The 230,686-nt window shown below is 36.8% G+C and carries 228 protein-coding genes, 14 tRNA genes, 1 other RNA gene and 2 riboswitches (1 of these 245 cut by a window edge); of the genes, 42 read left to right on the top strand and 201 right to left on the bottom strand.

Translation table 11 applies throughout. The annotated features are described in order from the left end of the window. The 4 genes in view from fni to mvk are tightly spaced (at most 17 nt apart) and all read right to left on the bottom strand, a layout consistent with a single transcriptional unit that may run on beyond the window. On the bottom strand, positions 1 to 729 hold the 5' portion of the coding sequence (fni, locus tag AC6UD2_RS03705) for a type 2 isopentenyl-diphosphate Delta-isomerase (RefSeq protein WP_500698064.1). It extends 297 nt beyond the left edge of the window; the window shows 729 of its 1,026 coding nt (coding positions 1-729); the start codon lies at positions 727 to 729; its stop codon lies beyond the left edge, outside the window. Between the two features lie 9 nt (positions 730 to 738). Next, positions 739 to 1,806: a phosphomevalonate kinase gene (locus AC6UD2_RS03700; protein ID WP_039143995.1), complete on the bottom strand. Its 1,068-nt coding sequence runs from the start codon at positions 1,804 to 1,806 to the stop codon at positions 739 to 741. Positions 1,807 to 1,823: 17 nt separating this feature from the next. Continuing rightward, positions 1,824 to 2,819: a diphosphomevalonate decarboxylase gene (mvaD, locus tag AC6UD2_RS03695; RefSeq protein ID WP_500698063.1), complete on the bottom strand. Its 996-nt coding sequence runs from the start codon at positions 2,817 to 2,819 to the stop codon at positions 1,824 to 1,826. 11 nt (positions 2,820 to 2,830) lie between these two features. Beyond that, entirely contained in the window at positions 2,831 to 3,763 is a 933-nt protein-coding gene (mvk, locus tag AC6UD2_RS03690; RefSeq protein ID WP_500698062.1) for a mevalonate kinase, read from the bottom strand. Between the two features lie 163 nt (positions 3,764 to 3,926). Here mvk and AC6UD2_RS03685 point away from each other — a divergent pair, with 163 nt between their 5' ends. The 3 genes from AC6UD2_RS03685 to AC6UD2_RS03675 all read left to right on the top strand — a co-directional run bounded on the left by AC6UD2_RS03685 (position 3,927) and on the right by AC6UD2_RS03675 (position 8,046). Beyond that, positions 3,927 to 6,740 carry a helicase C-terminal domain-containing protein gene (locus AC6UD2_RS03685; protein ID WP_500698061.1) on the top strand — a complete coding sequence of 938 codons (2,814 nt, stop codon included), beginning with the start codon at positions 3,927 to 3,929 and terminating at the stop codon, positions 6,738 to 6,740. A 116-nt stretch (positions 6,741 to 6,856) separates the two neighbouring features. Then, positions 6,857 to 7,309, top strand: coding sequence for a cell wall elongation regulator TseB-like domain-containing protein (locus tag AC6UD2_RS03680; RefSeq protein WP_156112344.1), 453 nt, complete (start codon positions 6,857 to 6,859; stop codon positions 7,307 to 7,309). A gap of 26 nt (positions 7,310 to 7,335) precedes the next feature. Further along, positions 7,336 to 8,046 (top strand): DnaD domain protein, encoded by a 711-nt coding sequence (locus AC6UD2_RS03675; RefSeq protein ID WP_500698060.1) that lies wholly within the window; start codon positions 7,336 to 7,338, stop codon positions 8,044 to 8,046. 161 nt (positions 8,047 to 8,207) lie between these two features. Here the strand turns inward: AC6UD2_RS03675 and AC6UD2_RS03670 are convergent, their stop codons facing one another. Next, the gene (locus AC6UD2_RS03670) at positions 8,208 to 10,511 is read right to left on the bottom strand and encodes a PBP1A family penicillin-binding protein (protein ID WP_500698059.1); all 2,304 of its coding nucleotides are present in this window, start codon (positions 10,509 to 10,511) and stop codon (positions 8,208 to 8,210) included. A 12-nt stretch (positions 10,512 to 10,523) separates the two neighbouring features. Further along, the gene (recU, locus tag AC6UD2_RS03665; protein WP_500698058.1) at positions 10,524 to 11,147 is read right to left on the bottom strand and encodes a Holliday junction resolvase RecU; all 624 of its coding nucleotides are present in this window, start codon (positions 11,145 to 11,147) and stop codon (positions 10,524 to 10,526) included. Positions 11,148 to 11,254: 107 nt separating this feature from the next. On the opposite strand from recU, the gene AC6UD2_RS03660 reads away from it, so the two are divergent. The 5 genes from AC6UD2_RS03660 (at position 11,255) to AC6UD2_RS03640 (ending at position 15,039) form a co-directional block, all read left to right on the top strand. Next, positions 11,255 to 11,818 (top strand): SLOG family protein, encoded by a 564-nt coding sequence (locus tag AC6UD2_RS03660; protein ID WP_500698057.1) that lies wholly within the window; start codon positions 11,255 to 11,257, stop codon positions 11,816 to 11,818. Between the two features lie 54 nt (positions 11,819 to 11,872). Beyond that, positions 11,873 to 12,313 carry a cell division regulator GpsB gene (gene gpsB, locus AC6UD2_RS03655; RefSeq protein WP_500698056.1) on the top strand — a complete coding sequence of 147 codons (441 nt, stop codon included), beginning with the start codon at positions 11,873 to 11,875 and terminating at the stop codon, positions 12,311 to 12,313. 12 nt (positions 12,314 to 12,325) lie between these two features. After that, positions 12,326 to 12,705: RNase P RNA component class B (rnpB, locus tag AC6UD2_RS03650), an RNA gene on the top strand. A 69-nt stretch (positions 12,706 to 12,774) separates the two neighbouring features. Further along, positions 12,775 to 13,926, top strand: a complete 1,152-nt coding sequence (locus AC6UD2_RS03645) for a THUMP domain-containing class I SAM-dependent RNA methyltransferase (protein WP_500698055.1) — start codon at positions 12,775 to 12,777, stop codon at positions 13,924 to 13,926. After that, the gene (locus AC6UD2_RS03640; RefSeq protein WP_500698054.1) at positions 13,927 to 15,039 is read left to right on the top strand and encodes an NAD(P)/FAD-dependent oxidoreductase; all 1,113 of its coding nucleotides are present in this window, start codon (positions 13,927 to 13,929) and stop codon (positions 15,037 to 15,039) included. Here the strand turns inward: AC6UD2_RS03640 and AC6UD2_RS03635 are convergent. Beyond that, complete coding sequence (locus tag AC6UD2_RS03635; RefSeq protein ID WP_500698053.1) at positions 15,032 to 15,436, bottom strand: ribonuclease HI family protein; 405 nt, start codon at positions 15,434 to 15,436, stop codon at positions 15,032 to 15,034. The two genes, AC6UD2_RS03640 and AC6UD2_RS03635, sit on opposite strands and share 8 nt — an antisense overlap. A gap of 37 nt (positions 15,437 to 15,473) precedes the next feature. On the opposite strand from AC6UD2_RS03635, the gene AC6UD2_RS03630 reads away from it, so the two are divergent. From AC6UD2_RS03630 to AC6UD2_RS03600, 7 genes are read left to right on the top strand one after another with little or no spacing between them, the layout of a single operon-like run. Then, positions 15,474 to 15,860 carry an EbsA family protein gene (locus AC6UD2_RS03630; protein WP_500698052.1) on the top strand — a complete coding sequence of 129 codons (387 nt, stop codon included), beginning with the start codon at positions 15,474 to 15,476 and terminating at the stop codon, positions 15,858 to 15,860. A 22-nt stretch (positions 15,861 to 15,882) separates the two neighbouring features. Then, positions 15,883 to 17,541, top strand: coding sequence for a formate--tetrahydrofolate ligase (locus tag AC6UD2_RS03625; protein WP_500698051.1), 1,659 nt, complete (start codon positions 15,883 to 15,885; stop codon positions 17,539 to 17,541). Beyond that, the gene (gene lspA / locus AC6UD2_RS03620) at positions 17,516 to 18,019 is read left to right on the top strand and encodes a signal peptidase II (protein WP_500698050.1); all 504 of its coding nucleotides are present in this window, start codon (positions 17,516 to 17,518) and stop codon (positions 18,017 to 18,019) included. The genes AC6UD2_RS03625 and lspA overlap by 26 nt, the downstream gene beginning before the upstream one ends. Beyond that, positions 18,009 to 18,926, top strand: coding sequence for an RluA family pseudouridine synthase (locus AC6UD2_RS03615; protein WP_039144200.1), 918 nt, complete (start codon positions 18,009 to 18,011; stop codon positions 18,924 to 18,926). Before lspA ends, AC6UD2_RS03615 begins: the two co-directional genes overlap by 11 nt. Before the next feature lie 12 nt (positions 18,927 to 18,938). Further along, complete coding sequence (gene pyrR / locus AC6UD2_RS03610) at positions 18,939 to 19,475, top strand: bifunctional pyr operon transcriptional regulator/uracil phosphoribosyltransferase PyrR (RefSeq protein ID WP_039144201.1); 537 nt, start codon at positions 18,939 to 18,941, stop codon at positions 19,473 to 19,475. 23 nt (positions 19,476 to 19,498) lie between these two features. Continuing rightward, entirely contained in the window at positions 19,499 to 20,572 is a 1,074-nt protein-coding gene (locus AC6UD2_RS03605; protein ID WP_500698049.1) for a carbamoyl phosphate synthase small subunit, read from the top strand. A gap of 4 nt (positions 20,573 to 20,576) precedes the next feature. Continuing rightward, positions 20,577 to 23,093, top strand: a complete 2,517-nt coding sequence (locus tag AC6UD2_RS03600) for a carbamoyl phosphate synthase preATP-grasp domain-containing protein (protein WP_500698048.1) — start codon at positions 20,577 to 20,579, stop codon at positions 23,091 to 23,093. A 12-nt stretch (positions 23,094 to 23,105) separates the two neighbouring features. Here AC6UD2_RS03600 and AC6UD2_RS03595 read toward each other — a convergent pair whose 3' ends face one another. Continuing rightward, positions 23,106 to 24,842 carry an Rqc2 family fibronectin-binding protein gene (locus AC6UD2_RS03595; RefSeq protein WP_500698047.1) on the bottom strand — a complete coding sequence of 579 codons (1,737 nt, stop codon included), beginning with the start codon at positions 24,840 to 24,842 and terminating at the stop codon, positions 23,106 to 23,108. Positions 24,843 to 24,966: 124 nt separating this feature from the next. On the opposite strand from AC6UD2_RS03595, the gene AC6UD2_RS03590 reads away from it, so the two are divergent. The 3 genes from AC6UD2_RS03590 (at position 24,967) to AC6UD2_RS03580 (ending at position 26,979) form a co-directional block, all read left to right on the top strand. After that, positions 24,967 to 25,386, top strand: a complete 420-nt coding sequence (locus tag AC6UD2_RS03590) for a MarR family winged helix-turn-helix transcriptional regulator (RefSeq protein WP_010021456.1) — start codon at positions 24,967 to 24,969, stop codon at positions 25,384 to 25,386. Positions 25,387 to 25,400: 14 nt separating this feature from the next. Further along, positions 25,401 to 26,264, top strand: coding sequence for a DegV family protein (locus tag AC6UD2_RS03585; RefSeq protein ID WP_500698046.1), 864 nt, complete (start codon positions 25,401 to 25,403; stop codon positions 26,262 to 26,264). A gap of 36 nt (positions 26,265 to 26,300) precedes the next feature. Then, positions 26,301 to 26,398: riboswitch (THF riboswitch) on the top strand. A 44-nt stretch (positions 26,399 to 26,442) separates the two neighbouring features. Beyond that, positions 26,443 to 26,979: a folate family ECF transporter S component gene (locus AC6UD2_RS03580; RefSeq protein ID WP_039142818.1), complete on the top strand. Its 537-nt coding sequence runs from the start codon at positions 26,443 to 26,445 to the stop codon at positions 26,977 to 26,979. 247 nt (positions 26,980 to 27,226) lie between these two features. On the opposite strand, the gene AC6UD2_RS03575 is transcribed toward AC6UD2_RS03580, so the two are convergent. The 9 genes from AC6UD2_RS03575 to parE form a co-directional block, all read right to left on the bottom strand. Further along, on the bottom strand, positions 27,227 to 27,655 hold the full coding sequence (locus AC6UD2_RS03575; RefSeq protein ID WP_500698148.1) for an HAD hydrolase family protein: 429 nt from the start codon (positions 27,653 to 27,655) through the stop codon (positions 27,227 to 27,229). Next, positions 27,651 to 27,887: an HAD hydrolase family protein gene (locus AC6UD2_RS03570; RefSeq protein ID WP_500698045.1), complete on the bottom strand. Its 237-nt coding sequence runs from the start codon at positions 27,885 to 27,887 to the stop codon at positions 27,651 to 27,653. The genes AC6UD2_RS03575 and AC6UD2_RS03570 overlap by 5 nt, the downstream gene beginning before the upstream one ends. A 133-nt stretch (positions 27,888 to 28,020) precedes the next feature. Beyond that, positions 28,021 to 28,974 carry a Dyp-type peroxidase gene (locus tag AC6UD2_RS03565; RefSeq protein WP_039142823.1) on the bottom strand — a complete coding sequence of 318 codons (954 nt, stop codon included), beginning with the start codon at positions 28,972 to 28,974 and terminating at the stop codon, positions 28,021 to 28,023. A gap of 140 nt (positions 28,975 to 29,114) precedes the next feature. After that, entirely contained in the window at positions 29,115 to 29,642 is a 528-nt protein-coding gene (gene msrA / locus AC6UD2_RS03560; RefSeq protein WP_010021449.1) for a peptide-methionine (S)-S-oxide reductase MsrA, read from the bottom strand. 30 nt (positions 29,643 to 29,672) lie between these two features. Next, the gene (gene msrB, locus AC6UD2_RS03555; RefSeq protein ID WP_039142826.1) at positions 29,673 to 30,110 is read right to left on the bottom strand and encodes a peptide-methionine (R)-S-oxide reductase MsrB; all 438 of its coding nucleotides are present in this window, start codon (positions 30,108 to 30,110) and stop codon (positions 29,673 to 29,675) included. 113 nt (positions 30,111 to 30,223) lie between these two features. Next, entirely contained in the window at positions 30,224 to 31,159 is a 936-nt protein-coding gene (locus AC6UD2_RS03550) for a manganese-dependent inorganic pyrophosphatase (protein WP_010021445.1), read from the bottom strand. Then, positions 31,152 to 32,183, bottom strand: coding sequence for a LysR family transcriptional regulator (locus tag AC6UD2_RS03545; protein ID WP_259739991.1), 1,032 nt, complete (start codon positions 32,181 to 32,183; stop codon positions 31,152 to 31,154). The genes AC6UD2_RS03550 and AC6UD2_RS03545 overlap by 8 nt, the downstream gene beginning before the upstream one ends. A 65-nt stretch (positions 32,184 to 32,248) precedes the next feature. Then, positions 32,249 to 34,708, bottom strand: a complete 2,460-nt coding sequence (gene parC / locus AC6UD2_RS03540; protein ID WP_500698044.1) for a DNA topoisomerase IV subunit A — start codon at positions 34,706 to 34,708, stop codon at positions 32,249 to 32,251. 15 nt (positions 34,709 to 34,723) lie between these two features. Continuing rightward, complete coding sequence (gene parE / locus AC6UD2_RS03535; protein WP_039142830.1) at positions 34,724 to 36,685, bottom strand: DNA topoisomerase IV subunit B; 1,962 nt, start codon at positions 36,683 to 36,685, stop codon at positions 34,724 to 34,726. 168 nt (positions 36,686 to 36,853) lie between these two features. On the opposite strand from parE, the gene plsY reads away from it, so the two are divergent. Then, positions 36,854 to 37,501 carry a glycerol-3-phosphate 1-O-acyltransferase PlsY gene (gene plsY, locus AC6UD2_RS03530; RefSeq protein ID WP_010021439.1) on the top strand — a complete coding sequence of 216 codons (648 nt, stop codon included), beginning with the start codon at positions 36,854 to 36,856 and terminating at the stop codon, positions 37,499 to 37,501. Positions 37,502 to 37,538: 37 nt separating this feature from the next. On the opposite strand, the gene AC6UD2_RS03525 is transcribed toward plsY, so the two are convergent. From AC6UD2_RS03525 to AC6UD2_RS03465, 13 genes are all read right to left on the bottom strand, one after another. Continuing rightward, the gene (locus tag AC6UD2_RS03525) at positions 37,539 to 38,423 is read right to left on the bottom strand and encodes an aldose 1-epimerase family protein (RefSeq protein WP_010021438.1); all 885 of its coding nucleotides are present in this window, start codon (positions 38,421 to 38,423) and stop codon (positions 37,539 to 37,541) included. Between the two features lie 46 nt (positions 38,424 to 38,469). Then, a complete protein-coding gene (hslU, locus tag AC6UD2_RS03520) occupies positions 38,470 to 39,924 on the bottom strand; it encodes an ATP-dependent protease ATPase subunit HslU (protein WP_500698043.1) in 1,455 nt (484 codons plus the stop codon). Positions 39,925 to 39,939: 15 nt separating this feature from the next. Then, complete coding sequence (gene hslV / locus AC6UD2_RS03515; RefSeq protein WP_039142837.1) at positions 39,940 to 40,482, bottom strand: HslVU peptidase proteolytic subunit; 543 nt, start codon at positions 40,480 to 40,482, stop codon at positions 39,940 to 39,942. Between the two features lie 19 nt (positions 40,483 to 40,501). Further along, positions 40,502 to 41,428 carry a tyrosine recombinase XerC gene (gene xerC / locus AC6UD2_RS03510; RefSeq protein ID WP_500698042.1) on the bottom strand — a complete coding sequence of 309 codons (927 nt, stop codon included), beginning with the start codon at positions 41,426 to 41,428 and terminating at the stop codon, positions 40,502 to 40,504. Between the two features lie 83 nt (positions 41,429 to 41,511). Next, positions 41,512 to 43,641, bottom strand: a complete 2,130-nt coding sequence (gene topA, locus AC6UD2_RS03505; protein WP_500698041.1) for a type I DNA topoisomerase — start codon at positions 43,639 to 43,641, stop codon at positions 41,512 to 41,514. Between the two features lie 89 nt (positions 43,642 to 43,730). Further along, complete coding sequence (gene dprA, locus AC6UD2_RS03500; protein ID WP_500698040.1) at positions 43,731 to 44,603, bottom strand: DNA-processing protein DprA; 873 nt, start codon at positions 44,601 to 44,603, stop codon at positions 43,731 to 43,733. 32 nt (positions 44,604 to 44,635) lie between these two features. Further along, positions 44,636 to 45,400 (bottom strand): ribonuclease HII, encoded by a 765-nt coding sequence (gene rnhB, locus AC6UD2_RS03495; protein WP_500698039.1) that lies wholly within the window; start codon positions 45,398 to 45,400, stop codon positions 44,636 to 44,638. Further along, positions 45,390 to 46,265 (bottom strand): ribosome biogenesis GTPase YlqF, encoded by an 876-nt coding sequence (ylqF, locus tag AC6UD2_RS03490; protein WP_500698038.1) that lies wholly within the window; start codon positions 46,263 to 46,265, stop codon positions 45,390 to 45,392. Before ylqF ends, rnhB begins: the two co-directional genes overlap by 11 nt. A gap of 15 nt (positions 46,266 to 46,280) precedes the next feature. After that, positions 46,281 to 46,502 (bottom strand): YozE family protein, encoded by a 222-nt coding sequence (locus AC6UD2_RS03485; protein ID WP_039142873.1) that lies wholly within the window; start codon positions 46,500 to 46,502, stop codon positions 46,281 to 46,283. 14 nt (positions 46,503 to 46,516) lie between these two features. Then, a complete protein-coding gene (locus tag AC6UD2_RS03480; RefSeq protein ID WP_500698037.1) occupies positions 46,517 to 47,011 on the bottom strand; it encodes a dihydrofolate reductase in 495 nt (164 codons plus the stop codon). Between the two features lie 9 nt (positions 47,012 to 47,020). Next, the gene (locus AC6UD2_RS03475) at positions 47,021 to 47,971 is read right to left on the bottom strand and encodes a thymidylate synthase (protein WP_500698036.1); all 951 of its coding nucleotides are present in this window, start codon (positions 47,969 to 47,971) and stop codon (positions 47,021 to 47,023) included. Positions 47,972 to 47,998: 27 nt separating this feature from the next. After that, positions 47,999 to 49,927 (bottom strand): ABC-F family ATP-binding cassette domain-containing protein, encoded by a 1,929-nt coding sequence (locus tag AC6UD2_RS03470; protein ID WP_500698035.1) that lies wholly within the window; start codon positions 49,925 to 49,927, stop codon positions 47,999 to 48,001. Positions 49,928 to 49,941: 14 nt separating this feature from the next. Beyond that, entirely contained in the window at positions 49,942 to 51,153 is a 1,212-nt protein-coding gene (locus tag AC6UD2_RS03465) for a CCA tRNA nucleotidyltransferase (RefSeq protein ID WP_500698034.1), read from the bottom strand. Between the two features lie 114 nt (positions 51,154 to 51,267). On the opposite strand from AC6UD2_RS03465, the gene AC6UD2_RS03460 reads away from it, so the two are divergent. Beyond that, positions 51,268 to 52,086 carry a site-specific integrase gene (locus AC6UD2_RS03460; protein ID WP_500698033.1) on the top strand — a complete coding sequence of 273 codons (819 nt, stop codon included), beginning with the start codon at positions 51,268 to 51,270 and terminating at the stop codon, positions 52,084 to 52,086. Between the two features lie 39 nt (positions 52,087 to 52,125). Here the strand turns inward: AC6UD2_RS03460 and AC6UD2_RS03455 are convergent, their stop codons facing one another. From AC6UD2_RS03455 to dnaE, 17 genes are all read right to left on the bottom strand, one after another. Then, positions 52,126 to 53,391, bottom strand: a complete 1,266-nt coding sequence (locus AC6UD2_RS03455; RefSeq protein WP_500698032.1) for a tetratricopeptide repeat protein — start codon at positions 53,389 to 53,391, stop codon at positions 52,126 to 52,128. 68 nt (positions 53,392 to 53,459) lie between these two features. Next, entirely contained in the window at positions 53,460 to 53,735 is a 276-nt protein-coding gene (gene hbs / locus AC6UD2_RS03450) for a non-specific DNA-binding protein Hbs (RefSeq protein WP_010021419.1), read from the bottom strand. Between the two features lie 210 nt (positions 53,736 to 53,945). Then, a complete protein-coding gene (gene der / locus AC6UD2_RS03445; protein ID WP_500698031.1) occupies positions 53,946 to 55,253 on the bottom strand; it encodes a ribosome biogenesis GTPase Der in 1,308 nt (435 codons plus the stop codon). Between the two features lie 66 nt (positions 55,254 to 55,319). Continuing rightward, positions 55,320 to 56,540, bottom strand: coding sequence for a 30S ribosomal protein S1 (rpsA, locus tag AC6UD2_RS03440; protein WP_500698030.1), 1,221 nt, complete (start codon positions 56,538 to 56,540; stop codon positions 55,320 to 55,322). A 64-nt stretch (positions 56,541 to 56,604) separates the two neighbouring features. Then, a complete protein-coding gene (gene cmk / locus AC6UD2_RS03435) occupies positions 56,605 to 57,306 on the bottom strand; it encodes a (d)CMP kinase (RefSeq protein WP_039142906.1) in 702 nt (233 codons plus the stop codon). Positions 57,307 to 57,336: 30 nt separating this feature from the next. Beyond that, complete coding sequence (locus AC6UD2_RS03430; RefSeq protein ID WP_500698029.1) at positions 57,337 to 57,999, bottom strand: LysM peptidoglycan-binding domain-containing protein; 663 nt, start codon at positions 57,997 to 57,999, stop codon at positions 57,337 to 57,339. 58 nt (positions 58,000 to 58,057) lie between these two features. After that, positions 58,058 to 59,485, bottom strand: a complete 1,428-nt coding sequence (locus AC6UD2_RS03425) for a RecQ family ATP-dependent DNA helicase (protein ID WP_500698028.1) — start codon at positions 59,483 to 59,485, stop codon at positions 58,058 to 58,060. After that, positions 59,485 to 60,546 carry a helix-turn-helix domain-containing protein gene (locus AC6UD2_RS03420; protein ID WP_500698027.1) on the bottom strand — a complete coding sequence of 354 codons (1,062 nt, stop codon included), beginning with the start codon at positions 60,544 to 60,546 and terminating at the stop codon, positions 59,485 to 59,487. The genes AC6UD2_RS03425 and AC6UD2_RS03420 overlap by 1 nt, the downstream gene beginning before the upstream one ends. Further along, positions 60,543 to 61,121: an ECF transporter S component gene (locus AC6UD2_RS03415; RefSeq protein WP_039142921.1), complete on the bottom strand. Its 579-nt coding sequence runs from the start codon at positions 61,119 to 61,121 to the stop codon at positions 60,543 to 60,545. The genes AC6UD2_RS03420 and AC6UD2_RS03415 overlap by 4 nt, the downstream gene beginning before the upstream one ends. A 59-nt stretch (positions 61,122 to 61,180) precedes the next feature. Then, positions 61,181 to 61,301: riboswitch (FMN riboswitch) on the bottom strand. A gap of 6 nt (positions 61,302 to 61,307) precedes the next feature. Continuing rightward, positions 61,308 to 62,033 (bottom strand): pseudouridine synthase, encoded by a 726-nt coding sequence (locus AC6UD2_RS03410; protein WP_500698026.1) that lies wholly within the window; start codon positions 62,031 to 62,033, stop codon positions 61,308 to 61,310. Continuing rightward, positions 62,030 to 62,587 (bottom strand): SMC-Scp complex subunit ScpB, encoded by a 558-nt coding sequence (scpB, locus tag AC6UD2_RS03405; RefSeq protein ID WP_500698025.1) that lies wholly within the window; start codon positions 62,585 to 62,587, stop codon positions 62,030 to 62,032. The genes AC6UD2_RS03410 and scpB overlap by 4 nt, the downstream gene beginning before the upstream one ends. Before the next feature lie 8 nt (positions 62,588 to 62,595). Then, complete coding sequence (locus AC6UD2_RS03400) at positions 62,596 to 63,318, bottom strand: segregation and condensation protein A (RefSeq protein WP_500698023.1); 723 nt, start codon at positions 63,316 to 63,318, stop codon at positions 62,596 to 62,598. Then, positions 63,284 to 63,667, bottom strand: coding sequence for a riboflavin biosynthesis protein RibT (locus AC6UD2_RS03395; RefSeq protein WP_500698021.1), 384 nt, complete (start codon positions 63,665 to 63,667; stop codon positions 63,284 to 63,286). The genes AC6UD2_RS03400 and AC6UD2_RS03395 overlap by 35 nt, the downstream gene beginning before the upstream one ends. Positions 63,668 to 63,703: 36 nt before the next feature. After that, on the bottom strand, positions 63,704 to 64,591 hold the full coding sequence (gene xerD / locus AC6UD2_RS03390; RefSeq protein WP_500698020.1) for a site-specific tyrosine recombinase XerD: 888 nt from the start codon (positions 64,589 to 64,591) through the stop codon (positions 63,704 to 63,706). Between the two features lie 6 nt (positions 64,592 to 64,597). Then, positions 64,598 to 65,467, bottom strand: coding sequence for a CvfB family protein (locus tag AC6UD2_RS03385; RefSeq protein ID WP_500698019.1), 870 nt, complete (start codon positions 65,465 to 65,467; stop codon positions 64,598 to 64,600). 89 nt (positions 65,468 to 65,556) lie between these two features. Then, entirely contained in the window at positions 65,557 to 67,317 is a 1,761-nt protein-coding gene (pyk, locus tag AC6UD2_RS03380) for a pyruvate kinase (RefSeq protein ID WP_039142941.1), read from the bottom strand. Between the two features lie 115 nt (positions 67,318 to 67,432). Then, positions 67,433 to 70,774: a DNA polymerase III subunit alpha gene (dnaE, locus tag AC6UD2_RS03375; protein WP_500698018.1), complete on the bottom strand. Its 3,342-nt coding sequence runs from the start codon at positions 70,772 to 70,774 to the stop codon at positions 67,433 to 67,435. A 128-nt stretch (positions 70,775 to 70,902) separates the two neighbouring features. Between dnaE and AC6UD2_RS03370 the strand changes: the two genes are divergently transcribed. Further along, on the top strand, positions 70,903 to 71,079 hold the full coding sequence (locus tag AC6UD2_RS03370; RefSeq protein ID WP_500698017.1) for a DUF2929 family protein: 177 nt from the start codon (positions 70,903 to 70,905) through the stop codon (positions 71,077 to 71,079). Between the two features lie 48 nt (positions 71,080 to 71,127). Here AC6UD2_RS03370 and pepT read toward each other — a convergent pair whose 3' ends face one another. The 14 genes from pepT to rpsU all read right to left on the bottom strand — a co-directional run bounded on the left by pepT (position 71,128) and on the right by rpsU (position 84,782). Next, positions 71,128 to 72,366, bottom strand: a complete 1,239-nt coding sequence (gene pepT / locus AC6UD2_RS03365; protein WP_500698016.1) for a peptidase T — start codon at positions 72,364 to 72,366, stop codon at positions 71,128 to 71,130. A gap of 11 nt (positions 72,367 to 72,377) precedes the next feature. After that, positions 72,378 to 73,190, bottom strand: coding sequence for a Nif3-like dinuclear metal center hexameric protein (locus AC6UD2_RS03360; protein WP_500698015.1), 813 nt, complete (start codon positions 73,188 to 73,190; stop codon positions 72,378 to 72,380). Continuing rightward, positions 73,177 to 73,881, bottom strand: coding sequence for a tRNA (adenine(22)-N(1))-methyltransferase (locus tag AC6UD2_RS03355; protein WP_500698014.1), 705 nt, complete (start codon positions 73,879 to 73,881; stop codon positions 73,177 to 73,179). The genes AC6UD2_RS03360 and AC6UD2_RS03355 overlap by 14 nt, the downstream gene beginning before the upstream one ends. Before the next feature lie 59 nt (positions 73,882 to 73,940). Beyond that, entirely contained in the window at positions 73,941 to 75,200 is a 1,260-nt protein-coding gene (gene rpoD / locus AC6UD2_RS03350; RefSeq protein WP_082019935.1) for an RNA polymerase sigma factor RpoD, read from the bottom strand. Positions 75,201 to 75,226: 26 nt separating this feature from the next. Continuing rightward, positions 75,227 to 77,047, bottom strand: a complete 1,821-nt coding sequence (gene dnaG / locus AC6UD2_RS03345) for a DNA primase (RefSeq protein ID WP_500698013.1) — start codon at positions 77,045 to 77,047, stop codon at positions 75,227 to 75,229. 46 nt (positions 77,048 to 77,093) lie between these two features. After that, entirely contained in the window at positions 77,094 to 79,172 is a 2,079-nt protein-coding gene (gene glyS, locus AC6UD2_RS03340; protein WP_500698012.1) for a glycine--tRNA ligase subunit beta, read from the bottom strand. After that, positions 79,173 to 80,150, bottom strand: a complete 978-nt coding sequence (glyQ, locus tag AC6UD2_RS03335; RefSeq protein ID WP_500698011.1) for a glycine--tRNA ligase subunit alpha — start codon at positions 80,148 to 80,150, stop codon at positions 79,173 to 79,175. A 280-nt stretch (positions 80,151 to 80,430) separates the two neighbouring features. Continuing rightward, the gene (gene recO / locus AC6UD2_RS03330) at positions 80,431 to 81,180 is read right to left on the bottom strand and encodes a DNA repair protein RecO (protein WP_500698147.1); all 750 of its coding nucleotides are present in this window, start codon (positions 81,178 to 81,180) and stop codon (positions 80,431 to 80,433) included. Positions 81,181 to 81,212: 32 nt separating this feature from the next. Beyond that, positions 81,213 to 82,121: a GTPase Era gene (gene era / locus AC6UD2_RS03325; RefSeq protein ID WP_010021382.1), complete on the bottom strand. Its 909-nt coding sequence runs from the start codon at positions 82,119 to 82,121 to the stop codon at positions 81,213 to 81,215. 13 nt (positions 82,122 to 82,134) lie between these two features. Further along, entirely contained in the window at positions 82,135 to 82,530 is a 396-nt protein-coding gene (locus tag AC6UD2_RS03320; protein ID WP_039142962.1) for a diacylglycerol kinase family protein, read from the bottom strand. Further along, positions 82,514 to 82,996, bottom strand: coding sequence for an rRNA maturation RNase YbeY (gene ybeY, locus AC6UD2_RS03315; protein ID WP_010021378.1), 483 nt, complete (start codon positions 82,994 to 82,996; stop codon positions 82,514 to 82,516). The genes AC6UD2_RS03320 and ybeY overlap by 17 nt, the downstream gene beginning before the upstream one ends. Positions 82,997 to 82,998: 2 nt before the next feature. Next, positions 82,999 to 83,973, bottom strand: a complete 975-nt coding sequence (locus tag AC6UD2_RS03310; protein ID WP_056997961.1) for a PhoH family protein — start codon at positions 83,971 to 83,973, stop codon at positions 82,999 to 83,001. Between the two features lie 112 nt (positions 83,974 to 84,085). Beyond that, the gene (locus tag AC6UD2_RS03305) at positions 84,086 to 84,529 is read right to left on the bottom strand and encodes a GatB/YqeY domain-containing protein (protein ID WP_039142967.1); all 444 of its coding nucleotides are present in this window, start codon (positions 84,527 to 84,529) and stop codon (positions 84,086 to 84,088) included. 55 nt (positions 84,530 to 84,584) lie between these two features. Beyond that, positions 84,585 to 84,782, bottom strand: a complete 198-nt coding sequence (gene rpsU, locus AC6UD2_RS03300; RefSeq protein ID WP_039142968.1) for a 30S ribosomal protein S21 — start codon at positions 84,780 to 84,782, stop codon at positions 84,585 to 84,587. Between the two features lie 145 nt (positions 84,783 to 84,927). Between rpsU and AC6UD2_RS03295 the strand changes: the two genes are divergently transcribed. After that, positions 84,928 to 85,746: a pyruvate, water dikinase regulatory protein gene (locus AC6UD2_RS03295; RefSeq protein ID WP_010021373.1), complete on the top strand. Its 819-nt coding sequence runs from the start codon at positions 84,928 to 84,930 to the stop codon at positions 85,744 to 85,746. Here AC6UD2_RS03295 and AC6UD2_RS03290 read toward each other — a convergent pair. From AC6UD2_RS03290 to aspS, 6 genes are all read right to left on the bottom strand, one after another. After that, entirely contained in the window at positions 85,727 to 86,665 is a 939-nt protein-coding gene (locus tag AC6UD2_RS03290; RefSeq protein ID WP_500698010.1) for a deoxyribonuclease IV, read from the bottom strand. The two genes, AC6UD2_RS03295 and AC6UD2_RS03290, sit on opposite strands and share 20 nt — an antisense overlap. Next, on the bottom strand, positions 86,658 to 87,881 hold the full coding sequence (locus AC6UD2_RS03285) for a CDP-glycerol glycerophosphotransferase family protein (RefSeq protein ID WP_500698009.1): 1,224 nt from the start codon (positions 87,879 to 87,881) through the stop codon (positions 86,658 to 86,660). Before AC6UD2_RS03285 ends, AC6UD2_RS03290 begins: the two co-directional genes overlap by 8 nt. Positions 87,882 to 87,891: 10 nt before the next feature. Further along, positions 87,892 to 88,701 (bottom strand): ABC transporter permease, encoded by an 810-nt coding sequence (locus AC6UD2_RS03280; RefSeq protein WP_500698008.1) that lies wholly within the window; start codon positions 88,699 to 88,701, stop codon positions 87,892 to 87,894. 27 nt (positions 88,702 to 88,728) lie between these two features. Further along, positions 88,729 to 89,796 (bottom strand): CDP-glycerol glycerophosphotransferase family protein, encoded by a 1,068-nt coding sequence (locus AC6UD2_RS03275; protein WP_500698007.1) that lies wholly within the window; start codon positions 89,794 to 89,796, stop codon positions 88,729 to 88,731. Positions 89,797 to 89,953: 157 nt separating this feature from the next. Beyond that, positions 89,954 to 90,832, bottom strand: coding sequence for a YitT family protein (locus AC6UD2_RS03270; protein ID WP_500698006.1), 879 nt, complete (start codon positions 90,830 to 90,832; stop codon positions 89,954 to 89,956). 101 nt (positions 90,833 to 90,933) lie between these two features. Continuing rightward, entirely contained in the window at positions 90,934 to 92,724 is a 1,791-nt protein-coding gene (aspS, locus tag AC6UD2_RS03265; RefSeq protein WP_500698005.1) for an aspartate--tRNA ligase, read from the bottom strand. 346 nt (positions 92,725 to 93,070) lie between these two features. Here aspS and AC6UD2_RS03260 point away from each other — a divergent pair, with 346 nt between their 5' ends. Both AC6UD2_RS03260 and AC6UD2_RS03255 read left to right on the top strand, forming a co-directional pair. Further along, positions 93,071 to 93,922 (top strand): N-acetylmuramoyl-L-alanine amidase family protein, encoded by an 852-nt coding sequence (locus tag AC6UD2_RS03260; protein ID WP_052236535.1) that lies wholly within the window; start codon positions 93,071 to 93,073, stop codon positions 93,920 to 93,922. Between the two features lie 13 nt (positions 93,923 to 93,935). Continuing rightward, on the top strand, positions 93,936 to 94,784 hold the full coding sequence (locus tag AC6UD2_RS03255) for a fructosamine kinase family protein (RefSeq protein ID WP_500698004.1): 849 nt from the start codon (positions 93,936 to 93,938) through the stop codon (positions 94,782 to 94,784). Here AC6UD2_RS03255 and AC6UD2_RS03250 read toward each other — a convergent pair. The 10 genes from AC6UD2_RS03250 to AC6UD2_RS03205 form a co-directional block, all read right to left on the bottom strand. Then, positions 94,773 to 95,405 carry an HAD-IA family hydrolase gene (locus AC6UD2_RS03250; RefSeq protein ID WP_500698003.1) on the bottom strand — a complete coding sequence of 211 codons (633 nt, stop codon included), beginning with the start codon at positions 95,403 to 95,405 and terminating at the stop codon, positions 94,773 to 94,775. The genes AC6UD2_RS03255 and AC6UD2_RS03250 overlap by 12 nt on opposite strands. Position 95,406: 1 nt before the next feature. Further along, complete coding sequence (gene dtd, locus AC6UD2_RS03245; protein WP_039142980.1) at positions 95,407 to 95,862, bottom strand: D-aminoacyl-tRNA deacylase; 456 nt, start codon at positions 95,860 to 95,862, stop codon at positions 95,407 to 95,409. 6 nt (positions 95,863 to 95,868) lie between these two features. Further along, complete coding sequence (locus AC6UD2_RS03240; RefSeq protein ID WP_500698002.1) at positions 95,869 to 98,094, bottom strand: RelA/SpoT family protein; 2,226 nt, start codon at positions 98,092 to 98,094, stop codon at positions 95,869 to 95,871. 7 nt (positions 98,095 to 98,101) lie between these two features. Continuing rightward, positions 98,102 to 98,845: a 16S rRNA (uracil(1498)-N(3))-methyltransferase gene (locus tag AC6UD2_RS03235; RefSeq protein WP_500698001.1), complete on the bottom strand. Its 744-nt coding sequence runs from the start codon at positions 98,843 to 98,845 to the stop codon at positions 98,102 to 98,104. Next, a complete protein-coding gene (gene prmA / locus AC6UD2_RS03230; RefSeq protein ID WP_500698000.1) occupies positions 98,846 to 99,802 on the bottom strand; it encodes a 50S ribosomal protein L11 methyltransferase in 957 nt (318 codons plus the stop codon). It lies immediately after the preceding gene. A gap of 37 nt (positions 99,803 to 99,839) precedes the next feature. Beyond that, the gene (locus tag AC6UD2_RS03225; protein ID WP_010021355.1) at positions 99,840 to 100,163 is read right to left on the bottom strand and encodes a hypothetical protein; all 324 of its coding nucleotides are present in this window, start codon (positions 100,161 to 100,163) and stop codon (positions 99,840 to 99,842) included. A 152-nt stretch (positions 100,164 to 100,315) separates the two neighbouring features. Beyond that, entirely contained in the window at positions 100,316 to 100,702 is a 387-nt protein-coding gene (locus AC6UD2_RS03220) for a VOC family protein (RefSeq protein ID WP_010021354.1), read from the bottom strand. Between the two features lie 98 nt (positions 100,703 to 100,800). Further along, positions 100,801 to 101,163: a hypothetical protein gene (locus tag AC6UD2_RS03215; RefSeq protein WP_500697999.1), complete on the bottom strand. Its 363-nt coding sequence runs from the start codon at positions 101,161 to 101,163 to the stop codon at positions 100,801 to 100,803. A 16-nt stretch (positions 101,164 to 101,179) separates the two neighbouring features. Continuing rightward, entirely contained in the window at positions 101,180 to 101,494 is a 315-nt protein-coding gene (locus AC6UD2_RS03210; protein WP_039142993.1) for a hypothetical protein, read from the bottom strand. Next, on the bottom strand, positions 101,487 to 102,785 hold the full coding sequence (locus tag AC6UD2_RS03205) for a Y-family DNA polymerase (RefSeq protein WP_500697998.1): 1,299 nt from the start codon (positions 102,783 to 102,785) through the stop codon (positions 101,487 to 101,489). Before AC6UD2_RS03205 ends, AC6UD2_RS03210 begins: the two co-directional genes overlap by 8 nt. A 113-nt stretch (positions 102,786 to 102,898) precedes the next feature. On the opposite strand from AC6UD2_RS03205, the gene AC6UD2_RS03200 reads away from it, so the two are divergent. Then, positions 102,899 to 103,345 (top strand): sunset domain-containing protein, encoded by a 447-nt coding sequence (locus tag AC6UD2_RS03200; RefSeq protein ID WP_500697997.1) that lies wholly within the window; start codon positions 102,899 to 102,901, stop codon positions 103,343 to 103,345. Then, the gene (locus tag AC6UD2_RS03195; RefSeq protein WP_500697996.1) at positions 103,342 to 104,124 is read left to right on the top strand and encodes a DNA/RNA non-specific endonuclease; all 783 of its coding nucleotides are present in this window, start codon (positions 103,342 to 103,344) and stop codon (positions 104,122 to 104,124) included. Before AC6UD2_RS03200 ends, AC6UD2_RS03195 begins: the two co-directional genes overlap by 4 nt. A gap of 43 nt (positions 104,125 to 104,167) precedes the next feature. Here AC6UD2_RS03195 and pnuC read toward each other — a convergent pair whose 3' ends face one another. After that, positions 104,168 to 104,932 (bottom strand): nicotinamide riboside transporter PnuC, encoded by a 765-nt coding sequence (gene pnuC, locus AC6UD2_RS03190; protein WP_500697995.1) that lies wholly within the window; start codon positions 104,930 to 104,932, stop codon positions 104,168 to 104,170. Positions 104,933 to 105,224: 292 nt separating this feature from the next. Here pnuC and AC6UD2_RS03185 point away from each other — a divergent pair, with 292 nt between their 5' ends. Then, the gene (locus AC6UD2_RS03185) at positions 105,225 to 105,494 is read left to right on the top strand and encodes a hypothetical protein (protein ID WP_039143006.1); all 270 of its coding nucleotides are present in this window, start codon (positions 105,225 to 105,227) and stop codon (positions 105,492 to 105,494) included. A gap of 811 nt (positions 105,495 to 106,305) precedes the next feature. Here the strand turns inward: AC6UD2_RS03185 and AC6UD2_RS03180 are convergent. The 24 genes from AC6UD2_RS03180 to rpsB form a co-directional block, all read right to left on the bottom strand. Then, the gene (locus AC6UD2_RS03180) at positions 106,306 to 106,749 is read right to left on the bottom strand and encodes a GNAT family N-acetyltransferase (RefSeq protein ID WP_500697994.1); all 444 of its coding nucleotides are present in this window, start codon (positions 106,747 to 106,749) and stop codon (positions 106,306 to 106,308) included. A gap of 77 nt (positions 106,750 to 106,826) precedes the next feature. Beyond that, the gene (gene lepA, locus AC6UD2_RS03175; RefSeq protein ID WP_039143012.1) at positions 106,827 to 108,665 is read right to left on the bottom strand and encodes a translation elongation factor 4; all 1,839 of its coding nucleotides are present in this window, start codon (positions 108,663 to 108,665) and stop codon (positions 106,827 to 106,829) included. Positions 108,666 to 108,781: 116 nt separating this feature from the next. Beyond that, entirely contained in the window at positions 108,782 to 109,924 is a 1,143-nt protein-coding gene (gene dnaJ, locus AC6UD2_RS03170) for a molecular chaperone DnaJ (RefSeq protein WP_039143014.1), read from the bottom strand. Positions 109,925 to 110,019: 95 nt separating this feature from the next. Then, positions 110,020 to 111,891, bottom strand: a complete 1,872-nt coding sequence (gene dnaK / locus AC6UD2_RS03165) for a molecular chaperone DnaK (RefSeq protein ID WP_500697993.1) — start codon at positions 111,889 to 111,891, stop codon at positions 110,020 to 110,022. Between the two features lie 39 nt (positions 111,892 to 111,930). Then, entirely contained in the window at positions 111,931 to 112,494 is a 564-nt protein-coding gene (grpE, locus tag AC6UD2_RS03160; protein ID WP_500697992.1) for a nucleotide exchange factor GrpE, read from the bottom strand. A 14-nt stretch (positions 112,495 to 112,508) separates the two neighbouring features. Continuing rightward, positions 112,509 to 113,552 carry a heat-inducible transcriptional repressor HrcA gene (gene hrcA, locus AC6UD2_RS03155; RefSeq protein ID WP_500697991.1) on the bottom strand — a complete coding sequence of 348 codons (1,044 nt, stop codon included), beginning with the start codon at positions 113,550 to 113,552 and terminating at the stop codon, positions 112,509 to 112,511. 90 nt (positions 113,553 to 113,642) lie between these two features. Beyond that, positions 113,643 to 114,587 (bottom strand): riboflavin biosynthesis protein RibF, encoded by a 945-nt coding sequence (gene ribF / locus AC6UD2_RS03150; RefSeq protein WP_500697990.1) that lies wholly within the window; start codon positions 114,585 to 114,587, stop codon positions 113,643 to 113,645. 8 nt (positions 114,588 to 114,595) lie between these two features. Next, positions 114,596 to 115,507, bottom strand: a complete 912-nt coding sequence (gene truB / locus AC6UD2_RS03145) for a tRNA pseudouridine(55) synthase TruB (protein WP_500697989.1) — start codon at positions 115,505 to 115,507, stop codon at positions 114,596 to 114,598. A 61-nt stretch (positions 115,508 to 115,568) separates the two neighbouring features. Then, on the bottom strand, positions 115,569 to 115,922 hold the full coding sequence (gene rbfA / locus AC6UD2_RS03140) for a 30S ribosome-binding factor RbfA (RefSeq protein ID WP_010021335.1): 354 nt from the start codon (positions 115,920 to 115,922) through the stop codon (positions 115,569 to 115,571). A gap of 21 nt (positions 115,923 to 115,943) precedes the next feature. Continuing rightward, positions 115,944 to 118,481 (bottom strand): translation initiation factor IF-2, encoded by a 2,538-nt coding sequence (gene infB / locus AC6UD2_RS03135; RefSeq protein WP_500697988.1) that lies wholly within the window; start codon positions 118,479 to 118,481, stop codon positions 115,944 to 115,946. 29 nt (positions 118,482 to 118,510) lie between these two features. Then, positions 118,511 to 118,810 carry a L7Ae/L30e/S12e/Gadd45 family ribosomal protein gene (locus AC6UD2_RS03130; RefSeq protein WP_039143029.1) on the bottom strand — a complete coding sequence of 100 codons (300 nt, stop codon included), beginning with the start codon at positions 118,808 to 118,810 and terminating at the stop codon, positions 118,511 to 118,513. Further along, positions 118,797 to 119,099, bottom strand: coding sequence for an RNase P modulator RnpM (rnpM, locus tag AC6UD2_RS03125; RefSeq protein ID WP_039143032.1), 303 nt, complete (start codon positions 119,097 to 119,099; stop codon positions 118,797 to 118,799). Before rnpM ends, AC6UD2_RS03130 begins: the two co-directional genes overlap by 14 nt. Before the next feature lie 19 nt (positions 119,100 to 119,118). Next, the gene (gene nusA, locus AC6UD2_RS03120; protein ID WP_010021329.1) at positions 119,119 to 120,228 is read right to left on the bottom strand and encodes a transcription termination factor NusA; all 1,110 of its coding nucleotides are present in this window, start codon (positions 120,226 to 120,228) and stop codon (positions 119,119 to 119,121) included. A gap of 13 nt (positions 120,229 to 120,241) precedes the next feature. Then, entirely contained in the window at positions 120,242 to 120,715 is a 474-nt protein-coding gene (gene rimP / locus AC6UD2_RS03115; RefSeq protein ID WP_010021327.1) for a ribosome maturation factor RimP, read from the bottom strand. Between the two features lie 117 nt (positions 120,716 to 120,832). Further along, positions 120,833 to 125,146: a PolC-type DNA polymerase III gene (locus tag AC6UD2_RS03110; protein WP_500697987.1), complete on the bottom strand. Its 4,314-nt coding sequence runs from the start codon at positions 125,144 to 125,146 to the stop codon at positions 120,833 to 120,835. A gap of 55 nt (positions 125,147 to 125,201) precedes the next feature. Beyond that, complete coding sequence (locus AC6UD2_RS03105; RefSeq protein WP_500697986.1) at positions 125,202 to 126,908, bottom strand: proline--tRNA ligase; 1,707 nt, start codon at positions 126,906 to 126,908, stop codon at positions 125,202 to 125,204. 22 nt (positions 126,909 to 126,930) lie between these two features. After that, a complete protein-coding gene (gene rseP / locus AC6UD2_RS03100) occupies positions 126,931 to 128,202 on the bottom strand; it encodes an RIP metalloprotease RseP (RefSeq protein ID WP_039143066.1) in 1,272 nt (423 codons plus the stop codon). A gap of 24 nt (positions 128,203 to 128,226) precedes the next feature. Beyond that, positions 128,227 to 129,015, bottom strand: coding sequence for a phosphatidate cytidylyltransferase (locus AC6UD2_RS03095; RefSeq protein ID WP_010021322.1), 789 nt, complete (start codon positions 129,013 to 129,015; stop codon positions 128,227 to 128,229). Positions 129,016 to 129,025: 10 nt separating this feature from the next. Next, entirely contained in the window at positions 129,026 to 129,763 is a 738-nt protein-coding gene (gene uppS / locus AC6UD2_RS03090) for an undecaprenyl pyrophosphate synthase (RefSeq protein ID WP_039143041.1), read from the bottom strand. A 51-nt stretch (positions 129,764 to 129,814) separates the two neighbouring features. Further along, positions 129,815 to 130,234 (bottom strand): hypothetical protein, encoded by a 420-nt coding sequence (locus AC6UD2_RS03085; RefSeq protein WP_039143044.1) that lies wholly within the window; start codon positions 130,232 to 130,234, stop codon positions 129,815 to 129,817. 21 nt (positions 130,235 to 130,255) lie between these two features. Next, the gene (gene frr, locus AC6UD2_RS03080) at positions 130,256 to 130,819 is read right to left on the bottom strand and encodes a ribosome recycling factor (protein ID WP_500698146.1); all 564 of its coding nucleotides are present in this window, start codon (positions 130,817 to 130,819) and stop codon (positions 130,256 to 130,258) included. A 1-nt stretch (position 130,820) separates the two neighbouring features. Beyond that, a complete protein-coding gene (pyrH, locus tag AC6UD2_RS03075; RefSeq protein ID WP_010021316.1) occupies positions 130,821 to 131,543 on the bottom strand; it encodes a UMP kinase in 723 nt (240 codons plus the stop codon). 127 nt (positions 131,544 to 131,670) lie between these two features. Further along, positions 131,671 to 132,552 carry a translation elongation factor Ts gene (gene tsf / locus AC6UD2_RS03070; protein WP_191978908.1) on the bottom strand — a complete coding sequence of 294 codons (882 nt, stop codon included), beginning with the start codon at positions 132,550 to 132,552 and terminating at the stop codon, positions 131,671 to 131,673. A gap of 82 nt (positions 132,553 to 132,634) precedes the next feature. Continuing rightward, a complete protein-coding gene (gene rpsB, locus AC6UD2_RS03065; RefSeq protein WP_500697985.1) occupies positions 132,635 to 133,390 on the bottom strand; it encodes a 30S ribosomal protein S2 in 756 nt (251 codons plus the stop codon). 219 nt (positions 133,391 to 133,609) lie between these two features. On the opposite strand from rpsB, the gene AC6UD2_RS03060 reads away from it, so the two are divergent. Continuing rightward, the gene (locus AC6UD2_RS03060; RefSeq protein WP_500697984.1) at positions 133,610 to 134,305 is read left to right on the top strand and encodes an HAD family hydrolase; all 696 of its coding nucleotides are present in this window, start codon (positions 133,610 to 133,612) and stop codon (positions 134,303 to 134,305) included. Positions 134,306 to 134,344: 39 nt separating this feature from the next. On the opposite strand, the gene AC6UD2_RS03055 is transcribed toward AC6UD2_RS03060, so the two are convergent. Genes AC6UD2_RS03055 through AC6UD2_RS03045 form a run of 3 tightly spaced genes read right to left on the bottom strand, consistent with a single transcriptional unit; the run spans position 134,345 to position 136,404 of the window. Next, positions 134,345 to 135,346 carry a D-2-hydroxyacid dehydrogenase gene (locus AC6UD2_RS03055; protein WP_039144821.1) on the bottom strand — a complete coding sequence of 334 codons (1,002 nt, stop codon included), beginning with the start codon at positions 135,344 to 135,346 and terminating at the stop codon, positions 134,345 to 134,347. Between the two features lie 46 nt (positions 135,347 to 135,392). Then, the gene (locus AC6UD2_RS03050) at positions 135,393 to 135,674 is read right to left on the bottom strand and encodes a GIY-YIG nuclease family protein (RefSeq protein ID WP_191978926.1); all 282 of its coding nucleotides are present in this window, start codon (positions 135,672 to 135,674) and stop codon (positions 135,393 to 135,395) included. Further along, positions 135,664 to 136,404, bottom strand: coding sequence for a tRNA1(Val) (adenine(37)-N6)-methyltransferase (locus tag AC6UD2_RS03045; protein ID WP_500698145.1), 741 nt, complete (start codon positions 136,402 to 136,404; stop codon positions 135,664 to 135,666). The genes AC6UD2_RS03050 and AC6UD2_RS03045 overlap by 11 nt, the downstream gene beginning before the upstream one ends. A gap of 96 nt (positions 136,405 to 136,500) precedes the next feature. Here AC6UD2_RS03045 and AC6UD2_RS03040 point away from each other — a divergent pair, with 96 nt between their 5' ends. Beyond that, positions 136,501 to 137,145 carry a lysophospholipid acyltransferase family protein gene (locus AC6UD2_RS03040; RefSeq protein ID WP_039144826.1) on the top strand — a complete coding sequence of 215 codons (645 nt, stop codon included), beginning with the start codon at positions 136,501 to 136,503 and terminating at the stop codon, positions 137,143 to 137,145. Between the two features lie 12 nt (positions 137,146 to 137,157). Here the strand turns inward: AC6UD2_RS03040 and AC6UD2_RS03035 are convergent, their stop codons facing one another. Together AC6UD2_RS03035 and AC6UD2_RS03030 are read right to left on the bottom strand one after the other, a co-directional pair. Beyond that, positions 137,158 to 137,376, bottom strand: coding sequence for a YneF family protein (locus tag AC6UD2_RS03035; protein ID WP_010021303.1), 219 nt, complete (start codon positions 137,374 to 137,376; stop codon positions 137,158 to 137,160). 69 nt (positions 137,377 to 137,445) lie between these two features. Next, the gene (locus AC6UD2_RS03030; RefSeq protein WP_010021302.1) at positions 137,446 to 137,697 is read right to left on the bottom strand and encodes a DUF896 domain-containing protein; all 252 of its coding nucleotides are present in this window, start codon (positions 137,695 to 137,697) and stop codon (positions 137,446 to 137,448) included. Positions 137,698 to 137,845: 148 nt separating this feature from the next. Here AC6UD2_RS03030 and lexA point away from each other — a divergent pair, with 148 nt between their 5' ends. Beyond that, positions 137,846 to 138,481, top strand: coding sequence for a transcriptional repressor LexA (gene lexA / locus AC6UD2_RS03025; RefSeq protein ID WP_500697983.1), 636 nt, complete (start codon positions 137,846 to 137,848; stop codon positions 138,479 to 138,481). 11 nt (positions 138,482 to 138,492) lie between these two features. On the opposite strand, the gene AC6UD2_RS03020 is transcribed toward lexA, so the two are convergent. The 10 genes from AC6UD2_RS03020 to AC6UD2_RS02975 all read right to left on the bottom strand — a co-directional run bounded on the left by AC6UD2_RS03020 (position 138,493) and on the right by AC6UD2_RS02975 (position 148,125). After that, positions 138,493 to 139,677 (bottom strand): hydroxymethylglutaryl-CoA synthase, encoded by a 1,185-nt coding sequence (locus AC6UD2_RS03020; protein ID WP_500697982.1) that lies wholly within the window; start codon positions 139,675 to 139,677, stop codon positions 138,493 to 138,495. Positions 139,678 to 139,722: 45 nt separating this feature from the next. Then, positions 139,723 to 140,607, bottom strand: a complete 885-nt coding sequence (citG, locus tag AC6UD2_RS03015; protein WP_500697981.1) for a triphosphoribosyl-dephospho-CoA synthase CitG — start codon at positions 140,605 to 140,607, stop codon at positions 139,723 to 139,725. Next, the gene (gene citX, locus AC6UD2_RS03010) at positions 140,600 to 141,142 is read right to left on the bottom strand and encodes a citrate lyase holo-[acyl-carrier protein] synthase (RefSeq protein WP_039144833.1); all 543 of its coding nucleotides are present in this window, start codon (positions 141,140 to 141,142) and stop codon (positions 140,600 to 140,602) included. The genes citG and citX overlap by 8 nt, the downstream gene beginning before the upstream one ends. A gap of 62 nt (positions 141,143 to 141,204) precedes the next feature. Continuing rightward, positions 141,205 to 142,743: a citrate lyase subunit alpha gene (gene citF, locus AC6UD2_RS03005; RefSeq protein ID WP_010021296.1), complete on the bottom strand. Its 1,539-nt coding sequence runs from the start codon at positions 142,741 to 142,743 to the stop codon at positions 141,205 to 141,207. Further along, a complete protein-coding gene (gene citE, locus AC6UD2_RS03000; RefSeq protein WP_010021295.1) occupies positions 142,733 to 143,647 on the bottom strand; it encodes a citrate (pro-3S)-lyase subunit beta in 915 nt (304 codons plus the stop codon). Before citE ends, citF begins: the two co-directional genes overlap by 11 nt. Next, complete coding sequence (citD, locus tag AC6UD2_RS02995; protein WP_039144837.1) at positions 143,647 to 143,940, bottom strand: citrate lyase acyl carrier protein; 294 nt, start codon at positions 143,938 to 143,940, stop codon at positions 143,647 to 143,649. Before citD ends, citE begins: the two co-directional genes overlap by 1 nt. Beyond that, the gene (gene citC, locus AC6UD2_RS02990) at positions 143,930 to 144,979 is read right to left on the bottom strand and encodes a [citrate (pro-3S)-lyase] ligase (RefSeq protein WP_500697980.1); all 1,050 of its coding nucleotides are present in this window, start codon (positions 144,977 to 144,979) and stop codon (positions 143,930 to 143,932) included. Before citC ends, citD begins: the two co-directional genes overlap by 11 nt. 25 nt (positions 144,980 to 145,004) lie before the next feature. Further along, the gene (locus AC6UD2_RS02985) at positions 145,005 to 145,973 is read right to left on the bottom strand and encodes an AEC family transporter (protein ID WP_500697979.1); all 969 of its coding nucleotides are present in this window, start codon (positions 145,971 to 145,973) and stop codon (positions 145,005 to 145,007) included. A gap of 11 nt (positions 145,974 to 145,984) precedes the next feature. Continuing rightward, on the bottom strand, positions 145,985 to 147,085 hold the full coding sequence (locus tag AC6UD2_RS02980) for an NAD(P)-dependent malic enzyme (RefSeq protein ID WP_500698144.1): 1,101 nt from the start codon (positions 147,083 to 147,085) through the stop codon (positions 145,985 to 145,987). Positions 147,086 to 147,336: 251 nt separating this feature from the next. Then, on the bottom strand, positions 147,337 to 148,125 hold the full coding sequence (locus AC6UD2_RS02975) for an alpha/beta fold hydrolase (RefSeq protein ID WP_500697978.1): 789 nt from the start codon (positions 148,123 to 148,125) through the stop codon (positions 147,337 to 147,339). 116 nt (positions 148,126 to 148,241) lie between these two features. Between AC6UD2_RS02975 and AC6UD2_RS02970 the strand changes: the two genes are divergently transcribed. Next, on the top strand, positions 148,242 to 148,499 hold the full coding sequence (locus AC6UD2_RS02970) for a hypothetical protein (RefSeq protein WP_500697977.1): 258 nt from the start codon (positions 148,242 to 148,244) through the stop codon (positions 148,497 to 148,499). Positions 148,500 to 148,538: 39 nt separating this feature from the next. Here AC6UD2_RS02970 and AC6UD2_RS02965 read toward each other — a convergent pair whose 3' ends face one another. After that, positions 148,539 to 149,906 (bottom strand): FAD-dependent oxidoreductase, encoded by a 1,368-nt coding sequence (locus tag AC6UD2_RS02965; RefSeq protein WP_010021285.1) that lies wholly within the window; start codon positions 149,904 to 149,906, stop codon positions 148,539 to 148,541. A 322-nt stretch (positions 149,907 to 150,228) separates the two neighbouring features. After that, entirely contained in the window at positions 150,229 to 150,441 is a 213-nt protein-coding gene (locus AC6UD2_RS02960; RefSeq protein ID WP_010021284.1) for a helix-turn-helix domain-containing protein, read from the bottom strand. Positions 150,442 to 150,721: 280 nt separating this feature from the next. Between AC6UD2_RS02960 and AC6UD2_RS02955 the strand changes: the two genes are divergently transcribed. Continuing rightward, positions 150,722 to 151,345: a helix-turn-helix domain-containing protein gene (locus AC6UD2_RS02955; protein ID WP_010021282.1), complete on the top strand. Its 624-nt coding sequence runs from the start codon at positions 150,722 to 150,724 to the stop codon at positions 151,343 to 151,345. Between the two features lie 72 nt (positions 151,346 to 151,417). Here the strand turns inward: AC6UD2_RS02955 and AC6UD2_RS02950 are convergent, their stop codons facing one another. The 6 genes from AC6UD2_RS02950 to rnz form a co-directional block, all read right to left on the bottom strand. Next, the gene (locus AC6UD2_RS02950; protein WP_500697976.1) at positions 151,418 to 152,539 is read right to left on the bottom strand and encodes an alpha/beta hydrolase; all 1,122 of its coding nucleotides are present in this window, start codon (positions 152,537 to 152,539) and stop codon (positions 151,418 to 151,420) included. A gap of 162 nt (positions 152,540 to 152,701) precedes the next feature. Further along, positions 152,702 to 152,790 (bottom strand) — tRNA-Ser (locus AC6UD2_RS02945). A gap of 65 nt (positions 152,791 to 152,855) precedes the next feature. After that, positions 152,856 to 153,377 carry an adenine phosphoribosyltransferase gene (locus AC6UD2_RS02940; protein WP_010021279.1) on the bottom strand — a complete coding sequence of 174 codons (522 nt, stop codon included), beginning with the start codon at positions 153,375 to 153,377 and terminating at the stop codon, positions 152,856 to 152,858. A 23-nt stretch (positions 153,378 to 153,400) separates the two neighbouring features. After that, positions 153,401 to 155,716, bottom strand: a complete 2,316-nt coding sequence (gene recJ, locus AC6UD2_RS02935; protein WP_500697975.1) for a single-stranded-DNA-specific exonuclease RecJ — start codon at positions 155,714 to 155,716, stop codon at positions 153,401 to 153,403. An 18-nt stretch (positions 155,717 to 155,734) separates the two neighbouring features. Further along, positions 155,735 to 156,133, bottom strand: coding sequence for a lipopolysaccharide assembly protein LapA domain-containing protein (locus AC6UD2_RS02930; RefSeq protein ID WP_039144852.1), 399 nt, complete (start codon positions 156,131 to 156,133; stop codon positions 155,735 to 155,737). Then, positions 156,130 to 157,077, bottom strand: coding sequence for a ribonuclease Z (gene rnz, locus AC6UD2_RS02925; RefSeq protein ID WP_500697974.1), 948 nt, complete (start codon positions 157,075 to 157,077; stop codon positions 156,130 to 156,132). Before rnz ends, AC6UD2_RS02930 begins: the two co-directional genes overlap by 4 nt. 107 nt (positions 157,078 to 157,184) lie before the next feature. Between rnz and AC6UD2_RS02920 the strand changes: the two genes are divergently transcribed. After that, the gene (locus AC6UD2_RS02920; RefSeq protein WP_010021273.1) at positions 157,185 to 157,463 is read left to right on the top strand and encodes a hypothetical protein; all 279 of its coding nucleotides are present in this window, start codon (positions 157,185 to 157,187) and stop codon (positions 157,461 to 157,463) included. A gap of 40 nt (positions 157,464 to 157,503) precedes the next feature. Here the strand turns inward: AC6UD2_RS02920 and obgE are convergent, their stop codons facing one another. Both obgE and uvrC read right to left on the bottom strand, forming a co-directional pair. Next, positions 157,504 to 158,808: a GTPase ObgE gene (obgE, locus tag AC6UD2_RS02915; RefSeq protein WP_500697973.1), complete on the bottom strand. Its 1,305-nt coding sequence runs from the start codon at positions 158,806 to 158,808 to the stop codon at positions 157,504 to 157,506. 18 nt (positions 158,809 to 158,826) lie between these two features. Then, positions 158,827 to 160,635: an excinuclease ABC subunit UvrC gene (gene uvrC, locus AC6UD2_RS02910; protein WP_039144858.1), complete on the bottom strand. Its 1,809-nt coding sequence runs from the start codon at positions 160,633 to 160,635 to the stop codon at positions 158,827 to 158,829. 120 nt (positions 160,636 to 160,755) lie between these two features. On the opposite strand from uvrC, the gene AC6UD2_RS02905 reads away from it, so the two are divergent. Continuing rightward, a complete protein-coding gene (locus AC6UD2_RS02905) occupies positions 160,756 to 160,923 on the top strand; it encodes an SPJ_0845 family protein (RefSeq protein ID WP_010021268.1) in 168 nt (55 codons plus the stop codon). A gap of 33 nt (positions 160,924 to 160,956) precedes the next feature. On the opposite strand, the gene yihA is transcribed toward AC6UD2_RS02905, so the two are convergent. The 7 genes from yihA to rpsO all read right to left on the bottom strand — a co-directional run bounded on the left by yihA (position 160,957) and on the right by rpsO (position 168,977). Then, positions 160,957 to 161,544, bottom strand: a complete 588-nt coding sequence (gene yihA / locus AC6UD2_RS02900) for a ribosome biogenesis GTP-binding protein YihA/YsxC (RefSeq protein ID WP_039144860.1) — start codon at positions 161,542 to 161,544, stop codon at positions 160,957 to 160,959. 20 nt (positions 161,545 to 161,564) lie between these two features. Continuing rightward, complete coding sequence (gene clpX / locus AC6UD2_RS02895) at positions 161,565 to 162,851, bottom strand: ATP-dependent Clp protease ATP-binding subunit ClpX (RefSeq protein ID WP_500697972.1); 1,287 nt, start codon at positions 162,849 to 162,851, stop codon at positions 161,565 to 161,567. A gap of 133 nt (positions 162,852 to 162,984) precedes the next feature. Continuing rightward, positions 162,985 to 164,322, bottom strand: coding sequence for a trigger factor (tig, locus tag AC6UD2_RS02890; RefSeq protein ID WP_500697971.1), 1,338 nt, complete (start codon positions 164,320 to 164,322; stop codon positions 162,985 to 162,987). A 165-nt stretch (positions 164,323 to 164,487) separates the two neighbouring features. After that, positions 164,488 to 165,675, bottom strand: a complete 1,188-nt coding sequence (gene tuf / locus AC6UD2_RS02885) for an elongation factor Tu (RefSeq protein WP_010021264.1) — start codon at positions 165,673 to 165,675, stop codon at positions 164,488 to 164,490. A 179-nt stretch (positions 165,676 to 165,854) separates the two neighbouring features. Continuing rightward, on the bottom strand, positions 165,855 to 166,763 hold the full coding sequence (locus AC6UD2_RS02880) for a hypothetical protein (protein ID WP_500697970.1): 909 nt from the start codon (positions 166,761 to 166,763) through the stop codon (positions 165,855 to 165,857). A gap of 52 nt (positions 166,764 to 166,815) precedes the next feature. Further along, positions 166,816 to 168,537: a ribonuclease J gene (locus AC6UD2_RS02875; RefSeq protein ID WP_153218750.1), complete on the bottom strand. Its 1,722-nt coding sequence runs from the start codon at positions 168,535 to 168,537 to the stop codon at positions 166,816 to 166,818. A 170-nt stretch (positions 168,538 to 168,707) separates the two neighbouring features. After that, positions 168,708 to 168,977, bottom strand: a complete 270-nt coding sequence (gene rpsO / locus AC6UD2_RS02870; RefSeq protein WP_010021261.1) for a 30S ribosomal protein S15 — start codon at positions 168,975 to 168,977, stop codon at positions 168,708 to 168,710. Positions 168,978 to 169,214: 237 nt separating this feature from the next. Here rpsO and rpsT point away from each other — a divergent pair, with 237 nt between their 5' ends. Next, on the top strand, positions 169,215 to 169,478 hold the full coding sequence (rpsT, locus tag AC6UD2_RS02865) for a 30S ribosomal protein S20 (RefSeq protein WP_010021259.1): 264 nt from the start codon (positions 169,215 to 169,217) through the stop codon (positions 169,476 to 169,478). Between the two features lie 16 nt (positions 169,479 to 169,494). Here the strand turns inward: rpsT and holA are convergent, their stop codons facing one another. The 13 genes from holA to AC6UD2_RS02800 form a co-directional block, all read right to left on the bottom strand. Next, positions 169,495 to 170,529 carry a DNA polymerase III subunit delta gene (gene holA / locus AC6UD2_RS02860; RefSeq protein ID WP_500697969.1) on the bottom strand — a complete coding sequence of 345 codons (1,035 nt, stop codon included), beginning with the start codon at positions 170,527 to 170,529 and terminating at the stop codon, positions 169,495 to 169,497. After that, on the bottom strand, positions 170,526 to 172,616 hold the full coding sequence (locus tag AC6UD2_RS02855) for a DNA internalization-related competence protein ComEC/Rec2 (protein ID WP_500697968.1): 2,091 nt from the start codon (positions 172,614 to 172,616) through the stop codon (positions 170,526 to 170,528). The genes holA and AC6UD2_RS02855 overlap by 4 nt, the downstream gene beginning before the upstream one ends. Positions 172,617 to 172,780: 164 nt before the next feature. After that, a complete protein-coding gene (locus AC6UD2_RS02850; RefSeq protein ID WP_500697967.1) occupies positions 172,781 to 173,266 on the bottom strand; it encodes a ComE operon protein 2 in 486 nt (161 codons plus the stop codon). A gap of 64 nt (positions 173,267 to 173,330) precedes the next feature. Beyond that, positions 173,331 to 174,014: a helix-hairpin-helix domain-containing protein gene (locus AC6UD2_RS02845; RefSeq protein ID WP_500697966.1), complete on the bottom strand. Its 684-nt coding sequence runs from the start codon at positions 174,012 to 174,014 to the stop codon at positions 173,331 to 173,333. Positions 174,015 to 174,057: 43 nt separating this feature from the next. Continuing rightward, positions 174,058 to 175,113, bottom strand: coding sequence for a SepM family pheromone-processing serine protease (locus tag AC6UD2_RS02840; RefSeq protein ID WP_500697965.1), 1,056 nt, complete (start codon positions 175,111 to 175,113; stop codon positions 174,058 to 174,060). Continuing rightward, complete coding sequence (gene coaD / locus AC6UD2_RS02835) at positions 175,110 to 175,589, bottom strand: pantetheine-phosphate adenylyltransferase (RefSeq protein ID WP_039144874.1); 480 nt, start codon at positions 175,587 to 175,589, stop codon at positions 175,110 to 175,112. Before coaD ends, AC6UD2_RS02840 begins: the two co-directional genes overlap by 4 nt. A 10-nt stretch (positions 175,590 to 175,599) precedes the next feature. Continuing rightward, the gene (rsmD, locus tag AC6UD2_RS02830) at positions 175,600 to 176,154 is read right to left on the bottom strand and encodes a 16S rRNA (guanine(966)-N(2))-methyltransferase RsmD (RefSeq protein ID WP_500697964.1); all 555 of its coding nucleotides are present in this window, start codon (positions 176,152 to 176,154) and stop codon (positions 175,600 to 175,602) included. Positions 176,155 to 176,164: 10 nt separating this feature from the next. After that, positions 176,165 to 176,428 (bottom strand): YlbG family protein, encoded by a 264-nt coding sequence (locus AC6UD2_RS02825; protein ID WP_010021247.1) that lies wholly within the window; start codon positions 176,426 to 176,428, stop codon positions 176,165 to 176,167. A 9-nt stretch (positions 176,429 to 176,437) separates the two neighbouring features. Continuing rightward, on the bottom strand, positions 176,438 to 177,607 hold the full coding sequence (locus AC6UD2_RS02820) for an FtsW/RodA/SpoVE family cell cycle protein (RefSeq protein WP_500697963.1): 1,170 nt from the start codon (positions 177,605 to 177,607) through the stop codon (positions 176,438 to 176,440). Between the two features lie 112 nt (positions 177,608 to 177,719). Continuing rightward, the gene (gene typA, locus AC6UD2_RS02815; RefSeq protein WP_010021242.1) at positions 177,720 to 179,555 is read right to left on the bottom strand and encodes a translational GTPase TypA; all 1,836 of its coding nucleotides are present in this window, start codon (positions 179,553 to 179,555) and stop codon (positions 177,720 to 177,722) included. A 100-nt stretch (positions 179,556 to 179,655) separates the two neighbouring features. Next, positions 179,656 to 180,441 carry an inositol monophosphatase family protein gene (locus AC6UD2_RS02810; RefSeq protein WP_039144879.1) on the bottom strand — a complete coding sequence of 262 codons (786 nt, stop codon included), beginning with the start codon at positions 180,439 to 180,441 and terminating at the stop codon, positions 179,656 to 179,658. Positions 180,442 to 180,445: 4 nt separating this feature from the next. After that, positions 180,446 to 180,742 (bottom strand): UPF0223 family protein, encoded by a 297-nt coding sequence (locus AC6UD2_RS02805; RefSeq protein ID WP_500697962.1) that lies wholly within the window; start codon positions 180,740 to 180,742, stop codon positions 180,446 to 180,448. Further along, positions 180,726 to 181,658 carry a Rossmann-fold NAD(P)-binding domain-containing protein gene (locus AC6UD2_RS02800; RefSeq protein ID WP_500697961.1) on the bottom strand — a complete coding sequence of 311 codons (933 nt, stop codon included), beginning with the start codon at positions 181,656 to 181,658 and terminating at the stop codon, positions 180,726 to 180,728. Before AC6UD2_RS02800 ends, AC6UD2_RS02805 begins: the two co-directional genes overlap by 17 nt. 183 nt (positions 181,659 to 181,841) lie before the next feature. Here AC6UD2_RS02800 and def point away from each other — a divergent pair, with 183 nt between their 5' ends. Continuing rightward, positions 181,842 to 182,402, top strand: a complete 561-nt coding sequence (gene def / locus AC6UD2_RS02795; RefSeq protein WP_010021236.1) for a peptide deformylase — start codon at positions 181,842 to 181,844, stop codon at positions 182,400 to 182,402. A gap of 32 nt (positions 182,403 to 182,434) precedes the next feature. Here the strand turns inward: def and AC6UD2_RS02790 are convergent, their stop codons facing one another. Then, positions 182,435 to 182,929, bottom strand: coding sequence for a hypothetical protein (locus tag AC6UD2_RS02790; RefSeq protein ID WP_500697960.1), 495 nt, complete (start codon positions 182,927 to 182,929; stop codon positions 182,435 to 182,437). A gap of 174 nt (positions 182,930 to 183,103) precedes the next feature. Between AC6UD2_RS02790 and AC6UD2_RS02785 the strand changes: the two genes are divergently transcribed. Together AC6UD2_RS02785 and rnjA are read left to right on the top strand one after the other, a co-directional pair. Further along, positions 183,104 to 183,319, top strand: coding sequence for a DNA-directed RNA polymerase subunit epsilon (locus tag AC6UD2_RS02785; protein WP_010021232.1), 216 nt, complete (start codon positions 183,104 to 183,106; stop codon positions 183,317 to 183,319). A 2-nt stretch (positions 183,320 to 183,321) separates the two neighbouring features. Further along, positions 183,322 to 185,001, top strand: coding sequence for a ribonuclease J1 (gene rnjA, locus AC6UD2_RS02780; RefSeq protein ID WP_039144884.1), 1,680 nt, complete (start codon positions 183,322 to 183,324; stop codon positions 184,999 to 185,001). Between the two features lie 96 nt (positions 185,002 to 185,097). Here rnjA and AC6UD2_RS02775 read toward each other — a convergent pair whose 3' ends face one another. The 28 genes from AC6UD2_RS02775 to AC6UD2_RS02640 all read right to left on the bottom strand — a co-directional run bounded on the left by AC6UD2_RS02775 (position 185,098) and on the right by AC6UD2_RS02640 (position 212,452). Then, on the bottom strand, positions 185,098 to 186,093 hold the full coding sequence (locus AC6UD2_RS02775; protein WP_010021230.1) for an aldo/keto reductase: 996 nt from the start codon (positions 186,091 to 186,093) through the stop codon (positions 185,098 to 185,100). A 21-nt stretch (positions 186,094 to 186,114) separates the two neighbouring features. After that, positions 186,115 to 187,074: a ribose-phosphate diphosphokinase gene (locus AC6UD2_RS02770; RefSeq protein WP_500697959.1), complete on the bottom strand. Its 960-nt coding sequence runs from the start codon at positions 187,072 to 187,074 to the stop codon at positions 186,115 to 186,117. A gap of 55 nt (positions 187,075 to 187,129) precedes the next feature. Continuing rightward, complete coding sequence (recD2, locus tag AC6UD2_RS02765) at positions 187,130 to 189,571, bottom strand: SF1B family DNA helicase RecD2 (protein WP_500698143.1); 2,442 nt, start codon at positions 189,569 to 189,571, stop codon at positions 187,130 to 187,132. 22 nt (positions 189,572 to 189,593) lie between these two features. Next, positions 189,594 to 190,322 (bottom strand): tetratricopeptide repeat protein, encoded by a 729-nt coding sequence (locus AC6UD2_RS02760; RefSeq protein WP_500697958.1) that lies wholly within the window; start codon positions 190,320 to 190,322, stop codon positions 189,594 to 189,596. Between the two features lie 13 nt (positions 190,323 to 190,335). Continuing rightward, entirely contained in the window at positions 190,336 to 190,995 is a 660-nt protein-coding gene (locus AC6UD2_RS02755) for a histidine phosphatase family protein (protein ID WP_500698142.1), read from the bottom strand. 96 nt (positions 190,996 to 191,091) lie between these two features. Then, a complete protein-coding gene (mnmA, locus tag AC6UD2_RS02750; protein WP_010021223.1) occupies positions 191,092 to 192,213 on the bottom strand; it encodes a tRNA 2-thiouridine(34) synthase MnmA in 1,122 nt (373 codons plus the stop codon). Between the two features lie 107 nt (positions 192,214 to 192,320). Then, positions 192,321 to 192,665 carry a hypothetical protein gene (locus tag AC6UD2_RS02745; RefSeq protein ID WP_010021222.1) on the bottom strand — a complete coding sequence of 115 codons (345 nt, stop codon included), beginning with the start codon at positions 192,663 to 192,665 and terminating at the stop codon, positions 192,321 to 192,323. Then, positions 192,665 to 193,825: a cysteine desulfurase family protein gene (locus AC6UD2_RS02740; protein ID WP_500697957.1), complete on the bottom strand. Its 1,161-nt coding sequence runs from the start codon at positions 193,823 to 193,825 to the stop codon at positions 192,665 to 192,667. Before AC6UD2_RS02740 ends, AC6UD2_RS02745 begins: the two co-directional genes overlap by 1 nt. A gap of 13 nt (positions 193,826 to 193,838) precedes the next feature. Then, positions 193,839 to 194,540 (bottom strand): 5'-methylthioadenosine/adenosylhomocysteine nucleosidase, encoded by a 702-nt coding sequence (locus AC6UD2_RS02735; RefSeq protein ID WP_039144891.1) that lies wholly within the window; start codon positions 194,538 to 194,540, stop codon positions 193,839 to 193,841. Between the two features lie 20 nt (positions 194,541 to 194,560). Then, positions 194,561 to 194,926 (bottom strand): hypothetical protein, encoded by a 366-nt coding sequence (locus AC6UD2_RS02730; protein ID WP_500697956.1) that lies wholly within the window; start codon positions 194,924 to 194,926, stop codon positions 194,561 to 194,563. Positions 194,927 to 194,935: 9 nt separating this feature from the next. After that, complete coding sequence (locus AC6UD2_RS02725; protein ID WP_010021216.1) at positions 194,936 to 195,481, bottom strand: NUDIX hydrolase; 546 nt, start codon at positions 195,479 to 195,481, stop codon at positions 194,936 to 194,938. Between the two features lie 54 nt (positions 195,482 to 195,535). Then, a complete protein-coding gene (locus AC6UD2_RS02720) occupies positions 195,536 to 195,739 on the bottom strand; it encodes a cold-shock protein (protein ID WP_010021215.1) in 204 nt (67 codons plus the stop codon). Between the two features lie 51 nt (positions 195,740 to 195,790). After that, positions 195,791 to 198,592, bottom strand: coding sequence for an isoleucine--tRNA ligase (gene ileS, locus AC6UD2_RS02715; protein ID WP_500697955.1), 2,802 nt, complete (start codon positions 198,590 to 198,592; stop codon positions 195,791 to 195,793). 206 nt (positions 198,593 to 198,798) lie between these two features. Next, positions 198,799 to 199,488 (bottom strand): DivIVA domain-containing protein, encoded by a 690-nt coding sequence (locus AC6UD2_RS02710; protein WP_500697954.1) that lies wholly within the window; start codon positions 199,486 to 199,488, stop codon positions 198,799 to 198,801. Between the two features lie 11 nt (positions 199,489 to 199,499). Further along, the gene (locus AC6UD2_RS02705) at positions 199,500 to 200,291 is read right to left on the bottom strand and encodes a YlmH family RNA-binding protein (RefSeq protein WP_500697953.1); all 792 of its coding nucleotides are present in this window, start codon (positions 200,289 to 200,291) and stop codon (positions 199,500 to 199,502) included. 1 nt (position 200,292) lies between these two features. Beyond that, positions 200,293 to 200,568 carry a YggT family protein gene (locus AC6UD2_RS02700; protein WP_010021208.1) on the bottom strand — a complete coding sequence of 92 codons (276 nt, stop codon included), beginning with the start codon at positions 200,566 to 200,568 and terminating at the stop codon, positions 200,293 to 200,295. 11 nt (positions 200,569 to 200,579) lie between these two features. Further along, positions 200,580 to 200,987 carry a cell division protein SepF gene (locus AC6UD2_RS02695; protein WP_500697952.1) on the bottom strand — a complete coding sequence of 136 codons (408 nt, stop codon included), beginning with the start codon at positions 200,985 to 200,987 and terminating at the stop codon, positions 200,580 to 200,582. 20 nt (positions 200,988 to 201,007) lie between these two features. After that, entirely contained in the window at positions 201,008 to 202,294 is a 1,287-nt protein-coding gene (gene ftsZ / locus AC6UD2_RS02690) for a cell division protein FtsZ (RefSeq protein WP_010021206.1), read from the bottom strand. A 20-nt stretch (positions 202,295 to 202,314) separates the two neighbouring features. Then, positions 202,315 to 203,670, bottom strand: a complete 1,356-nt coding sequence (ftsA, locus tag AC6UD2_RS02685; protein WP_500697951.1) for a cell division protein FtsA — start codon at positions 203,668 to 203,670, stop codon at positions 202,315 to 202,317. A gap of 99 nt (positions 203,671 to 203,769) precedes the next feature. Further along, positions 203,770 to 204,585, bottom strand: coding sequence for a cell division protein FtsQ/DivIB (locus AC6UD2_RS02680; RefSeq protein WP_500697950.1), 816 nt, complete (start codon positions 204,583 to 204,585; stop codon positions 203,770 to 203,772). A gap of 12 nt (positions 204,586 to 204,597) precedes the next feature. Continuing rightward, positions 204,598 to 205,710 carry an undecaprenyldiphospho-muramoylpentapeptide beta-N-acetylglucosaminyltransferase gene (gene murG, locus AC6UD2_RS02675; protein WP_500697949.1) on the bottom strand — a complete coding sequence of 371 codons (1,113 nt, stop codon included), beginning with the start codon at positions 205,708 to 205,710 and terminating at the stop codon, positions 204,598 to 204,600. After that, positions 205,710 to 207,086 carry a UDP-N-acetylmuramoyl-L-alanine--D-glutamate ligase gene (gene murD, locus AC6UD2_RS02670; protein WP_500697948.1) on the bottom strand — a complete coding sequence of 459 codons (1,377 nt, stop codon included), beginning with the start codon at positions 207,084 to 207,086 and terminating at the stop codon, positions 205,710 to 205,712. Before murD ends, murG begins: the two co-directional genes overlap by 1 nt. A 19-nt stretch (positions 207,087 to 207,105) precedes the next feature. Further along, positions 207,106 to 208,062 (bottom strand): phospho-N-acetylmuramoyl-pentapeptide-transferase, encoded by a 957-nt coding sequence (gene mraY / locus AC6UD2_RS02665; RefSeq protein ID WP_500697947.1) that lies wholly within the window; start codon positions 208,060 to 208,062, stop codon positions 207,106 to 207,108. A gap of 20 nt (positions 208,063 to 208,082) precedes the next feature. Continuing rightward, on the bottom strand, positions 208,083 to 210,224 hold the full coding sequence (locus AC6UD2_RS02660; protein ID WP_500697946.1) for a penicillin-binding transpeptidase domain-containing protein: 2,142 nt from the start codon (positions 210,222 to 210,224) through the stop codon (positions 208,083 to 208,085). Further along, positions 210,221 to 210,604 carry a cell division protein FtsL gene (gene ftsL / locus AC6UD2_RS02655; protein WP_052236627.1) on the bottom strand — a complete coding sequence of 128 codons (384 nt, stop codon included), beginning with the start codon at positions 210,602 to 210,604 and terminating at the stop codon, positions 210,221 to 210,223. The genes AC6UD2_RS02660 and ftsL overlap by 4 nt, the downstream gene beginning before the upstream one ends. 12 nt (positions 210,605 to 210,616) lie before the next feature. Next, positions 210,617 to 211,561: a 16S rRNA (cytosine(1402)-N(4))-methyltransferase RsmH gene (gene rsmH, locus AC6UD2_RS02650; RefSeq protein WP_500698141.1), complete on the bottom strand. Its 945-nt coding sequence runs from the start codon at positions 211,559 to 211,561 to the stop codon at positions 210,617 to 210,619. A 17-nt stretch (positions 211,562 to 211,578) separates the two neighbouring features. After that, entirely contained in the window at positions 211,579 to 212,004 is a 426-nt protein-coding gene (gene mraZ, locus AC6UD2_RS02645; protein WP_039144940.1) for a division/cell wall cluster transcriptional repressor MraZ, read from the bottom strand. A gap of 31 nt (positions 212,005 to 212,035) precedes the next feature. Continuing rightward, positions 212,036 to 212,452, bottom strand: a complete 417-nt coding sequence (locus tag AC6UD2_RS02640) for a DUF3397 family protein (RefSeq protein WP_500698140.1) — start codon at positions 212,450 to 212,452, stop codon at positions 212,036 to 212,038. 139 nt (positions 212,453 to 212,591) lie between these two features. Here AC6UD2_RS02640 and AC6UD2_RS02635 point away from each other — a divergent pair, with 139 nt between their 5' ends. Then, positions 212,592 to 212,717 carry a DUF4044 domain-containing protein gene (locus tag AC6UD2_RS02635; protein ID WP_010021189.1) on the top strand — a complete coding sequence of 42 codons (126 nt, stop codon included), beginning with the start codon at positions 212,592 to 212,594 and terminating at the stop codon, positions 212,715 to 212,717. A 49-nt stretch (positions 212,718 to 212,766) separates the two neighbouring features. Here the strand turns inward: AC6UD2_RS02635 and AC6UD2_RS02630 are convergent, their stop codons facing one another. Together AC6UD2_RS02630 and AC6UD2_RS02625 are read right to left on the bottom strand one after the other, a co-directional pair. Then, entirely contained in the window at positions 212,767 to 215,157 is a 2,391-nt protein-coding gene (locus AC6UD2_RS02630; RefSeq protein WP_500697945.1) for an FtsK/SpoIIIE family DNA translocase, read from the bottom strand. An 18-nt stretch (positions 215,158 to 215,175) separates the two neighbouring features. Continuing rightward, positions 215,176 to 215,688, bottom strand: a complete 513-nt coding sequence (locus AC6UD2_RS02625; RefSeq protein ID WP_500697944.1) for a tRNA (cytidine(34)-2'-O)-methyltransferase — start codon at positions 215,686 to 215,688, stop codon at positions 215,176 to 215,178. Positions 215,689 to 215,817: 129 nt separating this feature from the next. Here AC6UD2_RS02625 and AC6UD2_RS02620 point away from each other — a divergent pair, with 129 nt between their 5' ends. After that, positions 215,818 to 216,399 carry a copper homeostasis protein CutC gene (locus AC6UD2_RS02620; protein ID WP_010021185.1) on the top strand — a complete coding sequence of 194 codons (582 nt, stop codon included), beginning with the start codon at positions 215,818 to 215,820 and terminating at the stop codon, positions 216,397 to 216,399. 95 nt (positions 216,400 to 216,494) lie between these two features. Here AC6UD2_RS02620 and AC6UD2_RS02615 read toward each other — a convergent pair whose 3' ends face one another. The 5 genes from AC6UD2_RS02615 to AC6UD2_RS02595 all read right to left on the bottom strand — a co-directional run bounded on the left by AC6UD2_RS02615 (position 216,495) and on the right by AC6UD2_RS02595 (position 222,741). Next, positions 216,495 to 217,331 (bottom strand): MucBP domain-containing protein, encoded by an 837-nt coding sequence (locus AC6UD2_RS02615; protein ID WP_500697943.1) that lies wholly within the window; start codon positions 217,329 to 217,331, stop codon positions 216,495 to 216,497. A gap of 69 nt (positions 217,332 to 217,400) precedes the next feature. Further along, positions 217,401 to 220,037 (bottom strand): SH3 domain-containing protein, encoded by a 2,637-nt coding sequence (locus tag AC6UD2_RS02610; RefSeq protein ID WP_500697942.1) that lies wholly within the window; start codon positions 220,035 to 220,037, stop codon positions 217,401 to 217,403. A gap of 385 nt (positions 220,038 to 220,422) precedes the next feature. Next, entirely contained in the window at positions 220,423 to 221,304 is an 882-nt protein-coding gene (locus AC6UD2_RS02605; RefSeq protein ID WP_500697941.1) for an RluA family pseudouridine synthase, read from the bottom strand. Continuing rightward, a complete protein-coding gene (locus AC6UD2_RS02600; protein WP_039144212.1) occupies positions 221,297 to 222,109 on the bottom strand; it encodes an NAD kinase in 813 nt (270 codons plus the stop codon). The genes AC6UD2_RS02605 and AC6UD2_RS02600 overlap by 8 nt, the downstream gene beginning before the upstream one ends. Before the next feature lie 11 nt (positions 222,110 to 222,120). After that, positions 222,121 to 222,741, bottom strand: a complete 621-nt coding sequence (locus AC6UD2_RS02595; RefSeq protein ID WP_056998020.1) for a GTP pyrophosphokinase — start codon at positions 222,739 to 222,741, stop codon at positions 222,121 to 222,123. Positions 222,742 to 222,917: 176 nt separating this feature from the next. Here AC6UD2_RS02595 and AC6UD2_RS02590 point away from each other — a divergent pair, with 176 nt between their 5' ends. Next, positions 222,918 to 223,502, top strand: a complete 585-nt coding sequence (locus AC6UD2_RS02590) for a DsbA family protein (protein ID WP_500697940.1) — start codon at positions 222,918 to 222,920, stop codon at positions 223,500 to 223,502. A gap of 48 nt (positions 223,503 to 223,550) precedes the next feature. Here AC6UD2_RS02590 and AC6UD2_RS02585 read toward each other — a convergent pair whose 3' ends face one another. The 5 genes from AC6UD2_RS02585 to AC6UD2_RS02565 form a co-directional block, all read right to left on the bottom strand. Beyond that, positions 223,551 to 224,360: an aldo/keto reductase gene (locus AC6UD2_RS02585; RefSeq protein ID WP_010021175.1), complete on the bottom strand. Its 810-nt coding sequence runs from the start codon at positions 224,358 to 224,360 to the stop codon at positions 223,551 to 223,553. Between the two features lie 77 nt (positions 224,361 to 224,437). Further along, positions 224,438 to 226,240: an oligoendopeptidase F gene (gene pepF, locus AC6UD2_RS02580; protein ID WP_500697939.1), complete on the bottom strand. Its 1,803-nt coding sequence runs from the start codon at positions 226,238 to 226,240 to the stop codon at positions 224,438 to 224,440. A gap of 15 nt (positions 226,241 to 226,255) precedes the next feature. Continuing rightward, complete coding sequence (locus AC6UD2_RS02575) at positions 226,256 to 227,317, bottom strand: competence protein CoiA (RefSeq protein ID WP_500697938.1); 1,062 nt, start codon at positions 227,315 to 227,317, stop codon at positions 226,256 to 226,258. A 56-nt stretch (positions 227,318 to 227,373) separates the two neighbouring features. Continuing rightward, the gene (locus AC6UD2_RS02570) at positions 227,374 to 228,078 is read right to left on the bottom strand and encodes an adaptor protein MecA (protein ID WP_500697937.1); all 705 of its coding nucleotides are present in this window, start codon (positions 228,076 to 228,078) and stop codon (positions 227,374 to 227,376) included. 22 nt (positions 228,079 to 228,100) lie between these two features. After that, positions 228,101 to 228,841 (bottom strand): MBL fold metallo-hydrolase, encoded by a 741-nt coding sequence (locus AC6UD2_RS02565; RefSeq protein ID WP_500697936.1) that lies wholly within the window; start codon positions 228,839 to 228,841, stop codon positions 228,101 to 228,103. A 103-nt stretch (positions 228,842 to 228,944) separates the two neighbouring features. On the opposite strand from AC6UD2_RS02565, the gene AC6UD2_RS02560 reads away from it, so the two are divergent. Further along, a complete protein-coding gene (locus AC6UD2_RS02560; RefSeq protein ID WP_010021166.1) occupies positions 228,945 to 229,445 on the top strand; it encodes a hypothetical protein in 501 nt (166 codons plus the stop codon). 50 nt (positions 229,446 to 229,495) lie between these two features. Here the strand turns inward: AC6UD2_RS02560 and AC6UD2_RS02555 are convergent. From AC6UD2_RS02555 to AC6UD2_RS02495, 13 genes are all read right to left on the bottom strand, one after another. Next, positions 229,496 to 229,570: transfer RNA gene (locus tag AC6UD2_RS02555), tRNA-Asp, on the bottom strand. 4 nt (positions 229,571 to 229,574) lie between these two features. Further along, positions 229,575 to 229,648, bottom strand: a tRNA-Met gene (locus tag AC6UD2_RS02550). 30 nt (positions 229,649 to 229,678) lie between these two features. After that, positions 229,679 to 229,751, bottom strand: a tRNA-Glu gene (locus AC6UD2_RS02545). Between the two features lie 8 nt (positions 229,752 to 229,759). Then, positions 229,760 to 229,847: transfer RNA gene (locus tag AC6UD2_RS02540), tRNA-Ser, on the bottom strand. 3 nt (positions 229,848 to 229,850) lie between these two features. Next, positions 229,851 to 229,925: transfer RNA gene (locus AC6UD2_RS02535), tRNA-Ile, on the bottom strand. 17 nt (positions 229,926 to 229,942) lie between these two features. Next, positions 229,943 to 230,013 (bottom strand) — tRNA-Gly (locus AC6UD2_RS02530). 20 nt (positions 230,014 to 230,033) lie between these two features. Further along, positions 230,034 to 230,106 (bottom strand) — tRNA-Phe (locus tag AC6UD2_RS02525). Positions 230,107 to 230,113: 7 nt separating this feature from the next. After that, positions 230,114 to 230,188 (bottom strand) — tRNA-Asp (locus tag AC6UD2_RS02520). Between the two features lie 4 nt (positions 230,189 to 230,192). Next, positions 230,193 to 230,266: transfer RNA gene (locus tag AC6UD2_RS02515), tRNA-Met, on the bottom strand. Between the two features lie 9 nt (positions 230,267 to 230,275). Next, positions 230,276 to 230,365, bottom strand: a tRNA-Ser gene (locus AC6UD2_RS02510). A gap of 65 nt (positions 230,366 to 230,430) precedes the next feature. Beyond that, positions 230,431 to 230,504: transfer RNA gene (locus tag AC6UD2_RS02505), tRNA-Ile, on the bottom strand. 9 nt (positions 230,505 to 230,513) lie between these two features. Next, positions 230,514 to 230,587, bottom strand: a tRNA-Met gene (locus tag AC6UD2_RS02500). Positions 230,588 to 230,611: 24 nt separating this feature from the next. After that, positions 230,612 to 230,685 (bottom strand) — tRNA-Pro (locus AC6UD2_RS02495). Position 230,686 lies beyond the last annotated feature (1 nt).

Genomic DNA, 230,686 nt, shown 5'->3' with positions numbered 1-230,686 from the left:
TGACTCGACCGTTGTTAATCCCCAATCATTAAAATAGTCCATTTCTTTTTTATGACGTCGAAAGTTTTCAATTTGAGCGAAGTTAGTTCCACCACGACCACCAACGTTAATATATCTGATTCCTAGATTATATAATGAATGAATGGTAGTCGAACTCATGCCAAAGCCAACTTCCTTAATAATGACCGGAATTGAGATTTGCTTCTTAATGTCAGATAGGTGGGTGAGCCAATTAAACGACCTGGATCCTTCAGGCATAATCAGTTCTTGCACCGAATTAACGTGAATTTCTAATGCATCTGCGTGCAGAATGTTAATTGCCCTTTGAGCTTGGCTCACACTCGCATCCGCACCAATATTAGCAAAAATTAATCCTTGGGGATTTTGTTTGCGAATGATTGAAAACGTTTCGGTTAGTTGTGGTTCTCTTAGAGCCACACTTTCAGATCCAGATGCCATTGCAATCCCACATTTTTTGGAAATAGATGCCAGCTTAGAATTAAGCTTTTTGGTATATTCACTTCCACCGGTCATCGCTTCAATGTAAAAGGGAATTGAAAGTGACAAATCTCCCACGGTGGTAGAAATATCAACATCATCGATCGCCATTTCAGGGAAGGTGACTGGGATGAAGTGCACTTGGTCAAATCCTGCTAAAGAATTTGAGTGGTGAAACTTTTTGGCAATGGATACGTGTTCATCTTTTCGATGCGACTGTTGACTAGTCATTGTTTTCTCCTAATTATTGTGAATTTTAAGGTCGAGTAACTTAATGCCGTGCTTGTTCCAGTCACGAATGAGGTCCTCAATATTGTCGTCTTTATCAATGATGACAATTCCACAATCACCACCGCCAGCTCCTGATGTTTTTGCTGCCCCACCAAAATGATCTGCGATATCGATTAGTTCTTTGAGCTTGGGAGTTTCAATTTCAACGTTGGCAAATTCGCCCAACTTTAAAAGGAGGGTCCGGTTAATTTCAATGTTCTTTTGAATCATCTTGAGGTCTGATGATTTAAAGCCCTTCACAATGTTTAGAACACATTCTTTACTTAGACGAAGAAAATCGGTATAGAGTTCTGAATTTCGGGCCTTTTTGAGTTCGACACGATCAACTAAATTTGAAGTGGACGCGGGACAGCCAGACCATCCAATTAATAGCTGCAAATTAGACGGTGCAGTGAGGGGAATAATTTTTAGATTAGGCCACTTTAAGTTGATTAGTTCTACTAAATCAACATCTTGACGGGCATTAGCGAGCCATTGACGGTCAAAAGAATGATATGCGATCCATCCACCAAAGACACTGGCAGCTACATCGCCTAAAGAACCATTTCCTTGAACTTCAAAGTGAGCAATGGCTGCTAGTTTAAACAATTGCATGGTTGTAAGATCAATATCATAGAATTCACAGAGAGCTTTTACCGTAGCAACGGTCACAGCCGCTGATGATCCCAATCCATATTTGCGACCATCAGAACTATCTAGTTCGCTATTTACGATGATGTCGTAGGTTTTTAAATTTTTGTTTAGTGTTTCAACGTATTCTTCGGTAACTTTAATAGCTGAAATGATGTATTGAAAGGGGTTATCACGATTATCAAAAACCATTCGATGACCTAATCGTTTCCAATGCAACATATTTTCATCATATTGCTTGGAATAGATGCTTCCAAAGTCTGAACTTTCTTTAATGCTAACTCTGACAAAACGATCGCATGCTGCGATGATTGCGGGATGTCCAGTTTCAACTACAGCATATTCACCAGCTATATATAGTTTGCCTGGTGCTTTTGCGGAAATCATGTGATTAATTACTCCCTTTAATTTAAATATTCGATCCCAGGACCAGGAACGGTTGCTACTACGTTAGATTGTCCAAATGCCGTTTTAAATTTTCTAATGACTTTTTTTAGATTATCGTGTTGAACTAAAACTTTTACATTTGGACCGGCATCAATGGTGAAGTAACAATTAATCCCTTCATTTCTAAGTTCATGAACAAGTTGTATTGCTTTAAGTGTATCTCCATTAAAATATGTAAATGATGGATCGGAACTAAAGGTAAGAGCATGCATTTTCATCGCATTTTCTTCAGCAGTATGTCCCATTAGATCGAAATCATGGTTGCTAATGGCCCTTTTCATGGTGATCAGATCACGACTTGTAACCTGTTTAAAAGCTTGGTAGTAGGGGGAGGTTGCTTTAGAAATTTTCATACCTCTCCGACTAGAAATTTTCTTTTCGTGACGATTAGTAATAACTGCCACTAAATTAACGTCCCAATCAACGTTTTCTTCAATTGGTTTTGCAAAGGAAGTTTGATCATTATTTCCCTTTTCCCATTCAACGAATCCTCCAAAAATGGAACGTGTCGCTGAACCAGATCCACGCCGTGCTAATCTGGAAAGGTCTTTTCTTGAAAGATCTAATCCAATGGCTTTGCTTGATGCTGCGGCTAAAGCGGCAAACCCTGAAGCGGAGGATGCCAGTCCAGCGGCAGTAGGGATGTTATTTTGGGTTTTAACGTGAGCAAAAATGTTTTGCTGTGCTTTTTGTCTGACAATGTTGAGAAAGTTAATCATTTTCTGGCTTTCTGCTTTGTTCATCAAATGATTGTTAAAGACAATTTCATCTGCCGTTAAATCTTTATCAAAACGAACTTCAGTATCAGTATAAAAATCTTTTAATGTCAATGAGAGACTGTTATCTTCGGGTATAATAAGTTGCTCATCAGCTTTTCCCCAGTATTTGATTAGTGCAATATTAGTATGAGCACGAGCCTTTTGGGTTCTATTTATATTAGTATTGTCGGACATAACAAATCTCCTTACTTCATTTCGTTTAATGATTGGACCCAAACTCCGTGCGCACCATTTTGTTTAAGAGCGGTCTTAATTTGTTCGGTTGTAGTTGTGGATGCTGAGAGGGCGATAATACATCCCCCTAGTCCACTTCCGGTTAGCTTGGCTCCCAGTGCCCCAGCCTGATTAGCTGCATTTACTAGGGTATTAATCTCAACCGAACTGACGCCAAGTTTGGTAAGATCATCTTGTGCTAAATTCATTAACTTACCAGTTTGTTCTAGTTGATTGGATTGCAATGAATTTTTGGCGGATTCAACTAAATTGCCGAGGTCGTCAATTAATTCACTTGTACTTTGAAAATGACGATCCATTTCATCTCTTACCATGGCAACGGCCGTGGATGTATTACTAGATACCCCAGTATCCGCGATGATAAGTTGGCCCCGCGTTGAAACAGGGAAGTCATAGAATTGGCCTTTTTCAAATAAGATGGGTTTAATAGAACTAACCGTCTTGGCGTCAATGCCACTGGGATTGCCATGGGTGATCTTTTCTTCCACATCAGTAAAACTTTTGAGTTGTTTTTGACTGATGGGTTGTTTAAAGAAGTTAAAGAAGGCTCTGGTTACGGCACTAGCAGTGGCCGCCGATGAGCCCATTCCTCTTCCAAGAGGGATCTCACTATCAATTTCGATATCAATTGGATCGTTGTTACGGTTTAAGAGCTTGTTAAGTTGGTTAATAAGTGTCTGTAGACCGTTCATTGAAGATGGCAACGTACTAATTGGACCACTATAGTACTTACTATTTAATTGGTTATGGCCGTCAGAACTGATGATAGCTTTGGCCTTGATTTGAGGCACAGGAAAAACAATCGCAGGCTTTTGATAGACCGCACTATGTTCCCCTAGAAAAATTATCTTTGCATGACTCAACCCAGTTGCAGTCGTGTTCATATCTCAATCGCTCACTTTCCAAACATACCTATTTTATCATAATTTATTGAATGACCAATATCTTTTGGAATACTTTACTAATGATTAAATATTGGTTTATATAAAAATTAAGATAAATGTAGTAATATTATAGTGAAGTTAGTTTTAAAGGTAGGTGATACTTGTGCCCAAGAATACAAAATATGCAGTAGTCGATATGGAAACAACCGGAACGGATGTTTCAAGTGGTGACCAAATCATTCAATTTAGTTGTACTTTTGTTCAAGGTGGGCAAGTTATCGATTCCTATTCAACTTATGTTAATAATGGTGAAGCCATTCCCAAAGATATTACTCATTTAACCGGGATTAATTCGCAAACTATTAAAGGGGCACCGACTTTTGATCAGGTTGCTGCCCATATCTATAAGATTTTAAGTGGTACCGTTTTTGTTGCTCATAACGTTAACTTTGATTTTCCCTTTTTAAATGCTGAATTAGAAAGAGTTGGATACCCAGAATTAAATATTAAGGCAATTGATACCGTTACCCTGAGTCAGATTTTCTTTCCGGAATTAAACGGTTATCGTTTAAAAGATCTGAGTCATCATTTTGGTATCTCGCATACTCATCCACATTCTTCTAAGAGTGATGCTGATGCTACGGCTCATTTACTTCTAACGATTATGAATAAGATTGAAAAGTTACCGTTAATCACGGTGCAAAGTATACTCAAAGTTAATCCTGATCTTCCGCGGGATACCGTAGAATTTATTGCTGATCGAGAGCAAATGAAACGAGAACATTTGAGTAATTTGGCTTCTCAGTATGTAGTAGTAAATGGCATTGCATTAAAAAATCAGACAGCATCTTATTCTATTTCAGAACATAACTTAACCAAATATCCCAAAACCAAGAAGCAAAAAGAGAAACAATTTAGTGGTAAGTTAGATTGGCGTAGCTCACAGAGTAAAATGATGAACCTTATTTATAATAATTATCATGAAAGTGAAAAGCCAACCTATAATTTATTAATAGAAGCTCCCACAGGCAGTGGAAAGACGTTGGGTTACCTGGTACCCATGTCGTATCTAATTAATGATGGAGAACAACTGGTTGTTAGTACATCCACTAATGGATTACAAGAACAGTTGTACGCTACCATAAAAGATCAATTAGAGCCCTTACTGAATACTAGTTTTGACGTTGCTCTTTTAAAGGGGGTTAATCATTACATTAATCTGGAACGTTTTAGTAAAACCCTCCAATTTCATGATAAATCTAAGCAATCTCAATTTATGAAGGCTAGAATTTTAGTTTGGCTGACTGAGACGAGTACGGGTGATTTAGATGAGCTCAATCTTCCTAATGAGGTTCCATTTATTGATCAGATTAATTATCAAAGTTCGCACGTGGCGAATGGAAAGAATAATTCGTTTCGGGATGCTGACTTTTTAGCAGCTCAGTTTAAGCGAGTGGAACATGCTGATATTGTTTTGGTTAATCATAACTATCTGTTTGAAAATGGTCAGCAGCTAAGTGATCATATGAATTCCAAACCGTACTTAGTGGTTGATGAAGCTCATAAGTTAGCTGATATTGCTTTCTCATCACAGGAAAAGTTAGTTAAGTTTAATGTATTGAAGAAAAACATTGGAAGAGTTAAGAATGATTTATTTCAAACTCATGGACTTAACCTGAACGAAATTTTTTCTGACGATATTGATGAATTAAACCGACTCAACAGACTTGATTCACAGTTAGATGCTGTTTTTGATACGAACCAATTGGTATTACAGGATTTCAGAACAGAATTTATGAAACCAGTTGAGACTAGACGTGCGGAGATGGCTATTTCTGCCCAAAACTTATTGAAGTTTATTCAGTCTCATCAGGGTCAAATTAAGCATTTGACTAGTATTAATCTCAAATTAAAAAAATTTATTAATGCTTTTAAGACATTAATTCAGAAAGAAAAGAATCGATGGACCATTTCTGATAAGGCACTCATTGAGAAGTTTGAACGTCATTTGCTTACCATCATTGATTATATTGATGGAATTGACGTGGATAAAATTAAGCAGAAGGTTAGTGAGAAATCACATTTTTATTGGATTCATTATACCGAAGATTTAGATCCTAACCATGTAATATTGCTAACTGGTGATTTTGATTCCAAAAGCAAATTAAAAGAAAATGTTTATCAGTATTTTCAACCGATTATTTTTACTGGGTCGACTTTATTTACATCGAAAAAATCACAATATATTTTTGATCAATTAGATTTGAATCGGTCTGATACCAGGATGAAGCGATTAAAGTCGTCTTTTGATTATGCTAACCAGGCTGAAATGATGATTTCACAGACGACCCCAATGCCACCCAATGGAGAAAATGATGAATACATTGCTTATTTAGCTAATTCGATTTGGAAACTTATTAGTGCTAATTCAGTTCCGACGTTAGTTTTATTTAATTCACTTGATATTTTGAAGAAAGTTTATGATAGATTAAGTCAGAGTAATAATGGTAAGTTTATGATTCAGGCAGCTGGGGTTTCTGGTAGTCAAGAAAAAATTGTTAAACGATTTGAATCTGTAAAAGATTCAGTTCCTGTCATTTTAGGGGCTAATGGCTACTTTGAAGGTGTTAATTTTCCTGATAATTTATTGAAACAACTTATCATTACCAGAATTCCATTTGATTCTCCTAATAATCCGGTGGTTTCGAGTCGAGCTAAGTTTCTTAAGGGTCAAAATAAAAATCCATTTTATAATTTCGATTTACCGGAAGCTATCATTAAGACTAAACAAGGCGTTGGCCGTTTAATTAGAAGTGCAACGGATTATGGTGTGATTAATTTTCTTGACAGCCGCTTAATTGATAAGCGTTATGGGAAGCAAATTATTGATGCTCTTCCGCAAGGATTACCAATTAAAACTGGTTCCATTTCAGAGATCGTTAAAGATGGTCAAGATTTCTTTAAAGAAAGAAATTAATTAACTAATCGATTAGTAAAGTTTGCTATAATGGGGCATGTAAAAGCTAGTAAAAGAGGAATATCATGTACAGAGAACAATTAAAACGAAAAAAAACTCATCGAATGCGATGGATAATGATTACAATTATTGTTCTAATTGTAGTTGGAATTATCCTTTTCTTTCATGCTGCCAAAGCTCCACTATTACATGCACGATCTCACGTTACTACGGTAGCCGAAAATAGTGCTGGTTTTCATAACATTAATCATTTCTATTCTTCTAATTTAAACCAAACATACTATTCAGTTGGCGGATATGATAAACAAAACCAGTATGCTTACGCTATTTTGCCTAAGAACGGTAAGAGCATGCAAGTTGTTACGCAAAAGAATGGAATTAACCAACAAGAAGCTGAGCGTGCTGCTCAAAAGATTGGGAAAGCCACTAAGATTATTAATACGGGCCTGGCAATCTATCAAAATAAGCCAGCTTGGGTGGTTTCTTATTGGAATCAGAATAAACGGTTAAATTATGTAACTGTTGATTATAAAACAGGAAAAATTGTTCAAACCATCAATAATTTGTAGTGATCGATCATTATAGGAGGAATAACATGAGTGAAAATTTAGAACGTTATTTGGACTATGGATCGATTAGTGTGTCAGGTTTTTTATTACAACACTTTGCTGAATTAGGTATGAATCCCTCAGAATTAGTGATCTTTTTGGAGTTAGTTTTGGCTCGCTCACAAGGGAATCTTTTTCCAAGTGCCAAAAAGTTATCGCAAGCAACTGGGATTAGTGAAAATGATATTTATAATTTGTTGCATCAGTTGGTTTCTAAGAATATTATTAGTATTTCTAGCACTAAGTCTGGTGAAGATGAGTATAAATTTAATTTGTTGAACAGTAAGATTGATAAGCTAATTGATTCAAAGACTAATATCAAAACAGGTAACCGATCACAACAAGAACGAAATAAGCAAAATAATACAGTTAAAGAACGTAAGGGACTCTTTAAAAAAATTCAAGAAGAATTTGGGCGACCATTGTCTTCCATTGAACTTGAAATGGTCAATCAATGGATTGATCAAGATCATTATTCACCGGATATTATTGAATTGGCGCTGAAAGAGTCGGTTTTAAGTCAGGTATATAGTTTAAAATATATGGATCGAATCTTGTTGAATTGGCAACATCAAAATATTAAGACGGCTGCTCAAGTGCAGCAGGCAAATGAGCGCCGACAAAAGGGAATAGAAAGTAAGCATAAGCGAAAGTCTAATCAGAATATACCTATTTTTAAGATTGATAATCAAAGATAACAAGTAAAAAAGGAACCAAACTTCAAAGTTTGGTTCCTTTTTTGTTTAAGCGAGGGTAAATATTAGTAAAAAGTTAAAAGTTACTTTAACTTAATAAAACAAAAACAAAAAAAGACTCAAACCATCGAAACGGCGAGTCTTAATCAGTTATTCATTTAAAATTATTGGCTAGATGACGAACTAGCGTTTTGGTTATTATCATTACTTGTAGCAGTGGTTGAATTGGTACTACTCTGATTATTCTCACTAGAAGACGATTCAGAAGAGGACTGATTATTAGGTTCCTCAACTTTAGAACTTGATCCAGATGAGGTTTGACTTGAACTACTTGAATTGCTATCAGATGATGAACTACTTGAATTCTTTGAACTTGATGAGTTGGAAACTACCGAACGATTTTTGGAAGCTTGTCCAGACTGACTAGCGTTATTATTAGCTGATACTGCAGTTCCCATGTGTCCTTCAATATAGTACTCATTTACACCATCGCGCCTTGTCTCAACCACATTATCTGGCTTCTGCCAATCAATATTAGGTTGTCCAACAGAGGCTTGAGACATCATTTCCTTATAGTAGGTTTGTGCAATTCTGGTTTGTTGTTCTGAAATATAATTTCCTGGTTTAAATTGATGGTCATATCCAGTCCAAATTGAAAGGGACAAGTTCTTAGTGTATCCAGTAAACCATGAGTCCATGGAAGCTTGATTTGGAACTCGCTTAATCCAATCATCAGGGTATTGTGTCGTTCCAGTCTTTCCAGCTTCATAAAGTCCAGGGATTTTAGCAGCAGTTCCTGATCCATTTGCAGATGTCATAACTCCTTTAAGCATGTCATTCATCATAAAGGCAGTATCTTGTGACATTGCACGATGTCCCTTGGAACTAAACTTCTTTTCAGCTCCGTTAACATTGACCACTTTATTAATAAGGTATGGCTTGTAGTAGGTACCACCATTAGCAAAGGCAGCATAAGCAGCTGCTTCTTGTTCTGAAGAAATATATGCACCAATCCCGTTCTGAAGCTCAAGGGGTTTATCGAATGTCATACCTAATCCAGACAAGAAATCTTGGGATCTTTGAATTCCAACTTGTTGTAAAGTTCTGATCGCAGGAATATTACGTGATTCAACTAGTGCCTTTCTCATGGTAATAGTTCCTTCATGTTTATTGTCAAAATCTTGTAATTCTTTGTTGGTTCCAGGATAAGTAAATGGTGTATCTTGAACTGCTTGATAGGTTGGCCACTTCAAATACTCAATGGCTGGACCATAATCCATTAATGGCTTCATGGTTGAACCACTTGACCGATCGGTTTGAACAGCTCGATTCAAACCAAATGCAATTTTTTGTTTTCGTGAACCTAGCATTGAAACAACTTTACCATTGTTAGAATTAACCATAGTTGCACCAATTTGGAAATTGTTGTTAGGGAATTGAACTGGGGAAGTCGGATTATTAGCTAAATTGTACATTTGCTTTTGATCATCCATGTTTAAATTGGTATAAACTTTGTTACCAGCATTTAGTTTGTAACCCTTTTGATCTAATTCTTGGACAACTTGCTGAATATAAGCGTCAGCATATTTTTCATTCTTCATATCTGGAGAAGAGTTTGTTGTGTGCTTCTTCGCTAAGCCATCTGTAATACTTGTTTGTTCAGCTTGATTGGCTTGTTCTCTAGTAATCACTTTATTACTAGCCATAGCTTCCAAAACTTGGTTACGACGATCAGTAGCAAGTTTAGGATTCGTGTATGGATTATATTGCACAGGAGCTTGAGGGAGACCAGCCAGGAAGGCAGTCTGAGAAAGATTGATTTTGTTTAATGGCTTATTAAAGTAAAAATCAGAAGCAGTCTGCATTCCATAGGCATTATTACCCATATATACTTTATTGATATAAAATTCTAGAATTTGTTGTTTACTGTAATCATGATCTACCTTAACAGCTAACCATGCTTCCTGAGCTTTACGTTTGATTGTTTGATCAGATGCTTTAGTAGAAAATACTGATAATTTAACTAGTTGTTGCGTTAAAGTACTCCCACCTTGAAGGCCACCGTTACCACGAATATTTGAGAAGGCGGCTTCAACAATTCTAGCTGGATCAACTCCATGATCTTTGTAGAAATGTCGATCTTCAATTGAAATAATTGCATTCTTTAAATTATCAGGAATTTGATCCTGCTTTACATAGTCTCGATTTTGAGCGCCTAAACGTGAAATGACCTTTCCCTTTGAATCATAAATCGTTGTTGAATTATCACTTGAAAGGGTATTATAGGATATTTTCGGTGCACTTGAAGCGTAATAGGTAAAAAGCCCAGCCCCAAAAATCACCATGGCAACAATGATGGCTAAAATCCATAAAATAATTTTTTTCCATAACTTCATTTTTTTCTTTTGGGGTTCCTTACGATGCTGAAACTTTTGCACCCTGGACGCATTTTCATTTGAATCGGCCATTAGATATCTCCTTTATATGTTGTTCCTGTCATCGATAATATGATCAACTGCACTGAGGTATGGAATCAGTGGTTGAAATTGATACTTAATTTGGTATGCGTTATCTTGTAATTCGCTTTTAGAAATTGATTTTCTGCCACCATTATTTTGCTGATCCCAATAATAAAATAAATTTGGTCCCGCTAAGACAAAAAGCTCATTACTTTTAACAAATTTTATCATTGCAAATGTAATTCCACCTAGTTGAGTACATTTCCTCATGTGTTCAATTTGATGCTTATGAAAATTACTAAGGGGAAAAGATGTATTACTAGTAGTTTCCTTGGCATCAAAGTCAATGTACTTACCACGATAAACTCCATTGTAATCAGTAGTGGAAGCATGTTGAAAATATGCTTCTTTAATTACAGCGGCACTTCGCTTGGGGTAATCAACATTAACAATTTGAATTGGAGTTGGTTTTTTATGTACAACCGCAATATCTTCATCTAAATAGTATTCATTACTTTGGTTTAATTCTGCTTCAAGTGACATCCCACGATCTCCATAATTAATGGAGGAATTCTTCGAAAGATTAAGTTGTTTTGATTTGTTGGTATTCTTGAAAGAACTACCATTTGGATAGTGGAAATTCATTTTATGGCCTCAATCCATTATATTAGATCAATCATGTTAACATATACGTAATATATTATAGCAATAGTAAGTAATTTGTAGAAATAAATATTGAAGGGTGACAAGAAATGAGTCGCGTTTGGGTATCAGGATATCGAAGTTATGAACTAGGAATATTTCAAAATGATGATCCAAAACTAAAAATTATCAAGCAAGCATTATCAGATCAGCTTTCTCAATTAATTGAGAGTGGATGTGATTGGATTATTACTGGGGGTCAACTTGGCATTGAACAGTGGACAGTTGATGTTGCTAAAGAATTAAAGCAAAAATATCCCCATGAGTTCCAGTTAGCAGTAATGCTACCATTTAAAAAGTTTGGGTCAAATTGGAATGAAGATAATCAAGCAAAATTGCATCAAACCATTACCAAATCAGACTTTTCTGATTCAGTAAGTAACCATCCATATGATTCACCCAAACAATTAAAAAATTATCAACGATTTATGTTAACACACACGGATCAAGCTTTATTGGTGTATGATCCAGAAAATGAAGGTAAAACTAAGTATGATTATCAGGCAATTCAACAATTTCAACAAACCCATGCCTATCCATTGCAGCTAATTGATTTTGATCAGTTACAAGATATTGCGGATGATTACGAACGCAATTTAAATGATGACTTTTAGTTTTAATTCTGTTAAAATATAAGTATGCGGAAATGATTGGTGAGGTGTGCATTAATGGAAAATATTAATTTTACTCCAAAACAAATTCTACAAAAAGAATTTAAGCAGAAAATGCGGGGATATGATCCTGCAGAAGTTGATACTTTTTTAGATAGTATCATTAAAGACTATGAAACTTTTCAACGTGAGATTGATCAATTAGATCAAGAAAATCAAGATCTTAAGTTAAAAGTTGATGAGTTAACACGCCAAGTATCAATGGGTTCTGGTGCACAGAGTACACAACGTCCTGTGGAACGTCCAAGCTCTCAAAAGCAACGTGCACCTGAAGAAACAAATAATGAGCCGGCTAAACAAGAAGAAGCACCTAAAGCACAACCTTCAAGTCAGCCGGCTCAAAGTCAGAATCCTACTGACATGGATATCTTAAAACGTTTATCTAGTCTGGAACGCCGTGTTTACGGTGAGGATTCAGATAATTCCAATAGATTTTAAATACTTGGTACAGGTCCTGAGTAATCGCGGTCAATGAATGTTGGCTGAGGAAAGTCCACTCTCGCACAAGCTGAGATGCTTGTAGTGTTCGTGCTCGGTGAAAAAATAAGCCGAGGAATCATTAAGTTGATTACGGCGGAAGAACGAGCTAAGGTTATTGTTACTATGCTTTAGTATTTCATAAAGTGCCACAGAAACGACTAATTTGAGAAATCAAATTATTGGAACGCAGTAAACCCCGCGAGCGGGAAACCCAAACTTTGGTAGGGGAGCTTCACACACGGAAATTGAACCAAGTGTGGGGGAAGAACATTATGTTCTTGAGATAGATGATTACTACTTAATCACTTTGTCCTGAAGTTGTGGTTAAGCACAAAACATGGCTTACAGGGGCCTGTACCGTTTTTCAGGTTGAGTGGGATTTTCCCACTCTTTTTTTATATAAAAAGGGAATGAATAAAATGGAAAAATTTAATTTAATGGCAACATGTTCAGCTGGGCTAGAAGGACTAGTTGGAGATGAATTACGAGACTTAGGATATGAACCCGAAGTCAGAAACGGAATGGTTCTATTTACAGGAACCGTTTCCGATATTATTAGAACGAATCTATGGTTAAGAACAGCCGATCGAATTAAAATTATCGTGGGCCGTTTTAGGGCGACTACTTTTGATGAGTTGTTTGAAAAAACTAAAAGTTTAGATTGGGAAGACTTAATTCCAATGGACGGGAAGTTTCCCGTCGAAGGTCGTTCCCAAAAATCTTCTTTACACAGTGTTCCTGATATTCAAGCCATTACTAAGAAGGCCATTGTTGAAAAGATTAGCAAGTTTTATCATCGAAGAACCCGACTTCCTGAATCAGGATCATTGTATCCATTAGAAGTTCGTGTAAATAAAGATGAGGTTATGGACACCCTAGATACTACTGGTCCAAGTTTATTTAAACGTGGTTATCGAGTTGCCAAGGGAGAAGCTCCTTTAAAAGAAAACATGGCTGCCGCACTAATTCTCTTAACCAACTGGCACCCAGAAGAAATGCCGTTTCTTGATCCAATGTGTGGTTCTGGTACCATCCCAATTGAGGCAGCATTAATTGCTAGAAATATAGCTCCCGGATACAATCGCGACTTTGTTTTTGAAGACTGGGATTGGGTCGATCCTGAACTTGTTAAAAAAATTCGTGCTGAAGCAGATGCCAAAGCTGACTATGATTCTCAATTTGATATCATGGCCTCCGATGTTAATGAGCAGATGGTTAATTATGCCAAAGTAAATGCAGAAGAAGCTGGTCTACTTCATGATATCCAGTTCAAACAGGTTGCAGTTCAAGATTTTCATACTGATAAACAAGATGGTGTGCTTGTAACTAATCCACCTTATGGACAAAGAATGGGAGACTCAAAAGAAGTCGCTCAACTCTACCATGAAATGGGGAAAGTCTTCATTCCCATGAAGACTTGGTCTAAGTACTATCTAACCAGTGATTTGAACTTTGAAAAAGAATATGGTAAGAAAGCTACTAAGAGACGTAAATTATATAATGGAAGAATCAGAACAGATTATTTCCAGTACTGGGCTGAACAAAATTTCAATAAGAAAGGGAAAAAGTAATTGAAAAAACGAATTGCGATTATCGGTGGCGGAATCGTTGGTTCTACTGCTGCATATTATTTGAGTCAAATGCCAAATGCTGACGAACGTGACGTAGTAATGTTTGATGATAGCTACGGTCAAGCTACCAAAGCAGCCTCTGGAATTATATCTCCATGGTTGTCGAAACGTAGAAATAAGCAATGGTATAACTTAGCAAAGGCTGGAGCTAAATTGATTCCTGAAATTGCTAATGCCACTCATATGAATTCGGAAATTTTTGATCATTGCGGAACAATTATTACAAGAGAAGACGAAAGTAATTTAGATGAATTATATCTTTTTGCCAAAGAGCGAGCCCAAGTTACTCCAGAAATGGGTAACATCCAAAAATTAGATTGGAAAGCGGTTCAATCTCAAATTCCAATTCTAACCAACCCGAAGTCTGGTGTTTTGGTGTCAGGAGGAAGTCGGATTAATGGTGCACTTTTTTGTCAACATCTCATTTCAATTGCAAAAAGAAAGAATCTTACGGTTCATGATGGAAGAACAAGACTAATTAATGATCATACCATTTCTTTTAAAGAGCAATCATTTGAGTTTGACCGAATTATTGTTGCTACAGGAGCATGGGTCAAGGAAACAATGCGACCTTTGAATGTAAAAGTTCATGTGAGACCACAAAAGGGACAATTAGTTGAACTCAAAGTTCCTGATTTTCCCAATCATGAAAACATGCCAGTAATGATGCCTGAGGGAGAATATGATTTTATCCCGCTAGGACATGGAAAGTTAATTGTTGGAGCCACTCATGATGATGATAAAGGATTTGATTTGAGTAAAGAAGCAAGCGTTGACAACCAGTTAATCGATTCGGCTCAAAACTTGGTCTCAGGATTAAACTCAACTGATATTATACTGAGTAAAGTTGGAACGAGGGCTTATACTAATGATTTTGCTCCGTTTTTTGGAATTGTTCCTAATCATGATAATGTATTGATTGGAAGTGGACTAGGTTCCTCGGGATTAACCACTGGTCCTATGATTGGTAAATTATTAGCGGGATCGGCTATTTTTGGTGGTCATCCTGATTGGAAGATGTATGAAAAGCCTATTTCTAATTACATCAGCTAGAATGAAGAGCCTGAAATGCTAATTCATGAGCACCCATGTTTTGATTATCAGGAATCCATTTAGTTAAAACAAACGCAAAATGGCTTTCTAATTCAATAATTTGATCAATATATTTTTGATAGTGTTTTGCATATTGTTTATTAATACTGTTACTCAAAATTGAACTATCAGTGTAGTATAATACGGTTACGTTTCCTGGTATCTTACCGGAATGTCTTAAATGATGTTGAAGGTCTTTTAAAGCTTCAATACAGGCTTTAAATTCGCCAACATGATTGTCTTTTGCTTTACATTGTTTCTTAATTTGTAATTGTTCTTGTTTATGAACGATTAAAATTCCAATCCCACATTGGTGACTTTGAGGCTTAATTGCTGCATCTGAATATAATTTATACATGAGTTAATTACTCCATTCATTTAAAGAGGTTTAAATTATGATAACTCAAAAGAGAAAGTTTTTGTATCAGCCAAATATTACTACTAGTATCATCTGCTGGAGTTGGACTCTTATTGTTTTATTGATTGGAGTTATTATTTGGCTTGAAATAACTCATTTTCAAGAGATTACGTTAGGCTTTTTCATTGCTTTTATTTTATTATCATGGATTCAAATTCATTTTAGAAAATTAATCTTAGTGGGAAATACTTTGACATTACGAAGTGTACTTCATCCCCGAGGAATTAAAATGAATATCAAAGATATTAGTAACGTTCAATTAAAAAGATTTCAGCTATCTTTTAATTACAAAAATAAGAAATATACATTTGTTCTTCCTAATAATTCAACAATCGAATTGAGCGAAGCATTAAACAATAAATAGCATGCTAATAGAAGGTGATTTAATGAAGACAGATATTGAAATATCACAAGAGAGTAAATTAAAGCCAATTCAATCAATTGCTAGTAAGCTTTCCATCCCAGAGAGTAAGGTAAATCCCTATGGGAAATACATGGCCAAAGTTTCAAGTGATACTCCTGACCAAGGTACCAAGAAAAAGTTAATCCTTGTAACAGCAATTAATCCAACTCCTGCAGGAGAAGGAAAATCAACAGTCTTAATTGGACTTGGTGATGCATTAAATCAATTAAACAAGAAGGTTGCAATTGCATTACGTGAACCCTCAATGGGTCCCGTAATGGGAATGAAAGGTGGAGCAGCTGGCGGTGGATTCGCTCAAGTTGAACCCATGGTTAACATCAACCTTAATTTTACTGGCGATATTCATGCTCTAACCTCAGCTAACAACACGTTGGCTGCCTTAATTGATAATTCGATTTACCAAGGAAATAAATTAAACCTTGATCCGCGCAAAATTCAATGGCATCGAGCCATGGATGTTAATGATCGCGAATTGCGTAATATGGTAATTGGCCTAGGTGGTTCAAAGTCAGGAGTTCCACGAGAAGAACATTTTGAAATTACTGCTGCCAGTGAATTAATGGCAATTTTGTGTTTATCAACTGATTTAAACGACTTAAAACATCGAATTAAGAATATTTTAATTGGATATACTTATGAAAATAAGCCTGTTTTCGTTTCTGACCTGGGGGCTGAGAGTGCGTTAACCATTATCTTAAAAGACGCCATTAATCCTAATTTAGTTCAAACCTTAGAACATACTCCTGCCTTTATTCATGGAGGCCCTTTCGCCAATTTAGCAATGGGTTGTAACAGTGTTCAAGCTACTAATACAGCTATGAAGGTTGCTGATTATACCTTAACTGAGGCTGGATTTGGGTCAGATCTTGGTGGAGAAAAATTCATGGATTTGGTTTCACCACATTTAAATGTTGATCCAAGTGCAGTGGTAGTCGTAGCTTCAATTAGAGCACTAAAGTTTAATGGCGGATTAGCCAAATCAGAGTTATCAAGCCCAGATGTTGACGCTTTAAAAAAGGGAGTCAAAAATTTGGATCATCACATTCGAGCTATGAAATCCTTTAACAAGCCTGTAATCGTTGCCATAAACCAATTTAATGATGACTCACCTGAAGAAATTAAATGGTTAAATCGTCATTTGGAAGATTTAGGGGTTGAACATGGAATTAGTAAATCATTTATTGAAGGTGGCAAAGGTTCAATTGACTTAGCACAAAAATTAATCAAATTGGTTGATAACGATGATTCACTTAAGCGAGTTTACAGTAATGAAGATAATTTAACAGATAAAATAAATAAAGTTGCTAAAAAGATTTATGGCGCTGGTGACGTAGTCTTATCATCAAAAGCAAAAGGACAATTGAAGGAAATTCAAAAAAATGGATGGAATAAACTCCCAATTTGTATTTCCAAAACTCAATACTCTTTGTCTGATGATCCCAAAAAGCTTGGTGATCCAAGTGGATTTACCTTGCATATTACCGAATTATTGCCTAAATTAGGTGCTGGATATATTGTTGCCATGGCTGGAAAAGTTATTACTATGCCTGGTTTACCAAAACATCCCGCTGCCATTGGAATGGATATTGATAAAAATGAAAAAATCACCGGCTTATTCTAAAAATAGAATCTTAATTTGGATCCTTACTGCTTTACTGTTTGTCCTTTTACTCACCCTTGATCAGGTTTCAAAGTCATGGATTCGTTTAAATATTCCAACGGGAAGAGACATTTCAGTAATTCCTGGGATTATTTCGCTCACTAACATTAATAATACTGGAGCAGCCTGGAGTTTTCTTTCAGGAAAATCATTTATTTTTGAGATCATTGCAGTTATTGCTGTCTTCGTTTTTTTGTTTTTCATTTACTTTGAAAGAAACCATACTGGTTATCTAATTGGTTTAACGTTAATGCTAGCAGGAACCATTGGGAATCTATTGGATCGTTTTTTGGTGGGCTCCGTTACTGACATGATTCAGTTAGATTTTATTAATTTTCCTATTTTTAACGTTGCTGATTCATGTGTAACGATTGGAGTAATTGTGTTATTTTTAGTTATTTTATTGGCAAAACCTGAAAGTGAAAAACATGCAGAATAGAGAGTTTGAAGTTACAAGAAAGAATGAAAGACTAGATAAACTAGTTGCGGATCATTATGAAGACTTAAGCCGTAGCAGAGCCAATGAACTCATCAAAGAACACTTAATTTTGGTTAATGAAAAGAAAGAAAAACCAAAGTATAAATCAAAAATTGGTGATTTAATTCAAATTGCAATTCCTGAACCAAAACCATTAGATTTAACTCCACAAGATATTCCATTAGATATTGTTTATGAAGATGACCAAGTTATCGTGGTTAATAAACCTCAAGGAATGGTAGTTCATCCAGCTCCTGGACATCCCGATCATACCTTAGTAAATGCGTTGTTGTATCATACCAAACTTTCATCCATTAATGGAACAGTTCGTCCTGGAATTGTTCATCGAATTGATAAGGATACTTCTGGGTTACTAATGGTAGCAAAAACTGATGTTGCCCATAAATCATTATCGAAGCAACTAAAGGAAAAAACGAACCGAAGAAAATATCTTGCATTAGTTCATGGTAATATTAAAGAAAGTCGTGGGACAATTGACGCTCCCATTGGAAGATCAACAAAGGATCGCAAAAAGCAGGCTGTTATTGCTGGAGGAAGGCCAGCTATAACTCATTTTCATGTTCTAGAGCGCTTTGGCGGTAAGTACACGCTTGTGGAATGTCAATTAGAAACGGGAAGAACTCATCAAATTAGGGTTCACATGAAGTATATCGGTCATCCCCTTGTGGGTGATCCATTATATGGTCCAAAGAAAACAATTAAGGGAAATGGTCAGTTTTTGCATGCTGCAGAATTAGGCTTTAAACATCCCACTACTGGTGAGGAACTAGATTTTAAGGTTCCAGCACCTTCAATCTTTTTAAAAACAATTGAGCAATTGAGAAAAGAATATCCTGATGTTGAATAAGGAGTGAAAATTATGGCAAAAGAAAAAGTCGTAGTTGACGGTATGGCAATGCAGCGTGCTTTAACGCGAATTACCTACGAAATTATTGAGAAAAACAAGGGAATTAATGATTTAGTTCTTGTTGGAATTAAGACACGTGGCGTTTATTTAGCAAAAAGAATTGCTAAGCGACTTGAAAAACTCGAAAATGCCGAAGTTCCCGTTGTTGAACTTGATGTTACTAAATACCGTGATGATTTAAAAAATAAAAAGCCAAATTCAGAACCGGTTAATGATAGTAAAGTAGATGTTAACAATAAAAACGTCATTTTGGTTGACGACGTTTTATATACTGGCAGAACGGTGCGAGCAGCGTTAGGTGCAATCAATGAAATGGGGCGACCAAAGCGAATTGGACTCGCCGTATTAGTTGATCGTGGTCATCGGGAATTACCGATTCGTGCTGATTTTGTGGGGAAGAATATTCCTAGTTCAAAAGACGAAAAAGTCAACGTTTTGGTTTCTGAGATTGATGATCGCGATTCGGTTGAAATCGTCTCTAATAAGTAAAGCAGATCTGAAGAGGTTTGATTATGACTAAAAGATATTTAATCTTAAATGATGGAACTTCATTTGTAGGAAAATCAATTGGGGCGGAATCAACCGTCACAGGTGAAATCGTGATGAATACCAATCTAAATGGTTATCAAGAATCAATTACGGATCCGATTTATCACAATCAAATAGTAGCCTTTTCGCAACCCTCAGTAGGCAATATTGGAATTAATCGGAAGAACTATGAATCTATTTTAACTTCAGCAAAAGGAATCGTAATTCATCATAGTGAAGATATTTCAACAAGTTATCTAAAAAAGATTTCTTTAGATTCGTTTTTAACGCAGCGGAATATTCCTGGAATTACTGACATTGATACCCGGTACTTATTAAAATACATTATGAAGCATGATATTGCTAAGGCAAGTTTGGTTGATGTCAACGATGAGCATGCATTTGATCAATTGAATGCAGCAGTTTTAAGTAATCAACAAATTCAACAAGTTGCCACTCCTAAACCATACTTAGTACCAGGAAATGGTAAAACAGTAGCCATCTTGGATTTTGGATTAAAAGAGGGCATTGTTAGACAACTTGCTCAAAGAGATTGTAATGTGATTGTTTTACCCTTCGATACTTCTTACCAAGAAATCATCGATCTTGATCCAGAGGGGATTATTTTATCTACAGGACCTGGTTCTCCTCACGAAATTGATGATAGCGTTCTAACCACCATTAATCAGCTGGAACATGCGCTACCTGTTTTTGGTATGGGATTAGGGCATGAGTTACTTGCCATGGCTAATGGTGCTAGTGTTTATCGAATGAAGTTAGGTCATCATGGAAGTAATCATCCCATTAAGAAAATTATCACTAATCAAATTATCTATGCTAATCAAGCTCAAGATTACGCGGTTGACCCTGATTCTATTGATACCTCAAAACTAATTGTGACATACATAGATTTGATAAATGGAACTGTTCAAGGAATTAGACATCGTGATTATCCGGCTTTTTCTGTTCAATTCTCGCCAGACGGTTCTAGCGGTCCAACTGATAGCATTGATCTGTTTGATGAATTTCTAGAAAGTATTACAGCACACGGGAGATAGCTTGATGGAAAACAAGTTAAAAAAGATATTGATAGTAGGAGCTGGCCCATCTGGGATCGGTCAAGAATGTGAATTAGATTCAGCAGCTTTTCAAGCTCTTCACGTTTGGAAACGGCTTGGAATTGAAACTTTCCTATTGGATAATAATCCGTATTCCGTCATTTTACAGGAAATGAATGCTGATCACGTCTATATAAAGCCAGTTAACACTGATAATGCTAAACATGTTATTGAATCGGAACACGTTGATGCTATTACATCAGTTTTCGGTGGGGTCAATGCATTAAAAGTCATCCAACGTCTAAACAAAAATGGCATATTGGAAGAGAACAATGTTGATATTATCGGATTAAATAAAGATAATATTGATCTCTTTAATAATGAGAATCGGTTAAATCAGCGATTAAAAGAATACGGTATCCCAACACCTGACTATTACATCGTTAGTAATTTTGATGAATTAAGAAATGTAATTGATAAGATTTCTTTCCCAATTTCGGTTCGACCACTTGATCCTAAAACCCGACAACAACGTTCAATTTTTCAAAATATGGAGCAAGTTACAAATGAAGCAGATAATATTTTTGATGAATCTAAATCTGGTAAATGCTTAATTGAACGAGAAATTGTGGGCTACAAGGAAATTGGAACAGTCTCCTTACGTGACACGATGGGGACTAAAATGATGATTTCATCATTAGAAGACATGAATCCGGTTGGAGTAAATTCAAATGATTCGGTGGTTTTTACGCCATCACAAACTCTAAGTGATACACAGATTCAAATGATCCGTTCTATTTCTTTTGAAATCATGGATGTGTTGGGTATTAAGGGTGTTTGTCATGTACAATTTGCCCTTAACGCTGAAACCGATGATTGTTTTGTGTTAAAAGTAAATCCAAGCTTTAACATGAGTACGACACTAGCAGCTAGGTCAACCGGGTATCCAGTGGCATTAGTAACGTCACAATTATTGTTAAATTATCCAATTATGAAAGTAAAGTTACCAGAACGTTTTCACAAATTTACTTCAATTTTACAACCAATAAGTGATCATATTACCGTTAAAATCCCAATTTGGCCATTTGAACAATTACCTGAAGCAGATGCACGACTTGGGACGAAAACTAAATCAATCGGATCGGTAATTGGGGTAGGACGAAGTTGTGAGGCAGCGTTATTAAAGGGAATTAGAAGCTCGCAGTCTAGTCCAAAAGATGTTCTACCTAGTTATTCTGAATTATCTGAAGATGAATTAATTTCCCAATTAATTCATCCCACTGACATTCAGCTTCCCATTTTATTTGAAGCACTTTCACGACATTACACGGTAGAGGATTTACATGAATTGACTAAAATAGATCGATTTTTCTTCATTGTGATGGCCAACATTGATCAAAGCCGCTCTTATATTCTTCAACATCAAAATGATCCAAAAGCATTTCGCCTTGCACATGAAATGGGATTTGGTGATGGCATGCTGTCATCAATTTGGCACATTAACATTGATAAGTTGCGAAGGAAAGATTCTTACAAGACTTACAAAATGATCGAGCCAACGGCAGGGGAATTCCCAGAACAAATTAATTCCTTTTATGCCAGTTATGAAATCGATAACGAATCGAATCAAATTGGAAATAAGACAGCTCTTGTTATTGGTAAGGGTCGAAATAAGATTGGACCAAACGTTGCTTCTGATTTTTATACGAGTGAGTTATTGATCCAATTAAAAAAGATTGGTTTTAATACCGTAATCCTAAATAATAATCCTAATTCAGCTTCATTAGCTCCAATGATGAGTGATAAACAATATATTGAACCCATTCAACTAGGTGAGATTTTAGATGTGATCCAGACCGAGAAACCAAAGTATGTTTTTTTGCCTGGAAATCGCCATTTCTTGATTCGCGAACTTAGTAAATATGCTGAAATTAATTTAGTTATTTTACCACCAAATCAAAAAAACGCAGTCTGGTATAGATCTCACGTTGATTTTGCTTTTGATCTTCTGGTAACTGATGATCAAATTATTCCAATTTCAACAGTTGGATTTAAATCAGAAGACGGCAGTGATGATATTAATCTACAAACTGACTACTACGTTCCTTACGGAAAAGATGCCTTGAACATTGATAGCTTGGTGCAAAAAGCAAAAGTAGCCGTTAAAAACCAAAACATTCACGGCCTAGTTCAAGTACTTTTTTATAAGGATCAGGACCAAATTAAGATTACTGGAGTAAGACCACTTCGAATTACTGAGACGGTTCTTTTAAATATGTCTACAGGAATTAATTGGATTGGTGTTTTGGTTAGAATGGCTACTGGACATCTAAATATTGAAAAGATTAAAAAAGAAGTCCCTAAGATTGATTCATCGACTCATTTTACGGTTATGCAAGCTTCTTTTCCATTCAAGCAACTTGGTGTTTATGATTATAAGAAAGACCGATCGCTCGAATCGGGAGCAAAACTGTCAATTGGATATACTATTAACGAAGCAACCAAAAAACTATTAAAGTAAAAAAGCAAGATGCTATTTTGCATCTTGCTTTTTATTATTTTCTCTTAGATGTTTTACAATTTCATCACTTGGAGTTACGTACATTGTACTCTGACCACGATAGGTAACAAACCCAGGTTTACCACCATTAGGTTTCTTGACAGCCTTTACCTTAACGTAATCAACTGGCACATTTGCTGATTCTCTTGCCTTAGAAAAGTAGGCAGCAAGTTCAGCAGCCTGTAAAACAGTTTGCTCACTAGGATCGAAAGAGCGAATGATAACATGAGATCCATGAATGTTTTGAACATGAAGCCAGGTATCACGCTTGTCAGCTGTTTTTAAGGTTAGTTGATCATTTTGGAGGTTATTCTTACCAACGAGGATTACATCGCCATCATCAGAAATAAACTTTTCGGGTTTACTAACTTTAACTTTACGCCGTTTCCCGGTATTTTTCTTCGTTTTTTTAATGTATCCTCCGTCTTTTAATTCGGTCTTGATATCACTTAAATCTTGAGGATTGGCAATCTCAATCTGAGATTCAATATTATCAAAATAGTCGATTTCTGATTGACACTCTTGAATCTGTTTTATTACGTAATCCTTAGCATTTCTTTTTTTATCATATTTTTTAAAATATTTTTGTGCATTCTCTGAGGGTGAAAGAGCAGGATTAAGGGATACTACAATATCTTTATTATCGTCATAAAAATTGGGTAATTTGATACTATTAGAACCAACTTTGACTTGATTCAAATAGGTCATTAAAATTTCACCTTTGATACGGAGGTCATCAGCATGTTCTGACTCTTCTAAAGTTTTTTGTAGTTTTTTGAGCTTTTTGTGGTTCTTTTTTAATTCATTTTTCGTAATTCGGATTAGTTGGGACCCTTGCTCTCGAACACGTTCGCGTTGAACCTTTGTTTGATAATATTCATCAAGCATTGAACTCAAATTATCGAATCCTTGCTGTGGCTCGATCCCGATGTAAGGGAAAGCGGAAAACTGTAATTTCCCCTTAGAATCATCACCAATAACTGGTTTAGGACTATCAAAATGATCAAAGAATTCCCAGTATTTTTGCTTGATGGATGATCCTGAGACATGAAGTGTACTAGCAAGTGCATAAGCAGTATCAGTTCCAAGTCCTTGAAGATACTTGCGAAGTTTACTAGCAAACACGTCAACGTTTGGAAATTCACGGTTGATTCGTTCGATTCGAGTTATTTCATTATCTTGGACTTGAAAGGGATCCACCAAATTTTGCTTGGGGGGTTGGATATACTTGGAACCTGGCAGAATGGTACGATAGCGATTCTGAGAAGAAGAAATTCTTTTCACCGAGTCAATGATAGTTGAATCCTTAGCCTGGACTAAAATAATGTTACTATGACGAGCCATAATTTCAATTACTAGCACTAGTTCTTCTATATCTCCAAGTTCATTTCTGGTATTGAAATGAAGATGAATAATTCGATCATTATTAACCTGATGAACTTTACTAATAAAGCTTCCACTAAGATGTTTCCTTAATGTCATGGCAAAATTCGTTGGAACTTTGGGATTAGTAAAGGGGACGTTTGTAATTTGAGCCCGTGCGTAAGACGGGTTTGCTGAGAGTAATAATTGATAATTATTATGATTAGAACGAATGGTTAGTATGATTTCGTTGGGATATGGTTCGTTTATTTTAGAAACTCGTCCATTTAACAAGTCGTTTTTTAACTCTTGAGTCATTGCATGTGTAAATGATCCGTCAAATGACATATATAACACTCCTTTTTACTTCATTGTCCAGTATAACTTATATCTTCTCGTACATCACACGAATATTAAATCGCTAATCTTGTATTAGGCAATTAATGGTATAATATTTTACGGAGGAATATCAATGAAAAATAGTTTAACTGCTCTTAGAGTTGTAGGAAAAATCCATCAACAACAGCTTCAAGCACTTACTAAAAAATCAAATCTTACTATTTCAGAGTGGCAATTATTGATCGCTATTACTGACGGTTACACTACGCAAGAATCCCTTTCACAGTCAATGGAATTGGATACATCAACTTTATCGCGACAATTAAAACGACTCGTTGAAAAAGAAATGATCCGTAAAAAAGCTGTCGGGCAGGACAAGCGTCAGTTGATCTACAGTATTACTGATAAGGGTAAAAATGCCTGCAATCAGATTAACTCTGATTATGCAGATCTTTCCACACGAATTTTTAATCAGTGGACAGATGAAGAAAAGAATCTTCTAAAAATTTTGCTCAACCGATTAGAAACAAGTATGAAAAAAATCCGTAAATAAGATAGGTGAAAAAAATGAAGACAGCGATTGTCACTGATAGTACATCATATTTATCTAAAGAAGATCTCAAAAAATATAATGTTCATATTATTCCAATCTCCGTAATCTTCGACGGTAAGGACTACCGTGAGGGAATCGATATTACAAATGATGAGTTTTATAAAAAGCTTCAAGAATCGACCAAGTTACCAACAACTTCACAGCCACCAATTGGTGCTTTAGTGAAGGAATATAATAAACTAGCTGACGAAGGTTATGATGCAGTTATTAGTATTCATCTTGCATCAACCATATCGGGAATGTATCAGGCGGTTTGCAATGTGTCAAAAATGATGGATAACATTCAAATTTATCCATTTAATTCTGGAATTACCGTTGATCCGATGGCTGCTTTAGTTAAGTACGCTGCTAAATTGGCTCAAGAGGGCGTTAATCCGAGCGAAATTATCGATAAATTAAAGAGATTACGTTCTACAATCGACGAACTCATTGTGGTAGACGATTTAGATAATTTAGTAAAAGGCGGACGCTTATCGAATGCTAGTGCTTTTGTTGGTGGGTTATTAAACATTAAACCGATTTTAACTTTTGATAATCAAACGGATGAAATTGTAGCATTTGATAAAGTACGATCAAAGAAAAAAGCACTTAAAAGAGTAGAAGATTTATTTTCGCAAGCAGTTGAAAAGTCGGACTATCCAATTGAAGTAGCAGTGATTGATGCCAATAATCCAAAGGAAGCTGACATTTGGCAAAAAACTATCCAGGATAAATATCCGAACATGAAAGTGAGTCGTGGATACTTTGGCCCAGCGATTGGAACACATCTGGGTAGTGGGGCACTTGCTTTGGGTTGGATTAGAGACATGAGCAAATAAAAATAAAAGGTGTATAATTAATAATGTTCTAAAAATTTAGGAGTAGGATCTAGCGCGTTAAGTGTCGGCGGAACGGAATGTGAACGCTGAACGAAAAACTAATCGTTTGCGGTGCTAGATCCGCATTCGCCACTATATTGCCATTTTTGGTGGCAGCTCCACTTAGGAGATGTCAATTATGAAGGAATTAGAACATTGGGGATTACGTCCTCTTAGTATCAAGGGATTAACTTATATTGCCATTTTAATGGCAATTGAGATTGTCCTGAATAAATTCCAGTTCCAGACGAGTTATCTGGAAATTGGATTTGGTTTTATTGCAGTTGCATTTATTGCATGGTGGTTTGGACCGTTCTGGTCGACAATCGTAGCTATTCTAGTTGATGTACTAACATCCATTATTAATGGATATGGGTTCTTCATTGGATTTACATTTTCTGGAATCATTGCAGCATTAATTTTTAGTTTTGCTTTCTATAATCAAGGAAAAGTTAGTTGGCTAAGAGTGATTGTTGCAGTCGTATTAATTACTTTAATAGTAAACATAGGACTAAATACGTTGTGGATTTCTGTGATGGCTCATACGTCATTTTTCTATTATTTACCACTTAGATTGGTAAAAAATATAATTATGATTCCGATTCAAATTATTATTCTTTATATATTAATGAATAATAAGACCATCCAGCATTTTAAACCCAACGTTTTTAAATAAACGATTGAAAACACCAGAAATGGTGTTTTTTTAATACATATGTATGAGGGAAGGACAATATTAATATTTTATTTGTCTACTTTACATAATATATATTATACGAAGCAGACTTAATATTGAAAAAAGACCAATTTATACTTATTTTAGATTATCAACATTTGTATAACTTTGAATTAGTTTTGCAACTTCATCATTTGAATTCAAAACAATTTGATCTGGCTGTAGATTCATCCGATTAAGTTTATTGCTACCCATCGTCAGCCCAATTACTTTTAAAAGCATTCACGAGTAATTCTTGATCATTACTATCGTTTCCAAACACAATATAGTTGCTATCAGTTATAGTTCTTAATGTGCTGAATTTATTGATATTTTGTGCTGTCAGATCAATATTATTTTCGTCAGTATGTTTGATAACTGATAATGACGTATTTTGTTTAATAAATGCTGATATTTTATCAATTAAATTGTTATTTATGTCTAATAAGATGATTTTAACGGCTTTTTTGATTGATGAGATAGCTACATTTTCAGCTAATTGATCTGGATCCAATTGCTTAAATATTGGATTTAAAGCGCTTACTTTGGCACTATAATCCCAATTACTATCAATTATGTAATTTAAATCGTATTTTTTAATGATATTTTTAGTCAATTGTATATCACAATTACTAATGGGTTTTATTGAATAAGTATGACCATTTCTTGATACAAGTGCCCCATTTGCACCTAATTAATGTATTTTTTTTAAACGTTGGCACGATTGGTATTAGATCTCTGATTGGCCTAGCTGAAGCAAAGATAATTTCATTATGTTTTGCTAGTTGCTTAATTGCATTTACAATTTCTGAATCTATTTCAACACCATTAAAGCTCAGCGTTCCGTCAACATCAAATACATATAGCATGTTTTAATAACCTCTTAATTTCGTAATATTACCTATTTAAATATTAAGCTAAAAATGATAATTCATAAAATTAAAATAAAAAAAACTTTCGATTATTTCGAAAGTTTTTTGCAAATCTCTTAAAACTTAATTATTAGTTCAAATCACCATCAGCAATCTTCCCAAGCAACGGTCTAGATGGAATAAAGAAAGTTTGACCAGTTAAAAGCGTTGAAAAAGTTAATAGAAAATCATTTTGATCAACCATTTGCTGCAACATGCCTTGAATAACATGCCAATAGCGCGAATATGCAATGAAATAAGTTCCTGTATCATTATTAGCTGGATCAGAATACGGAACATTCATTCTAACAATTTTTTGTTCGACCCCGTTAACCGATGTATTGGAAGTTACGTTGTGCGCATTTTTAAACTTTTCTTCATCGGGTAATTCAAGATCAGAAAACTTCTCTCTCCCAATCGCTTTATCTTGCGTAGTGGTATTTAATTTATTCCAGTAATCCATGTCATGGTGCCATTTTTGAGCAAACGCGTATGATCCGTTGATAAATTCAGGATCCTCATCGCCAATCAATGCATATGGAGCAATGTCTTCAACTTGTGGTACTTCGGTTCCATCAATAAATCCAATGATAGCACGACCTTCAAGGTATCGGAATCCATGCGTCTCATTAACTACCTTCGTAAAGTCTCTTAGAAAAAGCATGAACTGAGTCGTTACTTCATATACAACTGCTTCGGTATTAGCACGAATATGAAGAAAAATATCTCCCTCAGAAGATGGCATCGAATACTTTGGGCCCTTAACTCCCTCAAAGTCAATCAGTTCCTTGGGCTTATTAGCTTTAGGAAATAAGTAATCCCAGGCCTTGCTACTAAATCCAATTGCAACCCTTAAGTTAGCTTCAGGTTCTCTAATTCGCATTGATCGAATAATTGATTGGGAACGATCAGCAAAATCTTGAATTCCCTCTTGAGCTGCTTTTTGATCCTTACGAGTTAATTCTAGCGTTGCAAACTCAACGTTTTCACCCGTATCTTTCCAAACATCTTGTGATTTGTCTGGACTTATTTTTTTCTCAGCCATTATAAATACCTCCTAAGTTAAATTCAGTATTAGTAAAGGATTAACTGTTTTATATAGCCAATCTCAATACTACTTAATTATACAATATGTTAACCACTACATTAAAAAAGAATGCCAACATTGGCATTCTTTTTATTTGTTTACTTTTTCCAATGATCATTGATGAACTTTTTCCGTCCACCACTTTCTTCAATTGCATAACGAAGTGGGTTCTTCTTATAGAAATCTTGATGATAATCCTCAGCCGGATAAAATGGCTGTGCATCTTCAATCTTGGTAACGATTGGTTCATCAAATTCTCCGCTATTTTCTAATTCTTTCTTTGATTCTTCAGCAATCTTACGTTGTTCAGGACTATTTACATAGATAACTGGACGATAAGAATCACCACGATCTTGAAATTGTCCCATTGCATCGGTTGGATCGGTTTGATGCCAGTAAATTTCAACTAGTTTCTTATATGAAATAATACTTGGATCAAATGTAATTTTAACTGCTTCAGTGTGGCCAGTTGTGCCAGAAGCAACTTGTTCGTAGGTTGGATTAGGTACATGACCTCCAGTATATCCTGATACAACGGAAATAATTCCGGGCATCTGATCAAATGGTTGAACCATACACCAGAAACATCCACCAGCAAAAATTGCAGTTTCTTCTTTATCACTCATTAATAAACACCTCTAATTTGGTTATTTGTATTATTCAACAAACTTTTTGTACTTACCATAACCCTCTTCATCCATCTTATCATAAGGGATGAATTTCAAGGCAGCAGAATTAATGCAGTATCTTAATCCACCTTTATCCTGAGGACCATCTGGGAAGACATGACCTAAATGGGACTTAGAATCTGAACCACGAACTTCTTGTCTGATCATACCGAATGAAGTATCGGTATCACTCTTTAGCTCATCTTCATTAATTGGTTTAGTAAATGATGGCCAACCACATCCAGCATCATACTTATCAGCTGAACTAAATAATGGTTTACCATTCACAACATCAACGTAGATTCCCTTCTTGTAGAAATCATCGTATTTTCCTGTAAAAGCAGGTTCAGTTCCTGCATTTTGAGTCACATTATATTGTTCAGGTGTTAAACGATTTTTTAAATCTTCTTTGTTGTTTTCAGCCATAATATAAACCCCCTATTTACGTTTATATATAACTTATATCTTATCCAATTAAATAGCAAACAATTTGTTTTTAACTAAAAACCCCGCGTTAATTACGCGGGGTTTTCTAATTATTATTTTTCTAATGCATCAGTTAATGGTGGAACCACTTGCTTCTTACGTGAAACTACTCCAGGTAGATTCATGATGTCATCAGCATTAAATTTATTATCAAATGCCTTTTCAACAACACTCTTTGGTTCACCAACAACAATTAATTCCGAATTACTGTCTAAGATATTAGTTACTAAGACTAAGAATAAATCGTATCCTTTATCTTTAGCTTCAGCTTCCATGGCTTTCTTAACATCATCAGCTCGTTTAGTAATGTCATCTAAATCAACCACATTAATTTGATCAATTCGAACGCTCTTACCACCCATGGTAAATGACTTAGCATCACCGTCAATTAATTGTTGGTCGGTCTTTGAATCAACATCTGTACCAGCTTTAAGCATTTTGACACCGTAATCTTCATAGTCATCGATTCCAGCAATATCAGCCAAAGCTTTCAGAGCATCACGATCAAAATCAGTGGTAGTTGGAGATTTTAATAGCAAAGTATCAGAAATAATGGCGGATAACATTAAGCCAGCCAACTTCTTAGGAATCTTAATTCCTTCTTCAGAAAACATTTGAGTTAAAATCGTGCTACAACAACCATAAGGAGCAGCTCGGTAGTATAAAGGAGCCGCCGTATTAAAACCATTAATTCGATGGTGATCAACGACGTCGGTAACGGTCAATTGATCAATGTCACTGACACTTTGTTGTGGTTCATTGTGATCAACTAACATGACCTTATCAACTTCAGGTTTGGCTCTGCTAATTACTCGTGGTGCCTTAGTATCAAAATAGTCTAAAACATACTTAGTTTCAGCATTGGGCTCACCTAAAGCAACTGCTTCAACGTCATAACCATCCTGCTTCTTTAAGTATGCAAGTGCCATTGCAGCAACAATTGCATCTGTATCGGGCACTTTGTGTCCAAAAACTAATTCTTTACTCATGATTCTCTCTCCTCTTTTTCCATATTTCCAAGAGTCTCTGACGATCTCTAACTTCAATATTAATACTATTTAAGTATACATCTTTAGCCTGAGCATATTCCCCAATAAAGCCATTAAATTCGTCAAATAATTTATTCAACCGTGGGATACCATCTTTAGTATCACGATAAACAGCGACGGCCTGAAGGGAAAAGTCAGGAATGATTTCAGTATAGTAAGTATTTTTTTCAGCCATCTTACTTCGATCCCGGGTCATCATAAACGTTTTTGGCAAAATAGTATTTAATCCAGATGATAATGCAAATTCCATAATTTGCACTGGCCTCGTAAAACAAGCTACCATCTTAGGCATTTCATAACGTTTAGCACTATAAATATTCTTTAAAAACTGATTAAAATAGTATCCATTAGGGTACCCAACCATTGGTCCCTCAACCTTTTTAAGATTGATTTTGCTACCTACCTTACTCTTATCATGGTGAACATAACACAGGGTATCGTGAAGAATTGGCTTAATTGCCATACCCTTCCAATTATGTAGTTTTTCGTTTGGTAAATACATAATTGCTAAATCAATTTTTCCACTTTCAAGGTCAGAAATCAATGTTTGCTGGGTTAACATATACATTTCAATTCTTAAGTCTGGATTCTTTTCATAGAAATATAAAGCAAAATTTTCAAAGATTTCATCTTCAATTGCTGAAAGAATTCCAACTTTAATGGTTCCCCGAATGGAGCTGGAATAGGATTCAATTTCATCAGTAGCGTTGTCCAGAATTCCATAAACCTCTTCAGTTGCATTTTTTAAAGTATATCCAGCATCTGTTAAGTGAATTTGTTTTCCAACTGAATAAAATAGATTGGCATGTAGTTTATTTTCCAATTTTTTAATTTGTTGAGATAGTGCCGGCTGTGTAATTCCTAAAACACCAGCAGCTTTTGTATAATTTAGCGATTCGGATAATTGTAAGAAATATACTAAAGCTTTTGATGAAAATAATGATTCTCTTTTAGATTCTCTCAAAATTAATACCTCGCACTAACATTTATTATTATATTGTGTATATTATCACGGAATTACTATATTTACTATAGTAAACTATCAATTTGAGACTGTTTCAAAGCATCATGAGTAATCATAATTGGTGTTCCAATCATCTTAGTATCCATCACGGGTGAACCATTAGATAAACGACCGGAAATTCCGTGATCACCGAGGATTACATCATGTGAAGTCATGTGATCAGTATAAACTTTGAGAGTTTCATCATTAGATTCAATCTTAATAAAATCGGCTAATAGATTACTTTTGGTCTTAAATTCTTTAAGGACTTTAACTCCCTTACGAGCCCTGCTCGTTACTGGAATATCAGACACTTTCATTTTTTTAAAATTACCATTTTGAAAGATAAGTGCTATCTCAGAATTGTCATCTACAAACTGCATATTAATCACGTGGTCGTCATAATCAAGACTGATAGCTTTAACTCCAGTGGTTCGTGGTCCACTTAGAGAAACTTCTTGCAAATCATATCTAAGTGCTAATCCCTTTTCCGTCATTAGTAGAACACTTCCAGGATCTTCAGTTCGATTATATGAAACGTCTACTACTCTTGACAAAGGACCCTTTAATTTTTCATAGACCGCGGCTCGACTTTTGTAAGTTCTACTAGGAAGTAGTTTACTAAACTCAGTTCGCTTAATGTGACCTCCACTGGTAGTAATGACGAATTCTCCATCTTGTTTTAGATCGGGGAAGGCATAAACGGCAATAATTTTCTCATTTGAATCTAAGCCATTCATTCTAGAAATATGTTCTCCAGTATCCTTCCACTTAGTATCTTCAACTTCATAAACTCGACGATAAATCATGTTCCCCTTGTCAGTGAACATAAACAGCGAATCACGCGTGTTTAATTCATTTAGGTAAACGGCATGGTCATCCTCTTTTAAGCCGTTATCGGTGATCTCAGACGCATTAAACGAGCGAAGACTACTTCGTTTCAGATACCCATCGTTACTGACTAGTACCATCACGTTTTCATCTGGAAGAGTCACTTCTTCACTGACTTCCAAATTTTGAATTTTATCCTCGATCTTAGTCCGGCGCTTATTACGATAACGCCTTGCAATATCACGTAATTCCTTCCTAAGAACAGAATCCAACTCATCAGGATTAGCTAAAACTGCTTCATATTCGGCAATTTTAGCCGCTAAATCTGCATTTTCTTTCTTTAATTCGGTCACATCAGTATTAGTTAAACGATAAAGTTGTAAAGCTACAATTGCGTCTGCTTGTTTTTCAGAAAAGTCATATTCAGCAACTAAATTGTCACGTGCATTCTTCTTGTCGTTACTAGCACGAATGGTCTTGATGACTTGATCAAGAATTGATAATGCCTTAATTAAACCCAAAACAATATGTTGTCTAGCATTGGCTTTATCTAGGTTAAATTTAGTCCGTTTGGCAATTACATCACGTTGATAGTCCAAATATGCAACCAGAATTTCTTTTAGAGAAAGGCGTTTAGGAGCCATATTGCTAATAGCAACTACATTAAAATTGTATGAAACTTGAAGGTCAGTATTTTTAAATAAATAATTTAAAACACTAGTACTATCTACGTCTCGTTTTAATTCAATTGCAATGGTCAATCCTTCACGATCGGACTCATCACGTACTTCAGCAATTCCATCTACCTTTTTGTTAATTCGTACTTCATCAATTTGTTTAACTAATTGAGCTTTATTTACTTCATAAGGGATTTCAGTTACTTTAATCATTTGCTTATTTCCACGCAATGATTCAATCGAGGTTTTGGACCGAATCATGATACGTCCCTTACCGGTTTCGTAAGCTTGTTTAATTCCATCTAATCCCTGAATAATTCCGCCAGTTGGAAAATCAGGGCCTTTTACATACTTCATCAGGTTCTTTAAAGTGGCATCGGGATGCTTTTGCAAGTAGATTAATGCATCAATCACTTCACCAAGATTGTGTGGTGGAATTTCGGTAGCATATCCAGCAGAAATCCCAGTTGCCCCATTTACCAATAAATTAGGAAATCGTGATGGAAGTACAACAGGCTCATATTCTGTATCATCAAAATTTAGAATCCAATCAACGGTATCTTTATCGATATCACGAAGCATTTCATCTGAAATCTTACTTAGACGTGCCTCAGTATAACGCATTGCTGCAGGTGGATCTCCATCCATAGAACCATTGTTTCCGTGCATTTCAATTAATGGTTCCCTTAATTTCCAATCCTGACTCATTCGAACCATAGCTTCATAAATTGAACTATCACCATGGGGATGAAAATTACCCATTACGTTACCAACTGATTTTGCTGCTTTTCTGAAACCTTTAGATGAAGTATTCCCATCTTTATTCATAGCGTACAAAATTCTTCTTTGCACGGGTTTTAATCCGTCGCGAACATCTGGTAAAGCTCGTTCTTGAATAATTGATTTGGAATAACGGCTAAATCGTTCGTCCATAACTTCTGAAAGAGTCAAATCTTTAATTTTTGATCTATGTGCCATTTCATCACCTCCAAACTAATTTTTTTCCGTATTATCCAAAATACTTCCGTCTTCTTCAAGGTTAAATTGGACATTGCTTTCAATCCATTTTCGACGTGGTTCAACCTTATTACCCATTAGCGTAGAAACCTGTCGTTCTGCATCAGCAGCATCATCAATTCTTACTCTAATCAAGGTTCGTTTGGCAGGGTCCATTGTTGTTTCCCATAACTGGTCCGCATTCATTTCACCAAGACCCTTAAAACGTTGTAACGAATAGCCCGATCTGAAATCTTTAATATCTTGATCTCGCTCTTCGTTAGTCCAAGCATATTCTACTTTCGCTCTTTTGCCTTTTCCATGTTGCAATTTATAAAGTGGTGGTAAGGCAATGTATACTTTGCCAGCTTCAATCATAGGACGCATGTACTTATAAAAAAAAGTTAGTAGCAAGATTTGGATATGAGCACCGTCATCATCAGCATCAGTCATGATAATAATCTTGTCATAATTGGATTCGTCAATCTTAAAGTCCACTCCTACACCAGCGCCAACCGTGTAGATGATCGTACTAATCTCTTCATTTTTCATAATATCAGGAAGCTTAGCACGTTCTGTGTTTAAAACTTTTCCTCGCAATGGTAGGATGGCTTGATGCTTACGGTCTCGGCCTTGTTTAGCTGATCCACCGGCGGAGTCACCCTCAACCAAAAATAGTTCGTTTTCACTTGTATCCTTAGATTGAGCTGGGGTTAACTTTCCAGAAAGTAAACGTTCTCTTTTCTTTCTTTTTTTACCATGGCGACTTTCTTCTCGTGCTTTTTTAGCGGCTTCACGTGCAGTTCGAGCATTGGTAGCTTTCTTAATTAATGTGTTAGCAAAATCACTATTTTCCATTAAATAATACAATAACTGTTCAGAAACCACGTTATCTACGACAGATCGAGCTACTGGTGTTCCCAATTTTTCCTTGGTTTGTCCCTCAAATTGAAGTAATTCTTCTGGAACTTTTAGTGCTACTATCGCAGTTAAACCTTCTCGAACATCATTACCTTCGAGATTTTTATCTTTATCTTTTAATAAGCCCACTTTTCTTGCATATTCATTAAAGGACTTGGTCCAAGCACTTCTAAAGCCAGCTTCATGACTCCCACCGTCTTTTGTGCGAACGTTATTAACAAATGAAAGCATATTTTCAGTGTAACCATCGTTGTATTGAGCAGCTACTTCAACTTCAATGCCGTCTTTTTTACCATCAAAATACATAACTTTTCCAAGAGTGCTCTTACCCTCGTTTAAATAATCAACAAACTCTTTGATTCCATCTTTAAATTGAAATTCATCTTCGCGAATTTTTCCTGGTCGTTCATCTTTGAGAGTAATTTTAACGCCCTTCAGCAAAAAGGCAGACTCACGAAGCCGTTCTGCCAAAATGTCGTAATTGTAAGTTGTAGTAGTGAAAATGTCTGGATCAGGTTTAAATGTGACAGTCGTTCCGGTGTGTTTACTTGTTTTACCAAGTTTTTTTAGGGTTCCAACTGGTTTCCCACCATCAGCAAAATCTTCCTGATAAAGCTGACCATTACGCACAATTTGAACGGTTAAATGAGTTGAAAGTGCATTAACAACACTTGAACCAACCCCATGAAGACCACCAGAGGTCTTGTATCCTCCTTGTCCAAACTTTCCACCAGCATGAAGAACCGTTAAAATTACTTCTGGAGTTGGTTTCCCAGAAGAATGCATTCCCGTTGGCATTCCACGTCCGTGGTCAACAACGGTAATGCTATCATCTTCATGAATGGTGACGTTAATTTCATCACCATATCCAGCGAGTGCTTCATCAACTGCATTATCTACGATTTCGTATACTAAATGGTGTAGTCCTTTCGAGTCAGTCGAACCTATGTACATACCAGGTCGTTTTCTAACTGCTTCTAAACCATGTAAGACTTGAATTGAAGAGGCATCATATTCTTGTTTTTTTGCCTGTGTCATTAGGAAAGACTCCTTCTTTTAATCATCGTTTTTAATAATAACCTATTTAAACTTGATTGGAAAGACGTTTCAAAGTCCACCACAATCTTTCAAACTAAATTTTAAAATGATCTTTTTAATGCTAAAATAAAACTTTGTGAGCATATATTAATAAATATGGAGGAAGATATGGTTAAATTTATTATTCTCCTGATCTTGGCCTATTTACTTGGCTCAATTCCAAACGGAATTTGGATCGGTAAAATATTTTTTCATATCGATATTAGACGACATGGTTCCAAAAACATTGGGGCCACTAACACTTATCGAGTACTGGGATGGTTTGCTGGAACAATCGTGATGGTTCTAGACATTGCTAAGGGTGCCATTGCTACATGGCTGCCAATGCAATTTGGCATCCATTCTTGGTATCCATTAATTTTCGGCCTAGCAGCAATTTTAGGTCATACTTACTCTATCTTTGATCATTTTCGTGGTGGAAAAGCAGTTGCTACCAGTGCCGGAATGTTATGGGCGTATAATTTCGTGTTTTTTTGTATTGCAGCAGGTACTTGGGTTACTTGTATCTTTGTTACTAGTATGGTAAGCCTTGCTAGTATGCTTGGATTTACTATTATCGTAATTGCATCGTTTTTCGAACACGATCCCGCCCTTACGATTTTAGCAATCTGTCTGACCATCTTCACTTTCTATCGACATCGTAATAATATTATTAAAATTATTCATGGAAACGAAAATCTGGTACCCTTTGGACTTTACTATTGGTATCTGAAGTACATCAAAAAAACAATTCATCCTAAACAACAGCATAAATAAGGGACACTCTCTGAGCGTCCCTTATTTTTTCTTTTGATTAGAAGAAGGTAATATCAAAATTAGCATTTAAACTTTCATCAGGATCAAGTTTACTAATATCAGCTTTGTCCTTTAAAAATCCGGTACTCTCTTCTTCATCAGCAATTCCCCACCATGGTTCTAAACATACGAATGGGGCCTCTTTAGGATAAGTTGACCAAATGCCAATGTATTTGCAATCGTAAGCAGTAAGAGCCACCCCATGATCTGTGACATCAGATTGAAGCATAACGGTTGTCTGTTCATTATCGGAGACATCTAGTACTTTGGCATCATGTTTAAACAAATCGCGCTTTAATTGAAGTGGATTATCTAAAGTCTTTTCAACGGGATGTTTGATATTACTGTATCCATTTTGATCAATTCTTACGATTTTGTAATCATGTTTAGGAGCCACTGAAACCGAATAATCATCAAACGTTTCGCGCTTAGGAAAGAGTGGAACGTTAAATCCAGGATGGGCTCCCAATGAAAAGTACATTGGATCAGGATTAATATTTTCTACCACCATTTCAACTGCAATTGTATGTTCATCTAACTCATAATGAATGGATAAGTTAAAGTTAAAGGGATAAATTTTTCTAGTTGCCGCATTGGAATGCAACATGAAATTAACCTCAGTTTTATTATGAGATTCGATTTCAAACTCACTATCTCTAGCAAATCCATGTTGATACATATGATAACTATTCCCATCATAAATGTAATCATCATCTTGAAGTCGCCCAACAATTGGAAACAATATCGGTGCATGGCGCTTCCAGTATTCTTTATTGGCACCCCAAATGTATTCAGTTCCCTTTTGATCCTTAACAGATACAATTTCTGCACCCTTTTGGTTAATTTTAACCGTCAAGTAATCATTTTTTAACGTAACTGGCAATCTAATCCCTCACTTTCCTTATACCTAGTACTTCACAAATTCAAACCTACAAAATATAACGGGCTACATTTTCATCAGCAGCTAAATTACCGACCTTATCTTCTACGTACTTCTGATTAATGGTAATGTCACCCATATGCATGTCAGGACCTTCATACAAAATATCTTCGAGTAATTTTTCTAGAATGGTATGAAGTCTTCTAGCACCTATATTATCAGTATCATGGTTAACAGAGTAGGCAATATCAGCAATTTTTTCAATTGCTTCTTTAGTAAAGGTAACTTTAATGTTATCAGTACCGATTAAAGCTACATATTGCTTAATCAATGCATCACTAGGTTCAGTTAAAATTTTAACAAAATCATCTTTACTTAAGTCATTTAATTCAACTCGAATTGGAAAACGACCTTGAAGTTCGGGAATTAGGTCAGATGGCTTACTATCAGCGAAAGCACCAGAGCCAATGAACAAGATATGATTAGTATTGATGACACCATATTTTGTATTTACATTAACTCCTTCGACAATTGGTAAAATATCCCGTTGAACACCTTCTCTGGAAACTTCACCACGTGTTTGCTTATTTCCACCAGTAAGTTTATCAATTTCATCAATAAAGATAATTCCGGTATTTTCCGCACGTTTAATTGCAGCTCCATTAACCTTAGCGTCATCGATTAAAGTCTCAGATTCTTGATTAATCAAAGCTTCACGCGCTTCCTTTAACGGTAAAACTCGCTCAACTTGCTTCTTTGGTAACATGTTTTCCAATCCTTGCAAGTTAATTCCCATTTGCTCCATTTTACTGTTATCAGCGTTTAATGCGGCTGAGGGATCATCAATTGAGATTTTAACTTCTCGATCTTCTAGCTCACCATTTTCAATTTGAGCCAAAATTCGACTAGAATCATCTTTAATCTTATCTTTTTCGTTTTGATCCATGAAAGGATCCTTTTCGTTCAGCCATGATAAATCCATCGGTTTTCCTTTTTTGAAGGCCTTATTGAGCTCCTTGACGGTGTCTTGGAGTTTTTTATCATTATTGGACTTTTCTTGAGCATCATCAACATGATTTTCTTCACGTGAAATAATTTCAGCTAAATCTTGGTTGGCCTTCTTTTCTGCCTCACGTCGAACATTTTTGAATTGGATCTTCTTTTCCATTTGAACTGAATTTTCAACTAAATCTCGAACCATTGAATTAACATCACCACCAACGTATCCAACCTCAGTAAATTTAGTTGCTTCTACCTTAACAAAAGGTGCATCCACAATTTTAGCAAGTCTTCGTGCAATTTCTGTTTTACCAACTCCAGTTGGACCAATCATTAGAAGATTCTTAGGAGTAATATCTTCCTGCATCTGCGGATCTAATTGGAGCCGACGGTAACGATTACGTAAGGCAATTGAAACTGACTTTTTGGCTTCATTTTGTCCTACAATGTAATTATCTAATTGCGAAACAATTTCTTTGGGTGTCATTTGTTCTTCTTGTGTCATTAATCATACCTCATTTTATAATTCTTCAGAAATTACGTTGTGATTAGTAAAAATATCGATATCTGCAGCAATGTTAATAGCAGCTTTCGCAATGTCTTCAGCTGACATTTCCGGTGCATGGTGTTTCATAGCTGTTGCTGCTGCTAACGCAAAATTACCACCAGATCCAATGGCTAGAATATCATCATCGGGTTCAATTACTTCACCAGAGCCAGATACTAACAATAAATTATCGTGATCGGCTACGATTAGCATTGCTTCAAGCTTTTGTAATTGTTGATCACCACGCCACTGTTGGGCTAATTTAACTGAAGCCCGCTTTAGGTTGCCACTATATTCTTTTAATTTTTGCTCAAACTTTTCTTCTAAATTGAAGGCGTCAGAGACACTGCCAGCAAATCCTACTCCAACTTTTCCATCGAAGATACGACGAATCTTGTGAGCAGTCCCTTTCATAATCACCTTTTCTCCCATGGTGACTTGACCATCACCTGCAAGAGCAACGTGACCATTATGCCTAATGGCACAAATTGTAGTAGCTTCAAACTTTACTGTCATAATTAATTCCTTTCACAACTTAATCTGGATTGTCTTCATCTGGACGCTTAAAGAACTTACTATAATTTTTAAGCAATCCTTCCTTAGTTACGTGGGTATAAATTTGGGTAGTAGATAAATCAGAATGCCCTAATAATTCTTGAACGGTTCTCAAGTCAGCACCATTATTTAACATTTGAGTGGCAAACGTATGTCGTAACATGTGGGGATGAATTGATCCATTCATGCCACTGTTTTTCATGATTTTATCCAAAACGTATTCAATCCCACGACTTGATAGTTGATCTCCATGCTGATTGATAAACAAAAAATCATGATCCTTATGGTATTTATTCATAAGCGGTGTTCGACATACTTCTAAATATTTAAGAATTGAATTTTTGGCATACCGACCAAATGGGAGATAACGTTCTTTGTTCCCCTTTCCTAAAACTAGCATGATCCGATTACCAAAATCAATATTACTTAAGGTTAAATTGGAACATTCACTGACACGCATTCCAGTTCCATATAGTACTTCAAGAATAGCGCTGTCACGCGTTGCCATTTGTTTATTAGGATTTTTACGAGCGGTTTTAAACAGAATATCCAATTCCTTCTGATAAAAAAATCTCGGCAAGTGTTTATTATGCTTTTTTATATGAACATATTCAAATGGATTGTCTGAAACTAACTCATTATTTAATAAAAAATTGAAAAATGATCTTAATGATGAGATTTTTCTTGCAATAGTACTATTTTCATCACCACGATCATGTAAACTACTCAAAAAAACTTCCACATCAAAATTATCAATTGCTTTAAAATCTTTTTGTTTTCCAGAATCCTTCAAAAAAGTATTAAATTCTTCTACATCATCCTTATATGCCTTGGCGGTATCGTCCGAATATTGGCGTTCATTTATGATGTACTTGACAAATAGATTGATTAGATCTTGGTTTTTCATTTTTTGTTTCTTTCTTTTAGGTTAAAGTAACTTTTTACATTTTACCTTGTAAATAAAACCGTTCCGAAGAACAGTTAATTTAATTATTTTTGAATGTCTTCTTTATAATCACCATTTGGACAAATCACCTGCATGCCGCCTCGGACCTTTTTCTCAACTAAGAAATGACCACACTTAGGACAATCTCGTCCAATTGGCTTATCCCATGAAACAAAGTCACATTCTGGATATCGTGAGCATCCATAGAATAAACGATTCTTTTTTGTTTTGCGCTCAATAACCTGTCCCTTTTTACATTTTGGACACGTTACCCCAATTTCTTTAACAATTGCTTGGGTATTTCGACAATCTGGAAAACGTGAACAGGCGTAAAACTTGCCATACTTCCCCATCTTGACGACCATGGGAGCACCACAAATTTCGCAGTTAAATCCTGCTAACTCATCTTTAATCTGAACATCTTCCATGAGCTTTTCAGCGTGATCAACTTCCTTAGAAAATGGTTGATAGAAATGATCAACAACCTCAACCCATTTTTCTTTGGCTTCTTCAATTTCATCTAGTTTGCCTTCTACGTCGGCAGTGAAATCAACGTTAACAATATCAGGAAAATATTCTTCAATGATCTTATTAACAATTTCACCAAGTTCAGTTGGCTCAAAACGTTTTCCCACTAATTTAACGTAGTATCGTTTCTGAATGGTTCCAAGTGTTGGAGAGTAAGTCGATGGACGTCCAACCCCATTCTCTTCCAAAGTTTTAATCAAATTTGCTTCAGTATACCGAGCTGGTGGTTGTGTAAAGTGTTGATCTGGGTTGTTCTTGGCTAATTTCACGGTGTCACCACGGTTTAAGTCAGGCAAAATGTTATCTTTCTCTTTTCCATTTGAATAAACTTTCAAAAAGCCTTCAAACTTCATCTTGGATCCATTAGCCCGATAGGTCACACCGTTTTGCTCAATTGTCACCGTCTCAGTATCCATAATTGCTGGGGTCATCTGACTAGCCACAAAACGCGACCAAATCAGATTATAAAGCTTATATTGGTCCTTAGATAAATATTGTTTAATACTAGCGGGTGTCCGATGGACTGAAGTCGGTCGAACAGCTTCATGAGCATCCTGAGCTCCTTCAGGCATTTTACCTTTAATCGGCTTATTTGCTGAGTATTCTGCTCCATACTTTTCATGAAGAAAAGTAGCAGCTTCATGTTTAGCAATTGAAGAAATCCGAGTTGAATCAGTCCGCATGTAAGTGATTAACCCTTGACTGCCTTCTTTACCAATGTTAATTCCCTCATAAAGCTGCTGAGCAGCCATCATAGTCCGTCCGGTCTTGAAATTTAATTTCCGGTTAGCATCCTGTTGAAGGGTACTAGTCGTAAATGGTGGATTAGGTTGTCTTCGTCGTTCTTTTTTAGTGACTTTATTAACATCAAAATCACCCTTCGAATCAATCTTTTTTAGGACTTTTTGAACGTCATCGTTATTCGCAAGCTTAGTCTTCTTACCATTTAAACCATAGAAACTAGCTTTAAACTTAGAACGACCGGATTTAAATTCCGAATCAATCGTCCAATACTCTTCCGGCTCAAATTTTCTGATTTGTCGCTCACGGTCAATGACTAACCATAACGCAACTGATTGCACACGCCCCGCACTTAATCCCTTCTTCACTTTTTTCCAAAGTAAGGGTGAGATGGAATATCCTACTAATCGATCAAGTACTCGGCGAGCTTGCTGGGCATCGACCAAATTCATATCAATAGTTCGAGGGTGTTTAAAAGCATCCTTAACCGTATCCTTTGTGATTTCATTAAAAACCACCCGATTTTGATCGTTTACATCCAGATTTAACACATGTGAAACATGCCACGCAATTGCTTCACCCTCACGATCCGGGTCAGACGCCAGATAAATCATTTTCGATTTTTTAGCTTCAGATTTTAACATCTTGATGACATCACCCTTACCCCTGATTGAGATATAATCGGGCTTAAAATCATCATCAATATCCACGCCCATCCGACTCTTAGGTAAATCTCGGACATGTCCTTTACTTGCTACTACTTTGTAGGTACTACCCAAGTATTTCTGAATGGTCTTTGCTTTAGCAGGTGATTCAACAATCACTAGCTTTTTCTTATTGGTCCTTGTTTTTCTTTTTTTCGTTTTAGTTGTTTTTTTAGTTTTTGTTACAGAAGTTGTTGCCATTAAAATTATCCTCGTTATTTTTTCTTCATTAATACATGATAATTTCCGTTTAAATTTCTTCCATATCATATTGCAGTTTATGAAGCCTGTCAAACTAAAGATTCTTCCAAAACATCATTATCACTCAAACATGGACGTGCACCAGAAGCAATTAATTGATTACAGCCAATCGATAGCGGTGAAGTAATATTCCCCGGCACAGCAAGAACATCCCGATTTTCTGACAATGCCAAACTAGCCGTAATCAAACTTCCCGACTTCTGTTTTGCTTCCACCACAATTAATTTCTCACAAAGCCCCGCAATGATCCGATTTCGTTCTACAAAATGGTACTTAAGTGGTTTGCTCCCCAATGGATACTCACTAACTACCAGATTAGTATTCATTAACTCATTTTGAACATTCATACATTCACTGGGATACGAACCATCCAATCCAGTTCCAATCACTCCGATTGTCCGTTCATTATTAGCTAACGCACATTGGTGGCTTAAACAATCAACTCCCTTAGCTAATCCTGACACAATGGTAAATCTCTTCAAAACTCTCTTGGTCAAGATGGACTTAATGGCTGCAATCGAATAATTGGTGCACTGTCTAGCTCCAACAATGGAAATTGATCGTGTTTTCAGAATAGTTACGTCACCTACGAAAAAAAGAACTATCGGCGGACAATAAATATCAGCCAATTGTTGCGGATATTCAGCATCTAAAATCGTAATCCAATGCTGCTTTTGATTTAAATCCACTCTTTTATTTACCTCATCGCTTAAAAAGCACCGTTCAAACCGTTCATACTTTAAATGATGTTTTTTAAGAATAACGGTTAATTGATTCAAAATTGAGACGTCTGAATCTGCTTCGATTGATGCATGTTTAATCCAATGAGCCAGCATTGCCTCACCTTTAATTCCAATTCCAGGACACAGTTTGATTCTAAGCAATAAATTGCGTTTATCCATTTTTCTCTTCCTTTCTATGAATAAATACGCAATTAATGATGAATCGTTTTTAAAACTAGTGAAAATGTTTTTCTATGAATCGGAGTCGGGCCATACTTAGCCAAAGCTAACAAATGTTGTTTGGTTCCATAACCAGCATTGTGCTCAAAGCCATATCGTGGATACTGAACCGCATACTCATCCATTAGATTATCCCGAAAAACCTTTGCCAAAATACTAGCAGCGGCCACACTAACAGATTTAGCGTCACCCTTAATTAACCGCGTTTGCGGGATATCATTATCAATCGTCATCGCATCAACAATAATGTGACCTGGTTGTGGATCTAATTTATAAACGGCCTTTTTCATTGCCACTCTAGTAGCCTCATAAATATTGATCTCGTCAATTATCTGATTTGAAATGGGAACACAACTATATGCGATGGCTTCTTTTTGGATCAGCGGGACCAGTTCCCGCCGCTTTTCATCACTCAATTGTTTAGAGTCATTTGCATCTACTAAATCAAAGTCAGACGGTAAAATTGCAGCACCGGCTACTACTGGTCCAGCTAATGGCCCTCTTCCAACTTCATCAACTCCAGCAACATACTTAATTCCCTTGTGCCACAGTTCTTTTTCATATTTAAACCGATTAAAGAATTCATGTTGGCGCTCATTCTCTTCTTTTAGTCGCTTCAGCGTTTTTTTAATAATCTTTTGAACGCCAATTCGATGATCGCCATCAAATTGGACAAAAAGCGGATCACTAACGTCAGTAACGTTAGCAAACCGCTCAGCAATTTCCCTAATTGTCATTACTATGCTCATTTCCATTTACTAGTTCAAGTGAATCTAAGGTAAATCGTCCTAATTTTCCCTTTTGTACGTCATTAATAATCCGAATACTGGCTCGATCATAGTCGTCTTTCATCCCGATCTTTTCCGTAATCTTGAGTAATAAATCAACATCACTTAAATTCAAGTCATTGGCATTTAAATGATATCGCTTTAAAATTTCGTCTTCATGATTGGTTCGGAAAAAATGTAGTGCAAATAACGCAACATCATCAGGATGATAAATGCTTTCTTTAATGGCACCAGTCAGAGCTAATTTATCGGCGATTTCCTGATTTTGAAACTTTGGCCATAAAATCCCTGGTGTATCTAGTAACTCCATCGTTGGACTAGAAGTTAGCCATTGCTGACCCTTAGTAACACCTGGTCGATTACCAACAGCTGCTGACCGTTTACTTACTAGTTGATTCAATAACGTCGACTTTCCAACATTGGGCACACCAACACAAACCGCTTTAAGAATATCTCTTTTAATTCCCTTTGCTTGTGACTTTTCCAACTGTGGTTTTAGGACCTGACGTGCAGCTGCCTCAATTTTCTTTCTTACCCCATGTGCTTTTGAGTCAATCGAAATTGCTGATAATCCAGTCTGGTTAAAATAATCCAACCATTTCTGCGTCATCTTAGGATCAGCTAAATCCGACTTAGTTAAAATAAATAGACGTGATTTATTGCCAGCAACCCGCTTGATTTCTGGATTAACTGAAGAGTACGGAATTCGTGCATCAACTAATTCAAAGATAATATCAACTACATGGACATTTTCTTCAAACTGCCGAATTGCCTTGGCCATATGACCAGGAAACCATTGTATGTTACTTCCCATTATTTCTCCTCTCTGTTAATCAAGATAAGCCAAATAGTCTTTCCAAGCATCGTCAAAAATTGTCATTGAAGGCAAGTATCCAGCATTTTCTTCCAAATATTTGGAAAGCTTCTCAAAGTCATCTTCTTGTTTTGGGAAAGACTGATCAAAAAAAGCATTATTCGCAAATTCAGCGATTGGATCTGAACTTCCGGGATGCCTCTGTGTCATTAAAAACTCATAGAAACTTTTTCTCAAATTTTTACCTCTTATTATTTTTTTCTTTTAAATACATCAAAAGTATGCGGATAAACATTGTTCTTATCCACCTTTCCTGGAACTTGTTGTTCTAATTCAAACTGTGAATAATCAATATCAATCATTCGCACATCCCCATTAAACTCATGATTAATACTCGTGCGGTATAGGTAATCCACGTATGGCAGAAGTTCCTTAAAGACAGAAGTCCCACCAACAACAAAAATGACCTCATTTGGATAACCCTTCGCGTACTGTAAGAACTCATTAATGGTTTTAAAAACTTTTACGCATGCTGGAAAATCAGCTTGGGGAAAATGAGTTAAAACTAGATTCTTTCGTTTCGGAAGAGGACGACCAAAACTATCGTAGGTTCTTTTCCCGGCTAAAATCTGATGGTTAATGGTTTGATCTTTAAAAAACTGCATATCATCAGGTAAATGCCATGGTAATTTACCATCTTGTCCGATCACATGATTCGAAGCTTCCGCCCAAATATAAGCTAACATAGTAACCTCCTAAACTGCTACAGGAGCTTTAATTGGTTTGTCATGATGATAATCAATAACTTTGATATCATCCATGTCATAATCAAAAATACTCTCCTTTTGAGGATTCAGCCAAAGACTGGGTGCCTGATGTGGCTTACGACTCAATTGTTCCTTTACCTGTTCAATATGATTGCTGTAAATGTGAGCATCTCCTAGAGTATGAACAAAATCACCGGGCTCAAGACCTACCTCTTTTGCAATTAAGTTAGTCAAAAGAGCATAACTAGCGATGTTAAACGGAACTCCAAGGAAAATGTCACCACTCCGCTGATACAACTGGCAACTCAGTTTTCCGTCGTTAACGTAAAATTGAAACATTACGTGACACGGAGGGAGTGCCATACTTCCAATATCTTCTGGATTCCAGGCACTTACAATCATTCGTCTTGAATCTGGATTATTCTTAATGGTTTCAATCACATTTTTAATTTGGTCAATGGTATCCCCATGACTGGTCTTCCACTTACGCCACTGACTTCCATAAACGAGGCCAAGATCTCCATATTTTTTAGCAAAGTCATCATCATTTAAAACCCGGTCACAAAAGATCTTCTTTTGCTTTTGGTATTCCTGATTAAACACTGGATCACTTTCTGAACGTAGGCCGAAATTGGTCATGTCAGGGCCATGGTATTCATCAGAACTTACCCATTTTTCAAAGGCCCATTCATCCCATATATGATTATTATGTTGAAGTAGGTAACGAATGTTAGTATCACCCCTTAAAAACCAGAGTAATTCTGACTTAATCAATCGAAATGGAACTGCTTTAGTGGTTAAAAGAGGGAATCCCTCTTGCAAATTAAACCGCATCTGGTACCCAAAGGTACTAATTGTTCCCGTCCCAGTCCGATCAGATTTCTTGTGCCCATGCTCTAAAACATAACGTTCCAGATTTAAATATGCATCTTCTAACATCGGTTATCTTCTCCTTTATTAAAATCATTAATCATTAACGTACTGACTTAAATATTCCCAACGATTCATTAACTGATCTGATTTTTGGTTTAATTCATCCAGTTGACGCTGTAATTCAGATAATTTATCATAATTAGCACTATTTTCCTGCATGAGTTTTTTAACATGCTTGGTTTGTTGATCAAGTGAATCAATTTTATCATCAATTTTATTCCACTCAATCCTCTCAGCATACGTTAATTTTGTCTTGGCCTTTGAACTAGCTGATTCCTTAGAATCAGTAGAAGTGGGTTTGGCCTGATTAGTCTTTCGATCATGATTAACATGACTTTCATGGCGCACTTGTTTTTTTCTATCCTTTAATTTTTGCAGATAATCAGTAAATTGTCCGGTGTAACGCTCAATCTTGCCATCCCCATCAAAAATTAACAGGCGATCAGCCACTTTGTCCAAGAAGTAACGGTCATGTGAAACAGTAATGGTCGTACCGCTAAAATGCTGAATGTAGTCTTCTAGAACGGTTAAAGTTCCGATGTCCAAGTTATTAGTAGGTTCATCCAACAACAACACATTGGGTTGCTCCATTAATAATTTCAGTAGATAAAGTCGGCGCTTCTCTCCTCCGGAAAGCTTTCTAATTAAAGTTCCATGCATAAACTTAGGAAAGAGAAATTGTTCTAGTAGATTAGTTACACTTACCTTATTACCATCTTCATCAATTACATTTTGACCCACATCAGTTAAGTAACTGATCACACGCTTATCTTCTGGGATTGGTTCCATTTGCTGAGTATAGTAGGCCATTTTCACGGTTTCCCCAATATCAATGGTTCCGGACTGCAGGGGGATCTTTCCAGCAATTGCATTCAAAAAGCTGGATTTCCCAGCTCCGTTTTCACCACTAATTCCGATTCGTTGTCCATTTTGAATTAACATACTAAAGTCCTTTAATATGGGCTTTTTAGCAATGGTCAAATCAGCATGTTGGATGTCAATCACTTTCTTGCCAAGCCGTTTTTGTCCCATGGTAATATCAACGTCTTCATCAGTTGGATTCCCCTGACTAACGTCTTCCTTTAAATCGTTAAACCGATTAATTCGGGCTTGTTGTTTAGTGGACCGAGCTTTAGCACCCTTCTTCATCCATTTAAGTTCTTGTTTATACAAACGCTGCTGCTTATGAGAAGCTGCCGCCTGCTCTTCATCCAATTCTGCTTTTCGTTGAACATAATCCTGATAGTTACCAGGATACTTATAGAGTTTTCCAAAGGATAACTCCCAGATTTGATTTGCAATCTGATCCAAAAAGTAACGATCGTGGGTAACGAAAACTAGCGCTCCCTTATATTTACTTAAAAATTGTTCCAACCAATCAATTGAATCAAAGTCTAAATGATTAGTTGGCTCATCTAGCAGTAAAAGATCAGGCGATTGAATTAAAACCTGAGCCAATCCAACCCGCTTTTGTTGACCACCAGACATACTACCAACCTTTTGATCTAAATCAGTAATTTTTAGTTGATTAAGAATATTTTTTACGTCTACCTCAGCCGTCCAAGCGTCTTCCTCGTTCATTTTAGATTCGGCATTCTCAAAACGTTTTTCAAAATCGGCATTCTCGGGATTTTGTGAATAATCCTTTAACGCTTTTTCATATGTTCTAATAATCTTAAATATCTTTTGGTCACCAGCAAACACCGCATCCATTACGGTTAATTCGCCATCTAAATCTGGAACCTGCTTCAAGTATCCAATCGTATATGATTTGGAGGTTGTGATGGTTCCATTAACATCATGATCAATACCAGAAATGGTATTTAAAAGGGAGGACTTTCCACTTCCATTAGTACCAATTAATCCAATTCGATCATGTTCATTAATAATAAAATCCAAATCTTTAAAAAGGCTTTTTTCTCCATACGTTTTTGTTAGATTTTCTGCTTTTAATGTTTGCACAATATCTGCTCCAATTATTGCCTGTTAATTATTTTCTTCGACGCAGCAAGTAGTGAATCATAATCATTATTAACTTGTTCGCTAACAACTGCTTGTTCTAGTTGTTTTAAGACTCTTCCCAGCTGTGGACCAGGTTTAAATCCATGGTTTATTAAGATCTTACCGTTAATCTTTAATTCATTTTTACTTTTAATGGGAAGATGTTCATACTCGTTTTCAATCCGATCATCATCAACCAAATGGCCAAATGCCAAAGCAATTTGACAAGCATTATCCAAGTCTTCTTTACCAACTAAGTACATTGTCATAGCATCTAAATTATCTTTCATAATTTTACGACACGCTAATACAACTAAGCGAACGTTTTCAGTTAGTTTATTAGAACATTTCCATGCTTTCATCATATGATTAATCTGATCGTCGTTTAAACCACATTGAACCGCTAACAAAGACCATACCTGCGTTTCATTGTTTAAATAATCTGAAATTGATAAAGTAGCTAAGTCAGCTATGTTTGAAACATAGTTATTAAAGATCGGCACATACTGAATTAGTTTCGTTTCAATCATCTGGTTTAGTCCCCTACTTGGAGCTTTTCCCAACATCATTTTGACAAATTCAACGTTAATCCGCTCTACCGCAATTTTTTTTAGCAGATAACTATGCTTGGTAATCGCTGTAAAGGTGTCTGCTTCAATGGTAAAGTCCAATTTACTGGCAAACCTAACCGCTCGCATCATCCGTAATGCATCCTCATTAAAACGCTGCTCAGGATCGCCTACGGCACGAATGATATGCTTTTTTAAGTCGTCTATCCCACCAAATAAATCAATTACTTCCCCATTTTCTTTCATGGCAAGTGCATTGATGGTAAAGTCACGGCGCTTAAGATCATCTTTAAGTGATCTAACAAAAGTAACTTGGTCTGGTCGCCGATAATCTTGATACCCCGATTCAGTCCGAAAGGTGGTAATCTCATACGATTTACCATCATACATGACGGTCACAGTCCCATGCTCAATGCCAGTGTCAATGGTCTTCTTAAAAATCGACTTAATTTCTTCTGGATAAGCACTACTAGCAATGTCCACATCGTGAATTCGTGTATGCAAAATTGTATCACGAACGGATCCGCCAACAAAATATGCTTGATAACCAGCATCTTCAATTACTTGTAAAACTTTTCTTGCATCAGTAAACTCATTGGGTAAATTTTCTATCTTCATGGTCCACCCACTTTCATTAATCTCATTCTACCAAAATTATCATACAAAAGTTAGACCTTACATTTGTTGTTGTGTTATAGTTAAGTTAAAGTAACTTATTACAGGAGACTAATTATGACAAATAATTATCCATATCAAGATCATTTTGAACGTTATTTAAGAAAAAAAGAACTCTCAGGCATTACCATCAGAGAGTATTCAAAAACCTTATCAGATCTTTTTAATTATTTATCCAATTTTAACGTTGGATACCAGCAGGATCATCGTGTCAGTCAAATTTTTGATCGTGACATCGAGCAGTATCTGGATATGATTGTTTCCAAAAGAAACAATGGAAATAACACTTATAATAAGATCTTGTCCCAAATTAACGTTTATTTTAAATTTTTATTTAATGACAACCTTAATACGCACCTTCCGACCATTAACATTAAAAGCAAAGATAAAAACGAGCATACTTCTTACATCACAAAATGGCTTTACTCTTTACCCGTTATTCTAGAAGATAACGAGCTCCACTATTACACTAGAATGACTCTACTACTCATCAGTAAGGGATATCAGTCGTCTGAATTCTTACTTCCGGGGTTTTATCAGGAACTTGATCACATTAAATTTTCATCAGAAGAACGCACTTTCCTATCACAATTCATGACGTTTATTACTCCACTTCAGATTCGTCATCATACTAAAGATCTTTTTTTAAAACAACGAATCGCAAGGGACTGTCACATCACTTCAGCAGGGCTTCACAAATATTTGAAACCAGATAGTGAATATTTACAAATGAACCTAAGTCCCAAGTATCTTTATCAATCATTTGTCATTAACTACTTAAGTCAACATCAAAAGGATAACGATAAAACGCTTAGTCGGAACCTTCGAATGGATCCTGCTTCGCTGTTATATTATCAAAAATTAGCACAAAAATAGGGAATAAAATATCTTTAGTGATATTTTATTCCCTATTTTTTATTCATAATCTTCTAGGTCTTCAAGCATATAAGCCATTTCATCATCAGTTGGAACTAACTTCACATAACGTTTCAACAACTTAATGGTTTCTTTAATTTGTCCGTTTTCTCTAAATAACAGGATAGCTTCATGTAAGAAATCTGGATTGTCATCAAAGTATGGCAATGCCCGTTGATAGTACTTTTGAGCTTCATCATATTTTTCAAGGTGTGCGTAAGAAACAGCTAAATTCCAGTAGATTTGCGGATCAGTCTCCTCATTTTTTACGTACTGGGCCAAAAAGTCAACGTTCTTTTGGTATTCACCTTGTTTTACGTACAAGTTGGATAATTTAATAATGAGTTCCATGTTATCAGGGTCAACTTTATGTCCCTCTTTGAGGTACTTTAACGCTAAATCTTCTTCAGATAATTTAGCAGCCACATCAGCAGCCCGAATGTACATATTAACGTTATACTGATCAACACTCATCCCCTCTTGATAGACTTTGAGGGCATTCTCTGGTTCATTCATTTCAATGTAGGCCTCACCTAAGTAAGGATATAGGGAAGCATACTGAGGATCATCCTCTCTCAACTGTTTAAGCATTTCAATTGCCTTAGCATAATCTTTCAGTTGAAGATACGTAAATCCAGTTTCAAACTTAACATCAGGAGTCATGTCAATTGGTTTAATCTGTTCAAGATACCCAATGGCCTGTTCAAAATGACCAGCGTTAGCATACGCTACCCCTAATCGCTCAACAAGGTTCACAGACGAAATATTTAATTCACCTTGTTTAATCAACCCTAAATAGATGGGAATCGCTTTATCAAACTGTCCCGTTGAGAAATATAATTCTGCTAACGCAAATTTAATCACATTCTCATCAGGATCAATTTTTTCAGCCTCTAATAGTTTATGCTCACTCACACTGTACATCTCTTGAGTTTGATAAAGATCAGCTTCAACCATTAATGCATTCACATAATTAGGTGAATCTGGTTTAATTTCACTCAAGTAGTTGAGGGCTTTGTCGATCTTGCCCTCAGAAATTAAAATATCGGCAATACTAGTCCGTAATTCATCTTCATCTGGATATTTTTTTAGCAAACCCTTATAGATATCAAGTGAGTCGTTTAAAAATCCAAGTGAATAAAGTTCTTCTGCCAAAGAATATAACATATCATCACTATCATTTTCCTTAGCATTTTTAATATCATCATTAAATTGGTTCATATCACCCTTTTTTAGGGCTTCTAGGGCTTTCTCTGAATAAGTCATTACACATGTCCTCCTACTAATAAAAAAACCAGTACGCATAAGCGCACTGGTCAAGCGTTAAATAAAAATTATTTAACAGCTTCCTTTAAAGCCTTACCAGGTTTAAAGGCAGGTACTTTACTTGCAGGGATTTGAATTTCTGCACCTGTTTGAGGGTTACGTCCTTTACGAGCGGCACGATTACGTACTTCGAAATTACCAAAACCGATCAATTGTACCTTCTCACCGTGAGTCAACTTGTCTTGGATTGAGTCAAAGACTGCATCCAAAGCTGCGGTGGCATCTTTTTTAGTTAAACCAGTTGCCTTTGCGACATCATTAACTAATTCTGCTTTGTTGGCCATGTGTATTCACCTCCCGAGTAGATGTTTTTTTATGTAAAAAACACCCAATAAGTTAAAGATTAAGCCAGGGGAAACGATGTACTTCTACATCATTTCTAGTCTTAATTTAGCATAAGAATAGTGCCATTGCAACAAATAATGGGATTATAATCAACATTTATTAAAACTTTTTTAATATAATTATGATTAGAATATTATTACCATTAGTTGTTATTTCCGCCTTCTCGCAATCAAGTGAATTGGCGTGCCGACAAAGTCGAAGTTCTTTCTAATTTGATTTTCTAAATAACGTTTGTACGAAAAATGAAGCAATTCAGGATCATTGACAAACAGAACAATCGTAGGTGGCCCCACAGCAACTTGGGTAACATAATAAATCCGAAGTCGTTTCCCATTTCTAGTTGGTGTAGGAGTAATTGCGATTGCATCCATAATAACATCATTCAACGTAGATGATTGGATCCGACGCTGATGATTTTCGTTAACACGTTTAATCAAGGAAGGTAATTGGCTAACATGCTGTTTAGTTGTCGCTGAAACAAAAATGATGGGAGCATACGCTAGATATTGGAACTGTTCACGAATGTCCGCCTCGAATTCTTGTTGCGAATGATTGTTCTTTTTCAAAGCATCCCATTTGTTAACAACAATAATGACACCTTTGCCAGCTTCGTGTGCATAGCCAGCAACCCGCTTGTCTTGCTCTCTAATGCCTTCTTCAGCATTAAGCACCATCAGCGTTACATCACTTTCATCAATGGCTCTCATTGCCCGCATAACACTATATTTCTCAGTTTTCTCGTAAACTTTACCACGTTTTCGAATTCCCGCGGTATCAACAATGGTATATTTCTGGCCATCGTTTTCAAACTTAGTATCAATGGCATCTCTCGTTGTACCAGCCACATCCGATACAATTACACGATTCTCACCTAAAATAGCATTCACTAGTGATGATTTTCCAACGTTAGGCCGTCCAATCACACTAAATTTAATGCTATCATCATCAGTATTTTCAGCGTTTTCCGGAAAGTTTTTAATAATCGCATCCAGAAGATCCCCAATTCCAAGCCCATGAGAACCAGAAATTGGATAGGGATCGCCAAATCCTAATGCATAGAAGTCATAAATATCAGCCCGACTTTCAGGATTATCAATCTTGTTAACCGCCAACACAACTGGAGTATTAGCACGATAAAGCAATTGAGCAACTCGTTCATCAGCATCGGTCATTCCTTGTTTCCCATTCACCATAAACACAATAACGTCAGCTTCATCAATTGCAATTTCAGCTTGATCAGTAATTTGTTTAATGAAGGGCTCATCCGATACTTCAATTCCACCAGTGTCAATTAGGTTAAAATTATGTCCAAGCCAGCTTCCATGAGCATAGATTCGATCTCTAGTTACACCTGGCGTATCTTCCACAATCGAAATCCGCTCACCAGCAATTCGATTAAAAATCGTTGATTTACCGACATTAGGTTGTCCAACAATTGCTACAGTTGGTCTTGCCATTTTATATCACCTCTCGTTTTTAAGAATAAAAAAAATCCTTCATAAACATGAAGGATAATTTTCTAATTACTCATTGTCATCATCGTTTAATTCATTTCCCACAATGTCACCTAAAGTAAAACCATTTTCTTCTTCAGGAGCGTTATTGGTTGAATTATCACTCACATTTTTCTTTGGAGCTTTTTGATCATCTCTTGGATCTTTTTCAAGAGCTTTCATTGACAATGCTAATCGATGTTCTTCTGGTTGTACATCAAGAACTTTAACCTTAACATCTTCACCAGACTTTAAAACATCACTTGGCTTGTCAATATGCTTATGTGAAATTTGTGAGATGTGAACTAATCCTTCAACACCAGGGAAAACTTCAACGAAAGCACCAAAATCAACTAAGCGCTTAACTTTTCCATCAAGAACACTTCCCTTAGGAGCTTTTTCTTCAATATCACTCCAAGGACCTGGTTGAGTTTGTTTAATTGATAATGAAATACGATTACGGTCAGGGTCAACTGAAAGAACTTTAACCTTAACTTCTTCTCCAACTTTCAAAACATCACTAGGCTTATTAACGTGTTCATATGAAATCTCTGAAACATGAACAAGTCCATCAATTCCACCAAGATCAACGAAAGCACCGAAGTTAGTTAAACGGGCCACTTTACCTTCGACAATGTCGCCAGGCTTTAGTGTGCTCATAATTCTATCACGAGCTTCTTTACGTTCTGCTTCAGCAATTGCTCTATGTGACAAAATCAAACGGTTTTCTTCAGGAACAACTTCGATAATCTTAACTTCGAGTTCTTGACCTTTGAATTGATTCAAATCATCAACAAAGTGATCGGTAATCATTGAAGCTGGGATAAATCCACGAACTCCATCAGCATTTACTACTAGTCCACCCTTTACTGCTCGGGTAACAGTAACGTTGATTGTTTCACCCTTATCGGCTTTTTCCTTGATTTCATTCCAAACCTTGAGAGCCTCAAGTCTTCTGATTGAAAGAAGATAGCTTCCACCTTCTTTGTCATCACCAATTCGAGATACAACAACAACCTTAACTTTGTCTCCAACTTTGTAGTTTGAGGTTGGGTTATCTTCCCTTTGTGCAGAGATTTCCTTTCTAGGAATAACTCCTTCAACACCAGCGCCTTCGATTCCCACGACTAATTGTTGGTCATCATCAATAGCTAAAACCTCACCATTAACAACGTCTCCAACGTTCACCTGCTTAATATTATCGAGAGCGGCTAATAAATCCTTGTTTGCATTAGTATCGTTTTCACTCATCAAACATTTCCTCCTTGCAACAACTCTAACTGCTATTTTATCTTAGTTGGAAATAAAATACCAGTTAATCGGCTTTATTATTTGAAAGTTGTTGAATTTTATTTTCGATTAATCTTGAGATTGCCTTCACCACGTCATCAATCGACATTGAAGTTGTATCAATCTCAGAAGCATCAGATGCTTTTTTTAATGGTGAAATCTTTCGATGGGAATCCTTATAGTCTCGATCTTCAATATCTTGCTTAAGTTGATCTAGACTAACTGAAATTCCCTTGGTTTGATCTTCTTTGTACCTACGTTCTGCACGTTCTGAAACACTCGCAATCAAAAAGACTTTAACATCAGCTTGAGGTAAAACCGTGGTTCCGATGTCTCTTCCATCCATCACAATTCCACCATCTCTAGCCAGAAACTGTTGTCTTTTGACCAATTCTGAACGAATTGATCCAAGCGCCGAAACAGCCGAAACATTATTAGTTACTTCAGTACTACGAATATCATTTGTAACTTCTTTGCCATCAACAAAAACCTTCTGAACTGGATCACCAGGTTCAAAAACAATCCTCGTCTTTTTTAAAAGGTTGAGAATGGCTTCCTCATCATTTAGATCTAATCCTAATCTGATCGCTTTTAAAGTGATTGATCGATACATTGCACCGGTATCACAATATATGTAATGAAATTTTTTGGCAACTAACTTAGCTACCGTACTTTTTCCGGCCGAAGCAGGCCCATCAATTGCTACTTGTAATCCATTCTTTCCCAAAAATAATCAATCCTTATTATTTATTTATAATTATTTAACTCGAAGACTTTGTCCGGGATGAATTTGGCTGGAAGAACTAAGACCATTTAATTTTAACAGTTGTTGCATGCTGATTCCTGCGTTGGTAGCCACTCGATAAACTCCTTGGCCCTTTTGCACCTTAACATAATCATTACTTCCAGAATTATCATTATTATCCGTTGTCTGAGAAGCCCTTTGGGTCGGTTGTTTACTATCAGAGGTTGAGTTATCACTATTTGCACTACTTGGAGTTGTGCTTTCACTAGTACTGGTATTACCCTGAGTGGTCGGTGTAGCAGAAGATGACCCAGCATCATCAGTAGTATCACTATTAGTGGTAGCATCGTCTTGAGAATTACTTGAACTAGATGACTTCTTAGCCTTTCGATCAGGCTTACTGCTCTTAGCTTTTGAATGACTAACCTTACTTGATTGAGCCTTTTGACTGGTGGAACCTGTACCAACCGCACGCTCTTTAGAAAGACCGAAAACTAATGCAACAAGGGCAATGATTACAATAATTGAAACAAGCATAATCACAACTAACGAATTACTACGATGATGTTTTCGATACTCCGTTCTTGAAAGATTTCCATCTGGATCCGTGTCATCTGAAAATGAGTCATCCCACGGATCTTTCTTTTTATTATCTTCGTGTTTATCGTCCTTCATAAATATATCCCTCCAAAACTTCTATGGTGATTATATCATTTTTTGAGCCAAATTATTATTAAAAAAGTCTGGCTAAGATATTATGCCAATCATTTTTTATTTTAGAAGTATTCTTATTACGACCTCTTAATAAATGTAGTGAATCTAAATCGAATTTTTCGTTGCCAAAATCACAGCAAGTATCATCATGATCATTAAAACTTACGTCAAATAATGAAAGTAAATACTTTCTTCGGCAACCAACATTATTAATATAACTAATAACTTGTCTTAAACTTTGATCTTTATTCATCGCAACCATTGCAAATACATCTTTAGTCTCCTCACAGCTATAGTCATGATTCATGTAAAACTGAAGAAGTCTTTTAGGTTGTTCACTCATTTTAACCTTAGGATCATCAAAAAACGAGTTAATCTGTTGGTCACTAGGAATTGAACTAGCGATCAAACTTTGAGCAATTTGTTCATCACCAGTTGAATAGAGCATAATTGCAATGCTCTCTTTCCCGTCTCTCCCTGCTCTACCAATCTCTTGAACGTAACTTTCCATGTCGGTTGGCATGTGGTAGTGAATCACAAACCGAATGTCATTCTTATCAATTCCCATTCCAAACGCACTAGTTGCACAAATAATTTGAAGTTCATTATCCATAAATTGGTGTTGAATCCGATAACGATCATCATTACTTAAGCCTGCATGATAGGACGCCACTTTCACGTTACCATCTGCTCTAATCTTTTCAGCAATTTCATCTGCTTTATCACGACTAGAAAAATAAATAATACCAGGATACTTCAGCTTATTAATCAAGCGAAACAACTCTTCTTGCTTATCTTCATCATTTGAACTTTGATGAGCCGCAAGAAAAATATTGGGCCGATCAATATTTTCAATGATTTTTTTTACATTAGTAAGCTGAAGATGACTAATAATGTCATTTTGAACTTTACCGGAAGCAGTAGCCGTGAGCATCAGTGTCTGTGGATGACCCAACGCTCTAATTTCATGGCCAAGATCCAAATACTCGGGACGAAAGTCAAGTCCCCACTTAGAAATACAATGCGCTTCATCAATCACAAACAACCCAATATTTAATTTTTTCATGCGCCTAAGTACATCTGGACTGGACAATAATTCTGGTGAAACGAATATATACCGAAACTGATCAAGATGTTGTAACAAGCCTCTTCGCTGTTTCCAGTCATTCATAGAATTTAAAGCGCAAACTCGCTTTTCTCCCATAAAATTCATTCGATCAACTTGATCACCCATTAATGAAATTAACGGTGACACAATCACAACTGGCTGATTAACCAAATATCCGTACAACTGGTAAATGAGCGATTTACCAGATCCCGTTGGCATGATTGAAAGAACATCTGATCCACTTAAAAGGGCTTGAATGGTTTCACTTTGACCTGATTTAAACTCATCAAAGCCAAACCGATTATTTAGGATTTTAGTTGCCAAGTTCATACCATTCATTATTTAACATCCTGTTTCGTCCGTTTAATCTCAAGTAATCTAAATTGAAAAAAGCTCAAATGATTAGACAGAAAATCTGATAGCTGCTGATAGTCCCAGTCATCGACCAAAATTCCGCTTAGGTGCCTGATTATCTTATTTTCTAAGTCATAGGACACAAAATCACGATATGGGAAACCAGCTAGTGGTGTATAAATCGCAACCTCCAACAAATGCTCTAAAACAGTTGACTCACGAAGTTTTCTTCGCTTTTCAACTTGCTTTAAATCACGTAATTGTTGGTATTCAGTAAAAGTCTCCTCAGCGCTAGTAGAAACGGAATGCTTGGATAGCCCGTTCAGTAATGGAGCAACGATGGAATGGTCACGTTGGCTTATAAAACTGACCAACTTGGCATAGTTAATTAAATCATCAAGAGCAGTTTTAAATAAAGATTGATTTAAATTAGCTGCAATTTGTTGCATCGTTAACCCATTGGTATTAAATCCCACTAGTTCCTGAGCAAATAGATTAGCACGATCAAATTCAAGTGAAGATAAAAACTGGTTTAACTCATCTTTTAAAAGTGCACCTGCTTGATCACGATCAATTTGTCGATAATATTTTTTGATAAAAGCTTTATTGGTTCCATCAACGTTAATTGGATAATATTGCCTAACGTGATGAACCCGTTCTGAAAGAACTTGCACTAAAAGTTGAAAACGCTGCTTAAAGTTAGTCAAATCAATTTTTTGAAAAGTATGTAATGCAAAAGAAAGGTCAGAACCATTAATTTCCTGTATTAATTCTTCTTTTGCTTGTTTACCTGCGGCGGTTAATTGAACCTGATCATTATCAGTTCTCATAATTAAACCATTTTGAACTAAGGGATTAACCTCTAATTGATTAATATTGAAATAACGACCCACTCCCAAAAGATCGAGAAGTTGGTATCTCATTGCCCAATAGAGCGTTGCCACAGTCTTTTTACCAGTCAACAGATTCTCAATTAATCGAACCCTTCGCTTTTGGTGTGAGCTAAAAACCAAAAGACAAAGGGTCCCATTTGTATTATTAATCATTTCCATGAAGATCGCTTTTTAATCCATTTCTGCATTTGCTTTGCTATAATCACAAAAATCAATCCAATAATAATTCCCTTAATCAAATTAAAGGGTACTACTCCAAATAGAATGGTCTTTGCTAATGGAAAATCTAATTTTAAATTCGTTAATTTTACGTATAAGGGTGTGGTAATAAACAGGTTAGCAAGGCTTTCTACGATTGTTAAAGCAACTGTTTCTACCAACACAATTAGAAAATCAATAATATGACTTCTAAATAAGTACCTTCTCAAAAAGTAAAACACCAAAATCATCGTCAGGGATGCTAGAAACGAACTAGATAAGCCAACTAATTCAATTGGTGAAAAACCCATTACCATCCAATAGATGAACAGCTTTAGCACCGTGGCCTCAATAGCAGCAGCAGGACCTAACAATAACAAGCAGATTAAAAGTGGAATATCCGAAAAATCCAATTTTAAGTAAGTCATGTAAGGAATGATTGGAAATGAGATCAACATCAATAAAAATGAGATCGCTCCAATCACTGCAGTTATAGTAATTCTTTTAATTCGATCATCTTTAGCTATCATCACAATTTCCTCCAATTAAACGTTCTCCAAGTCAATTAGGGTAAATTGCGCCATAAAAAACTGATCTTCTTTATACCAGACTTTACTGTCGGCAATGGGATTTCACCATCTCAACCAATTTTCATTGGGTAGTGGGCTGTAACCACCGATTGGGAATTTCACCCGACCTTGAAGACGTTTTATAAATTATTTAGTTAAATCATACAAATCTCGTACTTCTCGTTTTCGAAGCTGTCGAAATTCACCAGGTTGTAAATTTTCTAAACCAATTCCAGCAAACTCCTCCCGTTTTAATTTTTCAACGGGATGACCGACTGCCTTTAGCATCTCTTTAACTTCATGATTTTTACCCTCATGAATTGTTAGACGCAGCATCGAATTATTTTTTGAATTACCAGCCTTCGCAATCACCTCTACTTCTGCGGGTGCACTCTTATACTTTCCATTAATTAAAACACCTTCACGAATCTTTTTCAACTCTTCGTGATTAAGTTTTCCAATTACCTTAACCAAGTAGGTCTTCTTGATCTCATATTTGGGATGGGTCAATTGAAAATCAAGTGTCCCATCGTTAGTTAAAATGAGAAGTCCACTAGTGTCATAATCCAGTCTTCCAACGGGATAAATTCGTTCTGGAACTTTCTTAAAAAAACTTAAGACAGTCTTGCGATCTTTCTCATCATTTACTGATGAAATCACCCCGCGTGGTTTATACAACGCAAAATACACTAAGCGTTCTTTCTTTAACGGTGTGCCATCAACCTCAATTCGATCAGTAGGATCCACCTTAACTCCTAGCTGATTAACAACCTTACCATTCACTTTGACATGACCAGTGTTAATTAGCTCCTCTGATTTCCTTCTAGAAGCCACCCCATCATGCGCCATTACCTTTTGTAATCTTTCACTCATTTTTGATCCTCCAATGGTTTCATCTCATTATCAAACATTTGAACATAATCTTTGGGATCTTTTCCTTCATCAAGTTCTGGCAGATCATCAATTTTTTCAAGGTTAAATGCACTTAAAAATAAATCTGTAGTGCCATAGAGCTTGGGTTTACTAGGCTCGTTTTTTTCACCATCAACCTTAATTAAATTCTGCGTAAGTAAATTTCGGATTGAAATTGAGCTATTAACTCCTCTAACATTGTCAACTTCAATGCGAGTGACTGGTTGTTTGTAAGCAATAATGGTAAGTGTTTCCAAAGCTGATTGAGTTAACAAATCATCATCCGCTTTTACAAATTTTTGTACAATATCAGCATACTCTCGCTTAGTTGACATATGGATGATATCACCATTTTGCAGTATACAAAGTCCAAATTGAGTGCTTGCATATCGTTTTTTTAATACGTCTACTTCACGTTGGACTTCACTCTCACTTTTACTAGTCAACTTCATTAATTGTTTAATTGTCATTCCAGCGTCTCCAGACACGTACAAGAGCGCTTCAATTTCAGCCATTAAATTCATTAATTCCATTTCCTTATTAAGATTTCCCCATCATTACTTGTTTGAACTACGCGAACGCTTTGGTGCTTAACCATCTCTAACAATGCTAAAAAGTCTGTTACCAATTCCTCAAGCGGATAATTACCGCTTAACAACTTAGAAAATGGCATTTCATAATCTACAGCAGAATCTAGTTTCCGTCTAATGATTTCACTCTGTTCATTTACACTAAAATCCCAATCCTGAACCTCTTCAATCTGTGGAGCTGAGCTCAGGTGTCGCCGTCGCATAATTTTGTCCCAAGCGTGTTCAAGCAAACTAACTTCAAATTCGTTTGCACCAATCATTACATCTGATTTATTAAACGATCGATCCCGAAAATGATATTGTGTTCGTTCTTTTTCCTTTACCCGCAATTTTTGGGAAGCCCGTTTAAATCGTTTGTATTCAATCAACTGTCCCACTAAATCATCTCGCGGATCCTCATCTTCATCATCGTCGGTCTCCTTAGCAAGTAACATCTTGGACTTAATCCTCATTAAGTTGGCTGCCATGACAAAAAAATCACCAGCAACATCAAAATTTAGTTGTTTCATCTGATTCAAATAATCAAAATATTGTTCAGTAATATCTTTAATATTAATATCATAAATATCCATTTTAGACTGATGAATAAGATGCAATAAAAGTTCTAATGGCCCATCAAAATCATCTAAGTGAATTTGTAGATTGTCGCTGCTCATGACTCAACTCCCATTTGCTAATAACATCTTGGGTATTAAAAGTTCCCATGATCTTCTGATCTGGATACTCATTTTCAACACTATCAAGTATCCGAAATTCATTAAAAATAGTATCTGCATCAGGAGTCAGCGTGATTCTTCTTACAACCACATTCTTAGGATTAGTTTCAATTCCGACGATTCCGGCCCAGTTTCCAAACTGATCTTTCCACAGATAAATATCACGATTATCCGCATTTCGATACCAATTCATTTCTTCCAAGAGATGTTTTGTCTTATCACTACTTTTAGAAAGGGACAACATCCCCATCACGATCTTCTCATAATCATTACGATACTTAAATAACATTATAATCACCTCAACCAATTGATCATACCGACTAACTCATGCTCTAGGATGGTACTTGTCATAGACCTGGCTTAAACGTTCATGAGAAATGTGGGTATAAATCTGAGTTGTCGAAATATCCGAGTGGCCAAGCAGTTCTTGAACCGTTCTTAAATCCGCTCCATTTTCGAGAATATGGGTGGCAAAAGAATGACGCAAAGTATGCGGAGTAACATTCTTTTTAATTCCAGCCAAACTAACATACCGTTTGATCTTTTCCCAGACACTCTGACGACTAATGCGACCACCATGAGCATTTAAAAAAACATAGGGTGAAGTTCGATGTTTAAGTAACTTCATACGGCTACCATTTAAATACTTAGAAAGCCAATTTTGAGCAACATTTCCAATTGGGACGATTCGCTCTTTATCACCCTTCCCAATGGTTTGAATCAAATTCATCTCTAAATGAAGATCAGATAACTTTAGATTAATCAATTCTGAAACCCGTAATCCCGTGGCATACAGCACTTCTAAGATAGTTCGATCTCGAATGCCATACTTATTATTAGTATCCGGCATTTTTAGTAAACGATCAACTTCATCTACAGATAGCACATCTGGCAGATGCTTGCCCTTTTTAGGTGTATCAATTTTATTCATAGGATTTTGTTTAATAATCTTAAACTCCATAAGATACTGAAAAAATTTACGTAACGTTGATACAAAACGAATGATAGTATTACGCGATTTGCCCTTTTGCTTCATCATTTCCATATAATTCAAGATTTCATACTGATCAACATCTTTAAACGAATTAACATGCTTTTCTTTCATACCAGTACAGAATTCTTTTAGGTCCTGCCGATAGCTTTTGATGGTGTTGTCAGATAATCCCCGTTCAACCAAAAGATAGTGGAGATAATCTTCAACTTGGTCATTCAACTATTTTCATCTCGTTTCAGCTAATTTAATTCCGGTTGGTGTTTCTTCAATGATCCGGGCCTTTAATAAGTGCCCAAGTGCTCGTTTAAACTGGGCTTTACTAATTCCAAAATAATCTTTAATTTCTTGCGGATCACTTTTATCGTTATAGGGCAATTCATTGTTTGGCTTATGTTCTAAGATGGTTTGAATCATCTTAGCATCCTCGCCGATTACTTCATATGCCCGAGGACGAAGGGATAAGTATAGGGTTTTATTAGGACGAATCCCAATAATTCTAGCATTCACCTTTTCACCTAACCGCGGTTGTTGTTCCTCTTCCGACTTATCAATAAAGCCCAGATTATAATGATCGGTAATAACTTCAGTTCCCATTAGTTTGGGATTGATTACCCAAGCCGTTACGTCACGATTCTTTAACTTTGGATCATTCGCTGGTTGAGAAATGGCTTTATATATCTGTGAATCAGCCAATTCGCCCCAAATGCGATTTTTACTATCCTTCTTAAGGGAAATTAGAAGTTCATCACCCACTTCAGGCCAGAGCGATTTAATATCAGGGAGGTCATCAAGTGAGACTGCCACGTCCTTATCTGGCAAACCAATATTGACAAAAATTCCTAAACCAAACTTAATACCGACTACTTTTCCCCATGCGTAACTATCGACACCCACATCGGGAACATTACGAGTGATTTTCATTTGGTGCTTTTCATTTTCGTATACAAATCCTTTGAAATTACCACCCATTTTGATGGGTTTCTTCAGTTCATCTTTGTTCAAAGAATAGGTAATCCCGTTATTTTGGATAAAATATTCCTTATCATTTTCATCAATTACTTTTCCTGTAATTACGGTTCCAAGATCTTCATTCATATTATCTCTCCATCCCAACGCTTTTAATGACCATTATACCAAATAAAAAAAGCATCCGATATTTTCGGATGCTTTATTATTAATAATTATTATTTAGCTTTTGATTGATTACCGGCGTAAACGATTCCACGACGACCATCAACAGTAACTAATTGACCATCTTTGATGTTTTCAACTGCATCGGTAGCACCAACAATAACAGGAATGTTAAGTGAAATACCAACAACAGCAGCGTATGAAGTCAAACCACCGTTTTCAACAACGATTGCACTTGATTTCTTCATAGCTGGTAAGTAATCCTTGTTTGTGTCTTTAACAACAAGAACACCACCATCAACGGCCTTATCATTAGCTTCTTGAGCATCTTTAGCAACCACTGTCTTACCAATAACAGTTTCACCACCGACACCTTGTCCTTGAGCTAACTTGGTACCAATCAACTTAACACGGATAGTGTTAGTAGTTCCTTGATCACCCAATGGAACACCGGATGTGATCAAAATCATGTCGCCTTCCTTAGCAAGTCCGGTTTCAACTGCTTTCTTAGCAGCTAATTCGAACATTTCATCAGGATTTGATGGCTTGTCAACTAAGATTGGTTGAACTCCATAGTTAACCGTCAATCCACGACGAACACGATCATTAAAGGTTAAAGCAAGAATATCAGCATCTGGATGATACTTAGAAATCATTCTAGCAGTGTAACCTGATCCAGTTGCAGCAACGATGGTATGAATTCCCATATCTTTAGCAATTCGAGCAACTGAATCGCCTAATGATTCGGTAACGTCACCATTGCCAAACTTTGGACGTGGAGTTCCAAATTCAAAGAAATGTTTGTCAGCTTGAATGTCGATCTTGCTCATCATTGAAACTGATTTAACTGGGTAATCACCGTTAGCACTTTCGCCAGAAAGCATCGTAGCATCAGTACCATCATAAACGGCATTAGCAACATCAGATACTTCGGCACGAGTAGGTCTTGGTTCTTCTTGCATTGAATCAAGCATTTGAGTAGCAGTAATAACTGGCTTACCTAAATCGTTACAAATCTTAATTAGATGCTTTTGAACGGTTGGAACATTTTCTGGTGGGATTTCAACTCCCATGTCACCTCTAGCAACCATCAAACCATCAGAAACTTTAATGATTTCATTAAAGTTATCGATTCCTTCTTGTGATTCAATCTTAGGGAAGATTTGAACGTCTTCCATATTCTTACTTTCAAGTAAGGCACGGATGTCTAAGACATCTTGTGGCTTTCTAACGAATGAAGCAGAGATATAGTTAATACCATGGTCACAACCAAAGAGGATATCATCAGTATCTTTTTTAGTAATACCAGGCAAGTTAATTGAAACTCCTGGAGCATTAACACCCTTACGTGAACCTAAGACTCCGTTATTTTGAGCAGTAACTACCAACTCTTTGTTAGCATCGTCTTTTTTGTCGATTTTGGTATCTAAAAGACCATCATCGAACAAAACGTGTCCACCAACTTTAACATCGTCATACAAACCGGGGTAAGAAACAGCAATCTTGTCTTTTGTTCCTTCAAGGTTACCATCCATTGAAATTCTAAATTGATCACCAGTGTGGTATTCAATCTTTCCGTCTTTTTGTACAGTGGTTCTGATTTCAGCACCCTTAGTATCTAAGACAATTCCAACAACCTTACCAGTTTTCTTTTCCGCTTCTTTCACCTTGTTCATACGATCTAAATGTTCCGCATGATCTCCGTGTGAAAAATTAAAACGAAAAACGTTTGCTCCTGCTTCAATAAGCTTAGTGATGGTATCAACATCAGTACTTGCAGGACCAAGTGTACTTACGATCTTTGTTCTCTTCATAAGTAAAGCCTCTCCTTTTTGCACGGCACACACCTGTGCACCACGCATTATTTGATTTCAAGTGTATTGTATCACTTTTCCGTAGGATTGTCGTTGTTTTCACAGTCAAAATTTATCATTGTGTAACAACGTTTCTATCCCCTAAAATGTTCCATAAATCTTGCATCAAACTTGTATTAATCGCTACATTATATTTTTTATCTAGAAGTTGTTTGCGGTCATCTGCGGTCCGATAAATTAAAATCCTAGTATTGCCTGGATGATCTTGAATAACCCGCATTATATCCTGATAAATGGCACTTTTATCATGATCTGAATCAATTTTTAGATATAACTTTGGGCCACTGGTTTTAACTTCGGAATTATGAACAACGTTTGCAGCTGGTTTAATCGAATTGGCCACTAACTGAAGTCCCCTTTGAACTTCAATATTACCTGCAATCACAACAACCATACCACTTTTTAACCATCCACTGATTTTATTATAAAGGTTGGGGAAAATAGTAACGTCAATATCACCAAACTGATCGTTTCCGTCGATGAAAGCCATTAATTGTCCCTTTTTGGTTCGAATGGTTTTAACGTGGGACACAAATAAAATCATTTTGACGTTTTTAATTGGATCATGAACGTCGCTGGTATTTAAAGCATGGATCTGTTTCTGTAAACCAGCATAATGTTCGACGGGATGCCCAGTTAGATAAGTGCCTAAATATTCATTTTCCTTGTTAAGCTTATCCCAGTCGGAGAAATCATCCATCTTTTTGATTTTGGGAGCAAGTGCTTGGATTAATTCAATGGAATTCCCACTTAATTCAGCCGAACTAATAAACTCTGGAATAGCATTAATCAGCTCATGACGATTATAGCCAAAACCATCAAGCGCACCAGAATAAGCCAATGAATTAAGGAGATCAACTTTTCTAAATCTTGGATCAATTCGGCTGATTAACTCCTGTAAATCATGGAAGTTCCCATTTTTGCTTCGTTCGTCATCAATGTTTTTAATGAAATCAGTTCGCAAGCCTTTAATTGCCCGAAATCCAAATCGGATTTTTCCATTTTGATAAGTATAATCATCCATACTTTCATTAATATCTGGACGTTCAACCTGAATCCCAAACTCTTTTGCTTCTTGTACATAATTTTTAATTTTACGCGAATTCCCCAGAACAGAATTCAATAAAGATGCAAAAAAGGGACCAGGAAAATGAACCTTCAAATAAGCTAATTGAAACGCCATCTTGCTATAAGCAACTGCATGTGATTTATTAAATCCATAGTCAGCAAACCGTTCAATGTAATCAAACGTTGTTTCAGAAACATCACTAGGGTATCCATTTTTAGTTGCACCATTAATAAACTGGATCTTCATATCATCCATTTCTTTTTTGTGCTTCTTACTCATGGCACGTCTTAAAATGTCAGCTTGCCCAAGCGTAAAACCACCCATAGCTGATGCTAATTGCATCACTTGTTCCTGATAAACAATGATGCCAAACGTTGATCCAAGAATATCCCTAATGGTTTGGTTAGGATAATTAACTTTCTGTGTCCCATTCTTACGTGCAATAAACATATCAATATTTTTAATTGGACCGGGTCTATAAAGAGCATTAACGGCCGCTACCATATCAAAATTGTCGGGCTTTAGCTTACGTAACACACCCTGAATCCCAGATGACTCAAACTGAAAGACCCCATCAGTTTTCCCAGCCTGAAACAATTTCAGAGTTTTCTGATCGTTTAAATCAATTTCGTTGATTTTAAATTTTGGATCAATTTCAGAATGAATGATTTTTAAAATATTAGCCATTGTTGATAAGTTTCGTAGTCCAAGAAAATCGATCTTTAATAGTCCTACACTTTCAACATAATATTTTGAATACTGTGTCATTAATAAACCATCATTTCCGGATTGGAGTGGAGAACGATCAACAATCGGGTCTTCACTTAAAATCAAGCCCGCAGCATGCGTTGAAAAATGACGTGGTAACCCTTCGAGTTTTTCTGCCGTATCAAACAACAATTGATTAACTTTTTGGTCTGCTAATAAATTCTTTAATTTTTGTGATTCTGACTCAGCTTTGCTTAGCGATTCATACAATTGATTAGGAATTGCTGACGACCATTGTGACATCTGAGTTGGAGTCATTCCAAAGACTCGGCCAACATCACGAATGGCTTGTTTAGCGGCTAAGGTTCCAAACGTTACAATTTGGGCAACATGCTCATTCCCATACTTATGATGGACATACTGTAAAATGTCATCACGCCGATCATCAGGAATATCTAAATCAATATCTGGCATTTGAGCCCGTTCTTCGTTTAAAAACCGTTCAAACAATAGATTATACTTAATTGGATCAACATCGGTAATTCTTAAGGTATAAGCAACTAGCGAACCAGCTGATGAACCACGTCCGGGACCAGTAATAATACCATGCCGATGTGCAAAGTTTAAAACATCCCACACAATCAAAAAGTAATCATCAAAGCCCATGTGATTGATTACACTTAGTTCTCGATCAAGTCGCTTTTGGTATACTGGTTGATCAAGCTGTCTTTCTTTTAGCCCCTGCTCACACAACTGACGTAAGTATGCTTTTGAAGTTAGCTGGTTCGGTGTGGTAAAACTTGGTAGTTTTGGTTGCTCTTGAGGAATATCAACGTTTACAGCATCAACAATTTTCTGATTATTTAAAACTGCCTGATCAAGTCCCAACTCGTGGTACTGACTCTCTACGTCATGGCGATCTTTTAGCCACTTAGATCCGACTTGATGTTGCTTTTCCATTGGATGATCCATTACTTTACCAGTCCCAATTGCCTTTAAAACCTCATTGGGAAAATAATCACTAGCATCCAAATATTCAACCGAATTAAGGGCGACCAAATCAACGTTCAGTTCAGCAGCTAGATCATGAATGTGGCTCATTAATAATTTAGATAAACTTAAATTAACTCCGATTTTGACTGAATTTAAATCAGAAACAGTTTTAATATCATTAATAAGCTTCCTTGCATCATCAGTTCTGCCAATCTCAATTAACTTTCTTAATTCACTATTTTCAGGAAAAATGACAAATAAATGATGAAATTGATTCTTGATCTTCTCAATGAGATTCGTTTGCTCATTATCCATCAATAATGATGAAATTTTCATCAAGTTTTGATACCCAGTATGATCCTTAGCAATCAAAACCAGTTCAGATGGCTCTTCCTTAAAAAACATTCCACTTAAAACCACCGTTAAACCGATTATCGGTTTAATCCCCTGGCGTTTAGCTTCATTAAAGAACGCCACTGCTCCATAAAGTACGTTTCGGTCGGTTAACGCAACACTGTCATAACCACGTGCCCTGGCCTTCTCGATTAATTTTGGAACCGTATTAGTACTTTGGAGTAGGCTATAAGAAGTAATATTTTGTAATGGATTATATCCCAAATTTGTCATCTCCCTTCTTAAACTTCACTAATCATTATACCAAATGAAATTAGTAAAATTTATCAGACATTAGCTGATGTTTGCAATTGATTTTTTCCGTTATAGTGATAAACTACTCTTATTGAGAGGTGTTAATTATGAAGACATTTGCTGCTAACTTGACTGGTGCTTTCTGGGGTTTCGTCTATGGTGAAATTATTGGATACATTGGCTCTGCTTTAGTCGATGCACCATATAATTGGATCCAAGTTGGAGTAATCGGCGCTGTTGTTGCACTAATTGCTTTCAATGGAATTAGATTGATTAGTCGTTAATTATAAACAAAAAATAACCTGCAGGTTGATTGATCTGCAGGTTATTTTTTATTCTTTTGCAACATCTTCTGAAATTTTGACGATCAAATCAACCGCTTTTTCCATTGTCTGAAGTGAAACATACTCAAAACGGCCATGCATGTTTTCGGGCCCGGCAAACAAATTAGGTGTCGGAATTCCAAGAAAAGAAATCTTAGAACCGTCAGTCCCACCACGAACAGGATAAATATTTGGTTTAATACCAACCTCATTCATGGCATCTTTAGCAATATTAATCGGGGTCATATCCTTCTTAATTACCTCGGCCATGTTGTAATATTCATCATGCATTTCCAGTTCGACTCGACCGTCGCCGTACTTTTCATTAAATTGATCAACTAACTTCTGAATGAATTCTTTGCGTTCATTGAACTTATCTTTATCGTGATCACGGATAATGTAATCTAACTTTGCATGATCTGTCACCCCATCAATCGCCAATAGATAGTAAAATCCCTGACGATCCTTAGTGTTCTCCGGACGTTGATCTTTAGGCAACTGATTATGAAAATCAATGGCAAGTTGTGAAGCATTCACCATTACACCATAAGCATCACCAGGATGCACATCGGTTCCATTAAACTTAATTGTAGCGGCAGCTGCGTTGAAAGTTTCGTACTCTAAATCTCCAAGCGGACCACCATCAACAGTATAAGCAAAATCAGCGCCAAAATCAGTAACGTCAAATTGATCAGCACCAGTTCCAATTTCCTCATCTGGTCCAAAACCAATTACAATATCACCATGTTTAATCTCAGGATGATCAATTAAATACTTCATTGCGGTCATGATTTCGGCCACACCAGCTTTATCATCGGCTCCTAAAAGAGTTGAACCATCGGTAGTAACCAACGTTTGGCCAGCATACTTCTTAAGGGTTGGGAATACGCTTGGATCCAATTTGTATTTTCCGTCTTTATCAAGATTAATAACTGATTTTCCGTCATAATCCCTTACGATCTGAGGATGAACGTGTTCAGAGTTAAAGTCAGCCGTATCAATGTGAGAAATGAATCCAATTTTAGGAACCTTTTGATCAATGTTACTAGGTAAATCCGCAAAAACGTACCCACTCTTCTCATTTGTTCGTACGTTTTTCATCCCAATGTCCTTTAACTCATAAGAAAGTTCATTTAGAAAATCAACTTCCTTTGGATCAGATGGAATCGTATCAGAATTGGGATTAGATCGCGTATTTACCCGTACATACTTTAAAAAGCGATCTAATAGTTGTTTACTATCAGCCATAGTTCTTCCTCCTATATAAACTCAAATGGATCCGTGTTCAATTGCGATGCAAATACATTGATTTTCCAATTATTTTCGTCGGACCAACGCGTAAACATTTCAGCTAATTTGTTTTTACAAATACTTTCGATATGATGGCCAGGATCAATTGCAGACAGACCATTAGAAAGCATCTCTTGAGAAGTATGATAATACAAATCACCCGTAATATAAACTTGGACGCCTCGTTTAATTGCTTCCGGATAAAACTTTCCCCCATCACCACCAAGAATAGCAACTCGGGAAACATTTTGTTGATCATCATTCGTTACCATTCGTAAACCATTAATTCCAAACACTTGTTTACATAGTCTTCCCAAATCAATCACCTTCATTGGCTGTTTTAAATTGCCAAAGCGCCCCATCGAATAATTAGTTGGATTTCCGTTTGAATCTAAATGAGGAACAAGGCCAGTAGGATTTTGAAGACCAATGGCATCTGCCAACCAATCGTTCATGCCACCATTTGCATTATCTAAGTTGGTGTGAGCAGCGTACACGGTAATGTGGTGTTCTAAAAGATTTGCGTACATCTGATTTTGTGGATCAGCCAAATCAAGATTCCTTGCTGGATGAAACATAACGGGATGATGAGCAAATATAAAATCTACATCTCGATTAATTGCTTCTTTTACAACCTCTGGCCTTACATCGAGGGTCGTCATCACGTTCTTAATTTTCTGGTCCTTTGATCCAATTTGAAATCCAGTAGGATCATGAGGTTCAGCAAGTGAAAGAGGTGCAAATTCTTCAAATCTAGTGATCAAATCATTAACTGTGGTCATTTAAAATCTCCTTTAATTCTGCATTAATTTTCTGAATATGGCGAATTTTATCTAATGGTGGGTTAGTTGCATTATTCAAGTTATTCAACACAACCTTGTTCTTGCGAATTCGATCGGTCCACTTATCAATAAATTCTGGATTCTTTTGCTTTAAAAGAACAGGACCAAATCGCAATTCTTGCTTAGAATATTCAACTCGTTTGACAACTGGCTTAGCCAACATCATTTCATAAAAATGTCCTGCATCAAAAACAATGTTTTCTGCTTTAATTCCATATTGGTTGGATACTAACCACCTGCGTAAACGAATTTCATCAACGTTTGGCTGAAGAATCAAAGCAGTTTGATCAGTTAGTTTACGCTTTCCCCGTTCAAGAATTTGGGTGATCAATTCCCCACCCATTCCAGCAATTACAATGGCGTTTACGTGATCATCAGGATTAAACACATCAAGTCCATCTCCCAATCGAGTTGTCATTTTATCAGTCAAATGCTGCTCTTCCATCTCAGATGTTGCATTTTTAAGTGGGCCAGGAGCTACTTCACCAGCAATTGCATACTTAATTAAATCTCGTTTTAATAGGTAAGCTGGAACATATGCATGATCGGAGCCAATATCTGCCATAATGGATCCATTAGGAACTAAATCAGAAACTGCTTGCAGTCGTGGCGATAATTTTTTTGCCGTCATTATCTTCCTCCAAATTCAATAAAAAAGGCAGCGATCCGTTGGGATCTCTGCCACTTTTTTTAATCTAAGAAATCTTTTAGTTGTTTACTACGTGATGGATGTCTCAATTTTCTCAGAGCTTTAGCTTCAATCTGACGAATTCGTTCTCGGGTAACACCGAAAACTTTTCCAACCTCTTCCAAAGTTCGAGTTCTTCCATCATCCAAGCCAAATCTCAACCGAAGAACATTTTCTTCACGATCAGTAAGCGTATCAAGGACACTTTCTAATTGTTCCTTTAAAAGTTCATAAGCTGCGTGATCAGCCGGACTCGTTGCATCTTCATCTTCAATAAAATCACCAAGATGAGAATCATCCTCTTCCCCAATTGGGGTTTCAAGTGATACAGGTTCTTGAGCAATTTTGAGAATTTCTCGAACTTTTGAAGTTGGCATATCCATCTCAGCACCAATTTCTGATGGAAGTGGTTCTCTACCAAGATCCTGTAGTAATTGACGTTGAATTCGGATCAACTTATTAATGGTTTCAACCATATGAACTGGAATTCGAATCGTTCGAGCCTGATCCGCGATTGCCCGAGTAATCGCCTGTCTAATCCACCAGGTGGCATAAGTTGAGAACTTAAATCCTTTTCGATAATCAAACTTCTCAACGGCTTTCATTAGACCCATGTTACCCTCTTGAATTAGATCAAGGAATTGCATTCCACGACCAACGTAACGCTTAGCAATTGAAACAACTAATCGTAAGTTAGCCTCTGCTAATTCTTGTTTAGCGGTTTCATCACCCTGTTCAATTCTTAAAGCTAACTGAACTTCTTGGTCAGCCGTTAGTAGCGGAACACGTCCAATTTCTTTTAGGTACATTCTTACTGGATCATTAATCTTAACACCCTTGGAACTTGAAGCATTCTTTAATTCCTTTTGGGTAACTTTTTTAGCAGCCTTTAAAGCACGGGGGTCAGGCTCACCACTATCATCAACGATACTGATCCCAGAGTCCTCAATTTTTTCCATTAATTCATTCATTTGCTTCTTGTTCAAACTGAATGGAATTTGGAGTTCTTCTTCAAGGACCCCATAAGTGATATGACCCACCTTTTTGTACTTCTTCACAACCGCATCAAAAACTTTTTTGTATCCAGTTTTATCAAATTTTTCTTTACTAGTGGTCTTCTTGGCTCTAGTAGTTTTAGTTCTTGTGGTTTTCTTTGCAGTAGTCTTCTTAGTGCTTTTGGTTGCACTACTCTTTTTGGGAGCTGCCTTCGCAGTCTTATTTGTAGAATTTACTTCATTTTTCTTAATGTCTTTTTCTGCCATAGAAATTGCCTCCCATTACTGTCTTTTTACTGATACTTCTTTTGCAAATCCTGGTATTCCTTGCCTAATTGGGCAGCTTTCTCAATATCACCCAACTTTACAGCGTCCATCATGGCCTGATGCTTGGTTTTTAGTGACACTTCACCAGTTAAAGCTTGCCTTATTATTCTAACACAATCATCAATTTCTTTTTCACTTGGCTCATTGGATAAAGCAGCCATTTCAATATTAGCAAGTGTAGATTGTAAATCAGATTCTTTCAAAAAATCACTAAACTCCGCCGCACTATAATGATCATGATTTTGAAAATAGTGTTGTGCTAATAAATAAATTGTCTGATACTGATCGTGAACAAAACTGAACTCAGGATCATCTGTGAATTTCAACCACACGTTACGATTATTCAACATTCGCGATAAAAGTAACCGTTCCGCACTCTCAACCCGAGTAATCTTCTTAGGATTTTGATTCAACACTTCGGGAACTGTATCGGTTTTCAACATCCGAACTTGTTTTCTTTGACGTTTGTTAATAAATGTTGAGCGAATCTGCTTGCACTGAACGGTTAATGCATTCATATCTAACTCAAATTCATCTGAAAGCTGTTTTAGATAGACACTTCGTTCAACTGGTTTATCAATTTTAGCAATTACGTTTAAAGCCGCATCCACATAATTTAACTTTTCTTCATCATTACTTAAATCATACTGGGTTTTAAGAAAACGTAGCTCAAAAGAGACAGTAGTCTCCCGTGCACTTTTAATCGCATCTTTAAACTTGTCGTTTCCATATTTTCGCCGATATTCATCGGGGTCAATCCCATTTGGCATTTGAATTACGCCAACCGTAAACTGACCTTCATCCCCCAAAAGTGAAATGGCACGTTTAGTAGCTTTTTGTCCAGGATTATCACCATCGTAGCAAACATAGACCTGATTAGTTAACTGATTAAACTGGTAAATTTGTTCATTAGTTAAACTAGTCCCCATTGAAGCTACACCGTTTTTTACTCCAGCTTGATAGGCTGAGATGACATCCATGAATCCCTCAAATAATATTAAATTTTGTTCATTACGAATGCTAGGTTTAGCTAGATCAATGTTATAAATGATTTTCCGTTTGTTAAAAATACTTGTCTCTGGACTATTCAAATACTTGGGAATATCAGGATCTTTGTGTAAAACCCTTCCTGAAAATCCCACAGTCTTAGAACTATCGTTCCTAATCGGATACATGATTCGATTTGTGAATCGATCGCTTAGTTCTCCATCTGAATTTTCAATGAATAACCCCGATTTCCTCAAAAGTTGATAATCGGCTTTTTTGTTCTCAAAGAATGGCTTTAATAATCGTTGTCCTGGAGCAAAACCTAAATTAAAAGTTTCGATCATGTCATCCGTGATTTTTCGATCATGAAGATACTTAAGAGCTGGGACACCTAGTTCGGTGTTAACCAACACATGATGATAAAGTTTGGCGGCCTCTTCTTGTAACTGAATAAGATTATTTTTCTCAGTGTGAACCGGAGAGTTATCACCACCATTTTGGATTGAATCAGGAAGTTTAATTCCCTCATCATTAGCCACTGCAATTACAGCTTCGGGAAAAGAAATTCCCTGTAAATCCATTAGGAATTTAAAAACATTCCCTCCACGACCACAACTAAAGCAGTGAAAAATTTGCTTACTTTCGGACACAGAAAAGGATGGTGTTCTCTCTTCATGAAACGGACACAAACCGAATAGGTTATTCCCAGACTTTTTCAAATTAACGTACTTACTAACAACGTCAGTAATATTGGTCTGATTTAAGACATCATCAATTACCGTTTCGGGAATCTTTGCCATGAAATCACCATCCCTTCTTAGGATTACATACTACTATTTATTATTTTTATTTAACAATGATTTCATCAACCGCCGCAAATCGATCAATCAAACGTGCCAAATTAGTTAACTCAGCTAATCGGTTCGTTCTAACTTTCTCATCATCAACCATCACCATGGTTTGATCAAAATAATCATTAATGGCTGGACGCAAAGAAGTAAGTTCTTCAAAAGTTTGGTTAGCATTTAATTCATCGAAGTTTTGGCTGATTCGGTCAACTTGTTCATTAAGGACCCTTTCGGAGTCATTTTCAAACATGTTCGGATCGACTTCAAGTAATCCGTCTTTAAAATTACCCTTTTGTGCAATTCGAACCACTCTTGTTAAGGATTCAATGGCTTCCTTAAAGTGAGCATCATCCTTATGATCATTTAACGTCATTGCCGTTTCTACATTAAAGTAGATGTCACTGTCAGTGGAACCAACGGCTGCATCAATCAGATCATAACGAATATCCTGTGATTTTAATTGTCGCTTAATTCTTTCTTTAATAAAAGATACCACATCAGAAACAATTGGATTTTGATCAACCTTTGGTAAAACGTCGGCTTGCTTCTCTTGAGTAATCGCATTTTTCATAAGCGAAACAAGTGGCATCCGCCATTTTTCATTGGTAACAATTCTAACAATTCCAGCTGCTTGTCTTCTAAGGGCATATGGGTCGTTAGAACCGTTTGGAACCATGCCAGCAGCAAAGAAAGTCATAACACTATCAAGCTTATCAGCAACGGAAAGAACTGCACCAACTTTAGTTTTAGGTAACTGTCCATCAGCTGAAATTGGCAGATAATGTTCCCGAATTGCGGTAGCAACCTCAGGATCTTCACCAGCTAATAGGGCATATTTTTCACCCATCACACCTTGTAATTCGGCAAACTCGCCTACCATTCCAGTCACTAAATCAAACTTATAGATTTCGGCAGCTCGCTGTAAATGCTTTAACTGTTCTTCATCTAAACCCACTTCTTCACCAATCAACTTTGCAATAACTTGAACGCGTTGCATTTTATCATATTCAGATGAAATCTTATCATGAAAGCTTACCGTTTTAAGTTTATTTACATAGTCATCAATTGTTTGCTGTTGATCCTCATTATAGAAGAAATCAGCATCATCAAGACGCGCAGTTAAAACCTTTTCGTTTCCAGCTATCACGTTATCAAGATGATTTTCGTCCCCATTACGTACGGAAACAAAATAAGGTAATAAATTACCATTTTGATCTTCAACATAAAAGAAACGTTGGTGGTTTCTCATTGAAGTAATTAAAACTTCACGTGGGATTTTTAAGAAATGATCATCAAATTTCCCAGCAAAGCTGGTCGGCCATTCAACCAGGTTATTAACCTCTTCAAGCAAGTCACTATCAATGTTAATTTTCCAATTGTGCTTTTTAGCAATGGCTTCAATTTGCTTCCGAATTAAGTCCTTACGTTTGTCTGCATCAGCAATTACATGTTGGTTAGTTAATGCTTCTTCATAATCCTTAGCATTTTTTAATTCGACGTCTTTTCCTAAGAATCGGTGTCCCCAAGTAGTTCGGCCTGAATGAACGTCAACGATTTGCATTGGAATAACTTCATCATCTAACAAGGCCACAATCCATTTAATGGGACGAATAAACTCAAACTTATTTGTTCCCCATTTCATAAGGGTTGGAAATGTCATGGACTTAACAACATTACTAAGTCCGCTTAAGACGACCTGGACTGGTTTCCCTTCAATGTGCTTTTTAACGAAGGCATATTTTGTGCCCTTGACGTCTTTGAAGACAATGTCCGCTGGAGATAGTCCTTGTCCCTTAGTAAATCCAATGGCAGCTTTACTCCAATCACCATTTTTATCCTTTACAATTTTTTCGGCAGGACCCTTTACTTCTTCATCAACATCAGGCTGCTTATCAGCCAGCCCCGTAATCTGAATTGCTAATCTGCGTGGGGTAGAAAATTTTTTGATTTGATCATAAGAAATTCGTTGATCTTTTAGGTATGCAGCCGTCTTATCTGCCAGTTGATTGACACTGGGAGTAACCACATGTGCTGGCATTTCTTCTAATCCAATTTCTAATAAAAATGTTCTTGACATTTATTTCTCCCCCTTTCCGTTATTACGATTATTACCATTTTTTTTATGTTTCTTTTTATCTTTTTGATCATCATGCAAAAGTTCTTGTCGTTTCTTTTCATCCTTAATGAGTGGGAAACCACGCTTTTTACGTTCTGCTACAAAAGCCTTCGCAATTGCATGTGCCATTTTTCTAATTCGTGATAAATAACCAGCCCGTTCGGTTACCGAAACGGCACCCCTGGCATCGAGTAAATTAAAAGTATGACTACACTTCAAGATATAGTCGTAAGCAGGGTGAACTAGTCCAAGGGAAATTAATCGTTTAGCTTCCTTTTCATAGGCATTAAACATTTGGTGCAACATCTTCTGATCGGACTCTTCAAAGCTATATTTGGAATGTTCATACTCAGGTTCTTTAAAGATATCGCCATACTTAACTCCATTACCCCACTCAAGATCAAAAACATTATTAACATCTTGAATGTATGAAGACAAACGTTCAAGTCCATACGTGATTTCAACGGCAACTGGATCCATGGTAAGTCCACCAACAACTTGAAAGTAGGTAAACTGGGTAACTTCCATTCCATCAAGCCAGACTTCCCAGCCGACTCCTGCACATCCCATTGAGGGGTTTTCCCAGTTGTCTTCAACGAAACGAATATCATGTTCAAGCGGATTAATTCCCAACTGCTCTAATGAATTAATGTACAGTTCCTGAATGTTATCCGGAGAGGGCTTCATCAAAACTTGAAATTGATGATGTTGATACAGTCGATTAGGATTTTCGCCATAACGACCATCAGCGGGACGTCTTGATGGTTCTACGTAACAAACGTTCCAGGGCTCTGGACCAATTGCACGTAGAAAAGTGTAAGGACTCATGGTTCCTGCACCTTTTTCCGTGTCATATGATTGCATCCGCATGCAACCTAATGAACTCCAATATGACTCTAAAGTACTGATAATATCTTGAACCGATAATTTTTCCGTCATTACTTTTTCCTCCTAATTAATAAGCAAATAAAAAAGCCTATGCAAAAGTATCACTACTTCTACATAGGGACGATTTATTCGCGGTTCCACCCTACTTCTGAACTTAATCAGCAACTCGAGATTAAACGACTCCGAAAGTGCCAATCCATATTAACATCGACCACTTCTCACCATCGTGGCTTCACTGAGATGTCATAAATATAAACCATCTTTCATCAAGGTCAGTTATTTAACTAACTTAATTATAAAATTATCAGTCACAACCGTCAACGTTTAATCATTATTTAAGGTTAATTTTCCAATCGTTCATCTGATCTAAAAATTTTTTACTTTTTAAATTCAATCCGACAGAACTATCATAAATTTTATCAATTACGCTTCGTAATTTCTTCTTAGTTTTTTCATTAACCTGAATATTTCCGATCTTTTTTAAATTAACCGCTGAAAATAAACGAAGGTAGTAAATTGTCTTTTGATCTAAATGCATTCGATGAGGATCCATATTGAAATGATCCTCACAAATAATACCACCATACTCTTCCGAATAATCAAATTTTTTATTAGTTTGATGGCAGATCACACACGACTTAAAATCTGGTGCCACCCCAAAAACCGGTAATAATTGAATTTCAATAATATTAGTAACAACTTCAGCATCAAACCCACTGTTAATCATGTTCAACGCATAGTATAAACGATTAAACCAATCACTAATTTTAACCCCTTCAGGAAAAGCGGCATCAATTAACGTCATGATATAGGTGGCATATGCATCCAAATAAATGTCATTCGAAATTTGTTCAAAATGTTTAACGTCATTCCCACTACTAATGTATGACAATCCCTCTGGTTTTAAAGTACCTTCATAGGTCCCAAAACTAAAGGGTAAAATGTCTCCTGCCATTTTAAAATTAGCCTTATTAGCTCCTCTTACAAAGAACATTTTAAGTCCAGCTTCAGCCGTTAAAAATTTCACCAACATATCATGTTCACGATAATTTTTACGGTATAACAAAATTCCATGAAACATTTGGCTCTTTGGATTTACTGACAAAATATCACCTAGTAACTATCTTTGCGGTATCCTAATTGTCTTAAAGCGGATTCTTTTTCACGCCAACTCGGTTGAACCTTAACCCATAACTCCAGATATACCTTACTTCCAAGTAAATCTTCAATTTCTTTTCGAGCTAAGGTTCCGATTTTTTTAAGCATTCCACCATTTTTGCCGATTAGGATGCCTCTTTGACCCTTTCTTTCTACAATAATATTGGCATCAATATGAACATTACCATTATCTTGTGTCTTCATTTTTTCGACTTGCACAGCAACTGAATGAGGGATTTCCTGTCTGGTTAATTCCAAAACCTTTTCTCGAATCAATTCTCCTACGATAAAACGTTCGGGATGATCAGTAATTTCGTCATCCGGATAATACTGGGGACCCTCTGGAAGCTTAGCAACTAAAGTATTCAATAGTTCATCAACATTGTTACCCTGAAGAGCAGAAATTGGAAATACATCTGCCCAATCATAAGCCCGTTTATAGGTATCCATAATTGGTAATAAACTATTAGGATTAATCTCATCAATCTTATTAATAACCAAATAGACGGGACTATTAACCTGCTTTAGTTGATCAATAATATAATTATCGCCAGCTCCACGTGTCTCAGTTGCGCTGACCATAAATAAAACTGCGTCAACTTCCTTTAAAGAAGAGAGAGCAGCTTCATCCATATAGTCATCTAACTTGTTCTTAGGCTTATGGATTCCAGGAGTATCAATGAAAACAATCTGCGCATCATCAGTAGTGTAAATTCCCTGAATCTTGTTCCTTGTTGTTTGAGCCTTTTCAGACATAATGGCCACTTTTTGGCCAATCACTCGATTTAAAAACGTTGATTTACCAACATTAGGACGTCCTACAATTGCTACAAATCCTGATTTGTATTTTGAAGTCTCTGCCATATTTTCCCCTTAATTAATTCAATAATTCAATAATTTTTGGAACAAACACAAATAGTCCAACGACAATTGCAAAGATAGCAGTTAGTACCACACCACCAGCTGCAACGTCTTTAATCACTTTTACTCGTTCATCATAATGATGATCACTCATAAAATCCATGATTCTTTCAACCACAGTGTTAAGGATTTCACCAACAAGTACTAAAATAATGGCTGTCAAAAGCCACATAAATTGTTCCAGTCGAATCCGTAAAATAAATCCTAATCCCATCGTAATAACGGCACACGCCATATCAAACTTAAAATTTCGTTCGTGAATAAAAACCCATTTAATACCGTCATAAGCGTGACCAAAAGCCTGGATGAAATTTTTGTTTTTGCCCGTTTGTTTGTTATTTTGTGAGTCCATAAGAATCCATAATCTTTCTTTGAAGAGGAAACATTACCGCTTCGTCTTCAGGTTTCATGTGATCATAACCATTTAAATGTAAAAATCCATGAACAACCAAGAACCCTAACTCTCGATCATTAGAATGATTTAAAAAGTCAGCCTGTTCGGCTACTTTATCAACACACACAAAAATATCCCCGATATTTTCAGGAATATCCTTCTTCATTTCATCATTCATAATCACTGGAAAATCGTCATCACTCTGGTCCTCAATTGCAAAACTAATTACATCCGTAGCCCGATCAACTCCACGATAATCACGATTAATTTCTCTAATACGGTCATTATTAACTAAGGTAACTGACATCTCGGTATTATCCTTTAAGTTAATGTACTTAGCAGCATAATTTAGAATATCTCTAATCAGAGTAATTTTTTGGGGATCAACTCCATCTTGAGTTTGATCATATATTTCAAGATCCATATCTATTCTCCGTTATCATTTTTTTCGTACGCATTAATAATCTTGGCAACTACGGGATGTCTAACCACATCGTCAGCACTAAAATTAACAAAACTAATATCATCAATGTCTCGCAAGATTTTAGGAGCGGTTACTAGCCCACTTCGTACTCTTCCGTTTAAATCAATTTGAGAAACATCCCCATTAACAATCATTTTAGAACCAAAACCTAAACGTGTTAAAAACATTTTCATTTGTGCATTGGTCGTATTTTGAGCTTCATCCAAAATGACAAAGGAATTGTCAAGCGTTCTTCCACGCATATATGCCAAGGGCGCAATTTCAATGACCCCACGATCCATTAATCGTTCACTATGATCAGATCCAAGCGTTGAATTTAATGCATCATATAAAGGACGCAAATATGGATCAACCTTTTCTTTTAAGTCTCCGGGTAAGAATCCAAGGCTTTCACCAGCTTCAACAGCAGGTCTAGTTAAGACAATCTTATCCACATCACCCTTTTTGAGGGCTGCTACTGCCATTACAACCGCTAAATAGGTCTTCCCAGTACCAGCTGGTCCGATTCCAAAAGTGACATCGTTATGCTTAATGGACTGGACATACTGACGTTGACCAAAATTCTTTACTCGAACGGGCTTCCCTTTATTATCCTTTAAAAGCACTTGATTATACAACTCTGGAAGAAATCCAAGGGTTCCCTTTTCAGCCATTTTCATGGCCGAAACAAAGTCACTAGAATTTAAAGTGATTCCAGAATGAATCAATTCAAGCATGCCATTCAAAATATCAATGGTATTTTGAACCGCCTTTTCGTCATCACCTTCGACAGTGATCTTTCCCCCAGAATGACGAATTGATGTTGCCATACCCTGTTCTAAAATATCCAAAAAGGCATCTTGTGCACCAAATAAAGCGGCTTCATCATTGGGATTCTTTAACGTTAATTCTTTTTTAAACTTAAAATTATCTGTCAATCAAACAAGTTCCTTTCATATCGACTTTTACCTAAAATATTAGCATATAATCCGCCACTTACAAAGCAAAAGAACAAAAAGAACTCATTGATTCATTCAATGAGTTCTTTTTCTAACTGAGAGCTTTATTAACTAGTTTATTAACAGTACTGCCATCAGCTTGTCCCTTAACTTTTCCCATGACAGCACCCATTACTTTTCCAAAGTCGCCCTTACCGGACGCTCCGAGTTGTTTGATTGTATCATTAACGATTTTTTCAACGTCGGCTTCAGACATTTGTTTTGGTGCATAGTCTTCAAGAATCTTGAGCTCTTCTTCTTGACCCTTCACCAAATCATCTCTTCCACCATTTTTAAATTCAGCAATTGAATCTTTGTGTTGCTTAACTTCTCGATTAACAACAGCTGCCGCTTCAGCATCAGAAAGATCATGGCCTAATTTTATTTTTTCATTCATTAAATTAGACTTAAGCATCCTGACAATGGTTAATCTTGTCTTATCATGATTCTTCATGGCACTTTTGAGATCATTATTTAATTCATCGGATAAAGCCATTTTAGCCCTCTTTTCATATATAAAAAACGCTCCTATCATCAGGGGCGTTTCATTATTAGAAGCTGCGACGCTTCTTTTTCTTATTGTTACGCTTACGAGCTGCTTCTGATTTTAATTTACGTTTTACGCTAGGTTTTTCGTAAAACTCACGTTTACGGAATTCCTGAAGGGTACCGCTTTTTGAAACCGTGCGCTTAAAGCGTCGAAGAGCATCATCAAGAGATTCGTTTTTGCGAACGACAGTTTTTGACATGATAAATCCCTCCCTCCGAGCTTAAATAATACCGTTTGTATTTAATCCTTAACGGTCATTATTAATTATACATTATGGAGAATGGCCCGTCAACGAGTCTGAACGATAAATATGATAAAATACTAACAAAGTAGGAGGTAATATTATGACAACCAATTTCAATGCATTTATAATTTCAGATTCAAGTGGTGCCACAGCCATGTCAATCGCCCGAACTGCAGTAGCCCAATTCCCTGAAGCAAATGCTAACTTTAAACGCTATCCATTCATTCAAACGCAGTCGATGCTTGACGGAATTCTTAAACTAGCTAAAGAACAAGATGCCATTATCTTTCATACCTTGGTCGATCCTGATCTGAGCAAGCTAGTAACTGCCTTTGCCATGGATAATAATTTATATAGTTTTGATTGCATTCAAAAGCCAATTCAAATTATTTCCAAAAAGCTTCATGAATCAGCTGCCGAAGTTCCTGGTTTAGTTCATAACCTTAACGAAGACTACTTCAAACGAATCTCTGCAATTGAATTTGCGGTAGCAAATGACGATGGAAAACGACCGGGTGATCTTAAAAAAGCGGATATTGTTCTCCTTGGAATCTCACGAACATCTAAAACACCCCTATCACTCTATCTGGCCAACCAAAATTTACTAGTAGCAAACGTTCCCATTGGACCAACCATCCAACTGCCAGAAGAAGTTTATCAAATCGACCACAATAAAATTTTTGGTTTAACCAACTCCGTTACAAACCTAAAGAAGATTCGCCAAGAAAGAATGATTGCATACGGACTCGACCCTGACACTCCATACTCAGACTCAAAACAAATAAAAAAAGAGCTTGACTATGCCAAGCATCTTTATCGTAAATTAGATTGTTTACAAATCAACGTGTACAACAAGTCCATTGAAGAAACAGCTACGATCATCACTCAGAGTCTAAACATTAATGAACAAGGTCACTAATCTTTCCATCCTTATAATCACGTTTAATATCTTCAATCATATCCGGATTAAACTTCTGTTCTTTTAGCATTTTGATCTCATATTGGTGAGGATTAATCTTAACATCATCATTAATTTTAATTGTTGGTGTTTCAAGAATTTTAGGGATCTTATCAAACTTAGGGTATCTGGCCACGTAATTCAGGGCGTCAAATCCAAGGGACCCAAAACCGATGTTAGTATGACGATCTTTATGGGCACCCTGAGGATTCTTGGAGTCATTTAAATGAATCACCTTAATCCGATCCATTCCAATAATTTTGTCGAACTCTTTCATTACCCCATCAAAATCATTCTTAATGTCATAACCAGCATCGCTAGTGTGACAGGTATCAAAAGTAATCGACAATTTGTCGTTCAACTTAACCCCATCAATAATCTTAGCTAATTGCTCAAACGTTGAACCAATTTCCGTTCCTTTACCTGCCATAGTTTCAAGGGCCACCTGAATCTTTTGGTCAGGCGTAATCACTTCATTTAACCCCTTGATAATCTGTTTGATTCCTGCTTCCACTCCTGATCCAACGTGGGATCCTGGGTGCAAAACAATCTGATCAGCACCCATTGCTTCTGAACGATCAATTTCTTGTTTCAGAAAATTAACCGCAAAGTGAAAACTTTGGGGCTTTTTGGGGTTGCCCAAATTAATAATATAAGGAGCATGAACCACTACTTCTTGTAAATCATGGTCTTCCATATACGAATGAGCTTGATCAATCTTAAGTTTATCAATCGCAGTTCTTTTTGAGCTTTGTGGAGCTCCAGTGTATAACATAAAAACATTTTCACCATCCCGAGCTGCTTCCTCAGCAGAACCGAGCATCATATCTGGTGCTTTCATGGCAACATGTGACCCAATTAAGAATTCATCACTACTCATTTTTATCCTCCATTACTTTAACAACCCTAGCGGAAGCATCCCCATGCTCCCAACTACAAAACTTATTATAAAAATCTTCTATTTTCTGATCATACCCGATAAACTTACCATCTTCGTTAAAATGTGACAACTCATTATAAAAAGAATTTTGATCTTCAACAATTGGACCAGGAACGTCTTTTTTAAAATCAAAATAAAAACCTCTTAACTCATTTTGATAATGTTTTAAGTCATACGCATAGAATAACATTGGACGTTTCAAATTAGCGTAATCAAACATCACAGAAGAATAATCGGTGATCAATAAATCTGAAATTAAGTATAACTCACTAATATCACAATCGGCTTCGATCTGAACTCGATCTTCATACCCAGCGATATCAATTCGATCTTTAATAAGGTAGTGAGGACGAATAATTAATTTCGTGTTATCACCCACATGATCAAAAAATGATTTCAATGAAAATGGCAGTTCAAAGTTATAACTCCCCTTTTTTTGATAGTCATCATCTCGCCAAGTTGGTGCATACAAAATAACTTTTTGTTTTGGATTACCAACAATTCTTTTCTTTAATTCTGAAATGGTTTTAGCGTTATTTTGCTGATACAAAACATCATTTCTTGGATATCCAATTCGCAAGGGAACGTTTTTAAAATCAAAGGCCCGATCAAAAATATCCTCTGAATATTGATTAGGCATAATCAAGTATTTCCATCGACTAGCAGCCTTCTTAAAATCGTCATGATATTGCTGAGTCGAAATTCCTGGAATGGAAACATGCTCGATATCAACTCCTAATTTTTTAAGCGGAGTCCCATGCCAGGTCTGAATGTAGGTCGTTCGCTTATTTTTCTTCCACCATTTGGGGAATCGCGAGTTAAAGACCCAAAAATCAGCTCGAGCAACGTGCCAAACCCATCTCGGAAAAAAGCGTCGTAAAATTTGAACGTTAGGATACTGTTTGTGTAACTCTTTATAATTAGCTGCTTTCACCCCAAAATACGCATGCTTAGCGTATTCAGGATGTTGCTTAATCCACTCAAAATAGATGGCAGCAGGATTATCGTTAATGTCTTTCCCGTTAAAACTTTCGAACATGATTTCGTGTTTTTTAACGGGCATACAAATAAACCCATCGTTCAGCGCGATGAGTCCAGTGCGAATGGCTAACTTAATACCACTAATTAATTTATCCTTAATTTGCTTTCCATTCATATTATTTTCCCTATACCAAGTCAACAAAGTGTGATCTAAATTTAAAATGTAAATGTGATCCAACTAGAAAGAAAAACAACGTCATTAGCCAGAAAATAATACTTAGAAGTGGCTTTTCCCAGAACCAACTGCTTGATAACATTGAATCCCGAAACCCTTGAACGATATAAAAGAATGGATTTAATTCTAGGATTCTAATCAAAAATGGCGGGAACGAAGCAGAAGATTCAAAGTTGAACAGTACTCCAGAAATGTAGAACAACATTCTCATAAACGACTGTAACATCACGTGATAATCCCGAATTAAAACGGTAATCGTTGAATTAAAGATTCCAAAAGCAATTAACCACGCAATCATTGCGATAAAGTAATAAATCCACTGAAACCAGAATAAACTCGGACGAACCCCATAAAGATATCCAATCACAATTGAAAAAACCAGCATGGTCCAAAATGAACTTAGATTACTGACTAATTTAATCGAGGGGAGGATGCTAATGGGAAACTTCATCTTTGAAACTAGACTGGCACGTTGATAAATACTTTTAGAAGCATCTAGAGTCACACGATTCATAAAAAACCATGGTGTGATACCAATAACCATCCATGGTAAATAACTTCCGTTGTGACCAGTACTTCCCTTCAGTCCAACACCGAAGACTAACCAGTAAATGGCAATTTGAATCAGCGGGTACAAATATTCCCAAACCAAGCCTAAGTAATGACTTTGGTAAGTAGCCTTATCTTCGTATTTTGAAATTCGAAAAATAATACCTAAATTTTCAAATTGTTCTTTAAGTAAGGCCCAAACTTCCTTCAAGCTCAGCACTCTCCTTTTTTTATTTCATTAATTATTTTGTAAAACATATTTTTTGATAACACGTTCGGTTGCATACCCATCATTGTATGTATTCCAATGTTTATTAAAGCTAGTAAAATCAATCTTTTGATTAGCAACAATTGCCTGCGTTAATTGATCAACCCTTGTAATTGGCTCTGATGGCAGCCACTCCAAAAAGTCTTTTTGGATTCCTGGGTCCTGCTCGTATTGTTTGAGATCAAACATAAAGAAAATCATTGAATGAGCTTGGGGTAATAAGCTAAAATCAAAAGCCACTGAAGAATAATCAGTCACTAATGTATTACATACTGATAGGAGATCAGAAGTAGAAAGTTGATTATAAAAGCGAATATTCCCATTAGAAAATTTCCTGATTCGGGATTCCTGATCTCGTAACAACGGATGAAGTTTAACGACCGTAATTGCATCAGGATCAGCCGTTAACGCTTCCCCAATGTCCTTTGGAGGATCAAACTCAAGTCCATCACGATAAGTGGGAGCATACAAGATTACACGCTTTCCCTTTAATTCAGGTGCCACCTCATAGACCCGGTGTCTAGCAACTCTTCTCCAACGTTCCTTAAATAGTCGATCTGACCTCGGATATCCAAGATACTTCATCTTATCAGGCGATTCTCGATAACTTCGTTCAAAAATCTGTCCCATTGCCTTAGAAGCAACCACAAAATCATCGAAATGATTGTAAACACTTTGAAATCGAAGTTTATCAAAAAATGATCTTTTGTCAGTGGTCGGATCTTCCCAACCAAAACATTTAATGGCACCATCGGCATGCCACAACTGGACAATCTTCATTTTTTTCTTTGGCCGAACTAAACCAGCCAAAAATGGGAAATAATTATCACAAAATAAAACGCGAGCCGACATTAAACTAGGAATGGTTAACAACGCAAATCTTGCATTTTCTTTGAATGGAATGGTCTTAATCCCAAACGCACTCAGGTCAGTTGCGGCTGCCTCAATTTCAGGTTCGTATAACACAACTAGCTCTTGTCCCTCAGGCATGTTAGCAGCAATTTGCTTAATGAGCCTCAGATTATTATCAAAACTCATTACATAATATATATTCTTTTTGGGTCGAAAATAAAAAATTGCCGAAATTAATCTAATCAACCATGTATATATGACTTTCACTTTCATCACCATTTTCAATAATTACAATGAAACATTATACCATAATGAAAAAACGACACTTCAGGATGGAAGCCAGCTATTTCCGTTTTTTCTCATAAAAGTTACCAAACACCTTATCAACATCAACCACCACTCCGAATGCATCGGGATCAGATTCATTTAAGGCTGCATCAAATTCGGTCATTTCATATCGTGAAATTGAAGTAAACAGGACTGACTTCTTCTTATGGTTATAAGCTCCCTCGGCATTATGAATAATAGTAATTCCCCTTCTCAAATGATTTTGAATGCTATCTACGACCGTCTTGGGACGATCGGTAACAACCATCACTTGGACAATTTGTTGTCTTGTATATGCCAAATCGATTGCCTTAGCGTTTACTAGAACTCCAATTGCTGAATAAAAAGCATAAGGCCATCCATAAAAGAAACCAGCTGATAAAATAATAAAGGTATTAAATATAAGGTTAATGGTTCCAATTGATTTTCCGGTTTTCCTTTGGATCACGATTCCCAAAATATCCAATCCACCAGTTGAAATACCATTTTTTAAGGATAACCCCACTCCAAATCCATTAATTGCACCACCAAAAATTGCACAAATTAATGGATCTGTGGTTAAGGTTAAAGGACGTAAGATTTTAATCATGACACTGGCAACAACGACAGAAACAAACGTAAACATTGTAAACTGATGACCAATTTGTTTCCAAGATAAAATAAACATTGGGATATTAAGTAGGAATAATCCCAATGCAGCCGAAATCGTAAACGGAAAGTATCGTTCAGTCAAAGTATTAAGTAACTGTGCAAATCCAGTAACCCCTGAAGAATAAATGTGTCCAGGAGTCCAAAAGAAATTCATCGCGATGGATACCATAATTCCATATACAAATGCGGTTGATAACTTTGATATGTACTGATGTCGTTTTAAAATTTTTTGTACGTCGTCCATTTAAGTTCCTTCTGATCATTTAGAAATTCATAACTAGTATAACATTACCAAATTTAAAAAAAATAAAAAGTTGTGAGCTGGTCACAACTTTTTATTTAATCTTATTTATCTTTTGATTTGTCTTTTTGGTCTAGAGAAATTCCTAATTCATCCAACTGCTTCTGTGAAACTGGAGTTGGAGCTCCAGTCAAAGGCTCAACCGCCTTTGAATTCTTAGGAAAAGCAATTACATCCCTGATATTGCCACGATGAGCTAACAACCTAGCAAAACGATCAAGTCCGATTGCTAGGCCACCATGTGGTGGGAATCCATAATCCAAAGCACGAAGAAAGTATCCAAATTGAGCTTCAGCACTCTCTTTGGTAAATCCAAGGGCCTTAAACATTTTTTCTTGAAGTTCACGGGTATGAATACGAATTGATCCACCACCAAGTTCAAGACCATTTAAGATAATGTCATAACTTTGAGCATGTGCTTTATGAGGATCTTCCCCGTCATTTAAGTAATGTTCATCACCCTTATTCGGCATGGTAAACGGATGGTGAGCCGCTACCCAACGTCCTGCACCTTCATCATATTCAAACAGAGGCCAGTCCACAATCCACAAGAAGTTGTACTGATCTTCTGGAATCATGTTCAGTTCGCTGGCAATCGCCACTCTTAAATATCCTAAAGTATCCGCAACCACTTTACTTCGATCAGCAGCAAACAACAACAAGTCACCGTCTTTAGCCCCGGTCGTTTCTTTAATTTTACTTACCATTGCTGGATCTTTAAAGAATTTAGCAATTGGGCCAGAAAATCCGTCATCTGTAACCTTCATCCATGCTAGTCCCTTAGCACCAAACCGTTTTACATACTCACCATATTTATCAATATCTTTTCTTGAGAACTGTTTGGCTCCATCAGGGACGGCAATGGCCTTTACTTGACCACCGTTCTTAATGGCCGAACTAAAGACTTTAAAATCAGAATCTGCTACAACATCCGAGAGATCTTTTAACTCCATTTTAAAACGTGTGTCAGGTTGGTCAGTTCCAAATCGATCCATTGATTCTTGCCAAGTAATTCTTTCAAATGGTGTATCAACGTCGACATTGACCGTATCCTTCATAACCTTTTTAATCAATCCCTCGGTAAGGTCCTGAATCTCCTCAGCTGACAGAAATGAAGTTTCCATGTCGATTTGAGTAAATTCGGGCTGCCGATCGCCACGTAAATCCTCGTCTCTAAAACAACGAGCAATCTGATAGTAACGATCAAAGCCCGCACCCATTAATAATTGTTTAAATTGTTGAGGAGACTGTGGGAGCGCATAAAAAGAACCAGGGTATACTCGTGATGGAACCAGGTAATCCCTGGCACCTTCAGGGGTTGAAACCGTTAAATCTGGCGTCTCAATATCAATAAACCCATTTTCATCAAAATATTTGTGAGTTGACTGTAAGATTCGGTTCCGAATCATCAATCCCTTTTGCATTACTGGTCGTCTTAAATCAAGATAACGATACTTTAACCTCAAATCATCAGAAGCATTGATATCATTCTTAATCTCAAATGGAGTCTGTTTTGATGTGCTTAAAACCTTAGCATCAGAAACGTCAACTTCCACTTTTCCAGTGTGAATATCAGGATTGATTTCTTTTTCAGATCTAGCAACCACTCTTCCTTTAATTTGGATTACGTACTCGTTTTTAACTGATTCAGCTACCTTAAAAGCATCCTCACCATTTTTCTCATTAAAAACCAGTTGAACAATTCCAGCACGATCCCGAAGATCGATAAAAATTAAACTTCCTAAATTCCGTTTTTTGGCAACCCATCCATCAAGAACCACTTCTTGATCTAAATAATCTTCGTTAACATTTCCAGCATAAGTCGTTCTTTTCATCTACCACATCTTCCTCTCATTGAGTCAAAAGTATAAAAAAAGGCGAGCCATGTAATCACAAGGGCGCAATTAGCACGGTACCACCTTTTTTGGTTCTCTTATTTATTAATTTTACCTAGATGCGTCTTTACCATTTTATAGGACATACCATTTCAGCAATTAGGTACTCTCTTAAGACCAGCAAACGGTTACTATTCATCTTCAACGGCATTTCAAATCAATTTAAGATTAATAAAACCCAGATGAATTGTCAAGATTCAAGTTAATTTTTTTATTATAGACTTAAGGAAACAGTAAAAAAGTTATACTATTATGAGTAATCATATAATCCAATGAGGCACTTAAAATGAAAACAAAATTTTACATAAAGAACAAACGAGGATTTTATACTACCCTAATAATTATTGGAACAACCTTAATCATCCTCCTAATCATGCTAGTTAAAAACAATATTGGAGTTGGATTCAATAATCTAGCCATTAAGACTGGTCCAGGAATCCAGTACAAAACGGTTAAAACCGTCAATCGTGGCACCCGATTACAAATCCTGAGCGAAAAGAATAATTGGTATCGAGTGGTTTATAAAAATCAAAAAATTGGTTGGATTCCAACCTGGTTAGTGAATAATAATAAGATTACTAATGCCACTAAACTATCAGAAACAACCATTGTATTGGATCCTGGTCATGGTGGTAATGATTCTGGAGCGCTTTCAACGCATGGTCAAAAAGAAAAAACGTACACTCTTCAATTAGCTCAGAAGGTTGCAAATAAACTGCGGAATCAAGGCGCACATGTTATTATGACAAGGGATTCAGATAAATCCGTTAGTTTATATAAAAGACCAGATTTTTCAACTGATAATCATGCCAATCTCTTCGTTAGTTTTCATTTTGACTCGTCCAGTACGGATAATACTGCCAGTGGTTTTACAAATTATTACTATCACGCCGGCAAATCCAAACAACTGGCATCCGACATTAATTCATACATGGGAAACGTTCCTCTTAATAATCGAGGGGTTCAGATTGGTAATTATCTAGTAATCAGGGATGTTTCTATCCCGTCAGTTTTACTTGAAATGGGATATATTAACAACGATCATGACTTTAACAAAATTAAAAATCCCACCTACCAAAATCTGGTCGCAAATGACGTTCTCAAAGGAATCAACCGTTATGTAAATAAAACTTACTAGAAAGGAGTTTATTATGAAAAAATTAGATCAAGAGTGGATTAACCAGTTGCCATTAAAAAACGTTCAATCACTATCTCCCGTCTCAGGCGGAGATATTAACGATTCATACCAGGTTAAAACCCCAGACCATGTCTATTTTATGAAGGTTCAACCAGGTCGTGGAAAACAGTTTTTTGACCACGAAGTTGAGGGAATTCACCTTTTATCACAAGCTGCCAATGTTCCTACAGTAGTTTCCTCTGGCGAAATCAATGGAGATGGATTCCTTATCCTCGATTGGATTGACGTCGGATCTGGGAATCAATATGATTTAGGAAAAATGGTTGCCAACGTTCATAAAGTTCATAACGATCAGTTTGGTTTAGACCATAACTTTGATGCTGGTAAAATTCCTAAAAACAATCATTGGCAAGACACTTGGCAAAAATTTTACGTTGAACAAAGAATTGATCCCCTAGTTAAGATTGCAGCTAAAAAGGGTCGCTGGAATGACTCCCGCGACCAACATTATCAAGTTATGTGCCAACAAATTATCGATTACTACACTAAACACCCAGTGACTCCTAGCCTTCTTCATGGAGACTTGTGGTCAGGAAACGCCATTTTTACCAGTAAACATGAACCAATGTTAATTGATCCCGACGTTTACTTTGGTGATCGTGAATATGACCTAGGAGTTACAACCGTTTTTGGAGGATTTGATCGCGACTTTTATCGTGGCTATAATGACACATATCCAATTGAGCCAGGCTTTGAAAATCGCGTTGGCTGGTACCGCTTTTACTACGCTTTAGTCCATGTAGTTCTTTTCGGTGAAACCTTTGGACCTTTATTAGATGGAATCCTTAGCTCATTTAATTAACTTTGATATTTCATCAAAACTATGAGCTACGTAATCAGGGTCACCTTGATCCTCAATCACATAGTCAGGATCAAACAAGATAGTTTTAACCCCGGCATTATGGCCAGCATCAACATCTAATCGCCGATCACCAATCATAAAAGTAGATGATCGGTCTAAGTCCATATTATTAATTAAATAATTCAGAGACTCAGGATTGGGTTTCCTTTTAAACGACTGTTTACTGGTTACAAAACCATTAAACAGTTTTTTTAGGTCAAAATCATTTAATAATGTTATGGCTTGATCATCACGATGAGTTAACAGTCCGTTGCTCCCACCAGTACCAATTACATCACTTAAAACAGCTCTAACCCCAGCAAATGGTTTCGCCAACATGACCTCATCACGCTCAAATTGCTTATATGAGCGAGAAAATTGATCTCGATTAATGTTAAAGCTAGCACAATACTTGGTCTCACTAGCTCCAAGTGAATGAATCCGCATGTCTTCATAAATTGATTCAGAATCAAAATTAACGTCACTAACACCATTTTCGTCCAATGCTTTACAAAATGAAGTTACCATGTAGGGATAAGTGTTAAAAAGAGTACCATCAAAATCCCAAATTGCGTTTACCATATCAATTATTTTCCTTTTTTTGGTAATTTAAAATAAAAGTAGATGGACCATGATTTTCTAAATCCACGTCCATATCAGCTCCAAAGACGCCAGTTTCTACTTTCAATCCGTTTTTTTTGAGGGCATCATTAAATGATTCATAAATTTTCTTCGCATGATCAGGATCACCCGCGCCGGTGAAAGTAGGCCGATTACCCTTTTTAGTGTCGGCCAGCAGAGTAAATTGCGAAACTGACAAAATTGAACCCGAGACCTGTTTAATATTTAAATTCATTTTACCGTTTTCATCTTCAAAGATCCGAAGATGAGCGACTTTGTGAGCAAGGTGATCAACTTCATCCTGTCCATCAGAATCCTGAGCGCCAACCAGAATTAAGTACCCCTTCTTAATGGCACCCCTAACCTGATCATTAATTTTAACTTCTGCCCGATTAACTCGTTGAATGACTAACTTCATTATCCGTTATCCTTCCGTTCGTTTAACCTCATAAACATCTGGAACCGCATTTACACTATCAATAATTCGGTCAAGTTGCTGAACATTTCGGACCCCAACTGAAACCCGAATTGAAACCAAATCCTCGTGAATAACCTTTCCTTCTACCGAATTAAGATTCTTGGTAGCGGAATTAACCCGTTTTAGTATGTCATTTAATAATCCGCTCCGATTGTATCCCTGAATCTCTAGATCACTGTCATAAGTAATGGCATTATCTTCTACTTTGCGCCAATTAAGGTTGATAATACGATTATTCCCGGTCTTAGCTTGAAGAAGGTTCGGGCAATTAGCACGATGAACAGAAATTCCATTTCCCATCGTGATATAACCCTCGATCTCATCGCCTGGAACTGGATCACAACAACGACTAATATGAACTAAAAGATTATCAACACCCTCGATTTTAATGTTATCTTCTGGTTTCTTGCCTTGTTCAGCATCTTCACTCTCATGAGAAATGGTCTTATGACCCTCTAACACGTCTCGTTCAGCGTCTTCTTGCCGTTTCTTTTCAATTTCATTTTTTTCAGGCTCCAGAAGTCGGTTAACAACTCCGTTAGGTTGAATATCACCAAAACCAATCGCAGCGTATAAATTATCAATACTTGTATAATGCATTTCATTGATAACCCGCGTTAAATTATCATCACTAAGAATTGTTGTTGGATCAAATCCAGAATCAACAATGTCTTTTTCCAACGTTTCTTTTCCAGAATTAATGTCATCATCATGACTACTACGCTTAAAGAATTGCTTAATTTTATGTTTGGCCCGACGGGTTTTTACCATGGACATCCAATTTTTTCCTGGACCATCAGAACTACTTGACGTAATAATGTCGACAATATCCCCATTTTTAATTTCATAATCAAGAGGAACTAACTTGCCATTCACTCTCGCACCAGTAGTTGAATTACCAACATCAGTGTGGATGGAATATGCCATGTCAATCGGGATGGATCCCTTAGGAAGTTCAATTACATCTCCAGATGGGGTGAAGGCATAGACGCGATCACTAAATAAGTCTCCCTGCACACTATCCATGAAATCAGAAGCATTTTCTGATTCTTCTTGAATCTCAATAATTTTCTTAAACAAATTTAGCTGAACATTACTCTTGTTACTTTCAACCTCATCTGTTTTGCCTTCCTTATATGCCCAGTGTGCGGCAACCCCATATTCAGCAATGCGATGCATTTCTTCCGTCCGAATTTGGATTTCAAGTGGCTTGCCTTCTGGTCCAACAACTGTAGTATGCAATGATTGATACATATTAGGCTTTGGCATTGCAATGTAATCTTTAAAACGATCTGGAAATGGCTTCCATTCCGTGTGAATGGCTCCTAAAACGGCATAACAATCTTTAACTGATTTAACAATTACACGAACGGCCAATAGGTCATAAATTTCTTTGAAGTCTTTATGTTTGTCATGCATTTTGCGATAGATGGAATAAATATGCTTAGGTCGTCCGTAAACCTCACCTTTGATGCCTAAACCTTCAATTGCTTGTTGAACTTTCTTAACCGCTCTATTAACATATGCAACTCGTTCATTTCGCTTTGAATTCATCAAGTTAACGATCTCATAATAATCATCTGGCTTTAGGTAACGGAGTGAAAGGTCCTCTAACTCCCACTTGATGGTTCCAATTCCCAAACGATCCGCTAGAGGCGCATAAATATCGAGGGTTTCCTGTGCAATTCGTTTTTGTTTATCGGGACGAAGGGCATCCAAGGTCTCCATATTATGAAGGCGATCGGCTAACTTAACGATCATTACTCGAATATCCTTACACATCGCTAATAGCAACTTTCGATGATTCTCTGCCAGCTGCTCTTTACTAGATTTATATTTAATTTTACTGAGTTTTGAGACCCCATCAACGATTAATGAAACATGGTCACCGAAAAGTTCAGTTATATCTCCGATGGTTGCTCCAGTGTCTTCAACAACATCATGAAGAAACCCAGCCGTAATTGTTTCTGCATCCATATGAAGATCAGTTAAAATACCAGCAACCTCAACTGGATGATTAATATAAGGTTGCCCTGATGCTCGCTTTTGATCTTCATGAGCAATCTTTGCAAATTTATACGCTTTTTTAATCATTTGAATATCATTTTTGTCTAGATACTCAGATGCTTCATCAAATATTTCTTTTGGTGTCCATTCTTTAACTTTCGACATGTTATCCCTACTTAGTTTGTTTTAGTTCTAATAACGTTGACACTGCTGATAAAAGGTAAAGTGGTGCTGATTCAGTTCGTAAGATTCTTGGACCCAAACCAACTGAAACAAAGCCCACATTCTCTAACTGTTCAACCTCACTAGGAGAAATTCCACCCTCTGGGCCAAAGAAAACCATGAGGTCTTGTCCCGTTTTCATTTGTGAAACTATTTTATAAAGCTTGCTATTTTCGCCATGTTTAGCAGCTTCTTCATAAGCCATCACTTTGTAATCAGACTTAATTTTACTAACATGATTGATTGAATCTACGTACTTCACATCTGGAATTAAATTTCGATGAGACTGTTCGGCCGCGCTTTTAGCAATTTTTTGTAACCTTTTAATTTTTTTAGGTGCCTTACTACCCCACTTAGCAATGGCCCAATCAGTTGGAGTAAAAATAATCCGATCGGCTCCCATTTCCGTTGCTTTCTGCGTAATCAAATCCGCCTTACTACCCTTTGGAAGTCCACAAACAATCGTTACCTTAACGGGAAGTTCAACATTCTGATTAGTTTTCTCAGTAATTTTAATGGTTGGCGTAGCTTCATCAACCAGTTCCCCAACGTATACGATCTCTTGATTAGATACAAACTCTGCTTTTGATCCTCGTTCGGCCCGCATCACACCATTCCAATGATGGGAAATATCGTCTGGAAGCTCAATGATTTGACCAACTTGAAGGGGATGATTTAAAAAATAATGTTGCAATTAATTCTCCTCGCTAACTTTTTCTGCAATGACAGAACGCCAGTCTTTCATGGTTAAAACCTGATTAATCTTAAAATGATGCTTTTTAAGGGTAGCAATTACTTCATCTAGTTTATCAGCAATAATTCCAGAAGTAATAAAGATTCCCCCGTTATTTAAACACTTTTCAGCTTGTGGGATTAAAGGAATAATAATTTCAGCAAGAATATTAGCAACTACGATATCCGCCTTGATATTAATTCCGTCTAATAAATTGTTAACCTTCACCTGAATTTCTTGCATACCTGGATTCAGTGCAATGTTTTTTTCAGCTGATTTAACCGCTACATCATCAACATCATAAGCATTAATGGTTCCAGCTCCTAATTCCCTAGCAGCAATACTTAACACACCTGATCCAGTTCCTACATCAAGCATAGTTTCATCGCCACGAATTGTCATTTCTAGGGCTTGCATTGCTAACTTAGTAGTCGGATGAGTACCGGTTCCAAACGCCATCCCTGGATCCAAACGAACCATTAACTCATCAGGATTCTTAATGTCATAATCTTCCCAACTTGGAACCACGGTTAAAAATCTTGTAACTCGTTCTGGGTGATAATACTTCTCCCAAGAAGTGGCCCAGTCTTCATCCTTAACTGATTTAACACTAACTAGATTTGGACCAGGATCTAAGCCAAACTGGTTCAAACTTCCTACTTTATTTTTCACTTTTTTTACAACATTATCAACGTCAATCTTATCCTTAAAATAGGCACTGACTTGTGCCTCATTCAAATTATAATCAGTTCTAGAATCACCTAGCTCATATTGGTCCCAATTAGCCTCGCGTTTTAGAACTTCATAATCATTTCTGTCATCAATCTGAACTCCAGTTGCCCCTTGTTCCATTAAAATATTGGAAACAGCGTCAACGGCTTCATGACTCGTTTTTACTGAAATTTTAACTAAATTCATCCTTTAAACCTCATTCTTTTTATAAAAAAAGCACCCGTTAACTGGATGCATTATTTTTATTATCTTCAATTTTTTCAAGCTTTTGCTCATGCTGCTTTAAATGACCAGCTAAATACTTAAGCAATCCTCGTTCAGTCTTAAAAATTCGGGGATGCTTTTGCTTATGCAATCGAAGATCAATTTCTTTAATTCTTTGTCGTCCAGTCCAACCGTGTCCGTAGCGAATAATGAGTCGATTATTCAAATTATTCTTACCAAAGCGAAATACGTAGATATTATCTGGGGTAATTAATGGTCTAATATATGTCTTTTTATAATGATATCCTTGATCGCGCAAAAACTTTTTAGTTTGATCTAACATATTTATCCTCCTCTCGTATTTTTATTTACACTCGTCCTTAAAACCTTTAGTCTATATCATAATGGAGAAATATTTAATTAGCAAGCATCTATCATACAGCAAATAAAAAGACGTGCTTTACCACGTCTTTTTATAACTATTCAAATTATAAACTAAACAATTTGACAGAATTCAATCTTTTCGTGGTTAGGACCATAAATGTTGAAGAAGCGAATTCCCTTGTCCCAGAATGGACGAGTATCAATTTCATCTTCCTGAACGTCTAAGCCCATTTTCTTAGCTTCTTTAAATGCTGCATCAGCATCAGTGGTATTTAATGAAATATGGTTAATAGCACCGTCTTTATCAGCAACTGGATCGCCTTCCCATGTTTCAATCATCAAATTACCATACTTCATGAAAGCACAACGATTTCCTTGATACATAAATTGGCCAGCTTTATCAAAGCCTAATTTCTTGTAAAAATCGATTGTTTCATCTAAATCTTTGGCAGGAATTCCAACGTGTTGGATACCTGTGAAGTAGTCACTAAGTGCCATAATAATTCTCCTTATGATATATTTTTTCACTTTATGTGAAATCTCTAACAACTACATTGTAAGACATTAACGATAATTAATAAAGTCATACTATTAGTTTATTTTATTAATTTGGCACTTACAATTTCATCCCATCTAAGGATTTGATCACCTACGATGACTAAATTTTTATAGTAACCCTTCATCGTACCGATGATCTGTTCAATTTTTAATTCCTTCTTATCGTAGTAAGCATATTGGAGTTCCACCTTAAGACGATTAGCAAATGACTTTTGCAGAACCTCATCAATTTTCGAATGATCCATTTGATCATCTAATTTTCTTTGCTGTTGTTCTGCTTTTTGCTTCCTTAACTTACTTAATTTGCTAGTATGGTCTGATAAAAAATAGCCCTGCCATTTTTTAATACCACGATCATGATAATCAAATTTAAAAAAATTCTGAACAGCTTTTTCATTCATAATGGTTCTCCTAACTCTAACTTTGAATTTTTCTTTGCGCCGTTGGCCAAACTAAGTTCCCAAAATTACGATAATAAGTAGTTAATAAATTACGTTTGCCTACGTAATTAACGATTGCCTCCAAAAATTCCAAGTCATAATTTGAAATAACATAAAGCGGTTGTGATCGCTCCTGTTGGTACTTTTTCTTAGAACTTAGAAACCAATCATACTCATAATCAAAAACATTATTAACAATCATCATCCAGTAGCGGGTCCTTGGAACGCGTAAAAATAAATGATCAATATTGGCTAAGATTTCGTTTCCTGCCAAGGTGACATCACTATTCATAGGAATTGCCTCCATTATGTCCTCCTACCAGATTTGACCTAGAAATCGCGGTAGCACCGTTACACAAACTATTCGCGTTTAATAAAGCGGCATTTCCAAATTGTTTCCGAATTTGATCGCCAGTTTTGTTTAACACATTTTGTTTGATGGTCCTTTGATTATCTCTAAATAAGTCAAGTTGTTCACCTACTTTAGGTGATAAATGACCATATTCTACCCCAATATTGCGAATCATCTCGCCATTCCAATTTCTCTCAAATAATTCAGTCAAATCACGACCAAGTTCATAACTATCATCAGTCGGATTAATCTTCATTGATTGAGAAAACCCACTGCTACCAGCTACTTGCTTCGTTGCAAAGGAAAAACCAATAAACAAGGTGATACATTCCGTTTGCAAATGGTGATTACGAATCCTAGAAGCAACTTGACTCGCAACCTCTTTAATAACTATTTCGATCTCACTTCGGCTTGTATAGTCTCTTGGGAGAACCTGTGAGTTACTATAACTTTTATCTTTGGTATGCATGGGCTGTCTTAAATTACTTCGATCAATTCCCCACGCTGTAGCAAATAATTGCAATCCAATGATTCCCATCTTCTCCTTAATCAAATATGGATTAGCGTGAGCCAAATCATTCATATTATAAATTCCAAGGTGATTTAAGTTAGCTGCGGTTCTTTTCCCAATTCCCCACACGTTCGTTAATTTTTGAATGTTCCAAATTTTGTTTGGGACATCTTTATAGTGGATTTCTCCCACTAAATCGGAATCATGTTTGGCATAAACGTCCAACGCAATTTTGGCTTGAACAGGATTATCGCCAATTCCAACCGTGGTATATAATCCTAAGCGACTTCTAACTTCCTCTTGAATTTTAAGTGCAACATTTCTTAAACTGTTGCCAAATAAATGCCATGTATGAGTCATATCAAGTAATGATTCGTCAATTGAATACGGCAAAATATTATTTTCATCAGTAAATTCAGTAAAAATATCATTAATCTGCAAGTTCTTCTTAATGTACAAATTCATTCGTGGCGGAACAATCAAAAGCCTAGGATCATTAGGTAGATCACGTTGCCTGCTAACGTTACTAATTCCAAACAACTTTTTGGTCATTGGAGATGCCGCCAAAATTAATCCACCGTTGGTATTAGCCTGTTCCGACATCACCACTAATATAGAACGAAGTGGGTTAAGCCCTCGCTTCACACTTTCACAACTGGCATAAAATGATTTGTTATCAATAAAAAAATAAACTCCGTGAGGTTCTTCGTCATAATCCAAAATATCACCTACTCGAACACCTGTTCGTATTAAATATTACTATCTTTTATTGGTAATGTAAATAAAATTTTTATGATACTCTTGAATTATTAAAAAAATAAGGAATGAAAGTAATGAATAAATTTAAGAAAATCGCACTAACGGCCGGATGCGCCATTTTATTGTTGACTATTCCAACCGAAATTTCGCTTGCTTCTGGTTCCAATCAATCAGAACTAATTGCTCAAGAAAAATCACTTACCAAACAGAGCCAACAACTATCCCAACAAATTAATCAAGCACAAGATGATTTAAATCAAAAACACGTCACAATTAAGCCAGTCTCTAATCAACAACTGGTTTCATCGCATCCTAAAAAGGACCCTACTTCTGCAAGGGTAGTTCAAAACTCTGAAGATAAAACTGATACCAATAACAATCAAAAAATCATTGGAAATCGCAACTCTCATGTTTACCATCTTCCGAGTCAAAACAATTATCAGATGAAAAGTAAAAACGCGGTTTATTTTAACTCTGTAGCGGATGCACAAGCTGCTGGATACCGGGAGGCTAAACGATGAAAAAGTGCCTCATTATCCCTATTACGTTAGTTAGTTTACTGATGACTGGATGCTCACAACAGTTCCAACCAGCTCATAATCATTCAGCCAACTCCAGTCAAAATACTCAGCAACTTCAAAAGAACGTGAACAATTTACAACGTCAGGTTGATACCAAAAAGGCAAAACTCAAAAAGCTTCATTATCAGTTAAAGAACTCATCCAATCTAAAGCTAAGTGACCTAAACTATGATGGAAATCAGGAAGTCGAAGTTGATCATAATAATCCTCATTTTGCTCCTTCAGAATTAAATCATAAAAGTCCTTGGCTAAAGTTTAACAATCTTGATCACCTTAATCGTGCTACCGATGCCAATGGCATGTTGAATATAAAAACAATGCCAACTAAAAAACGAGAACCACTTACTTTCAATCCAACCGGGTGGCATAACAAGCGAATTAATAATGGCTGGCTTTATAATCGGAGTCATTTAATTGGTTATCAGCTCTGCGGTGAAAACAATAATCCTAAAAACTTGATCACGGGAACCAGAACCCTTAACGCTCCACTAATGCTTTATCACGAAGATGACATTGCTACCTACTTAAAGCAAAACCGAAATAACTATGTTAGATACCAAGTAACTCCAATTTATCGTGGTAACGAACTAGTAAGTCGCGGAGTCCAAATGAGAGCCCAATCAGTTGGAAATAACCAAATTCACTTTAACGTCTACATCTTTAACGTTGAACCTGGATATAATATTGACTATCAAAATGGATATAGTACTAAGGGATAAAAAAAGACGATGACATTTAGTCATCGTCTTTTTACGTTATCTATCAGCTATTAACCGTTTTGGTATGGAACCATGCAATGTTCTTATCAAAGAAACTTAGAAGGTCATTAAATAGATACAAAATGTAGGTTAAGAATAACGTCCAATTTGCTCCACCTTGATAAGCAGTAATTCCCCATAGAATAATTGAGAATATCCCTTGAGCAAGCCAGAAATAATAAGTATCACGAAATCTCAAAGTAGTTAAAAGAGCTCCTGTAATTCCAATTGTTGCAGCAAAGCTATCTACAAATGGTCGTGGACTATCACTATATCCATGTTCCCAAGCATATAAAGCTCCTAATACTACAACAAAGAATAGCGCTGTCAACCCCCAATTCATCAGTGTTTTCTTAAGATTACCCTTAATAGTTAATTTCTTGATATGTTTGTCAACATTAGTAGCCCAACTAGGAATTAGCAAAACCGGAATATCCAAAAGTACAATGTATGTAGTCTGTAGAATAATATCATTGTAATTCTTAGCGGTAAAAGCAACGTAAATATAAATCAAAGCACTGACTAAACCAAAAATTCCGTTTAGTGGTTTAGTATTGGTAATAGAAATAGTGGTGGTGAATCCAAGCATTCCAGCTAACATGGTCATAATCGCAATAAACGTAATTGGCTGTGTAACAGTTGATCCAGCAATTACTCCTAAACCAAACAGAAGTAACAAATAGCTAGTAAAACTCCACCCCTTCATCTGATTAACATACCAACTTGGCTTTAGTATGTCATAAGCAGCAATATCGTTTTTCCCTGACATAAATAATCATCCTTTCTCAAAATTTGAATCCATTATTATCATCACACATTCATCACTTTGAGACAAATCAACGAAAAACGATGAATTCTACAAATTTGCGAGTTACTGGCCTATAAAAAATTTCAGTTTTTTTAATTAAGTTTCTTTTCCATTCAATCCAAATTAATGAAATGATTAAAGATTTAAATAGTTACTAATTTAAAAAAATGTACCACTGATAAACATAAAAGATGTTGTAAAAGTAAGTGATAAATATGTATAATGGATATTGAAGTCCAAAGGAGGAATAATCATGTTAATAAACGTCCCATTCTCAATCAAAGCTGATGGAATTCATGACCTCAGAAAAATTACCGTTAAAATGCCTTCAGGTGAAGAAGTCAGATTAGACGCTGCTACCCTTGACGATATTGATCGTGATCACGAACACCTTCTAACCATTACGAAAGATCCTCATCATGAACTGGGAACTCCCGGGGAAAGTATTTCTTTTGATAACTTTGGGGAGAAGAATTCGTTCCCATCAAATAGTAAAGTTATTTTCATGGCAATTCCAAAATAAAAAGAAGTACTACTTTTTAAGTAGTACTTCTTTAGCGAATAAGCTTCATAATTATGAGAATTCGCTGGTAAAAATTCGTAAAGTGTGATTAAATATAAAGTGTAGATTAGAGAGGTAATAAATTTCTGTTGCATTCTCAACATTCACATCAACTAAGACTTTCCACTCCTACTGCTTACTGGTCTTAGATACGTGTGCTCTTTTATTTCATAGATCTTTACTTATTAGATTGTTACTTCTCATAACTATGTTACAGTTTTTTAACCTCTCTAATCGTCGAAAGCACTCAATTTGAGTGCTTTTTTTGTACATTCAAATCCCCTGGCGTGAATTCTTTAATCTTTACCTTACTTTTACAGTATATTATATTAGCTGTTACTAATCAAGTATATAAGTAAAAAATATCAAAATATATTCCTTATAAGGGAACACTAAAACTAATCATGAAGCAATTTTTATCTTGTAAAAAATTTTTCTAAGAAATTTTTACAATCATATTGTTGCTTATATCACATATCATACACCCCACAGTTATAGGGTTTCTAGTTACTGATGTGAATTTAAATCAGATTATTGATTTAGGAAAATCTCTAAAAAACATGGGGCATATATTCATACTTGTATCCAATTCAATTGTGCAATCCATAACATCAGCTAATGGTTTCTATAACCGATATTCCATTATTCATGATCATTTCCTAATAATTAATTAAAATCCCATTATTTTCCAATTAAAAAACCACTATTCTATAATAGTGGTTTTTAATAATAAATAAAATACCAAATTTTAATTTTTAAAACATTATTATTGTTATTTAACGAATGGTTGGTGTTTCATTTTAATATGTTCCACTCCACCTTCTAAAAAGATACCGCCCGTGGGCACAAAATTAAATGATGTATATAAATCTTCCACGTATTTTTGGGCTTCGATCCTAATTTCTTTCTTAGGATACTTGTCAGCAATTAAATTCATGATATTTTCGACTAAATTCTTCCCTAAATGGTTACCACGATGATCACGCTTAACTACGATTCTCCCAAAAGTCACATAATTGGTTTGTTCATATATTCTCCCGTAACAAACAATTTGGTTATCATCATCAACCAAGAAGAGATGCCAAGATTTTTTGTCATTATCATCAATATCTTGTAAGGTAATTTTTTGTTCAACGACGAATACTTCACACCTTAGTTGATAAATCTTAAACAATTCATCCAAAGTCAATTGACTAAATTTTTTTACTTTCCACATAAAATCGCTCCTAACAATTGAAGATGGTCAATTATACATCATTACTAATATTACCTATAAAAAAAGAACGACAATTATTACTTGTCGTTCTTTTGATCTTCATCAGTTTGCAAAACAGCCATAAAGGCTTCCTGTGGGATATCAACTTTTCCTACTGCCTTCATGCGCTTTTTACCACGTTTCTGTTTTTCTAATAATTTAGCCCGACGATCAGGATCACCAGTATGAATCCTAGAAGTAACATCTTTTCGGTATGCTTTAATGTTAGTTCTAGCAATAATAGTGGCTCCAATTGCTGCTTGAATTGGAATTTCAAAGTTTTGTCGTGGAATAATTCCCTTTAATTTTTTGACAATTTCCCGACTTCGGCCAGCAGCAAACTGTTTGTGTGAAATAAAACTCAGAGCATCAACCTTATCGCCATTCAAAAGAATGTCGACTTTAACCAGATCACTTTGCCGGTACTCAGAAAGTTCATAATCAAGGGATGCATATCCATGAGTGCTTGACTTTAATTTATCAAAAAAGTTAAAAATGATTTCAGATAATGGCATTTGATAAATCACATTAACTCTTGCATCATCCAGATACTCCATCGTAACAAATTGGCCACGACGATCCTGACACATCTCCATTACGGCTCCAACATAGTCATTTGGTACCATAATACTAGCTTTAACAAACGGCTCTTTAATGTCTTTAATTGATGAAACATCAGGCATCTCAGATGGATTCTCAACTTCAATTGTGCTTCCATCGTTTAGGTCAACGTGATAAGTTACAGATGGTGCCGTAGTTATCAAATCAAGCCCAAACTCTCGTTCCAATCGTTCTTGAACCACGTCCATGTGAAGTAAGCCAAGAAATCCACAACGAAAACCAAATCCCAACGCTTCAGATGATTCAGGCTCAAATTCAAGCGAGGCATCGTTTAATTTAAGTTTTTCAAGTGCTTCCCTTAAATCATCAAATTTAGCATTATCTGTAGGATACAACCCAGCATAAACCATCGGAATCATTTCACGATATCCGGGCAATGCCTTCTCGGTTGGATGATCAGCATCCGTGACTGTATCACCAACTCGAGTTTTAGTAATATCTTTGATACTAGCAGTAATGTAACCAACGTCTCCAGCCATTAAATATGTTCGTTGAAGTGGCTTGGGAGAGTTAACTCCAACTTCAGTTACCTCGTACTCACTACCACTATTCATCAGACGAATCTTATCTCCGGGTTTAACTACTCCATCATAAAGACGAACACTAAGAACAACTCCACGATAATCATCGTAGATAGAATCAAAGACTAAGGCTTTAAGGGGAGCTTCAATGTCTCCCTTCGGTGCTGGGATTTTTTGAACAATTTCTTCTAATAAATCCTCAACCCCAAAACCACTTTTAGCACTAATTTCTACTGCATCTGAGGTATCCAAGCCGATAACATCTTCGATCTCTTTTTTAGTTTTTTCTGGTTCAGCAGAAGGCAAATCAATCTTGTTGATCACCGGAATGATTTCAAGATCATCATCAATGGCTAAGTAAACATTCGCCAAAGTTTGTGCTTGAACCCCTTGAGTAGCGTCTACCACTAACAAGGCGCCTTCACAAGCTGCTAAGCTCCGTGAAACTTCATAAGAAAAATCAACGTGTCCAGGGGTATCAATTAAATGAAATACATAATCAACCCCATCTTTTGCATGATAAGTCAATTCCACTGCATTCAATTTAATGGTAATTCCGCGTTCACGTTCTAGATCCATGTTATCTAAAATTTGATCCTGCATGTCTCGTTTGGCAACTGTATCAGTTAACTCAAGAATTCGATCCGCTAAAGTCGATTTACCGTGATCAATATGAGCAACAATTGCAAAATTTCTTGTGCGGCGTTGCTTTTCTTTCATTTTTTTATAATCCACGATATTCTCCTACTTTCATTATGCAATTCGTTCAAGTCGTTATTACTATTATAACAACCACACATATGTATAACAAACAAATAAAGGAGTGGCCACATGGCTACTCCTTTATTTGTTTACTTAAATGCATCTTTCATTTTATCAAAGAAATTCTTATTTTCATCGATATTAGTATCACCACTAGCTTCAGCCAGTGCTTGTAAGGCAACCTTTTGCTTAGAGTTAAGTTTCTTTGGTGTTTGAACCTTAACTTTAACCATTTCATCACCATTACCATTTCCATGTAACTTAGGGGCACCCTTTCCTTTCAAACGGAAAACAGTGCCAGTCTGGGTTCCAGCAGGAATCTTCAAGTCAACGTCACCATGAACTGTTTTGACTTGAATTTCTCCACCAAGAGCAGCGGTTGCAAATGAAATTGGTTGATCAAAGTAGATAGTTGGACCGTCTCTTCTAAAGTACTTACTTTGAAGTACTCTAAAGATTACATACAAATCACCATAAGGTCCACCGTTTTCACCAGCGTCTCCCTGGCCTTGCATATGCATTTGTTGGCCTTCTTCAACACCAGCTGGAACAGTAACTTCAAGTGAATGTTGTTTCTCAACTTTACCAGTTCCACCACATGTTGGGCACTTGTCTTTGATAACTTTACCAGTTCCACCACATACAGGACATGGTTCCTGAGTCTGCATCTGTCCAAGTGGTGTATTAACAGTCTTAGTTACATAACCACTACCGTGACAGTTGGAACATGTTTCTGGTTTAGTACCTGGTTTAGCACCAGTCCCATGACATGTCGGACAGGTTTCTTCACGATTATATTTAATCGTCTTCTTAGTTCCAAAGACAGCTTCATCAAACGTTAACGTCATTTGATATTGTAAATCACGTCCACGACGTGGTGCAGTTGGATCAGCTCGACGTCTTCCGCCACCGCCGAAAATATCATTAAAGATATCAGAAAAGTCACCAAAACCTGCACCTTGACCGCCGGCATCAGCTCCGGCACCACCGCCAAAGCCACCAAAGCCTTGGGGACCATCTGCTGAGCCATACTGATCATAGTTAGCTCGTTTCTTTTTATCGCCTAAAACTTCATAGGCTTCAGTAATTTCCTTGAATTTTGCTTCTGCATCGGGAGCCTTATTAATATCTGGATGGTATTTTTTGGATAATTTTCGATAAGCGTGTTTAATGTCATCTTCACTGGCACTTTTATCAACGCCTAATACTTTATAATAATCTTTACTAGCCATTAGCTCGCCTCCAAACTCAAATAATACAACAAAAAGCCAAAGCCTACCAAACCGACTTTAGCTTTCGTCAATTTTAACAACGCCAATCGCCAAAACTACTTTTTGTCATCGTCATGAACTTCATGGTAATCGCCGTTAACAGTGTCGCCATCATCATTTCCATTTCCTTTATCTGATGATCCACCATTAGCGTCATTTCCACCTTGTTGTCCTTGACCAGCTTGGCCTTGGTTTTGTTGATACAATTTGACTGCTAAAGCTTGAACTTTTTCGTTCAAAGCATCTTTCTTAGTCTTCATTGCATCAGTATCGCCATCTTCTTTGGCTTTTTTGAGTTCGTCTTCAGCATCTTGAGCTGCCTTAATTTCATCATCTGAAACCTTACCTTTAACATCCTTCAATGTTTTATCAGTCTGGAAGATCAATTGGTCAACTTCATTATTCAAATCGACTTTGCTCTTCTTTTCCTTATCAGCATCTTCGTTGGCTTCGGCTTCTTTCATCATCTTATCGATTTCATCGTCTGAAAGACCATTGGAATCTTTGATGGTAATTTTTTGTTGTTTACCAGTTCCCTTATCCTTAGCGGAAACATTAACAATTCCGTTTTTATCAATATCAAAGGTAACTTCAATTTGTGGAACACCTCTTGGTGCAGCAGGAATATCAGTTAATTGGAAACGACCTAGTGACTTATCATCAGCAGCCATTGGACGTTCACCTTGTAAAACATGAATGTCAACAGCAGTTTGATTATCAGCGGCAGTTGAGAATGTTTGTGACTTTGAAGTTGGGATCGTAGTATTTCTATCGATTAACTTAGTAAATACACCACCCATGGTTTCAATACCTAATGACAATGGAGTAACATCAAGCAAAACGACATCCTTAACATCACCAGTAATAACTCCACCTTGAATAGCTGCACCTAGGGCAACAGCTTCATCAGGGTTAATTGAATGGCTAGGTTCCTTACCAGTCCATTTTTGAACTTCTTCTTGAACAGCTGGAATTCTAGTTGAACCACCATTAAGAATAACTTGGTCAATGTCACTTGCTGAAAGTCCAGCATCCTTTAAAGCATTGTCAAGAGGAGCTTTTGTTTTTTCAACTAAGTCAGAAGTTAATTCATTAAACTTTGCTCGAGTAAGAGTTGTTTGTAAATGAAGTGGACCATTTTCACCAGAAGAAATAAATGGAAGTGAAATTTCAGTTTGAGTTACACCAGATAAGTCCTTCTTAGCTTTTTCAGCAGCATCTTTCAAACGTTGCAAAGCCATCTTATCCTTTGAAAGATCAACTCCGTTTTCTTTCTTGAAGTTATCAATCAACCAGTCCATGATTCTCTTATCGAAGTCATCTCCACCTAAGTGGGTATCACCATTAGTTGAAAGAACTTGAAAGACTCCATCCCCTAATTCAAGGACAGAAACATCAAAAGTACCTCCACCTAAATCATAAACTAAGATTTTTTCATCTTTGTCTTTTTTATCTAAACCATATGCAAGTGAAGCTGCAGTAGGTTCATTAATAATTCTTTTAACATCAAGTCCGGCAATTTTACCGGCATCTTTGGTAGCTTGACGTTGAGCATCATTAAAGTAAGCAGGAACAGTAATAACTGCTTGACTAACAGTGTCGCCAATGTAATCTTCAGCATAACCCTTAATGTATTGCAGAATCATTGCTGAGATTTGTTGTGGGGTATATTCTTTACCATTTGCCTTAACTTTGTGACCCTGTTCACCCATGTGACTCTTGATTGATACAACCGTATCTGGGTTAGTAATTTCTTGACGCTTGGCAACTTCACCAACTTGGATATCACCGTTTTTAAAAGCAACTACTGAAGGAGTGGTTCTTGATCCTTCTGGATTAGTAATGATTTTTGGTTCATTACCCTCCATAACAGCTGCAGCTGAATTAGTAGTTCCTAAATCAATACCAATAACTTTATTACTTGCCATACCTAAAACCTTCTTTTTATATATTTAATAACAATTTAATTACTGTGCGACTACCACCATTGCTGGTCTTAGAACTCGATCAGCAATTTTATATCCACTTTGAAGAACGGATACCACGGTACCCTTTGGATGTTCATCACTTGGGGATACCGTCTGAACAGCTTGATGCTGACTTGGATCAAATTCCACTCCATCAGCATTAATTTCAGAAATATCATTATCCTTCAGAGCTTTTTCGAGGTGCTGCTGTACCATTTCGATTCCCTTTTTTAACTGCTTACCGTTTTCGTCAGAAACGTCAACGTTAAGCGCCCTTTTTAGGTCATCCATAACAGGAACAACATCTTTTGCAAAATCTTGTGCACCGTATTTAACTATATCAGCGCGTTCCTTTTTGTTTCGATTTTGAATGTTTTGAATCTCTGCTTCAGCTCTCAAGTACTTGTCTTGAACTGAATCTAATTTTTGCTTTAATTCATCAATCTTTTTTGCGGAATCATCTTTTTCATCCGTTTTTACATCTTTCTTTGGTTCGCTTGACTCGTCGACATTTTTCGATTCATCTTTAATATCTTTATTTTGTTTTTCTTTATCGCTCGCCATTTTGAACCTCCTTCTTATTTATCATAATTATTATAGTATCCGTTAATCCGCTTTTGAAGTTCATCTTTAAACGCATCAACTAGTCCTAAAACTTTTGGATAAGCCATCCGGGTCGGTCCAATCACAGCAATTCTTCCCATGCCATGAACACCAACATCATAAGTTCCGGAGATAATACTATAATTCTTCAATAAATCATTTCGTAGCTCGGAACCAATCATAACAGAAATGGGTTTAGCATCATTATCCAAAATCTGAGCCATATTCGAATTATCGCCAAACATTGAATAAAGTGGCTTCATATTCTTGATGTCTTTCTTATCGTCCATTGTGTCTAACAAATTCATTCTTCCACTAACAAAGAAATGGTCTTTAAGCGATTTGTTAATGACGTATTCGAATGCACTGACAAAATTTTCAGAAGAAGTTAAATAATCTCTAATTTCCTCAGGAATTGTAGTCTTAAGTTCATTCAAAACTTCGGGAATGGATTTACCTGAAAGTTTGTCATTAACTAAGTTAGTTGCTTGAACTAACTTATCCTCATCAATGTGATCATTCGTTATAAATGGTTGACTTTCAACTTGTCCATCATCCATGACAATGATAGCCATTACTTGATGATCAGATAATTTAATCAGTTGAAAATGTCGTAAAGTCTCTGTATTAGTCTGCTCAGGGCTTAATGTCATCGCCGTATAATCGGTTAGACTAGATAAAATATCAGCAGATTGTTTTACAATATCATCAATTTGCTGAAAAGTTCCGCCCAAAGCATTATGAATTAAACTTTTCTCTTCATTATCAACTAGTACGGGAGCAACCAAATTATCAATATAATATCGATATCCTTCATTTGAAGGAACTCTTCCGGACGAAGTATGAACCTTTTGAATCAGATTTTGGCCACTCAACACAGCCATCTCATTTCGAATGGTAGCAGAACTAACATTCATTGGGAGTTGACTCGCTAATCGCTTCGATCCGATTGGAACACCGTTGTCAGTATAATCATCAACAATGTACTTTAGAATCATATTTTGTCTCTCAGTGAGCATTCTTATCACCTCTTTTAGCACTCTTTATTATCAAGTGCTAACGTACATTTATACCTTACCAAAGGTACACAAGAACGTCAAGAAATAAGACTACTGGTTTTTACGCTTCTTAAAATACAAACGAGTATTATTTTCATCAATTTTTAACTGATCAATCAGTGGTTTAGGACCCTGATACTTCACTTCATCTCGCATCTTTGACAACCATCTAACTTTAACCCGATTCCCATAAATATTCTGATCAAAATCAAGAATATTAATCTCTAGAGTAACGGGATTATTGTCCCCAAAGGTTGCATTTTTACCGATAGAAGCCATGGCCCTATACCAAATATCATTGACTTTAATTTCTACTACATATACTCCTAATTTAGGTAACCGTTGCTTATCTGAATACTCAATATTTGCAGTTGGAAATCCTAATTCACGTCCACGAGCCAATCCATGAACTACTACTCCATCATTTTCAAACTCATAACCTAACAGCCGATTAACCGTTTGGATGTGTCCTTGATCAAGATTACGTCGAATGCGAGTCGAACTAACCTTTTGGTCATCTAGTTCATCTGCACCAACACTTATAACATCGAATCTCCCATTAGCATATCCAGGAAGCTCGGTCATCCCGGCATCTTTTTTTCCATAAGTATGATCAAATCCCGCAACAACCGTATCAGCCTTCAAACCAACTAAATAATTATCCACAAATTCTTGCGGCTGCTGGTCTTGAAATGCAAAATTATAATTTACGACATAAACATTATCCACTCCCAATTGATTAAACAATTGCAGCTTTCGATCAAGAGGGGTGAGATACCGTTTAGCATTCCCATCCAATTTCTTATATACCAATGAAGGATGATGATCATACGTTAAAACTGCTAAGGGAAGTTTCTTTTGCATCGCAATTTTTTTGGCTTTATTAATCACTTTTTGATGACCCAGATGGACGCCATCAAAGAATCCCATTGCAATCACCTGGGATTTCTTTTCGTTTCTTTCACCGAGTGGATATGATAAATAGTCGACTTTCATAATTTCCTCTAATCTAAATCAAACATTTTTTTGGGTTTATAATTATTTTCTTGTTCATTTTTATAATATAAAGCCCGATCAATATTACTATACTTTAAAACTATCATCTCATCTTCGCAAGCTACTTCATCAATACTCAAAAAGCCGCCATGTTTAACACGATTCCATTGTTCATCAGTAAGGATGATGGTTTTAAAACCTTTTAAAGCGTAAGAAATAGGAAAAATAATCTTATCAAGTTTATGAGCATTCACCGCATGATCGAGATCAGCAAACGTAACTGTATCAGCAAGGTTAAATCCACCACTTTGGATTCGGGTCAACTTTGACATTACAGCTGGAACTTCTAGTTTAAGTCCCAAATCAGTCGCAAGCGTCCTGATGTATGTTCCCTTACCACATCGGACTTTAAAGGAAAAAGTTTGCGTCCGACTTGTATTATCATATGAACTACTATTCAGACGAATAAATTGCTTAACCTCAATCTGACGTTTCGGACGTTCAACTTGTTCCCCCGCTCGTGCATACTCATACAGTCTCTTTCCATTAACCTTTACAGCCGAAAACATGGGTGGAATTTGAATGGATTGACCCAAAAACGAATTTAAGGTTTGGTCAATCTTTGCATCAGGAATTGGCATGAAATCAAAATTTGAATTAACAATTTCGCCATCTAAATCCTCAGTAGTGGTAGAGAAACCAAGTGTGATGGTCCCCTGATAAACTTTTCCAGATTGCATAAGATAATCAACTACTTTAGTAGCATGTCCTAAACAGATTGGAAGGACCCCATCAACATTAGGATCAAGTGTTCCACTGTGTCCGACTCGTTTTTGTCCAATAATGTGACGAATCTTACTTACACAATCAAAGCTTGTCATTCCCCGTGGTTTATATAACGGAACAATCCCAGTAATCAATATCTTCACTCCAATCCTATCTACGCAAAAAAGACTGGAAATTAACATTCCCAGTCATTTTTTATTTATCTTTTTTATTTAAATTATCAATTAATCGATCAATTTTACTTCCATATTGGATTGATCCATCACGTTCAAAATGAATCTCAGGTGTTACATAGATACTTAAACGGTGACCAAGTTCTCCTCGAATTAGTCCAGTAGCTTTATCCAATCCTTTTTGAACTTTTTCTTGGTCAGCTTTATTGTCAGACAAACTACTGTAATAAATAGTAGCTTGTTGTAGATCACCAGTCACTTCAACACCAGTGATCGTAACACCTTGAACCCGTGGATCACGAACTCGTTTGAGCAAAATGTCGTCGACTTCTTTTTGAATCTCTTGCTGTAGTCTTCCTACACGATATTGCGCCATTATAATCACTCCTTACGGCTCTTACTTAGGCTGCACTTCTTTCATGTGGTATGCTTCAACTTTATCTCCGACTTTAATGTCGTTGTAGTTTTCAATTGTCAAACCACATTCAAAGCCTTGTTTGACTTCTTTAACATCATCTTTAAAACGCTTCAAACTGCCAAGTTCACCATCATAGATGACCACATTATCTCTAATCAAACGAACTTTGCTGTCACTTCGAACGTATCCATCAAGCACCATTCCACCAGCGATGGTCCCGACCTTAGAAGCTTTGTAAATTTGTCTTACTTCAATATTTCCAGTAACTTCTTCTTCATAAGTTGGATCTAACATACCCTTCATAGCAGCTTCGACATCATCAATGGCGTTATAAATAACCTGATAAAGACGAATATCTACTTTGTCGGTTTCAGCTTGAGTCTTAGCCTGTGGAGTAGGACGAACGTTAAAGCCAATGATAATTGCATTACTTGCTTCTGCAAGAGCAACATCACTTTCATTAACGGCACCAACTGAGGCATGAATAACGTTGACCTTAACGCCTTCTACATCAATTTTCTTTAAACTGCCAGCTAATGCTTCAACTGACCCTTGCACATCAGCTTTAATAATCACATTAACCTGTTTCATGTCTTCTTGCTTCATTGAATCAAACAAATTATCCAATGTAACCCGATTATTTTGCTTTCGTTCTTCAATTTGGCTTTCTTTGGCACGTTCTTCACCAGCTGCACGAGCCGTTTTTTCGTTATTAAAGACAATGAATCGATCTCCGGCTTCTGGAACATCATTTAATCCAGTAATTTCAACGGGAGTCGATGGCTTAGCATCTTTAATATCTTTGCCATTTTCATTGGTCATAGTTCGTACTCGTCCGAAAGTATCTCCAACAACGATTGGATCACCAACGTGTAAAGTTCCCTGTTGGACCAAGAGCGTAGCAACTGGACCTTTTCCTTTATCTAGACGTGCTTCAACAACTGATCCTGCACCATTTTGTTTAGGATTAGCTTTAAGTTCAAGCACTTCAGATTGAAGCAAAATCATATTCAATAATTCATCAACGTTAGTTCCATTCTTAGCAGAAATATCAACAAAGATGGTATCTCCACCAAAGTCTTCGGGTACTAACCTATAGTTCATTAACTGCTCTTTAACATGTTGTGGATTAGCATTGGGTTTATCAATCTTGTTTACAGCAACAATGATTGGAGTACCAGCTGCCTTAGCGTGATCAATGGCTTCAACAGTCTGTGGCATTACTCCATCGTCTGCGGCAACTACCAAGACGGTAACATCCGTGATATCAGCACCACGAGCTCGCATTGCCGTAAAGGCCGCATGCCCTGGGGTATCCAAGAAGGTAATGGTTTGATCACCATGCTTCAATTGGTAAGCACCAATTGCTTGAGTAATTCCACCTGCTTCACCAGCAGTAATATGAGAATGCCTTAAGTAATCAAGTAAAGTAGTCTTACCATGATCAACATGACCCATGATAGTAACTACTGGAGGACGAGACTCCTGATAATCAGTGTTGTGTTCTTCTTCATTAAAGAATTTATCAATATCTGAAACATTGACATTTTCTTTTTCTTTAGCTTCAATTCCATAATCAGTAGCTAACAATTCGATGGCATCTTTATCTAGTGATTGATTTTGATTAACCATCATCCCCAACATAAATAATTTTTTAACAATTTCTGCTGGTTCTCTATGCAATAACTTCCCAAGATCTTGAGCATTCATGCCATCTTGGTAAACTAAGACCTTAGGTAATGGACGGCTCTTACGTGTTGGAGCAGCGTTCTTCTTATGATTCTGACGAATCCTTTGATTCTTAGAATACATATTGTAACGACTATCACGACGCTTGTTCCGCTTCTTACCCTTTTTGTTCTTATTACGGTTTAAACTTCCGCCGAATTTTCCGCCTCCATTATTATGTGGCTTAGAGGTGTTATTAACTGGCTTCTTATTTGTTCCGTTATTACTACCAGTAGTATTAGCATGATGATTATTATTAGGATGGGTAGTACTTTGACCATTAGCATTATTGTGTGAATGCTGATTAGTTGGATGGTTATTACTGTGATTAAAGTGATTACTAGAGTTCTGATTACGATGTTGCGTATTACTGTGACCACCGTTATTATGAGCATTCTCAGGACGTTGGGCATGGTTATTGTTACTATGCCCATTATTTGAGTGTTGATTTACCACTTTATGATCCGAACGGTTGGTTTGATGTTGACTATTAGCATGATCATTTCTATTAGAATTGTTATTATGATTATTTCTACCATTAAAAGTGCCATGTCCATTATTACTATTGTGGGAGTCAACAGGCTTTTTGGATGGAGCGTGTGTGTGTACGCTTCCATTTGTAGCCTTTGGATTATTTCTGAGCGCACCTCGTACGGTCTTCTCCTGATTTGAATCAAGCGATGACATATGGTTTTTAACCGTAAAACCGTTTGACTTGGCTGTATCAATCACACGTTTGCTAGGTACATTAAGCTCTTTGGCTAATTCATAAATTCTTTTTTTGGCCATATAATCACACTCCTTTACTTATATTTTTATTATTTTAATTCTTTAAATTTTTTCGAAAATCCCTTATCTTCAATTGCTACGATTGATCGTTTCATTCCAATCGCGTCACTAAGATCATCTTTAAGCATACCAGTATTAACTGGAACTTCATAGAATTTACTTTTATCTAAGAATTTCTTTTTAGTGCTTGCACCACAATCTGACGCAATAAATAAATAGTTTACTTTTCTATTTTTAATTGCGTTTAAAACAATTCCTTCACCTGATATTATTTTACCAGCTCGTCTGGCAATTCCCAATAAGTTTAAGACTTTATTATAATTTGTCATTATCAATTAGTTCCTGCCGAGCCTGTTTATGGTCTACATAATCAATGAGTTTATCATAAAAATCATCCGTTAACGTCACTTCAAAAACTTGATCAAGAATCTTATCTTGTTTAGCCTTTTTAGCGGTCTCAACGTCAATCTTAACGTATGCTCCCCGACCAGATTGCTTACCAGTTGGATCAACTGAAACATTTCCCTCTTTATCACGAACAATTCTCACTAATTGTCGTTTAGGAGCCATCTCACCAGATACAACGTCTTTTCGCATTGGTACCTTTCTTTTTCTCATACCAGTACCTCCTCAAAAACTATTCTTCATTTTCTTCCTCATTAGAGATAGAATCATCAGAATCATTTTCATCACTGTCATCTTCATCATTGCCATTCATTTCAGATTCAGATTTAATGTCAATCTTATATCCCGTTAATCTAGCAGCTAAACGAGCATTTTGACCACGTTTACCAATGGCAAGTGATAACTGATCATCAGGAACAACAACAGTGCATGAACGATCATCACCATCTTTAAAGATCACATCGACAACATCAGCTGGGTTTAGAGCATTTGCAATATAGTCAGCAGGATTTTCATCCCATTGAACGATATCCATATTTTCTCCACCTAATTCATTCACGATGGTTTGAACTCTCGTTCCTCTTGGACCAACACTAGTTCCCACTGGATCAATGTCAGTACTATTAGAACGAACCGCAACTTTAGCACGATCGCCAGCTTCACGTGCAATGGAAACAATCTCAACCGTTCCATCATAAATTTCTGGAACTTCTTGTTCAAATAAACGTTTCAACATTCCTGGTGCAGTCCGACTAACAAAGATCTGTGGTCCCTTTGATGAATTTTCAACGTTAGTAACGTACACCTTTAGCTTATCCTGTGGGCGATAAGTTTCATTGGGCATCTGATCATTCTTTGCCATAACGGCTTCTACTTGACCAAGATTCATATAAACAAAGCGACTATCTTGACGTTCAACTTCAGCGGTAACAAGTTCATCTTGGTACTTACTGTACTTATCGTAAACCGTTTCACGTTCGGCTTCTCGAACTCTTTGGGTAATGACCTGTTTAGCGGTTTGAGCTGCAATTCTACCAAAGTTCTTTGGCGTTACCTCGAACTTGATTTCGTCACCCAATTCATACCCTTTATTGATGGTTAAAGCTTCTTCAAGACTAACTTCTAAACGCTGGTCTTCTACTTTATCAACCACTTTTTTGACCGCATAAACATGAATACTACCGGTTTTTTCGTCAAAGTTAACTTCAACGTTTTGGGCCTGATCAAAATTACGTTTGTACGCTGATGACAAGGCTGCTTCCAAAGCGTCAATCACAACTTCTTTTTTGACACCCTTCTCTTTTTCAAGTTGATCAAGTGCACTTACCAGTTCTTTACTCATTTTAATCTCCTAACTAAAATTCAATTGCTAATCTGGCTTTTGAAATTAATTTTCTTGGAATTTCTAATTGATGAACTCGCGTTTTATCTTTAACCGATAACGTTAGTTGATCATCATCCAAACTTTCAAGTGTACCTTCAAACGCTTTTTTTCCATCCAACTTCTGGTACAAAGAAACATGGATGTATTTTCCGATTGCATTTTGATAATCAGACTCTCGTTTTAATGGTCGCTCAGCACCTGGTGAAGACACTTCCAAAAAGTATGGTTCATCAAATGGATCTGGATCCAGTTCATCAAGTTTTTCACTAAGTTGATCACTGACTAAAACACAGTCATCCAAGCTAACCCCTTGGTCTTTATCAATATAAACTCGCAAATACCAGCTTCCACCTTCTTGAACGTACTCAATGTCATAAAGGTAAAAATTGTTGTCATCTAAAATCGGTTGGACGGTTTTAGAAACTCTATCAATAACTTCGCTCAAATACTTACCTCCTAAAAAATACCAATAAAAAGAGCGAGCATTCCTGCTCACTCATCAGAAGAGTTTATAATTACTATTATTACTATACCATACACATCAAACAATATCAACGAAGCCCTAGAGATCAAACAAACTAAGCTGATTTTCATCCGGTAAATCGTTTAAGACTCCATTTTGCGTCATAAATTCAATGATTGTTTTAGATACCTTACCACGTTTAGCAAGATCTTCCTTTGAAATAAACGGTTTATCTTCTCTAGCAGCAACAATTTGCTTTGCAACGTTCAATCCCAAGCCCGGAACCGCTCTAAATGGTGCAATCAGCTTATTGCCATCAATTAGCCACTCAGAAGCGTCAGAGCGATTAATGTCAACCATTTCAAATTCGAAACCGCGCTCTAACATTTCATTAGCAATCTCTAAAACGGTAAGAAGATTCTTTTCCTTGGTAGAAGCATCGGTTCCTTTATTATTAATCTCTTTAATACTTGATTTTACTGCTTCTTTTCCATGACTCATGGCAACAATGTCAAAATCATCAGCCCGAACAGAAAAGTAAGCAGCATAATAAACAAGTGGAAAGTAAACTTTAAAGTAAGCAACTCGCAGGGCCATCAAAACGTACGCAGCAGCGTGAGCCCGAGGAAACATGTACTTAATTTTTAGACATGAATCAATGTACCACTGTGGAACTCCAACGTCCGTCATCTTATCCTGCCACTCGTCTTTAATTCCACGACCGTGACGGACCTGTTCCATGACCTGAAATGAAGTCTCTGAATCTAACCCCCAGTTGATCAAATCAGTCATAATATTATCACGACATCCAATAACGTTCGCAATCGTAGCCGTTCCATCTTTAATCAACTCTTCTGCGTTTCCTAGCCAAACATCAGTCCCGTGGGACAAACCAGAAATCTGGAGTAATTCAGAGAAATTGCTAGGCTTAGTTTCTTCTAACATTCCACGAACAAAGCGAGTCCCGAATTCAGGAATCCCTAAAGTCCCGGTTTTAGAAAATACCTGTTCAGGAGTTACCCCCAGAATCTTAGGACTGGCAAACAACGACATCACCCCTGGATCATCCATTGGGATGGTCGTTGGATCAACTCCAGATAAATCTTGTAGCATTCTGATCATCGTGGGATCATCATGTCCTAAAATATCAATTTTTAAAATATTGTCATGAATGGAATGGAAATCAAAATGGGTTGTTTTCCAAGCAGCATTCTGATCTTCAGCAGGATACTGGATGGGCGTAAAATCGTAAATATCCATATAATCGGGAACAACAATAATCCCCGCTGGATGTTGACCAGTTGTTCTTTTAACTCCCGTGGCTCCCTTTGAAAGCCGATCAATTTCTGCATTTCTAAATCGCTTTCCAGTGTCACGTTCATAGGCCTTTACATAACCATAAGCCGTCTTATCAGCAACGGTTCCAATCGTTCCCGCACGATAAACATTTTTCTCACCGAAAAGAACCTTAGTGTAATTATGGGCAATTGGTTGATAGTCTCCCGAGAAATTTAAATCAATATCAGGAACTTTATTTCCTTTAAATCCTAAGAAGGTTTCAAACGGAATGTTATGACCGTCTCCTATCATCACCGTCCCACATTTAGGACACTTTTTGTGTGGAAGGTCAAAGCCAGAACTATATTCACCTTTGGTAAAAAACTGGGAATACTGACAATTAGGGCAACGATAGTGAGGTGGTAAAGGATTTACTTCAGTGATTCCAGACATGGTAGCAACTAAACTAGAACCAACTGAACCCCGTGATCCAACCAAGTATCCATCCTTATTACTTTTCGATACCAATCGTTGGGCAATTAAATAAATAACAGAGAACCCATTTCCAATAATACTTTTTAATTCTCTATCAAGTCGTTTCTGTACAATATCTGGAAGGGGATCACCATACAAGCGATGCGCGGTGTCTAACGTTCTTTGCCGAATTTCGTCCTCCGCACCTTCCATTCTTGGTGTATACAACTTATCTTTAAGCGGTTTCACATCATCAATTTTATCAGCGATCTTATTAGTGTTGTCCACTACAATTTCTTCAGCCCGATCTTCACCTAAGAAGTTAAAATCTTTTAACATTTCATCGGTAGTTCGAAAGTGTAAATCAGGTAATTCTTGTCGGTTAAGTGGATTAGCTCCACCCTGCGAATGAATCAAAATTTTCCGATAGATATAATCATGTGGGTCTAAATAGTGAGCATCACCAGTTGCGACTAATGGAATATCCAACTCATGAGCAATTTCATACATATTCTTAATGATCTCTTGCAGTTTCCCACGATCACTAATTAACCCCTGATCAATCAGTGGCTGATAAGCAGCTTGGGGTTGAACTTCAAGATAATCATAAAATTTAGCTTTATTTAAGGCTTCCTGTTTTCCCTTTTGCATCATCGCGGTAAAAACTTCCCCGCTTGAGCATGCTGATCCAATGAGCAATCCCTCACGAAATTTTTTGAGCTGACTTCGTGGAATTCGGGGAACCCGATAGTAATAATCAACATGAGCAATTGAAACTAATTTAAATAAATTTTTCAATCCAGCCTGCGTCTGCGCAAGAATAACGGCATGAAAAGGACGGGCATGTTTATAAGCATCATGTTCTTCCATGTGATCATTAAGCTGATCATGGTACTGAATGTTGTACTTATCTTCTGCTTCCTTTAGGAACAAATAATTTAAATGTCCCGTAGATTCAGCATCGTAAATAGCTCGGTGATGGTGCTCAAGTGAAACATCAAACTTTTTCGCTAATGTGTTTAAACGATAACTTTTAAAGTTAGGATATAAAAACCTTGCCAATGTCAACGTATCAATAATAGGATTACTAATCTTGTCCATTCCATGACGTTCATATCCAGTATTCATAAAACCAACATCAAAGGTTACGTTATGGCCAACGAGAATTGCATCACCATAAAACTCTCGAAACAATTTAAATGCTTCTTCTTCAGATTTTGATCCAGCTACCATATCATTCGTAATCGAAGTTAAATTAGTCGTCTGTTCCGATAATGGAAATCCTGGGTCAATGAATTCCTCAAATTGATCAATTACGTTATTGTTTTGCATTTTTACGGCTGAAAGTTCAATGACCTTATCATAAATAGCAGACAATCCAGTCGTTTCAACGTCAAATACAACGTATGTAGCATCTTTTAATGCTATATGTTTATCGTTATAAGCAATGGGCTCACCATCATCAACGACGTTTGCTTCCATTCCGTAAATCATTTTTATGTCATTATCACTTGCCGCATGATAAGCATCCGGAAAGGCTTGCACATCATCATGATCAGTAATTGCGATTGCCGGATGACCCCACTTCTTTGCACGACTAACATAATCACTAACCGAATTAGTAGCATCCATTTGACTCATGTTGGAATGGAGATGAAGTTCGACCCGTTTCTTATCTTTCGGCGCAGTGTCTTCTTTTTCTTCATGCTTGATTGGATTAATGTCATAAGCATTGAGCGTTAACTCATGAGAATAATTGTCCTCTTGGATACTGCCACGAACTTTAACCCAATCCCCTTCATCTAGTGCGGCAAATTCCTGTTCCTCATCATCATTTTTGGAAAACTTCTTTACTACAATAGAAGACGAATAATCAGTAACTTTCAAAATCATTAATTGACGACCAGAACGTAATGATCGAATCTCTTTATTAAAAACATAACCACTGACCACAGCAGAACGTTCTTCTTCAGTTATGTCGACCATCTTGGTAACGTCAACATCATCCTTAATCTTTTTACCAATCAATTTTGAATGCTTATTACTTTTAGTACCCTTATTTGATGAAGTTTGCATGGCTTTCATGGCCTTTTGAGCTAACTCAACGTCACGTTGTTGCTTCTTTTTCTTTAAATCATCAATCTTTGCTTGAGAAGAAGTAGCGTCAACCATGGTATGAATTGAAAATTTAGGAAAACCAATTTTTTGATAAGTGGCTTCAATGGGACCTAAAGCTTTTCCATCCAAAAAATCTTTTACGATTTCATTGTCTGCTAGAAATGTCACACGATCATCAATTAGCTTTGGCAAATTATTATTGCACAATTCATGAGTTAAATTAGACGCAATTCCAGCATTATTTACGACCCATTGCCAATAATCGCCAAGCTTCCGGTTATCAAAACTGTTATCCTTCGTTTTAATCTCAAAATCAACCGTAGCAATGCCATCAAAAGCAATGTCCATGTGATGAACAAACTCAACAAATTTTTCATATGGCATAATTTCAGGTAGTTCAAGATAAAAGTGCCACCGCTTAGACTTCTGATGAACATCAATTTTGTCAATTTCTGCGTTCTTAAAGTAAGGTTGATCAGCTGAATCCGATAGTTTAATTTGCTGAAGTAGCTTACTGAATAATTCTTTTTTATTTAAACTCACTTTGACCCTCTCTTTCGTTAGTTTAAAAAAGACCAGTTATAACCTGGTCTTTAATTTAAATCTCTTTCGACAAAATATCAATTGTATTGTTGAGGTCATCTTGTTTAGTTTCAATCGTTTCGCCGGTTTTTCGAATCTTCACTTCTACAATTCCTTCATCGGCTTTTTTACCAATTGTGACACGAATCGGAATCCCAATTAGATCAGAATCAGCAAATTTAACTCCAGCTCGTTCTTTTCGATCGTCAACTAAAACGGATAGTCCCTTGGACTCAAGCTCTTTTTCAATTGCAGTAGTCATCTCTAACTGTTCATCATTTTTAACGTTTGTCGGAATGATGTGAACGTCATAAGGAGCAATTTCTTTTGGCCAAACTAATCCATTTTGATCAGCTTGTTGTTCAGAAACCGCTGATAACAAGCGACTAATTCCAATTCCATAAGATCCCATGACAACTGGGATGCTTCTCCCATTCTTATCAAGGATATCGGCTCCCAGTGTCTTTGAATATCTGGTTCCTAATTTAAAGATATGGCCAATTTCGATCCCCTTGGTAAATTTCAGAACTCCACTCCCATCTGGGGAAATGTCTCCTTCTTTAACCAAGTGAAAATCACCAAAGTCTTTTACCTGATAATCACGATCATAGTTAACATTCTTATAGTGTTTCCCGTTTTCATTAGCACCGGTAACAGCATTACTAATTCCCTTAACGTACTGATCAGCATAAACGGGAATGTCATCAGGAACTTTAATGGGTCCAACAGATCCTGGTTTCACGTTTAATGAATCTTGCACTTCACTTGGACTAGCCAATTCAACTGAATCAGCATTAAAGTAATTCTTTACCTTAGTTGGATTAATCTTCTGATCACCACGAATTAAAATCATGACAGGCTTATCATCAACAATATAAAGTAAACTTTTAATAATTTGATTCTTTTCAATATCAAATAATTTACTAACTTGATTAATGTTAGTTACGTCAGGCGTATCCACTAGTTCAAGATCTTTTAAGTCAGCATGACCTTTCTGATCCACAAACATATTGGTAGCCATCTCTAAGTTAGCTGCATAATCACTATCATCAGAGTACACGATGGTATCTTCCCCAACTGCAGCAGGCGCAGAGAATTCTTTTGAATCAGAACCACCCATTGAACCAGCATCACCAATGATGGTGCGGTAATTTAATCCAATTCGATCAAATATCTTTTGGAAGGCTGATTCCATTTGCTTATAAACTTTATCCAAATCATCATTGTTCTCAGAAAATGAATAAGCATCAAGCATAATAAACTCTCGACTTCTTAATAATCCATATCTTGGTCGATCTTCATCCCGATACTTTGGTTGAATTTGGTATAGGATTAATGGCAATTTTTTGTATGATTTAATATTGTTTTTAATTAAATCAGTAAAAGTTTCTTCATGAGTAGGACCTAAAATAAAATCGGTGTCGTGACGATTCTTAAACTTAAATAATTCTGGACCATAAGTATCATATCTTCCAGAGTCTTTCCAAAGCTGAGCCGGAATAACTGCTGGCATTAACATTTCAGCCGCGTCAGTCTTGGCCAACTCTTCTCGCACAACTTTTTTGATGTTCTCAAGCACTCGATAAGCGAGTGGTAAGTAGGCATACATCCCAGCTGACACCTGTCTAACAAATCCCGCTCTAACCAGCATTTTATGACTAAGCGCTTCAGCTCCGGCTGGATCTTGTTTTAAAGTTGGTATCAATAATTTTGATTGTTTCATTTTATTTATAACCCCTAATGTTTTATCGAATAAAGTATCGCTCAATGTCATTCCAAGTTACTAGTACCATTAATACCACTATAATGGCAAAACCAATGAGCGTAATAATCGTTTCCGTTTTTTCTGAAACAGGTTTTCTTCTAATCGCTTCCACAATGTTAAGTAATATTTTACCACCATCTAATGCGGGAATTGGCAAAACATTTACAATAGCTAAGTTAATTGATAGAAAAGCTAAGAAACTTAATAATCCAAGAAAACCAGCTTTCGAAGCACTGGACGTCTCAGCAAAGATCGCAACTGGACCCCCTAGATCATTTAACGAGAAGTGTGTAAACATCGAACCCAGTACCCCACCTAATTCGGTGGTCATATTCCAAGTTCGAGTAAATCCAGAAAACAATTTAGCAGAAAAACTGGTATCCATCGCCTGTTCAATCCCAATTACTCCAATTTTCTGTTTTTGAACGGTTTGGGATTTGGTAGTCATTGAAATATTCTTAATCTTTCCATCATGCTTAACGGTTAAGGTCACCTTTTTATCAGGACGCTTCTGAATCATGGTTCCAACATCGTTCCACGTATTCGTCTTATGACCATCCACTGCTAAAATATTACTATTATTCTGAACTCCAGCTTTTTTAGCAATCGAGACCTGTGGTGAAAGATTAACCTTGTTAGAATTGTTAGGAACTCCACCTTGCATAAAAGAAAGCAACATAAAGGCAACAATCGCTAACACCACGTTATTAAAAATTCCCGCGCAATTTACTAAAAGTCGTTTGTACAACGGAGCAGATTGAAATTGCACATCAATGGGTGCAATCTGTACCTCAATCCCATCCTTCTCAATAATAGTAGCGTCGTGATCAACAGAAAAACGCTTTTTTTCAGAATCATCTCCATTTTCATATCCCTCAATCCATAATCCTCTTTCAAGATCTGAACCAGAAACATCGAGGGGAATTCCCTGAAATAACTGACTTTTATTGCTTAAATCAATCCTAGTAACAACACCCTGGTCATTTGTCTGAAGGCGGACTGGTGTTCCAGGTTGAATTTCTTCATCTTCGTCATCACTACTTCCTGCCATTCGAACGTAACCACCGATTGGTAACAAACGTAATGTATAAGTCGTATGATTATGACGATAATAAAATAATTTGGGACCCATGCCAATTGAAAATTCTCGTACCATAATTCCAGACATCTTAGCGACGATAAAATGACCGAATTCATGAACAAAAACTAATATTCCAAAAATGATTATGAAGCTAATAATTGTAATTAACAAAAAAGACACAATCCTTTCCAGATATTACACAATTCCAAATAAATGTAGTAATGGTAAAACAAACAATAAACTATCAAAACGATCCAAGATGCCACCATGGCCTGGTAAAATCTTACCAGAATCTTTAACGCCATAGTAACGTTTTAAAGCTGATTCCACTAAATCACCAAATTGACCGAAGATCGATAGAACGATGGTAATGAAAAACATACTAACCGTTCCAATTCCATCAATTGGGAAAAAGTATACAAAAAGCGTACATAAGATAGCTGCCAATGCGGTTCCACCAATCGAACCTTCCCATGTCTTATTAGGTGAGATATGGGGCGCTAACTTATGCTTGCCAAAGGCCCTACCAAAAAAGTAGGCCCCAGAATCAGTTAACCAAACAATGAACAAAGCGTATAGCAGAGTTACTAGTCCATCCATTCGAGCTTCAATGAAGTAATGAAAACCAAATCCAATGTACAAAATCGCTAAAGTGAAAACTCCAGCATCATCAAAGTTAAACTTATTTTTTGAAAAGACGGTAAATAGCATCAGCAGCATGATTAAGATATAAATTGCGAATGGAGGTTTAATCCACAAGGGCAAAAACGATAACCAACTTGTCGGAATAATCATAGCAATTACAGCAATAAACGCGATCAATGTTTCAGGTGACACTAAAAGCCTTTTTTTCATGATAAAAATTTCTGCTAAAGCAATTAGACCTAGCACAATTGCTGCTAAGTCAATCCAAATTCCTCCAGCAACAATAATGGGTATAAAAATAATCAAAGCAATGATAGCCGTGATAATTCTTTGTTTCATAATAAGTCTCCTATTTTGCGTCTAGTCCACCAAAACGACGGTGACGCTGTTGAAATTGTATAATTGTATTTTTAAAATTCTCAGGAGTAAAATCAGGCCAATACTGATCAACAAACTCTAATTCACTATAAGCAATTTGCCACAACAAGAAGTTAGAAACACGCTCTTCGCCACTGGTTCGAATCAATAAATCTGGGTCAGCATTTTCTCCCAAAAAAGAAGTCATCAAATGATCTGAAACCGTTTTATCTGAAATATCATTAATGTTCATGGTACCATTCTTTACTTTTTCGGCAATTTCTTTAATTCCATGTACAATCTCGTCTCGACTACCATAGTTCAAAGCAAAATTTAAGATCATCCCAGTACATTCTTTCGTATCATTGATGGCATCATAAACTGCTTTTTGCGTTTGCTCAGGAAGACCAGAAATATCACCAATAGTTGCCACTCTAACGTTATTTTTGATGAGACTAGGAACAAAATCATCAAAAAACTTAGCTGGCAAGCTCATTAGGTATCGAACTTCTTTTTCTGGCCGTTTCCAATTTTCTGTCGAAAATGCGTATAGCGTTAATACCCTTACTCCAAGATTACTTGCTTCAGTAGTAATGTCCTTTACAACTTCCATTCCACGTTTGTGGCCAGCAATTCTAGGTAAGTGCCTCTTTTTTGCCCAGCGGCCGTTTCCATCCATAATGATTGCAACATGATTAGGAATGTTTGCGTTATCCAGTTCGTTAGTCATTTAAGCACCTCAATATTTGACATAAATAAAGGATGAGAGATTCCTCATCCTTTACTTTACTAATTTCCATTCGCCCCGACCTGCATCAACCAAAGTATTAAAATACTTTAAGATTTTGTTGGCGTCCTCAGGGCTATGTTCACCTAACTGATTTAAACCTTCACCAGTTGGAATCGGTTCCGAAAGATCTGTAATTTCATTTCCATTCTCAATCGTTGCCTTTGAAAAGGCAATAATCCAATCATTTTCAATCAATGGTGAAACCACAAAAAACAGGTTAAAGTTCTTATCAATGTATGCAGGCATTACATAAACATTGTCTTGAATCTTCTGTAGTTGATTACCATCATAGTCTAAAGCACGCAAATTTTCCTCATTAACTGCCTGCTTTAAACGAAATGCCATGTGATCAAATTCTGGTGTTCCGGGTGTTACTTCTTTTTCGTTTTCGTTCTTATTTTCATCAGCCATTAGAAAAGCTCCCTTTTTTTATTAGCCGTTAAGGATTTCATCCTCTTTTTTCGAAACGATGTTCTCCACTTCAGAAATTGATTTGTCAGTGATTTTTTGAATCTGATCTTCTAAATCGTGCGACTCGTCATCGGTAAAGTCACCATCTTTATTGCCACGCTTAGCGGCATCCATACCATCACGACGTACGTTTCGAACGGCAACTTTACCGTCCTCACCGGTTGCTTTAACTTTTTTAGCAAGTTCTTTACGACGATCTTCAGTTAATTGTGGGATAACAATACGGATATTATCGCCATCGTTCATTGGATTAATACCAAGATCGGCCTCCAAGATGCCATGTTCAATATCCTTTAAAGAACTCTTGTCATAAGGAGTAACCAAGATAACTCGTGGTTCTGGAATTGAGATTGAAGCTACTTGGTTTAATGGCGTCGATGCTCCATAATAATTAACCTTTACTGGACTGAGTAAGCTAGCATTAGCGCCTCCAGCTCGAATATTTCCAAGTTCGCGTTGAAGTGCTTCCTCAGCTTTTTTCATCTTTGATTGAGTTGTGTTGATAATTTCTTTAGAACTAGGCATATTACTTTCCTTCCACGATTGTTCCAATTTTTTCACCTTGAACAACCTTTTTAATATTTCCGGGTTTATTTAAGTTGAATACTACCAGTGGAATATTGTTATCCATTGAGAGTGAGCTAGCGGTAGTATCCATTACATGAAGACCCTTATTAATAATATCCATTTGTGTTAAATGATCATACTTCTTGGCGTTAGGATCAGTCTTAGGATCAGCTGAATAAATTCCATCAACACCATTTTTGGCCATCAGAATTGCATCAGCATTAATTTCTGCTGCTCGAAGAACTGCCGTTGTATCAGTTGAGAAATACGGATTACCAGTTCCACCCGCAAAAATAACGATTCTTCCCTTTTCTAAGTGACGAACAGCTTTACGTCGAATATAAGGTTCAGCAATTTGTTTCATTTCAATTGAAGTCTGAAGCCGGGTTGGAACTTCCACCGACTCTAGGTTATCTTGCAACGCTAACCCGTTCATAATCGTAGAAAGCATCCCAATATAATCTGCTTGAGATCTCTCCATACCCATTTCTTCTCCAGCTTCACCACGCCACATGTTTCCGCCACCAACGACGATAGCGATCTGAATTCCTAAATTATAGACGTCTCTGATTTCTTCAGCAATCGTCTTGATAACAGGAGGATTAATTCCAAATCCTTTATCTCCTGCAAGAGCTTCACCGCTTAACTTCAAAACGATACGTTTGTATTTTAAATCTGACATCAGACTTCCTCCAACATTATAAATTAACTACGATAATTCTAGCATATATTAAAGCATAACAACAGTGTAGCAAAGCTACCCATAACAAAAAAGCCAGTGCTAAACACACTGACTTTTTACGTTTTAATTATTGATTCATTTGTTGTTTAACTTCATCAGCAAAGCTTTGGGTATCTTGTTCAATACCTTCACCAACTTCGTATCTAACAAAGCCCTTTAATTTACCATTATTTGATTCAACATATTGTTGAACAGACATGTCAGGATCTTTTACAAAGGGTTGATCAGCCAAACTAATTTGAGCTAAGAACTTCTTCAAACGACCATCAACCATTTTTTCAACGATCTTTTCTGGTTTACCTTCGCTTAGAGCTTCTTTCTTCAAAACTTCACGTTCATGATCTAGACGATCTGAAGGGATTTCATCTTGAGTCATGAATTCAGGATTTTCAGCGGCAACGTGCATTGCAACATCTTTAGCGGTATTGTCGTCTGCACCTTCAAGTTCAACTAAGGCGCCAATCTCTCCCCCATTATGAAGGTAGAAGCCAAAGTTATCATCATCATTTTTGTTAAAGGTTTTAAAACGACGCAATTTAATCTTTTCACCCGTAATCTGAGTAGTGTTAATGATGGCATCTTCGACAGTTCCATCATTTAACTTCAATTTCATTGCTTCATCAAGATCTTTAGGTTGATTTAATGCAATTGCGTCAGCCACAGAATCAATTAAATCTTTAAAATCATCGTTACTGGCAACGAAGTCAGTCTGTGAATTAATTTCAACAATCGCAGCTTTATTGTCATGAATAGCAACTCGAGTTAAGCCACTTGCAGCAACTTTTCCACTCTTCTTTTCAGCCTTAGCAACTCCATTTTCTCTTAAAATGTCCATGGCCTTCTTTTCGTCACCATCAGCTTGGACCAAAGCTTTTTTAGCATCCATCATGCCAGCACTAGTCTTATCACGTAACTCTTTAACTTGTTTAGCGGTTACTTTTGCCATAATTGTGATCTCCTTTGTTTTAATAAAAAACTGACTTAATTAGGCCGAAAAAGGGGTCTAAATAAAAGTCAGCCTATCACTTTAACTATTTAGTTTCTTCAGATTTTTCATCCTTTTGGTCAGCATCTTTATCGAAGTCTTTTTCACTAACTTCGTCTTCGCCTTGCTTACCCTCAATGATAGCATCTGCCATCGTTGAAGTAATCAATCTGATAGCACGAATAGCATCATCATTTGATGGGATAACATAGTCAATTCCATCAGGATCAGTATTAGTATCTACCATTGCTACAACTGGAATGTTAAGCTTTTGGGCTTCGTGTAATGCAATCTGTTCCTTATGGGGATCAACGATGAACATTACATCTGGGATCTTAGGCATATCTTCAATTCCGCCTAAGAATCTTTCAAGTTTGTCAGTTTGCTTCTTAAGTAAAGCAACTTCCTTCTTTGGCAAACGTTCGAAGGTTCCATCTTGAGCCATTTTCTTAAGCTTCTTTAAGTACTTAATTCGCTTTTGGATGGTGTTCCAGTTGGTTAAGGTTCCACCTAACCAACGATGGTTAACGTAATAAACGCCAGCTCGTTTTGCTTCTTCTTCAATTGAATCTTGGGCTTGCTTCTTAGTACCAACAAAAAGAATTACAGCATCATTTGCTGCTTCATCCTTCATGAAGTTATAAGCACGGTCCATGCACTTAACCGTCTTTTGTAAGTCGATGATATAAATACCATTACGTTCAGTAAAAATGTATTTCTTCATCTTAGGATTCCAACGACGAGTTTGGTGACCGAAATGAACACCAGCCTCAAGTAATTGTTTCATTGTAACTACAGCCATAATTAGCCTCCATATAAAAGTTTTTTCCTCCCTAGAATTATACAAGGAACTCAAAGAGCACCACCTTATAAAACCTTCTAGGTGTGTATTGGTAATTAACACCGTGATCTAGTATACAAAATATTAGGCTAAATAACAATAACATTTTTAGATTTAATCAAATCTTGCGTAGATTATTAAAGATGTGTTACAGTTCTAATTATCTGAGGAGGAATTTAAATGATAAAAGCTGTCGTGTTTGATGTCGACGACACATTATATGATCAAAAACGGGTTTCAGAGGAGGCATTCTTTCAAACCTTCCCCAATCATCCCACCTTTGATACAGCACTTTCATTTAAAAAGTTTCAAGTACAAAGTTCCTTAGTCTACTCCAACATTATGTCGGGATCATATAAACAAGATAAGATGGTTTATCATCACCTTAAAAATGGGGTTAACGATATTGATCCTAGTAAACTTGAGATTGACCATTTTAAAGCTAATTACCTTAAATGTATTCAAAAAGTTTCATCATACGATGATCTCTTAAAGACAATTCAGACAATGTCACAAGACTTAAAGATCGGAATTATTGCCAACGGATCAACTAAATTTCTCACTAATAAATTAAAATTACTAGGCTTAAAGAATTACATCAACCCTAATTATGTCCTTACTTCAGAGGAAGCTCACATGTTAAAGCCCGACCCTAAAATCTTTACCGCTATGAATCACCGTTTGGACGTTCGTCCATCCGAAGTGGCTTATATTGGGGACTCTTTCTCAAATGACATTGTCTCTGCCAAACGAGCCGGATGGCACGCCTTCTGGTTTAATCACCGCAAAAAGTCAGTTCCAGAAACAAATTTTGTACCAGACCAAACGGTCACATCCCAAAGTGAGCTTTGTGATCTATTAAAAGCTTTATCATAAAAAAAGAGCACTTCATAATGAAGTGCTCTTTTTTCTTATTTATTTAACTTCAACTGAATTATCGGATTTACCATTTTGAATCAATTGAACGTTTGAATCAAGCGCAATCTGAACCATGTTTTTAACAGCTGGTTTAGTGTAGAACGCAATATGTGGTGTAATCAAAACATTATCGCGTTTCATTAAGTTCTTCAATCGATCATCTGGAATCTTATCAAAGCTTCCAAAGTCAACGTTAAAAACTCCAACTTCATCTTCATAAACATCAAGTGCAGCACCAGAAATCTTGCCACTGTCAAGTCCACGAATTAAAGCATCAGTATCAATTAAGCTTCCACGAGCGGCATTAATAATTTTAATTCCGTCTTTCATTTGAGCAATTGAATCATCGTTAATCATATGATCATTTTCCTTCAATGCTGGAGCATGAAGGGTAATAATGTCAGAATTTGCGTACAATTCTTTAGGGGTATCAACGTAGATGCCCTCTTTTTTCAATTCTGGATTTGGATAAGGATCATATGCAATTACTTTAGCACCAAAACCTTGAAGAATCTTAACTACTTGACGACCAATGCGTCCAGTAGCATAAACTCCAACGGTTTGCTTATTCATTTCGTCAGCAATATCTGGAGCCCAGGTCATATTACCATGACGCTCTTTATCCTCAAATTTCTTAGTGTTACGAAGCAAACGCATCATTTCTGTAACAGCTAATTCAGCAATTGCAGCTGGTGAATATGCTGGAACATTAGTAACGTTAATTCCATCCCGTTTAACGGCATCAGCATCAACATTATCAACACCGACATTTCGAAGTGAAAGTGATTTAATTCCAAAACTAGCTAACTTATCTAAAATGTCAGCAGTATAAGGTTTTTGTTGGTATGCAACCACACCATCAAATCCCTTAGCTTCATCAACAGTGTCATTATCTAACAATTTTGGTTCAGCCTTTACTTCAACGTCTGGATGAGCCTTGTCCCATTGTTCTAAGTATGGTCTTTCATCGTCTCTAATTCCATATGCAATGATTTTCATAACTTAGTCCTCCTTTTATATTCAATGTAATTATAACACCCAACCATTAATTCCCCCAAAGAGATGGACTAATTCCATGATTAATTAAAAAAGTTTCTTTCTTACTCCTGCTTTGGTGTTTAAACGCATATTCAGCCTTTAAAGCCGTACTTTTATCAGCAAACTCTTCAAAATACAGTAACTTTAATGGTCGCCTCGTCTTAGTATACTTGGCACCCTTACCTGCCTGATGCACAGCTAGTCTCCGATATACATTATTGGTAAAACCACCATAAAAAGTTCCATCACTACAAAGCAAAACATACATATAATAATTTTTATTCACCATATAACATCTTCTTAACTTCTCTCGAGTATTCACCATTCTGATATACAGTGATTGGATAATCAACGTTAAGACCAATTTCTTTTCCATCTTTAATAGCCGAAACCAGCATCATATTCGATTTTCGGTCAACCTTAGGATAAATAAATTGGATTCGCTTCATGGCCAGTCTAAAATGCGTCATTACGTTCATTAATTCATGAAGTCGATCAGGGCGATAGACCATGTATAGTTTCCCACCCGTCTTTAAAAGATCACTACTGGTTTGGATGACACTTCTAAGATCAGTTTTAATTTCATGTCTCGCAATGGCTAGGTACTCGTTGGGATTCTTTTTACTGGTAGAAAGATTTGAAAAGTATGGCGGGTTAACGGTCACCACATCCACCGAATCTTTCCCAAAGATTTGGGATGCCTGACTTAAATCATCGTTATAAACGGTCACTTGGTCTTCCAATCCATTAAGCTGTACACTTCGATTAGCCATATCACTTAGCTTCGGTTGAATCTCTACCTCTGCGATTTTGCCATGAGTCTTATGACTTAAAAAAAGCCCCACCGCTCCATTTCCAGCACACAAATCTACTAGGAGACTGTTCTTACTTATCTTCGGTTCAGCAAAATTTGCCAGCATTACAGCATCTAAAGAAAAGGAAAAAACGCTAGGACTTTGAATAATTTTGATGTCTTGACTATATAACTGATCAATCCGTTCATCGCCCTTTAATTTCACCACTACCACCACTCATTTCTTAAATTTAGCTTGTCAGTTTCACCATCAATAATATACTATTAAATTATACATCTTAAAAAAGGAGCTAGAAATCTTTTGTGGTACTCATTTTTATTTACGGTTGGACAATTCCTATTAAGAATCGTTAACGGACCAATGAACGTAATGCACAAGAATCGGCTACCAAAGGGTAACTACGTCTTAATCGCACCTCACCGAAGTTGGTTCGATATGATTCTCATTGCCACCGTCATTCGTCCAAAACAGTTGTGCTTTATGGCAAAAAAAGAATTATTTAAAAATCCCATGTTAGGTTGGTTTTTACGCCACGTTAATGTTTTTTCAGTAGATCGGGCTAATCCAGGTATCTCAGCAATCAAGATTCCAGTAAAAGCTTTGAGAAAAACTAATTTATCGTTAATGATGTTCCCATCAGGAACCAGACATTCAAAGAAACTTAAAGGAGGGGCGGCCTTAATTGCTCAATTAGCCGGAGTTCCACTTGTCCCCGTTGTCTATCAAGGACCGCTTACTTTAAAAGAAGTTTTTAAACGTCAAAAAGTCTCCATTAACTTTGGCAATCCCATTTACATCAGTAAAGCTGAAAAATTGGATAACAATAATCAGAAGTTGGTTGAAAAACAAATGCAGACGGCTTTTGATCAACTTGATAATGAAGTCAATCCTAATTACGTTTATGTCGATGAGTCAAAACCGCATAATAAAAAAACGTCGAAATAATTCGACGTTTTTTTAGTTTTGATGATGTTTCATAGCATTCATCATTTGGTTAAGCTTCTTTTGTGATGGCTTCTGACCCATCTGAAGCATCATTGCTTTAAGTTGATCCTGGTTGATTGGAGGATTGTCCTTCAAATACTTTTCCATGTACTTACGAGCACCAAAGAAACCAATCAAGGCACCAGCTAGTAAAGCCAAGATTACTATTAATATCCAAATCCATGTAGACAAATCGTGGACCTCCCTTCGAACCTTTCAATGTTATTTTACACAATTAACTGTGCTTTGAAAAGATTCGAATTAATCGTCTCTTAGATTTTTCTTACGTTGTGAATCCTTCACCTTATCTGAGGTAATTTCATTTCCCTTTTTATCATAGACTTTAGTCATCTCAATCTGACTCTTAAAATTAGCTTTAAAACGCTCTAAATATTCTTTTCTAAGTTTATTTTGTTCTTCTTTTTCGTCTTCAGATAAGCCTTCTTGCTTTGACTTTTTGGATAATTCGTTAATTCTTGGAATAAGTTTCTCTAATTCTTTGTCTTCAGTCATCTTAATCGCTCCTTTCACTTACAATTATAATATCATGAAATAAAGCGTGAAAACAAGGATTTGTACACGAACAAACGTTTGCAAAGCGGCTTTTTTATGGTATGCTTATTTTGACTTAAAAAACTACGAAAAGACTCCGAGGTGCCTTATGTCACAAGCATCACAAACAAAACAACACGATATCCTAGAGTACATTTGGAAACAAGTCCACGATCAAGGATATCCGCCAACCGTTCGCGAAATTGGAGAACAAGTCGGCCTCTCATCAACGTCGACGGTTCATGGACATCTAGCTCGATTAGAAAAGAAGGGTTACCTTATTAAGGATCCTACCAAGCCACGGGCACTTGAAGTAACTTCTGAAGGAATGAACTACTTAGGCGTTTCACAACAGGCAGAACCAGATGAGATGCCCCTACTCGGGACCGTAGCTGCTGGTGAACCAATCTTGGCAGTCCAGGATGCCACAGACTACTTCCCGATTCCTTCCGAGCTTCAACACAGTTCAGATTCATTATTCATGCTGACAATTAGCGGAACCAGTATGATTAATATTGGCATCCTTGATGGTGATCAAGTCATTGTCAAACGTCAAAATATTGCTGAAAACGGTGATATTGTAATTGCCATGAATGAAGATAATGAAGCGACCTGTAAGCGATTCTTTAAAGAAAGTGATCATTTCCGACTTCAGCCTGAGAACGATGAAATGGCACCAATCATCCTAAAAAATGTCACAATTTTAGGTAAAGTCGTCGGATTATACCGAATCGGAATTAAATAAAACCATTCACATTAATGTGAATGGTTTTTTTCTTGCTTCAAATACTGACGTTTGTTGGACTTAACCCCACCAAAAACAAATTGAGCATGATCATCATCAATACTTAATTCATAATCATTAGCGGTTATGCTTGGCAAACTATTAAACACCGTTTCATATTCCTTGATGGACAATTTTTCTCTGCTATCTAGCATTTTGTTTATCAAAGTTTTTCGCTTGGGATTTCTAAAATGATCTTGGAGAACTCCGGTATAAAACTCTCCTTGAGCTCCAGAACCATAACTAAATACACCAATTTGATCCCCAACTTTTAAATCCGATGAATTGTCCAAGAGTGAAAGTAAACTCAGGTAGAGCGACCCAGTGTATAAGTTTCCAACTCGCTTACTATAAATCCGGCTTGCCTCAAATTCATCTAGCAATGATTTTTGCTTTTCAACCGTAACTTCGGGTAGGATCTGACGAAGTCCTTTCAAACCCATCTTAGTGTATGGTAAGTGAAAAACAATTGCCTTTAAATCATCAAAGGACAGATCATGATGCTTTAAATAATCATGAATTGTTTCATTAAAGAACTTTTCATAAATATCATTTGAATAATGTCCATCAACAAGCGCTTCTGTTTTACCAACTGGACGCCAAAAATCCATGATATCTTGAGAATAAACGCTACTATCATCACTTAAAGCCATTACATCCGGATTAGAAGCAATCGTCATTGCCACTGCTCCCCCACCTTGTGTAACCTCACCAGCCGTTTTAATCCCATATCGAGCAATATCTGATCCAATCACTAACGCTTGTTTCCCTGGGTGTAAATGAACATAGTCCTTTGCCATCTGAAGTCCGGCAGTAGCCCCATAACAAGCCTGCTTAATTTCAAATGCCCGAGCGTGTGCGCTTAATCCCAGCAGATTTTGAATGTAGATTGCCCCTGACTTAGAATTATCGATCCCACTCTCGGAACCAAAAATAATTAGATCAATTTTATCTTTATTTTCCTGATCGATGGTCTGTGCAGCCGCGTTAGCAGCTAAAGTCACAGAGTCTTGAGTGGGAGGAATCACAGCCTGTTGGGTTTGCCCAATTCCAATTAAATATTTATTCGGATCTTCATTACGAGCATTGGCCAAATCTACCATATCAATATAATAACCGGGAGTATAAAAACCAATCTTATCAATTCCAACTTTCATTTTGACCACTCCATTTAAATTTAATTTAATCAACGACACTTATAATTAAAAATTACCGGTTATCTTCCCCAAAAAGATGGTCAGGATTAACAAATCTGCAGATCCACCTAAGCTTAAATTCTGATCGTCAAACTCTTGACACATTTTTTTAAGCTTCTCTTTGGCTTTCGGGTCCGAAAGATCGCCATCACCCAAAATCAAGTTAACGTCCTGATGAACCAGGTCAACAATCTTAGGAGAACCAGCTCGCTTAATTAAATTGCTGTCCTCACTATGGGCAACAATGTTTAGCAAAGTCGTTAAAATAATTTCATTCTTGTCTCCCTTAGAATTAAGAAGTGTCGGCATTCCATCATTAATTACAGTGGGAAAGCCCTCTTCGGCTTCCCCACGAATGCCAGTCTTACCATACTTTAAAAATTGGCGTTCTCCTGCGGTTAATTCTTTACTCGATTTGCTTTTCACATCGGCAAAGTCGGATTGAATCAGTCCATTCGTCATCTTCTTTTCGGTTCTAATAAGATCCCCTAGTGAATGCTTCTTTGTTTGCGAAAGATATCCCAGAGCCGCTGACATAATGCCCATCACAAAGATTGCACCTTTATGCGTATTGACACCCTTCGTAACGCGGAACATCGTTTTTTCTGCATCCATTCCATCAGGTCGAATCAACCCAAGTAACTGTCTTAAATCATTCTCAACGAAAGTCTGTCCTCGCTTAAATGCCATTTCAAAGTACGGTCTCATGGTAACGGTGCTATCAATAAAAGTAAAAACATCCATGTCTGGATGAGAATGATGAGAGACTGGATCAACTAAGCCCGGCTTCGGATTAGTAACCACTTCATATAACATTGATTCAATGGCAGCATTTACAACCGTCATTTTCTCGTCATGTACAATTGGGAGTCCCAACACACCATCATTCATTTTTTGCGTCCTTAAAATATATCTCGCTGATCTTTTTTTGAAGATCTTCCACGGAATGGGTTCGATTTCTGGCACATTCTTTAGCGTTATGATGACAAATCAGACACTTCCTGGGAGCCATATCAAGATCAGTTCTTGAATAATGAGAATGATGGGCGTCCATTACGTCCACATCAAACAATCTTCCCAACCGATCATGATCTTCAAATTGAATTGCCAATTTTTTCAAAGCACTTCCATTTTTGTTCATTACCAAAAATTCTTCTTTTCCCGTATTAGTGTTCCATCCCATTTTATCGATAATCTTAATATTGTACAACTGAGTCCTTAAAAGTCGCCGATATCCAACATCAAATAAGTGATTAATCATTTGATTGTTTTTAATGGGACCAGGGATGTTTAACTTGATTGAAACAATGGTGGCTTCAGGATACTTTTTTTCTAATTGGATCTGTAAATGAGCCCGCTTATCCTTATTAGCAAGTACCTCAGGGATCCCCAGCGGTTCTCCGTTCAAAAAAATGTTGTCTTCCAAATTAACTTACTCCTCAAAAAAACGGTTCTACCCGTTTCCCAACAGATAGCACCGAATTTAACTTAATCTTTAACCTGGCGGATTGAATCAATGATAGTACCATCACGATATTCAACCAGACCAACCGTTTTATCAGTATATTGAAGTGGTTCTTCCTTACCAACAATGCTTTCAGCTTTCTTAGCCAATTCTTCAATCGTGTAAACGTGAAGACTTGGAACATCTTGAAATTGCTTAATCAAATCAGGCCGATTTGGATTAATTGCGATTCCAAATTCAGTTACTAAAACATCAATTGATTGGCCGGGAGTAACGGCAGTGTTGATATGATCAACCACCGTTGGGATTCTTCCACGAACCAATGGAGCACAGATAATTGTCATCTTAGCAGTGGCTGCATCTTGATGTCCACCAACTGCTCCTCTAATAACTCCATCAGAACCAGTTAAAACATTGACATTGAAATCAGTATCGATTTCAAGAGCACTTAAGACCGCAATGTCTAACTGGGCTACCATTGAACCCTTGTTATCTGGGTCAGCATACCATGAAGCATCAATCTCTTGTTGATTCTTGTTATTCTTCATTGAATCGGCCGCAGCCTTATCAAAGTCTTGGACATCCATCAGCTTATCAACCAGGCCTTCTTCAAGTAAATCAACCATGGGCTTGGTTATTCCACCTAAACCGAATGAAGCATGAAGGTGATTATCAAGCATGGCCTGTCGAAGGTAACGAGTAACCGCAAGCGCTGCTCCACCGGAACCAGTTTGAAATGAAAACCCATCTTTAAAGTATTGAGAGTTAACAATTACTTGGTTAACGGCTCGAGCAATGGTCAAATCTTTCGGATCCTTCGTAAAACGAGTTGCACCTGAACCAATTTTGTTTGGATCACCAACTTGATCAACTTTTACGACATCGTCAACCTGAGTCTGACGAATTGAAGCGGGAGTATTAGGATAATCAACTACGTTATCGGTTAATAAGACAACCTTATTAGCGTAAGCAGCATCCATCAAGGCATATCCTAGTGAGCCAAAGGCAGCTGGACCTTCCATTCCATTGGCATTTCCACAACGATCTGAGTTAGGCACCCCTAAAAAGGCAACGTCAATTTTAATATCACCATTTTCAATGGCACGGGCACGGCCACCGTGTGATCTGAAGATAACGGGATTCTTAAGAATTCCGTGAGATACTTCATCACCTAGTGAGCCACGCATCCCTGAAGTCGTAATATTTGTGACCGTTCCATTTTTAATGGCTTTAATTACCATATCATTCATGACACCAGTAAGTGATGAAGGTGCCAGGGTTAAGTCTTTAATTCCTAGATCCATGATGGCTTTCATTACGAGATTAAAAATATAATCTCCATTTCGCAAATGGTGATGAAATGAAATGGTCATCCCATCTTTCACATTCTTTTTGACAACTTGTTTTAAGTCATCTTTAAGCTTGTCATGACCATTTTGAACCTGAACCTTAGGTGCGGTTCTTTGAAAAACAGGATTACCAATTTTGGTAGTTTCAAATGGTTTAAAATGCAGTTCATTCATTAATTTATCGGGTAAATTACGACCTAATTTATTTTCCAATGTAATGACCCTCCTTATCAATCAATCCAGAAGCTTTGGCAAGTTTCATAACTCTCTCAGCTCTGAGTGCAACTGGTCTATCAACCATTTGTCCGTTCATTGAGATAACTCCTGAACCAGCTTTTCTAGCTTTTTCAATTGCAGCAAGTACGTTTTCAGCGTTCTTAATTTCATCTTCACTTGGAGCATAAACTTGGTTAACCAGTGGAATTTGACGAGGATTAATAACTGATTTTCCGTCATATCCAAGTTCATGAATATATTCGGTTTCTGCTAAGAATCCCTTTACATTATCAACATCAGTATAAACCGTATCGAATGCGGCAATCCCTGCAGCACGAGCAGCGTTTAAAATCATGTTTCGAGCAAAACGAAGTTCGAGGCCATTAGGATAACGATGGGTCTTTAAATCAGTCGTATAATCTTCAGCTGATAAAGCAATTCCAATCATTCTGTCAGAAGCCTTAGCAATCTCAAGCACGTTCATAACACCTTCCGCACTTTCAATGGCAGCCATCAAATGAGTGGTTCCAACTGGAATTCCAAATTCCTTTTCCGCATCAGCAACTAGGCTTTCCATTTCTTCAACCATAGCGGCACTTTCGGTTTTAGGAATTCTAATAACGTCGATTCCAGCTTTAACCATCATCTTAACGTCGGCTTCAAAGAAATCAGTATCAAGTCCGTTAGTTCGAACCACTAATTCAGCATCACCATAATCAATTGACTTTAAAGCTTCATAAACTAAGTTTCTTGCTGAATCTTTTTCTGCTAAAGAAACTGAATCTTCAAGATCGAACATGATGGAATCGGCACCATAAATTCCGGCATCTTTAATCATGCCAGGATTATTACCCGGAACAAACATCATCGTTCTTCTAAGTCGTTCACCATTTTCAGCCATTATAGTGCCTCCCATGCTGGTTGCTCGCTGTCATCCATTGCACGTTGAATTGCAGTAATTGTTCTCGCTCTGATTACACAATCAAGTGCTCCTTGATCAACCGCTTTAATATTAACGTTGTCTAATCCAAACTTCTTGACAACTTCTTTAATGGTAGCAATGATGTCATCACCAAAACGTTTCTTAACATCTGACTCAAGGCTAATTTGGACACCATCAGTACCCTTACTAACCGTAATTTGAATGTCAGAAGATTCTAAGGTTCCATCCATTGCAGTTTTATTAATTCCCACTAATCTTCATTCCCTTCTTAATTCTTTCTTGCAGATCATCCTTGTGATCCACAATAAATTGATAAGTTGTTTTTGGAACAATGTTCTTAATTGATGAAATTTGATTATCTTTAATTGCTTGACGAACCGTCCGAGCAGAAATTATTTCGCCATCATTTTGATCACGTTTAATAATTTTAACTTCCACCTGTGGCGGCAAAATCTTTTCTAAAATCTGATTATAAATCGCCGTTGTCTTTGAGTTGGGTTCTGTGCCAAGAAAACGAACGTTAATTCCGAGATGCTTAGCAATCCAATCTTTAAATATTAAAGCATCAATAGTTGTTTGGTACCGTACCTTATCAGCCTGCGCCTTCAAGAAATATGAAGGAAAAGTTGCATAACTTACCAGGTAATCACCACCAGGAACCACCATTACATTTTTTAAGTCTGAGACCCCTGCCTTAACAAGGTTCAGCCGTTCGTTAGACGTAAATAACGACTTATCAGTGCTTACAACAAATACATAAACATTATCACTAGCTTGTGACGCTTGCTCAATCAGATAGCGATGACCGTCAGTAAACGGATTAGCATTCATGACAATTCCAGCATTATTTTCAGATTTATTTACCTTAGGCAAACTTTCAAGATAGTCGGTAATACTATAATCGCCGGTTTCTAGAAAGGCAGCATCATCACTTTGAACTAACTCTTTAAATCCAACATGTTCAAAACTTTTAGCATACATTGGCTTCGTAAACACAAAAACATGAAATACTCCATGCTGGCCAAGATTCGTCAGAAGGTTTGAAACAACTTTATTAAAGTAAACGCCATCTTCTGAGTGCTGATGACTGACCCCAATGTATTTCAAGATGTTACCAGAATATGAACCAGTACCCACTAATTGGTCCCCGTCAAAAAGCCCAATGGTGTAATCTAACGGATCAATTTCATCACCAGAAAAATTGGCAATTCCAAGTGATTCCAGAAAGGTTTTCCACTGTTCAAATTGGTCTGGGACGTCTAAATTAATTTCTCTAGTTACAATATCCATTACTTAATATTCTCCTACGTTATTACTAACCCATGATTAACATAATAATTGGAATTACGATGATAAAGAGAACTGAGGTAGAAACAACAATGTTTGTCGCAAATTTAACGTCACCATGATAAGTTTGAGCCAAAATTGGAAGAACTGCAAGTGATGGAGTTGCCGCTTGCACAATCAAAGTCTTGGAGAAAGTTGGTACCATTGATGCTCCAACTTTGAATCCAACGAAGATGATTGCCGCCATGATCAATGGTGAAATAACGAAACGACCAACCAGGGTCAAAATAACATCCTTATCAAAATGCATGTTCTTGAGACCAAATGATCTAAGCATAATACCAATATATATTAAAGCTAATGGTGTAACAAGTGCACCTAAGTCAGTTAAAGTCGTCTGAACAAAATTAACTAACAGGTGTTCTTGAAGCCATGGGATGTACAAAAATGGAATGGCAACAATAAATCCCCATAATGGAGCTGGAATCAAATGATGCCAATCAAACTTAGCCTTTGAGCCATCCTTAGCAGTTGGATCATCGGCAGCAATTACCCAAACACCTAGGGTCCAAATAATGATCGTGTTAACAATGTAGTAAACCAGTAAGTAAGGTACTGAGATTTCACCAAACAAGGCAATGTTTAATGGCATCCCGATGAAAACAGTATTAGCACCGTTAATACCAGTCATCATAAGACCTCTTCGGCCCTTTTTAACTCTAAATAACTTAACTTCAATCCATGAAACGACGTATCCCAAAAGAATTGCTAAAACAACGTAAATTAATCCCGTTGAGAGATTAGCCAGTTGTTCAGGATGAAAATACTTCAACATGGCCACAAAGATGGAACATGGTAAAGCTACTTTCATAATAATTTTTGAAATTGAGCCAGAAAATGATTCTTTAAACCATCCAAGTCCTTGTGTGATGTAACCGACGGCAATCATAATTACAATCGCTAACACACTTTGAATTGACGTGATAAATATTGCCATAATTGCACCTCTTATCCCTTTTCACTATATTTCATAATGGAATCCGTAACCGTTTTAACAACATTTTCATCAAAAACACCAGGAACAATTTTATCCGGAGTAGGATCGGGAATCATGCTGGCTAAAGCGTCGGCAACGACTTCCTCAATTTGGTATGTAACCTTTTTGATTCCGCTCTTTAAAAGTCCCTTGAATAAGCCTGGGAAAACTAAGATGTTATTAACTTGATTAGGATATTTACTTGATCCAGTAGCCACAACTTTTGCTCCACCAGCTTTAGCATCTTCAGGAATGATTTCTGGAACTGGATTAGCCAGAGCAAAAATAATTGGATTATTTGCCATTCTTTTAACCTGACTGGTGCTTAAAACGTTTGCATCAGATAAGCCGATAAAGACATCTTGTCCGTCAATTACATCATCTAATGTTTGACCTTCTTTGCCGTTTAAAGCTTTGGCAAGTCCAGTTTGATAAGAGTTGTAATTTTGACTATCAGGTTTAACTACCCCATCAATATCAACTAGGGTAATGTCTTTAATTCCAACATGCTCAAGTAATGTAGCAGTTGCAACGCCAGACGCTCCAACACCGTTAATCACGATTTTTAAGTCCTTGAGCTTCTTACCAACAACTTTAGCTGCATTAATTAGACCAGCTAATACCACAATTGCAGTTCCTTCCTGATCATCGTGATAGACAGGAATGTCTAAGTTTTTACTCAAAATATCTTCTAGTTCAAAACACTTTGGAGCAGCGATGTCTTCCAGATGAATTCCAGCAAAAGTATCCTGAATGCTTTTAATATGAGTAGCCATTTTACTTGCATCTTCCTGTTCAATAGCAACGGGAAGTGCATTGACACTTGCCAAATCTTTGTACAATAATGCTTTGCCTTCCACAACCGGTAAACCAGCAGCAGGTCCAATGTTACCTAAGCCCAGCACTGCTGACCCATCAGTAACAACAGCAAGCAATTTTCCACTCATTGTGTACTTATCCTTTAAACTAGGATCCTTTTCAATCGCCTTGGAAATCTCAGCAACACCTGGTGTATAAGCTTCGCTAAGTTCTTCACGGTTCTTTACGGGAAACTCTGATTCCATCTCGAGCATTCCAGTGTGCTTGGAATGAATGGAATAAATATTATCAGCCACGTAAACCCCTCCATTTGTTTTTATTTTCACGTAGATGACGGTGACTGCATCTACTTACATTGTGATTATATTAACTAAAATGCGCAAAGTCAACCAATATAACGTCCGTTAACAAGCAAAAATAAATAGCGATCTTACCAATGTGAGACCGCTATCAAAAGATTAAATCTAATAATTCACACAATGATATCTATTGCCATTGTGATTTCTTAAATTTTTTTCACAAAGTCTAGTAAGATTTTGTTGAAAACTGCTGGTTGTTCAGCCATGATAATATGACCGGCATCATCGACAATTTGATAATGACCATTTTTAGCCATTGCGGCCGCAACTTTTGCAAAATGATAGTCAAAAAATGGTGACTTTCGTCCAGCAATAATCATTAAGGGAACCGTCAAATCATTTAAAACATCACGCCAATCCTGAAACGCATGATCAACCAGTAACGGATAGTTTAAATCTGCATCATATGGATATTCTTGCTTTAAGGCTTGAATCTTGTTATACAAATCGTCGTTAATTTTATTATATGTCGATCGTCCAAAGGGTTGTTTTAAAAATTCAGGAAAATTGCTCCAATCCAAGGCTTTAAATCCATATGACCATGACTGATCCGCAATCATTTTAGGACTCTGGTCAACGTCAACGATGGCTTTGATTCCTTTATCAGTGAATAAGGAAACATACGCAAACATTGTAGCTGCTCCCATCGAATTGCCTAACAAGATGGGACGTTTCAAATTTAATGCCTGCTTGATTTCATATAAGTCCATGGCATGACGAGACATCCTCTCATCTTTACTAGTTCGTTCAGACATGCCCTGATTTCTAGCATCAACATTAACCACTCTAAAACCGTTTTGCACTAACTTTTGTACGGTAAGCGTCCAAATCTCTTTATAACCCCCAATTCCCGTTAAAATCATTACAGGTTGAGCATTTTTTTCTCCCTCGTCATCATAATCCAGTTCAACATTATCAGAAGTATAGAATTTCATTATTATCACACCATTTTCTTTAAGATTTACCTTATATACTAGCACTTCTGGTATAAGTACACTGCTAACGAATTAAAATTAATTGGGAGTATAATAACTAAGAAAGAAGGGATAACATGAAACGAATTACAGTCACATTTCCAGCACCTGGAAAATCAGAAACCAAAACCATTAAAGTGGACCATAACAACCAATACGTCATGGAATTAATTACTTTAGAAAATCTAGCTCCTGACGGGCATTCACTTGAGATCAAATTTCTTCCCGGTACAAGCGAGGATTTTCCTGAACGTGGAACCACGATTTACTTAAATGGATTTGACCAAACGTTTAAATTATCAAATGGAGATATTTTAGTTACAAAAAGTATGTAAAAAAAGGCCTGTTGACTAGTCAACAGGCCTTTTGTGATTTTATTTGTGATCTAGTTTATCTTGAGCTTTTTGAGCTGCAATGTTCATGATGTTCCATGGACGATCAAAACTAGGTTGGAAGAAGAAGTCAGCATATGCTAAATCATCAACAGTCATGTGTTGTTGAATTGCTAATGAAATAGTATTGATGTTAGCTGTTACATCACGTTTTGACATAATTTGAGCACCTTCAACTTCACGAGTCTTAGGATCAAAGGTCAACTTGAAGTATACTTCAGCGTTCAACTTATCATCGTGGACAAATGGAGGAACGGCAGTATCAACGACAAAGACTGATTCGACGTCAACGCCAGCTTTTTCAGCAGTAACGTCCTTAAAACCAGTTGAAGCAAACTTGTAGTCAAAAACATGCAATCCTGATGAACCAGAAACTTCAGTAGTCTTTCGTTTCTCATCATTAAGGTTCATGGCAGCTGAACGTCCTTGACGTCTAGCGTTAGTAGCTAAGGCAATGATTTGCTTCTTGCCAGTAGGTGCAAAGGTAACTTCGGTTGAATCACCAATGGCGAAGATATCAGGCTGATTGGTACGTTGGTATTCATCAGTCTTGATCATACCCTTTTCATTAAGATCAACTTTTCCTTTAAGCCAATCGGTAGCAGGACGAATTCCAGCTGTTTCAATAATCAAATCAGCATCCCACTGATCGCCATTAGTTGAAATAACTGATGAAACGTTTTCGTCATCGTCACCAACATATTCTTTAACACTTTGGTTAAGTGCTAATTTAACACCATGTTTCTTAAATTCAGCTTCCAAGATCTTAGTGAATTCAGGATCCAGATAAGTAGGAAGAATGGATTTACCAGTATCAACTAAGGTAACGTTCTTACCGGCTTTGGCAAACGATTCAGCTGCTTCAATCCCAATGTATCCACAACCAACAACCGTAACATTATTGATTCCAGGAGTTACTTCAGCTTCCTTCAACTTGATGGCCCAATCACGTCCACGCATTGCGTAAATGTTACCTAATTCCTTACCAGGAACTGGAAGTTGGAATGGGTTAGCACCAACACTCAAAATTAATTTGTCGTATTTTTCAGTGCTTTCTTTACCATCATTGACGTTTAAAGCAGTTAATGTATGGGCTTCTGGATCAACATCAGTAATTTCAGTGTTAATGTGAACATTTACACCTAGTTTTTCCATTCCCTCTGGAGTTGCATAACTTACAGAGTTAACGTTCTTAACAACGTTTTGAAGATATAATTCAATTCCACAAGATAGAAATGATACGAAATCTCCCTTTTCATACCATTCGATGTCAGCATCAGGGAAATCTTTTAAAACTCCTCTAACAGCTTCGAATCCACCATGTGATGATCCAATTACAGCTACTTTCATATCTGCTTCCTCCTTCAATATTTAAAATTGTCGTTCTCTGTGAACATTTTTATATTACCACGCAATCACCCTTCCGTACCATAAAATGACCCATATTTAACAAATTATTTGTACACAATTGTATTGAACCACTTGTAAATTAATTAATTAGCAGTACTTAATTTAAAATAAAAAACGTAGACCAACTAAAATCGTCAGTCTACGCTGTGAAATGTTTTGAAAATTACCACTAAATGTACTAATACTAATCATCAAGACGAAGCAATCATTATTAGTACGATTAGTTTTTAAACCGTTATAACTGTATGAACAATTAAGGAATTTAAGAAACCTTAATATTTAGATACTTAAAAATCTGTTTCCTGATTCTTTGTGACTTAGGACTCATCTCACCATGGATTGCACGGTTCAACTCAACTGGTGAAACATCAACAATTTTCGACATATCTACTTGGGTTAAATCTTTGTTAATCAAAGCAACTTTGATTTTTTTGAAGACCTTTTGCGCGTTACGCTCTAATTCAACGTTAGCCATTGTTGACTCCTCCTTTCGCAATTTATTAATTAAGTTATTGACTATGTCTATCCTTTGGAATAAAATGAAATTATACTAAAAACAATGGAATGCCATTAAACTATTTTCTTCGAGGGAACTAGTTTAGATGCCTTTGTCATTGAGATTATTATTTTGGATTGACTGATCAATTACTTAACTAAACTAATTATCAATCATATAAAATAAAATGTCAATGATTTTCTCTATTATTTGAAATAATTTATTGGACCAACCATTTCAGTACAAAGGAGAAACAATTTTGACAACAATTGAACGAATTAAGCGCCTTGCAAGAATGCGGGGATGGTCACTTCAGCTAGTGGCACAGAAAGCCGGAATCGGAATCAACAATATTTATACATGGAATAAGAAAACACCGAGCACTAAGAGTTTAGATAAAGTGGCTAAGGTCCTTGGAGTTTCAATTGACTATCTATTGGGGAACACTGATAAACTAAACTATCCAAATGATAATAAAGACAAATCAAAAGTTAATGAAGCTGTTGATCTTCCTATTCTTGGTAGTATTGCTTGTGGGAAACCTATTTTTGCGGAACAAAACGTCACAGGATACTTTCCTACCCTAAAAAACGATCTTCCAAGTGGGGATAATTTTTGGCTTAAATGTGACGGCGATTCAATGGACCCTACCATTAAAAATGGTGCTTACGTCCTAATCCATTACCAACCAGAAGTTGAAAATGGAGACATTGCAGCCGTCTTACTAAATGACGATGAGGATGCCACCCTTAAACGGATTAGTACCCAAAAAGATCAGACTGTCTTAATTCCAGATAACAAGCAATATCCACCAATTATCTTGAATAAAGATAATCCGGGAAAAATTATTGGAAAAGCAATTCGCATGCAATCAGAACTATAAAAATATTTAATTAAAAGGGAATTCCATTGAATGGAATTCCCTCTTTTTATTTAATAAAATGAAGCAATCTGATCACTCATTTTCAAATGTCCAGGCGCTCATTTGCCTACAAACATCCTCGGATTGTGGCACAATGCCGAATTTATCTAAAAATCCATGCATCATACCTTCGTAACGTATCAATTGAACATCATTATGAAAAACTGCTAGTTTATTAGCAAATTCGTCATCTTGGCCTTTTAAGCAATCATATCCGGCAGTAACAATTAACGTACGTGGCATTTGTTTTAATTCACTAGTAGCCATGTTAATTGGTGAAATTAATGTTTCACTCATCGAATGTGGTTCAGAATAAACCCTTCCCAAATAACCCAAAGCTTGAATATTCCCACTGTCCATATCATTAATTAATTTCTGTTGTGATTTTGGTAAATCTGACAAATTTTGATAACTAGGTGCCAAGTCATTTTGCACCATCGGATAAATTGGAACTATTCCTTTAACTAAATGAGTGTCCTTCTGTAAATCTAGGTAAGCCATCTCAATTGCAATATTTCCACCGGCACTATCACCAGCAACATATAAATGGTTAAGATCGATTCCCAGCTTTTCTGCATTATCATGAGCAAATTTAACTCCTTGCCAGCAATCTGCCAATAAATCATCAGCATTTACTTCAGGAGCTAAACGATAGTCAACATTAATAACCGTACCACCGATTAATTCTGCTAATTTACGACAAAAATTACGCGATACCGCGGGACCATTTCCAACAAAATCACCACCATGATAGTAAATAAAGCATGGTTTCTTGACAGTGGGTCGCTTGAAAAATTGGCTCACTTGTAAAATCACATTGCCTAAGTCAACGTCTTTAGTAGTGACATTATATGCCATATCCACATTCGGCGTGCCCATTCCCTTACGAAAAGCTATCGCTTGTCTTTCGGCATCGGTTTTTGGTGTAAATTTCACTCGCTTAGTAACGGTGCTTGATTCAGAACTTAAACTGCTATTTTCTTCATGATCTCTAAGAACCACATCATCCAAACCCTCTTGTTTAGATGACGGCTTTACACAAATTAATAAATTACTGTTGTTACGATGAAACTCACTTATACCATAAACATGTGAAATTTGATTTAACCGCTTATAATATTGTGACATTGATGGGGTCCATAAAGTATTAGTCATGATCTATCACTTCTTTATCTTATTTACATAAGAATACCATTTTGTGTGACAAAATAATTGATCAATCATCTAACAAAATAAAAAGTCCTACCGCCTATTTAAGACAGTAGGACCAAACATCTACATTACCAACTAACACCTTGATAACAAATTGTCCATATAAGGAGAGTACAGGATTTGAACCTGCGCGCCAGTTATAAACTGGTTCGCCGGATTTCGAGTCCGGTGCATTACCACTCTGCCAACTCTCCATAACTAACACTACTCAAGTATAATCGTAAAAAGTACAACAATCAACACGAGTAGTGCCCTTAATTTAATTATATTTAATGAGACTCAGAATATCGTAATCCTTAATTTTGTCGCGGCCCTTTAGGTCCATTAACTCAACAATAAAGGCCGTTCCAACCACAATTCCACCAAGATCTTTCACTAATTCAATGGTTGCTTCAATGGTTCCACCAGTAGCTAACAAGTCATCAGTCACTAAGACCCGTTGCCCAGGTTTAATGGCGTCTTCATGCAAATAAAGGGATGACTGTCCGTATTCTAGTCCATATGTAGCTTTAACCGTCTTGCCTGGCAACTTCCCCTTTTTTCTTGCGGGAGCGAAACCAATCCCAAGTTCATATGCAACCGGACATCCAACAATAAAGCCACGAGCTTCAGGGCCAACAATCATGTCAACATTTTTTCCTTTAGCATAGTTAACAATCTCGTCAGTTGCTTGGCGATATGCTTCTCCATCTTCTAGTAACGGCGAAATATCACGAAAAGTCACTCCTGGTTCTGGAAAATTAGGATAACTTGCTACATAATCTTTTAAATTAAGAGCCATAAAAAATACTTCCTTTCTTATTATCAGTTCCCAATCCCATTAACAATTTTAACCAAATCACTTGGAGAAACATTAAAAAGGGTATCCTCCACCTTTAACTGTTCTTCACGCAATTGATAGGTAGGAGAAGTTGACAAATTCTGTTTGTCTGGGTTACTGATCCCATTCAAAATCCCGTTTTGAATGGTAATAAAACCAAGTTCATTAAAAACCTGTAGCATAAACACAAGAATATTCGCAGGAACCTGCAGATGTTGGGCCACAGATCTAATATTATCAGAAATCTTCACATTTTTATTAGTTTCAACGAACTTAAATAGTTTAGCATACTGAGAACGTTCTGGCATCCCTAAAGACAAAATATGATTCTTTTTATATAAATATAGGATAATATTAGGGTTTTTAAGGTGATAAACTAATTTTTTGAATTCATCCAATGTCTCAGGACAATCAACAATGTAAACTGCCCCATCGCTAATATCTTTGTTGACACTAGATGCTAGAAGAGCTTGAGAATGAGGACCCACATAGGTTTTTAATTGCTGGTACAATTTCGAGTTAAAGAAAATATACGTCCCGTCATTTGCAAACATGGACTTGGTTAATCTGGTAGTCCTTTTATCCAGTACCACCGTTCCATCTACCTTAAGATCATCAACCATCAACTGAATGTTAGTATGGCCCTTCCATTCATTTTCATTTAAGGTCCCAGCAACATTTACGTTAGCGGATAATGAAGATACTTCTGAAGCGGTCTCTCCCATTCCAAAATCAATGGCAGGAATTCGAGAGTGCTCTCCTACCAACTGAAATTTAAGGTGATCTTGCGATTTACCAATGGCTTGGATATTTGTTAACGTAACGGGTTCAACATCAAATCTGGGACATTCATTATCAGTACCAAATGGACTGAGGGTTTGAATCTGTTGAAATAACTTTTGATCAATCTCATCCGGTGTAACTTTAAAATCAATTTTAAGAGTTGGCTTCTGTGTCAAATCAACCTGTTGGTTAGCTGCTGATTGTTCAAACTGCTTAGCCAACTTATCAAGGTTAGCAGCTGGAACCGTCAATCCAACTGCCATGGCATGTCCACCAAACGCATCCATTAGATCACGCTCACCATCTAAAGCTTTAAAAAGATCAAATCCCTTTACACTTCGTCCAGAGCCCTTGGCCGTCTGATTCTTATCATCAATACTAACTACCACAGTTGGCTTATGAAATTTATCCTTAACCCGACTAGCAGCAATTCCTAACACACCGGTATGCCAATTTTTACCTACAATTAGGAGAGTTTCTCGGTCACGATTCTTAGGTAAACTAGCCTGTTCAATCGCCTCATCGGTAATCGAACTAACCAATAACTTTCGTTGATCATTCTTCTTTTCGGTTTTCTTGGCTAATTCATTGGCTTGGTCATCATCAACCGTTGTCAACAAATCAACACCCATATTAGCATCGCCCATTCTTCCAAGAGCATTTAGTCGTGGGGCAATATTAAAACCAATGTCTTGTTCATCAACTTGATCTAAATCAATTCCAGCTCTTTTAATCAATGCTTTTAATCCTGGCCGAACCGTTAAATGAATCACATTTAAGCCAAACTGAACAAGTGCTCGATTCTCACCTGTAAGGGACACTAAATCAGCCACGGTTCCAATCGCAGCTAGATCTAGCTTATCTTGCGGGATCTCATCCATCAGTGCCGTAGCAAGCTTAAAGGCAACCCCTGCACCAGATAAGTACTGAAAGGGATAAGTGGGCTCCCCTAATTGAGCATGCACAATGGCATATGCATTTGGCAACTTTTGAGGTAATTCATGATGATCCGTAATAATTACGTCGCAGTCTAATTTGTTGGCCTCTTCAATCGCATCAAAACCAGCAACTCCATTATCAACCGTTACAATCAAAGAAGTTCCACTATCAATTATTTTTTGAAAGGCTTTAATATTTGGACCATAGCCATCTTTAAAACGATTGGGAATGTAGTACCGCACATCTGCTCCCATCTCTACCAATGTCTCATAAAGAATAGACGTACTAGTCAGGCCATCAGCATCGTAATCGCCATAAACAGTAATTTGTTCACCCTTTTCAATCGCAGCGTCAATTCGATCAACCGCCTTTTGCATATCATGCATTAAAAATGGATCGTTTAAATCGGATGTATCAGGATTTAAGTAGTGCTTAATTTTATCAGCATCATCATAGCCACGTTCAAACATCAACTTAACGACCAATGGTTCCAGACCCAATTCACTTGCTAACTGATTAACAGTATCGCCATTAATATTATTTTGTTTTAACTTCCAATTATACTTTGAAGAAAGCAAATAAGGATCCTCTTTTCACTATTTTTCGTCGTCTTTTTGTTGTTTATTAATTACATCTTCTACGTTGCGATTATCTTGATTAACCTTTTGTTTACTAATTGAATTCTTAAGTTGCATTTGCAGTGAATCAACTTGCTTGTTTAGATCAGTAACCTGATCCTTTAATCCGTCAATAACTTTTTGCGAATTACGGTTCTCTTTCTTCCGTTGAGATCCATTTTTAAATGAACTAATCATTGATAACAGGAACATAATTAATGCCCCAATTAATAAAGTTAGTAGGAGTACAAGAATTAAAGGCATTTTAACCGTAGTAAAACCAAAATTAATTTCAGCACTTGACATGTTCAATAGAACAAAAATAGCCACAATTACAATCAAAACCATGCTTAGAATCATTGAAATTTGCTTTTTCATTTTGTACTCTCCTCTCCCTTATCAAAGGGAATATCAATAAAATCAAAGTCTTTAACTACCTTAGTATTTGGAAAAATCTGTTGTGCCTGTTTCTGTAATTCATGTGCCATCTTAGCAGTATATCTTGCCGAGATATGGGTTAATAGTAACCGCTTCACGTTCGCTTCTTTGGCCGTATTAGCAGCCTGAATATTAGTAGAGTGATAATAGTTATGGGCTAATTTAGCTTCACCCTTTCCAAAAGTGCTTTCGTGTACTAAAACATCTGCATCATGAGCTAATTCATTAATGGTATCAACTTTTCTTGTATCTCCCAGAATAGTAATAATCCTTCCCTTCTGAGCTTTCCCAATATAGTCGTTCCCATTGATGATTCTCCCATCATTAAGCTGTACGGTTTTCCCCTGCTTAAGTTGGCCATACAATGGTCCTGCTGGAATATTATTTTCACGAAGTTTATTAACAAGCAACTCGCCGGGATGGTCATGTTCAACAATTCGAAATCCCCAACTTTGAACTTGATGATCAAGTTTTTCAGCATAAACCGTGAATTTTCTACCCTCAAAAATTTTGCCAGGCTGACCTAGTTCAACGTATTTTATTCTATACCCTAACTTAGTCTGAGTCACTTGCAAACTAGTCTGAACGTAGTTTTTAATTCCATGAGGTCCATAAATTGTCACCGGATCATCGCCACCTTGAAATGAACGACTTGATAACAATCCTGGGAGACCATAAATATGGTCCCCATGAAGATGGGTAATAAAGATTTTATTGATTTTACGTGGCTTTAAGGTTGATCGCAAAATTTGTTGCTGGGTTCCTTCACCAGCATCAAACAACCATACGGAATTAATCTCATCTAATAACCTTAAAGCGACACTGGATACGTTGCGAAACTTACCAGGAACTCCAGCACCAGTTCCAAAAAACTCTAATTGCATATTCTATCGTTCCTTTTTGACACTCAAATTTTTACACTCGTGAAGAACTACCATATAATTGTAGCATATCACATTGGCAATAATAAGCTGAAATCTAGGTGACTATTTTGAGATTAAACGAATTCTACGTTTCATCAGAAGATTTAAGTAACTCATATAAGATCTACGTTGAGATTAACAAAGATATTTTCCCAATTTTTGATATTGAATTTTCTGACCAAAAAATACTACTAGTACCAAATAAATATAAGCATCCCTTAACATTAAGTCAATTTAACACAAGAACCAGTCAATTAGATGATCATTTATCCTTATTCTGTAAAACCAATGAAATTCCAAAACTATTTGGCTATCGTTTAAAAAATGATCAATTGATATTTGGATAAAAAAGGATGGTCCTTAACTGGACCATCCTTTTTATTAGAATTATTCAACATACGAAAAAGTGAAATCTAAAATTGAAACAAGGTCACCATTTTTAGCACCAGCGTCTCTAAGGGCCTGATCTACTCCCATTCCACGGAGCTTACGAGCCAATCTTAAGACTCCCTGTTCATGTTCCGTATTGGCCATTTGAATCACTCGTTCAATCTTATCTCCAGATAGAACCCAGGTCCCATCTTCATCTTTAGTTAAGGTAAATGGCTTCTCATCCTCATCCGCATGATAAACCACTTCTTTGTTTTCCTTAGCTTCTTCAGCTCCCATAATTGGAAATTTAGGAGCTTTATCAAGGGCTTGACTGGTTTCTCTAATTAACTCTTTTAGCCCCGTGTGAGTTACTGATGAAATCGGAACAATTTCACTTGCAACGTGGTCATTGTGATCGGCTAACTCCTGTTTAAATAACTCTAAGTTTGCCTTCGCGTCTGGCATATCCATTTTTGAGGCCACAATAATTTGGGGCCGCTTCAATAAACTTTCATCGAAGTTAGCTAACTCATGATTAATCTTTTGATAATCATCATACGGATCACGACCCTCAATTCCACTCATGTCAACCACATGTAGGATGACTCGTGTTCTTTGAATGTGTCGTAAAAATTCAAAGCCTAATCCAACTCCCTTAGAAGCTCCCTCGATTAGACCGGGTAAGTCGGCAATCACAAAATCATTTCCATCATGATTTCTTACAATTCCAAGATTAGGAACAATGGTCGTGAAATGGTATTGAGCTACTTTAGGTTTCGAAGAAGTAATTGCACTCAATAAGGTTGATTTCCCTGCTGATGGGAAGCCCACTAATCCAACGTCGGCTAACAATCTTAACTGAAGTTCAATTTCCATTTCTTGGCCTGGCTCACCGTTTTCAGCAATTTCAGGAGCTGAATTCTTCGGCGTAGCAAAGTGAACGTTTCCTCTTCCACCACGGCCACCTTTGGCAATGACAACTTCATCATTGGACTTAGTCAAATCCGCAATCGGCTCACCAGTTTCCGAATTATAAATCGTGGTTCCATCTGGTACACTTACGACTAAATCCGGAGCACTGGCACCCGTCATTTTCTTATTTGCACCATTGCCACCATTTTCAGCTTTAAATTGTTTTTTATACTTAAAATCCATCAAAGTGGACATCCCAGTGTCAACTTTAAAAACAACGTTTCCACCGTGTCCGCCATCTCCCCCAGATGGTCCACCATTGGGAACATATTTTTCACGACGAAAGCCAACCATTCCGTCGCCACCTTTACCAGCTTTGACTTTAAACTTTACTTGATCTACAAACATAATTTCTCCATTTTCTAGCTAGTTTTTCATCATTTTAGCTACTGGCACATCATTTTCGAAAGTAAACTTAACGGTCTGAGCGACCTTCTTTGAGATTCCAAGCGCTTGAATGTCATCTACACTAGCATCTGCGATATTTTTAGTTGAACCAAATTTTCTCAATAATTTATTCCTTGTCTTCGGTCCAACCCCTTTAATACTATCTAACCTTGAAGTCATCGAATTCTTGTTATGGAGCTGATGATGATAATTAATGGCAAAACGGTGAACCTCATCTTGCACCCGCTGAACAAGATAAAAGGCTTGGCTTTTTGGATTTAAATTAATGTGATGATCATTACTACCAAATAATAAATCAGCCGTTTTGTGCTTATCATTTTTGACCATTCCAGCTACCGGAATGTGAAGGTCGAGTTCGTTTTCCAGAACATCCTTCACGGCATTCATCTGAATCTCGCCACCGTCCATTAGGATTAAATCAGGCATCTCAGCGTGTTCTTTTAATAAACGTGTATAACGTCTTCTAATAACTTCACGCGTGCTAGCTGCTTCATCAGCATGATCAACGGTCCGTAACTTGTACTTTCGATACTTCTTTTTATTCGGCTTCCCATCTTCAAATACTACCATAGCAGAAACTAAATCGGCACCAGAAATGTGGGAATGATCAAAAGCCTCAATCCGACCAATGTGACCAATTCCTAAAGCATTACCGAGTTCATCCATCGCACCAGTGGTCTTCCTGCGATCCATCTCCATTAACTTAAACTTCTCATTTAAGACTAATCGAGCGTTATGCTCAGCCATATCTAGTAAGGCCCTTTTCTGCCCTCGTTGTGGAGTTCTAACCGGCACTCCGATCATTTTTGAAAGAACCTCATGATCAATTGATGCTGGTACCAAAATTTCTTTTGGTGGAATTCGATCAGAATCATTATAAAATTGGACAATGTAACTAGTCATTTCTTCATTAGAGGTACTAATAATTGGAAATAATTTTTTCTCACGCTTCATTAGACGAGCCTGGCGAATGAAGAAGACTTGAACTGAAAGCCATCCCTTGTCAGCATAAAAATTAAATACATCGCGGGGAGTATTATCATGGGAAATAATCTTTTGTTTCTCAACGGTAGCATCAATGTAATGTAATTGATCACGCAGTTCGGCTGCCCGTTCATATTCCATGTTATTTGATGCCGTATTCATTCGTTTAGTTAATAATTGTCTGGCAGGTCCAACGCTACCATTTAAGAAGGATTTAATCTTTTTAATTTGAGCATCATACTCCGATTTAGGAACCTCTTTAAAGCAAGCTCCCAAACACTGGCCCATGTGGTAATACAAGCAAGCCCGCTTTTGATAACCATTACAACGCCTTAATGGATACATTTTCTGTAAGAAATTCAACGTTTCATCCGCCGCATAAACGTTAGGATATGGTCCAAAGTAGTACCCGCCATCTTTTTTAACGGTATTGGTAATCAGCATCCTGGGATCACGTTCGTTGGTAATTTTAATGTATGGATAACCACTATGCCCCTGCTTCAAGCGTACATTATAGTAGGGACGATGTTTCTGAATTAAAGTAATCTCAAGTAAAAAGGCTTCCTTATCATTTGAGGTAATGATGGTTTCAAAGTCAGCAATATTTCGCACCAACTTTGCTCGTCGACCATACTGAGTACTTTTAAAATAAGATCGAACTCGATTTTTTAAATTTTTAGCTTTCCCAATGTAGATAATCTTACCATCTTTATCTTTCATAATATAACAACCAGGTTGATCAGGAAGCAACGTTAGTTTTCGTTCAATTAAATCGGATGCCATAAAAATCCCTCCTTTCCGATAAGTGTCACTGTTACAATTATAATGAATTAGTTACAGTTTGTATAACAAACTGACATTAAGTGATTTTTTTGCTATGATGAAGTTAAAGGAGCGATCAATATGGGACTAAAAATTAGAAGAAATGAAGATCTTGATGCCATGTTCAGTAAATTCGCCAAAGAAAATCCGAAAGATCCTAACCGTGCTAAATTTTTAAATCATAAGAATAAAGAAGACCAACGCGAATCAAAAAAGAATAAAATTTTGGATCAAGATAAAACCAAATAAACAGAAAATCAGCTGTTCACACAGCTGATTTTTTTATGACTTAATTTGTTGTTCAATCCAATCCCATACTTGATCAGCTCCCACTTTTGTCTTCGCAGAAAACATGACCAATGGTTCATCATCTTCTAATTCTAATCCTTTACGCAGGATCTGTTCTTGCTTTTTTCGTTTACTTTTAGGAATTTTATCTACCTTAGTAGCCACATAAAGTACCGGGATCCCATAGTAATCTAACCAATCACGCATTTGAATATCATAATCACTCGGTGCGTGTCTTCCATCGATTAAATTAACCACACCCCGGAGTTGTTCACGCTGAGTTAAATAGGTTTCAATCATCTGAGCCCATTTTTCCCGCTCTGATTTTGATACTTTAGCATATCCGTAACCAGGAACATCCACAAAGTATAGTGCATCATTAACCCGATAAAAATTAAGGGTTTGGGTCTTCCCTGGTTGTCCAGAGGTGTGCGCATAGTCCTTTCGATTAATTAAGACATTTGTTAGAGAAGATTTACCAACATTAGAACGTCCTAAAAAACCAATTTCAGGATAACCAGTAGTGGGATACTGTTTAGGATCAACAGCACTCATTACTAGTTCAACATCATTTACATCCATCGTTATCTCCGTTCGATTACTTAGTTACGGTTTAATACCATTTTTGGTTCTTTGCCACCGTTAACTGATTCAGGCGTAACAATTACTTCTTTCACGTCATCACGACTTGGAAGTGAATACATAATATCACGCATAACACTTTCAATCATCGAACGTAGTCCACGAGCACCAGTATTTCTAGCAATTGCCTTTTTTGCCATTGCCTTGAGTGCATCATCTTCAAACGTCAAGTTAACTCCCTCAAGTGAAAGTAGCTTTTGATACTGCTTAACTAACGCATTCTTAGGTTGAGTAAGAATTTTAACCAGATCATCCTCACTTAATTTGTTTAATGCAGTTAAAATTGGTAAACGACCAATAAACTCTGGAATTAAACCAAAATTCATTAAATCTTCAGGGATTACTTTCTGCATAATATCCTCATCAGCAACATCTTGGGTTTCATGGTTATCAACACCAAAACCAATGGTCTTATCACCCAAACGTCGTCTAACAATATCCTGAATCCCATCAAAAGCACCACCAACAATAAAGAGAATGTTTTTGGTGTTAATCTTAATAAATTCCTGACTAGGATTCTTTCTGCCACCCTTTGGCGGGACATTTGCAGTAGTTCCTTCTAAGATCTTCAGGAGTGCCTGCTGAACTCCTTCACCGGATACATCACGCGTAATTGAGACATTTTCAGCTTTCTTAGCGATCTTATCAATTTCATCAATATAGATAATACCCTTTTCGGCTCTATCAACATCATAATCCGCATTTTGAAGAAGTTTTAAAAGAATATTTTCAACATCCTCACCAACATATCCTGCTTCAGTAAGAGTAGTAGCATCAGCAATTGCAAACGGTACATTTAAAATCTTTGCAAGCGTTTGTGCCAAATAAGTTTTACCAGATCCAGTTGGTCCGATCATGGCAATATTACTCTTTTGAATCTGAGCATCATCATAAGAATGATGAGCTTGATCCTTTTCTTCATTATCACTTTCATCACTATTTTCAGAATCATTTAAAGCTTTAATTCTCATATAATGGTTAAACACAGCGACCGCTAAGGTTTTCTTAGCTTCATCTTGACCAATCACATACTCATCAAGCTTTTTAACAATTTCACTTGGAGTAAGAACATTAATGTCCTCAGTGGTAGTCTTGTTTAATTCCTCGCTCATGATTTGTTCGCACAAATCAATACATTCATTACAAATATATACGCCTGGTCCAGCCACGATCTTCTTTACTTGATCCTGTGACTTTCCGCAAAAGGAGCAAGTAATGGTCTCATTTTGATCTGAATCATCATACATGATATCTCTCCTTTTTGTTAAATTCGTTTCGTTGCCTGCAATTTGAAACTATACCATACTAATAGAATCTTTTAAAATAATTTGCTCTACAAAAAAAGACCCGCCCTAACAAGCGGATCCCATCTTGTATAAATTATTTCTTGTTTTCTTTACTGGAATCCTTCTTTTCAGAAGACTTCTTAGCAGCTGATTTTGGTGCTTCTTTAGCACTGTCAACAACAATATCAACAGCCTTTTGAATTCCAATATCATGCTTTAACATGTCATCAGATAATGCATTACGAACGGCAGTTTCTTCCATTCCGTATTGTTTTGCAAGATCACTAACTTCTTTTTGAATGTCTGCTTCACTTGGATTAATCTTTTCCGCTTTAACAATTGCTTCTAAGACCAAGTTCGTCTTAACACGACGATCAGCACCATCGGCAAACTGCTTCTTTAAGTCTTCTGGCTTAGTACCAGTTAACTTATAATACGTCTCAGCGTTGATGCCTTGTTGTTGCATTCCAGCGAGGTATTGATCCATTTGACGTTGAACGTCATCATTAATCATTACTTCAGGAATATCTTTAACAGTAGCATTATCTACAGCTTCGCCAATTGCAGCATTCTCTTTAGCATCATGAGCAGCTGATTCCTTTTGTTCTTTAAGCTCTTTCTTGATTTTGTCTTCTAACTCAGAGAGTGTGTCAACGTCTTCGTCAACATCCTTAGCAAAATCATCATCAAGTTTAGGTAATTGTTTTTCCTTAACTTCATGAAGCTTAACTTTAAAAGTAGCTTCTTTCCCAGCTAATGACTTTTCTTGATAGTCCTTAGGGAAAGTAACCTTTACATCAACATCATCGCCAGCTTTTTTACCAATCAATTGGTCTTCAAAGCCAGGAATGAATGAACCTGAACCAAGTTCAAGAGAATAGTTGTTAGCTTTTCCGCCTTCAAATGGCTTGTCGTCAACAAATCCTTCAAAGTCAATTGTAACAGTGTCACCCTTTTTAGCAGGACGATCAACCAAAACAAGTTCAGCCTGTGATTGACGCATTTTATCTAACTTAGCATCGACGTCTTTTTTGTAAACACGAGTGCTTTCCTTCGGAACACTTAATCCTTTGTATTGGCCAAGCTTAACGTCAGGCTTAACACTTACAGTAGCCTTTAGAACCCACGGCTTACCTTTTTCAATTGATTCAACACTAACATCTGGTTGACCAACTGGTTCAATTCCAGCGTCTTTAATTGCTTCACTATAAGCATCTGGTAGCAATAAGTTTAAAGCATCTTGATATAAGGCTTCTTCACCGTACATTTGATTAAATACTTGTCGTGAAACCTTCCCCTTACGAAATCCAGGAACTTTAATGTTTTTCTTATTCTTCTTGAAAGCTCGATCTAATCCTTCTTTAATCTTATCAAGACCAATTTCAAAGGTTAGTTCACCATCATTGGTGCCTTTTTTCTTCCAATCTGCCATAACATTTCCTCCAACATGAAAAATATTTACACACTTTTTCAAGTAATAGTATTCAAATAGTATTCTAACTTAAGCGCCATCAAAAGTAAACATCGACGCTAAAACAGTGGTATCAATAAAAAAGAGATTGAAGACAATGTCTTCAATCTCTAAATAAAATACTAATTAATCATCGATTTCGGTTACAACACCGGCACCAACGGTATGTCCACCTTCACGAATAGTGAACTTAGTACCTTTTTCAATGGCAACTGGCTTAGTTAAGTCAACGTGGAATGTAACGTTGTCACCAGGCATTACCATTTCAGTTCCCTTGTCTAATTCAATAACACCAGTAACATCGGTGGTATGGAAGTAGAATTGAGGACGATAGTTTGAGAAGAATGGAGTATGACGTCCACCTTCTTCTTTGGTTAAGATGTAAACTTGACCAGTAAACTTCTTGTGGGTATGAATTGAACCAGGTGCTGCAAGAACTTGTCCACGAACAACTTGGTCACGGTTAATACCACGAAGCAAAGCACCGATGTTATCTCCAGCTTCACCTTTGTCAAGAGTCTTTCTGAACATTTCAAGACCAGTAACAGTAGTCTTCAAAACGTCAGGAACTAAACCAACGATTTCAACTTCGTCACCGATTTTAATGCTACCACGATCAATACGACCAGAAGCAACAGTTCCACGACCAGTGATAGTAAATACATCTTCAACAGGCATCAAGAAAGGTTTGTTGTCATCACGTTCTGGAGTTGGGATATATTCATCAACAACATCCATTAACTTCATGATGTTTTCTTCTTGTTCTTTATCACCTTGAAGTGCTTTCAAAGCTGAACCACGGATAACAGGAACATCGTCACCATTGTAACCATATTCTGAAAGTAACTCACGAATTTCCATTTCAACCAAGTCGATCAATTCGTCGTCATCAACCATGTCAGTCTTGTTTAAGAAGACAACAATGTGGTCAACACCAACCTGTCGAGCAAGCAAAATATGTTCACGAGTTTGTGGCATAGGACCGTCGGTTGCGGCAACAACAAGAATAGCACCATCCATTTGGGCAGCACCAGTGATCATGTTCTTAACGTAGTCAGCATGTCCTGGGGCGTCAATATGTGCATAATGACGCTTTTCAGTTTCGTATTCAACGTGCGCAGTATTAATAGTAATACCACGTTCTTTTTCTTCTGGTGCAGCATCAATATCAGCGAAGTCTTCAGCCTTAGCCAAACCCTTTTCTGATAATACTTTAGTAATTGCTGCAGTTAAAGTAGTCTTCCCATGGTCAATATGGCCGATAGTACCAATATTAACGTGGGGCTTTGTTCTTTCATAATGTTCTTTTGCCATTTATGAAACCCTCCTGTCATTTTCGTAAGACAAACATCAGTAAAAACACCAATGTCTCTTTGTCAGTAATTATACTACATTTTCCGTAAAAGGCCAAATGCTCACCTTTTTTGGAATTCACTTTCATATTATATCCACTGACAAATTATTTGTAAACCAAATATCATCAATTTCTTAAATTACTTTAATAATAAGTTCATTATCTTATCAATTTTTTCTAGCCAACGATCGACTGGTCCTAATTTATTATTATCAACTACCATGTTGGGATTAATGATATGACGGTGAATAGCGGTTACCCAGACTTCTGGATCTTGAATTGTTTTATCAATGAAGGGATACAAGACTTGAGCATCATATTCAGCGGCTTGAGAAATCTGCTGAAAACGAATGGGATCCTCTTGTCCATAACGATTATTAATAATCTTCTGCATTTCTTGATAAGCTGGTGAATCTAACTCATCTACTAATTGGTCTGGAATAACAGTATAAGTCTTTCCGTCCATCCAAACAAATTTAACGGGCTGATTGAACTTCAACTTAGCTAAATTATTGAGTAATTGATTCCTCCATATTGGATTAACATCAGGATCAACTAAATTAAATTGAGCCCCCTTTAAATACTGGTTATATGGGAGTTCCTCAGCTTTCTCCATAATATCACGTTGAGTAATTCCTGATTCACCGCCCATATGCATAAAGTGCTTCAAGTTCGCTCGATTTGATTCAACCTGTTGTGCATTGTTAATTTTCTCTAGGGATTCAATCTCTTGCTCTACATCATTCTTATTAGGGACATTAATCGTATCAACAATGATTCGTAAAGGAATAAACTTGCGGTTTTTTAAATAAATATTAACCACAAGCTCAATATCATTTTCAACTAAGTAGTTAAAATTGTCCTCAACTAAACGATATGATTCAACGTATTTTTTCTCATTAAAGAGGGAGTGCCCTAACAAATCAACTACCTGATCGTCATCAACTTCGTCGTACAAAGCCAGTAACTCTTGGGAACTCTTTTGATATGCATGCTTTTTAAAATTATTCTGAGCCCGTTTAAACCTTATTTTTTGATTATCATTCAAAATTATATCTCCACTTTAGAAAACAAAAAAATTGAGCCTAAGCTCAACTCTTTTAGTTATCTTCTTGATCATTTTTATTGTTAGATTTTTTTCTTCTATGATGCTGATTAACTTCCATGATAACTGGAAGGATCACCGGTCTTCTTCCGGTTTTCTTATATAAGAATTGTCCAAGGTCCTCTCGAACATCTTGCTTTAAATGACCCCAATCAAACTCTTTATTATCCAAATTATTCTGAACAGCTTTAGTAACAATCTCAGCCGCTTCACCTAATAAAGACTTATCTGAATTCACGTAGACAAAGCCACGTGCCATGATTTTAGGTTCTGAAATAATCTTCTTTTTCTTACGGTCAATGGTAACAACTGCTACAAAAACACCGTCTTCAGATAATACCTTTCGGTCTCGTAGAACAATATTACCAATATCTCCGACACCAATTCCATCAATCATAGTATCTGAAGCAGGAACCGCCTCCGATAGGAACATGTTTTCACCATCAAACTCAATTACATCCCCCTTAGCAGGTAGAATAATATGAGATGGCTTCATTCCCACTTCTTCAGCTAGTTCCTTTTGTGCTTCCATCAAACGGTACTCACCCTGAATCGGAATCAAGTAATCAGGATGAATTAAGTTCAGCAACAATTGCAAATCATGCTTACTAGCATCACCAGAAATATTCTTTTCATCGGCAATGCTCATGACCTCTCCACCGGCCTTATAGATCATATCACGGGTTTTCGCCCATGGCGTATCCATGGCACGCGAAGGACTCGTAGCAATCAGAACCAGGTCACCTGGCTGAATGTCAACGTCGCGATCACGGTTGTCAGCCATTCTCTGAAGCGATTCCATTGGTTCCCCATTTTTACCAGTCTGTAAAATAATAATGTTGTGCGGATCCATCTTTTCCATTTCTTTAGCGGACTTAATAAATAAATCGTCAGAAGGTAAAGTTAACTTGCCAAGCTTAAGGGCGGTGTCAATGACTTCTTCTAGACCCTTGCTTGTCAGGTATACTCTTCGACCTGCTTTAGCAGCCGCATTTAAGACTTCCTGAATTCGCAAGATATTATTGGCAAGACATGCAACAATTACACGACCCTTTTGATAATGGAAGGTTTCATATAGATAATCTCTAATTTCTTTTTCATCGGTACTCTCTTCGGGATTGTCAGCATTTCTTGAATCACTTAGCAGTGCCAAAACGTGTTCCTTACCAATATCAGCTAAAGCAGCATAATCAGTTTTGTATCCGTCTGCAGCGGTCTGATCAAACTTAAAATCACCAGTATAAACAATGTTACCAAGTTCCGTACTAATCACAATTCCAACTGAGTCAGGAATTGAATGAGTGGTGTCAAAGAAACTAACGGTTCCATCTTCAAAAACAATCTCACTCTTACTATTAATAACGTGAAAATCATTAAACTTCTTGGTTTTCTTATTGTCTGCAACTGCCAACTTTGCTAATCCAATGGTCAATTCGGTCCCAAATACAGGAACATTAAACTCACTTAGAAAATAAGGTAATGCTCCAATGGCATCTGCATGTCCATGGGTAAGAAAAACTCCGACAATCTTGTCAGCATTATCCCTCAGATACGAAAAATCTGGAATCACAAAGTCAATCCCTAACATTTCATTTTGGGGATATTTTAACCCACAATCTAAAATAAAAATACTATTATCGTTAATTTCAATGGCATATAAATCTTTTCCATTTTCCCTCACTCCACCTAATGGAATGATTTTGATGTTATTTTTCATAATTACTCGTTCACCTCAAAATTTTACTTTTAATTCATACTATTATTATACGAAGCTTTTGCCTCAAACCGCTCATTATATCTGTTAACAGTGTAACATATTTATCTTAAGCACTAAATTATTTATGTATAAAAAAAGAGCGGTAAAAATCCGCTCTACCAAAACTAAGATTAACGACGTAATCCTAATTCTTTGATCAATTTACGATAACCTTGTACATCATTGTTACGTAAGTATGCCAGAAGGTTTCTTCTGTGACCAATTTTCTTCATAAGTCCACGTTGTGAGTGGAAATCTTTCTTATGAGTCTTCATATGACCATTGATTTCATTGATGTCAGCAGTTAATACAGCAATTTGTACTTGAGTTGAACCAGTGTCGCCTTCATGTTGAGCAAACTTCTTAATAATGTCATTTTTTCGTTCTTTACTTAAAGCCATTATTATATCCACCTTTCTATATATAATCCCTTAATCTGAGTAATACGTCAGTGGCTCGTAAAACTAAGATTAAGTTACTAGACTAATATAACCTAAAATCAGGTGTTATTCAAGTCAGCATTAATAAATGAGTCCAGTTTTTAGTGCTATTGCAATTAATCAATGGATTTTGTATAATTAGGAATGTTAAAAGATGTGAATAAATTGAATTTATTTCACAAAGTGGAGGTGAACTTAATGCCAGTAATTAAATCTGCTATCGAACGTATGAGAACTAACGAAGAAGCTAGAAAGAAAAACGCATCTCAAAAGAACGAAATGAGAAGCGCAATCAAGAAATTCGAAAAAGCCGAAGCTTCTGGTGCTGATGATTTAGACAGTGCATACCGCGATGCTGTTGCAGCAATCGATCATGCAAAATCAAAGGGCCTTATTAAAGCTAATAACGCTAACCGTAAGAAATCTCATTTAGCAAATCGACTTGCTAAAAATGATAATTAATAAAAAAAGAACCCAATTAATTGGGTTCTTTTTTTATACTCTGATTTAGTTTAACCGCAAACATCTCAAATAATAATTCCGGATTACTACTAGTACTTTTAAGCTGTTCCTCAATTTTTACTAAGTCAACATAAGCATTTCGCAGATACTTTCTTGAATACTTACGATCACTTCTCATTGCCAATTTCACTCGATAAGGATGAACTCTAAGTGCACTTGCTAAATTTCCTTGGCTGTACCCCAACTGCTCTAAAATCTTAACCTGTAGTAAAAGACGAAATTGACTAACCAAAATGGCGTTAATTTGAATGGGTTCATGCTTTTGTGCAATCAGATCATGATAAAATTCAATTGCCTTCGTGGTATTTCCACTCATCAAATAATTAACTAAATCAAAAACGTTTTGATCCATTGATTTCGATACTAAGGAGTCAACGTCCTCAAGCGTTATTTTTTTATCATTAATTTTATACAAAAAAAGTTTATTCAATTCATTCATCACACTGGCTAAATCATCTGATGTTCGGGTAAGAAGTTCATTAAGTGCATCTTGATCAATTACATACTTCTTTTCTTCAATCTTTTTTTGGATCAATTGTTTTGTTTCACGCTCTGAAAATTGATTTAAATCAATTACTTCTGCCTGTTTCTTTAATTCTTTACTAACTTTTTTTCGTGCATCTAACTTAAGATAAGGAGCGAAAAAAACTAGTACTGTTTCTTGTGGCGGATTTTTTAAATAATTTACTAACTCCTCGGGATGATGAACAACCTTACTTTTATTTCTTTCCCCCGTCAAAAAATATGGATTTTTAACAAATACCAATCGTTTTTCACCAAAAAAGGGAATTGACATTGCATCATCCAACGCTGTTGATAAAGGCGTTTCTTCCATATCATACGTAGCAAAGTTCATGGTTCTTTCTTCTTCAGGAATTAAGGCTTTAAGCTTCTTTTGAATTGTATCAATCCAATAATTATCATTTCCCAAAATTAAATACACCGCTTGAGGCTCTTTATTAATTTGATTAACTTGTTCTACGACACTCACTGATGTGCCACCTTCCACTTAGTTTCGAACTTTCCAATTTTATTATTTCTAAATTTGTACCTAATCATACCATTTTTTTGAGTATTAATAATTGTGATACGTTGCCTATGCATCGTATCGATTGTCTCCTGATTAGGGTGATGATAACGGTTGTGTCTTCCAGCTGAAATAAGAGCAATTTTAGGATCAATTGCCCGAATAAATTTTGGATCAGATGAAGTCTTACTTCCATGGTGTCCTAATTTAATTACATCAACACGAAGATGCGGGTATTTTTGGATAATTTTCAACTCTTCTTCTCGATTCAAATCACCCATAAAAATCCAATTTAATCCCCCGATTTTACCAAATAAAACCTGTGAATCTTGATTTTCTCCTAGCCCTTTTTTCATGGGATGAACTACTTGAAATGGTGAATTCTTAATGTGATCACCAGCTTTAGCGTTAATTAACTGAAATTGACCCCGATACGGTTTAATTCGCCTTAAAAAACTCTGATTATTTGTCATTCCCCATGGAACATATACTCGACTAACGTTCATTTTGCTTAAAAAAGCCGACAAATCCCCAACATGATCAGCATCTTGATGACTCAAACATACATTATCAATTCGAGACACTCCAATGCTTCTCAAGTAACTAATTGATGTATTATTTGCTTGATAAATTGGCTTCCGTTTTGATTTGCCAAAAAAATTGGGTTTCCCGCCAGTATCAATTAACGTAATCGATCGGTTAAATGGCTCTCTCACAAGGAAACTGTCTCCTTGTCCCACATCAAAAGCATCTACTTCACCACTAAGTGGAAAATGAATCATAATAAAGCCAAGACTAAAACACGTTAATAAGAATAAAATACGTTTAACAGTAACTTCCTCAATGAGAAATAATACCGTAACTACCATCACTAAAACAATCCATACGTTCAACTTTCCAATTACCAAATTACCTGGCAGGCCCGCAAGCAAATTTAAAAACTGATCAAATAATCCCAATCCTTTATCAATCCACGAAACAAATAAATTTAATTTGAAAAAGGACAAGCTGTATCCAACTAACACCAAGGGAAATATGAAAGCAGTAAAAAAAGGAACAAATAACATGCTCGCTAATAATGATAAGATGTGCCATTCATACACATGATATAAAATAATTGGCATACTAATTAGGTTAAGTAAAATGGTTCGCTTCAAAAACCCACAATTCTTCGTTAGAATAAGACCTAAAGATAATAAATATGAAAGTTGACATCCAAACTGAAAAATAAATAACGGATTAATCAATAGATTAATCATCACTGCACATGACCATCCATCTAAGGCCGAAAAACTCAGATTTAATTTCTTTAATCCCAGACGCTCTTCAGCCATTAAGACAGCTCGTAGAAGGCTTGCACCCGCCCCAGCAATTACAAAATAAGCAGGCAACAGTATGATTAACCATGAATCGATAGTTTCCCTTTTAAAACGAAGAGTTGAAAAGATCCACGTAAAAAGGCCCACAAGATAGAAAACATGCATCCCGGAAATCGTAAACAAATGAATGAGTCCTAACTGCCGAACTCCTGCCAGTTCTTCTCTGAAATCATTGGTTCGATTTCCATAAATTATCCCTAAAACGTACATCCGTAAATGTCGTGGTAGTTGTTGGCCTGTTTTCATCATTTGAAATCTCAGGTTATGCACAAGATTACTCAGACTTAAATTTTTACAAATCGTTTGATATTTAAATTGGTTGCATTTAAATTCAGCGACGATCCCACGCGATTGATTAAAATCTTTAGCATCAAACTGAGAAAAATTAGGAGCCGAATCAATTAATTTAATTTGACCATCAATTGTAAAAAAACTAGTACGATCTAAATGCAAGAGAGTATCACGTTCCGATTTATTCTTAAAAAATCCATAAACCAATACCCTTTGTTTTAAACGAGGAATTTCTAAGATTCCACTATAGGAATCTCCATTAACCTGCAAATCATCAGGACGAATCTTTGCTACTAACGTTAACGGGGCTGCATTCTTTGGTATAATTTTTACTTTTTGATTAATTCCACCTTGCCAAATCACAAAAAATAAAATTGGCACTAACAAAGACACAACACTTTCAATTAGAAGATGAGGTATTTTTAAACAAAAGATCCGAATTAACCATAAAATTAACAAAATAATTCCAATAACATGATTTTCAAAAAAAGCAAATGAACTAATCATCCATAAAATGGACGGAAATACTAAAAAATTCTTTTTAATTATTTATCAACGGATAAGAATGATTCAAAAGGTAAATTATTAATGTCGTCTTTATTGACATCAACTTTTTCTAAAGCAACGTGTTTCATGTCTAGCAACTTCTTAGCATAGTCACTATTATGGTAATTCCTTAAATACTTAATTTTAACAATTCCTGCCTGAAGTAGCATTTTAGTGCATTGAAGACAGGGCACGTCTGTTACATAAAGTTCCGCGTTATCAGTTGATTCACCAAACTTAGCACATTGTAGGATCGCGTTCATTTCTGCATGAATGGTTCGCTGACAATGTCCATCAACCAAATAACAACCCTCGTCAATACAGTGAACATCTCCTGATACCGATCCATTATAACCACAAGCAATGACTCGTTTATTTCGAACGAGAACCGCTCCAACGGACCGCCGATTACATGTACTTCTTGAGGCCACTAACATGGCCTGGAGCATAAAATATTGATCCCATGGAATTCTTTTCTTTTTCATAATTTAATCACCTTCAGTAGAGTATTTAAACTTAGTATAACAATAATACCTACTTTAGTTGAACCTACACTGTAATTGAACTTTTCAAATTAGCAACGGTTTTATCTCCAAAACCAGGAACATTCTTTAAATCATCAGGATTCTTAAACGGACCACTTTGTTTCCGATAAGCAATGATTTTATCTGCTTTTTTCTCTCCGATTCCATTCAACTGTTGTAATTTTGATTTATCAGCTTGATTAATATTAATCTTTCCGCTATCAGATTCTTTTCCGCCCGCAGCACTGGCCTCAGAATTATTAGTTACTTGATTAGTTTTGGGTAATCCATTAATTTCGCCACGAATTGGGACATAGACCACCTGTTGGTCGGATAATTTCTGTGCTAAATTAATGTGTTTAGCATCGGCCGATCGATTGAATCCACCTGCCAGTTCCACTGCATCTGAAACTCGCATACTTTTGCCAACTTGATATACACCTGGTTTATTAACCGCTCCTTTCACGTCCACATAAACTTGCTGATGATCTTGATTTGAAGCTTGATTATCATCTTTGGTCATTACCTTAGAGGAACTTTTCGTGTGTCTCAAATTAGTGTGACGAGACAAATTAGCTTGGTTCACTTGACTCCCCTCTCCGTGTTGGGAAACAAAAACACAACATCCAAGTAAGATAATCACCATAACTACCAGACCACCAATGATACGATACTTATATTCTTCAATCCATTCATATAACTTATCCATCTTTCTCTCCTTTCATATCTAGATACGAAAAAAACACAGCTTTTTAGCTGTGTTTTTGATTTAAATATTTTAAAGCATCATCAAAAGATGTGACGGGAATGACTTTCATCTTTGGAGCATATTTTTTTGCAGTTGCCTGGGCCACCTGATAGTTGGTTTGATGCCCGTCTTCCATTCTAAGAATCGTCTTAGTTGGCTTAACGTATGGACAGAAGAAGATCTGAGCCCCACTCTTATTGGCTGCAATAATTTTTTTATCAACTCCACCAATTTCTCCAACCTGACCATTCGAAGCAATGGTGCCGGTTCCTGCAATTCGTTTGTAATCATAATTAGTATGTTTCAATTCACTATAAACCTGTAAAGCAAACATAAGTCCACCTGATGGACCACCAATTTTACCGGGATTAATATTAGCCTTAGGACTAGTTTTCAGACTGACATCGTCAACCATCCCAATTCCAATTCCATAAAATCCCTTTACAAGTTGTTTTTTGTACCCTTTTACCTGTTTGGTTTTACCGTTTCGCTTAAAGGTAATTTTAAGCTCAGCATGCTTCGGAAGTCCTTGAATGTACTTAACGTACTGAGGTCCCTGATACAATTTCTTTCCATTTACTGATTCAACTAAATCACCTGGTTTTAGTTTATTAGAAAAATCAGAATGAGGATACACATTTAATACGTATACACCATGATAACTCTGCTTCACCTTAGCGTGGGCCTTATGATAACCAACGTAGATAGCATTATTAATGGCACTCTTCATGTATATATTTTGGACATTATCATACTCTTCATTACTCTGGTTCCCCATCACGTCAGAAGTCTTTTCAAGTGATACATGGGGATTCACCTTCGAATAAAGGTAAGTAATCGGTCGAGCCTGCGACATTGAAACAGCTGTGATCATAAACTTATTTTGTTTGTTGGGCTTAACTCCCTGAATTTTAACCATTGGTTGAATGTTGACCGCTTCTCCAGGAGCTTCAATCAACGCATTAAGTGGCCAAAAAAGGAACCATAGTATAAAAACAATGATCCCTAAAAAAATCAGAAAGTATCGATTGTGTTTAATCCATTTCCAGATCTTTTTCACTGATTTCGTTTCTCCTTAAGTGCCTTACTAACTACCCTAGGAACAAATTTAGATGTATCTCCCCCAAAATGATTAATTTCTTTGACCATTGAGGATGAAATCAATTCATAATCATGGTTAGCAAACAGCAAAACCGTTTCAATTTGGGGATCTAACATTTGATTCAAACTGGCAATTTCCTGCTCATTTTCAAAATCTTTTGTATCACGAATTCCACGAATCAAAATATTAGCGTGTTCTTGCTTTAAAAAATCAACCGTTAAATTTGAATAGATTTTCACCGTTACGTTTGAATAATCAGAAAGACAAGCTTCAATCATCCTTTTACGCTCTTGCGGTGTAAATAACCCATTTTTACTAGCATTATCACCAATTGCAACCACAATTTCATCAAAGATCTGCGTAGCTCGATTAATGATATTCAAATGTCCGTTGGTAATTGGATCAAAACTACCAGGATATATGGCCTTTTTCATACTATTCACCTTAATTCATGATTTGATAGATTGAGATAATCGTCAAACCATAATCCTTCTGTTTAATCAGTCGATAATTTGCAGCGTCGTCTGACATGTTAGTCTGATTATCAGTTTCACAGATTACCATCCCATTATTGTTCAATAAATGGTCTTTAGCGATCTCGTCTAACTGCTTCATCATTTGTTGCTTTTTGTACGGTGGATCTAAGAAAATATAATCAAAAGATTGTCCTTCTTTTTTTAGTTTAGTCAAAGCTGACTCCGCATTCATCTTCCATACGGAAAAATCGTTCGGATCAGAAACCATGGCGATGTTTTCCTTGATGGTCTTATAAGCCGCATACTGTTTATCGACAAGAATTGCATGGTCCATTCCCCTTGAGACGGCTTCTAAAGAAACCGCTCCCGAGCCAGCGTATAAGTCCAGAAAATTACCACCATTAAAGTAAGGACCAATCATATTGAATAACGCTTCTCGGACTTTATCAGTTGTTGGTCGCGTTTTATTTCCCGGAACGGGTTTAAGTTTCCGTCCCCCAAATTTTCCTGAAATTACTCTCATTTTTGATCCTTTATTCTTCAGTATCGTTCTCAGCGTTAACTTCGCCAAAATCAATTGCTAAGTCAACCGTTGGAGAAACATCTACTTTTTTTACAAATCTTAGTTTATTAATTTCTTGAATTGTCGTATCCAGTTCCTTATTATCAACAAAAATAATAACATAATGCATTTTCTTAGATACAAATTGAATATCACCAAATTTTTTTAAGTTCTTAACCTGGCGAATCGAATATGTCGAAACAATTAATTCCGTTCGATCAGTTAATTTAGTCATAGTCTCACCTTACTTAGCTTTTTTATTACGTTCCTTTTTCTCAATCCTACTAATGTGAAGAACTAATCCAAGACAAATGGTTAAAGCAATAATACTCGAACCACCGTAACTAATGAATGGCAGGGCAACCCCAGTTAATGGGATCATACCAATCGCACCACCAGTATTAAATAATGTCTGAATAAAAATATAGGCGGCCGTTCCGTAACAAATCGTACTATAAAAAGTATCGTTAGTTCGACTCCCCACTGCAATAATCCTTAGAATTAAATACAGGAGCAATCCTAAAACAACTAAAATGCCAACAATTCCAAGCTCTTCACCGATAACTGCAATTATAAAATCAGTATTGGGTTCTGACAAGTAACCCATCTTTTGGATTCCATTCCCAATTCCAACTCCAAACCAGCCACCATTACTAATGGCATAATACGAATTTACTAACTGATGGCCAGAAGTTTGAATGTACTTGAATGGATCAGAGAAACTGATAATTCTTTGCATTTGATAACTGTGCATGTGAGATATTATACCCTCAAAGGGTTTGATCCATAGTCTAAATCCTACAAATAGGGCTCCAATCCCAACAATCCAGATCCTTGCAGATTTAAAGTTACTTCCGGCAGCTAAAATCATCATCAAAATGATAAATAAATTAATTGCAAAGCCACCAGTATCAGGTTGGAAAAGAATTAATACGAGCATAAAAATTGGAATAAGACTAGGTCTAGCTACTGTTATAAATTCTTTGGATAACCCATCATTTTCAAAGAATGGTTTTTCGTATGCTAAGACATTTGCGTAATACAAAATAAATAATGGTTTACAAAACTCGGCTGGCTGAATGTGGACTGGACCAAGTATAATCCATCCAGCAGCACCATTAGTAGTGGCACCAAAAAACATTAGAAATATTAAAGCAAAGACCATTATAACCATTAATATGATATAAAACTTTAAGTTCCCCTCAAATGCCTTACTTCTTAGAACAGAAAAAAATATTAGAACACCAAAACCAACTACCACAAATACAATTTGCAGAACTAAATAACGAAAAGCCATATCTGTATGAGCACTTAAGCCCTCACTTGATGAAAATACCATTACAATTCCAATCATACTTAGTAGTAAATATGGAACCATAATATACCAATCTAACTGTTTTAAGTATTTAATCATATTAATCTCCAACTCATATGTAAAATCCACGAACTAATAACATTCATTATACTAGTATTAACAAATAAAAAAAGACTATTTAACATCGTTAAATAGTCTTAGTTATTTCTAATTAATTGTGACGACGCTTCTTAGCAGCTTTCTCACGTTCATTAGTATTTAGGATTCGTTTTCTCAATCTAATGTGATTTGGAGTAACCTCACAAAGTTCATCGTCATTTAAGAATTCAAGTGATTCTTCAAGAGTCATATGAACAGGTTCTTTGACCTTAGCAATATCTTCAGATCCAGCAGCACGAACATTCGTCTGGTTACGACCACGGGTAATATTAACCGAGATATCATTATCTCTAGCATTTTCACCAACAATCATACCTTCATAAACTTCAGTACCTGGATCAGTGAAGATCTTACCACGATCCTGAACAGCCATGATTGCATAAGTAGTAACTTTACCTGGATTAATTGAAACCAAGGTTCCGTTACGACGACCAGGGTTCCAGTTCTTAATCGCAGGAAGATACTTACTGAATGAATGGTTCATAATTCCATATCCACGGGTTAATGATAAGAATTGAGTACTGTAACCAATTAAACCACGTGAAGGAACCAAGAATGTCATTCGAACTTGACCGTTTCCAACGTTCTCCATGTTCTTCATTTCACCCTTACGTTGTGACAAGGTATCAATGATTGAACCAGAGTATTCTTCAGGGGTATCGATCTGAACGGATTCAAATGGTTCACACTTAACACCATCAACATCCTTATAGATAACCTCAGGACGAGAAACTTGAAGTTCATAACCCTCTCGACGTAAAGTCTCAATCAAGATCGACAAATGAAGTTCACCACGTCCAGAAACAACCCAAGCACCAGGATCGTCCGTATCTTCAACTCGAAGAGAAACATCAGTATGAAGTTCCTTCTTTAGACGATCACCTAACTGACGTGCAGTAAGGTATTTACCATCTTTCCCAACAAATGGTGAGGTGTTAGTACCAAAGGTCATTCTAAGAGTTGGTTCATCAATTCTTAAGACTGGTAGTGGCTCTTGCTTATCAGGACTAACAACGGTTTCACCAACATTAATGTCTTCCATTCCAGAAACCGCAATCAAATCCCCAGCTTTAGCTTCATTAATTTCAACCTTTTGAAGGCCAATGAAACCCATTAACTTAGTAACACGGAATTTTTGGGTACTACCATCAAGTTTCATCAAAACAACGTTATCTCCGACTTTAATCTTGCCTCGGAAAACACGGCCAATTCCAATTCGACCAACAAAATCATTGTAATCAAGCATGGCAACTTGGAATTGTAATGGGTCATCTGAGTTATCGATTGGTGATGGGATGTTCTTAATAATGGTGTCAAAAACAGGCTTCATAGTGTGTTCCTGCTTTGAAACATCAGGATCATAACTTGAAGTTCCGTTCATAGCTGATGCATAAACAACTGGAAATTCAAGTTGCTCTTCATCAGCACCTAATTCAATAAATAAGTCAAGAACTTCATCAACAACAGCTTCAGGTCTAGCACCTGGCTTATCAACCTTGTTAATTACAACAATGGGAGTCAAATGTTGTTCCAAAGCTTTCTTTAAAACAAAACGAGTCTGTGGCATAGTTCCTTCAGCAGCATCAACCACTAAAAGAACCCCATCAACCATTCGCATGATACGCTCAACTTCACCACCAAAGTCAGCATGTCCAGGAGTATCTAAAATGTTAATCTGCTTATCACCGTACTTAACGGCAGTATTCTTTGAAAGAATAGTGATTCCACGTTCACGTTCAATCGCGTTAGAATCAAGCGCCCGGTCTTGAATCTCAGTATGATCATTCAAAGTATCAGATTGCTTCAATAACTCATTAACCAAGGTAGTCTTACCGTGATCGACATGGGCAATAATTGCAATGTTTCTAATATCGTCTCTTGTTTTCAAAAATGTTTCCTCCTCAAAAAAGCAATTCAAAAATTTGCAATTTGATAAGTTAAAGAACTCAACTTCGATAAAAAAGCTGTGAGTTAATCACAGCTTTTAATTAACGCTTCGTCGAAATTTTCAGAATATCTTTTTGCGCCTTTTTTGTCGCTAACAAAACTGTATTTGATGATAGCATATCGATGGGCTTCCCGTCAATAGTAGACACTGTCATTCCAAGTGTCTCAGCCAACACACGTCCAGCAGCAATATCCCAGGGTCTTAAATGAGAAATATAGCCAATTGTTTTCCCACTAATGGCAGTCGCAATTTCAATCCCAGCACTTCCATAAATTCGATAACCAGAACTTGCCTCCGCGATTTCTTGCATATGATGAACATCCCGAATAATCAGGGGCCCACTCATACCAATCAGACCGTCTTCCAGCGAATTGTTTGCTGGTGGATTCATGGATTCAGAATTAACGTAAATCCCAATATCAGGACCACCATGATATAGTTTGTCATTTATTACATCGTAAATAAATCCCAGGGTTGGTACTCCATCAACATAGTAAGCAATCATCATGGCAAAATGATCCCGCTGTTTTACAAAGTTCATCGTTCCGTCAATGGGGTCGACAATCCAAACCTGACCATCCAAACTATCAATCTTATCGCCTAAGCCTTCTTCACCTAGAACTTTACTCCCAGGTTCTAAAGCCCTCAATTGCTTTACAAAAAACTTCTCATTATCTTTGTCAATGTTAGTGACTAAATCTTTCCGACCTGTCTTTTCATTTACATCCAAATGACCATTAAGCCTTTCCATAACAAACGCACGTGCGGTGGTTAAAATCTGGCAGACGTCATGATCAATTCTTTTTAAATTATCTACTGTTGTGATGGAATCATCCCTTTCGTTTGATGGTTTTCATACCTGGATTGTCTCTCGCTAATTTAATAACGTGATATACATCCAACCCCGACTGTTTCTCAAAATCTCTCTGTAAATTGTTCTGTTCCACTTTAGCAGGATTAATCTCACAGAATCGATGATAACTGTCCATTAGATTCTTTCGACTAACTCCACTTTTATTATAAGCCATTTCAATATTTTCAAAGAAATGACACACATCAATTAACTCTTTTCGACTCCAATTATCCACAATTGGATAAGAATAACTTTCATTAGTTTTTTGAGGCATCTTTTCCTCCATTAATCACAGCTGTGATAATTTCATTGGCCCAACCTAAATCTTGATTTAATTTCTTCTGCTCATCTTCTGATAGTTGTAATCGGATCGCTTGCGCGGCTCCATTACGATTAATTAATTTTGGGCTCATATCTAATTTTAGTTCGTCTTTTTCTTTATCAACACTCACAACTGAACAAATTAATGATTGACCTTCATACATTGATATTAGTAACCTAATTAACGCTTTACTCTGAATCATTTGATTAGTCACAACATCTGGATCATCAATCACCTGCTGAACTTGACCAATAATATCACTACTATAATTATTACTATCATCAGCTAAATAAGACAGTAAGGTAGCAGGACCAATATAAACCCGACTCCATGCAACTAGATTATTGGTATTGAGTCCCAGCACATTGACATTGATATCATCAGCACTCACATCAAAATTCCTTAATAATTCGTTCTTCAAAAGCATTTCTTGTGGCAGCGTTCCTACTCCAATAATATTTTGGTTATCGAGACCAGAAAAACCCGCCGCAAAGTATGCAAAAATTTCATCATGTGGAGCATTAATTACTATTTTCCCACGAAAAACGTTTGAAACACAATCATTAATCACGTCACGTAAATTATCAATTTCTGGCCTCATATCCTCAGCAATTTGATTGGCATCGGTTAATTTTGGATTGTAAAATTCGATATCTGGTAAATACAATAACGCATCAAAATTGTTTAATTCAGGCTTATCTGCGATTTGAATTGATAGGTTATGACACATTTTGCTGGATAATACGGCTGATCGGATCTGTTCACTATCATCAACTTGAATAGTAACCGGAAAGTCGCAAACGATTAGCGCTTTTAAAAGAGCTAAGATTCTGTCTATGCTTCCCTTAATTAATAACTTTGGTTGCATTCTAATTCCTCCACTCATTCTAAAGAATTTATTAATTTTTTTCTTGTTAATAAAGTACCATTTCAAATTCTATTTTGCACATATGAATAATACAAATGCTTCTATGCCATGAAATTCACTGGTTTTAAGTTTTATGATAGAATAAATTGGTAGTAATTGACATGAATTAGGAGGTAAAACGTTATGTACCTAATGAAAGACATAACACGAGAAGGCAATCCGGTCCTTAGAAACCAAACCAAGCCTGTAAAGTTTCCACTTAGTGATGAAGATCGAGAGCTTGGTGAAAAAATGATGAAATACCTAGAAGTGAGCCAAGACCCAGAACTATGTAAAAAATATCATCTACGAGCTGGTGTTGGTTTGGCCGCCCCACAAGTCGGCCAATCGAAGTCAATGGCAGCAGTTTTAACCCCACCAGAAGGTGAAGATCAAAAGTCACCATTTAAGGCTATCATGATTAATCCGGTAATCATTTCCAATTCCGTTCAACGTGGTGCGTTGACCGAGGGTGAAGGATGCCTCTCGGTTGATCGAGACGTTCCTGGATTTGTTCCCAGAGCCGATCGAATTACAGTTAAATATCAGGACTTAGAGGGTAAGGAACACAAAATCAGATTGAAACATTACCCTGCCATTATTGCACAACATGAAATTGATCATCTTCATGGGATGTTATTTTATGATCACATCAATAAAAATGATCCATTTTCAAAAACAGAAGACGAAGTATTTTTTGACTAATGAACTTGATTTTATTTCGAAAGGGAAAGTTCTTACGTTTCCCTTTCTTTTTCATTTAATTTATCAATGTCACTTAAATATTCATGCGTAGCCGGATTAACCACATTAGCAACATCAAATATCAATACCCGTTTGTTTAGCCAACAATCAGTTACAATCAAAGTTTTCTTTTCATGGGCATCCACGAAACCATCAGGAACGGCATACTCAGCTAATTTTTGGTTCAAAAAAGATCGTAATAAATCGGCATCCTCATACCCGTCTTTAACCACACAACGGTACTCAAAAACCATTACACCCCTTCCCCAAAAATCTGATAGAACCTGAGAACCGACGTAACTTTGAATAATTTCTCGCTGATCTTCAACTTCAAAGTATTTGACTACCTTATAAATTTCAGCATCAACTTCATGTTTCATTTTTAATTGATACCTTCGCGTTGGTAAAGTAACAAAAAAATAGTGGAGACAATTATAGATTAGAAAGGCCACTACTACACCAACAACTAGCTCTAAAAATATTTTCAATTTTCTTCTCCAATTAATCCAATTTATAGTTTTATTTTAACATGAATCATGTTTGCCGATTCACATGATTCTATACTTATTTGTCATAATATGCTAAAATGTGGTCAATTGTTGCGTTATTGCAACCTAATGTACGAAAAAGAACATTAAATCATCAAAAAAGGAGTAATTATATTGATTTATAAAGTTTTGTATCAAGACGAAAATAATTCTAACCCTAAACGTGAAGCAACTAAAACCCTTTATTTAGAGGCAAAAACGGTCGCTGATGTTAGAACTATGCTGGAAAAACACACGAAACACAACATCGAATTCATCGAACCGCTTGAAGGGAAGCACCTTGAATTTGAAGAAAATGATCCCGGATTTAAAATTACGGAGTTTAAATAGTTATGAAGAAATTAAACATCAAAAATAACGAAACTGCTATTTATGGTGTTGGTGGACTCGGAGAAATTGGTAAAAATACTTATGGGGTACAGTTTCAGGATGAAATCATCTTGATTGATGCTGGAATCAAGTTCCCTGAAGATGATCAATTGGGAATTGATTATGTCATCCCAGATTATCAGTACTTAATTGATAATAAAGATAAAATTAAGGCACTTGTTATCACTCATGGTCATGAAGACCATATTGGTGGTGTGCCCTTTCTTTTAAAGGTCTTAAATGTTCCAATCTACGCTGGTCCACTAGCATTAGCGTTAATCAAAAATAAATTGGAAGAACACGGCTTGCTAAAACAGGCGGAACTTCATGAGATTAACGATAAATCAGTTTTAAAATTCAAAAAAACGAGTGTTTCATTTTTTAGAACCACTCATTCAATTCCAGATACAATGGGAGTAGCAGTTCATACGCCAGATGGTGTCATTGTCGAAACAGGCGATTATAAATTTGATCTAACCCCTGTTACTAACCAGCCACCTGATTTGCAAGCAATGGCAAAGTTGGGTGAAGAAGGTGTCCTCTGTTTAATGGCTGACAGTACGAACGCTGAAAAGCCGGTCTGGACTAAATCAGAAAAATGGGTCGGAAAATCAGTTAGACACATTTTTGATGAAGTAAAGGGCCGAATTATCTTCGCTACCTTTGCTTCTAATCTATCGAGAATCAAGACTGCCATTGACACCGCCCTTGCTCACGACCGTAAAATTGCTGTATTCGGTCGAAGTATGGAAGCTGCCATTGTTAACGGGAGAAAACTTGGATACCTGGACGTACCCGATAGTGCCTTTGTAGATGCTCAAGAACTAAAGCACCTTCCCGCTGATAAAATCATGATCCTATGTACCGGATCACAAGGTGAACCGATGGCAGCCCTAGCTCGAATTGCCAACGGAACCCACCGCCAAATTTCTATTCAACCTGGAGACACCGTTGTCTTTTCAAGTAATCCAATTCCTGGAAACACATTGAGTGTTAACCGAGTTATTAATGAGCTTGAAGAAGACGGCGCCACTGTCATTCATGGTAAGATCAATAATATTCATACCTCTGGACATGGTGGCCAAGAAGAAGAAAAATTGATGCTTCGATTGATGAAGCCCAAGTTTTTTGTCCCCATTCATGGTGAATACCGAATGTTAAAGATTCATACCAAACTGGCACAAGAATGTGGGGTTCCCGCTGATCATTGTTTCATTTTGAAAAATGGTGAGGTGTTAGCCCTTACTAAGGATAGTGCCCATATAGCTGGATACTTTAATGCTGGGGACGTTTACATTGACGGAAACGGTGTTGGTAACATTGGAGATAAAGTTCTCCAAGATCGTCAACTTCTTTCTGAAGAAGGACTTGTTGTGGTTGTCGCAACCATCAACTTAAAGAACCAAGAAATTCAATCTGGTCCTGATCTCCTTTCTCGTGGGTTTGTCTACATGCGTGAGTCTGGTGAATTATTAGATGAAGGCCGTAAGTTAGTCTTTCGAACCATTCGACGTGCTATGAAAAATAAAAACGCCGACGAAAAATCGATTAGTAAAGCCATTGTCAATGATTTATCCAACTTCTTGTATGAAAAGACTCAAAGAAGTCCACTAATTTTACCAATGTTAATTATGAATGATTAAACCACAAAAAGGTGAATCCACTTAGGATTCACCTTTTTTTAATCTATTCTTGTAGAAAGCACAAAAAAACATGACGAAATCGTCATGTTTTTTTATTTACTTGTATTTAACAATTTTATCAATTTCATCTAACTCATCTTGGGTAAAATCAAGATTATCTAAGGCCTTCAAGTTATCATCTAAGTGATCAACCTTTGAAGCACCAGTAACAACACTGGCTACAGTTGGATCGTGTAATAACCATGCAAGTGACATCTGAGCAAGTGTCTGGTCACGGTTCTTAGCAATACCATTTAACTTGTTTAATTTGTTAACAGCACTTTCATCACCGTTAGCTAAAATAAACTTGTTTGTCTTGTGGAGTTTAATGTCTTCAGGAATTCCCTTCAGATATTTACTAGTTAATAATCCCTCTGCTAGAGGACCGTAAGCAATAAATCCATCATGGTTATCGGCTAAAGTTTTAAGGGTTCCATCGTCTTCTGGTTCCCTATTAAGCATGTTATAAGAACTTTGGTTAACTACAAATGGTGTCTTTAACTCTTTAAATAATTTAATCATCTCAGCAGTTTGGTGACCATCGTAATTTGAAATTCCAATATACAATGCCTTTCCTGCTCGAACTAAACCGTCAAGAGCTTCGGCAGTTTCTTCAAGTCTGGTATTAGGATCAAATCGATGAGTGTAATAAATGTCTACGTAATCAAGACCCATTCTTTGGAGACTTTGATCTAAGGCAGTAACTAAAGTTTTCTTGGAAGAATAATTTCCGTAAACTCCGGGCCACATATGAAAACCGGCCTTAGTTGTAATGATTAATTCATCACGATATGGCTTTAAGTCACGACGATAAACTTGACCAAACATCCTTTCAGCTGCACCAGAACCAGGACCATAATTATTAGCTAAATCAAAACTAAAGATCCCCTTGTTAAAGGCATGAAGCATTACTTTTTCACTATCTTCGAAATTAGCGTCATCGCCAAAACTATGCCACATTCCGAATGATAATGCAGGTAATTGCAATCCAGTAGTTCCTGCACGTCTTACTTTCATATTATCGTAACGATTATCATTTGCTTTAAATACCATTAAAATCCCTCCAAATTTTTATTAATCAAACAATTTACTTGTTGATTGTTCGTTCTCAATTAATTTTAAGGCATTACCAATCAGCTTGCCAACTGAAACGATCACCATTTTATCAATTCTCTTGTCTTGCGGAACAACAATTGAGTCAGAAACAATTACTTGCTTAATTGCTGGATCCGAAAGATTCTTTTTAGCGTCTTCGGTAAGAACTGGATGAGTTGCAACCACATAGACTGCTTTAGCCCCAGCGTTCATAATTGCTTTAGCGGTAATCTTCATCTTATCACCTGTCACAATCATGTCATCAACTACAATTGCGTTCTTACCCTTCACATCACCAATGATCGTGCTAGGTACTTTACTGTAGTCCTCAGGATCTCGATTATCAACGATGGCAATTGGAAGATTCAAGTATCCAGCCATTCCCCGTGCTTTAGCAACACTATTGTAATCCGGTGAAACAACAACAGCATCATCACTTACATCGTGCTCTTTTAAGTAATTTCCCATCAATTCAAGTGACCTTAAATGGTCAACAGGAATATCAAAGAATCCCTGGATTTGAGCAGCATGTAAATCAAGGGTAACGACTCGATCAACTGCGCTAGATTCAAGAAAAGTAGCAATTAGCTTAGCAGTGATTGGTTCCCTCGAACGTGCTTTACGATCCGATCTTGAATAACCATAGTACGGAATCACCACATTAATTGTATTCGGACTGGTTCTTCGAACGGCATCAATCATAATCATTAGTTCCATTAAATTATCATTAACCGGATCAGAAAGTGATTGGACAATATATACATCATCACCACGAATGCTTTCATTAATCGTAATTTGAATTTCACCATCACTAAAGTGATTGATGGTGGCTTTACCAATATCCATTCCACTAGCTTCAGAAATCTTTTCTGCTAGCGGACGATTTGAATTTAACGCAAAGATCTTTGCTGATCTATCTTCTTTTTTAGTTTTCACCATCGAATTTTCCCCTCATAACCAACTAATTACTAAGTACATTATAATCGAAATCTCACTATTTATCATTATTAAAATTTTGAGGGGTAATTCCCTGCATTCCAATCATTGGATCAATATCATTATCCAAAATCTTCTCCTCTGACAAAATAAAGTCAGCCGGATTATTGTCCTTGGAATTTGTTGACGTTTCTTTTTTTGCACCAATTACTTTAGGCTCATATTCTTCATTAATTACATATTGTAAACGCTGCTTCAACGTCGTTTTTCGATTAACGGACTCATTTTCAATGCATTCCTCAAACGAATTTGGGTCACCTAACATAATCAACATTTTAGATGCCCGAGTAACTGCAGTATACAATAAGTTTCTTTTAAGCATTCTTCGGTACTGTGGAACAATCGGAAGAATCACCATTTTAAATTCACTTCCCTGTGCTTTATGAATTGAAGTACAGTAAGCAAGCGTAAGCTGGTTCCAATCATTTCTCGTATAAGTAACTTCATTTTGATCAAATGCGATCGTCAATTTATCAAGATAATGCTTATTTTCTTTATTAATTTCAATTCCAACAACCTTACCAATATCACCGTTAAAAATGTTGTTTTCAGGTACGTTAACCAATTGAAGGACCTTATCGCCAATTCGATACTTAGTTCCTCGATAATCAACTTCCTTTTGTGCTTCTGAAGTTGGTGGATTCATAATATTCTGAATCTCCACGTTGAGACGATCAATCCCAGCCGATCCCCGATACATTGGTGCAAGAACTTGGACATCAGTCGAACTGAATCCCTTAACCTTTGCTTTATTAACCACTTGTTTAATTACTGATTCAACTTGTTGCGTATTACAATTAATAAAGCTGCGATCCCGTTGATTTACTAAAAGTGTTTGGGGCATCACTCCATTTTTAATGTCATGGGCCAATTCCACAATCGTCGATCCATCATTCTGTCTATGAATCTGATTAAGCTCAACACTTGGAATAGTATGCGATCGAAGCAAATCATAAAAAACTTGTCCTGGTCCAACTGATGGAAGTTGATCTTTATCACCGACGAAAATAACTTTCATCCCATTAGGAATGGCTTGGCTTAAAATCTTAAATAAGTCCGTATCAACCATCGACATCTCATCAACAATTAATAAACCACCCTCTAAATCATTAGCGGCCTCTTCATCACCGTGACCAGTTAAACCTAACAATCGATGGATGGTACTAGCTGGAATCTTAGTGGAGTCACTCATTTTTTTAGCAGCACGCCCAGTTGGAGCAGCAAGTAAGACCGGGTAAGCCTGTTCCTTATAATCATTAATATCTAAGGACAAGTCATTAGCTTTCGCAAACGTTCGTACAATTCCATTAATAATGGTAGTTTTCCCGGTTCCTGGTCCACCAGTGAGTAAGAAAGCCGGATTAATCATGGCCTCATTGATGGCTTTCTTTTGCGATTCATCGTACTCAATTCCAACTTCTTTTTCGACTTTTTGAATTATTTTTGAAAAATCATGAGATTGTTGTTTATCCTGTCCACTTTGCTCAATTCTCTTCATATTTTCAGCAATTCGTAACTCATCATCATACAGATTTTTTAGATAGATTTTATCTTCGTCAACAACAATTTTTTGATCTTTAGCTAAATCGTACAGCTCTTCTCCAAGCTTTTTATTATCAATTTGTTGGGTTCGATCTGTTTCCAGAATACGGGTACTCTCTTGCATCAATTCTCTAGTATCAGAGTAAGTGTTCCCACTTTTAATTGAAAGTGAGTCTAAGGCCGTCAGCAAGCCAGCACGGAGACGACCTTTGGCATTGTAATCTACCCCCACTTTGTTAGCAATCCGATCAGCCCGTTTAAAACTAATTCCAGAAATATCTTCAACTAGTTGATAAGGATTCGTCTTAATAACTTCTAAAGCCTGTTCCTTATACTTCTTAAAAATTGCAGACGCTAAATTACTACCAAATCCATAACTATTTAGTCCAACAATTGTCTGTTCAACCCCATTATTTTCATGGACAGTTTGACTAATCACATCTTTTTGCTTTTTTGTTAATCCAACTGAATTTAACACGGCTGGATTTTCCAAAATCTTTTCAATTAAACTAGTTCCAAGTTGGTTAACAACCTTTTCGGCCGTCTTGGGGCCAATTCCAGTAAATTCACTTCCAGATAAGTAATTAATTAAGCCTTTTTTGGAGTTTTGACCCACACGTTCATAATTTTCTGCTTGAAACTGCTTTCCATATTTAGGATGATCAACTAATTTTCCAACAAAACGGTAAGTAACATCATCACTAATATCCGCAAAGTTCCCGGTTATAACAATTTCATCTTCGTGCCAGTCTAAGTTAGTTTCACTAACCTTTACCAATAAAACCTTATAAAAGCTATCAGAACTCTCAAAAAAAGTTGTCTGAACTTGTCCTTTGACATAGGGATGTTCATCTTGAGCTGAATTATTCAATTTTTCATTGGTTTGAAACAAATCCATTGATTCAGACAATTATCTTCTCCTATTTCGGATCATTACGTTTGGGGTCATCTGGATGATCCTTTTTTTGTTTATTTAATTGCACTACTTTCTCAATGTCTTTAATCTGACTTTGCTTGGCATCAAAGTTTTTCTTATCATACTTTTCCGCCTTTTTAAAGTAATCCTTAAATGGCTCCCCAAGAACCATTGCAATCAGACCACGATCAAAATTAGCTTTGCCATCATGAGGATCATTTTTTAAAACCCGGTCATAAAAATCAGCTGCTTGATCAAAGTCACCAAGGGCCATTAAACATTCACCCATCATTTTATTAATTTCAGGGTCCTGTTTCGCTAATTCTTGGGCCGTTAATAAGAACACTAATGCACGTTTATAGTCTTTTTTACCCATGTAACTCTGTGCAAGCATTACGTAGGCATCTTTTTTAAGCCCTGGATCATCAACTTGTTGAAACTGATGAATTGCTTTTTCAAATTCACCCGCAGAATAATATACGTTACCTAATCCATATAACAATGTACTTTTTGCTTTTTTACTTGAATCACCAAACAATCCTAAGGCTTTCATCAACAATTCTTCGGCCTGCGTATAACTCTTCAATTCAACCAAAAAAACACTTAAATCGTAGTAGGTTCGATAATCTTTCGGATGATCATCAATATCCTTAACCAACTTATGAAGAGTCACTTCAGCTTGTTTTTGTCGCGGATCTTCGGTTGGTTGTTGCTTACGTTCGTTATCTGTCATATTCTGACTCCTATTATACTAAATCTGACTTTTCAATCCTTTTATCTAAATAACTAGTATCATTCCAATCAATTAACTGATAAGTTTTACCGCTATCATTAGTCTCGATAATGGTGGTACTAGTATTAGCTAATCCACCACGTTTTCTGAGATCCTTTAAGGGAATCCCTAATAGTGAATTAATTAACGCGTTAAGGGCTGCCCCATGACTTACAATTAAAATATTATCGTCACGGTCGTAATTTCGAGCAATTTCATCGATTTTGCTACGCATTCTTTTGATTAAGGCTGGGAAAGTTTCGCCACCAATGGCCTCAGGCTGATATTTTTCAGGATGATTTCGAAAAGCATCGAATTCTGCTGGAAATTTTCTTTGCACGTCAGTAAATTTCATTCCTTCCATCTTACCTAAATGAAATTCCTCAAGCCGACTATCCAGTGAAATGGAAGACGGATATTTTAACCAATCTTGAATTCGAAATGCAGTCGTACGAGCTCGCTTAATCGGACTCGCGTAAATATGAGCAAAATGAATCCCTGACAGATACTTTCCAGCCTGATCCATTTCGTGATAGCTATCGTCTAACAACGGGGAATCTCCGCCGGCACCTTGATAACGGCTTTCTAGATTCCATTCTGTTTTTCCATGCCTTACAAAATAAAGTTTCATGATAAACCCTCTCACACATTAATCTAGCCCTATTATGCCAGTTTAGAATTAAATTATCAAAAAAAGTCCGACCCCTAATGAGTCGAACTTTTTATTTGATTATACGTACTGTAACTGATGATCATTTTTAAATGCTGCATCAATCGTAGCGGTACCTAGACACTCTTGACCATCGTAGAAAACTACAGCCTGTCCAGGAGTAATCGAACGAACTGGTTCATCAAAAACCACCTTAACGTGATCGTTATCTTCAACATGAACGGTAACTCCAGTGTCTTTTTGACGGTACCTAAACTTGGCAGTACAGTGAAAATCATTTCCGCGCGTATTGGAATCAATCCAAGATAGTCCGGAAGCCGTTAGATAATCCGCATATAAGTGTTCGTTATGATAACCCTTTCCAACATACAAAATGTTTTTGGAAAGATCTTTTCCAACCACAAACCACGGAAGATTATCGTAGCCATCTCCACCGATACCTAGGCCCTTTCTTTGACCAATTGTATAATACATCAAGCCATTATGCTGACCCTTAACTTCGCCATCAAAGGTCATCATTTTGCCGGGCTTAGCTGGCAAATAATGACTAAGAAAATTATTAAAATTATTAGGACCAATGAAACAAACTCCCATTGAGTCTTTTTTGTCTGCTACCCAAAGGTTTGCTTTTTTTGCAATTCTTCGGACATCTGGTTTAGTCATCCCACCAACCGGAAACATTACTCGATCCAATTGGTCTGCTGAAAGCTGACTTAGGAAATACGTCTGATCCTTATTAAGATCAGTGGAACGTAAAAGATGATTATGACCATCTTTATCACGCTTCAATTGAGCATAATGCCCCATTGCAATATAATCGGCACCTAAATCCATGGCATACTCGAGAAAAGCTTTGTACTTAATCTCAGTATTACAAATTACATCAGGATTAGGAGTTCGTCCTCGTTTGTATTCCGCAAGGAAATACTTAAAGACACGATCCCAATACTCATGTTCAAAGTTGACAGAATAATATGGGATGCCGATTTCGTTAGCAACATGAGCAACATCTTTGTAGTCTTCAGTAGCGGTACAGACACCGTCAGCATCGGTATCATCCCAGTTCTTCATAAAGACGCCAATAACATCGTATCCTTGTTGTTTGAGTAAGTAGGCAGCGACTGAAGAATCAACTCCACCACTCATTCCAACAACAACACGTGTTTTACTGTTATCTTGCATAACATCACCATCATTCTTTAGATTCTGAAAATCTACGATTTGAAGGTCGCAATTCCAGTATTTACTATCTTACTCTATTAAATAAGGTTCATGCAACCTTCGGCTCTTTAAACCCTTCGAAAAACCTTCCTTAAGATCATATTTTGCATAATAAAATTGAATTGATCCCGTTCCTCTAAATGTTTATCATTTGAAAAAATATCAACGTCATTCATTTCATTACCATCAACAATCGCCATCTTAAATTCGGTCATATCGGAATTAATGGTGATTTTTAATTTCATCGCGTTTTTACTAAAGGGTGATTCTGGATCAATTGATTTTTTATAGGCAAAGTTACCACTCTTAGTGTTACTAAATCCAAGATCCAGAAGTGTATACTTTTTGATTTCAGGACTTAACTCATATTTAGTATCTCCACCCTTTAGCTGAAGTGACTTTGAAAATGCCATTACTTTTTATTTCCCTTCTTCAAGCGCTTTACAATTGCCGTGATTTCAGTAACTAATTTTTGAATATCTTCATCAGTCGTATAGGCCCCAAAGCTAATTCGAATTGACTCTGAGATTCTGGGACTTTCCTTACCAAACATTGCTGTCAAAACATGTGACGGCTCTAAACTCCCAGCCGTGCATGCCGATCCACCGGAAACTGCAATTCCAGCTAAGTCTAAGTTAGTTTGCATTACATAAGTCGAAATTCCCTTGATCCAAATATTGAGAACATGGGGAAGAGTATTGTCACTCATTGATCCATTAACATCAATGTCAATTCCGTTATTAGTAAGACCATCGACTATCTCACGCTTAAATCGTCTAAAGGTTTCTCTTCGTTGTTTTTTCTTCTCACTTGGAAGGTTTTTGACTGCCGTAGCAAAACCAGAAATTTGGGGAATATTTTCCGTTCCAGCACGACGCTTATCTTCTTGATCGCCACCCATAATGTAACTGGTAAAATTAATTACATTTCGACGATACAAAAACCCGATCATTTTTGGTCCATTCAGCTTATGAGCTGAAGTTGAAAGGAGGTCAATATGATCCTTCTTAACATCAATATCCAACAATCCATAGGCCTGAACGGCATCAGTATGAAACCAAGCTTGATGGTCTTTAAGCAATTCACCAATTTCATGAATTGGATTTTTACTGCCGACTTCATTATTACCGGTCATGATGGAAACTAAGATCGTATCATCATCAAGGGCATCCTTTAAGTCGTCCATCGAGATATTACCATGTTCATCCACTGGCAGATAGGTCACCCTAAATCCATGATCTTCCAAATATTTCATGGGCTTTAAAATGGCTTCATGTTCAATAGAAGTCGTAATGATGTGTTTACCAAGACTTTGACGTTCCTCAGCCGTTCTAATTACTGCAGTATTATCGCTTTCTGTTCCACCACTAGTAAAAACAATTTCATTGTCATTGGCATTGATACTTTTAGCAATCACATGACGACTATCTTCCAAAATCTCCTTGGATTGTCTACCGAGTTGATACAAAGTTGATGCGTTTCCAAAGTTATTCTTAAACTTATCGTACATATCATTTAATACTTCGCTTGATACTGGTGTGGTTGCGGCGTTATCCAAATAGATCTCACCCATTTAAATCATCCCTCTATGCTTCTTCTGTATTCTTAAATAAATTTAGTAACATCTGGGCCGACCGTTTCCCGGCATCGACAACAAATTCGTCAAAACTTTGGTTAGCATCTTCATCACCAACGTCTGACATCGCTCTAATCACCACGTAAGGAATCTTAAATTGATGAGCAACTTGACCAACAGCTGCCCCTTCCATCTCAGCGGATAAAGCATCCGGGAAATTCTTTAAAATATCATCAATCATTTTTTGACCAGCAATAAATTGGTCACCAGTAACGATTAATCCTCGCTTAGGATTAATCCCAGTGTCTTTTGATGCGTCTGAAATCTTATTGATCCAGACATTTGAAGCATCAAATCGAGCAGGCTGACCAGGTAGTTGTCCGTATTCATAGCCGGCAGCCGTTGCATCAACGTCATGATAAGCGGTCTGGGTTGAAATTACTAGATCACCAACACTAAGACCATTTCCAATTCCAGCGGCCGACCCAGAATGAATCAATACGTCAACGTCAAAGTTTTCTAATAAAATTGCGGCCGTAATGCCAGCCTCAACTTTCCCAATTCCAGATTTAACTAAAATGACGTGTTGACCGTCAATCGTTCCATCGTAAAATTTAATTCCATTAATATCTTTTTCTTTTTCATCTTTTAATGCCGACTTCAAAGACTTAATTTCCTCATCCATGGCACAAATAATTCCAAATGTTTTCATTATTTATTCTTCCCCTCAAGCTACCCAACAAATCGCATAATTGCCAGTACAATTATGATTAGTACTAACAATATTAAAATGACGACATTTAATCTTCTACCAAGTCGTTTTCGCTTATATTCAGAAGCATCTCGTCTTTCGCGCTCATATGAATCGGGTTGGGCATTATCATATTGATTAAAATTTGTTTCCGTTGGTTGATCATTTTTGGAACGGTGAAATAATCGACTAAACCAGTTTCGCTTTTTAGATCGATTATACCGTGTCTCCTGATTTTCAGAATTATGATCATATTCAACATTGTGTCTCCTATCAGCATCACCATACATTCGCTGATATTGCGATCTTGTCATATTAGATTGATCGTCTTTTTTATCATTAAACATATTGGTCGCCTACTTCTGCATCAATTCCCAGTATTGAATTGCCATAATTGTCTTAGCATCAATAATTTGGCCATCTTTTAGCATTTGTTTTGCTTCGTCCAAGCTATATTCATCAATTTCTAAAAATTCACCTGGATCTCTTGGTAATTTATTTTTAACGGGAGTTAATCCCTGGACTAAGTACAGATACATGTATTCGTCTGAGATCCCAACTGACGGATAAAATGAATAAAGCTGTTTAATATCCTTCGCATTAAATCTAACTTCTTCATTTAGCTCTCTTTTGACAGCATGAATCGGTGAATCATCATCACGATCATCTAACTTGCCAGCGGGAATTTCCAACATGACACGTTTAGCTGGTGCCCGCCACTGTTTTTCCATAATCATTTTATTACCTGAGGTGATTGCAAGCATTGCTACCGATTTGCAGTGATGAATAATCTCACGTGAAGCTAATTTTCCGTTAGGAAGTTTAACTTGTTGTTCTTCAACTTGTGCAATTGGCCCCTTATAAACTGGTTTACTACTGATTACTTTTTCTTCAAAATCCATGATAGTCACCTTCCAAAAATAGTTTAACGATAATGTGAATTCAATGCAACGGCTTTAGTCCTGATGCAAAACCACCTTTGCCGCCTGAAAACCGTGTTGTCCCATTGCTTTTACAAAGTCAACGGAATCTCCAGCTTTAATTTGCTTAGGATTACCAGAAATAATTCCCGTGATATGCATAAAAACATCATCAGAATTGGGAACCTGAATGTAACCAAAACCCTTATCTCTTTCGTAACTTTTAATTGTGCCTTTCATTACGTAATCACCTCTTTGTTAATAAAAAATCGGGAACAAGTCCCGATTTAATTATTTTTCTTCAAATCCTTCTGTAGCAGTTTCAGGAAACTCTTCCTTTACAATTTTAGCACAACGACCACAAAACTCAGGATAATCTGGATCAGAACCAACGTCTTGTTTAATAAGACGACAACGAACACAAGTCTCACCATTAGCATGTTCTACCTTAATGGCTAAATTATCATCAAAACGATTAGCTTGATCATCAACATCATCAATTGATTTAACGTCTAATTGAGACACCATTAAAATTTGTCCAATATCAACATTTAAATCATTAAACATTTTTTTGGTCGCATCATCAACGTATAATGTCAGTTTAGCCTCAGAAGGCTTACCAATAACCTTATCATCTCGAGCTAATTCCATGGCTTTCAGAACGTTTTTCCTTAACTTCATAAATTGGTCCCATTGACTACGAACCGTATCTTCTCCACTAAAGTGCTTAACTTCTGGCATTTCAGCTAATTGAACAAATTCTTCAGGTTCATCCAAGAAACTCCAAATTTCTTCGGTCGTATGAGGAATAATGGGAGTCATTAACTTGGTTAAAGCCACTAAAATGGTGTATAACACCGTCTGCATTGAGCGACGACGCTGACCATTTTTAGGATCAATGTACAAAATATCCTTAGCAAAATCTAAATAAAAAGCAGACAAATCACTGGTAATAAACGATAGTAATTCTTTATTAATACTCATAAAGTCATACTGATCGTAATCATCTTTAACGTTTTGAATCAACTGATTCAAACGAATTAACATGTATTGATCGACAGAATTCATATCTTCATATTTAATTGCATCAGATTCAGGATCAAAATCACTAGTGTTAGCCAGCATGTATCGAATCGTATTTCTAATTTTCTTATAGCTGTCAGAAACTACCTTAAAGTTCCCCATCGACACTCTAACATCGGCAGAGGTATCAACACTTGTAACCCACAAGCGCACGATATCAGCACCCATTTGTTTAATAACATCGCTTGGGGCAATCGTGTTTCCAAGTGACTTGCTCATTTTATGACCTTTTTTATCAAGCGTGAATCCCTGTGATAGAACATGCTTGTAAGGAGCAATATCAGCGTATGCAACACTCGTAATCAAACTAGAATTAAACCATCCACGATACTGATCTGATCCTTCAACTACTAAATCTGACGGATAGGTTAAATTAGGACGTTCTGCTAAGACACCTTGATGAGAAGTACCAGAATCAAACCAAACATCCATAATATCAGTTTCCTTGGTAAATTTACCATTTGGAGAATGCTTACTGGTAAAGCCTTCTGGGAGAAGGTCCTTTGCATCTCTCTCAAACCAAATATCTGAACCATATTGGCCAAACAAGTCGGCAATATGTTCAATGGTCTCATCGGTGATAATTGGCTCACCATCCTCACCATAGAAGATTGGTAGTGGGACTCCCCAAACTCGTTGTCTTGAGATGACCCAATCTCCGCGATCACGAATCATGTTATAAAGTCGTTTTTGACCCCAGCTAGGATTAAAACCAACGGTATCAATGGCATCCAAAATTTCTTTTCTGATCTTATCAACCGAAGCAAACCATTGGGGGGTTGCACGATAGATAACTGGCTTCTTAGTTCTCCAATCAAAAGGATAACTATGTTTATATGGCATGTAATGGATAAGTTGACCCTGTTCCTTTAACTTATCTAATGCGATTTGATTAGCATCTTCGTAAAAGACACCTTCAAAATCAGGACCAGCTTCTTTAGTTAGGTACCCCTTGGAATCAACGGGTGCAAAGACGTCTAATCCGTATTGCATCCCAATATTATAATCATCTTCTCCAAATCCAGGAGCAGTATGAACCAAACCTGTTCCAGCATCATTAGTAACAAAATCACCGTTCATTACTACTAGTTGACGACTACTATCAAACGGATGTTGGGCCTTAATGTTATCAAGATCTTTACCCTTTACGGTTTGTAAAGTGCGGACATTTTTCCATCCAAACATTTCAGCATCTTGATCCAGTAAGTCGGTTCCAATCACATATTTCTTGGGATCATCATCGTGTTGAATAATTGAATAGTCAAAATCAGGTTCAACCGTAATCCCTTCTGAACCAGGAATGGTCCATGGGGTCGTAGTCCAAACTACCATATAAGTATCATTATCAAGGACACCATTTCCATCAATCACCTTCTCAGCAAAGAAAGCGGATGGGGAAGTCACATCATGGTATTCTACTTCTGCTTCAGCAAGTGCTGATTCTGATGACCACGACCAAATTACAGGTTTAAGTCCCTTATAGATCAATCCACGATCTGCCATTTTACCAAAAACACGCACTTCAGCAGCTTCATATTCTGGCATCAACGTTAAATATGGATTATCCCAATCAGCAGACACACCTAATCGTTTAAATTCATCACGTTGTCTATCAACTTGTTTGAGAGCATAATCATGACAAAGTTTACGAAATTCATTCGTAGACATTTTCTTTCGATTATATCCCTTCTTTTTAAGTTGCTGTTCAATGGGTAGTCCATGAGTATCCCATCCGGGTACATAAGGAGCTCGATATCCATTCATTGATTTAAAACGAACAATCATATCCTTGGTAATCTTATTCATAGCATGACCCATGTGGATATCACCATTGGCATATGGTGGTCCATCATGTAATACAAATGATGGTTTGCCCTCATTTAACTTTTGACGTTGCTGGTAAAGCTGATTGTCTTCCCAAACTTTTTCTCGTTCAACTTCCTTTACAGGAAGATTACCTCTCATCTTGAACTTAGTCTTACCTAAATTCAGCGTATCCTTAATTCTCATAGTATCCTCCTCAAAATAAAAAAGACCTCGTCTAATAGGGACGAAGTCTTCGTGGTACCACCCAAATTCAAAATTAACCATAGTTAATTTTCTCATTGCATAGATTATCAATGAAGTGATCTTTTACTAATAACTACTTTATTAGGCTCACACCACCCCTAATTCGCTGAAAAGGTCATTAATAACTTTCTGTCTTCAATCTACCGTTATTTATGTAGCTTGTCATTGGGATAAATCTCAACTGTAGGATCAGTATATGGTCCCGATACCGATTCAACAATCAATTGATCATCTTGATCTTTTGTTGAATCATCATTACTAGATGAGTCTACACTCACCAAAGCTTGCTTGTCAAGGTTCTTAACGGCCTGCTGAATCTCATCATAATTATTAAAATTACTAGAATCAAGTAATTTATTCCAGTCTTCATTCTTAGCAAAATCTAACTGACTTTGTAACATTCCAATCATCTTTTGACGGAAAGTCTTAATGCTATTCCGAAAATCATCGGTTGCAATTGAGAGACTCTGAGCTTGTTTGGTAGTTGCACCCATAATTTGATTAGACTTGTCAGTAGTGTCAGCTAAGATTGAATCAGCTTGCTTTTGTGCGTTTTGTTTAATCTCATCAGCTTCGCTTTCGGCATCCTTCTTAACTTTATCAGCTGCTTCTTGAGCAACTAAAATTGATTGATTCAAGGAATTCTTAAGGTCATCATAGTAAGTGAGGTCTTTTTTGGTTTTCTTTAATGATTTTTTCAGTTCCTCATTCTCATCTTGCAGAATTTGGTAATCTTTAGTGAGTTGGTCTAAAAAGTCATTGACTTCATCAATGCTATATCCTCTCATTTTTAGTGAAAACTTTTTATCATGAATATCTTGGGCAGTAAGTGTCATAATATCCCTCCTCATTTATTTTTTATAATATTTAACTCAGCTTTTAACTTTCCCTTTTTAGAATGACCATTATATCCAACTACTCTTATTCTACCGTATCCGCGAACAGAAATCATATCAGAAACTTTAATTTCATAGTTTGGTTTAGTAAATTCAAACCAGTTTAGCCGCACTTTTTCGTGTTCGACTAGTGACTTAGCTACACTACGAGAAATCCGAAAGCCAATTGAAATAACTACATCTAACCGAAATGATGGAAGAGTAACAAAACTAGTAATCCAGTCATTTTCTCCCTGTATCATTTCACTTAAATTAACTTCCTTTAAATTAACTTTCACACGTCCAATGCGATCAACTTCCTGAGTCAGATAGCCAACCATTTCTTGTTCACAAATAAACTGAAAACGGTCGCCATCAGTCAGAATGTCACCAAGAACTTTCCGTTCAATTCCGCTTCCCATTAAACTGCCAAGAACTTGGTTATGATGAATTGAAGCAAACTTTTCTGGGTATTCAATTTCAACTAAGGCTAACCGGTAGTCTTTAACCTCTGGATGAAAGTAGTCTGGATAAATAATGCCACGTTTCATTTCAGCATCTTTATAGCCACCAAAAGTTGATAATTGCAAATGAGGATAGCGGTTCACTAAAGTTTGTAATAAATAACATTCCCGTGAATTTAAAAAGCTAGTAAGGATTGGTCGATATTCGGAATTAGCACTCTCGATCCAATCACTAGCGGTTTGAAGAAAGGGGATCTCAGACTTTCTAAAATGTTGTTCAATATCTTTTTCAATACTCATGCTATCCAACCAGACTTATTATAATATTTCCAATATAAGTCACACCGAACTGTAAAAGTTGAAGCACAATCAATGCCAAAATGGGACCAAATCCCAGCATTCCGATATGAGCAAAATTAAAGTATTCTAAAAACGGATTAACGATTCGCCCCAAGAACTGGCCAAACCTAGATTGGGATGCCCCCGGAAACCAAGTTAGTAGTGCATCAATCACAATCGCTAACATGTATATTTGAATTGCGTAATTAATAATTCTAACAATCCAATCAATCACCATAACCAATTAAATCATCCTAACCGACTATTAAACTTTTCGTCCATTGCCCCATCAATATCAAAATTATTAGGTGCACAAAGAAAAATTTTATCATCAATTCGTTTTATTTTTCCGTCGATTGCGTAAACAGTCCCATTTAAGAAATCAACAATTCTTTTAACAGATTCATTACTAACGCCGTCCATTTTGACGATGACAACATTGCCACCAATTAACTTACTGGCAATGCTTTTTGCATCGGCATAAATGCGTGGCTCTAAAATGGCAATTTTACTATTAGAAATATCACTTTGACTCATTGAAACAACCTTTCGTGGGTTGCTCTTTACTGACGGAACAGCATTCTGACTTGTTTCATCATTTTCATAGGCTTCATCGTCATCATCAAGCCCCAAAAACTTTTTAATCTTATTTGACATTACTAACTCCTCTCCGAAAACTACTGCTTATTGTTTCGGTTCCGATATCTGAAGAATGGAGGGACATCATCATTGTCGTTTCCACTATCATCATTGTTATTTGAATCTGAATTGTTTCCAGCATCAAATGGTTCAAAGTCCTGTTTTTCAACGTTTGAAAATTTATCATCATTTGAAGATGAATCATTGTCTCTTACATCATTCTGGTTATCACTAATATCCCAGTTATGAAGTGGGTCATCATTGCTGGAATCAGAATTGTCTTTTTGTGAACTATCAGTCTTAGGACTGGCAAATGTACTTGAACGATTCTTGCGAGCTAAAGCTGGACTAGCAGAACGATCTGGATCACCAGTTTGAATTCCGGTGGCAACCACTGAAACCTTAACCTCGTCACCCATATTTTCATCAATTGAGGTTCCAAAGAAGATGTTAACATCATTAGACGTTGCATCAGATACAATATTAGCCGCATCCTGAGCTTCCGCAAGCGATAGCTCTGGACCAGCTGTAACATTAAGTAAAACCTGTTGAGCACCATCAATTGAAACTTCTAATAATGGAGAATTAATGGCTTTTTTCGTTGCTTCTTCAGTCCGATTTTCGCCTGTTGCAGCACCAACTCCCATAAGAGCTGAGCCCTGATTTTGCATAACACTTGTAACATCAGCAAAATCCAAATTAACAACTCCGGGACTGGTGATCAAATCGGTGATTCCTTGGACACCTTGGCGTAGAACATCGTCAGCATCTTTAAATGCTTCCATCATTGGTGTCTTTTTATCAACCATATCCAACAAACGATTATTGGATACCACTACCAAAGTGTCAACGTTCTGCTTTAAAGCTTCAATTCCTTCGGTAGCATTGTGATCCCGTTTTGGTCCTTCAAAAACAAAGGGACGAGTAACTACGCCAACCGTTAATGCACCTGCGTCTTTTGCAATTTTAGCAACGATGGGAGCGGCACCAGTTCCGGTTCCACCACCCATTCCAGAAGTTACAAATACCATATCAGCATCATTTAGTGCATCAGTAAGAGCCTCTTCACTTTCTTCGGCCGCTTTTGATCCTACTTCTGGGTTTGAACCAGCTCCAAGTCCCTTAGTAAGCTTAGGTCCTAAATTAATTTTAGTCTCTGCTTTAGAACTTCCTAAAGCCTGTAAATCGGTGTTGGCAGCAATAAATTCTACTCCCTTGACACCTTCTTCAATCATTCGGTTGACGGCATTTCCACCACCGCCACCAACTCCGATGACTTTAATTGTTGCACCATTATTTTTATTTGCATCCATTGAATAGTCCATATTTTATCGATACCCCCGCGTTACTCGAAAAAGTGATGTACGATACCACTAAATCTTTCGCCTAAATTCTTATCACTCTTTGGTTTCTTTTCACGTTTCTTTTTTGCCGTTTTATTCTGTCTTTTTTGCTTAAAGGGAATGGATCCAGATACTTTTGGCTCAGACTCAGGTTCAACTTCTCTGGCATTTCCGTTGTCACTGTGAGTGAACTCACCATGGTCAAATGCAGAACGTACTAACCGCTCGATTTGACTCAAATTACCACCATAATTAACTAAAGATAGTGCTAATGACAAAGAAGGATGTCTTAAACCAATTTGATCAGGAATATAAACTCTGACATTCACTCCAAAAGTATTAGCTGCTAACTCAGCAATTCCAGGCATTGATGCTACTCCCCCAGTTAGAACAATTCCACCAGGCAGACTTAGAGCATCAATTCCGTCAAGGTCAGTTTTCAATCTACTAAAGATTTGGTCAATTCGTGCTTCGATAATCTCAGCCAATAACTTTTCACTTACGTTAACTGGTTGTCCTTGACCAACCACATCAACTGGGAATTCGTTATCTTCACTAGCTTGATCAACATCAGCATATCCATAGCCACGCTTCAGCTTTTCAGCATTAGAAGCAGATGTATTTAACACTGAGGAAATATCTTTAGTTATGTATTGTCCACCCTCAAGATCCACATTTGCATACTTGAGTTCAAAGTCATGAATAACCGCAACTGTTGATTGGCCACCACCTAAATCAATCAGTATTGTACCAAACTCTTGCTCTGATTCACTTAAAATATATTTTCCTTCAGCTTGAGGATCAACGACAAGTGCCTCGATGTTTAGTCTAGCATTTGTGACAGCCTTCTTGATATTGTGAATGATTGTTTTAGGTCCGCTAATCATACGCCCATTCATCTTAAGGCGATTTCCAACCATTCCTCTTGGATCTTGAATCCCATCAAAGCCATCAACCATGAACTCATCAGGAGTTAAATCAATCACTTCACGTTCAGGAGGTAGATTAGTATCAATCGCAGATTCAGCAACGTCAACAACGTCATCATTAGTGATTTCTTCTGATTGATCAGGAAGTTCAATCATTCCAGAACACTTATCAATTTTTATTTGGTCAGCAGGAATGCCAACAATTACGTTACTAATCTTGACACTGGCTTTTTCTTCAGCCTGTCTAATTGCGCGTCCAATTGCGTTTGAAGCCTTGTCAATATCAACAATAACTCCCCGGCTAACTCCAGCTGATCTCTCGTTACCAACCCCGATTACATTCATTTGATTGTTGGCTTTTTCCGCTACAATCACCTTAATCGAAGTGGTTCCAATATCTAAACCAATGTACATATTTGAATCGTTCATAATCTGGAACCTCCATATAAAGTTTATCGAAAACGATGGTCCAATAAACCATAATCTCATTTAATTTTAACACACATAGTGAATGTTAATAAAGAACTCTCATTTCCCCAATGGATACGAATATGCTCCCACTTCCATGTTGATAACACTCTTTTGTTTTAGGGTCTTAGCAATTGACGGATAGTAAGCCATTTTCCCTGCCATTGTGCTAGTTTTAACATAAACTTCATTTCCATCTTTCATCACAATCTTAATTCTTTCAGGATTACTTTTGGTAGTTGCACTTTGTAATTCCTTAATTTGATTTCGAATGGGTTGCTTAATGTTTTTATATTGTTTTAAAACATTTTTAATTTCTTCTTTTTGGTTAAAACCAGAAAGAACACAAACATCATCTAAATTTTTAATCTTAACCGCTTGATTAGAAATATTGCCAGACGGGTAAACTGGATAATATTTACCATCCCTTAAAGCATACTCAGGGTCAGAATAACCCATCACTTTTACATTTAATTGATTATGATGCGTAAAAACGAAATCAATCTTTTTAACCTCAGCATTATGATTCAAGACGTACTGCCGTGCTTTGGACTGATTCCTTTTAACCATGAACAACGAATCTCCAGCTTGAAATGGAATTTGATCCTTAATATTAGCATCCGCCAATTGCCTATCAGTTTGAACTTTAACCGCTGATATTCGACTGTACGGCAATACAAAATACAGTGAGATTAAGGCAACTATGCTAAAAGCTAATAGGATTGGTAAAAAGCCTTTAATTAACTGCCGACGTTGCTGTTTTCGAATCCCGGGAATTTGATGGCCAACCCGATATCTACTATTTTTTCTTTGTTTTCTCTCTTGGTATCTTTCCAACCGACCAGACGAATTGGAATCACTGCCATTGGTTTTCATCACGATCACCCGTTAAGCTTCTTTATGATGTTTTTTAATTGCAGTTTGGCAAACTGCTAAAAGTTGATCTGCTGCATTTCGAACTCCCATATTATAAGAATTAGCAGCCATTTGTTTTCTTAATTCAGAATTATGCATCAAAGAATCCACTTTAGTTACTAATGACTGTCCGTTAAGATCTTTTTCCGTCAAAATCATTGCGGCATTATTTTTCACCAAACTCATGGCATTCTTAGTCTGATGATCGGCTGTAACATATGGACTGGGAATCAGGATTGCGGGAATTCCAATTGCGGTAATTTCAGCAATACTGGTGGCCCCTGCTCTTCCTACAATTAGGTCAACTTTTGGCAAAACTTCCGGCATATTAGAAATATACGGTAAAACTGCAATATTACTGTTGACTTTAACGTTCTTCAACTCATCTTTTACACTTTGATAACGCTTTTGACCAGTTACAAACACAACTTGATACTTGCGTCGGTCAAATTCAGGAATTGCTTCTACGGTTGAAGAATTAATCTTCAGGGCACCCTGGCTCCCACCAAATATTAAAACGGTTGGAACGTCATCTTTTAAGCCAATGCTGCTCCATTTAAAATCACTTTGTATATTTGCAACCTGTTGGGCACGAGGATTCCCAGTAAAAACAACTTTATTTTCAGGAAATTGTTTTCGGGCATCGTCAAAGGCAATGGCAATCTGATCCACGTAACGACTTAAGAAACGATTAGTTAGTCCAACCACACTATTTTGCTCATGAATAACGGTCGGAATCCCCATTTTGGCTGCAGCATAAACCACGGCACCACAAACATAGCCACCTGTTCCAACAACGACATCCGGTTTAAAATCTTTAATGATTTTCTTTGCTTCATGAACACTTTTTAAAAAGAGCCAGACGGTTTTGAAATTGTATAAACTAAATAACTTCCGTTTAAAGCCCTGGATGTTTAACGCATCAAACTTGAGTCCTTTTTCCGGAACAATTTTTCCCTCAAGCCCACGATCAGATCCAACATACAAAACTTCTGAATTAGGCTCTTTAGCTTTTAATGCGTCAATTAAGGCAAGCGCGGGGTAAATATGTCCTCCCGTTCCGCCTCCTGATACAATCATTCTCATTAGTTGGTCTCCTTTTTACCAGTTAACTTTTCAACATCTTTAATGAATTCATCACCACGATCACGATACGTTGCAAACTGATCCCAACTAGCATTAGCTGGTGACAATAATACGATATCGCCTGGTTTACTCATCTTAAAGGCCTCAGGAACAGCCTCATCAAGATTTTTAACTTTCTTAATCTGTGGTACCCCAGCTTTTTTTGCCGCCTCTTCTAATAAGTCAGCAGTTTGACCAAACAAAACAATTCCCGCCAAACTATCCTTAAAATCTGGTACCAATTTATCGAAAGTATATCCACGATCAAGGCCGCCTGCTAGTAAAACGATGGGTTCATCAAAGCCCCTCAAAGCCATCTGAGTTGCTTCAATATCGGTTGCCTTCGAATCATTATAAAATTCACGATTGTCAGCCGTTAATACGTACTGAACTCGGTGACGAACTCCACCAAAATTTTTTAATACCGACACAATGGCTTCAGTAGGAATCTCATATAATTTGGCAACCGCAATGGCAGCTAAAGCATTTTGAACATTCTGTTCACCTGGGACCCGAATGTCTTTTTCATGCATAATAAATTCATCTTTAAAATAAATGTCTCCATCAGATACATAGGCACCATTCTGATAATGATCAGTTAGTGAAAATGGGATAATTTGTGCGTTACTGCGCTTACTTAACTCTCTCCATTCTTCACTATCAAAGTTAATTACCAGATAATCATTTTTGGTCTGATTCTTAGTAATTTGCATTTTAGCATTCACATAATTTTCCCGTGTCTTGTGATAATCCAAATGATTGGAAAAAATATTAGTAATAACGGCAATATGAGGATGAAGTTTGGGGGTACCTAATAACATAAAACTTGAAATTTCTAATACCAAGACATCTTCCTTAGTAACTTCTTGAGCTACCTTAGTTGCCGGAATTCCAATGTTACCACCATCTAATGCAGTTCCATGCTGTTTACCAGCCTGCAACATCTTAGTAATCATAGTCGTTGTAGTTGTTTTTCCATTGCTTCCAGTAACCCCTACTAATGGCGCCTCTGAAACTTCAGCAGCTAGCTCCAGTTCCACAATAATCGGAATATTTCGAGATTGAGCGGCTTTTACTAGTTCATTATCGTACGGGATTCCGGGATTTTTAACCATCAAATCCATGCCATCAAGCAAAGAAACAGGAGACTTACCAGCCACCACTTTGACCCCATCATTTTGTAAATCATTGTACGCTTTGATCTGATCTGCTGGTTTAGCATCCGTTAACGTAACCTTGGCACCCAATTTAACTAGTAGTTCGGCTGCATTAGTTCCACTCATTCCAGCACCAAAAACCAATACGTTTTTATTTTTATAATCGTCAACTTTTTTCATAATTAAAACTCCCTAAAAACTAAATCATTGTAATAACACCCGTTATGGCCGTAAAGAGCCCCACTAACCAAAAGACAATATCAATCTTCCATTCACTCCATCCCATCATCTCAAATGAATGATGAATGGGAGTCATCTTAAAGATCCTTTTACCAGTTAGTTTAAAAGATGTTACTTGTAAAATAACACTGGCCGTTTCAATAACAAACACTAGTCCAATCCATAACAAGGAAAGCTCATGATGAAGCAAAATTGATACGGCGGCTAATGCTCCGCCTAGCGCTAATGACCCCATGTCCCCCATGAAGATCTTAGCGGGTTTATGATTAAAGATCAGAAAGGCTAATAAAGCTCCTGCCACTGACATACAAAAGATTTCAACTTCAAATTGATGCTGAAAGTATGCCACCACGGCATATGCTCCAAATGCAATGATCGCTAATCCACTCACTAATCCATCCAATCCGTCGGTTAGATTAACTGCATTTGAGAATCCAGCCAACCAAAAGATAATGAATAGGACGTAAAAATAACTTAGTGGAATTTCACCAAGATTGAAGAAACGAATGGACATTGGAAATCCATCTGCATAATAGACCCATGCAAAGACCAAAGCACCAACGATCTGAAGCAGAAATTTTTGCCATGCTTTAAATCCTTCATTTTGACGTTTAAACAATTTGATGGAATCATCCCACATCCCAATCAATCCGTAAAAGACAAGAACAAATAACAAGATGAGCAAAGTTGACTTTAATTGGTTAACTACTAAGCCATAAACTAAGCATGTAATCACAATCGCAATGATAAAGCCTAACCCTCCCATTGTAGGAGTGCCACTTTTGCTTTCGTGCCAGCTAGGGCCTTCCTCCCTGATCATCTGACCCTCATGCTTTGATCTAAAATAGCTTACTAATACTGGAGTTAGTCCCAGTGTAATAATAAATCCTCCAACTAGTGGAATTAACCAATCCATCACTTTTCATCCTCTCAAAATTATTTTAATTTAATTACTAACGTGGTCTTGGGGGTAATTCGTTGACCACGATTAATACTTTGATTTACTACATTGCCCTTACCAGTAGTACTTAACTTAATGTCCAATAGATCACTAAGGGTCTGAACATCTTTTTGACTCCATCCTTTAATGTCTGGCATTCTTAAAACACCACTAGTAAGTAAAATGATATGATTATTGCCAGCTCCAGCGCCGATTGCCGTTGGGCTTTGTTTTGTAATTGTATCACCATCACCGATCACGATTGGTGTCATATGACTCTTATTAAGCTGATCCTTAGCTTGGTCCGTCTTCTGATTAACAACGTCTGGAACTTGAGTATTATTTTCACTATTTTGTGTTAATGCTCGTTTCATAACGGGATTAAAGATCTGTGCCATCAATTGAGAAGCTGTCTTACTACCATTTAAGGTTGGCTGCTTCATGCTGACATACATAATGTATCTTGGATTAGATGATGGAACCATTCCAGCCACTGAGTAAAGATAACTATCATCACCGTTTTCATATCCACCCGTTCCATTACTTACTTGGGCAGTACCGGTCTTTGCTGCTACTCGATAGCCAGGGATTTGATAATCATGTCCAATTCCATACGGCTTATAAACAACATCTTCCATGTGTTTTCGAACTTCTTGAGAAGTTGAAGCTTTAATAGGATGACCAAGGGTTTCCTCTTTATAAGACTTCACCACTTTATGATGATCATTGGTTATATTATCAACAAATCGTGGCTTAATCATTTTTCCGTTATTAGCAACCGCAGTTAGAGCTTGTACCATTTGTAACGCCGTAACCTGAATTCCTTGGCCAAAGGATGTATTAGCCTGTTCAATTGGTAATTTAAACTGCATACTACCTGAATCATCATCACCGAAAACTGAGTTAGTATTCTTAAGGAACTGAAAACGATTAATGTATTCTTTCCATGTTTTTGGACCCATTTGTTCCTCTAAGTGTGCCATGGCAACATTACTAGATAAGGCAAACCCTTTATTATAAGTGATTCGGCCCCAACCAGTTGGCAACCAATCAGGAACAGTTTTACCATCAATGTTATATTTTCCGGACAAGTAACGCTCGTTACCATGAAAATTACCACTATCAATTGAGGCCGCTAAAGTAAAGACTTTCATTGTTGAACCAGGCTCGAAAGCATCTTGAGTTAACGTATTTCGCCAAATTCCACCAAGTCCCTTACCAGTTGTGGCGTTAAAAGTAGGACGTTGAGCCGCAGCTAGCACCTTCCCAGTCTTAGCATCAATCAGCATGGCATTCATACTTTTAGGATGAACTTGTGATTGAACTTCCGTCATCTGATTTTCCAGAAGATATTCAAGTCGTGAGTCAATGGTCGTATGGACGTTATTACCGTTGATTGCCGGTTTTTCTTTTTGATTGTCCCCAGGAACTTCATACCCGTAATTATCATGGCGAACTTCTTTATAACCATTTTGGCCACTTAAAGTTTTATTAAATGACTTTTCTAACCCCATTTGTCCTACGAGGTTGGTTTCTTTCGTCTTATTATTAGTTACTTGTGAAGCTAGTCCCACGATATGCGAAGCAAAAACTCCGTTGGGATACAGACGGCTTTGTTGTTGAACAAACTTGATCCCTGGTAAATGCTGAGCCACAATCTTTTGTTTATCAACTAAGGAAATATTTTTCCCAGGATTTCCAAATTCCACTTGAAAGGCCTTTTTCTTGGGCTGAAGTGTCTTAAGGGCTTCTTTGTAAGTGATTGGCAAGTTTTCAGAAAGAACTTTAGCCGTCTTTTGGGGATTAGTCACGTAATCTGGTTTATTGTCTTTAGTCTTCTGTGATTTATTCAAGATGGCATAAATCGAGTAGGTACTAGTGTCTTCAGCTAGTGCCTGATTATTATTATCGTAAATTGTGCCTCGCTTGGATTTCAGCACGTTAGTTTGAGCATACAAATTTTTCGTCTGCTGTGCCAAATTAACGTTATTTGCGCTTTTAAAAATTGCTTTTTTAAAAAAAAAGCCGAAAATCAACAGGAAAACTACAATTACTAAAATCCGAAAATACATCCCAAATCTTTTTCGGTTAGCAATCGCATTTTTCCGATTTTTCATCTGCTCTTGTTTTTTATTCATTTTGTAATGTTCCTTATTTGATCATTCGAAAGTTTCAATCCAGATCCCTTAGCAACTTTATCCAAGCGTGAACTACTTTGTAATTCATCAATCTGTTGTTTAAGTCCTGTATTGGTATTATGTATTCTTGTTGATCTTGTTGCTGTATCTTGCAACGTTTGTTGTGCCCCTGAAAGCGATATTCTTGTCCAGACTAACGCAATTGCCATTAAAAAAACTACTGCACATCCAACTACTAAAACAGTAACTTCAAGTTTCGGGGTGAACCTATGTTCTTTTTGTGGAGCAGTGGGTTGGTGAGAATTGATCTGATTTCTGCGATACGTCTCATACGCATTCCCATTTGAATATTCTTTTCTTGCTAGACCATTTTGTGCCAAAGTTCCCACCTCCTATTTAATTTTCTCAATAATTCTGAGTTTGGCACTGTGCGATCGGTGATTTTGATTAAGCTCATCTGCACTGGGTAAAATTGGTTTTCTTTGGATCATTTTAAATTTTGGTTGCATTGCTTCAGGTATTACAGGTAAATCATGGGGCAAATCTTGAATGGTGGTTTTTTCTTTAAAAATTCCCTTTACCAATCGATCTTCTAATGATTGAAAAGTAATCACGCTAATTCTTCCGTGAACTTCTAACATGTCTAAAGCTTGCTCCAACGAATCTTCTAAAGCTCCCAATTCATCGTTAACAGCGATCCGAACAGCTTGAAAAACTCGTTTAGCAGGATTCCCGCCGTGCCTTCTGGCAGCGGCCGGAATGGCATTTTTGATAATTTCTGCTAGCTGTGTCGTAGTATCAATCGGATGATCAGCTCTAATACGCTCAATGCTTCTGGCAATTTGCTTTGAAAATTTTTCTTCACCATATCGATAAAAGATTTTTACTAACTTTTCATATGACCAATGATTAATAACTTCCCAGGCATCCAAGTTATTTCGTTGATCCATCCGCATATCAAGGCGAGCATCCTTTTGATAACTGAATCCACGTTCGGCGTCATCTAATTGAGGTGAAGATACCCCTAAATCATAAACAACCCCAGAAACGCTTGTAACACCGTATTGCTCTAGATCAGACTTAAAGTTTCTAAAATTATCATGAATGAAAGTTAACTCATTATCCTTTAAAAACTTTGCTAAATGGTGCTGATTATAGTCGATAGCAACTTGATCTTGATCAAAGGCATACAAATGACCATTTCTTAACTCAGAAAGGATCTTTGCACTATGTCCGCCACCTCCAAGAGTACAATCAACATAAATCCCATTGGGTTTAACGTTTAGACCACGAACAGCTTCGTTTAATAAAACAGTTTGATGTTCAAATTTAGCCATCATTAATTCACCCCAGCCTAATCATTAAGTAAGTTCTCAGCAATATCACTGAACTCACTAGAAGCCTCGTCCGTGTATTGATCCCACTTAGAAGCATCCCAAATTTCAAATCTAGTTGATACCCCCGCTAAGACACAGTTCTTAGTAAGATCTGCATACTTACGAAGTGACGTTGGAATGTTAACTCGTCCTTGCTTGTCAATGTCACATTCAGTAGCGGCAGAAAAGAAAAAACGGGCAAACATTCTGGCATCTTTTTTGTTAAATGGAAGTTTATTGATTTTTTCTTGAACTTTCTGCCACTCTTCTTCGGTGTATCCGAAAAGACAGCCATCGAGTCCCCGAGTAATAACAAACTTATCACCTAATAAATCTCGGAATTTAGCAGGAATAATAAGCCGTCCCTTGGTATCGATATGATGTCGATATTCACCCATGAACATGGCTCTCATTCCTCTCTTCCTAAATATAATCTTAGTTTACCACAATAACCCACTTCCTACCACTTCGCCTCCACAAAAATCCACAAAAAAATAAACGCATTGTGATAATTTTTATAATCAAAGATAATATAAAAATAATTATCCAATAAATATCACTCGCTCGCCAAAAGTTAATTAAAAATAACTTTGATCTTAATTGTCCCTCACTCACGACTCGATAAATAAGAAAAATAATTCCCATTATCATCCAAATTAAAACAAAGAAGGGCAAAAAAGAAAAACCGTGGTTAGTCATTGTAATGACATGTACAATCCAAATCCCAATAATTGGAAAGGAATCTAAAAAGTTTAGGCGTTGAAAAATTCGATTCTTAGTCACACGTTTCGAAATAATAATAATTAGACCGATTATTACAAAAAATAATGTTGGTTTAATCAAAGCTTGCATTAATGAATGCATGTTTGAAATATAATTGACCATTTTCATTTTCCCTCAACCCTTAAGTTTAGACATAATAAGTAATTTGCAATATTTTTAGTTCAAAGTTAGAATTATCACAGTATAAATACTGAAAGTGGTGGATGCCTTGAATAAATGGAAAGATAAATCAACGTTTCAAAAAATCCTTATGATTTTTGTTTGGTTAATGATAATTGCAACCATTTTATCAGTGGTTGCTGGATCAGCAGCTGCTTTCTTTGGTGGCGCATAATTTAATAACTTTGCTTTAAGACATTCTGAGTTAAATCAGAGTGTCTTTTTTATTGCTCTGCATCATCAGATGATTTCTTGTAAACATCCCGTGGCTTACTTCCATGCTGAGGACCAATATAACCACGCTGCTCCATGTCATCAATAATTCGTGCGGCACGATTGTAGCCAATCCGAAACTGACGTTGAATCATTGAAGTACTAGCTTTTTGTTCTTTAATAACAAAAGCAAGCGCATCATCAAACAAATCATCCTCGTCATCATTCTTTTCCTCTTCTTTAATCTCCGCATCCGTTACCATCATCGAATCATCGTATTCCGGTTGGGCCTGCTTTTTTACAAAATCAACCACATTTTCAACATCACCATCAGAAATAAAGGACCCTTGAACACGTGCAGGAATGTTTTGATCGATCGGAAGGTAGAGCATATCACCTCGACCAAGCAATTTTTCCGCACCATTGGTATCCAAAATTGTTCGTGAATCAACTCCACTCGAAACCGCAAAGGCAATTCTTGATGGTACGTTAGCCTTGATTAATCCAGTAATGACATCTACAGAGGGCCGTTGTGTAGCTAAAATCATATGGACACCAGCAGCACGACCCATCTGGGCTAATCTAATAATGGCACTTTCAACTTCATTTGAAACGGTCATCATTAAATCAGCTAATTCATCAACCACGACCACGATGTACGGAAGCGTCGGAAGTGAAGTTCCCTCACTAGCGTTCTTTTCACGAATGTACTTATTATAACCACTAATCTTTCGCTGACCAGTTTGAGCAAACATCTCATAACGATGCTCCATCTCGTCAACCACCTTATGAAGCGCACGAGCAGCCTTCTTGGGGTCAGAAACAACTGGACTCAACAAATGTGGAATGCCATTATAAACCCCTAATTCAACTTTCTTAGGATCAATCAACATAAATTTTACCTGGTCTGGAGTCGCTTTTAACAAAATACTCGTAAGAATTGAATTAATTGCAACTGATTTTCCACTTCCAGTTGATCCGGCAATCAGTAAATGGGGCATTTTAGTAATATCACAAGAAACTACGTCCCCGTTAACATTCTTTCCTAACGGTACATTCAAAATACTCTTTGTATCACCAGTTTGATTTTCAAAGACATCCCTAAATGAAACCGTTGAAATTGATTTGTTAGGAACTTCAATACCAATTAGTGATTTCCCTGGAATTGGAGCCTCAATTCTAATATCCTTAGCAGCCAACGCAAGCGCAATATCATCACTTAAATTAACAATTTTAGATACTTTTACCCCAATAGCAGGATGAAGTTCATACTCAGTTACTGAAGGGCCTAGGCTTACGTTCTTTACCTCAGCGTCAACACCAAAGCTCTTCAAAGTTTTCTGCAAGATTTGAGTATTCTTATCAATGGCATTATATTCTTCGGTCTGATCCTGTTCTGGAACCTTTGTTAATAATTTGGTCGAAGGAAGCTGATAACGATCATTTGTTGAGTTACTGTCAAAATTAGAGGAATCTGCTTCCGCTTTACTATCCGACTGGATTGGTTTTGGTTTTCGACTGGCCACCGTGATATGCGGTGCTTTTTCGTCACTTTTATTCGTATCTTGGCTTTTAATTGAATTATACAATGAATCATGAGGTACTTGCGGTTGTTCTTGGGGTTTACTAGGCTCTGGCCTTTTTGGAACTGAAGAATTAACAGCAACTTTTTTAACAACGTGTGATTGTTGTTCCCGACTCTTTTTCTGTTTTCGTCTTTCATTGTTATTTATATGAGCCCGACGCACCGATGCCGCCATCGAAGTGATCCATTTTCCTGTCCAACTCAACCCATCCTTAGACCATTGAATAACTGGTAATTTAAAAAAGATAACAACTCCAATTACCATTAGCGCGTAAGCCAAGATTGAAGTTCCTAGTAATGAAATGAGGGTACTAAAAAGTGAAAGTAACGACGCTCCCACCATTCCGCCACCAACGTTACTAGTAGAGACATTACTCGTAATATCAGAAAACAATGTGTTAAACGTTGTTTGGACAAATCCTACGTGGGTATTTAATGAATTAAAAAATAAGATTGATAGGTTCAAAGTCCACCCCACAAAGGCCACTAAGAATCCGATAATGTAGTGAAAATCAATTTTAGGAATTTTAATTCCAAGAAACAATAATCCACCAAAAAGACCAAGAAGAATTGCTAAAACTTGATAAGCATTTCCAACAACTAATCGAAATACGTTAGCAAATAATGTCCCGGCCATCCCCAAACTGAAAAATCCAAGTCCAGCAATTAGTAGAAAAATTAAACCAATAATGTTTAGCTTTCTTTCACCACAAAAGCCCTTGAATTTGATCCAAAAAGAATTTTTGCCTTTCCTTGAACGACGCTTTCGCGTTGTTTTCCGTTTTGTAGTTTTACGCTTTGTTTTTCGTTGAGCCAATCAAGGCACCCCTTCACATTATTTTAATTTATCATGTTCATAAGTATGAGTCATTTCAAGACCAGCAAAACCTTGTTGTCTTAAGGCCTCATATATTACGATCGCACAAGTGTTCGATAAATTCAACGCCCGAATATGTGAATCATCCTGTGGAATTCTGATTGCCTGTTCGGCGTATTGACGTTCAAAATTCTCTGGTAGACCAGTTGTTTCTTTGCCAAATAAGAAATAATAGTCTTCATTGGGATCACGATAATCACGTTCGGTATATACTTTTTCCCCAAACTTTGATACCAAAAATAACTTTTGCTTATCAGGAATGGTTTTTAGAAACTCTGGAAGATTCTCATGATAATTAATTTTAACTTTATCCCAATAATCCAATCCAGCTCGTTTCAAATGTTTATCATCTACCGAAAATCCAAGCGGTTTAATTAAATCTAAAACCGTATCAGTACCAGCACATGTTCTAGCAATATTACCCGTATTTGCGGGCATTAATGGTTCAAATAACGCAATATGATTAGTCATTAATATCCTCCATAAATTCGTTCAATAATTCCATTTCTTAATTATATCACGCGCCCAATTTCATTTAAGGTCAAAATTGATGTCAATTCCTACCCATAATAGTTATAATTATTTGAGGAGGTAGTTTATATGACAATAATTGAACCAATGGTCTCAAAGTTCCGTGAGGTTCCAGTTGAACTTGAAAATGCCAAGGTAAAAATTGCAATTGAACAAGAAATGATGACACCTAGTCGGGGTTTCATTGCTGAAGCTTGTAAATATGCCCATGAAAAGAAACGAAGCCTGGATGTCTTAATTTCTTCAAATAATGACACCAATACTTTTAACGATTCTGAAATTAAAATCATGGAAGACGACCTTTTTCAGTGTCAAGAACTAGGTGTTGATGGAGTTATTATTGGGGCATTAGATGACAAACATAAGATTGATTTAGAAGCAATGGAGACTCTTATGGCAGCTGCTGGAGGCATGCAATTATACTTCTCCCCTGCGTTTGATCACATCATTGAAAAAGACTGGACTGATGCACTTAACTGGATCGATAATAATAATTTTGCTGGAGTGGTGGCATCCACAAGACTAGATCACCTCAACGAAAAAATGAAAAACTATCAAAATCTCCAGTTAATCCCATTTACTGAAACAAAAGATGAACTTGAGAAGCTTCAAAGTTCCATCAAGCCAACAATTATAATTAATAAAAAATAATTTTAGTGTCAAAAAATCCCCTCAAATTGGAATTGTAAATCTAATTTGAAGGGATTTTTACTTTGCTGTTCTAAACAACTATGGATTACTTAATATTAATGTTCGAAGTGACGAGGGCCTCTCAACTGATGCCAAACAAATCCACCAACTCCGGCAATCACTACTACAATAATTCCGCCAATTACCCAAGGTGTGATTCCGCTCTTGCTTTTCTTTTTATCATGCTTATTTTGATCTTTTTTACCATTCTGATCTTTATGATTCTTTTTATCAGACTTGGACTTTTGATCTTTGGCATTTTTTTCTTTTCGAGCTTTCTGATCTGCCTTGGCTTTTTTAGATTCTTTAGCATTATCAGAGGTGCTAGATTGATCTTTAGCTTTTCCATTTTGATCTTTCGTTGCACCTTGCTTACCTGCATCAGAATTCATTTTACTAGCATTGGAACTACTACTAGTACTGCCATTATTATTTTTACTTGGACTAGTGGCCGTTCCACCATTACCGTTATTGCTGGTATTGCTGCTTGAGTTAGCATGATTAGCTTGACTGTTACCAGCAGCTTGATTACCAGTTGATGAATAAATAATGGTCATTTCCATTATATCGGTCGAACTGTCACTTCCACCAAAGGTCATTTGAGGACCGTTACTGTTATTTTGTCCATTTTGGATACTAGCATACTTATAACCAGGAATATTAGGAATAGAAGCAATATACGTACTTCCAGTATCACCCATGGCTGTGGTAGCAGGACGAATAACTTGTCCATTTTGATCAACATAATGAACAACTATTTCTCCCTTTCCACTGTTACCTTGCGCAAATTGAGTAGTCTGTGCGTTGACATGTACCACATTCGGTACGAAAAAGCCTACCGTTAATACTGCAAAACTAACTAAAATGATTGAGGCTACTTTCTTTATACTCATAATCCATACTCCGTTTCATTTATTTGAAAATGTTTAAAAAGACCCACAAATTGCGATAAATGGAATCTATTAATTAGTTGCAGCAACGTAGCGATATGCACCTGAAGCTGCTCGATATCTTAACCATGTGTATCCATTAGCAATTACCTTGCCATCATAAACCACACTTTCACCAGCATCGTATTGGCCAACAATTTGTGCTACAGTACTTGGTGAAGTTCGGATGTTAGTAGTATTTCTAAATGTATATCTTCCAGAAGCAGAAGTAACGTCTGAGTGACTGTTAGAAGCACCAGATCCATTACCTAATTCAGCAACGTAACGATATGCGCCTGAGCCACCACGGTATCTTAACCATGTGTAACCATTAGCGATTACCTTGCCATCATAAACCACACGTTCGCCAGCGTCGTATTGACCTACAACTTGTGAATTAGTATTTGGTGAAGTTCGTACGTTAGTAGTTTGACCAAAGGTGTATGTTCCAGAAGCTTCAGTAACATTGGGTTGACGATTTGGTGTAGAAGTAGAAGAACTATCATTACTAATCTTAGCAACGTAACGATATGCACCTGAACTTGCTCGGTATCTTAACCATGTGTAACCGTCAGCATCAACAGTACCATCATAAGTGACACTCTCACCAGCGTCGTATTGGCCTACAACCTGTGAACTGGTACTTGGAGCAGTTCTGATATTGGTAGTTTGACCAAAGGTATACCGACCAGATGCTGAATTAACATTTGTATCTTCCTTTGGAGCGGAAGTATTATCAATCTTAGCAACATAACGGTAAGCACCTGAACTTGCTCGGTATCTTAACCATGTGTAACCATCTGCCTTGACAGTTCCATCATAAACGACTTTTTCACCAGCATCATATTGACCTACAACTTGTGAACTGGTACTTGGAGCAGTTCTAATGTTAGTAGTTTGACCAAAGGTATAAGTACCATTTTCTGATTTAACGTTTGACTCTGGATTTGAAGTTGGCGCATCACTTACTTTAGCTACATATAAATCGTCACCAGAATATGACTTGTATCTTAACCAGGTGTAACCGTCAGCATCAACAGTTCCGTTATAAATAACACTTTCGCCAGCTTTATATTGTCCAACCACTGGAGCACTCAAACTTGGTGAAGTTCGAATGTTGGTAGTTTGATTGAAAGTATAAGTTCCAGATGCAGGCTTAACATCTGGTGCTGGTAGTGGATTTCCTTCATCTTGAAAGGCCACTTTATCAATACTGTCTAAGCCATAATTACGAACACAATTAATCAAAGTTTGAGCATAGCTAGGATCAGTAGCATATCCATCATATTGTAAGTCATAAGCGACACTTTCATAATCTCTTACGCCAAGCAAATTATGGTATCTTGGATTATCTCTTAAAAAGGCTCCGTGATCTTCAATACTTGCAGACCAACTTGGATACAATCTAAAGGCCGCTTGAACCGTAACCCATTGGCCATTAATGTATTCCTGAGTTGGAAAGTAGATTGATTGACCATCATAGGAACCTTTAATCCCAAACAAGTTATTTCCTTTAACGGCTAATCCTGATCTACCCCATCCACTTTCAATAATTGCTTGTGCAATTGAAACTGATGGTAAAACGCCGTACTTCTTCCATCCAGCAATTGCACCAGGAGTAACTCGATTAATAAAGTCTTGAGTATAACTAACTAGATTGGTATTATTTGAAACATTGAAGTTAGTGTATTGTGATGGACGCTGAACATTCTTATTTACATTGTTATCAACACTGGAATCATAATATCCAGGGCCGATCTTCTTATCAGGAGTAGCAACGTCAGCTTTCAAGTTAACGTTTTGATTTTGATCAGCATTTTGTTGTTGATTATCACTCTTAACAGCAACTTGATTCTTGTTGTTAGTATTATCAGTTAACTTCGAATCCTTGGTTGCCTGTTGATTGTCAGCAGCTGATTGAGAATCTTTAGCGCTATCAGCTTTAGAAGCTTGACTCACTTGTGGCTGATCAGCATTATTCTTTGAATCTTGCTCCGTTTGCTGCTTTGCATTAGCTTCTTTTTGATCTTGTGAACCCTTAGTTGCTACTTGTTGTGAGTCAGTAGCCTTAGATTCAGTAGAATTAGTATCTGTTGACTTGGTTTGAGTTGCTTGATCAGCATTAACTGGTTGTTGACTAGCTTGAGCAACTGTCTGACTGTTATCAGACGATGCCTTATCAGTAGTATCCTTTGTGTCATTGTTCTTGATTGAATCAGAAGTAGTCTCACTTCCAGTATTTGATTGATCAGAATCATTCTTTTGCACTGTTGGTGTATGTACATTTTCTGAAGTCTTGTTTACTTCTTGATTTGTTTCACCACTTGCTGGTTCAACTTGGGATTGTTCCTCTGTTTTACTAGTGTTTTCTGATGACTTTACAGCTTCTGGTTGGTTCTGAACCTGATTAGAACCTGAAGCTTGAGTAGTTGAAGTTCCCTTCTCTGATTGTGCTTGAGAAGCTTGAACACTTTGTGAAATTGTCGCTGTGTTTGCTTTATCAGCATTTACAGGACTATTCAAATTAAAAGTGAACAAAGCAGCACTAGCAAAAATTGAACCCATTGCTACCCTCATCCAACCCTTTTTAGTCTTAACCAATTTGTTGCGACGCTTAGTTTCGCCAGTACTAATTGCCATCTGGTTATGCTTCTTAACGTACTTATTCATTAATTGTCTCTCCCTTTCAAAATCACAACATCATATTTAAGTATAACATCTAATGATCAAAAATTAATAAAAAAATAAATAATATTATTAATAATTATTCTAATGTGAAATTGCATAAATGTCCAATTATTTTTACTTAAATTATTATTTTTTACCAAGCTTAAATTCATTATGACATGGAATTTTAAGGTTGAAATTCCCCTAGGGATTAGCATTTACCTTAATTTATTAACTAACATGTTTACCATCAAAAACGTTTTATTGCATTTTGGTTACAGCTTCACATTACAATAAATTATAGTAACAAGCTAACTAAAAAATTAGCTCCTGAAATCATATATTATCAAATAATAAAAAAAACAACCTACTAACAAGTAGACTGTTTTTAATTCAACAAATTCTTAAATTCTATTGGAATTTTAGATCTCACTTTAATTTTTTTCTTTTCAAATGGATCAAAAAAAATTGTTTGGTAGCAATGTAACTTTTGATATTCACCACTATGAGCATTAGGATTATAAAGCCAATCACCAACTAACGGATATCCAATCTTAGCAAAATGAACCCGTATTTGATGAGTTCGACCCGTATGCAGTCGAATTTTAACCAGTGACATCCCGTTATTAACCTTTAACGTCCAGAATTCTGTTCGGCAATATTTACCATCATCACGGACCTCACGCTCAATAAAAGAACCCGGCTTCCTCCCAATCGGAAGAACAATTTCACCATGCTTAATGTTGAGTTCGCCCGAAATAACCGCAACGTAGTTTTTTTCAATCTTTCGATCCTGAAGTTGTTTATCAAGAACTGAATGTGCAAGATGATTTTTGGCAAACATAACGGGACCACTAGTATCCCGATCTAGACGATTGACAACATGAACCTTTTTACTGGGATAATCATTTCGAAGATAGTACCCAAGAACCCGATTCAAGATTGTATCATTGGGATAAATGTGCGATGGAACCGATGCCACTCCCGCAGGCTTATCGACAATTAAAAAGTTATCATTTTCAAACAAAATTTTAATGGGTAAATTCGAAACTTGTAAAAAATCATTTTGCTTTTCAGGTGGCAAAATAATTCGAACACGATCTCCATGTGATAATTCAAAACTCGTATACACATCGTGACCATTTACCATTAAGTGACCACCATGATAACGAATGTCTTTAAGTAAGGAACGTGTAACTCCGTTCTTCATCACAAAGGTTCTAACTTTCATTGGGTGAGTTTCGTCATAAATCCACGCAAAACTAATCATCGTTTAAAGTATCCCCGATAAATGAATTGCTTACTCGTTGCCAAAAATGAGTGTGACGGTACTTGGCAAAGTAAATTCGACGCTTAGAAATTTTGAATTTAATTGATTTAATGGGCCGATCTTTAATTAACAGTTGATCGTAAGTTAAAACGTTGTGAAGTGAAACCTCAGGAACAATTGTGATGGATTCAGTTGGCGGAATAATAATTGGAGAACCAATTGTCCGAAAGACCCGATTATTGATTGATGCCATCTCTGCCACCTGAATTGAATTAAATTTTGGCGAAATAATAGCTCCTCCGACCGATTTGTTATACGCGGTTGAACCAGTAGGAGTTGAAATACATAAACCATCCCCGCGGAAATTCTCAAAAAGTTCACCTTTAATGTATACTTTAGCAACCATCGTTCCAAAAAGCTTCTTAAACGTGGCCTCATTTAAGGCAATCATGTAATCTGGCAACCCACCATCTGCATAATCAACCTCAATGTCTAGCAACGGATAACTAACACTTTGTCCATTATCCCGTTTCAGGCTTTCTACCAATTGCGTAACCTCAGTATCCCGCCAATCAGTGTAAAAACCTAAATGACCAGTATGAATTCCAACAAATCTAATTTTATCCGTCAAATCGTCATAATGATGAAAAGCGGATAACAGTGTTCCATCTCCACCAACTGAAATGACAATCTCAGGATTCAACTCATCAATTTCTAAATCCTTTGCTTTCTCAATTTCTTTTGATAATTCTGATGCAATTCGACTCGAGGTCTCACCATCATTACTATAAATTGCAATCTTCATTGCTTGTTCCCCTATTCATGTTTATCCTTTTGCTTTTTAAGATCCCGATCTAATTCTTGCTTAATTTCTGACATTTCTTCATCTAGCTTGTAAGCCGTTTCTGATGCACTTTGCAATCTTTCATGAACTTCCGGTGGGAAGACATCAGGATGTTTATAGTTCAAAGAATGTTCAATGGTGGCCCAGAAATTCATTGCTAACGTTCTAATTTGGATCTCAGCAAGAATCTCTCTTTGACCATCAACTAATTGCAACGGATAACTAAAAACAATGTGATACGAACGATATCCACTTGCCTTTTCGTTATGAACATAATCACGTTCTTCAAGAATGTTAATATCATTTCTTTTCCGGAGAATATCAACTACGGTATAGATATCATCAAGAAATTCACACATAATTCGTAGCCCACAAATATCTTCCATGTCTTCTGATAACCGTGATTCGTCAATATGGCGACGTTGCATTTTTTCTTTGATACTGTCAACTGGCTTAATTCGACTAGTAACAAATTCAATTGGTGATCGCTCACCGCGTTCTAAGTACTGTGATCGTATGCCACGCAATTTTAATTTTAATTCGTTTGACGCTTCTTGATATGGAAACAAAAAATCGTCCCAGTTTTCTACCATAAAACAACAATCTCCAGTCTCTAGCATTGTTCCAGAAATATAATAACACACATAATTATTATCCCAGTATAATAAGAATATTAAAACAAATTTATTGAATTTTTATGAAAAAATGATACTCTAGTAAGTGCGTCGTTATAGAAGAGAAGAATAACAAACTAGGAAAGGAAAAAGTTATGATTGAACTATATTTATTTGTAGACCCAACTTGTAGTGACTGTGCTGAGTCTGAACGAACCATTGCTCGTTTATCAAAACAATTACCCTGTAAGACATCATACCGAATCATCCCAATCATGAATCTCAGCGTTATATCTGGCAATAAGGAAGCTCACTCACAACTTCTTCCATACAAATTGATTCTTGATTATAAAGCAGCTTTATTTCAAGGAGCAAAGAAAGGCCGGAAATTTTTGTTTGCGTTACAACGGGACATTCTAGAGAAAAACATGACCTATTGTGATAGTTTAGTATATAACATTGCTAAAAAGGTTAAGTTAGACATGGATATGTTTAAGGAAGATCGCAGATCAAAGTTGACTGAGAGCACCTTCAAATCTGATCAAAAAATGATTTCAGAAATGAATATTTCTAATCATGGTAATTTAGTGATATTTGATTGTGATTCTGCAGACAACGGCCTGTTAATTGACAAGGTTGATTATCATGAATTATTTGAAATTTGTAGTCATATTATTCAAAAAGAATCACAAGAACTTGATGATAAAATCAAGCAAACAAGTAATCTAAGGGTTCTTTAGAATAAAAAAAATTCTCACACTTCAAAAGTGTGAGAATTTTTTTATGCTTTATAACCAGCCGAATTGACTCTTCTCAGTATCGAGTTTGCCAATTTCTGCCATTTCATCAGGAGATAATTCAAAATTAAAGATATCTAAATTACTCTTAATTCGATCGGGCTTAGTTGAACGTGGCAATACAATAATTCCGTTTTGAATTAAGAAACGCAAACCAACTTGTCCCACGGTCTTATTATGGTCCTGGGCGATCTTCTTTAAAGTTTCATTAGTGAAAAAGCCATTACGACCTCTTGCAAATGGTGACCATGCTTCTAGACGTAAATTATCTTTTTTAGCGACTGGCAAGAAATCTTTTTGTTGACGGAACACATTTGTCTCCACTTGATCAACAACTGGAGCAATTGTTGCATTCTTCAAGATTTTATCCAAATCATCACCATAGAAATTAGATAAACCAATGCTCTTTAATTTACCTGCTTTGACGGCATCTTCCATGGCACGGTAGGTTTCAGTTAAATCACCTGAAGGCCAATGATACAACATTAAATCAATGTAGTCAGTTTGTAATTTCTCTAGGGCTTCATCAATCATTTTCGTTGCTTCGTCATATGATTCTGGGCTTTCAATCTTAGTTGTAAGGAATATGTCATCACGATCAATATCGCTATTCTTGATTGCGTTTCCTACTTCACGTTCATTCCCATAATCACGTGCAGTATCGATCCCAGGATAACCATCCTTTAATGCTTGATCAACACTTTTTTCTGTATCACGAGCTGGAATTTCATAAGTTCCGAAGAAAATTTGTGGAATCTTAATTCCATTATTTAATGTAAATGTTTCGTCTCTAGCTGTCATATAAACACCCCTCCTCAATTAATTACAAGTCCAGCATATTCTTCTCACATAATATTTCAAACATGATGCCTATAAATCTATAACATTTTTTCTAATTCATTTAACCGTCGCTCAAACTTATCGAAAGCTTGATTTAAATAATCTGGTTTTGTCATATCAACCCCAGCTGCTTTCATTATTGAAATGGGATCTTTACTACTTCCCGATTTCAAATAATTCAGATATGCTGCAACTTTTTCAGGATCACCGCTGGTAATACGATCCGCCAAAGCCGAAGCAGCGGCAAATCCTGTTGCATACTGGTAAACGTAGAAATCATAGTAAAAATGAGGAATTCGAGACCATTCGAGTCGAATTTCAGGATCAGAAACCACGTCATCACCATAATATTTTTGATTCAGTTTTAGATAATATTTATTCATAAAATCAGCCGTTAGCGATTTTCCAGATTGTTCAGAAGCGTGAATGAACTCTTCAAACTCAGCAAATTGGGTTTGACGGAAAATGGTTCCCTTCACCCCATCCAGATAGGAATTAAGAATATACTTGATAACTTCTGGATCAGAATTATTCTTAAGTAAATAATCTGTCAAAATATTTTCATTGGTTGTGGAAGCAATTTCGGCCACAAAAATTGAATAATCTCCGTATTGATATGGTTGATTATGGGAAGAATAATAGCTATGCATACTATGACCAGTCTCATGAACTAACGTATAGAGATTATCAAGATTATCCTGCCAGTTAAGTAAAACAAAGGGATTAGTATCATACATCCCTGAAGAATAGGCCCCAGTCCGTTTTCCTTTGTTTTCCACTACATCAATCCAACGATTATTAAATTCTTCTTTAACGTGCTGAAGATAATCGGGACCGTAAACACTTAAAGCTTTTAACGCTTCTTCTTTGGCTTGATCAAAAGTGTACTTAAGACTTGGTTTCCCACTTAACGGAACGTACATATCATACATATGAAGTTCAGGAACATTTAAAATCTTCTTACGAAGAGCTACATAACGATGCAATAACGGTAAATGTTCGTGAACACTTTGAATTAAAGTCCGATAAACCACTTCAGGGATTTCATTCTCACTCATTGCCATTTCTCTAGCAGAATTGTACTTCCGAGTTTGAGCTTCAAAATTATGAACGGCAACCTCCGAAGATAGTGTTGAAGCGAGTGTGTTTTGAAATTGATCAAAAGTTGAGTAAAAGGCTTTAAAAGTATTTTTTCGCACTGTAGGATTTTGTGATTCTAAAAGTAAACTATAAATGCCATTTGAAAGACGCACTTTTTTGCCAGACCCATCATCAACTTCCGGAAATTTAAGGTCGGAACTGTCTAAAATCCCAAAGGTCTTTTCAGGAGATTCAAAAATGGTCGCTGCTCCTGCAAGCAATTTTTCTTGATCTTCAGGTAAGACATGATCTTTATTTACCAAAATTTCATCAAAAAAGCGCCCATATTCTTTTAGTGCTGGATTATCTTGGGTAAACTGCTTAATTTTATCAGACCCAAGTGCAATGATCTCTGGCTCCAACCACGACTGAGCCTGACCAACGTCACTTCCTAACTTCTCCACTCGATCCATGTCACTTTGTAAATCATTATTAGTTGTGTCAACATCACTTGCCGATTGAGCATAAACGTATAATTTTTCATATTTTCGATTTAAATTCAGAACTTTCGTAATTACACTCAATAGTTGCTCAGCATTCTGTCCTAATCGACCCTTTAGGCGGCTAACATCATGGACCTGTTTTTTGACTTCATCATAAGACTTTTCGAACTCTGAATGATTTTTATAAATCGTGGTTAAATCCCAAGTTAGTTCCCGTGGGACTTGGTTTCGCTTGGGTAAATTTTTTATCTCTGACATTTTATAATCTCCATTTCATGAACATTCCTTAATTACATTAATCTTAGCATAGACATCCCGATACCACGTAAAATCGCTTACTTGTTTAATAATTCCATGTTCAATTACCAATAATTTTCGATCAATTAAATTATCTAAAAAGCCGTCAATATAGGACATATGCAATTCTTTAACGTTTACGAGAAAAACAAAATGATCCGTAAAATCAAGTTTTTGATAAACTTCGATCACAAATTGACGAATCCCCTTACCAACCCACTCTTTTAATTCGCATATAATCATCACAACCCATTTTAACCATTGCTTACCAAAAACTGGTGGTAAATCACGATAGTGATGACAAATAAGAGGACAACCAGTGATTGAACTATGATGATAGTAACAATATTCTTGTAACTTCATCATATTGGGATCCAGATGTCGAACCTGGTACTCGATTCTCTGACAAACCCTAATTAAATTAGGATGCAATTGCTCTTTTCGATGATTACTTTTAAAAAAAGTTATCATTGTATCCCATTTCGTAAAAGTTCGCTCCTGATACTGATATTTTCCATCGCTCTGACATATACAATAACGAAGCAAATACCGTGGTGTCAGTGGATCTAGATAAATAAGATAAAAACCAGTATTTTTATGATATCTGAGAAATTTAAGGACATTTGGACTAGTAAGTCGTTTTCGATAATACTTCATTCCTAAGATCCAGAATGAAGTAACACCAATTGAAAGGTAACCAGAGACACGCTCAGTTAGTCGTTTCAGCGTAATTGGGCTACATTGGTACTCAACTGCTAAGTGATGATAAAGGACATCTGCACGTTGCTTAATCATAGGTAAATAAACTTCTACCTTAGTACCATTTGGTAGTGAATGAAGAATAAGAAATTTCCCCAAATTATGAACGTATGATTCACCTTCACTTGAATTACACTTTGAATTTGATTGATGTGCAAAATGTGGGATCTTATTGATGCCTTTTCTAAGTACCAGTAATTCACCGCACTCACAACAACGATAGTGATGGGTTTTTAATGCATCACTTGCTTTAACCAACCTTCCATTTTCGTATGCCATTAACATAATGAACCCTTAGCAATATACGAAAAAAGATCCGCCATTGGCGAATCTTTTTAATTAAAATAATATGCAATGGTTTCAAGTGCATTTCCAGTTGTAATTTGCTTCCCATGCTTTTTCAATTCATTTTCCGTAACTGATGCGATTTGACCATACTCATAAACAATTCCCATTTCATCGTTAATCATATGATTAAGATCTTTGAAGTTGGTATTCCCTTCACTATCATATTGACCGTTTAAATGATAGCGGAACATAACGAGATATGAGTTTTGATACTGATACAAATCAGTCTTAAGCTCCACTGCATGACGTGGCGTTACTTCCTTCCATTTATTGGCCAGACCAATTAGGTCATCAAATGAATTAAATTTAATTGGGATGGTCCGCTTACCAAGCTTTTTATCAAAAATGTCATATTTATCACGGACAACATTAACGGTAACTGGTTGGGGATCCTTTTCAATTTCATTTAACGGTGGCATCATACCACCGTTATCACCGACACGATTTGAAATATTTTTGTCTTTACTAATAAATAATTCCAAACCATCTTGACTGGGGAGAATCTGAAAGAGCACCGTATCAGTATCAGTGAAATCTTTTTCAACGTCCGCTTCATCTAGGATACTGTAGAAAAATTGTTCACATTTCTCTCGATTGCCAAGCAAATCAAGCATTCCGATCCCATGTTTCTTCAAATCTTCTTTATTAATTAATACACGGATTGTATCTTTGTTAATACGATGAAATTTCATAAAACAAATCTACCTCCTCTATCTAAATACTAATTGTCCTTCTAATCTCAGGTAATTCGACATGAATGTCTTTTCCTGCTGCTTTTTGGGCTTGCTTTAGAAGTTCCAAATGGCTGCCATGTTGTGGAAGATGACTTATTAATAAATTCTTACTATTAGATAAGCGAGCTAATCTCCCAGATTGTTTAGACGTCATGTGCCATAGTTCTCCGTCAACATCCTCAAAGAAATTCGTATCTGATATTAACATATCAGAGTCTTTAACGAAATCAATCAGACCATCAAAATAACGGGTATCAGCCGTATAACTTAGAATCTTTCCAGTAGAACGTTCCTTGATCCTTATTGCAAAAGCAGGAACCGGATGAATGGTTTTTAAAAACGTCATTGTAAATGGTCCCACTTCAATTTCACTATCAGCACTAAATGGTTCCTTCTCGGTAGAATTAGGCCAATCTAATTGATTATAATGAATTTGATCAGCTGTATTTCCATAAATTGGCAAAACGTCAGTATTGTACCGTTGATCATGAAGTTGCCAATAATATTGTAAGACCCCTACATCAGCAATATGATCAGCATGATAATGGGACAGAATCACTGCATTTAATTTCAAGGGATCAATAACCTGCTCTAGTGACAGCATAACCCCACTACCACAATCAATTAATAAGTTAAAATCATCACTTGTTAAAAGATAACCACTCGTACCAATGTTATTGTATGGATATCCACCATAATCGCCTAAAACCGTAAGTTTCATTTTAATCACCCTTTTTCAAAAATTAAGACATTTTCCTTTTAACTCGTTAGGATTTATTCTAAACTAATTATGAAGTAGTTTACATCAAAAGGAAGTTAATAATATGATAAGACAAATTTCTGTAACATTTGGCACGAAGAATGTGTTAGTTAACATCATGAAAAAGTACCCAGAAAGGGACTTGGCACTATTCTCTACCAATAACAACGATTCAGGTCTTCAACTACTAGATTATAGTGGAAAAGAATCTATTTTTAAGAGCCCCATCACATATGACGTCCTTTCACACGTTGGAGAAGATGATTGGAGTTACTTCATTAATTATGTAGAACTTTCACCTTCAGACGACCAACGTAAAGTACTCGATGCAAATATGAACACGTTCATGAGCAGTCCAGACTTACCAACAGGGATGTTCTCAGCATACTACATGTCTGATTCGAAGGATCACACTAAACGAATCATTCTTACTCTGTGGAGAGGAGCTTATGCTTATAACGATTGGGCCAATCATCCTGATAGCGTAGTTTCTAAATTCAAAAATGATCCAAACATTAACTACCGAACTGCAAGTTATCAAAGGGTTGCCCCAACCAATAACTAAATAAATATAAAAAAAGAGATGAATTAATTCATCTCTTTTTTTATATGATACGGTTCGTACGAGACTCGAACTCGTGATCTCCTGCGTGACAGGCAGGCGTCCTGAACCAACTAGACCAACGAACCAAAATTGCGGGAGCTGGATTTGAACCAACGACCTCCGGGTTATGAGCCCGACGAGCTACCAGACTGCTCTATCCCGCGATAATTATATAATATATTGAATAATGAAGATGACCCGTACGGGATTCGAACCCATGTTACTGCCGTGAAAGGGCAGTGTCTTAAACCACTTGACCAACGGGTCATAAAAAACGGAGAAGGAGAGATTCGAACTCTCGCGCCGCTTACGCGACCTACACCCTTAGCAGGGGCGCCTCTTCAGCCACTTGAGTACTTCTCCAAATGGGTCTAGGTGGACTCGAACCATCGACCTCACGCTTATCAGGCGTGCGCTCTAAACCGACTGAGCTATAGACCCAAATGAAACATAATAAAAGCGGGTGACGAGAATCGGACTCGCGACAGTAGCTTGGAAGGCTACGGTTTTACCACTAAACTACACCCGCAGAAATAATATTCAATTAAGTGGCGCGGGACAGAATCGAACTGCCGACACACGGAGCTTCAATCCGTTGCTCTACCAACTGAGCTACCGAGCCGTTTAAGCGGTTCGTACGAGACTCGAACTCGTGATCTCCTGCGTGACAGGCAGGCGTCCTGAACCAACTAGACCAACGAACCAAAATTGCGGGAGCTGGATTTGAACCAACGACCTCCGGGTTATGAGCCCGACGAGCTACCAGACTGCTCTATCCCGCGATAATATAAAGGAGGATGAGAGATTCGAACTCTCGCGCGATTTGACTCGCCTGACGGTTTTCAAGACCGTTCCCTTCAGCCAGACTTGGGTAATCCTCCAAAACGATATGACAATTATAACACATAGGTTTATAAAGCTCAACGCCCACCAAACAACATTTGGATGGACCTTGTAGGACTCGAACCTACGACCGGACGGTTATGAGCCGTCTGCTCTAACCAACTGAGCTAAAGGTCCAAGACCTAATCGCGGCAGAGGGGATCGAACCCCCGACCTCCCGGGTATGAACCGGACGCTCTAGCCAGCTGAGCTACACCGCGATTTGAGATACGTAAAGTATCTAATCGGGAAGACAGGATTCGAACCTGCGACCCCCTGGTCCCAAACCAGGTGCTCTACCAAGCTGAGCTACTTCCCGA

It is taken from the genome of Fructilactobacillus sp. X2R5C2, from assembly GCF_059901375.1.
This window is presented reverse-complemented; position numbering and strand designations above follow the sequence as displayed.

Coding starts and splice junctions, on each gene's coding strand:
- AC6UD2_RS02720 (WP_010021215.1), bottom strand. CDS start 195,739: ATGAAAGGCACAATTAAAAGTTACGAAAGAGATAAGGGTTTTGGTTAC.
- AC6UD2_RS03590 (WP_010021456.1), top strand. CDS start 24,967: ATGAAAAATAGTTTAACTGCTCTTAGAGTTGTAGGAAAAATCCATCAA.
- AC6UD2_RS03275 (WP_500698007.1), bottom strand. CDS start 89,796: ATGAGTTTTGATAATAATCTGAGGCTCATTAAGCAAATTGCTGCTAAC.
- AC6UD2_RS03415 (WP_039142921.1), bottom strand. CDS start 61,121: ATGATAGCTAAAGATGATCGAATTAAAAGAATTACTATAACTGCAGTG.
- AC6UD2_RS02980 (WP_500698144.1), bottom strand. CDS start 147,085: ATGCTCGAGATGGAATCAGAGTTTCCCGTAAAGAACCGTGAAGAACTT.
- AC6UD2_RS03055 (WP_039144821.1), bottom strand. CDS start 135,346: ATGAAAATCATTGCATATGGAATTAGAGACGATGAAAGACCATACTTA.
- AC6UD2_RS03195 (WP_500697996.1), top strand. CDS start 103,342: ATGAAAAAGTGCCTCATTATCCCTATTACGTTAGTTAGTTTACTGATG.
- AC6UD2_RS03680 (WP_156112344.1), top strand. CDS start 6,857: ATGATTACAATTATTGTTCTAATTGTAGTTGGAATTATCCTTTTCTTT.
- dnaJ (WP_039143014.1), bottom strand. CDS start 109,924: ATGGCTAGTAAAGATTATTATAAAGTATTAGGCGTTGATAAAAGTGCC.
- AC6UD2_RS02695 (WP_500697952.1), bottom strand. CDS start 200,987: ATGTCAAATAAGATTAAAAAGTTTTTGGGGCTTGATGATGACGATGAA.
- AC6UD2_RS02970 (WP_500697977.1), top strand. CDS start 148,242: ATGAAACGAATTACAGTCACATTTCCAGCACCTGGAAAATCAGAAACC.
- citC (WP_500697980.1), bottom strand. CDS start 144,979: ATGGATATTGTAACTAGAGAAATTAATTTAGACGTCCCAGACCAATTT.
- AC6UD2_RS03425 (WP_500698028.1), bottom strand. CDS start 59,485: ATGAATGGTATGAACTTGGCAACTAAAATCCTAAATAATCGGTTTGGC.
- AC6UD2_RS02825 (WP_010021247.1), bottom strand. CDS start 176,428: ATGACTAAATTAACTGATCGAACGGAATTAATTGTTTCGACATATTCG.
- AC6UD2_RS03625 (WP_500698051.1), top strand. CDS start 15,883: ATGAAGACAGATATTGAAATATCACAAGAGAGTAAATTAAAGCCAATT.
- AC6UD2_RS02600 (WP_039144212.1), bottom strand. CDS start 222,109: ATGAAGATTGCAATTTATAGTAATGATGGTGAGACCTCGAGTCGAATT.
- ybeY (WP_010021378.1), bottom strand. CDS start 82,996: ATGGATCTTGAAATATATGATCAAACTCAAGATGGAGTTGATCCCCAA.
- AC6UD2_RS03480 (WP_500698037.1), bottom strand. CDS start 47,011: ATGTTAGCTTATATTTGGGCGGAAGCTTCGAATCATGTGATCGGACAA.
- AC6UD2_RS03570 (WP_500698045.1), bottom strand. CDS start 27,887: ATGCTATATGTATTTGATGTTGACGGAACGCTGAGCTTTAATGGTGTT.
- AC6UD2_RS02595 (WP_056998020.1), bottom strand. CDS start 222,741: ATGGTAGAAAACTGGGACGATTTTTTGTTTCCATATCAAGAAGCGTCA.
- rpsT (WP_010021259.1), top strand. CDS start 169,215: ATGCCAGTAATTAAATCTGCTATCGAACGTATGAGAACTAACGAAGAA.
- citE (WP_010021295.1), bottom strand. CDS start 143,647: ATGGCTGAAAATGGTGAACGACTTAGAAGAACGATGATGTTTGTTCCG.
- AC6UD2_RS03215 (WP_500697999.1), bottom strand. CDS start 101,163: ATGAATGAAAAAGCTGTTCAGAATTTTTTTAAATTTGATTATCATGAT.
- AC6UD2_RS03320 (WP_039142962.1), bottom strand. CDS start 82,530: ATGGACTCACAAAATAACAAACAAACGGGCAAAAACAAAAATTTCATC.
- AC6UD2_RS03050 (WP_191978926.1), bottom strand. CDS start 135,674: ATGGTGAATAAAAATTATTATATGTATGTTTTGCTTTGTAGTGATGGA.
- dnaK (WP_500697993.1), bottom strand. CDS start 111,891: ATGGCAAGTAATAAAGTTATTGGTATTGATTTAGGAACTACTAATTCA.
- AC6UD2_RS03260 (WP_052236535.1), top strand. CDS start 93,071: ATGAAAACAAAATTTTACATAAAGAACAAACGAGGATTTTATACTACC.
- mnmA (WP_010021223.1), bottom strand. CDS start 192,213: ATGCAAGATAACAGTAAAACACGTGTTGTTGTTGGAATGAGTGGTGGA.
- AC6UD2_RS03455 (WP_500698032.1), bottom strand. CDS start 53,391: ATGACTTATTCAGAGAAAGCCCTAGAAGCCCTAAAAAAGGGTGATATG.
- AC6UD2_RS03600 (WP_500698048.1), top strand. CDS start 20,577: ATGGAAAACAAGTTAAAAAAGATATTGATAGTAGGAGCTGGCCCATCT.
- AC6UD2_RS03060 (WP_500697984.1), top strand. CDS start 133,610: ATGATAAAAGCTGTCGTGTTTGATGTCGACGACACATTATATGATCAA.
- clpX (WP_500697972.1), bottom strand. CDS start 162,851: ATGTATGATGATTCAGATCAAAATGAGACCATTACTTGCTCCTTTTGC.
- def (WP_010021236.1), top strand. CDS start 181,842: ATGTACCTAATGAAAGACATAACACGAGAAGGCAATCCGGTCCTTAGA.
- AC6UD2_RS02875 (WP_153218750.1), bottom strand. CDS start 168,537: ATGAAAAATAACATCAAAATCATTCCATTAGGTGGAGTGAGGGAAAAT.
- AC6UD2_RS03020 (WP_500697982.1), bottom strand. CDS start 139,677: ATGAAAGTTGGAATTGATAAGATTGGTTTTTATACTCCCGGTTATTAT.
- AC6UD2_RS02585 (WP_010021175.1), bottom strand. CDS start 224,360: ATGACAGCTAGAGACGAAACATTTACATTAAATAATGGAATTAAGATT.
- AC6UD2_RS03370 (WP_500698017.1), top strand. CDS start 70,903: ATGAAGACATTTGCTGCTAACTTGACTGGTGCTTTCTGGGGTTTCGTC.
- AC6UD2_RS03290 (WP_500698010.1), bottom strand. CDS start 86,665: ATGAGTAGTGATGAATTCTTAATTGGGTCACATGTTGCCATGAAAGCA.
- yihA (WP_039144860.1), bottom strand. CDS start 161,544: ATGGATGTAAATGATGTTGAACTAGTAATGAGTGCTGTTGATCCTAAA.
- AC6UD2_RS03295 (WP_010021373.1), top strand. CDS start 84,928: ATGACAACCAATTTCAATGCATTTATAATTTCAGATTCAAGTGGTGCC.
- dnaE (WP_500698018.1), bottom strand. CDS start 70,774: ATGACAAATTTGGGATATAATCCATTACAAAATATTACTTCTTATAGC.
- lexA (WP_500697983.1), top strand. CDS start 137,846: ATGTCACAAGCATCACAAACAAAACAACACGATATCCTAGAGTACATT.
- AC6UD2_RS02775 (WP_010021230.1), bottom strand. CDS start 186,093: ATGGTATTTAAAGCAAATGATAATCGTTACGATAATATGAAAGTAAGA.
- msrB (WP_039142826.1), bottom strand. CDS start 30,110: ATGGCTGAAAACAACAAAGAAGATTTAAAAAATCGTTTAACACCTGAA.
- rsmH (WP_500698141.1), bottom strand. CDS start 211,561: ATGGCTAAATTTGAACATCAAACTGTTTTATTAAACGAAGCTGTTCGT.
- rnjA (WP_039144884.1), top strand. CDS start 183,322: ATGAAGAAATTAAACATCAAAAATAACGAAACTGCTATTTATGGTGTT.
- gpsB (WP_500698056.1), top strand. CDS start 11,873: ATGGAAAATATTAATTTTACTCCAAAACAAATTCTACAAAAAGAATTT.
- AC6UD2_RS03305 (WP_039142967.1), bottom strand. CDS start 84,529: ATGGCTTTATCCGATGAATTAAATAATGATCTCAAAAGTGCCATGAAG.
- AC6UD2_RS02805 (WP_500697962.1), bottom strand. CDS start 180,742: ATGCCTCAAAAAACTAATGAAAGTTATTCTTATCCAATTGTGGATAAT.
- rnhB (WP_500698039.1), bottom strand. CDS start 45,400: ATGACAATTAGGGAAATTGCTGAGCGGTTTGCTAACGTTACTGACGTT.
- AC6UD2_RS02615 (WP_500697943.1), bottom strand. CDS start 217,331: ATGAGTATAAAGAAAGTAGCCTCAATCATTTTAGTTAGTTTTGCAGTA.
- AC6UD2_RS03085 (WP_039143044.1), bottom strand. CDS start 130,234: ATGGCTGATGAAAATAAGAACGAAAACGAAAAAGAAGTAACACCCGGA.
- AC6UD2_RS02905 (WP_010021268.1), top strand. CDS start 160,756: ATGGGACTAAAAATTAGAAGAAATGAAGATCTTGATGCCATGTTCAGT.
- AC6UD2_RS03385 (WP_500698019.1), bottom strand. CDS start 65,467: ATGAATGAAGATCTTGGAACCGTAATTACAGGAAAAGTAATTGATGAA.
- dprA (WP_500698040.1), bottom strand. CDS start 44,603: ATGGATAAACGCAATTTATTGCTTAGAATCAAACTGTGTCCTGGAATT.
- mvaD (WP_500698063.1), bottom strand. CDS start 2,819: ATGTCCGACAATACTAATATAAATAGAACCCAAAAGGCTCGTGCTCAT.
- ftsA (WP_500697951.1), bottom strand. CDS start 203,670: ATGAACGATTCAAATATGTACATTGGTTTAGATATTGGAACCACTTCG.
- AC6UD2_RS03430 (WP_500698029.1), bottom strand. CDS start 57,999: ATGAAGGACGATAAACACGAAGATAATAAAAAGAAAGATCCGTGGGAT.
- pyrH (WP_010021316.1), bottom strand. CDS start 131,543: ATGTCAGATTTAAAATACAAACGTATCGTTTTGAAGTTAAGCGGTGAA.
- AC6UD2_RS02760 (WP_500697958.1), bottom strand. CDS start 190,322: ATGACAGATAACGAACGTAAGCAACAACCAACCGAAGATCCGCGACAA.
- AC6UD2_RS03605 (WP_500698049.1), top strand. CDS start 19,499: ATGACTAAAAGATATTTAATCTTAAATGATGGAACTTCATTTGTAGGA.
- AC6UD2_RS03095 (WP_010021322.1), bottom strand. CDS start 129,015: ATGAAACAAAGAATTATCACGGCTATCATTGCTTTGATTATTTTTATA.
- glyQ (WP_500698011.1), bottom strand. CDS start 80,150: ATGACGGAAAAATTATCGGTTCAAGATATTATCAGTACTTTAGAGTCA.
- AC6UD2_RS03395 (WP_500698021.1), bottom strand. CDS start 63,667: ATGTTATTTAAGTATCGTAATGATTATGAGAAGATCGTGATGGGGATG.
- pepF (WP_500697939.1), bottom strand. CDS start 226,240: ATGTCAGAGATAAAAAATTTACCCAAGCGAAACCAAGTCCCACGGGAA.
- AC6UD2_RS03285 (WP_500698009.1), bottom strand. CDS start 87,881: ATGAATGGAAAGCAAATTAAGGATAAATTAATTAGTGGTATTAAGTTA.
- AC6UD2_RS03360 (WP_500698015.1), bottom strand. CDS start 73,190: ATGACCACAGTTAATGATTTGATCACTAGATTTGAAGAATTTGCACCT.
- AC6UD2_RS03630 (WP_500698052.1), top strand. CDS start 15,474: ATGATAACTCAAAAGAGAAAGTTTTTGTATCAGCCAAATATTACTACT.
- AC6UD2_RS03675 (WP_500698060.1), top strand. CDS start 7,336: ATGAGTGAAAATTTAGAACGTTATTTGGACTATGGATCGATTAGTGTG.
- AC6UD2_RS03585 (WP_500698046.1), top strand. CDS start 25,401: ATGAAGACAGCGATTGTCACTGATAGTACATCATATTTATCTAAAGAA.
- AC6UD2_RS03635 (WP_500698053.1), bottom strand. CDS start 15,436: ATGTATAAATTATATTCAGATGCAGCAATTAAGCCTCAAAGTCACCAA.
- AC6UD2_RS02940 (WP_010021279.1), bottom strand. CDS start 153,377: ATGGCTCTTAATTTAAAAGATTATGTAGCAAGTTATCCTAATTTTCCA.
- AC6UD2_RS02770 (WP_500697959.1), bottom strand. CDS start 187,074: ATGGTGAAAACTAAAAAAGAAGATAGATCAGCAAAGATCTTTGCGTTA.
- AC6UD2_RS03615 (WP_039144200.1), top strand. CDS start 18,009: ATGCAGAATAGAGAGTTTGAAGTTACAAGAAAGAATGAAAGACTAGAT.
- AC6UD2_RS03210 (WP_039142993.1), bottom strand. CDS start 101,494: ATGAATAGTGATGTCACCTTGGCAGGAAACGAAATCTTAGCCAATATT.
- pyk (WP_039142941.1), bottom strand. CDS start 67,317: ATGAAGAGAACAAAGATCGTAAGTACACTTGGTCCTGCAAGTACTGAT.
- AC6UD2_RS03580 (WP_039142818.1), top strand. CDS start 26,443: ATGAAGGAATTAGAACATTGGGGATTACGTCCTCTTAGTATCAAGGGA.
- rnz (WP_500697974.1), bottom strand. CDS start 157,077: ATGCAATTAGAGTTTTTTGGAACTGGTGCTGGAGTTCCTGGTAAGTTT.
- topA (WP_500698041.1), bottom strand. CDS start 43,641: ATGGCAACAACTTCTGTAACAAAAACTAAAAAAACAACTAAAACGAAA.
- rpsO (WP_010021261.1), bottom strand. CDS start 168,977: ATGGCTTTAAGTAAAGAACGAAAAAATGACATTATTAAGAAGTTTGCT.
- rbfA (WP_010021335.1), bottom strand. CDS start 115,922: ATGGCGCAATATCGTGTAGGAAGACTACAGCAAGAGATTCAAAAAGAA.
- rnpM (WP_039143032.1), bottom strand. CDS start 119,099: ATGAGAAAAAGAAAGGTACCAATGCGAAAAGACGTTGTATCTGGTGAG.
- recD2 (WP_500698143.1), bottom strand. CDS start 189,571: ATGGATTTGTTTCAAACCAATGAAAAATTGAATAATTCAGCTCAAGAT.
- rpsB (WP_500697985.1), bottom strand. CDS start 133,390: ATGGCTGTAGTTACAATGAAACAATTACTTGAGGCTGGTGTTCATTTC.
- AC6UD2_RS03460 (WP_500698033.1), top strand. CDS start 51,268: ATGACAAATAATTATCCATATCAAGATCATTTTGAACGTTATTTAAGA.
- AC6UD2_RS02950 (WP_500697976.1), bottom strand. CDS start 152,539: ATGACTAATACTTTATGGACCCCATCAATGTCACAATATTATAAGCGG.
- AC6UD2_RS02985 (WP_500697979.1), bottom strand. CDS start 145,973: ATGGCAATATTTATCACGTCAATTCAAAGTGTGTTAGCGATTGTAATT.
- AC6UD2_RS03185 (WP_039143006.1), top strand. CDS start 105,225: ATGTTAATAAACGTCCCATTCTCAATCAAAGCTGATGGAATTCATGAC.
- AC6UD2_RS03410 (WP_500698026.1), bottom strand. CDS start 62,033: ATGAGTGAAAGATTACAAAAGGTAATGGCGCATGATGGGGTGGCTTCT.
- AC6UD2_RS02565 (WP_500697936.1), bottom strand. CDS start 228,841: ATGAAACTTACGGTTTTAGGCGATTATGGTGGATATCCATACAATAAC.
- AC6UD2_RS02800 (WP_500697961.1), bottom strand. CDS start 181,658: ATGCAACCAAAGTTATTAATTAAGGGAAGCATAGACAGAATCTTAGCT.
- lspA (WP_500698050.1), top strand. CDS start 17,516: ATGAAAAAATCACCGGCTTATTCTAAAAATAGAATCTTAATTTGGATC.
- AC6UD2_RS02700 (WP_010021208.1), bottom strand. CDS start 200,568: ATGGTGATTGATTGGATTGTTAGAATTATTAATTACGCAATTCAAATA.
- pepT (WP_500698016.1), bottom strand. CDS start 72,366: ATGGCTGATAGTAAACAACTATTAGATCGCTTTTTAAAGTATGTACGG.
- AC6UD2_RS02605 (WP_500697941.1), bottom strand. CDS start 221,304: ATGATTAGTTTTGCGTGGATTTATGACGAAACTCACCCAATGAAAGTT.
- AC6UD2_RS03240 (WP_500698002.1), bottom strand. CDS start 98,094: ATGTCGAAAGTTAAAGAATGGACACCAAAAGAAATATTTGATGAAGCA.
- AC6UD2_RS03700 (WP_039143995.1), bottom strand. CDS start 1,806: ATGATTTCCGCAAAAGCACCAGGCAAACTATATATAGCTGGTGAATAT.
- msrA (WP_010021449.1), bottom strand. CDS start 29,642: ATGAGTGATAAAGAAGAAACTGCAATTTTTGCTGGTGGATGTTTCTGG.
- AC6UD2_RS02930 (WP_039144852.1), bottom strand. CDS start 156,133: ATGAAAAAGCAAATTTCAATGATTCTAAGCATGGTTTTGATTGTAATT.
- AC6UD2_RS03250 (WP_500698003.1), bottom strand. CDS start 95,405: ATGGTAAACGCAATTTGGGATTTTGATGGTACTCTTTTTAACACTTAT.
- AC6UD2_RS03355 (WP_500698014.1), bottom strand. CDS start 73,881: ATGACGGCAAAAAAATTATCGCCACGACTGCAAGCAGTTTCTGATTTA.
- frr (WP_500698146.1), bottom strand. CDS start 130,819: ATGCCTAGTTCTAAAGAAATTATCAACACAACTCAATCAAAGATGAAA.
- AC6UD2_RS02705 (WP_500697953.1), bottom strand. CDS start 200,291: ATGAGTATTGAAAAAGATATTGAACAACATTTTAGAAAGTCTGAGATC.
- ileS (WP_500697955.1), bottom strand. CDS start 198,592: ATGAGAATTAAGGATACGCTGAATTTAGGTAAGACTAAGTTCAAGATG.
- rpoD (WP_082019935.1), bottom strand. CDS start 75,200: ATGGCAGAAAAAGACATTAAGAAAAATGAAGTAAATTCTACAAATAAG.
- infB (WP_500697988.1), bottom strand. CDS start 118,481: ATGGCCAAAAAAAGAATTTATGAATTAGCCAAAGAGCTTAATGTACCT.
- recU (WP_500698058.1), bottom strand. CDS start 11,147: ATGAATTTCCACTATCCAAATGGTAGTTCTTTCAAGAATACCAACAAA.
- AC6UD2_RS03660 (WP_500698057.1), top strand. CDS start 11,255: ATGAGTCGCGTTTGGGTATCAGGATATCGAAGTTATGAACTAGGAATA.
- parE (WP_039142830.1), bottom strand. CDS start 36,685: ATGACACAGGCAAAAAAACAAGAATATGATGCCTCTTCAATTCAAGTC.
- dnaG (WP_500698013.1), bottom strand. CDS start 77,047: ATGGCAAAGATTCCCGAAACGGTAATTGATGATGTCTTAAATCAGACC.
- hslV (WP_039142837.1), bottom strand. CDS start 40,482: ATGACAGTAAAGTTTGAAGCTACTACAATTTGTGCCATTAGGCATAAT.
- AC6UD2_RS03670 (WP_500698059.1), bottom strand. CDS start 10,511: ATGGCCGATTCAAATGAAAATGCGTCCAGGGTGCAAAAGTTTCAGCAT.
- AC6UD2_RS02575 (WP_500697938.1), bottom strand. CDS start 227,317: ATGGCATACGAAAATGGAAGGTTGGTTAAAGCAAGTGATGCATTAAAA.
- AC6UD2_RS02620 (WP_010021185.1), top strand. CDS start 215,818: ATGACAATAATTGAACCAATGGTCTCAAAGTTCCGTGAGGTTCCAGTT.
- dtd (WP_039142980.1), bottom strand. CDS start 95,862: ATGAAGTTAGTCATTCAACGAGTTAATCGGGCAGAAGTTAAAATTAAT.
- era (WP_010021382.1), bottom strand. CDS start 82,121: ATGGCAGAGACTTCAAAATACAAATCAGGATTTGTAGCAATTGTAGGA.
- pnuC (WP_500697995.1), bottom strand. CDS start 104,932: ATGTCAGGGAAAAACGATATTGCTGCTTATGACATACTAAAGCCAAGT.
- ftsZ (WP_010021206.1), bottom strand. CDS start 202,294: ATGGACTATTCAATGGATGCAAATAAAAATAATGGTGCAACAATTAAA.
- AC6UD2_RS03565 (WP_039142823.1), bottom strand. CDS start 28,974: ATGGCTGAGAAAAAAATAAGTCCAGACAAATCACAAGATGTTTGGAAA.
- uvrC (WP_039144858.1), bottom strand. CDS start 160,635: ATGGCATCCGATTTAATTGAACGAAAACTAACGTTGCTTCCTGATCAA.
- AC6UD2_RS02960 (WP_010021284.1), bottom strand. CDS start 150,441: ATGGCTAACGTTGAATTAGAGCGTAACGCGCAAAAGGTCTTCAAAAAA.
- citG (WP_500697981.1), bottom strand. CDS start 140,607: ATGAATGATGGTGTGTTGGGACTCCCAATTGTACATGACGAGAAAATG.
- AC6UD2_RS02820 (WP_500697963.1), bottom strand. CDS start 177,607: ATGATTAAATACTTAAAACAGTTAGATTGGTATATTATGGTTCCATAT.
- rsmD (WP_500697964.1), bottom strand. CDS start 176,154: ATGAGAGTAATTTCAGGAAAATTTGGGGGACGGAAACTTAAACCCGTT.
- AC6UD2_RS02845 (WP_500697966.1), bottom strand. CDS start 174,014: ATGGATAAGTTATATGAATGGATTGAAGAATATAAGTATCGTATCATT.
- obgE (WP_500697973.1), bottom strand. CDS start 158,808: ATGTTTGTAGATCAAGTAAAGTTTAAAGTCAAAGCTGGTAAAGGTGGC.
- AC6UD2_RS02625 (WP_500697944.1), bottom strand. CDS start 215,688: ATGACTAATCATATTGCGTTATTTGAACCATTAATGCCCGCAAATACG.
- recO (WP_500698147.1), bottom strand. CDS start 81,180: ATGTTTCATGGAATTTTGTTATACCGTAAAAATTATCGTGAACATGAT.
- rpsU (WP_039142968.1), bottom strand. CDS start 84,782: ATGTCAAAAACTGTCGTTCGCAAAAACGAATCTCTTGATGATGCTCTT.
- glyS (WP_500698012.1), bottom strand. CDS start 79,172: ATGTCAAGAACATTTTTATTAGAAATTGGATTAGAAGAAATGCCAGCA.
- AC6UD2_RS02850 (WP_500697967.1), bottom strand. CDS start 173,266: ATGAAAAAGAAAAGAATTCCATGGGATCAATATTTTATGCTCCAGGCC.
- AC6UD2_RS03255 (WP_500698004.1), top strand. CDS start 93,936: ATGAAAAAATTAGATCAAGAGTGGATTAACCAGTTGCCATTAAAAAAC.
- AC6UD2_RS02740 (WP_500697957.1), bottom strand. CDS start 193,825: ATGGGTGAGATCTATTTGGATAACGCCGCAACCACACCAGTATCAAGC.
- AC6UD2_RS02965 (WP_010021285.1), bottom strand. CDS start 149,906: ATGAAAGTAGCTGTAATTGGATCATCACATGGTGGATTCGAAGCTGTT.
- nusA (WP_010021329.1), bottom strand. CDS start 120,228: ATGAGTAAAGAACTGGTAAGTGCACTTGATCAACTTGAAAAAGAGAAG.
- AC6UD2_RS02975 (WP_500697978.1), bottom strand. CDS start 148,125: ATGAAATTCTATACTTCTGATAATGTTGAACTGGATTATGATGACGAG.
- AC6UD2_RS03595 (WP_500698047.1), bottom strand. CDS start 24,842: ATGTCATTTGACGGATCATTTACACATGCAATGACTCAAGAGTTAAAA.
- coaD (WP_039144874.1), bottom strand. CDS start 175,589: ATGAAAAAGGCCATATATCCTGGTAGTTTTGATCCAATTACCAACGGA.
- tig (WP_500697971.1), bottom strand. CDS start 164,322: ATGGCAGATTGGAAGAAAAAAGGCACCAATGATGGTGAACTAACCTTT.
- prmA (WP_500698000.1), bottom strand. CDS start 99,802: ATGAATTTAGTTAAAATTTCAGTAAAAACGAGTCATGAAGCCGTTGAC.
- murD (WP_500697948.1), bottom strand. CDS start 207,086: ATGAAAAAAGTTGACGATTATAAAAATAAAAACGTATTGGTTTTTGGT.
- AC6UD2_RS02745 (WP_010021222.1), bottom strand. CDS start 192,665: ATGGCATTTTCAAAGTCACTTCAGCTAAAGGGTGGAGATACTAAATAT.
- AC6UD2_RS02710 (WP_500697954.1), bottom strand. CDS start 199,488: ATGACACTTACTGCCCAAGATATTCATGATAAAAAGTTTTCACTAAAA.
- AC6UD2_RS03200 (WP_500697997.1), top strand. CDS start 102,899: ATGAATAAATTTAAGAAAATCGCACTAACGGCCGGATGCGCCATTTTA.
- mraZ (WP_039144940.1), bottom strand. CDS start 212,004: ATGTTCATGGGTGAATATCGACATCATATCGATACCAAGGGACGGCTT.
- grpE (WP_500697992.1), bottom strand. CDS start 112,494: ATGGCGAGCGATAAAGAAAAACAAAATAAAGATATTAAAGATGAATCG.
- pyrR (WP_039144201.1), top strand. CDS start 18,939: ATGGCAAAAGAAAAAGTCGTAGTTGACGGTATGGCAATGCAGCGTGCT.
- AC6UD2_RS02590 (WP_500697940.1), top strand. CDS start 222,918: ATGATTGAACTATATTTATTTGTAGACCCAACTTGTAGTGACTGTGCT.
- ylqF (WP_500698038.1), bottom strand. CDS start 46,265: ATGGGAAGTAACATACAATGGTTTCCTGGTCATATGGCCAAGGCAATT.
- AC6UD2_RS03030 (WP_010021302.1), bottom strand. CDS start 137,697: ATGACTGAAGACAAAGAATTAGAGAAACTTATTCCAAGAATTAACGAA.
- scpB (WP_500698025.1), bottom strand. CDS start 62,587: ATGGCTGAAATTGAAGCGCTCTTGTACGTGTCTGGAGACGCTGGAATG.
- AC6UD2_RS03225 (WP_010021355.1), bottom strand. CDS start 100,163: ATGTTAGATCAAACTAAAAAGTTTTTGCGCGATCAAGGATATCATTAT.
- AC6UD2_RS03220 (WP_010021354.1), bottom strand. CDS start 100,702: ATGGCACTTAGTGACTACTTCACAGGTATCCAACACGTTGGAATTCCT.
- ribF (WP_500697990.1), bottom strand. CDS start 114,587: ATGAAAGTCGACTATTTATCATATCCACTCGGTGAAAGAAACGAAAAG.
- plsY (WP_010021439.1), top strand. CDS start 36,854: ATGGTTAAATTTATTATTCTCCTGATCTTGGCCTATTTACTTGGCTCA.
- AC6UD2_RS03475 (WP_500698036.1), bottom strand. CDS start 47,971: ATGTTAGAAGATGCATATTTAAATCTGGAACGTTATGTTTTAGAGCAT.
- AC6UD2_RS03130 (WP_039143029.1), bottom strand. CDS start 118,810: ATGACAAATTATAATAAAGTCTTAAACTTATTGGGAATTGCCAGACGA.
- parC (WP_500698044.1), bottom strand. CDS start 34,708: ATGGCACATAGATCAAAAATTAAAGATTTGACTCTTTCAGAAGTTATG.
- AC6UD2_RS02610 (WP_500697942.1), bottom strand. CDS start 220,037: ATGAATAAGTACGTTAAGAAGCATAACCAGATGGCAATTAGTACTGGC.
- AC6UD2_RS03550 (WP_010021445.1), bottom strand. CDS start 31,159: ATGAGTAAAGAATTAGTTTTTGGACACAAAGTGCCCGATACAGATGCA.
- AC6UD2_RS03465 (WP_500698034.1), bottom strand. CDS start 51,153: ATGAAGATAGAAAATTTACCCAATGAGTTTACTGATGCAAGAAAAGTT.
- uppS (WP_039143041.1), bottom strand. CDS start 129,763: ATGACTAACGAACTGGATAACGCAAACATTCCTAATCATGTTGCAATC.
- AC6UD2_RS03105 (WP_500697986.1), bottom strand. CDS start 126,908: ATGAAACAATCAAAATTATTGATACCAACTTTAAAACAAGATCCAGCC.
- tuf (WP_010021264.1), bottom strand. CDS start 165,675: ATGGCAAAAGAACATTATGAAAGAACAAAGCCCCACGTTAATATTGGT.
- AC6UD2_RS02570 (WP_500697937.1), bottom strand. CDS start 228,078: ATGAAATTTCATCGTATTAACAAAGATACAATCCGTGTATTAATTAAT.
- AC6UD2_RS02735 (WP_039144891.1), bottom strand. CDS start 194,540: ATGAAAACATTTGGAATTATTTGTGCCATGGATGAGGAAATTAAGTCT.
- AC6UD2_RS03270 (WP_500698006.1), bottom strand. CDS start 90,832: ATGGACGACGTACAAAAAATTTTAAAACGACATCAGTACATATCAAAG.
- AC6UD2_RS02560 (WP_010021166.1), top strand. CDS start 228,945: ATGATAAGACAAATTTCTGTAACATTTGGCACGAAGAATGTGTTAGTT.
- AC6UD2_RS03180 (WP_500697994.1), bottom strand. CDS start 106,749: ATGTGGAAAGTAAAAAAATTTAGTCAATTGACTTTGGATGAATTGTTT.
- mvk (WP_500698062.1), bottom strand. CDS start 3,763: ATGAACACGACTGCAACTGGGTTGAGTCATGCAAAGATAATTTTTCTA.
- xerC (WP_500698042.1), bottom strand. CDS start 41,428: ATGAAAAACCAAGATCTAATCAATCTATTTGTCAAGTACATCATAAAT.
- AC6UD2_RS02640 (WP_500698140.1), bottom strand. CDS start 212,452: ATGCAAGCTTTGATTAAACCAACATTATTTTTTGTAATAATCGGTCTA.
- hbs (WP_010021419.1), bottom strand. CDS start 53,735: ATGGCCAACAAAGCAGAATTAGTTAATGATGTCGCAAAGGCAACTGGT.
- AC6UD2_RS03645 (WP_500698055.1), top strand. CDS start 12,775: ATGGAAAAATTTAATTTAATGGCAACATGTTCAGCTGGGCTAGAAGGA.
- AC6UD2_RS03420 (WP_500698027.1), bottom strand. CDS start 60,546: ATGATTAATAATACAAATGGGACCCTTTGTCTTTTGGTTTTTAGCTCA.
- murG (WP_500697949.1), bottom strand. CDS start 205,710: ATGAGAATGATTGTATCAGGAGGCGGAACGGGAGGACATATTTACCCC.
- AC6UD2_RS02725 (WP_010021216.1), bottom strand. CDS start 195,481: ATGGATTTTGAAGAAAAAGTAATCAGTAGTAAACCAGTTTATAAGGGG.
- AC6UD2_RS03400 (WP_500698023.1), bottom strand. CDS start 63,318: ATGAGCAGCGACAATCTACAAATTCACTTAGATGATTTTGATGGGCCA.
- AC6UD2_RS02680 (WP_500697950.1), bottom strand. CDS start 204,585: ATGAAAACCAATGGCAGTGATTCCAATTCGTCTGGTCGGTTGGAAAGA.
- der (WP_500698031.1), bottom strand. CDS start 55,253: ATGGCAAGACCAACTGTAGCAATTGTTGGACAACCTAATGTCGGTAAA.
- hslU (WP_500698043.1), bottom strand. CDS start 39,924: ATGACACAAGAAGAACAAATGACACCCAAAGAAATTGTTTCGCAATTA.
- hrcA (WP_500697991.1), bottom strand. CDS start 113,552: ATGCTCACTGAGAGACAAAATATGATTCTAAAGTACATTGTTGATGAT.
- AC6UD2_RS02660 (WP_500697946.1), bottom strand. CDS start 210,224: ATGAATAAAAAACAAGAGCAGATGAAAAATCGGAAAAATGCGATTGCT.
- AC6UD2_RS02730 (WP_500697956.1), bottom strand. CDS start 194,926: ATGTTTAATGATAAAAAAGACGATCAATCTAATATGACAAGATCGCAA.
- aspS (WP_500698005.1), bottom strand. CDS start 92,724: ATGAAAAGAACGACTTATGCTGGAAATGTTAACGAAGATTATTTAGAT.
- rpsA (WP_500698030.1), bottom strand. CDS start 56,540: ATGAGTGAAAACGATACTAATGCAAACAAGGATTTATTAGCCGCTCTC.
- mraY (WP_500697947.1), bottom strand. CDS start 208,062: ATGGATTGGTTAATTCCACTAGTTGGAGGATTTATTATTACACTGGGA.